Below are 229620 nucleotides of genomic sequence, written 5' to 3' on the forward strand. Positions count from 1 at the left end.
CATACGCTGCCGACAAATTACTTACCGTTGTAGATTTCCCAATGCCGCCCTTTCCATATATCGCAATTTTCTTCATGAACGCTACGCTCCTTTTTCTCTCTTTAATGTGTTTGAAGTTAAAAAATACGTCTGACAGATTTTTTTATGTGTCACGGGGTCACGAGAGATGTAGGCCTCGATGTCGTATACCGAATTTAAAACCGCTGGCGTCATGACCTCATCAGGCGTTCCTGCGGCAATGAGCGCGCCACTGCGCATGGCCACCATGTGGTGTGAAAACCGCGCCGCCAAGTTCAGATCGTGCAGCACCATGACAATTGTCGTGCCGTGGTCGCGATTGAGTTGTTCCAAGAGCAACAGCACCTCCAACTGGTACGCCATATCGAGGTACGTCGTCGGTTCGTCGAGTAAAATGACACCGGTTTGCTGCGCCAGCGCCATGGCGATCCACACGCGTTGTCTTTGACCCCCTGAGAGCTCGTCAACCGGCTGTTCTCTCAGGGCATAGAGACCCGTGGCTTCAAGAGCCCAGTGTACCACCTCGTAATCCGCCTCTGTCAACCGTTTAAAGCCTTTGTTATGAGGAAAACGCCCGTAGGCCACAAGTTCTTCCACAAGTAACCCCTCAGGCGCCAAAGGCGTCTGAGGCAAAATGGCCATGGCTTTTGCCAGCTCTGTCGTCGGCGTTTTGTGAATGTCGCGCCCTTCCAGCAACACCTGCCCGCAGGTCGGCGTCAAAATTCGCCCCACCGTTTTAAGCAAAGTCGATTTGCCGCAGCCGTTTGGTCCGATAATCGACGTAATCTTTCCCTTTTCAAGGGTTAAGTCCAGCGCATCTATAACCACATGATTGTGATAACCCACTTGTACCTTTTGAATTTGAATGGCATTCATACACGCACCTCTCTATGCTTTCTTCTGTTGTCGACGGGACTGAGAGACCATAAGGTATAGAAAATACGGCGCACCGATAATCGATACCACAATCCCCGTCGGCAGTTCCGCCGGCTGTATAAGTGTTCTACCAATCGTATCTGCTGTAAGCACCAAGAGGCCTCCGGTCAACGCGCACGCCGGTATCAACCACGTGTGCCGTGAGCCGACGAGACGTCTGGTCAGATGTGGGGCAATCAAACCGACAAAACTGATGCTGCCACTCATAGCCACCGATGACGATGCCAGTGCAATCGCCGCAAACAGCAGCTGTCTTTTCGTTTTTTCCACCGGCACACCAATCCCCTTCGCCAAGTGATCTCCCAGCACCATGGCGTCTAAAAACTTCGCCTTGTAGAAGACGTAGCCGCTTAAAATCACAATCCAAGGCAACAGGGCCACCACGAGTTGCCAGTTGGAACGCCAAATGCTACCCGCTTGCCAGAGAGCCAGAAACTCGTGCTGGCTCTCATCTAACTTTACGACAATAACGGTCATGAGCGCGTTAATGCCCGCTTGAATCGCAATGCCGTTGAGGATGAGGCGCATGGGGTTCATCCCATACTTTTTGTCTTTAGACAGCTTGTAAATCAAGACGCCTACGCCGGCGGCGCCGATAAACGACAAAATGGGTAGCGACATAATGGACGCGAAGCCCATGGTGCCTCCCAGTAAAACAAACAGCACCACCACGAGGCCGGCACCTGCGTTAACCCCTATTAAGCCGGGATCTGCAAGCGGGTTCTTCACCAGCCCCTGTAATACGAGACCTGAGAGGGAAAAGCCGATACCGACCAAAACAGCCATTACCAGACGCGGTAATCTAAATGAAAAGACAATCAAATTGTTTTCCGCACTGCCCCTGCCTAAAAAGACGTCGATGATTGCCGACATCGGTATTGGCGCATAACCGGCGTTAATACTCAGGAGTACGACAACCACAAGCGCCAATACCAGCAGTGACAGAATTGTACTATTTCGTCGTATAATTTTAGGGTTCATAAGGCACCTCTTTTCCGTCGTGCAAGATAGAGAAACACCGGTGCCCCAATTAGGGAAAGTATAGCCCCTACAGGCAGTTCCGAAGGCGGGTTAATGGTTTTGGCGCCAATGTCGCCGACCACCAGTAAAACAGCACCGGCTACCGCACTGCTAGGGATAATCCACCTGTAGTTGGGACCGACCACCAATCGACAAAAATGCGGGACAATCATTCCGACAAAAGCAATCATCCCGGCCATGGCCACCGATGTTCCCGCCAAAAGAACCACAATAAAAATACCTACCGCTTTAACTCGACCGAGTTTGACGCCGAGGCCCAACGCCACTTCGTCTCCCATGCTCACCATTGTAATCTGTCTGGAAAGCGCCATACCAACTGCGAGCGCTGCCAAAATAAGCGGTGCCGAAATCATGACTTTTCCCCAGTTCGCACCGCTGATGCTCCCCATCGTCCAAAAAGTGATGTTTTGTGAAACGCCCTTTGTGAGCGCAATCCCTTGACTCATAGCTGTGAGTAGGGCGCTGACACAAGCGCCTGATAAAACCAGTTTAATTTGTCGCGCGCCGCCCTTTACAGAACTGCTGATGCCGAAGACTATGGCGGCACCAGCACCGGCGCCTAAAAATGTCATCGCCACTACCGCACTGTAGGAAAGGTCTTTAAAAAAGCCAAACGCCAAGGCCAAGGCAAAGCTCGCACCGGCGCTCAGCCCTAAAAGTCCCGAATCCGCCAGTGGATTTCTCGTAATGCCCTGCATAATCGCGCCTGACACCGCCAGTGCCGCACCGACCAATGCCCCTATAATCGCTCTGGGAACGCGCATCTTCACCACGAGCAGATGCTTGCTGTCGGCGGCATCAAACTTAAAAAAAGCGTCTTTTATCGTATCGTACGGAATGGTGGCTGCACCAGTCATCACCGATACAACCATCGCGCCTATTAAAATCACAAAACCGGCAAAACAAAATGCCAATGCGCGCCGAGCTCGAAAGTTTCTATGTTGCTCCACAACTGTGTGTCCCCTTTCATAAGAAGGGCAGATACCCAAACGCTAGCGTTTTGAATACCTGCCTATTTATACGTACCTTACTGATTCAACTTGTCGATAATGAAATCAATGGTGTAAACTGTCGATAGCGGACTCGGTGAGTGACCGGGGCCATCTATTTTGTACACACGTCCGTTTTTAACGGCCTTAAGCGACTGCCACACCGGGTTATCCGATACTTCTTCATAGATTTTTTCATCACCTGGGAACACGTTTACAAACAAGTAATCGGGGTTCATCTCAACTAAGGCTTCCATAGACAGGCTGTCATACTTGTTTTCTGCTGCAAAGCCTTCCGGCATGTTCACGCCTAGTCCGGTTTCTTTGTCGTAGACATCCCCCCTATAAGCGTAGACAAACTTATCGACACCCATCATAGACATTAAGAGTACGGTTTCCTCATCGTGGGATTGGCGCAACGCGTCACGTGCTTCTTCGAGTTTTTTGTCGACTTCTGCTATGGCCGCTTCCGCACGGTCCTCTCTATTGAGCAGCTTGCCCACCTCTCTCAAACTCAAGCGCCAGTCCATTTTCGTCGCCGTGCTAAACACCGCTACGTCGGATAACTTTTCAAAATTATCGATATCGATGTTTTCAGGATCCCAAACTTGATGCATAATCAAATCTGGCTTTAGACCGGCCAACTTCTCTAAGTTCACCTCTTGGTTGCCAATATCTTCAATCCCTTCGAGCGCCATTCCCTGAAGCGGCGGCCAAGTCTCGATGTAGTGCGTCGCGTTAGATGCGGCTATCGGTTTAACATCGAGCATCAGCAACGCTTCCCAAAGGGGAAAATACGTCACGGCGATTCTCTCAGGGGCTTTTTCAAACGTCAGTGTTCGCTCGGCTGCATCTTGATAAGTGTAACTCGCCGCCTCCGTCTGCGGCGCTTTTTCCTCTTGTACCGACGCCGTTTCTTCCACGGGCTTTGGCGTCTCAGCTTTCTGACACCCCATTATCGATGCAAAAGAAAAAACACCTATCATCAGTGTGACTAAAATGCGTTTCATGATGTCCTCCTAATTATTTGATAACAACTCTCAATTAACGGACTCATTATAGCATAGCTGATTCAGGTGCTAAATGGCTTTTTTTATAAACCGTATGGACTTTTTTCAACTTGTTGCCTGTACACACTCGGCGCCGCACCGGTTTCCTTTTTGAAAATACGGCTAAAATACAACGGATCGTCATACCCTATTTTAAGTGCAATATCGTGGATAGACAGACTGGTTTTGAGCAACAGCTCCTTTGCGTGGTGGATTTTCATTTGCGTTATATACCGCTTCGGCCGCATACCGATGCTCTTGGTAAAAGCGTGACTGAACTTATGGGGTTCCAAATCCACGACCTCAGCGAGTTCCGTAATGGACAGGTCTTTGTCAAAATGCTCGCTGATGTAGTCGACGACAAAATCTATTTTTTCTCGATCTGTGGCAAAGCAATTTTCAAAACCGTGCTGAAACAAGCTTTCAAACAGCTTCCATAAAAGCGTTTTGTTTTTAAGCTGACTGAGCAAATCTGAACGCTTTTGGTGGCGAATCATCTGATTGCACAGCTTCAGCAAATCGGCGCGCTCCACGTCGCCAATGGTCAACGTAAAATGCTTCTTATCGACCAACAACTCTTTTTTAGTCGCGTGAACCGCCCTGTAATGGATGAGCAAATACTCCCACGCGTCGTCGCCGATAACGTATTTGTTCAGGGGCAAGCCACCGCCTGAGAACAACACCACCCCCGGCTCGAGGCGATAGCTTTCCGATTCTATTTCGTAGCGCGCCCTACCGCTAAGCGGTACAATGATGCCGTTGACATTTTCCGAGGTCTTTGTGGACCTGACATACGCGCCGGGGGTCACACGCAGTCGAAAAATGCCATCCAACTGCACATCAGAATGGTAAAATTGACGCATCAAATTGTTTTTACATACTTTCATAACTGTCCTTTCTAATGACCTTACCAGTGTTTATTATACCAAGGCTTTTCTAAAAATAAAACAGCACCGAGAGCAAAATTCTCCCGGTGCAAAGTTTTAGTTGTCGAGTAAACCGTACTTGGTTTTAACGCGATTCAGCTTTTCCAGCAGGGGGTTCGTCAAAATCAATAAAAATAAGAAGGTCGCTGAAGCATGGACCAAATCAAAAAACAACGCCGAAACATAAGACGCCAAAATCGCTTCAACAGTCACTTTTTTCGTAAACATCGAGACAGAGCCAATGTTAATAATGCCGCCGTATACAAAAAGGGTCGTCAAGAATCCAAACACAGCCAATCTCAGTGGTTTTATCGCTGTTTTTCGTCGGTAATAAAACCGGCCAGCCAAAAGACCTATCAGCCCCATACAGAACATTTGCCAGGGGGTCCAAGGTCCCTGACCAAAGAAGAAATTGGAGACGAATGCCGAAAGGGCCCCCACGAGAAAACCGCTTTCAGAGCCAAAAGCCACGCCGCTGATAATGACTATGGCCAAAATCGGCTTAAACTGCGGCAACATGTAAAAGGCTATGCGCCCTGCAACCCCCAGTGCCGCCAACACAGCAATAACGACAACTTCTCTCACTGTTGGCGCACGTCTTTCAAATGAAGCAGCGAAGTAAGCCAATGACAACAACACCATCACCATGCTCACAAAGTAGTATTTTCGATCTTGTAGAACAACAATTCCATACGCCATAACACTGAGCAATGCCACTAAAAATATAAAAGGTTTAATAGTTCGCTTTAGCAATAGCCACCGCCTCCTCTACTGTGAGAATCTCTTTTGATACACTTTCCAAAAGTCGATTGGTCACTGTGGTGTAAAAGTAATTGTTTTTAAAAAATTGGCGCGTCGGTTGCTCAGTTACCAGTTCCCCGTTAAATAAAAGGGCACATCGGTCTGTATACCGTGCACAAAACTCCACATCGTGCGAAACCATGAGTATCGTCAGGCCAGCTTCCCTCAATGACAGGAGTCGCTCACCTAATTCGCGTTTGTACGCTTCGTCGAGCCCCTTGGTGGGTTCATCGAGCAACAGGAGCTTGGGCTTTGTAAGCAGAACTTTTCCAAGTGCCAATCGCTGTGCTTCCCCACCACTTAAATCAAAAGGATGCGCTGACAAAAGCGTTTTCAAATGCATTTGTCCAACAATGGCTTCCACTTCAGATTGCTCTGTCCCCATGGCCTCTAACTCTTCGCGGACTGTTTTTTTAGTGAAGAGTGCTGTGGGATCTTGTGGCAAGGCTACAACGCCCCCACTTACGCTCTTATCAAACTTTAATCGACCGCGCGTCGGCTTATAAATACCGCTAATCACTTTTAAGAGCGTCGATTTTCCCGCACCGTTCGTCCCCAATATTGCGTTGAAAGCCCCCTCGCAGAGTGACATCGACAAGTGTGATAAGACACAAGTTGCCTCTTTATCATATTGGTAATAGACCTCTTTCAATGTCAATATCTGATTTTGGGCTATAGGGACGTCTTCCGGCAAAGCAGTATCCGTGGTAAACTGTACTGTATTTAGAAGGCGTTTGCCTTCTTTTACTGTTACCGGTTGCTGTGCATGACTGATTTCGTTGAAGAAGCGCATTGGAGAAGTCAGCGCCAAACGCATCACATGACGCATGCCATAAAGTTGCTTTCCCACCGAGGCAACGGTGTCGTCAGCTATGATACGCCCGCTCTCCATAACCACCATGCGGTCTGCTAGTGGCAACACTTCTTCCAGACGGTGTTCACTCATGACGATACTGACGCCAAGTTCTTGATTGATGCGCTTGAGCATGCTTAAAAACTCTTTTGCCGCTATTGGGTCTAGCTGCGAAAGTGGTTCGTCTAACACCAATATTTTAGGTGACAGGGTCATCACCCCCGCCAGATTCAACAACTGCTTTTGTCCACCTGACAAGGTGTGAACCGATTTGTAAAACCACTGTGTGATTCCAAAGAAGCTCGCCATTTCCGCAACACGTAACCGTATGGTATCGCTGGGATACCCCAAACACTCCATCGCAAACGCCATCTCGTGCCACACCTTGTCCGTGACAATCTGGTTATCCGGCCGCTGTGACACATAGCCAATGGCTTCCACAAGCTTTCTTTCATCCGACTTCTCTATTAGACAGCCATCAAAAAACACCTGCCCACTCCGCTTGCCATGAGGGGTTAATGCCGGCTTAAGATGTCTTAGAAGAGTCGTTTTACCACAGCCACTTTGACCACACAGCACCACCCACTCGCCGACCTCTACTGTGAGGTTCACATCGTTAAGAGCAGGAGAAAGGGCTTCCGGATAGGAAAAAGTTGTATTTTCTATTTTAATGATTTCCATTTTAACTCCTCTAATACAATCATAATTGGCGGACAAAAGGCCACCATTGCGTAAAATAGGGTACAGATGTAAAGGACACCTGACCCTTCTAGCGACTCGACAACCGGAAAGTAGTAGTAGACGAGATCACCTGTGTATACACCTGTAATAAGCGATACAATGCCCGCAGACAAAAGCACCAGTAAAAGCGTGTCTCTGCGGCTCCAATAGTAAATAGAAAAGGCCGTGCGATTGCCTATACCATAGCCTCGAGCTTTCATACTGTCTGCTGTTTCTATCTGCTGTTCAAATGCCCAAGACACCATTGTCGACAGAATACTCATAGCACTTTTAAGGCGTTTCATCAATGGCTCCTGCGCAACATCGTGCCCAATTCCTTTTTGTGCCAGTCGAACTTCTTCAAACTTCTGTGTGTACATCGGAACAAAACGTAGTGCCATGGTTAGTACCAGCGACAATGCCGGTACTGTGTTTCCAAAAATGTAAACAAACTTGTCTGATGTCATTACTACGTGATAACAACTGAACCATGTGATTACACTAAACAACATCACCGCAGATGAAACCCCATAGAGTATGCTCTCGAGTGTTAATGGGTTCCCATCGCGTAAATACGTGAGTATCGTTGCGCCCTCATGGTTAAAAAGTGGGTTGCCTACGACAATGAGTACCGCCATAGGCAACAGATACAAGAGTGAAAACTTGACCTGCTTCCCCCCCTTCAAGGCAAAAGCATAAAAACACGCCGCCAGAAGGTTGATGGCCTGAAACACGGGGTGCTTAAGTACCATACTGGCACCGATAACTGCTATAAAGAAAAGCAAAGTTACATAAGGGTGACTTTTAGAAAAAACATCATTTTTCATTTACTTCCCCCATCCGGAAGCACCAAGGTCCCGACCGAGATCACAAGTATACACCCATTCAACGACATCGCCCTCTTTTAGTTGGTATCGACTGGCACCATAATTGGGAAACCAATCGTTAACTTTGTACATCCAACCACTCAACTCTCCACAATCGAACTCATACAGATTGTTAATACCTTCAATATAGTTGCTGTTGTACATCGGCGTCATTACAAACTCCATATGAATCTTTGCGCCCTTCATTTCGCGGTGCAAAACGTCAAAGACGCTTTCACCTTCATAGAAAGCAACTTGCTTTTCGGGAAAAATCACCCCGTCTTCAGGCACCAATTCCAACTTGTTTGGTTCTAAGAGGTCTAAATTGTCCAAAATGGTCTTACAACTAACCGACAGCGTAATATATCCCTCTGTGGAAGTGTCGATTTCAGTATCTTGCCACTCTACAGGTTGAGGTTTGCCTTCAGGTATGGGGTCAGTTAGATATTCGTCTTTTTCTTCAGTAGATGTCGGAGGCGCCACAGATTCTTCAGCTGATTCTTCAGCTGGTGGTGTTTCCGGCTCGGATTCAGGTATCTCTGCTGCATCGACTTCTTCCTGTTTAACCTCTTCAGGAGTAGTCCCGGCGTTCTGATCGGGTTCGTCATGCTCATCAGATTGAGGCGGAACCGCCTTAAGCGGCGTCTCCTCCTCAGGTACTTCTCGTATTTGAGAGGTGCTTTCTTCTTCAGCTACCCTCTCAGGGGGTTTTTCTGTTTCTTGTGGTTTCTCCGATAGAGTGATTTCGGACGAAGAGACGCTCGGAAGCGGCTCAATAGACGTAGTGGGCTTTAAAGGGCCTGTCATAAAATAGGACATGGCCAAAACCGCTATAATTAAAACACCGTATATAATCTTTTTTTTCATGACTCTCCAACTATTTCATTGTACGCATATGGTATAAGGCCGGCTGTTTGTTGTAATAACGTTGGTACGCTGCCAATGCATACAGTGCCTGCTCTGTAGCCATTTGGTCTGTGTCTCCTGTTTTTACATGCTTGAACCCGCCGTTTTTCGTCTGAAATGTCAACAACGCCGCTACAGGTGAATTGCCATTTTTAACAAAGCGTTCATCTGTTAAAGCATCGATATCAAGTGTTGACAACGCGACAATTACTTGTGAAATACTCTCACTGCTCGCCTGCGTGTCCCAGTTTGATGAAAACGAACCGTCTGGATTTTGTTCACTTTCTAAAAATTTTAGAGCGCGTTCAATCGCCGCTTTTACTTTCGGTTGATCTTTATAAGCGGCCAATGAAGTCAACGCCATTGCAGTAATATCAACATCTGAAGGGGCTTCTGATGTCAAAGAAAAACCGCCACCTGCTATTTCCCTCTCTAGAATGTAGTCAACATACATTTGTCGCGTTGCCACCACAGGAACATCTGCCTCTTGGGGCAGCACATATTCTCGAGCATCTAAAGCGATAAGCGCCCATATGGGGCCATTTAGCCCCTGCTTAACAGCGGTATTGAAATCAGACAAAGGCGCCACTAAATTATACCCTTCAAAATTGCTACCATCGATATCAAGGGACGCAAGCGCTAGCAGCACACGATCGTATTCCGTGTACTTAATACGGTGCAATTGTCCATTTTTTTCATCGAGTGTTTTTTTCAGTGCCTCTAAGTACGCTGACTTAAAAGCCTGAGGTGTCCGGTACCCCGAACGCTGAAGACCGATAACCGCCCACTCGCCTCCGACGCTAGAAACGATTGGCGAAGTTACGCTATTGCCCACGTATTGAGCTGCTGCAGCTACGGCTTCAGCAACTGGTGTAGCTTTCGTTTCCAACTGTTTCTTAGGCAAATCTAGGCATCTCGACAGGACGACAAACGCCATTTCTCTTGTAGAAACGTCTTTCGGCTCAAAAGCCTCGCCATTGCCCTTTAAGACATCGTTTGCGGCCAGCGTGTATACACCTTCTCGAGCCCATGCCGCAATTTGAGCGTCATCTGCAAAAGTCGATGTCTTTTTCTCGTCTAAAGCCATTACACGATAGAGCATTGTAGCCATTTCTTGACGGCTGATTACCCGATTAGGATAAAAACGATTGCCTGTACCTTGAGAAATCCCATACGCACGAGCTGTGTTTATCACATCGTAGTACCAAGCCGTCGACAAGACATCATCGTAATGCGCATACGCGTCGTCAACAGAAGGTAGCGCCAGCATAGCGACTAAAAGTTTGGTGAACTCGGCTCTTGTAATCTCACGCTTAGGGTACAAGTAACCGTCACTCCCTTTAATCAAGCCCTTGTCAAAGACAGCTTCAACCCCCTCTATTGCCCACTTCGATAGCCTATCTACGTCTTTAAAAGCATTTTTAAGCCCTTTGGGAATTTGTTCTGTTTCGAGTACCTCTGTTTTGTTGGTGGTATTTTCAGGTTGACTCTGGGGTTTTTCTTCATCTGTTTCCCATTGACTTAAATCAACGCCTAAATCAGCCCCTAAATTTGTCGTATAACGCCATTCAATCTTGTCTCCATTGGAGACCGTGTAGAGACTACAACCGTAATTAGGGTAACTACCGTTGACGTTATACATCCATCCGCTTCCCGAACCGTGGTCAAACTCACCGTCACCGTCGATCATCTCTACGTAGACACTGTTGTATTTAGGGGTAAATGTGTGCGCGTAAGAAATGCCTTTTTCATCTAAGGCTTTTTTAAGGACATCCCATACCGTGTCACCTGAGTTTGCCGTTCGTGTTTCTGAGGCGACGACATACCCTTTCCCAATGGTTAGCTTATCAATTGACAAAGTGACTTGAACAGTATCTTGCACCGGTGGCTTCGTATCGCCACCAGAGGCGTCTTTAGGTTGATAAGTGACAAAATCTGTGAAGTGTTTAGTCTTAACGATTAAATCATTTCCCGAGCGATAGGCGTAAACATCGTGTTCTTGTCCGGCATCTTTAGGCACTTTAGTCGTCGTAGCGCCCTCAACCCATAGGACTTCTTTTGCCCCTTCACCTTTAAAGACAAGTGTAACGTGGCGATCAAAATCGGTTCTAACCACACTGCCTAAGCGAATGGCTTTGCTAAAGGTTACGCCCAAGGCATCCGCTTGATTTTGAAGGGATGGTTCTGCAACAGAAAGGGGGTCCATCAAAGCGATTCTAGACGTATTTCCTGTGATTACGGTTCCCTTTGGAACATCTAGTTCGTATGCGTCTCGTCGACAAATGAAGCGCGGCATGTCCTCTTTAAGTTGCGAGAGATCCGCGGACATAGAAACCGTTTGGGCGTTGTTTAATGTCACTTCGACGCGTTGCTTGCGCGCAGTATGGCTTTTAATAGGCAAGACACTGTCAACTTTCGGTGTCACATTCAGCGCAATGGCATCTGCGCGCTCGCTTTCAAAAGTGTCGGGATTTAGAACGACTGTTGTTTCTCCTGTCTCTAAAAGAGCTCTTTCGCTAAATCCTTCACCGCTGACGACGACATCTAACGCCCCTATATTTTGAGGCAATTGCGTTCTGAAGACATGAGTACTTCCAGTGGCTTTTTGGGCATCGACAAAATACCTTCTGCCGTCTTTTTCGACGACGACATTCACTGTTTCCCCTTCAGTCAAGTTGTCTATACTGATTTGTGCCTCGGTTGTAACCGCATCGTAGTGCACGGAAACAGCTGCAAAATTGGGCACTACAGTTAAGGCGATGATTAACAGCCATACCCATAACGATTTTTTCATAGTTTAACCTCCAGTGGCGTCGTTTTAACGGCAGTTGATCCGATGACAAAACGCCTTAGTGTATAGTAGAAAAGCAGTAAAAACCGCAACAGATTTAAGCTTTTACGGCTAACAGCTGCAGCGGTCTTTCTAGTGTTGTCATCGCTTATTTGCCTTTAGGAGCGACTGACATCCCAGCTTACTTAATTGTTAGAAATGTCCAATTGAATTCATTTTGTTTCTGCACCTTCCGGTACTTCCAGTGTTTCCGGCGCTTCTGGTACTTCTGGTGCTTCTAGCGCTTCCTGTGTTTCCGGTGTTTCTAAAACGTTGGATTCGAGATCGACTTTTTCTTCGGCAACTGTCGGTTGAGCGTCCACAACCAATTGAATTGACGGCATCACAGAAAATTTATCTCTCAACACATCTGCGTTTAAGTTCGGTTCTCCAGGACCAGACATATCGCGCTCAGTACCTAGTGGAGAGCCCCACCATTCGCAATCAATATGTCCCTCTGCTAAAGTATATGTTTTAGATTCAGGTAAAGTCACTCGAATGGCGTTGTGCTCTGCCAACTCATACTGAACATTGTCGTAAGAGATCAACTCTCCCAAGTCGGGATTTGTATAGCGCACCGTTGTGCCATATGTCGATCCCCACTGACCGTTTGGCGCATACCAAGTCGGGTTGTATATCGTAGCGAGTTTATAAACCGGCATCGTTATACCTTTAAAGGCAATATGTGCCGTATCCCCCGCACGTAGCGGTTGCCCCGGAGAGGTTTCATTCTCCACTGCCACCTCTATTTTTCTGGCATCAAGCACATAATAGAGCACTTGTGAAGCTGTTCGAATCCCTACAATATTGCTTCTGTTTTCAAGCTGTACAGTAACTTGTGAGCCGTTTGTCGGCTGGGTCTGTCCGTTTACAGTCACTTCAAATGGTGCGTCTGAAGTGACTGTAAATGTATAAGGCGTCGTCTCCCCTTGACTAAAGTAAACCGTGTCGTAGCTACGTAATGCAATATCCGTTGATAGGGCTAAAGGTGCGTCTGGCGTCTCTTGAACGTCTACCACAAAATACGATTTGTTAACAGGAGAGCAGGCGCCGTACATTTTCCCATTTGCTTCTACTGCGTCATAAGAAACTTCTACCACACTGGTACCTGTTTTGACAGCAGTTACTGTCATTTGAGACGCCGTTGTCTCTTCAAGCGAAACACTGTCCCCACTGACCAACCTATAGCGATAAGGAGGATGAGTGATGCTGTTGCTTATTGGCCCATCAATAATCTCAGGAACCCTTCTGCTCACCAGCTGATAGGTCTCCCCTACACCTAAAATTTGAAAGTTGGTGTTCAACCATAAATCGTTTTGAAAGTCGTCTGGAACAACTGCCGGCGTCGGCACATAAGGGGTTTTTACAACCAAAGCCTCTTGAGCCGCTAAAATGGTCGCTATAGCGTCGCTTAGCTCCAAACCTTTGACATCGTCGATTTCTTTTCCCTGATACGCTGGATTGGCTACGAGAACTTCAGCGCTTTGAATTGCCTGTGCCAATCGACTATAAGATTCCGGCGTATAATCACTTGCGAGATAATCCGTTTTGGCAATGCTGACATAACGGGTTACTACATCCGCTAGTGACAACGTGCTGTCGTTGTACTCCTGTACATAGACAAAGGTAATGGCATCCCCCTGTTTAACCGGTACTTTCGATACCCCTACATTTGGGAATTCGCCGTTGACATGGAACATCCAACCACTCCCAGAACCGTGGTCAAATTCATCGTCGCCGTCAATAGATTGAATGTACACGCTGTCATAGGTACCATAGTACATGTGCTCAAATGGGATATTGCGCGCAGTCAATTCTCTTTCGAACACATCCCAAACGGTATCCCCTTCATTAAATCCAATTGAAACTCTAGAAAGTGTGTCACCTTTACCGATAATCCGCTTTTCTATGGCGAGCGTCGCCTCTAACTGCGTTTCCTGAATACTGCTCTCCACATCCCTCATGTCATAAAGGGCAAGCGCACCTTTTGCATAGCGCTCGTAGGCCACCAGTGCGTATAGCCCTTGGTCGGTTGCCATTGCATTGGGACCCGATTCCGATTTAGCGTGTTTAAAACCGCCGCCGTCTACATAATAGCTGAGAAGTGCTGTTACAGGTGTGCCTTTCTGCTCTACAAAGCGCTCATCTGTGTGCGCATCTATGCCAAGCGCTGACAAAGCGACAACAACCTGTCCTATACTTTCACTTGAATCGCCATAGCTCGACTGAAAGGACCCATCGTCATTTTGCATTTGAGACAAAACATCGAGTGCATTTTCAATAGCGAGGGCCACGGACGGCTGATCCCGATACGGTGCAAGAGACTGTAAAGCCATCGCAGTTATATCGACGTCTAAGCCAAAGGCTTTCGACAATGCAAAGCCCCCACCATCACACTGATAGTCAGCAAGCAACTTGTCGATTATCCACTGTCTTGTCGCCGTAGCACCTTGTGGTTCTGCTGTCCCTTTAGCGTCGAGTGCCAGTAGTGCAAAAATCAGTTCATTAGCGCCCTGTCGTGCGCCGAGTTCTCCACTTGGCTTAATGTTAGGGAAATTGGCCCCTTTGTTCCAAATGTAATCGTATAAATCTACACCGCCGACATTGGAAGGTTCTTTGCCAATAGCAGCCAGTGCCAGAGCAATGCGTTCGACTTCTGTGACTTTATCGCTAAAGCGTCGCTTCTCCTTTTGACTTTCTTGAGCGACATGGGCGACTACGCGTTCGTAGTAATCGTCGTAGTAGCTCGCAGGAACGTCAATGCCGCCACGTGCTAGCGAAAATACCGACCACTCGCCACCTATACTGCCTATTGTTGGAGCGTCGTTCTGCGCATACACATACGCTCCTGTTTCGCGAATCGCTTTGGTTACTTCAGTTAGAATCGGAGCTGTTTTTTTGACGACTTCAACGATACAAGTGGCTGTTTTGCCACCGTCTGGTGTCCGTACTTCCACTGTTGCAGAACCTTCTGCCAGTGCAGTCAGTACACCATCGTTTACTTTGACGACAGTAGGATCACTGGATTTCCAGATAAGCGGATCCCCTTGTCTACTTTCGGGCTTTACGACAACTTGGAGCACTTGTTCCGCCCCCACGGAAAGGTGTAAATCTCCGCTTGCGAAAGTAAGGGACTCCACGGGTTCTTTATTGCCCTTAACCGTTAATAGGTTGCTTAACGTCTTCGGTGCAACTAAAGTATCCCATACAAAAGTCTTTGCGTAAAATAGACCTTCTGTAGGCATTTGAAGCAAACTGCCATAGTGCTGTTTTGCACCGGGCTGCATCTGCATTTTAACGTAGTTGTACGTCAATAGACGGTCTGTCCCAGACTCGTACACCCCCGTTACAAAATACCCTTCTAAAGCCGTTTCCGAGGTGTTCTCGGCGACAAAGTTCAATTCAGCATCTTTGGCATTTTCAAAATTCTCAGCCGACTCGACTGATAAGACGATTTCTGCCGCAAGAGCTACTTGTGAGGCTGTCGTCACCATAAATACGGCCAACAGCAGCGCCAACATTCTACGTTTCATAATACCCCTCCCATAATTGTATTTGCTACAGAACATCATGTGTTTTCTGCATATAAAAAAACCCGCGCACGGCGGGTTTAAACATCAAAAAAATATGACATTTGCCTCTAAGCCCCCGTAGAGTTACTGCAACATGCGTTCTAGGCAGGTCTTCTGACTCAAGCGTCGCCTTTCACACCGCCTTCCCGCCTTACGGCAGTGGCAAATGATGTGAAATCAGCTCATACAGCGGCGGGACCGTGCAGGATTCTCACCTGCTTCCCTATTATCCGTTTTCACGGCACCTTGAACGTTCCTATTAAATTCATCATCAGTTTATCTCAACCAATATTACTTGTCAACTACATCCAGTTGAAATAAAACTTTTATCCTACAATTATTTTAAGTGCGTATCATCAATACTGCTGTGTCATTAGAAGAACCGCTTATCGCACAAAGTGCGTGTACACTTTCTCTACTTGTTCAGGTGCCCCTGAGGCGGTTGCCATCGTCTTTAGCAAATAAGCCATATTGCGGCCCAATGTCTGCATAATCTGTTGCCCTTCTTTATCTTGAATGGCGTCTCCTGGTGCTGTCCCATGTACGACATTCCAGTAGTTGCCACTGGGCATCATCATCTCTGCATAATTGATGTAGTGATTTAATTGTTCAAACGTCGGAATGCCACCGGAGCGCCGAACAGCGACCACTGACGCACCGACTTTATGCCTGAGCATCGCGTTGCCCGCCACGTAAAAAGCGCGATCTAAAAAGCACTTCATGGTTCCTGCGACACCTGCGTAATAAGTCGGCGAGCCCAGCAGTATACCGTCTGCTGCCTTCATTTTTTGAATCCAATCGTTTACCGGGTCATCGTCGATAACACATTTCTCATTTTTATTGCGCTTACAGGCGCCGCAGGCGAGACACCCTCTTATTTTTTGATTCCCCACTTGTACAATTTCGACGTCTACACCCGTGTTTTCGAGTTCAGTTGCCACCCATTCTAGGGCTTGTTGTGTGTTGCCGCCTTTTCTGGGACTTCCATTAAATGCAATGACTTTCATACATCCTCCTATTTGTAAGAATTGCGGTAAACACGCGTAGCGTCGTAACGATTTTGAGCCGTTCTCGATTCATCCGGTTCACCCACAGCTACAATTGACAGGGGGACAATGTGTTTCGGTAACTGAAGCAGCGCACTCAATTTTTCGACGCGCTCTTCATTTGGATAGGTGCCAATCCACACGGCGCCAAGACCTTCGTCCTCAGCTGCGAGTAAAATGTTCTCCGTTGCAGCGGAACAGTCTTGTACCCAAAATCCCTTTGCCTTTTCTTTTGACGTGTCGCCGCACACCACAATAGCATAACTGGCCGTATTCAGCATCTGTGCATAGGGGTTAAATGCCGCAATAGCCGAAAGCACCTCTCTGTCGTCGATTACGACAAATACCCAAGGCTGTTGATTCGCCGCAGATGGTGCCTGCATGGCCGCCTTGAGCAAGTACTCAATTTGAGCTTCTGACAGTTTGGATTCCTTGTACTTTCTAATACTCTTTCTCGTAAAAATAGCGTTCATATAAGCCTCCTTAACTCTTGATATGTTTGCCTATTCATGCTATTATTTTAACGAAACAGTTTGATATTAACAAGTATGCACTATTAAGTGCTATAGTATCTAAAAAGATACTATTAGAAAGGAGAAGCCCTTGGATAATCCCTGTGCAAAACTTCAGGTCAATGGCAAACAGTACAGCTGCACATTTGAAATCACTATGGCCTTAATCGGCGGCAAATGGAAGCCCCTCATCATTTGGCATCTCGGCACAAAAGGGGTGAAGCGATTCAGCGAACTCAGACGCCTTATGCCACATATCACCCCTAAGATGCTCACCCAACAACTTCGCGAGCTCGAATCGGACAACCTCGTCTTGCGCACAGTGTACCCACAAGTCCCCCCTAAAGTAGAATACAGCCTCACAGAGCTTGGCGAAACCCTAATGCCCGTCCTATCGATGATGTGCCAGTGGGGAGAAGGGTACTACAACGCCTACTGCAAAGAGCCACTGCCAGACGCACTATAGCACTTTAAAACGCCAACCGTTCCTTTAGAACCGCTACACATTCCGCCGCTGTTATTACCGTCGCTTCGCCACGCACTCGATCCAGCCATTCGATACCGCCTGCGTCGAGCGCCTTTCGGCTGACAATTAGACGATGCGGCGCACCGAACAAATCGGCTTCTGAAAACATAACGCCTGCACGGATGGCCCTGTCGTCGTAAAGGACTTCTATCCCCTGCGATAATAGGGCCTCATAGAGTGTTTCCCCCGCCTCTTTTACAGCGGTATCCGAGCAATTAAGCACGCAGATTTCCACTGCCCAAGGCGCGACGGCAGCCGGCCAAACGACGCCCCTGTCGTCGGCACAGATTTCTGCAATTGACGCCACCAATCGCCCCATACCGATGCCGTAACACGCCATTAGCGGGTGCTTCACATCACCACCGTCGCTATAAGTCATTCCCATAGCTTTGGTGTAACGGTCTCCAAGCTGAAAAATATTGCCCACTTCGATACCCCTTTTAAAAACGAGGGCGCCGTTGCCACAAGCTTTACAAGTCGTCCAGTCTTCACCTTCTGCGTTCCACAAGTGACCGCAAGCCGTGCACTGCACCAGCTTATCTTCGCCTATCGGCGTCACCAACATGAGTTCGTGCGACACATCGCCACCCATTATGCCGGACTCAGCGGTTACCACTTCTACGTCTTTAAGGCCCACCGTTTTGAAAAATCTCAAATACGCGTCGAGCACCTTTGCGTAAAACGCCTCCAAATCCTTTTGCGTCTTGTGAAACGAGTACGCGTCTTTCATTTTAAATTCTCGCGTCCGAATAAGCCCTGCTCTCGGTCTTTCCTCATCCCTAAACTTGGTTTGAATTTGATAAACCATAAAGGCGGTGTCCAGTGGCCAGTGACGCACCAAGTCGACGACGGCCTCTTCATGAGTCATGGCGAGGAGAACCGCACTACCGTTTCGATCTTCCGTTTTTAAAAGTTCCTCTCCGACGCTGTCCCATCGGCCGGACGCACGCCAAAGTTCTGCAGGCAGTACCACTGGCAAAGACACTTCAAGCCCGCCAAGTACATTCATCTCCTCTCTTATCAACTGCTCAATTTTCTGTGTTATCCGCGTCATCAACAGGGTACTCGAATAAATACCACTCCCCACTCTATGGATGTAACCGCCTCTTACGAGTACGGCGTGGCCTTGGCTCTTGCAATCACTCGACACCTCTTTGTAACGCTTCCCCACTAACTGTGTAACTTTCATAAATCGAACTCCTTTCGTGTGATCCGGTTCGACATGCCTCTTGAGGCACCGTTCTCCTCTGACGGCTTCTCGCGTTGAATAGTCGCGAGAACCCTTTTGGAGGAGAACTTGTCTCATAAAAAACGCCCTAAATCGATGTGTTATCGATTTAGGGCGAATGTCTCCGCGGTACCACCTAAATTCAGACGTTTGTCTGCGCTCTTTCAATACGAAACTGTTGTTTGATATCTAGTCTCTATAACGGGAGACCTCCGGTTGCGCTTTCGGCAACAGCTCAAAGAGAGGTTCACGCTTATCTGCCAAAAGGTTTTCACCAACCACCTTCTCTCTACATGGCTTCATCGCGCTACTGGTTCTTATCTCAGCTTTTTATTTGTGTTATTCTAGCACACGAACTGAAACAATGCAAGCCTTATTTCTACTTAAGTTCCCAAACTATGATTCACATGTGATAATGTCTTAAGTAATCAAACGTGATTTTGTCCCAAAAGATATAATGCTATAATAATACCTCAATGAATGAAAGCATCGAGGTAAATTAAATGACAAAGGTAGAATTACGTATGAATGAAAATCTAAAATATGAAATCATTAAAAAGCTCGTCGATACGAATGGCAATAAAAAAACAGCTTCACTTAAGCTAGGCTGTAGTATTAGAACGGTTAATCGATTAATCCAGGGCTATCGGTCAGAAGGGAAAGACTTCTTTGTCCATGGAAACCGTGGAAAGAAACCCGTTCACGCCCTGTCTAGCGAAACTAAAACGTTGATTTTAGGACTTTACAGGACCAAGTATCCCGATGCGAATTTCGCTCATTTTACTGAAATCCTAGCAGAGCAAGAACACCTTTTTCTTTCTCCAACTACTGTAAAAAATATCCTTATGGAACAAGATGTTTTATCTCCCAAGGCTCACAGGTCAACAAAGAGAGCCCTTCGTAAAAAATTAGAAGCCCAAAAGAAAAAGGCTACTTCTAAAAGGGACATGGCGATTATTCAGCACAAGATCGTTGAACTCGATGAAAGCCACCCTAGAAGACCTAGATCCGCCTACTTTGGAGAAATGCTTCAGATGGACGCTTCGGTTCACATCTGGTTTGGTGGCGTCAAAACCCACTTACACGCTGCTATAGACGATGCCACAGGGCGAATCGTGGGGGCTTACTTCGACCACCAAGAAACACTTAAAGGCTATTACAATGTCTTTCATCAAATTTTAACAACCTATGGTATCCCACACATGTTTTACACAGACAGAAGGACTGTTTTTGAATACAAACAAAAAAAGGCCCCTTCACTTGAAAAGGATACCTTCACTCAGTTTTCTTACGCTTGCCATCAACTAGGGGTAGATATAAAAGTAACAAGCGTTCCACAGGCCAAAGGACGCGTAGAACGCTTATTCCAAACACTACAATCACGACTGCCGATCGACTTAAGAAACGCAGGCGTATCAAGCGTAGAGCATGCCAACGAATTTCTGAACTCCTACATAAAGAAATTCAATGACAAGTTTGCTCTGCCTTTTGATAATAACAAATCTGTGTTTGAAACGCAACCGTCTGATGAAAAAATCAATCTAACGCTTGCGGTAATTGCTGAGCGCAAAATTGATACAGGCCATTGCATTAAATTTGAAAATCAATATTTTAAACTCATGGACGACAGAGGCCTCCCTATTTATTACCACAAAGGCACTCCGGCTGTCATTATTAAGGCTTTTAACGGCTGTTTGATGGCCTCTGTAAACGAGAACGTTTATGAACTCGAACTTATCCCTTCTCATCTAAGGAAATCTAAGAACTTTGATTTTCAGGACGAGTTCGAGGCTCTGCCTAAAAAACGCAATATCCCTTCTATGATACATCCATGGCGGAAGAGCGCCATCAAGAAATTTATCAAAACACACTATGCTCAACACAATTATACTTTTGAGGACATCATTAACACTCAAGAAAACTTTTTCTCCGCTAATTAACAAAGCACCAGCTTTTTACTGGTGCTCATGTTTCATTTATTTTGGGACATTTTCAAAAGTGATTGACAGCCTTATTTCTACTTAAGTTCCCAAACCGTCTATTAAAGCTTCTATGACTGACACCACAACCGAATCGAGTGGCTTATCGCCGCTGTAACGTTCGATTTCCGTCATACAGGCCGTGATAACATAGGCGCCCACCTCCGGCGCAATACTTGTCTTCACCCCACCCTTCAGTTGATAGTGTTTAATAACCTCTTCCAACAATCTGTGGCTCTTTGGTATTTCTATTGACAAAATTTCATTTTTCAAAGGCTGCGGGCATTCGTTCATAAATTTTTTGTGCAATGCTACATTTTCCATGTCAAAAAGTATCCCCGCATTCACTGCTTCAATGAGTATTTCCTTAAAAGATTTCTCAGCAGTTTTTTTAAATACTTCTGACAAGCAGGCACTTTTCGCCTCATTTATTTCATGAAACAAATACTTGTACAAATCGTCTTTGTGCTCAAAGTATTGATAAAAACTACCTTTAGGAATGTCTGCGGCTTCCACGATTGCGTCTATAGTTACTTTTTTATAAGGGGTATTAGAAAAAACGGCTAAGGCCGCATCTATAATGCGCTTGCGTTTTTCTTCAGGTAAATTAAAAAAAGTTCTCTTAGGCATAGATCCTCCTCGTATTACATTTAAACGTCTAGAGCTTCCAGGGTGACTTGTAGTCACTTTAAGGCCTTATTCATCAATTGTCAAGTATAAATAATGATTGACAAGTCAAAACATCAGTTGTAATATATAGGTGAGTATAATTTTAAGGTAGACCTTAACTTATTTTTAAAGGAGTTTCTATGAATAGAGCAGAAGAAGACTATATCAAAGCGATCTACGAGCTAAGCGAACGCATTTCCCCCAATCCTTATGTAACGAATTCGGAACTGTGTCAGTGGCTAAGGCATAGTGCACAAACAGTTAATGAGATGGTTAAAAAGCTTGAAAAGGCACAGTACATCACCTACAAGCGCTATAAAGGGTCTCAACTTACCGAACACGGACTGCTCTCAGCCATTAAGCTCATTCGAAGACACCGACTTTGGGAGTTGTTCCTCGTTGATAAGCTCGATTTTGAGTGGCAACATGTCCACGAAGAAGCCGAACAGTTAGAACATGTAACGTCGGAAATGCTTGAAAAAAAACTCTATCTATTTCTTGGCAATCCTCGGTTTTGTCCCCATGGCAACCCAATCCCAGACTTAAGTGGGCATATCGCCAGTCGCGATTTACAGCCGCTCCAAGTTGCTCCGATAGGAAAAGTCTGTATGGTTGCAAGTGTTGAGGACGATCCAGAGCTACTGGTTTATTTAAATCAACTGAACATTTCCCTTCAATCGACACTCACAGTGACACAATTCGATCCCTATGGGGAAATCGTTCATCTAGAAACTGAAACCGGCTGTATGCCCATCAGTTTTAAAATCGCAGAAAAAATTTACGTAAAGATTATTGAGGAGGTATAATATGAAACGCATTTTACTCGCATTAACTCTTGTCGCTGTACTCGCTATTACAGGATGTACCCAAACACAACCGGAGACCACTGCATCTGGACTAACCGTTGTCGCAACCACCACCATGCTCGCCGATCTCTCTAGAGTCATCGGTGGAGAGCACATCACCGTTGAAGCGCTTATGGGCCCGGGCATTGACCCACACCTCTACAATGCCAGTGCGGGAGACGTAGACAAAATGACCAACGCCGATATGGTCGTCTACAACGGCTTACATCTTGAAGGTAAGATGGGCGAAATATTTGAAAACTTAAAAGGCGGCGAAAAAATTGTCGTTGAAATAGCAGATGGACTCTCATCTACCACTCTTGTGGCAGACACCGCAACAGGTGCACACGATCCACACATCTGGTTTGACGTTATGCTCTGGAAAGAAGCCAGTGCGAACTTACTCTCTGGCTTGATTGAGCTAGACCCTGAAAACGAAAGCACCTATCGCGCCAATTACGACGCGTATGCAAAGGAGCTGGACGCATTAGACGCATATGTAAGAGAACGCATTGAGTCGTTAGAGCCAACAGCTCGCGTTCTAGTAACTGCTCACGATGCTTTTGCCTACTTTGGTGCCGCTTACGACTTTGAAGTGGTGGGGCTACAAGGCATCTCCACTGAGTCTGAAGCCGGCACGGCCGACGTGTCAGCACTTGCCGATTTCATCGTAAAACGACAAATAAAAGCAGTGTTTGTAGAATCGAGTGTCCCTAAAAAGAATATCGAGGCGCTCCAAGAAGCGGTTCAGGCAAAAGGGTTTGACGTGGAAATAGGCGGCGAACTCTATTCGGATTCCCTTGGAACAAAAGGGACCGATGCCGAAACTTACATCGGAACAGTCCGCGCAAACGTCGATACTATTGTCGGCGCTTTAGAGTAAGGAGGTCGCAATGCAATCTAACCCTATTATTACAGTAGAAGATATGACCGTCGCTTACAACGAAAAACCCGTTTTATGGGATATAGACTTGCAAATCCCAAGAGGCGTTCTTATGGCCATTGTCGGCCCCAACGGCGCTGGCAAATCCACTTTAATTAAAGCGATGCTCAGCCTTATAAAACCCGTTACAGGAAAAGTGCTCTTTAATGGCGCTACTTACGATACGCAAAGACGTTTCATCGGCTATGTCCCTCAACGCGGCAGCGTCGACTGGGACTTCCCAACCACAGTACAAGACGTAGTGCTCATGGGGCGTTACGGCCATGTCGGCTGGTTTAAACGCCCTAAGAAGCAAGACAAGCATATTGCTTTTGAAGCATTAAAAAAAGTCGGTATGAACGATTACGCAAACAGACAAATCAGTCAACTTAGTGGCGGTCAGCAACAACGTGTCTTTCTGGCGCGCGCATTGGTTCAAGAAGCAGACATCTACTTTATGGATGAGCCATTCCAAGGTGTCGATGCAAAGACAGAACGCGCCGTCATTGAGATTCTCAAAGAACTGCGTCGACAAGGCAAAACAGTTATCGTCGTTCATCACGATTTGCAAACTGTACCGGAATACTTCGACTGGGTGACCTTGCTCAACACCCAAATGGTCGCCAGTGGTCCCGTTTCTGATGTTTTTACAGAGGAAAACTTGAGGAAAACGTACCGTAGTACCGGACAAGTCCTCAAAAGTTAGGGGGGGAAAATTTATGACATCTTTAGAATTTTTCTTATCAGATTACACGTTGCGGCTCGTGGCATTAGGCTCTGCACTACTAGGGATTATTAGCGGAGTGGTCGGTAGTTTCGCCGTCTTAAATCGAAAAGGGCTTATCGGCGATGCGGTATCACATGCGGCTTTGCCGGGAATAGCCATTATGTTTGTTATTCTCCAAAACAAGAACACTGAGCTGTTCTTGCTAGGAGCCTTGATTGCCGGGCTCTTGGCTACCGGTTTAATCACTTTAGTCACTCGGCATACACGCATCAAAAATGATGGCGCCATGGCTTTGGTCCTTTCCACTTTCTTTGGCTTCGGATTGGTCTTGATGACCTATATTCAGAAAATCCCAAACGCCAATCAAGCAGGCATTGACAAGTTTATCTTCGGACAAGCCTCTACGCTTTTAAAGCGAGACGTCTACAGTGTCTCCATTATCGGTATGCTTTTATTAGCGCTTGTCGTTCTCTTTTGGAAAGAACTAAAACTGGTGACATTTGACAGCGCTTTTGCGGACAGCTTGGGCTTTTCAGCGACTAAGCTCAATCGGCTGATGTCCTGTATGATCGTCGTTTCAATTATTATAGGCCTTCAAACTGTCGGGGTCATTTTAATGAGCGCCATGCTCGTCGCTCCCGGCGTTGCCGCACGTCAATGGACCAACAGCCTCTCTAAAATGGTGGCCCTCGCCGGTGCTTTCGGTGCATTCAGTGGCGTTTTAGGTACCTTGATTAGCTCCTCTATGCGTAAGATGCCTACGGGCCCGGCCATTGTCGTCATTATAAGCCTTATCGTTCTTATAAGCATCTGTTTTGCCCCTGAGCGCGGTTTAATCTGGCGTTACCGACAACAGAGAAACCGCTACAAAAGCATAACATCGGATCAATTGCTGTTTAGCTTATACCGTTTGTCTCAAAATCACGGGGAAGAGAATAGAAGCCACAACCTGTTGGCAATCAATCCTTCCTGTGCCAACGACAAAAGGCTTCAACGCGAAATAGAGCAACTCCTCGACAGAAGCGATTGTGTAGAACGAGATTATTTTAACCAGTGGATGCTCACTGAAAAAGGGCTTGCGTATGTTAAAACTCATCCCCTGAGAAAGGAGGCGCTGCTATGAGTGCGCAAATGGAAATTCAGTTAATTGCCGTCGTCGTAGCGGTGGCTTGTAGCTTACCCGGCGTTTTTCTCGTCCTCAGAAAAATGGCTATGATGACAGACGCCATCACACATACCATCTTACTGGGAATTGTCGCCGCTTTCTTTGTCGTTCACGACTTGAACTCGCCGCTACTTATTATCGGAGCAGCAGCCGTCGGTTTACTCACTGTGTACTTAGTGGAGCTGATTACGGCAACACGTCTCGTATCTGAAGACGCAGCCATTGGCATCGTCTTCCCACTCCTCTTCAGCATCGCCATTATTTGGATCAGCCGTTACGCCGGTAAAGTCCATATTGACACCGACGCCGTTTTGCTTGGCGAACTGGCTTTTGCACCTTTTAACCGCCTTGTTATAGGCGGTGTGGACCTCGGCCCCAAAGCGTTGTATACAATGGGGACCGTTCTCGTTCTCAACGTCGTCATGATTGTTTTGCTGTTTAAAGAACTTAAAATAAGTATTTTTGATGCTGGACTCGCTTCTGTACTGGGCTTCTCACCGGTTCTGATTCAGTATTTACTAATGACCAGTGTGTCCGTCACAACTGTTGCAGCTTTTGAAGCTGTCGGTTCAATCTTGGTAATCGCATTTATGGTAGGCCCACCTATTACCGCCTACCTCCTTACAGACCATCTTAAACGGCTGCTTTGTTTCAGCGCCGCCATTGGCACCTTCAACGCACTCGTTGGCTATCGATTTGCCTACGCATTCGATGTGTCCATCGCCGGGAGCATGGCCACTGTAACGGGACTGACTTTCTTGTTGGCTTTTATCGCAGCACCGAAACGCGGAATGATCACTGTACTTAGACGCCGAAGTGTTCAAAGGCGGGAATTTGCACAAAAAGCCATCGTCTTTCACATGCACCGACACACCGATACCGCCGAAGCACGTGAAGAAAATGGCGTGAAGTCGCTGCACTTACATGTGAACTACTCAAGGGAACGCCTTGAAAAAACCATGAGACAGCTCATTCGCGAAGAAAAAGTCGTCGTGCTCGACGGAATTTACCACTTGACAGAAAAAGGACGACACTTTGCACTGGAAAGCTACGACGCTATTCTCGGGACGGTCTAAAATCAACAAAGCCTTGTAAAGCACTTCGTGCATGCTATTGCTCTGATAAAAATCGAGCTCTAAAGGCTAACAAGGCGTATCTAGCGGATTTTATTATATTTACTTTTACAACAGTTTGTGCTAGTATATCAGCGGGACATCCCTTAATTTCATAGGAAACCACAGGTTTCCAATGGTCAATTGGTTTCTTCTTAGAAATAAGAGGAATTAAAAGGAACTCGAGTGAGAACCTCGGACGGTCAGGCCACTGTATTTGGAGAGTGCACTTCATTTAGCCACTGAACAAAGTGTTTGGGAAGGCGAAGTCTTCACGTTAGCATCCATAAGTCAGGATATTGCCAATTGATTGACACCACCCCCTTCCAGTGAAAGGAACGTGTTCATCGTACGATATTTATTATGGATTTACTCCGTGAAATCAAAGAGACTTTATTGTACCAAACCGGCTTTTCAAGCCGGTTTTTTGTATGTTTAGGCCTTGAAATAAACACCGCGTCCCCCCCTGGAAACAAATATATCATAAGGAGAAGAACATGAAACAACGTAAAGTACTTTCACTAATTCTTGCAGTCGCACTCGTTCTTACCGGTTTTCCACTGGTGCCAAACTTTGCGTCAAACACCAGCCAAGGCGAAGCTCTAAGCAAGCTGGTGACTCGGTACGAATCTTTTGATGGCAGCTACAATGCAACCTACGACTACCTCGAGGCAATGGGACTGAAAAACGCCGGTGTAGATGTGACCACCATACGCCGGGCGCTCACCGTATACGGGGGCCTCAGTTCCCTTTCTAACGGTGCGCGCAATGTAATGGCACTAATTGCGGCCGGCGAAAATCCTGCTGATTACAACGGAAATAATTACGTCCAAATGGTATTAGACGAATGGCCCTCTGAAGAAGACCCCAAAGATTTGGCCCTGGGGATTATCGCACTTGAGATGGCAGAGGCATCGTACGATAAAACCGCTTACGCCAAACATCTTATCGCCACCGGAAAAGAAGACTACAGCGGTGAGTTCGCCTTTGGACACACGTCGTCGTATTGGGACGATTGGGATCAAGAGATGGTTGAAGACTACACGCCGAGTGCCGACTACACCGCCCTCGCTGCACTTGCTCTCGCCTCTCATCGACAAGTTGAAGGCGCTGAAGACACCATTCAAAAAGCGCTTGTCTATTTAGAAAAGCGCATTGAAGACAACGGCTCAATCGAGGGGGACTTAAGTGCTACTGTCTACGCGTTCCAAGCCCTTAAGAAGCTTGGAATCGCCCCTTCAAGCTGGGTCTCAAGCGCCGGCAACACCCTTGAAAATGGAATCATGGCCTGTTACATTGAAAGTGACGGGAGATTTACCAACAGTCCAGGGGGGAGCTATGCAAGTAAACTTGCCGATGGCATCGGTTTAGTCGCTCTAACAGAGCTCATTAACGGAAACAGCGTCTACGATATACGTTATACCCCTATGACTCCACCGACATCTGTCCGTTCATCGCTTGATACTTTAACAGAACTCACTGTGGGAGAATCATTGAACTTTACTGCTTTCGCCTATGACGCAAGCGACAGACCACTGGACGACGTGGTGTTAATCACTTCTGACACCCCTGAAGTGGTCACCGTAGAAAATCAGACCCTCACCGCTCAGCGCGTCGGTACTGCGAACATTATCTTTGGTGTTGAAGGCGCCCCTTCAATAACAGCGCAGTACAGCGTGTCAGTTGTCGCCGGCGAAGGTCTTACGCCAGCACTAAAAACAACATTGCAACAGGAAATTGACTTTTTAAAAGCCAAATACGCCGTCTACAACAACTACGAGTTTTTATCTGCCCCCGCAGCAACTGTATCGGGGATGGACGGCAATCATATCGCTGACAACTTGATGTCTTATTCGAGGGTCAACAACTTAGCGCTGCTGACGAAAACGCTGATTGCTCAACTAGGTTCTTCTTCTGCACCAGTGCTGACAACCGATGAAGGACAAGTTGAAAATTTATTGGAAACACTTCGAGCCGCACAAGTCCAAAACGGTGCTTACAAAGGGCAATTTGCCCTCAGTCCTATGGACTTAAATGATGCTGAGTACCAGGCTTGGGCGATTATTGCCCTCTATATGTCCGGCGCGCCTTATGACAGTACATCAGCAGTTGAAGCACTCGTAACGCTTCTCGATGGCGCGTACAAGTCTTCTGTGGGTTATAAAGCCATACAAACAGAAGGCATTTGCCTCGTGGCGCTAGGACTTTATAGAGATCAAGTGGGCGCTGCCGCTACCAAAGCCGACGCCCTAATCCAATGGCTTCAAAGTCAACAAAACGTCGACGGCGGCTTCGACCTAGACGGCGGTTATTTTTCTAATAGTCCCATGGCTACTGCAAGTGTTGTCCAAGGACTTGTCGCCAATGGCATTAACCCGGCCTACCACCCCAACTGGACTCGAAACGGCAATACGCCACTGAATTCACTGTTAAAGTGTAAATACATTTCCCCTGATCCCAAACTACAAGGGTACGCTAAGAGTGAAGAAAAAATCGGTGCTGACTACAAAGCGACTTACCACGCCTTTGCGGCGTTAACCGATATGGTCGACGATCGTTCGATGTTTGTGCAGTTGCGCCAATCGCCAACAGTTGAAACACCGGGGGTGGCCACACGAATGCTCGTAACCGGCGGTTACACAACAGAAGTCACTGTAGGGAGCATTCAACCATTTCAACCTGTTGCCTTTGACGCACAAGGGCTGTTGACAACGGCTTCTCCGGAAGTTCACGTGACAACGCCTGAAATTTTGTCGTTCTCAAATGGTGAACTTACAGCACTAAAAGCCGGTACAGGAGAAGTTACACTAACCTTGGGTGCACGCACTCAAACTATTGTGTTCGATGTTCAAACGTCGGATACGACAAAACCGGAAGAACCGGATCCGACGCTTGAAGACTTAACGCACCCATTAATCGTCCAAGTAGAAGGCAATAATGAGACACTTTATAACCAAGTCCTCTCTTACACGTATACGATGGCCTCTACCCCTTACGAGGTGTTAAAAGAAGCCGTTGGCGAGGATAACATCACTTACAACGGCAGTGGCGCCGCGCTATTTGTCACTGGTATTTTAGGAGAACTACAAGGTGATAATGACGGTTGGAGCTATAGCGTCCGACGTTTAGATGGGTCATACGACTCGCCGATGATAGGGATTAACGCGCTTAAAACACTGCGAACAGATGAAAATACGCCCCTCTACGACGCCATCGTGTTTTACAAATCACACTATGAAAAAGTGGACGGCGAGTGGCTCATGCACACTAAAGTGCCTACGATTCAGACGGAAGTTAATGGTTTAACTGCAACCTTTACAGTTCTAGACAGCCGAAGTCAGTCTCCCCTACAGAACGTGGAAGTCAAAACAGGGCATACGGTACTTGCCACAACAGACAAAGACGGTAAAGCTACAGTAACCCTCCCTACGCTTGGAGAACACACCCTTAGCTTTTCTAGGTACGAAGACGGTTACGCCACACTCTTAAAAACATTTAAAAAAATAACACTAGCTAACGCGCAAGACAATTGGATACTCCAAATGAGCCCTTTGCCACAAACATTGCGCGTGGGCGAAGGCCACGTGGCTTCAGCTACCGCTTCGAAGGCTTCTGGCGCCTATACCCCCACTCCAGTAGTGACATGGCGTTCAAGCAACCCCGCCGTTGCATCTGTAGATGCCCAGGGGCAAATTCTCGGGCTGAGCGCAGGGACGTGCGACATAGAAGTCGCTTTAGTAGATGCGCCTGAAATAAAGACCACACGTGTCATAACCGTCACAGCAAAGAACAGCACCACAGCCTCCGAAGCCCTAGAGCAGTTAAAAACAACCGTTCTCTCATATGACAATTGGCAGCACGACCTCACTCTTTTTCACCGTATGTTGCAAGGGGCCACTGGCGCGTCCACAGCAGCTTCTAAAATTCGTGTGAACGAGACACCAGCAAATCCGACAGATTTTGCTTCCAATATCATTACTTTAGTCGCAGCGGGACAAGATCCATCTGCCCACAACGGACGAAACTTTATTGCCGAACTGGCCAAATGTCAGCAACCTAGCGGTGCTTTTACAGGGGGCGCAACAACTGAAAATCAAACCATTTGGTCGATAATCGCTCTAGATATGGCCGGTGCTACCTACGATAAAAAAGCTGCACTCGACTATTTAAAAGGACAGCAACAAGACACTGGCGCTATCGGCTACGGTATTGACGACACAGGCATGTACCTTGTCGCATTAGGTGATGATAAAACTAGACAACACGAGCGCGATAAGGCCCTTAACTACCTCGTGAGCGCGCAAGCGGACTCGGGAGCAATTGGAAACCCCTACAGTACCGCATTTGCTCTGCATGGCCTCGTTTATCAAAAGAGCCATGTCGATACGATAGTTATTGAAAAAGCTATGGCCTCACTATTGACGGTTTTTGAAGGCGACCGTTTTAAAGTCGTATCAGAGTACGGCACAGATACAAACCTCATCACAAAACAAGCGTCTCTGGCACTTGCCGAAGGGTATTTGATGCAATCGGCTTTTCAACCGTACGCAAAAATTAACGCGCAGCGCGTTCATGTAGCTAAAACGCGCTATGTCATCGATGTCGGTGAGCAGATTAACTTAAATGCAACCATCGTCAACCCTGACGGTACGCCTACAGCGCTAGAACCAGTTGTCCAAAGCCTCACGCCAAGTATTGTGGGTGTCGCCTCAAACATGGTTTTAAAAGGCAATGCAACAGGATCGGGACGCGTTAAAGTGGTGCATCCGATGCAGCCTGATATCTATACCGAAGTGCATATTACTGTTAAATCTGTGGACACGACGCCGCCAGTGGCACAACATCTCGCATCTATTGGCGTTGACGGACCAAACGGCCCACTTTTATCTCAGTATACTGCCGAGTTTACAGAGGGTGAAAACGTTATGTCCTACACCGAGCGCATCCTTAGAGCCCAAGGACTCGAAGTGATATTAAACGCCAATCGAGATTACATTGTCGGAATTGGTGGTATTGAAGCCTTTGACTATGGACAAAACAGCGGTTGGAAGTACTACATCGACGGCAAAGCGCCTAATGTGGGGGCCGGTCAAGTTCATTTGACAGAAGGCATGCGCATCGAGTGGCGTTACACACGTGACTATACAACCGATAGCGATGAAATTACCACTTCGAATCAAAGACAAAATCGCGTTTTCACAGAGATTTACAAGCTGGTACACAGTTCAGACAACTCTTTAGTCGAAAAATTCATCGGCGTTCGAGAACACTTGAACAAAATCGCAACAGCTGCTGATGAAATAGCTGTAGAACAACAGCTGCTCACTCTGGGGAATAAGGCGACAACTGCAGAACAAAAATCAGCTTACAAGAAAACAATGGCTCAATTTTACACAGACGCTATCGCGCGACAAAATAGCCTCGAACTCAATGGGAGCAATGCGCTACCCGTACAGTTAAGCAACCGCATTTCGCGTCTAACTGCCATTAAAAAACAATTGACAACTTTAGAACTGCCAGTGCCTGGCACCTTGTCGACACTGAAGGTTTTAAGCCTTGACGAAAAGCCTGTTGCGCTTACAGCTCAAACACTTGAAGCGTTTGACCGGTCTGAAATTGATGATCTCGTCGTTGAGACACCGGCAGGCGCTATTCGGTTCAATCAAAGACGACACTTGAATCACCCCCTAGCCGTCCGTATTAACGCGGTCCAATCAGATGCGTTTGATATTGATCTAAGAGATGCTGATTTTAAAGAAAAACGACAATTCGTAGACACACCGCTAAAAGTCACTCTAAAGTTGACAACACCTACTTCTGCTACACCAAATAGATGCCTCTTATTAGTGGATGGCGATAAAGAAAAGCAAATTGGCGGTATCTACGACAGCCGCACGAACAGTATCACTTTTGAAATTAACGAAGGCGGCCGATACAAAGTGGCGCTCTCCGATACTGCTTTTAGTGATGCAAACCTTTTCCCGTGGGCTAAGGCAAGTATTGACAGCCTTGGTTTCAAAGGGCTGGCACTGGGCAATGACAACCGCTACATGCCGGAGAAAACAATATCCGGTGCTGAATTTTTAACGTTGACGTTGAGAACACTGTCAATTGAAACACGCTCTAATGTCGACGGCCATTGGTTTGATAGTGCAGTGAAATCAGGTAAAAAACATCAATTGATTGACGATAGCTTTGAACCGGAAGCGTCTATTACACGAGAAGAAGCGGCAACTCTATTGATAAAAGCGCTTGCAAGCCGCGACTTTTCAGTCGATGTTAAACGCGCTTCTGCACTTGACCACCTACGCGCAATAGGACTTGTAAAAGGTGATGGCAATGGACAACTGCTTTCTGACGTCACACTAAATCGCGCCATGACCGCCGTCCTCATTGATCGGCTGTACACCTATATTATAAACCACTGATAAGCTGTGACACCGTTTTCTAACAAAGATATTTTCTAGCATGCCATGACCTCATGGCTCATAAAAGACCTGCTCTATTTACGAGCAGGTCTTTTTGTGTAATCGAAAAACATTGACCGTTCGGTCGGTTTGTATTATAATGCAATTGAGGTGATTGCTATGAATGAAGACAAACGCATGGTCAAAGGGGCGTCGACGCGGACGAAAATCCTCGATGCCACTCTGGATATTATTGCAAAAGAAGGTTTAAATGCTTTAAGTGCCAAAAAAATTGCCGACGCCGCCGGCATTAGTAAAAGTACCGTGTTTCACCACTTTGAAAAGGTGGAAGACATTACGCTGTCGCTGTTTCAAACACTGTGCGACAACCTGTGTGCCCCGCTTATGCGCATACAGGCCCCATCTTTAGAAGCCTATTTAACCGCAGTTGGAGAAGCGACCTTCTATCAAAGTGAAGCCGCGAGAAAAGCCTATGCGACATTTATGGCCTTTTACAACGCTTCAATGGTGAACCCCCTCTATGGCGACAAGATACAAGTGTCCCTTAACACGTGCGCACAGCTGTTTAAAGATCGCCTGATGGTTTACACGCCATTGGACGACGCACGCGCAGAGGAACTCTCTGAACTCTTGGTGCTCGCTTTAGACGGTCTTGGGATGCACTACGTTATGCGCGGTGACGACGCGCACTTTATGGCCTTGTGGAAGGCACAAATTCAATTGGTGTTAAACACTGTAGAGGAGGTTCGAAGATGACGTGGTCCATTATCTATTTCAGCGGTACCGGCAATACCCAGTGGGTTGCCGAATGCCTTCAAGAGGCACTGGCCAACCGCGGTGAACAAGTGATGCTGAACAGTATCGAAGCACTGCCAGAAGCAGCGCTAAACGCCGACCACCTGCTGCTGGGGTACCCTATCTACGGCTCAAAAGCACCCCGGATTATGGAGGCGTTTCTCCACAATCTCCCTCCGGCACAGAGTGGACAAAAGGTCAGTGTGTTCACCACAGTGGCCTATGCATCAGGTGACGGCCCTGTTTTCTACAAAACACACCTAGAGAACAAAGGTTATACTTTTGTCTACAGCGACGAGTTCAAGCTCTCCAACAACTTTTATATACCGGAGTTTCCAAGAGTTTTCCCCGTAGGTGACGCCGATAAGATAAAACACCGCAACACCAAGGCTAAAAAGCGGTCAGAATCATTTGTAGAAGCTTTAATCGCCAGTAAAAAGCGACTTAAAGGCAACCACTTAGTGGGAAGAACCTTCGGCAACACGCAGCGAAGACATATAGACACCTATATCGAAAAACTCGGCAACACGCTTTACGCTGACAGCGACAGGTGCACAGCCTGCGGTCTCTGCGTCAAACTCTGCCCGGCAGATAACATCGCTCTGAAAGACAACTACATTCACTTTGGCAGCCAGTGCATGGCGTGTATGCGATGCTACCATTTTTGCCCCACTGAAGCCGTCAACATCACTACCGCCAGCCTAGACGCAAAAAAATACCCGAGGTTCAAGGGCGCCACCCCCGAAACCCTCGGACAATTGATTCAAATCAGACGCCACTGCGGCGATTCCGACGCTTCTGAAACGCCATAAGCGCTTTTTTATAGGCGTCTACACGCCTTATAGACAACAGGACGACGGGAATCGTCACGAGGACAATAAGGGCCCCGATGCCGTAAAACACGGGGCTCTTTAACGTGCTCATCCCCGTCGTTAAACAGTTGGCCAAAGTGTAAACACTTAAAACCACCGCATAAGTGCACGCTATTTTTGAGCTGGGTCGCATGTCGTACCTGACCCAAACCACCATGTGGAGAAAAAAAGTGATATGCCCCAAAACCAGCGCCAAAACGATACCGTCTATATAATTGTACCACCTGTGGTTGACGCCCATCCAAGCCCCCACCGATTCGATGAGCAGACCGAGTCCCAAAGCTACTGCAACGGTTTCCAAATAATATTTTTTCATAAGTTCACCTCATCCCCAAGAACGCCTTAAACGTCGCCACGTAATTCTTCGACACCTCAACTTCTGCTTTCGACTGTGAAAAACGGAGCAGCAGGCGCCTGTTAAACCACGGAATAATTTGCACGACGGCGTCGATATTGACGATGTAAAATCGACTCACTCTGATAAACCGGTCACTGGGCAGTTGCGCCTCCAGCTGGTACAACTTTTCTTTCAGCAAGTGGACGCCTGTGTCTGTATGACAGTACGTATTCTGTTCTCTAACTTCAATAAACAGAATGTGCTCCACCCGTATAACGTGGTAGAGGTCGTCCTCCACGCCGAACAACGTCGATTGAACCGATGCCGTATGCGTACTGAGCACCAATGCCGCCGCGGCGTCTATGGTCTTTTCTGTAAAGACGATATAAGGCGGTCTCGCACCACTCATCTCCTCTTCCACTAAGTAGAGCTCCGGAGCGTCGTCAAAGACGACCCCCAGTGCTTCAAAACGTTCTCTAAACAACTTCTCATCGCTTTTGCGACAAATCAACCCCAGTTTCATATGCGCCTCGCTTTTTGCTTTTCTTAACCCATACGATGATTATAACGGCTCCGACTAAATTGAGCAAACCCAAATACGGCGCAATGGTCGGATAAATCGTCTTGACCCCTTGAACGGGAACCTCACCCACCATTGTCCACACCTTGTTGTCATAATGGTTCATTTCCACATACGCCCGTCCAGTGTAATCGGATATCATAGAGAGCCCATTGACGGCTTGTGTCATGACATTCGCGCCGTTTTCAATCCCTCTAAATTGGCCGACAACCGTGTGGTAACGCGCAATTTCATACCAGTCCGCCGATGGAATAAACAACAGATCCGTACCTGCGAGACCGATTTGTGTCATGGTCAATGGAAAATCTTTGTCCCAGCAAATGACTCCTGCCATTTTGCCGTAATCGGTGTCCACCGTCTCTAAAAGGCCATCGCCTTTAACGGAGCCTTCAAACAAGTTGCCACCATACTTAAAATGCTCTGTCAAAACAGTCCCCTCTGCATCGATAATGTACAGCACATTTTGATTGACTTCGTCAAACACATAGGGCACTGTGACGATCATGGCTTCGTATTTCGCCGCCAACTCCGAAAATCTCTCGAGATAAGCGGCTTTGTCTGCCACCGCAATCATAGCCGATGCCTCAGAATGCGAGACAATCTTAGCGCCGTCTTGTAAAAGGGCTTCTGTCGCCTCGTACAAGTCCTCCACAACGCGATCCGAAGCCGCCTTAAACTCAGAACGCTCAGTGGACTGTAGGGACAACACCGTTTCACCTTCTCGGTCGAGAACGTGTACCCCTGCTGCCGGAACAGTTTCAGGATTTGCGCTGTAGTAGCGTATACCGCCTGCTGTCATCGCCACTAGGGTCACGATGCCAAAAGCAATTAGTGGTCTATTGGAAACCGCTTTACCGTGAACCAGTCGCCACGCAATGACACTACCTATCCACGTAACTGCAAAAGTTAAACCGATGGCACCGATGACAGCAGCCCATTGGGCAACAGGCGCCAAACTGATTTGTGAATACCCCAGTAGTCCAAAGGTCCCACTGGGATTAAACTGCATGTTGAGTTGATCCAACAATGTGTAGAACAGGGGAAGGACCAAAGTCGCTGCAAACCCCTTTGTTTTATTAAAAGCCCATTTTTGAAGTATAAACGGCAGTGCGTAGTGCGCACCTGCCAGCGCCGGCATCCACTTTAGAAAAACGACGGGCGTCTCCGGTACGACCCCTGAAAATGCCAATTGATTGCCGATCCCTAGCCCTAGTGCCAGCCACAGCAGGCTCTTTTTATAAGACCAGTCCTTTGTCGCCCAGATGAGCAACGGTACAAATGCCCACGCTGCCACACCATAAAGAAATTTGCCATTACTCAGTATAAACGCTGCAATCCCCAATAAAAAGGCCCCTGTTGTTCGCCATTGTTTCATCTCAATTCCTCCTTCATTTGATGCCTCTATTCTACAGGCGCATTACCCATAAAAGAGCAATTTTAAGCTGAATAGGACGAAGAAAGCGGTAAAAGGGACATTTTTTTAACTTAAAATTCAAAAAAAGGTTGACAATTTATAGCAGATGTCGGATAATGAATTTTAATATTTCTTAACATTTGATAATAGGGAGGTATACAATGAAAAAGCTTGTACAGAAGTGGCGCAGCATCAGTTTGGTTCTGCGAATTATCATCGGCATGGCCATTGGTATTCTATTGGCGCTTTTAATTCCGGATGTGGCAAAGCCCATCTCCATTTTAGGTGTGCTCTTTGTCGGCGCCTTAAAGGCCATTGCACCGATTTTGGTCTTCTTCCTCGTGTTGTCGGCCATCGCACAACACAAGAGTGGGCACAAGAGCAATATGAAGGCCATTATCGGGCTCTATCTGCTCGGTACATTTTTAGCCAGTGTCGCAGCGGTTGTCGTCAGCTTCGCCTTTCCGGTGACGTTGACACTTGTCGCCGAGGCAACAGACATCGCGCCGCCGCAAGGGGTGGTCGAGGTCCTAAAGACCTTGCTTATGAAACTCGTCGACAACCCGATTAACGCGCTGTACAGCAGCAACTACATCGGTATTTTAATGTGGGCCTCCCTTATGGGTATCGCTATGCGAAAAAGCGCCGAAAGTACAAAGACACTTTTTCAGAATGTCGCCGACGCTTTGGCACTTATCGTCGTCTGGGTTATCAACCTCGCACCATTTGGCATTATGGGCTTGGTATTCGATGCCATTACAACAAACGGCCTAGAAACATTGCTCAGTTATGGACATCTCATTGCCGTTCTCGTGGGGACGATGTTCTTTGTCGCCCTCGTTATGAATCCAATTATCGTGTTTATCAAAATCAGAAGAAACCCGTATCCGCTCGTTTTTAAATGTCTAAAAGACAGCGGCATCACAGCATTCTTTACAAGAAGCTCTGCTGCGAACATTCCCGTTAATATGGAAGTATGCCGTGAGTTGAAACTCGATCCCGATACCTATTCCGTTTCGATTCCCCTTGGCGCCACCATCAACATGGCCGGTGCCGCAATTACCATTTCCGTCTTGACTCTGGCCGCGGCCAACACCCTTGGCGTGGAAGTCGACCTCGCCACAGCCTTGTTGCTCAGTGTCCTTTCAGCAGTGAGTGCATGTGGTGCCTCAGGTGTTGCAGGGGGCTCTCTGCTACTGATACCACTTTCGTGTAGCCTCTTTGGCATCCCCAACGACATCGCTATGCAAGTTGTCGGCGTCGGCTTTATCGTCAGCGTTATTCAGGACTCTTGCGAAACCGCGCTCAACTCTTCTACGGACCTCCTCTTTACCGCCGCCGCAGAATTTGGCGAATGGCGCAAAGAGGGCAAACCCATCGTCTTTCACAGCAAGATGGATGTTTAAACGCCATCACATCTCTCTTCTATACTTGAGCGCTTATCTTCGGATAGGCGCTTTTTTCTATTGAGTCTTAGGATTCAACGCCTATTTCTACAAAAATCAAAAAAAAGAAAAGTGCGGACGTTCTGGCGTCACGCACTTTTTTAAGAAAAAGAGTTCCGGGCGTTTGAGATAGCTTACGCCTAACGATTGAGTCATAAACATAGTGAAAAGCCACTTCACTATTGCATCGAGGGGGTATTCATGAGTCATTTCGTTTAAGAAGGTTTAGCACCCGGAATCTTTGACTTAACACAATTAAGTTTGCCGTTTTTCGGCGGTGTTACCCTTGGTACTCAATACGGTTCTTGCCTTTCGTTTTTGCCAGATAGAGCCGTTTGTCCGCAATTTTAATCGCTTCATCCACCGACTCCGTACCGACGATACAGGCGCCGCCGCTTACAGTGATGCGAAGGTCTTTTACATCGAACTCAATGGCCTGAACCCCTGAAAGTATCTTCTCGCCAATCGTCACGACAGCGGTTTCTCTACACTCGGGGAAAATCAGTAAAAACTCTTCGCCACCATAACGCGCCACTGTATCTGATGCGCGTACCATTTGGCTCAGCGCATGTGCCACATCCTTGAGAACCAAATCGCCCATAGTATGTCCAAATCGATCGTTAATTGACTTAAAATCGTCAATATCAATAAGCATGATCATCAGTTTTTTCTTGTACCGTTTGGCCCGCGCCATTTCCGTTTTAAGCTGTCTAATGACATAGCGGCGGTTATAGAGCCCAGTGAGCACATCTGTCAGCGCCATTCTTTTCAACGCTTCATTTTTCTGCGCCAATGTGCGCACAGTTTCCAGATACCGCATCTGAACCCTGAGCCTTGCAATAAACAAATTGGCATCAAAAGGTTTCATAATATAGTCGTCGGCACCAGTGAGTAAAATAGTCGACATCGTTTTGTAATTGCTGACAGTCGACATGATGACCACAACCGACTCTGGCGATTTTTGCTTGATTTTAAACAGCAGGGCCTCACCTGAGACACCAGGTAAAATCAAGTCGATAATGTATATGTCGTATTTGATCTTGGCGTCGATTAACTGCTCGGGACGACTGTAGTAATCCACATCGGTTATCTGAGCCAGAGTAAAAATTCTGTTGATAAGTGAAAGGGTCAGTTCACTGTCGTCTAGGACGGCAATTTTAAACGGCATCACATCGTTCTTCATTTCATTGAACATCTTAAAGTACGTCTTCATCAGTTTGTCATCTATGCAGCCTTTTACAAGGTAGTCCACCACGCCCAGATTGTAAATGCGCTCCCTCAGTTCTAATGAATCTGCCGACGTGAGAATGAGCACCGGTATGTTGCTGTAAACCGAACGATTGAGTTTCTTGATAAAAATTTCACCGTTAAAAGCCTCCAACTCTATTGCTGTAACAATCATGTCTACCGACGTTTTTTCAAGCAGTGAAAAGGCCTTCACTATAGAGTTGGCACCAGTGTATTTGTTGCCTGAGGATTCCACAATGCCCTTGAGCCACGTCTGTACGAGTTTAGAAGTTTCTAAATGTAAAATCGTTAACATTAAAACGCCCCCTAATTACAGTCTCGTTCTAAGCGCCATATCTGGCATCGTGAAAATACCACTGTTCCTAGTGTATGACTTGCTGCTCTTATAGCTGGATTTCGCGCGATACATCTCAGCGTCGGCTCTCTTAATCATCGTTTCTCGATTGCTATCGGCATCAAAATAACTGGAAATACCGAAACTTAAAGACAGACTCAACCCGCCTAAATCGGTCTCGAGACTAAGTGCTGTTTCCAATATATTTAGAAAGATGTCTTTAGTCACCACTTCATTTGGAAATAAAATGATGAACTCATCTCCCCCTATTCGATAAATGTTGTCGTTTGGCGTCATCGCCCGTTTGAGAAACTGTGCCACTTGCGCCAGTACTTTGTCCCCAATCATATGACCGTATTGGTCATTAATCAGCTTAAAGTCGTTTAAATCTATAAAGACAATGGAAAAATCTCTATCGCTAAACCTCGAGTGATGAATCGTTTCATCGAGATCTTTGTAAAAGGCGCGAATGTTCTTTATTTTTGTTAAAGCATCTCGGTACATATTGTATTGCACGCGCCCAACCACCCTTCTATACCCCTTTACTTGGGACAGCACCGTTAAAAGCAGAGCGTGGTAAAACAAAATCATCAGCATTAAGCTGTAGTAGCTGACATTGGGTCTAATGGTATCCCTTACAAAGTAATCTATTAGCAACAAGACGTCTCCCAAACAAAAAAGGAGAATCAAGTGGCGGCTCTTTAACTTTTGTGACAATATGATGATATTGAGCACCATGGTCGCTAGATAGAAAGCGACAACCCCTTGGTTGCGAAAACTGAGAACACTCCAAAGGATACTAAAAACTGCAAAATTGTACCCGACGAGAATCGCAATTCTCTTTTCTGTAGCACCGTGCCGCAATAGGGTATTTAAGTAAGCAAAGTAAAAAAAGAGGTTCAATAATTGGTAGAATGCCACTCGGTAATTTTTTAAATAGAACAACATATAAATCAGTGTAAATAAAGAAGCCACAATGCTGGCACATAAAAATGCCATCATCGCCATCATTTCGATATAATATCCCTCGTCTTTTTTCAAAGGTTTTTTAATCGCTTCGTGAATTCTCGAAAACATATGCATCTCCTTTGCCGCCTGTGTTATTGTGACTTAATTTCAAGTGGTATTTATATGCACACATGTTCTCAACACCTCTTTTCATTTATTTTACAACGACCAATATACATGTATTAATAATGATACCATACCACCGTTGACAATGGTTTCATTTGGTGCGAACGTTACTCGAAATGACGTAGACGACTTTCAATTAGAAGTAAGTTTGCTAATCGCAGTAGATTGCTTACTTTTTAACAACGCCTCAAGCAGCTAAAGACGGCATACGCCATGCTTCCACCCTCAGGTCTATCTTTGAAAACGCGCACTGGCTTCTTGCCCAAAAAACCTGTCTAAGGCTTCTTTGATATGAGGTTTGAATTTGCGTCCAACGGCGAGCGCTTCACCATTGGACAACACGACGGTACCAGAGGTAATCTTGATAATTTTGGATAAATTGACCAATGTCGATCGATGACAACGGACGAACCCAGCATCGGCCAACTCGTCCGCAACCTTTTCTAACGTATGATAAAACGTAAAGACGTGCCCGTCGTCGGTCTTTACAGAAACGCGGCGTTTGTACACCTCAAAATATAAAATCTTCTGAATTTCAATCACGCGCGTCTCTTCCCCCATTTTTGCTATAAACATCCGATTTTTCCTATGTTCAATGGTTCTAAAGGTGCGATCGAGCACTTCAAAGAGCTTGTCCTCATACAATTTCTCTTTGAGAATATAGTGTGTGGGAAACACATCAAGCGCATCGAAAACATACGCCTTGGTATACGACACAAAGATAATGTTCATCATCGGGTTGACACGCTTTATCATTTTGGCGATGTCAATACCTGTCGTACTTGAAAATACGACATCGAGTAATACGATGTCGTATGTTGCCCACTGGCTCTCACAATTAAACAGCATCCTCTCTGGATCCTGATATTTTAAAATTTCTACCTGTAACTTCGCCTGAATCGCGTAAGCTGCGACTTTGTCGTATAAAAACTGTAAATCGTACGGATTGTCATCGCATATAAGTATTTTGTACATATACCTCTCTCATTGTTCTTTAGTTTGACCGCTGCCCAGAGTACTTGGCAATTTTAACTGTAAACACATGGGTGTCTTGATTCGCATCGACATTAAGTGTCGCACCGTATTTTTCTACCAAATGCGTTACAATTTTAAGGCCCTGTCCATGCCACAGCGGATTTTTCTTCGTCGTAACAAACCAATTGTCCCCGCTGAAGCCGCTGCCACTATAGGCATTTTCTATGGTGTAGATCAACCAGTTCTCCTTGTACTGAGTTTCTACACGAATATAACGCCGGCTTTCGTCATGAACTTTTAAGTTGGCTTCAATGGCATTTTGTAGCAAGTTGTTGGCAATACGAATCAAGTCGAACTCCGATACCGTCAGACGTTTGTCAAAGTAGACTTGTGCTTCAAAGTCGATGCCGTGCGCCGCGCACACTTCTTGCGCGTGATGGCAAATCGAATCTAAGATAACATTGTTGGAGTAAAACTCTGTCGGACTTGAAATATTGCTAATTTCACCTAGAAACTCTTCGATTAACGGTTTGTTCTCTTCAATACTCCGCGCATTGAGCAAATGCCCCAACACGCTTTTGAGTTTCTCGTAGTCGTGATTGAACTTTTTTAATGTGTCGACTTCTGTTCTTAAAGAATCGTAGTACTTTTTTTGTTTGATAATTTGGCTTTTAAGCAACGTGTTGTACTGCTCGTTTTCTTTTTGAAGCGCAGCGTACACCGCGTATTGAAAAAAGATGCGCAACGCCACAAAATTGGTAAAGCTGAGCCCCAAGAGCAAGAGCATTCTGACCACATAGTGCGAGGGGTCGACCATGAGTGACTGCATTACCACCATAATGCCAATGACGAGCACTTGCATCACCATGACTTGAAAGACAAATGTCTTCCCAAAGGTCAAATTCATCCCCTTTAAAGGTAAAAATATATACCGCTGAACTGCAAAAAAGATAAAATAAATCATCTCCTTGGCAATGACAATAACCAGTGGATACAGAAAGGGGTTCACCTTCAAAAGTTCTATACTCTGATTAAATAACAGAGCGCCAAGTGTCAAAAACACCGATTGAAGGGTATAGATGTAAAAAACCACTATTGCTCCTGTAAACAGCGCCTGCAAGGGGCTCACTTTTAAAAAAGTAAAAACCACAACTGTCGTGACCACCACTTGAAGCAACAAGAAGAAAAAATCGCTCGGTCTGACCATCCAATCGTAAAAGCCCACTGAAAACGTCAGCACGGCAAGTAGCGCAGCACCAACAGCACTCGAGTATCTCAACTTGAAGAAGATACTGAGCGCATCTAATACGATTTTGTGATAGAGAAAGCTAAATAAGAGACACAATATAATAAAAAAAGGAATTGACACGTGAACACTCCTGAAACATCCAATAGTTTGTGAACATTTTATACAAAATAAATACAAAATAGTGACGCTATGTAATGAATAGCATTTTTAAAGTCCCAGACGACACTTTTGGCAAAAATGTATATCGTAAAGTTTTAACAAGCTTCAAAAGTGGTATAATGATAACATATATAAAACAATCAAATATAAAGAGTTCATATAATTTTGTACTCATTATATAATAAATACGATACAAAAATCATCTTTTTTGGGGTATACGGCGAAATTTTGGGAGGCTACTATGATTAAAGTTGCAATTTGCGATGACGAAAAAAACATGCTGGCGTTTTTTGAGAAATTGTTCCAGTCTATTTCAATAACGCACGACTTGGCGCTGGATATCGACCTGTACACATCGGGCGCATCGTTGTTAAAGACTTATCAAACAAAACCCTCTCCTTACCACCTCGTTTTAATAGACGTCTGTCTTGAAAAGGAAAGCGGTATCTGCATCGCCAACGCCATTCGAAAATACGACGATGCTGTCGATATTGTTTTCGCCTCAAATTCCAGCGCTTTTGTGTTCGACGCCTTTGAATCCCACCCGCTTTACTACATACGCAAGCTCGAAGACAGTCGTGAGCGCATGCGCTCTATTTTGGAAAAGGCCGTTCTCAAGCGACTGCAAAACAAAAAAGCCTATTTGAGCTACGAAGTAGGCTTTACCACCTATGCCATTGATTTATCCACCATCCAGCACATCGAAGTCAAGAACCGTACGATTTACGTCTTTGACGACAAGAACAAAGAAATTGCACATTTCAACTCGAAACTGAGTGCCATCGAAGCTCAGTTGGAAAATCAAAATTTCATACGAATTCACCGCTCCTACATCGTCAATCTCGAGTACGCCATCTTTATGAAGTCCGATGGCTTCAGCCTTAAATCTGGACTCTTTATTCCCATTGGGCGCAAATACAAGCCCTATGTTAAAGATGCTTTTTTCAATTTTCTTTCAGACCACGCCTTATAGAAGAAGCTATCGGCACATTCGTCTTTTTTGTTAACATAGCACAGGCTACCGAATTGTTTCGGTAGCCCTTTTTTTAACAGCAAGCGTTGAGCCCAAAGACTTAGTAGGCGATTTGATTCTCTAAACCTGAATTATTCATGACGGTTCACGAAACACTCCCCAAAACCGCATAGTTACTGTGTTTTAGACTACTTTTGCTTTTCACTTATCAAGTGAAACCTAAATAAATAGAAGAAGAGCTCCAACTTTGTTAAAATGAAGTTACCACACTCACAAACTAACAAAGGAGAAACTCTTCATGTCTAGTGTAAGTTCACTTCAGCTCGAAAGCAATAGTAAAATCAAAATAAATTTCAATGGAGGCGATTTATCCTCCGATTCGGGGCTGCTTCTCATAAAAGAATTCGCCCATAAGTTTGGCTTCAATAAACACATCAGCCAGTTTGTAACGGACAAAAATGATAGCTTCCGTAAACACAAAGACCATCAAAATCTATCCCAGCTAATTTATCAAATCCTTGCTGGATACTTTAATGACAATGATGCAGACGAACTGACCAATGAACCTGTCTTTAAAAGTATTCTGGGTAAACAGGCTCTTGCCTCACAACCCACACTGTCGAGGTTCTGGAACCGTATGGATGGAGATACAGTCAAACAGTTTGAAGATATCATCCGTCATATGAGATCATCGGCCTACAGGACTAAAATGCCAGAACAAGTTCTGCTTGATCTTGATTCAACCCTACTTAACACGTACGGCAAGCAGGAAGGCGAAGGCTTTAATTACCACTATCAAGCTCATGGATATCACCCCTTACTCTGCTATGACGGACTCACTGGAGATCTTCTCAAAGCAGAGCTTCGAGATGGTACCGCCTATAGTTCTACAGGCGTCTGCGAATTCATGCAACCTTTATTAGATGAATACTTTACGAAGTACCCTGATGTCCATCTGTTCCTCCGTGGAGACAGTGGTTTTGCAACACCAGACTTGTACAAACAGTGTGAAAGCAATGGTGTATCCTATGCCATACGTTTGAAAGCAAACAAAATACTGTATGCTCACGCAAAACATTTGGATGATGAAATAACCGAAGCTACAAAGGATAACATGATTGATTATGTGGTCCGTTATGATGAGTTCTTGTACCAAGCCGGTAAATGGGACTATCCTAGACGGGTTATCGTCAAGGTCGAGAAACCGTACAATCAGCTAACCAATCAGTATGCCTTTATTGTGACCAACATGGATCTCAGTCCTGAAGAACTAATTAAGTTCTATCGACATCGAGGCACCATGGAAAACTTCATCAAAGAAGGTAAAAGTGGCTTCAACTTTGCATCAACGCCAAGTAAGGACAAAGTCGTTAATGCGAATCATCTACTGCTCCATGTCCTAGCATACAACCTATTTAATTACTTTAAACGATTGGTATTACCTAAAAGCATGAAGAAAATGTTGATAGATACCATTCGATTGAAGCTGCTCAAAATCGCATCAAAGGTTGTTAAAGCAGCAAGATATATTCATTTCAAACTGTGTAGCAGTTGTCCATACAAGAATGAGTTCTATGAAATTCTTGAGAACATCCGTCGACTTCCACAGTTGGAATAAACGTAACTGATGAACTTTGAAATCTGAAAATCGAGAAAAGTATTGTCCACAGGATAAGTCTGCCCATTTTTAGGTGATAAACAGGAAGACGTCTTCTATGATAAGCATTATGAAGCGCAAAAACTTAAATCCGCTCGATTTTTGGTGATATCATGGGTTCATGAATAATTCAGGCTAAAGGCATATCAACTGTTTTTATCATCGTAAAATCTGCGCCCTGCAGCTTCCTTTGTCTCAGTGGCTGTGTGATTAGCCGATACACAGCTTTCTCACTCTATTGCCCGCCTTAACTTCTTCCGGAAATCTCATAGACTTCCACCTGACCGCTCAAAGGACTTTCTTTAAGTTTGGCAAATGCTGCTTCTTGATCCTGCGCTCTGATAATCATATAACCACTGACGCCATGTGATGCCGCTTCACCGGTCAGTGCGCACCCAGACTGCAACGGGGCACCACTGTCTACAATTGAAGCTTCATGCGCCTTAAACCAAGTCATCCACGCTTCCATGTCGCCTTTCTCAGAAGCTTCATCAGAGGAACACATAAAATTTAAAACCAAGTATTGCTTCATTACTACCTCCTTAAAAAAACACAAAATCGCCTAATATATTATACGTCATATTGTATAAATAACCATAAACAACGCGTAGAAAACAGCTTTTCTGATGTAAACAGCAAAAAAGTCTACCCTTGGGGTAGACTTATAAACAGTTTATACGAGTTTTCTATTACCTATCTTTGTGCTTCAAACTGACGGAGCAGCTTCACAAAGAGTTCTGGAATTTTGGCCAAGTTTTCAGGCGATTCCACAAACGAAATACGGAATTGAGTGCTCCCAGGGTTCACATCGCCTTTTGCAATGTCGTAGAAGCCTTTCATCGGCGCTACGAGCAATGTGGTCTCCACGCCGTCAATTGTGACAGCGCCTTCTCCGGCACAATAGAGCACGAACTCAATTGCATCAAATCCCGGCTTCACGACATTTCTAACATCGACTACTGTGTAAATCGATGCGTCTGGACTAGACACAATGAGCCCCGGTTCCAACGCCTTTAAGCCGTTGTACACTTTTAAAATATGCTCTCTGTAATAAGTCTTAAGCCCTTTACACCAATCGGCGATTTGCTCTTTGGATTCATGCGCCAATCCGCCAAAAATGTACTGTCCAATGACATTGGCACAGAGGTTCGCAGTGTACTCTGCTACTGAACGGTTGTGAAACTCCGGATTGTCAGTAATCACAGCACCGATTCTAAGACCACAGGCGTTCCATACTTTTGAAGCGGTCTCGACGCTGATTCTTCTACCTTCTATGCCCGGTACAACAGCATCTGTCAGTCCCCAGATACTCACGAGTTTCTGTGAATCGTCGTAGTAGAGTTCACGGTAAGCTTCATCGCTCACCATCCACATATTGTATTTAACACACAACTCTGCGAGCTTTGCAAGCGTTTCGTAATCGTATAGTTGGCCTGTCGGGTTGTCGTAAGGAATAACGAGCAACGCTCCCGGCTTATGTGTCTTAATCGTCTCTTCAATTTTATCGAATTCAGGAAGATTAAATTTACCGTCTTCTTCTAGGTGTCGCTTAACGGTAATGGTTTTGCGTCCGAGTCTCTCGGCAAACGAAATGTAGTTGGTGTACGCCGGATCGATCATCATAAGCGGTCTTTCATCTGTTCCCGCAGGCCCGCATAAACCGATTAAGAGCAACTCCATACCCGCTGAACCACCATCAGTAATTTGAACGTTGAGGTTCTCAGTGTCAAAGCCTTCACAAGCTAAGATGTTTTTAAATGCATCTTGACATTCCTTTGTCCCCGCCGTTGTTGAATAGCGTACGACGCCGTTTGCAAACGGACTCTCAGGTGCACCGAGTTCAAACATTCTTTTTTGCATAGCCGGATTTGTCGGCAAGGATACGTTCCCAATCCCGACATTGATAACCGCTTCCGGTTTCACTTTGCGCTCTTCATACTTCATTTGAGCCAGTCTGACATCTGATGGCTTTCTCGATTCAAAGTGGGCAGAGAGAATTGGTTTACTCATAATTAATCTCCTTTTTTGTTGTATTAGGAACCCCCTATACGCAATAGTTATTTCCTTAGAAATTCAAGTACACTGTCTTTGTGTTCACAACGTACTCGGCGTTCCTCTACCATTGTACCATTACCTTGAATCGACTTCACGCTTTTTATTTTGAAATGTTTTAAATAATCTTAATCTTCTTGGTAAAATGTGCTGTGACATGTAACACGCCCAGATTGCATCAACGGGGTCCCCATAGCGTAAACACTATCAATCGACAGGTCTTTTGGCGCAATCAGTAGACAATCGGCATCCCCACCAACCCTCAACCGCCCCTTTTGAGACAACTTGAGCACTTTTGCAGGGGTAGACGTCACCGGTAAAAGCGCCGTGTCAATAGAAAAGCCATGTGTCACCACCAGCGCTTTAAAAGCCGCGTACAACGTCGATACTTTACCGATTCCAAGACCCAAAAAAGCCCCTTCTGTCGAAAACTTAGGCAGCGACCCCTGTCCGTCTGATGAAAACGTCATCTGCCCATAGGGAACACCACTGGCCACAGCCCGCGCATACGCTTGGTGAGCAGAGAGCTCTCCAGATAAAGCCGCCGTTGTAAAGTCGATATAGCCGCCGTCTTTCGCATAATCCAGCGCCTCATTATAGAGCACTTCACTTCTATTGGTATGCGTCGGTAAGAGTTGGGTTATCGGTACATCAGATGCCGCAAGGGCCTCTACAATTGGCCGAAACCCAGCTTTGCCGTCGCCGAGATGAATGTTGACGATACCGGATTTCCCCGAAAGCATGCCGCCGACGCGCGCATCGGTGAGCACTTTGACAACCGCTTCACCAGATGGTGCAGAGCCCCTGTGGTCCGATAACGCAATTTCGCCGACGCCAATAACCGGTTCGATCATCAACAGGTCCTTTTGTACGTCCCCTGTAACAGTTACCGGCGGTACCCGATAAGAGCCTGTATACACATAGGCGCTTACACCCTCTTCCCTGAGCCCATAAGCTTTAGCCACAAGGGCCGACAACCGTCGGGTGACGCCATCTGTTCCGAGACAGCCGACAACCGTCGTCACCCCAGCTTCTATTAAATCTTCAAGTACGAGCTCCGGCGTCCGCGTCTTGTAACCGCCCTCCCCGCCACCGCCGAGAAGGTGCACATGGTTGTCGATAAAGCCCGGAACCATTAAAAGACCGCCTGCTTCTACCGTTGTAACAGGCATTCCCTCAACCGCTATCTCCTCTTCAATTGCGGCAATGCGCCGATCTGCAATAAGCACATCCTTTACACCAAGGGGTTCAGGCGCATAGACCGTAGCACCTTTAATAAGTTTTAACATAACGCTTTCCTTTTCTTCATAGATAAGTAGAAGAGACAACTCCCCATGGCAAACAACCCGCCACCTAATATTTTAATGAGGCGTTCATTGCCAGATGACAAGTACAAGGTCGTTGGCTTATCGGCACCGCCGATACTATCGGCGCCGTCTGTTCGGCGGTAAGCAAAATGCGTTCCCAGCGCCAACAGTCGACCATAAAAGAACAAAAAAGCACCTAAAAAAGTTATCATAACCGTACAAAATACTTTCAACTTTTGCATAACACACCTCCTATAGTGCTATTGTACCACAGAAGTGCGAATTGTTTGACAGGCGTCTTGCCTACGGGACAGGACACTACTCTTCTGTCTTAGGCTGAACATACACTTGGTCGTAGATATTTCCCGTGATGTCGATGTCTTCAATACGCGCTTCTTTCTTTACGGCGCCCTTTTCTGCATACACCACAGCGTAATACGGCGCTCCCGCTCGCCTGTCTTCCCAACTCACCGTATGGTCTGCCAGCGGAAGAATATACGTCGCTTTGTAACGCCCTTCGCCCTCGTGTGTCATCTCAAGCGGGAAGTCCACGCGATACCCCACCATCTCCTCATACGCATACCGCTGGCCCTGAGGGTTTATATAGTGCATGGCCTCCAGCGGAGACGACAGCCGAAGCGTCACTCGATCCGGATTCCCGATGACCTCAGCTGTAAACACCACCTTCTCAAGACTTAAAAATCGATGCGGTTCCACGCTCATCTGCTTGCCGAACATATCCTTTTGACCGCGCCAGTGGTTCCAGTAACCGCTGACGTCAAACGATGTGATTTTCAGTTGTTCGACCCGCTCGTACACCACGTCCTGCGCCGTCTTACCACTTGGCGTCTCCGTTGTAAACACATAGGTATAAAGATCCGCCGGCATCGACGGCGTCGGCGTCACTTCTACACGCCAGACCTGATCACCTGACGGTAGAACGCTTTCCAGCGTCATCGGATAACGACGCTCGTAAGGTGTCCCCTTAAAGCATACCACCGATGTTGCACTGGAATACTTTCCGGTACGCGCCTTTAGTACCCCCGGATCGCCTGTGGTCAATACGGGAACCGTCCCTTCCACGAACACCGGCGTGTTCACTGTAAACGGCAAAATGACAGTCTCTGAGACATACGGTGCCGCTTTGGACTTTGCCGTTACCTTAACGCTGTAGGGACCGTCTGGAAGGACTGGCGACAAGTGTTCTTCAAAAGGTACCCAGTTGTATTTATCGCCTCTTATGTTATATTTTGTCATGTCATTGTCTAAAAATAACGCCATGTCACGCACCTTCTCATTTCGGCTGTTCATCAGTGTCAACGACACCTGATGGCCTCTATGATAACGCGTTACCATGTCATATACGGTGACGGCCTCACTTGCCGGTACACCGCTGAGTGGAAAATCACTTCTGAGTTTTGCCCACAACCGCATCGGCGGTTCGTTCTGAAGTGTAAAGGTCATACGGGCTTCGTCCGACCACACCCCTTCAATGTCTTTGACAATATAGATGACTTCGTAACTGCCTGCGGCGAGTTCATCCGGAATCGAGTAAACCCACTGGTTGTCGCCATCAGTCTTTCTGTAGCGAATGCGGCGGTCTCTAATCCCTTTCTGTGCGTCGCTGTGTTCATGATCTCGGTCATAAGATAAATCAACCCACGTGGTTTTGTAATGTTGTTTTGTAGAATCGTAAACCCAGTCCAGTTCAAACTTGGCAATAGGTTTGCGGTGCACGTAAATGAACATCTTTTCGAGGTTTGAATCCTCCGTATACTCTGGCTGTTCTTCAGGTGTATCTTTTATCTGACGCATGACGGTGTATTTGCCCGTCTTGCTAAAGGACTTTTTAACGGCGTCTGTAAAAGGCGCTGTTTCTGCATCTTTGCCGGTCCCCGGCTCTTGCCCCATTGGGTTATCGTAATACTCCGCCTCGTGCACGTATTTAAAGCCGTAGACGTCTATGGGGTCTTTCTCGTCGTCAAAGTCTGTGTGCATCAGTTTAAAGGGTTCGCCGACGAGCAGCAGCTGTGCGTTTAAAAAGGCATTTTCTTCTGCAATAATATCGGTGATTTCGCCGAGGATTTCGTCTACCGGCTTCGACCCGTCTACAAAGTATTTGTGCCCAGGGTATGCAGCCTTCAGCGTAGGTTTTCCCACGAGGATGACTTTACTCTTCCCTCTGGCCATAACGGTGTCGATGTCCGCGCGGTTATTGAGTTTATCGTCTGCAAAATAAACGAGGTATTTGTCAGAGTCCATTCTAAACTTTCCGGCATACGCTTGTTTGACGTATTTGTAAAGCGTACCCTTGTAGGTGCCGGTATAGTGGTAATCCGTAACTATAACATCGTAAGGCCGAGTATCTGTCCATGTTTTCGTTACTGTACCTGAATAATCAGCTGTTCGCCACCATCTAAAGCCTCCACTCCCTTCGATTATCTCGGAGTCGTAGTTGTAATATGTTTGAGTGAGTGTACCAACATAACCTCCAGAATTGTAACTTATAGAACTCGGTAACCCATTTGGGTCACTCTCCCCCCAAAAGCAGAATCCGTCTTCACTTCTTGTGGTGGTTTCCACCTTAGAATGTGAATCTGTATAGGATTCATATCTTGTTTCCGTTCTTTTTACCTCATTCATTACTTGATTCACCCGAGGTATCACTCCTGAGTACCCCTCAACAGTGAACTCACTTTCCAGTGGGGTTTGTTGATTGACCTTCGTAATTTCTTTCTCGACGTACTTTTCATAGACATAAGTGTGTAAGTCCCAGTGATACACATTGGCGTGCAGCCCTGTTTGTCTAAAAGTGTTCATCCAGTCCACGCGCTTTTCTACAAGCGAATCGTTAAGTTTTCTTTTAATTGATTCGTCAGTAAGCACTGTAACATCCACTTTTGGGAACTCTATTTCAATATCCGTATAAAGCCGCGTCATCGGCGCAAGGTTGGCCACGTAAAACGGCCTTTCTACAGTTGCCGTGCGTTTGTCCTCTTCTGTGATAAATTGTTCAAGTGTCGGCTGGCCAAAGGCTTCTTCCACATAAAAGACAATCTTGTAAGCGCCGAGTTTTGGCGGTACATAACTTTTGTAGTCCTCATAGTTGCCTTCTTCCACAAGCTTTTCAGGAATGCCGTCATCATCTTCATCAATGTAGATTTTATAGGTGTTTACAGATAAAATGTCTTCATCGAGGCTAGCCGGTTCGTAAATGAACTCAAGAGCCTCATTTCTCGGCAACGTCCAGTTCCAGATATTCGCTACAATATCCGGCGTAATATCGGCAATCACGTAGCGATGGTACTCGGCTTCATCCTCGTGATAATCCGCAGGAATGTCGCTACGCTGGATGAGATCGGGCCGAACGTTCATTTTAACTTTCAACTTCGACGCTATCTCTGCCGGCTCTTTCACGATGAACGTCTGAAGCTTGTCAGTTTTAGCTGCGAATTTAATCGCGCTGTTATCGCCACTTACATTAACCGTGTCAAAATACACCGTATCGACACTGGCACGGTCTAACACATACTGCGGATGAAGCTCTGAAGACGCTTCTTTAAACTTGATGGTTCTATTTTCTTTAAAGGTGCCATCGGTTTTGACAAAGGTATGTGGCTTAGTGCTGTATACATGAATATAGCTGTAATGGTCAACTACAATTTCCAAAACGTCCTCATACTTAGCGATGTATTTGAGAAAATTGCATAATTTATAACCGTTGATTTAACAAGTTTTTAAAGAAACAAAAAGGAAACTTCACCCCAAACGTCGAATTATATAAGTGGCAGCAAACACAATCCAAACGAAGGAGGAAGTTTCCACTTATGTATATTCGACAAACATGTCTATTTTCCTTTGAAGAAATTATGAACTTTCAGCAAGAAACGAAATTGGAATTAATTCTTGCTCAGATCAACATCTCACCTTTGGTTGCGGCATTATCTAAACAGAGTCATTTGAGAGGTCCAAAAGGTTACAGAGTCGCACCGATGATTTACGCATTAATTGCTAAGCAAATTCTGAGAATTTCGACCACCAGCGAGTTGGTGAGACAGTTGAAAGAGAACCCAGTGTTACGTTATAACTGTGGTTTTGAGGTGTTATCCAAAGTACCATCAGAAGCCACTTTCAGCAGATTCGCAGATAAGCTGTCAGAATCAGATGCGTTGCTGAAACTATTCGGTGATTTAGTTGTTCATGCTAAAGAATTAGGAATTGTTGATGGTAGTCATATTTCAATAGACTCTACTAAGGTAGATGCTTTCGAAGCCTCAAAACCAAAGAAAGATATTGTAGATGACGGCACCAACCCAAACTGGGGAATGAAGCGCGATACTCACGGTAATAACATTCGTTGGTTTGGATGGAAACTTCATATCCTGAGCGATTCATACAGTGAATTACCACTTTCAGTTATGGTAACACCAGCGAATGTTCATGATGGAACAATTGCAGTTCCACTGATTGAAGAGTTTCTAAAGCAGTATAGAGATCTGTTTAGACCATTGTTCTATGCGATGGACTCTGGATATGATTATAATTCTGTCTATGATGCAGTAATAAATCACTTTGAAGCTACTCCAATCATAGCCTACAACCCAAGAGGCAGTCACGCCGCCCCAGAAGGGTTAGATGATGAGTTTCATCCAGTCTGTTCTGGTGGTTACAAACTCGTTTATTGGGGGATTGACGGCGATTACATGAAATTTAGATGTCCACAAGTACTGGGGAAATGTAACTGTCCACATGGGAGTGCATGGTGTTCATCAAGCAATTATGGTTATACGCTCAAGATAAATCGTAAAGAAAATCCAAGACAAATCGGATATCCGTTAAGATCATCTGATCAATGGAAGACTCTATACAACAAGCGAACTTCTGTTGAACGTTGCAACGGTCGACTAAAGACGATTTTAAATTTGAATTCAATCCGGTCTAAAGGTATCAAGAAAGCAACTGTTCATGCGTTGTTAAATTGCATTGCGTTGGTTGCAGGAACCATCGCTTCAAAAGTTAAAGTAAACAGAAATGAGGAACTCTTAGTAGCATAATGAACAACAAAAGATTGAAATTTGAAAGCATGGCAGGGGCTGTTACTTAGGATTAAGCCTTTTTCTCAAATTATCGAGTTAATTATGCAAGAGTCTCATTTAACTAGGTAATCATAAATTATGTCTCTCCCTTCAAGAGGAAAGAGGTAGTTGCCTGACAAAAAAATTTCAGCTTCTACATCTGAAAGCTTTTCTCCTCTGAGATAGACTTCTCTTGTAAAACCATCGTGAAGCACCGTATTGTCTGTAATACCAAAACGCTCTGTATCGAGCATTTCTTTTGGCGCTGATATATCGAGTAAGAGTGGATCTTTTATATCTGGCGGAACTGGCTGATTTAGCAAAGTTTCTTCTTTCGGTTCCATTGGCGCCACAACATTGGCATCTGTACTCACCGGCACGCGCTTCTTAACACCGTTGTGGTACTCAATTTCCACAATACCATTAAAAACGGGGTTGAGTTTGCGGTTTTCTTCAGTGATGTATTCGCTGTAATCATCATACGTCATGACGACTTCAAATACGGTACTGCCCATGTTGATTGCTGGCTCTACCCCCTCTTTTTTTAAGGTCTTCCCTGTTATCGTATCTTTCAGTTCAAAATTCCATTGCTTAATATCTTCGCGGTTGTAGTAAACGCCCCTGAGCACGTCGTCTGAAAACTCGGCGCCTTTTTTGTTATCCCACAGATGCTCGTCGTTGAGAACACCTGAGAGCTTAACATCAAATGTCATGTTGGCTTTTTTCGCCATTTCCGATTCGGTGATAACATCGTCACCTTGTACCACCTTTATAAAACCTTTGTGGGGGATATAACTTTTGTTTTTTACTTTTTCAAGGCTGAAGACTTGGTACCAAAGTCCGGTATTTTGTCCGGTTCTAATCTCAGGATACGGGTCGTGGAACATAAGCGCTTCACCTGTTCTGTAAGTTGTTGGCCGCGTCTGCACATGTGCGTAGTTGTAAGGCGACTTATCGCTGTTTGTCCCTCTTTTAATTTCAAACGGCAGCGTGTCGTTAATCCATTGGCGGGTAAATTTGATTTGACTATCATAAGTTTTATCTCCAATCCCCAGCTCTTCAGTCGCCGCTTCATTGTAATCACTTGCTTCTGCAATCCGTTTTACGCCTTTCAATTTTTCACTGTAGTAATAGTGATAGACACTATCTTTATCCCAAACGCGGTAAATCCAGTGCTTTTGTTCAGGCCGCGTTCCCGAATCGGCATCTAGCCTAAAATTGCGGTTGGCATACCGGTTGCCCTGGGCGTCGTACCCGTGGTAGCGGTATTCACCGGTACTGTTTTCATAGTAGCCCTTCTTCATATCCTCACCGAGACGCGTTTCGCCATCGGCACCAAAGATAATACTGCCCGGCTTAAACTCGTTGTCAGCCACGTCTTTATAATCGCCATACACCGTGACACCGAGGTCGTCAAAGAGTTCCTTGTTAAAGAAAAAGCCATCTTTGTTCACATAAGGCAGCTCCAACGGAATGCCTTTTTTCTTCTTATAGTCAAACCACGACACATCGTAGTAAGGGTCTGTTTTAAAATAATCACCGCTGTTGTCGTACTTGTCTGGGTTTGGGTTGCCATAGGCAAACGCCGGCACCGACGGCAAGGTACCTAGAACCATTACAAGAGCAAGTGCAGCTGCTAGAATTCTTTTCATGTGTATTGCCTCCAATAATGTTTAAAATCGTTTAAGAGAAACTGTCAAGTCAATACTTCCCGACGTAATCCCCATGTCAAAGTATCTACCGTTGATGACTTCTCCTACGCTTGTGTTTTTTCCTTTATGCGACATGGCATCGAGGTACTTTGAAAAAGCGTAGTCGGACCGGTCTTCAAACCAGTAATCAAAAAGCGCTTTCACTTGTTCGCCATAGGTATCCATAAAAAACGCCTCGTAATCTTTGTAGCCCGCCATATGCTCGCTGCGTTTCCAGAGCATCAAATTGTAAGGTTTGTACTTGCTTTCGAGATTTTCAGTATAAGCGCGAAGATCAAAGTCTCTACGCTCTGCGTAAAGAAAAGAACGATCAAGTGCCGAGTAGGATGGATTCTCGTACATATCATCATGATATGCTTTTGATTTAAATGCTACAGAACCAACTCCCGAAACCTCTCCGTTATTACCCCCAAAGCTTAAATAGCCTTTTTCTTTTAGAGATACATTCTGAAGGACATTTCCGAACTCCACAAACTCGTTCAATGGTTCTCCCTTGTAAAGTGGCGCATAAAACGTCCGTCTTCCAGTAAGCTTACGTGTGTAAGTATCAGAAATTTCTAAATTAGGATCGAGAACCAAGTTTCCTTCCAGGTCATACGTTTGCAAATAACGCACTTCCATCGACTGCACCGCCCTATTCTCATACGGCTTTCTCATAGCATCGTCCATCAGCCTAGAGATAATGGCTGCGGCTTCTGCACGTGTGGCACTGGACTTCGGCAAAAACTTGCCACCGGTTCCCGTGGTGATGCCAATGCGATAGCCGGCAAGGACTTCGTCGCTGTACGCCGCATCGATTTTATCAAAGTCCTTCACATCGTTTTCAACGTACACATCGAGGTAGTCCGACGGCAGCTCCTCTTCGAGGCCCACCGCTCTAACGCCAATGGCAATCATCGCCTCACGTGTAATCGGTTTGGTGTAGTCGGTAAATTCTCTAGTACCAATGAGGTTCAGTTCTTTGGCTTTTTCGATGTACGCTTTAGACCAGCCGCCATCGGTGTTGAGTTCATAGCCTTCAGACCTAAGCGTCATAACGATAAACTCGTCGATGCGCGTGAGATTCTTCGGCTTAAAGCTGCCGTCGTCATAACCTTTGATAATGCCCTTTTCTGTCAGCGCCATGACGTTGGCATATGCCCAGTGGTCATTGGGTAAGTCGCTGTACCCCTGTGCCTCCCCGGCGGCAATTCCCGCTCCTATATGTAACACCATCACTGCCCCTAAAATCCATCCTTTTAATTTCCCCTTCATAAGTTAGTGCTCCTTTTATCAGTATTTCTTTCTATTATACATATTATTCCATATCTTTACAAGTGCATTCTTCTATAATTTTCCACGAACAATAGGCGCCCCTTCTCAGCTCATACTAAGCGTCGACGCAACTCATTTCGTCCTCGGCGGCCTATAGCGCTTCTGTACCCAACCGCCTCTTCTAATTTTTCAAATAAAAAAGAACCCTTCTCTATTGAAGAAAGGCCCTCTGCGTGCTTACTTATAGAGTGAAACCATTCATTTTAAGTGTCTTGCGAATGGTTTCTTTAATTTCACTTGGTGAAGCATCTTTTGTTATGTAGTTTGTCGCGCCAAGTGATAAACTCTTGTCTACCATTTTCATTGTATTGAGCGTCGATATCATAATAATTATCAATTCAGGAGACGCATCTAATATATCTTCTATTAAATCTGTCCCGAGGCGCCCAGGCATATTGATGTCGAGCAACAACAGTTCCCCCTCTAGAAAGCGCCCCGCTTGAAGTTCTTCTAAGAATCGATCGCCTCTGGGAAAATCTGCAATAACTTCAAAGCCAAGGTCTTTGCACACGTCTGTCAGAAACTTTCTAAAAAAATCGCTGTCGTCAATAATAATGGTTTTAATGCCAGCCATACTGCCCTCCTAATAATTTTTATTTTTGCCCTTTAAACGGTTTTTAGAGACTGGGAACTCCCCTTGAAACAAAATACCAATCCGAACTAAAAATGCACCAAGTAGAATATAACCGATGAGGGATTGAATCATCATGACCACATGTCCCCAAACCGTTTGATGAGAAGCCGCTATATCCCCAAAACCAACACTGGTCATAACCACTACTGCAAAGTACAATGCGCGAATAAACCCGAAAAATGTGAATTGGTGCTCTATTAAAACAGCGTCGTTGGTAAGAGTGGGAACTAAAGTGTACAGGACGGCGAAGGCAACTGTCACGAGGCTGAATATGCCAATCAGACGAATGGTTGAGGAACCGTAATCGGTAATCCACCAAAAGGTTTTGACAATAAAGTGGATAAATGCTCTAAACCACTTGTTGGCTCTACAGCGCAACAGTTCAAAGAAACGTCCCCCTTCTTTGGGAATTGGACACTGTTTTTTATCTCTGTACCAATTGTGCCACCAAATGCGGCGAATATTACACTGAAAACTCGACAACAGGGCCGGTTCTATTCGCGCACCGGAAAGCCCCACGCCTGTGAAATCAGTTAGTTCATCGTAGTAACAGTCCCATATAATGGTGTCGCCACTGACGATGGCGGCCTCAAAACGCGCCCCGTTGAGCTCGCAGTTTGTTATTTCACACCCCGATAAGTCGGCGTAGTTAAAAGTGCTCTCTATTAAAGAGGTCGTATTAAAAGACGTTTTAATAAATTTACCGTAATCGCATTTGCAGTTTTCTAGATCGACTTGATGAATGCGCGCCTGTGTCCAGTCGACGTACCTAAAATCTGAACTCATGGCTTTTGCCATGGAAAAGTTAGCGTCCACCATTGAAGCGGAAACTAAGCTACACTCTTCGAAATACGTTGCGAAGCCGCCAATACTCATTAGGTTTGCCTTGTCAAAAGCACACAGTTTAAAGGTGCTTTCTCCAAAGTTTGCGGAGGTGAAGTCAATGTTCTTCAAATTGAAATGACTCAACTCGTAGCCGACCAGTTCGAGATTTGAAAAGTCAATAGTGAGTTTCCTATTCTTTCGTCGAAACTGATTCCAAGCTGTCGCATCATTTTCTTTGACGCAAGTGATAAAAAATTCCCGAAGCTCAGCATTATTCATGTGTCCCCTCCTCGCCACTTATGCATTAGCTAATACATTTTTTACCCAATAAAACGGCATTCACACATTAAAAGTTATAATTTCATGTGTTTTAGGGTATATAGGGAATAGATAGTTCCCCAATGAAAGGAAGGTGTTTCCAATGACTAAAGACGTTTATACAAATGGGCAAAAGGCCTACGAACTCGTCGACGACGAATTGATTTACTACTTTAAAAACGGTGGTATAAAGGCGCGAGGTCCGTATGCCGACGAATGCATGCAAGGCGAATGGCATTTTTACAAAGAGGCCGGTCACCTCTGGCAAGTTGGTCATTTTAAGGACGATGTGAAACACGGCAGATGGATTCGCTATGATGCAAATGGTATGGTCACTTATGACAAAACTTTTACAGAGGGGAAAATTTCCTCTTAAATGATGAAAATGCTTTATTTCTCCAACGGAATACGCTATAATAAATCAATCTATTTCGTGTACCTAAAGGAGAAACTATGCGTGAACGACTCACACTTTTAAGAGAAAAGCGCGTCCTCATCTGGACAATTCTAACGCTTTCCCTTCCCGCCATTATAGAAATGGCACTCAACACATTGCTCGGCGTCGCGGACACGGTTATGTTGGGAAAACTGATCAACGCCTCGGCGATTGCTTCAGTAGGGTTTTCAAATCAAATTATGTACTTACTGATCTTTACTTTTTCTGCATTTAACACCGGTGCGGTGGCAATGATTTCACGTGCCTACGGCGAAAAAAACTTTCAAAAAGTACAACACATTGCAGAACAGAACGTCGTTCTCAACGCTATTGTCGGTATAACGATTCTTGTGTTATCCGCTGTTTTTAGACATGAGATTTTCAGAATATACGACATTGAGCCTCATATTTTTGACGATGCGGTTACGTATTTTACTGTTATTCTCATCGGCTTCATCCCCATGTTTCTGTCATTCTCTTTCGCCGCTATTTTGAGGGGCTCTGGTGACACGAAAACGCCTATGAAAGTGACGGGCTTTGTCAACATACTGAACATCATCGGCAACTACGTTCTCATTACAGGCTTTGGCCCGTTTCCGGAGATGGGCATCGCAGGCGCCGCGCTGTCGACCTCTTTGTCCAGAATTATCGCTGTGTGCATTTACGTCTACCACCTCTACTACAAGAATATCCAATTTCGATTGAGGGTAAGGGTGTTTTTTGACTCTAAAGTCCTCAAACCACTTTTTAGAATCAGTCTTCCAGGTGGATTGGAACAGGCGCTTATGCAACTGTCGTTTGTTATTACTGGGATTTTTATTGCGCGATTGGCCACTGACGACGAAGCGCTTTTCAGGATTCTGATTCAAATCGAGTCGCTGTCTTTTATGCCGGCGGTGGGCATCTCTATTGCCACGGCTACTTTGGTCGGTAAGTCACTTGGTGAAAAAGACGTGCCGCGCGCGTCTGAAATCGGGTACACGGCCTCTGGCATCGGTGTTATGTGGGGGCTTTGTATGGCCGTTCTGTTCGTCGCTATTCCCAAAACCTTAATCAGTTTCTTTGTGGACGAGGCACGTATCATCGCCTTGGGCGCACCAGTTATGCTCTTTTTGGCCTTGAACCAACCGGGACTGAACTTTATGATTGTCATGAGCGGTGCTTTAAGAGGCGCCGGCGATACGACGACGGTTATGCTCCTTACGATTGTGCGGCTTTGGATTCTGTTTGTGCCGTTCTCCTATTTGTTTATTTTGACATTTGGCTACGGCGTCTCCGGCCTTTGGATAGCGGAGATATTCTCTATATTGGTGTTTTCAAGCGTCCTGTTTTTGAGGTTTAAAAGTAAAAAATGGTCTCAAATACAAGTGGATTAGCTTGGTGAAGCGTGTCTGTCGACACGCTTTTTGTTTTTTTAAAAAAAGGGGGACGGTTCTTTCGTGCCGGAATCCACTATATTTTACCATATCTTGTTGACTAATCTCGCTCTCACTTGCTGTAAATGCGACCTTCCACACCTGATTCTCCACTCGGAAACATTTCTTCGCTGTACAGGGATCTATTTTGTGACGGATGCAACTCAATGTATCTGTAGACAAAGAGAATGCTGTGTTTTCAACGGGTTATCGCCCTTTTCACACCTATGTGGACACAAAAGAACCGTCCCCTCAAGTCGCGAGACGGCAAAATCCCTCATCATGAAACAGCAAGGAGGTGGTCTTACCCCTTGCAACAGCAGGGCTTTCTTTTACATGCAATTTGAAGCACAGCTTCAATAACTGCACAATCGCTACAAATGTAATTTAAGGGACGGTTCGACATTCTAAAATCAGAAAACAAGCTGTTCCAACATGTACACGACATTATCGGCCATCTAACGACACAAAAGAACCGTCCCTTAAAGACGGCTTGTGCTCTGGCGAACAACGAGTGTCGGCGCCACTTTCTTATTGAAGTAATCGGCGTTCTTCTTGGGTACAATCTCTTCTATCAGCGTCTTTGTCGCATCGACACCAATCTCGTAAATCGGTTGATGGACAGTCGTCAACGGTACATCTAGCAAATCCGAGAAGAAGATGTCATCGTAACCCACTAGTGCGTAGTCTGACGGTATGGCATAGCCCTTGGCTTTCAGAGCGTGGTACACCCCATAAGCAGACAAATCGTTAAAGGCAAAAATTGCGGTACACATCGTCTTGAGCAGCTGCTCAACAGCCGCTTTCCCACCTGCTAGCGTGTAATGCCCCTCGACCACCAACGTTTCGTCGTAAGGTACGCCGTATGCCGCCAGCGCCTTTTTGTAGCCAGCTAAGCGCAGATTGGAATCGTCGAGATGCTTCGGTCCGGTAACACAGGCAATTGCCCTGTGGCCCAAATCGAGCAAATGCGCCGTGGCCAAATAGCCACCGCTTTCGTGATCTGTGGAAATGTAGTGACAGCAGCCCTCTTCAAAGATTCGGTCGACCATAATGTAAGGCATCTTCACGCGACGCAACTTTTCCATGCTCTCCAGCGTTTTTTCGCGGTTGCTGTCCACGGACATGGCGTACAAAATGCCGTCGACCCCCTTGTCGGCCAACATCTGAATATAGGCGAGATCGCGTTCGTGGCTGTCGCTGGTATTACATAAAATCAACGTCCAGCCATTTCGACGACATTCGTCTTCGACCCCCTTGGCGAGGTTGGCAAAAAACACATTGCGTACATCAGAAATAATTAACCCCAATGTTTTTGTCTGTTTTTTAACGAGCCCCACAGCTACTTGATTGGGGGTGTACGCCAGTTCCTCCGCAGCTTGAAAAATCAACTTTTTTGTTTTATCCGGTATCTTATCGCCTTTTCCGTTTAGCACAAGTGAAATGGTTGTCGTCGACAACCCCGTAAACTCGGCGATGTCTTTTATAGTCGTTCGCATCGTTGTCCTCACCTTCTGTATACGTCTATTTTATCGTATAATTTAACTTTCTAAAAGACCGATGTACCGTCGAGGAGGAAGAAAAAACGGTACATCGGTCTTATCAAATAGCCAGTTATAGCCTCACTCAAAGTCACGGTAAAGCATTTTATAGTAAGCCACAGCCGCGTCATAGGCGGCTAAACTCAAGCATTCATCGGGTTGATGGGCCTTATCAGGTGCCCCCGGCCCCAGCAGCACCACGGGAAGGTGAGGCAGTTGTTTGGCCAAAACCGAAGCGTCTGTAAAATAGCGTACGCCAATTTGTTTAGACGGCATCTTCAACAAGTGAAAAAGATGCGGTGCTTCACTTTGTGCATCAATGGGGCGTCTGTGGTTTAAAACATCGTAAGTTTTAACTTCCGGTGCATCGAGCGCACCAAATAGTCGCTTGTCGCTCACTGCGGGCACATAGCGGATGTCGAGCAACATCTCACAGGTGTCTGGGACCATGTTGTGCGCCGTACCGCCGTGTATGGACGCTAGATTGACGGTGGTTTCTCCCAAGAGCGGATGGGCAGCACCGGCAAGTGCCATTTGAATCGATCCGTAGAGTCGGAATGCCTTAACCACGGCGTTTTCGCCCTTGTCGGGATAAGCGCCGTGTGCCGTTCGGCCTTCGACGACGATTTTCACCCACAGACAGCCCTTTTGAGCGGTGCCCAGCACGTTGCCCGTGGGCTCCCCCACAAAGGCAAATGTGAGCCGCTGAGCAAACTGTGTCTTGAGAAACGCCTCTGCACCGGCACCGCCTTTTTCTTCATCGCAGGTGGCGAGGAAGACGATGTCGGTCTTCGGCCGCCGCCCCTCGCTGTATTGTCCGCACAGTGCATCGACCATGGCGGCGAGACCGCCTTTCATATCGCTGGCGCCCCTTGCGTAAACGACGCCCGCGCTCTCATGGGGCACATCCGGTGGCGTGGACCATTTTTCGAGATCGCCAAACGGCACTGTGTCCAAATGGCCGTTCCAGAGCACACACCGCGTTCGATCATCACCTTTGATATGGGCGATGACATTGTAGCGGTCCTCTGATACATGTTGCAAGTAGGTCGGCATTCCCGCCGAGGTCAGATGCTCAAATACGCACAAGGCTATGGCGCGCTCGCCGGGCGTACCGTTGACAGAAGGCTGACTGAGCAGCTTTTTCAAAATCTCCGTCACGACGCGGTTACCCAGTCTATGAGGTTGTGCCAAATGGTCGGATACGCCGACCAGTTCACGAACTCAGGCGGCGCCCAGTGCGGTGCACAATCCGATGTGAACACAGCACTTCTGCCCTTGCCGTAAGTTCCCAGTGCCACCAACGGGTCTTCTCCCACCGCAACGAGGAGCTCGCCTTCAGGCTTGAGGACGGTTTTGTTGTAGCCGAGCAAATGCGGCCAAACTTCCGGAAGGCCTTTGAGGGCTTCATGGGTGGCGCAAACTTTTGGAACGATGCCCTCACAGTGTTCTGCGCGATCGTCAGTTGCTAGGATTTGCACCGGCAGCACCTCTTGTACGGCGGTATCCTGCCATTTGCCCTTTGCGTCTACACCTGAAAACGTCAGGTAACCGCCTACCATAATCAGTGCGCCACCGCCGAGGACATAGTCTCGAATCACGTCGCAGCGATTGGGTCTGACTTCGCTCTTGGTAAAAGTGGCAAACGGCAACAGAAGGGTGTTGGCGCCGATGTCCGATAAAATAACGCAGTCGTACGCGTTGAGCGCTTCCACTGAGTAGGGAAAAGCCTCCATTGCTTCGTGGTTGGGCATAAATGTCACTTCGTGCCCCGCCGATATCAGCGCTTCTTTCAGCCACTTCTCGCCGGTTTCATAACTCGATGTGTAAAAACTGTCAAAGCCTTTGACATGTGTGGTGTAACTCATCCACGACTCCCCTGCTAAAAGTATCTTCTTTCCCATTTCAATCTCCTTTATCTCTATCAAAATCCAGTATCAAAGCTGCATAAACCAAAATACTTTCCAAATACGCCTCAATTTCAATGTATTCGTCGATGGCGTGGCATTGTTCCAGTCGCCCAGGGCCAAACTGTACTGTCGGGCAATCGGCGATGTTGCGCCACAGTCTGGCGTCGCATCCGGCAGGTGAACCGGCTACGACGACTTCTCTGTCAAGCGCCGATTGATAAGCCGCTTTAAAGGCGGAGACAACCGTTGACGCCTCGGGCATTTCAAAGGCGCCTCCCGCCTGATAAACCTCTACTGTCGGCGGATGCGCTACCAGCCAGTCGTCCTCGGCCTTCAACGCTTCTGTCACCGCTTCGACGACGCTTTCGTAACACATTTGTCCCGGCACATAGTGCACGCAGACTTCAAACGTACAGGTCGGTGCCACTGTCGACGCCGCCGTGCCGCCTTCGATGGTGCCCACATTGAGACTCGGTGCCGGCAAAAGGGGATGATTATAGGCGTTGCGCCAGCTTTCATCTAGTGCCATCAGCCTCTCTATAAGCAACAGCGATTTTTCTATGGCACTGACGCCGAGCCATTTGGCACCGGAGTGGTTGGCTCTGCCTTTGACGCCTATCCGGAAGAAAACGAATCCCATATGCGCCAAAATCAATTGATCGTCTGTCGGTTCGCAAACGACGACGCCGTCTGCACGCTGTCCGCGCATAACGGCCTGCAATGAGCCGTTGCCACCGCCTTCTTCATCCACCACTGCAGTAAACGCCACATTTACCGGCAGTTCGTAGCCACAGGAGTGAATCAGCTCGACCGCCATAATGGCCGCCATTAGCCCCCCTTTCATATCGCAGGCACCCAAACCGTAGAGTTTGCCTTCCAATACTGTGGGGACGTGTGGCGGCGTGCGCCAAAGCGATGTGTCGCCCGGCGGCATAGTGTCCACATGACCGTTAAACATCAGTGTTTTGTCGCCTCTGCCCGAAAATCGGGCGTACAGGTTGTAGCGGTTGCCGTAGACATGCCCCAAATTCCCCTCTCGGTGTTGGCACACGGCCTTTTCGATGACGGCTTCTTCCATGGCATCGCGTTCCACGCTTGCCGCTCCCATGGTTTTAAACAGTCTTTCGAGGTATTCTTGCCCCGACGCTTCTCTGCCGCCTTCGACGCCGTGGCCGATAACTTGTGTATCGCAGGCCACAAACCCCTTTAAGGCGTCCAAATAGGCGTCTCGCTCTTCTGCAAGTTTTGCACGTAAACGACTAATCATAGTGCCGTATCCCCTCTTCTATGATGTCCCAAAACCGCGCCACATCCACTTCCGTGGCCACTTGGGCATTGGGGACTTCGCTTGAGAGACCGAAATAATCGCAATTGGTTCTGCCGTAACTCTCTCCCGCGCTGTTGTCAATTGTAGTCACCATGGCCTGAAGGGTGACCACAGACGGGTCGATTAAATAACACACGGTAAGCGGGTCGTGGAGCGGTCCGCCTTCCCAGTGGAACACTTCTTTTTGCGTCTTGTTGAAAAAAGTCATTAAATCGCCAAATAAGCGTGACGCCACGTTGTCAACAGCTGACATTCGGTCGATAACCGACGGGTAACACAAGACTTTTCGCGTCACGTCCAGTCCCATCATCACCACGGGACGCCCACAAGTAAACACCACTTGCGCCGCTTCTGCATCGGCTAAGATGTTAAACTCTGCCGCAGGGGTGACGTTGCCCAGTCCCATGCTGCCGCCCATGAGCACAATTTTCTCAATCTTTTTCACAATGCGCGGCTCGAGGCGGATGGCCATGGCGATGTTCGTCAGCGGCCCAGTGGGCACAAGGGTAATCGGTTCATTGGATGCGAGCAAGGTTTCTATGAGGTACTGCACCGCATGCGTTTGTTCACAGGAGCGCTCTAATGCCGCAAACACCGGGCCGTCTAGCCCCGTCACCCCGTGGATGTCGTCGGCGATAACCTGTTTTTTTCGCACCATGGGCTGCTCGGAACCGGCGTATACCGGAACGTCCAGACCGAGGTGCTGACACACTTTCAAAGCGTTAGCCGTCGTCTTTTCAAGGGTTTGATTGCCCGCTACCACGGTGATGCCGAGCAATTCTATTTTAGGATGTTTCCCAGCGAGCATAATGGCGATGGCGTCGTCATGCCCCGGGTCGCAGTCGAGAATAATCTTTGTTTTCATATTAGCCCTCCACAGTTTTTACCGCTGTTAAAGCGCTTTTCTTCTTGCGCTCTGCGGCTTTTTTCGTCGCCATAGACACTGCCAATACGGCGACAGTGACCACATATGGCATCAACAACACAAATTGTGACGGCACGCCGTAGGCTTGTAAACGCGCGCCCATTGAGTCCGCCACGCCGAAGACGAGGCAACCGATGGCAGTGAGCACGGGGTGTGCTCCGCCGAAAAACATAGCTGCGACGCCCATAAAGCCCCTGCCGTTGGTCATGTTCTCAGTGAACATTTTGCTGTACCCTAGAGACAAATGCGCCCCTGCGAGACCGCCGATGAGTCCGGAGATGACCAGTGCCTGATACTGCATGGTTTGAACCGGAATCCCTGCGGTTTGCGCCGCCAGCGGAAATTTGCCCACTGCTCTGAGGCGCAGACCCCAGACGGTTTTAAAGAGAACAAAGGTCAGGCCGATGACGAGGACAATGGCAAACCACTCGGTTACCGTCCAGTTGTTGAACAGCGTATTCAACACCTCGTTGTTGTCAAAAGCCGCAATATGCACCCTGGGGATGCCGACGATTTTAGGGTCTGTAAACGAGCCTGTTTTACCGAGAACGCTGTTGAGCATGTACTTGGTAAAGGCCAGTGCAAACATGTTGATACCTATGCCGATGGCGGTGATTTCCGCCCCGTATTTCAAATGGCCCACCGCTATGATCGACGCCATGAGAACGCCGGCAAGCATGGCCACGAGGACGCCGAGCAGCCAACTGCCTGTGAGGTAACTGACGGCAACCGCTGTAAAGGCGCCCATGAGCATGATGCCCTCTGTTCCGATATTCAGGATGTTCGCCTGCTGTGTCACCGACGCGCATAGCGAAGCGTAGATTATCGGCGTCGCCGACCGGAATGCCGCGTAGATGAGCGATAAATTGATAATTTTATCAAATGACATTATCGACCCTCCTTTTTCTTGACAAATTGAAAGAGCATGTCCATCGCCGCAATGATAATAAAGACGGCGGTTATGGTGTCGACAATGGATTTTGGAACGCCTGTGGACTGTTGAAGCCCCAAGGCCCCCGATTTTAAAATACTCAGGAAGAACGCCATAAACGGCGTCAAGTAGATGTTGTTTTTAACAATCAACGAAGCGAGCATCCCGTTGAAGCCGAGATTGGCCGCAAAGTTGTTGAGGAAGTAGCCGTGAACGCCTAGAATTTCTATACATCCGGCGATACCCCCGAGCACGCCGCTGAACATCATGGTTTTGACGAAGGTTCGCTTGGCATCAATCCCCGCGTAATCGGCGTGTTTGGCGTTGAGCCCGGCTGTTCTGAGCTTGTAGCCGAAAGTCGTCCGGCGCATCATCCAAATGACAATCACTGTAACGGCGATGGCGATTAGCAGGCCGGTGTTGGCGCTGCTCGGCTTCATAAACTGAAACAGCTTAACGGCATCTGCCACAGGTTCCGATTGCGCATTGGCAACACCGGCACTCATTGGCCCGCTGACCAGATAAGAGGTCATGTAGAAGGCCACGTAGTTGAGTAAAATGGTTGAACACACTTCGTTGACACCGTAATACGCTTTAAGCGATCCCGGTATTGCCGCCCAAAGTGCGGCGACGACCATTGCCCCCAGAAAACACGCTATAATGTGCAGAGGCATCGGCAAAAACGTCCAGTGGATGCCGATGTAAGCGGCGACGATACCGCCGAGAAAGACTTCACCCTCGACGCCGACGTTAAACGCGCCCCCTTTTGCTCCCACGGCAAATGCCATAGAGGTGAGCAACAATGGCGTAAAGGTCGCCAATGTCTTGCCAAAGTTCAGTTTGCCTACAAAGGCGCCGCGCAACAACGCCGCGTAGGCTTCTAAAGGATTTTCGCCAATCATGAGTATAAAGATGGCGCCAATCCCAAGAGATAATGCGATAATCAGTATAAAGCGCAGTAGCCCGCTCTTAAGAGTCTTCATGGTTTGCCTCCCGCTCACTTTGCCCCATCATGAGAAGGCCCAGTTTTTCATCTGTTGCTTCTGACGCCTTCATTACCCCCGTTATACGCCCTTCATAGAGGACGATAATACGGTCGGAAAGCGACAGTATTTCTTCAAGATCTGCTGAAACGAGCAGGACGCCGCGGCCTTCTGCTTTGACTTTCTCCAGTATTGCCCGTATCGATTCTATGGCGCCGATGTCCACGCCTCGGGTCGGTTGAGATGCCACGAGCAGGCGCGACGGTTGAGACACTTCGCGCGCCACGACGATTTTCTGTGCATTCCCTCCGGAGAGCGCCGAAGCCGGTAGGGTCATTTGCGGCGGCCGAATATCAAACTGTTCAATAAGTGTTTGGGCATAGTCCGCCACTGCCGCTGTATTTATTAAGGTATGTTTTGAAAAAGGCGCCTCCTCAATTTGTGTCGCAACGAGGTTTTCGCTTATGGTCAGTGCGCGGTTAAGCCCTCGTGTATTTCGATCCTCCGGTATGTGGGCGATGCCCTTTTCCCGTATGGTCTTCACCGACAAGTTCTCTACGGCCTCCCCGTCGAGGTACACATGCCCCTTTTCGACTTTTCGAAGACCGGTGATGGCTTCAATCAGTTCACTCTGACCGTTGCCGTCAATTCCGGCGACGCCGAGGATTTCGCCGGCGCGCACCTCGAAGTCAATGCCTCTTATTTTGGAAATTTCTTTTTCGCCGGACGTCCAGAGGTCGTCCACTTTTAGAACGACGTCGCCGATAGCACTTTCCGATTTGTTGATGTTCAGAAACACCTCTCGACCAATCATCATTTGAGCGAGCTTTGCCGGACTCGTCTCCGTTTTCTCCACAGTGCCCTCATATCGACCTTGTCGCATGACACTGATTCTATCTGAAATGGTCATGACCTCATCGAGTTTGTGTGAAATAAACACGACGGACTTGCCATCCGCTTTCAATTTTGTCAGGATTTCAAACAACCCCCGCGTCTCTTGGGGCGTCAACACCGCTGTAGGTTCATCGAGGATGATGATTTCCGCCCCTCTAGAAAGACATTTGATAATCTCTACGCGCTGTGCTTCACCGACGGATATCTGATGAATGCGCTTATCTAACTGTATGTCCAGTCCATAGAGGTCGATGTAGTTTTGTACGGCCTTTCGCCCTTTTGCAAAGTCGATAGCCAGTCCTTTTCTCGGTTCAAAGCCCAACAAAATATTTTCTAAAACGGTGAGTTCGTCGACGAGCATAAACTCCTGATGCACCATGCCGATACCCAAGCCAATGGCTTTTTTAGGCGTCATTTCTCGAATGGTTTCACCATTTACAACCAGTGTCCCCGCATCAAAGAGGTACAGGCCATAGAGCAATTTCATCATAGTCGATTTCCCCGCGCCGTTTTCGCCGATCAACGCGTGAATCTCACCTTTTTTCACTTGGATTTGCCCGGATTTTACTGCTTGGACGTCCCCAAATCGCTTCTGAATGTCTTGCATTTCTACGACAATCTTTTGCACGTTTTACCTCCGAGTCTCTCGCAACCGTTTGTCTCGATTGCCTTGTTGTCTAATAAAGAGGCGGGGGTAGGCCCGCCTCTCTATTAACCTATTCCCTTACTGGTTCGGTCCAAAACCGTCGTAGTTCTCCACGACGATTTCGCCGCTGACAATTTTGGCTTTTAACGCTTCAATTTCATTCAAGATATCTTCTGGGAAGTCGTCTCCAAGATGCTCTTTTATGACGCTCATATCCGTCAAACTGACGCCGTTGTCTTCAAGTGTGAGGTATTGCTTGCTCCCACCTTCAAAAGTGCCTTCTACAACGGATTTAATTAAAATATAACAAGCGGTGTCCACGCGTTTGAGCATGGAGGTCAACACGGCACCCGGCTGATCGGCATCTTGATTGAGGTCGACGCCGATGGCGTATTTACCCGCTTCTGCAGCCGCTTCGAGAATGCCGGTTCCGGTTCCCGACGCGACGTTCATCACCACGTCTGCGCCCTGCTGGTATTGTGCCAGTGTGAGTTCTTTGCCTTTGAGCGGATCGTTCCACGTACCAGCAAATGATTGAAGGACGGTGATTTCAGGATCGATGTACTTCGCCCCTTGCTCGTACCCGATGTAAAAGTCGTGGAGCACTGGGATGTCCATGCCGCCGACCCAACCGATAATGTTGTCGTCGTTAATGCCTTCAATATTCGATTTCTTTGTAAACAACGCCGCAGCTGCTCCCGCCAAGAACGAGCCTTGGTTTTGTGCAAAACTGACTGAAACGATGTTGTCGCCTTCAACAGTGGTATCGATGACGGCAAATTTTGTTTCAGGGTAGTTTGCACAGTGTTCCTTCATGTACTCTTCAAAGTTCGATGAGGAACAAATAATGAGGTCGTAGCCTTCTTCCGCCACTGCTAGAAAGTTCGCTTCCCATTCAGCGGCTTCTGTTCCCTCAAGTGTTTTCAACTCGATATCGAACTCATCTTTTGCTTTAAGTGCCCCTTCGTAACAAGAGTCGTTGTAAGATTTGTCCCCTAAATTGCCCGAAAAGACGATGGCCACTCTCGTTTTATCGCTTTCTTTTTCGGCACTTTCCCCGCAGGCCGTCAAACCGACAACCAATACTAAAATCAACAACAAACTCAATACGCGCTTTTTCATACGCCCACTCCTCTCCCTTTTTTTATTTTGGTAAAACGTTTTTCCTAATGTTTAAAAAAATATAGATTTACACATTGAAAGAAGTTGGAAAAACGTTTTACCAAATGCGTAAAAAAAATCTAGTAATAAATATTACTATATGTTAATCATACCGAAAATTCGAACATTCGTCAACAGGTTTTTGTGAGGGGACGGTTCTTTTGTGCCACTGCCTAATGACAGCCCGCCTATATCAAGCGTTACCGTTCTACAACGGACGCCGGTTTCCCACTGAATAGCCCATCAAAAAAGCCCGCATATACCGGCTGTCTGCTTAACACATAAACGACCGAAGGCGGGCTTTCTCAAAGCGTCGGCTTTTTCTAAATTGTAAATTTTTAGTGGATTCTGGCACAAAAGAACCGTCCCCTTTAAAACAAGGTCAATTGATGCACCTGCTCCTTCTCTTCAAATGTATGGAGGTAGTCGAACACCGGCTGCGACCCGTAGAGCATGTCGTGACGGGTACAGGTTTCTCGGACGAGCGCATCGAGTTGCCTAGCGTTGGGACTCGTACAGACGTAACTGCGGCCAAATGCGCGCTCATACTGCGCTTTCAGTCCGGGAAAATGCCGATCCAGCTGCTTGTAGAAAAATTCTCGATTGCCCTCGCGCAAAGTGACCCCTGCGCCAAAGTACAAAATGCCATGTACGCCGGCGGTCACACAGAGGTCCAAAATACCCTTTACATTCTCCACCGTGTCATTGATGTACGGCAAAATCGGCGACAACCACACCACTGTGGGCACGCCCGCCTCTTTAAGCCGCATGAGCGCTTCAAACCGCTCTGCAGTGGTGGACACATGGGGCTCGAGTTTTCGGCATAGCGCCTCGTCGTAAGTCGTCAAGGTCATCTCCACGACACACTTCGTCTTTTCATGAATAGCGACGAGTAAATCGAGGTCGCGCAGCACCATGGCAGATTTCGTCTGAACACAGATGCCGAAGCCCTCTTTGAGTACGGCCTCAAGACAGCGCCGCATGTAGCCGAGCTCTGCTTCAATGGGCATATAGGGATCGCTCATCGCCCCTGTGCTGATCATGCCCTTCTTTCGCTTGCGTCTAAGTTGCTCCGCCAACATTTCCGGTGCATCTGTCTTGACCTCAATGTCCTCGAAAGCGTGCTGCATGTTGTAGCACGCACTGCGGCTGTCGCAGTAAATACATCCATGGGTACACCCTCTGTAGAGGTTCATATTGTTTTTGGCCGATAAAATCGACTTATAGGCTTTGTAATGCATTAGACCTCCTCGGGCAAATCGTAAAAGACGCAATTTCTACCGCTTTCCTTCGCCTGATAAAGGGCTACATCGGCGCGCTTTACCCCCGCTTCTAAAGTACACGGGCTGCTAAAAGACGCCGCACCGATACTGACAGTAGCCTCAATGGCGCCGCCAGTCACTGTAGGCACTTTAAACGGCTCACTACTAACCGCTTCTAAAAGCGCTTTGGCAATTACCCGCACCTCCGAAGGCGATGCCGTGTTTAAAAAGACGATAAACTCTTCGCCGCCGTAGCGCCCGATTTCGCCAAAGTCCGCCAAAACAGTTGACCAACGCTGACACATCTCAATGAGAATCGTATCCCCTACATCGTGGCCATAAGTGTCGTTGACGGTCTTAAAATAGTCGATGTCGAGCATTAGCAGAGCGAGACTCCCCGATTCTTTAAGCTGCACAGCCGCCAGCTCCATAAAGTATTTTCGATTGTGAAGGCCAGTAAGCGCATCGGTTCGAGCGGTTTTAATCATTTTTTCAAGAAGGTGAATATTGCCGATGTTAATGGCGAGTTGGTTGGCGTAGTCCAACGCCACTTCCTCAATCTCCCGTTTAAACTGGATTAAGTGATGGGCGGTTAAAACAATCGCCCCTACTGAGCGGTTGTAGAGCATTAACGGCACGACCACCACCGTCGTCACTTCCTTTTCAAGCTTTAGAAAGTGAAACTCTCCGGCATCCATAAATGCCACTTTGTTCCTCACCAAGTAGGTCTTGAACACATCGTACTGTGCCGGCTCAAAGAAAAGCGTCTTGTTCTGCTCATCGGGATAGTAAACCCGCGCCTCTGTCTGTCCCTCTGGGTCGAGCAACAGCACAAAACCGCCGTCGCATCCCGTCATGCTCTGATACGTTTTGATTAAAGGCGCCACTGTACGCGTCAGCTCTCTCGTACTGTTAATGGTCTTGTTGATATCGTGTAAATCTTTGAGCAACAGACTCTTTTCATCCGCCAGCCCCCGGTCGTACTCTGTTTGTTTAATACGCGTAACCAAAGCAAGGGAAAAGAACACCACGAGCCCAATGGAACCGATTTTAGGTGCAGCCATTGTAAACACGTTGTACGGTATAACCCCGACGCCGGCAAGCAACGTCAGCACATTGCCGATAAGCAACATTTGAAGGGCCGAGATGTACACGAGATCCGCCGCTTCCCTCAGCCCCCTTGTGAGAATTCCCGCGCCAATGTAGACAATAACCAGTACCGTTGCCCCCATGGCCAAGTACAAGGCCCATGCAATCGGCGCCGTAAACACGGTGATACAACCGACGGCAACTGTGGCAACTATAAGACCATAGAGACCTTTCAGCCATTTTTTCATCGTGTTCAGCTGTAAAAAATGACTTGTGAAAACGGTCAGGGTCAGCGCCGAGGTCAATATAAAGAACGGGTTGGCGCGCATATCCCAAATCGGTGCACTTGGCCAAAAAAACACAAATGCGATGCCATCCCAAACCGCGAGCAACAGGGTGTAGCAAACGACAAAAAGAACGTAGTACACATACGTCCGATCTTTGAGTGCAAAGCCTATGGTCAAATTGTACAGCATCATAATCAGCATGACGCCGTAAAAAATGCCGTGCATAAGGTTGAGTTCAATGAGGTAGTCGGCAAAGTGTTTTACTTGCCATAGGACAACTGGGAACTGTAGATAGGTGTCTGTTTGCACTTTAAAATAAAGTGTCGACGCATGCGCCTGAGCTTTTAAGGGATAGATGAAGTTCGGGTGGTTCAGCAGACTAAATGCCCTACCGAAGGCCCGCCCGCGCGTCTCTATTTGCGTCGGTGTCCCGTTGGCATTCACATGGTACAACGTCACCTCTGCCAACTGGGGTTTTCTCACTTCCAAGATTTCATCGCCGTTTATGTGGTCAAACTCGATTTTTACCCAATACGTCGCAGACGCCAAACGCCCCACGTACTCTGAGTCATAAAAGGGAACAAATGCCTCGTCTTCTTTGGCTACGACATCTGCAAGGGTGAGCCGTGCGTCCACTTCGTCTAAAATTTTAACCCTGTCGAGGTCAAAAGTGTAGCCGCTGTCGGCTGCCTTCACGACGGGAAAAATCGGGAGACTCCCTAAAAAAATAGAAAGGCTCCACAAAACCACCGTAACGACAATCAATATATTTTTCTTACTCACAACTTCTCCTCATCCATAAATCGAGCTCTAGCGCATCAAGTCGATAACGATTTCATCAGACAGGGTGCAACCGGTTAGCGCCAATCGGCCATCAGTGGAAAAGTCTTTGGGCATATAGCCGTTTATGGGCTTGTTGCCCTTTAGTAGCCCCAACTTTTCATAGGTATAAGCGACGAGACCACTGCATGTGATATCGATCATCTTTGTCGGTATATGGAAGAACCGACCGAGAACAACTTCCCAAATCATGCGATTTTGGTCGGGATTAGGCAAGCCGTGCAACTCTGTTAAAATCGCCTTCATCGTCTCGACACTATCGGGCCCGAGGATGGTAGATAGCCGCCTTACAGCGTAAACCGGCGGTTCGTAAGGCACCACATCCTGTCCATATGTCTTCAATCGCTCATACAAGTCCACTATTTTAGGGCCCGTAATGTGGTCATGGTGCATCTTATCTTCTAAATTGACAAGGGCTGTTGCCTCGTACAATAACGGTTCGTCACAGCCTTCGAGCCGCATGACGAGTCCGCAGTGCGACCACATGGAGTTTTCAAGCTTTTCGACGATTTTACTGGTGTGGTAGCGCCCGCTGAACAAAACCACATCACCTGTTTTTAATGTATCTTTTAGTTCGGAATATGCTGTTGTCATATTAATTTATCTCCTCAATGCATTTTATACATTATAACATTTTATTAACTTTTAAAATACTTATATTATCTGAACAATCTGTGTCCGCCGCAGTTGCATCAAAGGTGTTTTTCGCTGACAGTTTTCGGTTCAAACCTTGTTGTTTAACACAAAAAAGCCGACTGCCATCGACTTATTTTAAACCGTATTTTCTAAGGGTTAATCGTCCAGTGACACCGGTGACGACGAGAACGCCGACAAAAAAGAGCGCCTGTACCATCAGGACGCGCCCAGTGTAATAGACGTCGTAAAACTGATACCCGTATTTGGCCACTGCACTTTTGTGAATACCAAAAAACACCCAGTAATTCATCAGGACGAGCCCCAGAAAAATCAAAGGACTCAGTAAGAAAAATTTTTTTAACAACTTGCGGGCCTCATCCGTGTTCTTCTGCAGAGCAAGTTGCCTGGAAAACGTAAATGTTATCCAAAACGCGACAGCACAAATCGGCACCAGCCAAATCAACCAAAAAGCCATGCGCCGTTGGACGACGACCTTCTTTGATTTGTACGTCATATTCACGTGAATGCCACTGTACGCACTTACGCGCTCTAATATCTTGGCTTCCAGCTGCGCGTAATCCGCCTCTTCCGACATAAAGAGCAACAAGCCCCCGGGCTTTTCTATTGAAGGCACTACACTTAAAACACTTAAGTTGTGCTCGGCGTGTCGAATCACCCCGACAATGCGTTTGCTCTCAAAAGCACTGTCGATATCGAGCACCTCGCGGTAGTGGCCGGGCATGAGAACGTCTTCAATCACCTCGCCCACTTTCAGCTCAAAGTAGTCTTTGAACGCTTCGCCGATAATCACTTCTGTTTCGTCAACAGGCATTCGCCCTTCCAATAGATGCTGCTTTAAAAAGACCTCGTAGTACGGTCGGGAGTATGTAGCATAAGTGATTTCGACGCGGCTCTCAGGCGTTAAACAAATGCGCCCTAGCGCCGTGTACACCACTTTATAAATCGTTGTAGAGGGCAAGTCCTGCAACGCGCCTTCCACGTCATTCAACACAGACGTGGATTGCCCTCTATTGAGAAAAATTGACACATCCGGTATTTCTTCTATAGGCATATAGGTTTCGTAATGCGCCGTCACAATGGAAGCCATTATAAAGAGCATAATCATCAGTACCGCCCATCTGCCGCCTTTATTGATGTACATTTCCGTTCTCCATTCCGTTGTCTTGATCGCGTCACTCTTAATAGCGGCGCCCCTGCCTCCTAAAGAGTGGGACACCTAGGACAACGCTCCAGTTGTCATAAAAAACATTTCGCACAGGGGCCGATATTTCGGGCCAAACGCAAACGAGACACGACACGCGTTATTTTTTTAGTACCACTTCCAAGTGGCGATTGTAAAAATCCGGTTTTTCCATATTTAAAATATGTCCGCCGGCAGAAACTGTTTGCATCGTCAGCATCGGCGCCTCCAAATCCTTCAAACAGCTATCCAAAGCTTTTTCAATACCGGTATCTCCCGGTGCACGAATAATGGTAACCGGCACCACTGTCGTCGTGAGCACGCCTGTGTAGTCGTAGGCGCCGAGAAGCTGATGCGACGCCACCACCGCTTCCGGTGCCGTCATCACCATCATATCGTAGAGCTGCGCTCTAAAGGCTTTGTCCTTAGTCGTTCCCGCCGCCGCTAACTTTATGTACGCTTTAAATCCAAAGACTTTGATGATGGCTCTGTCCGCCCATTTGACAAATTTGAGCGTCATCTTCGACATTTTCAGCGCCGGCGTGGTACCGTTTGTCACCAAGTGAACCACGTCTACAACGCCTCTTTTGAGCACTTCATAGCCGATAACACCGCCCATGGAATTGCCCACCCACACGACGCGCGTAACGCCAAGTGCCTCTAAAAGCGCCGTAGCTGTATCGGCATACGCTTCAATCCGATACGCCTCTGGTGCTTCGCCGCGACTCGCCTCCCCATGCCCTTGAAGCGAGAAGGCCACGACGCGATAGTCTTGCTTAAAATGCGCCACTTGTGCTGTCCACTGACGCACATTGCCCCCTAGACCATGTGCAAATACCAGCGTCGGACGATTATCGCTGCCGATGCCTTCGTCGACGTATTCAATTGAGTAACCGTTTACAGTACACTTTAAAAGGGTCATAGCCGCCTCCTCACTTATACAATCCGCTCGAATGACCATGTGGTCACTGAGGTAATTATACCATAGGTGGCCTCACTTTTAAATGGCTTTTACTCACTTTTAACGGAACCGAAGCTATAGGTACTCAAATCCACCTTGCCACAAATGACGACAACGCCTTCGCTTTCAAGCCGCGCCACCTGCTCTTCAGCACCATAACCGCCTAGGGCAATGCGCCCCTGTTTGTTAATGACGCGGTGCCAAGGCAGCGCTTCTTTTTGAGAAAGACTCGACAAAATGCGGGAAACCTGCCGAGCACCACGGGGGTACCCGGCTCTCAGCGCCACATTGCCGTAGGTGTCTACACGACCTTTTGGGATTTCTCTAATAGCGGCTATAATGCGCTGCGTCTGTTCTGTATACATCGTCTTTCCTTTCACAAACTGTATTGTTTTAATTTTACATGAAAACCCACGCCGTCTGCAACATTTTTTACAGAAAGGGCGCCTCCGTGCTTTTCCACGATGTCTTTGGCGATGGCGAGGCCGAGACCGGTGCCCGTCATTTTGCCGGCGCCCTTGTAGAAGCTGTCGAAAAGATTGGGCAAATCCGAAGCTGGAACAGGTGCGCCATCGTTATAAACGCTGAACTGCACCCATTCGCCAGCTGCCCTTACCGAAACGACGATTCGGCTAACGGCAAACTCCAAGGCGTTGTTGAGCAGATTCTTGAGCACTTGCGCCATTCGAAAGCCGTCCACGTCGCAAAACAGTTCTGCCTCAGAAGTCTCGAACTCGAAGCTCACGCCTTTCTGAGCACACAGCCGTTCATAGGGTTTGGCGTTATCGCGCACCAGTGCCACCAAGTCGAGGCGCTCAAGGGACAGCTCCCCTTGCGTCTCTTCAAAACGGGCGTAGTCTAGCAGCTCTTGAAGCAACACGGTGGTCTGCTGAGTCTCCTCGTAAAGTTTGGCCACATAACTTTCGCGCTCTGCCTCGTCGCGGTACATGCCGTCGTAAATCAACTCCGTGTACCCTTTGATAATTGCCATCGGCGTTTTCAGCTCGTGCGTCGCCTGTGCGAGAAAGCGCTTTTTCCGGCTTTCAAGTGCCTTGGTGCGTTCAAGCTCGCGCTCTAGCATGACGATGTTGTCGAGCAACTCCGTGTACAGAACGTTAAGCGACGCGTTGAGCTCGCCGAGTTCGTCACGATGCGGCGTCACCCGCGCGGGTTGTGCCGTCTTCTTTTGCATGTCTTTTGCCAGAGTGTTCAACGCCTTAATCGGTGACGTCAGCCGTCGAGACAGCACTGTCGCCATAAAGAGTCCCACCAAAAGGCTCGCTGCCAGCGGCACCCACATAAACCGAGACATGACCCCGGCGGCGTCTTTAAGCGATTGAATGCTCACTTCGTACACCAACGTCTCATCCCCCAGCCGCATGCCGAAAGTGTACACTTCAATGCCCAGCTTGTTGACATAGCGGTAGTGCGTATAGTTGCCGTCGAGCTCAAAAGAACTGTTCCGTTGCATCCGCCCCATGCCGTTCCCGTGCATCGATCCCTGCTCCGTGACCCAGTACACATCGCCACCCATTTGACTTTGAAGCGCGTACACCGCCTGCGCCAGTTCTTCTTCTGAAGCCCTGTCGTACTCTGCCGTAATCGCGTCGGTATAGCCGATGATTTTGTCCAGCTGGTAGTCGGTATAGTAAGCCGGCAGCACAAAGCGTATCCCCAGTGCAACAATCCCGTTGACCAATAAAATTAATAAGCTGACGAATAGGAGAATTCTATTGCCGATTGATTGACGCATTCGCGTTCACCTCCCACTTGTAGCCATAGCCCCTAACTGTGACAATGCAGGCGCCGCAGCCTTCGAGCTTTTGTCTCAACCGCTTCACATGGGTGTCCACCGTACGGCTGTCGCCATCGTAATCAAAGCCCCACACTTCGTCCAAAAGCTGTTGTCTCGACAAGGCAATGTGGACATTGTCCACAAAATAAAGCAGTAAATCGTATTCCAGTCCCGTCAAAGTAAGTGTCTTCCCACCAACAGCTACACTTCTCAACGTGGGATCTATTGTCAAAAGGCCACTGGTCACCATTGGGCGTTGGGAGGGCATGTGATGCCTCAACTGAATCTTAACCCGCGCAATAAGCTCTTTGGCGCTGAACGGTTTGGTCACGTAGTCGTCTGCACCGAGGTCGAAGCCGTGGAGTTTCTCGCCCTCTTCTCCGAGGGCCGTCAACATAATAGCCGGTGTTTCCGTTTCCGATTTTAGGGCCTTGAGAACCGACCAGCCTTCGCCGTCGGGCAGCATAATGTCCAAAATGGCCACGTGGTAAGTTTGATACGCTAAAAAATCCAGCCCTTCTTCCACAGTGCCCGCCACATCGACTTCATACCCTTCACGCTGTAAGTACCGAAGGACGATGTCCTGAAGTTTTAAATCATCTTCTACAAACAACACTTTAATCGCATACATCTCACACCTCACCTCGTCACTGCAAAAAGAGATGCTGAGCATCTCTTTAAATCTTCTGTGTCTATTATAGTATATCCCCTAATCTTCGTCCATTAAGCAACCGCCGAATCCGCTGTACGAACGGTCGTTTCTCATGTGACCATAGCCGTCGTCAGCGCGGTTGCCTCTGCCTCGTCCTCTTCCCATGCCCATGCCCATGATACCGGTTGAAAGATTACCATTTTGAGCATTATTAAAAGCGTTTAAGTGGTGTTCAGAAGCGTTGGTCAAGGCTTTGAAAATGCGCTCCACATCGTCGTCCAAATCGCTGCTTAAGAATGTTTTGTACATCTCGATATTGTCGATTTCAGCTTGTACACCAATGGCATACGCCTCTTCAAGTGTCTCCGGCAAAACGACTTCTGCGGAAGCATCAAACGTCGGAACCTCTAAACCGTACGCATCGTAAAGCCATGTTACCGCTTCAAGGTGTCTCGCCTCCGCTCTGATAATCTGTGTAAACGGTCTGACCTCGCCAAACTTTTCAATTAAAGCGTCGTACTCTGCCAGTGCTTTGGCTTCGTCTTCATAAGCGTACTGCAACATTTCCTCCAATGTATAGACACCGCCGTCATCGACATTTTCTGCACCTGTGTCTGCAAAGACAAACGATGCACTTGCAATTAGTCCCAGTGATAACACCATTGATAATAATTTTTTCATTTTTCTTTCCTCCTCATCTTTTTTTATAGTCTCATTATGCACCCCCTTTGTGACAGCTTTGTGACAAAAAACGCCTTTATTCAATTTTTTTAAGTGCACTTATTTCTGCCCCTCTAATTTACCTTCATCGTACGAAAAAGCAGACCCCTTGGAAGCTATTTTAGGCTTGGTTTTCATGCATTTTGGCGCGCTGTTCAACATCGACAGCCTCATTACAAGATACGAAGACTACTATATAAAAAAAATAGATTTCAGTGAGTAGCTCTTTCAAAGAGTCTGCACACTGAAATCTAATCACATCTTTACGCCCTCTATAAGGACACAAACCGATGGGGTCTCGCACTAATAAGCTTCAATGGAAGTAATGAGGTTCGCGCCACAGCCACAACCACCGGTGCTGCTACAACCGCAACTGCCCCCTGCCGCAGGGCCGTCAGTTACAATAGCGGAATCGTCGAAACCGACACTTTTTAAATACTGAATCGTATCGCCGACAAACGCATCGCTTCCAACCACATATATATAAGGTGTTACTTCATTGGCTGTCAGCAACTGCTGAACTTCGTAATCGAGGCGACCGTAAAATTGCGAGCGATTTTCCGTATAGTGCGATGCGAAGGTCTCCATCCCTTCGGCGATATCGCAAAACTCCTCGCCGTAGATGGCGCCGGTTCTGTCCACGTTGATTTGCATCAAGCTCGGAATCCCCGTCTGATCCGCCTCAAAACGCTTGACCAAAGCGCGTACTGCTGCAATGCCCACACCGTTGGACAGCAAAACAATTGGGCGGTCTTCGCGAATTAATCTAAAGTGACCGGAAGGCGGCGTCACTTCTAGGCAATCACCTATGCCAAGCCGTCTCAACGACTCCTTGTACGCACTGCGTTCCGATTTAATACGTGTCGTAAACCGAATAATCGATTCTTCAGGCAATGTGGCGTAAGAAAATTTCTTTCCGACTTCACGTGCCCCAATTTTGACAAAGACTTTTGAACTGTCGCCCTCAAACCACTTGAGCGGCGTGTCGCTGACGAAGTCAAAGCTGACCGTTTCCGGATTGTGGCGTTCAATGGCCGAAAGTTTTAAGAGGTGTCGCGTTTCTGAATTACATGCACAACTCATGGTGTTCTCCTTCTATATAAATGATATTAATTCTCATTTAAGAAGTATACCACGCGCCTTCCGTCGCGTCAACCGATTCTCTCATAACCGCTTGTACTTTTGGCAACAGATGCGGTTGAATTTCAGGGTACGTCCATTGATTGGGCAATGTTTTGGTCATTACCACCGATTCGATTTCCATTGGCGGGAGCTCACCGAAGGTCTCGATCTCCGCGTAGTAGAGCATGCCGAAACTGGGCTCACTGCCATCGCCTTGACTTACCGAATAAGCGCAGATGGCGGTTAACCGATACGTCAAAGCACCGGTCTCCTCCCACAGCTCGCGACGCGCCGTTTCCTCAATGCACTCGCCGGGCTCTCTCCTGCCGCCCGGCCACTCGTAAGTCGTCCGCGCCTTGTGCTTGCAAAAGACCCACGCGCCCCTATGTCTGGCGACAATAACGGCAAACTTCAGACGGGCATCGTCAAATGTGTCGTGAAATGCCACTGTTAACATACATCCCCTCCAATCTCTTTAAGTACCATCGTGCAAAATCTCTTTAAAAGCGCTGTATCCACCTGCATCTCCCCCCTGTTTTCATAGGCGTCTAAAGCGGCTTGTACCACAGGGCTGTCCATCTGTTCAAGCACCCATAACGCGCCTTCTGATTTCGACAGTACCGCCTCTATCGCTTTGTAAGCCCACAAACGGCATAGGTTCAAGACAGTGTATACAGGTGTCTTCTGAACGCTTTCAAGGGCGTCTGCACTGTCCGCCATTAAACTGTCCCAAAAAGCCTCTCTGGGCACCGGACCAAAAACCGCTTCAATCGGCGCCCCATAGAGGACGATACCACGGTGTCGAATCACTGTAAAATGCGCCGCCAAATCTCTGTCTGTGCCATGCATCTCCTCGCAAAATTCCTCGAGGTCTTCTCGACAGCGTTCCAAATGCAGCTGCGAAAAATGCAGTTCAAAAGGCGTCGGGTACAAAAATCTCTGACAAGCCGCCAGTTGTACGACACTCATTTCAAACCCCTTTGCCGGCGAGTCGGGCACTTCCAACAAGATGCGTATCATCGCCTTCTTTTCTCTGAGTGAAAGCCCCCCGCGCACCACCACTACAAAGTCGACATCACTTACACGGGGGTTAAAACAGCCAAAAGCCAAAGAACCGTGTACATAAATGCCCACCAACTGCGTACCCAAAAGCCTCCAATATGCGCTTTTAATTCTCTCTAAAGCGCGCACGACTAAGCCCTCTGCTCAAATAAGCACCAACGTACGCCAAAGCGATCGATTAACGCCGCCATACAGTCGCTGTAGAAGGTCGGACCAAGGGGATGCTCAAGTGTCGCCCCCTCTTTCAGCACATCGTACGCACGCTCAATTTTCGCTCTGTCACCCGTTTTAAAATGGAGACAGAACTGCATGGTATTGCCCGAGACGGCATTGGGCGCCGCTTGTTCAGAAAGGGCGAGAATCTGCCCGTACACATCTAGTTCGGCGTGCAGGTAACCCCCGTCGTCGTGTAAATGGGCGTTTTTCACCTGTGTATCAAACGCCTTTTCGTAATAGGCGACAGCCGCCGCACTGTCTTTTACATAAACTTGCATCATTGATCTCAACATTGTCTTCTCCTTTATAGGGGGGCATTGCCCCGATGCCCTAGCAGTCATCGACCTTACAACGCTTCATAATGCGCATTTACCGCCCTAGACGCCGCGACAATTAAATCCTTGAGCGCCTCGGGGTATACAGCGCGCACAGAAGTGCCGTACGCCAAAAAGTATGCGGCTATAAAACCGCTTTCCTCTAAGTTGTAATAACCGGTGATTCGATACCGACACGCGTGGCGATTAATCGCCATCGAAGGGTAGTGTTCCCTATAGAAACGATCCGCGCCCTTCTCGTCGACTTCGACACAAAACGCAACAGCCTCCGGCGAACGATGCGGCGTGTCCGCTGCTTCCGGGGCTATTGCCTTAAATTGGGCTGTCGACTCGACAGAAAGCACCTTATCGCACCGGTAGGTCTTTTTCTTTTCCGCCACAAAATCATAGGCTTCCGTATACCACTGCCCATGCGCCGCTTTTATCTTCAGAAACTGTACACTGTAATGCTTGACAGAGGCGCCCTTTTGGTACGCAATGTCGCAAGGCGTCGCCGTTAATGCATACTCTAAAATGGCTTTCAAATGCGTACTGGAACTGGCGTGTACAGGGGCATTCATGGCCACAACCGCTTCCAAAGTTCTCAACTTCTGAACCGTCGGTCCCAACAGGCAATCTTCAAACTTTTCTTTAAGTTGCGCCAGTTCAAAATCAAATGGCGTCGACTGATAGGCGGTCAGAGACTGCATAGCAAAGTACAGCGCATACACTTCCTCAGTGTGAAACACAATGGGCGACAGCAATCTGTTCGGCAATATCCCGTAATAGCCGTTGCGTCCCACTTGCGAATAAATCGGCATGCCGATGGCTTCAAGCGATTGGATATCTCTAAGCGCCGTGCTCCTAGAAATCTCGTATTTGCTCATAAGGTCCTTCAAACCGAATCGACTTTTGTCACTTAAATAGCGCATCATATCGTTAAGGCGTTCTGTTTTTTTCATAAGTTCTCCCTTTATCACTTTAAAGGTATCATATTTTGATACCTTTTTCCAGTATACTGATGGTACACCTATGAAGAGAGGAGTTTTAAAATGAAACTTTTTTTAAGCGCTTATTTTGCCGAAGTGGCCTCGCTACTACCAAAGTTCACCCCCTGTAGAGGGCTCTCCGTGGCCTTTATTCCCAATGCCTGCGATATGGAAAGCATCACCTTCTACAAAGATGCCGATATAAAGGCACTGGAGGCTCTCGGCATGTCCGTAACACAACTCGATATTTCAAAGACGCCCTATTCAGTTGTCAAAACTGCCCTCGAGGCACACGACGTCGTCTTTGTAGAAGGTGGCAACACCTTTTATTTGTTACAAGTCCTTAGACACAGCGGCGTCGATCAGTTGCTTGTCGACCACATCCGAAAAGGGAAACTCTACATCGGCAGTTCAGCAGGTTCAATGATTCTTTCGCCAACCGTTGCCTACGCCGTTCCCATGGACGACCCCTCTTTCGGATCGGCGCTCAACGGCGATTTCACCGCACTTGACATCGTGCCGTTCAGCATCGTCCCCCATTTCGGCAACCCGCCATTTGTCGAATCCACACAAAAAATTTTAGACCTCTACAGCCGTCAATACGACTTGCGCCCACTTGGCAACCACCAAGCTGTAGTCGTCGACGAAGAAGGTGAACGCTTGATGGTCGATGAAAAGCCCCATAAATAACGCACAAACGCCATGCAAAAGGCCATCGATTGGCGCTTTGCACGGCGTTTGCCTTAAGTATCATCGGTGTAAAATAAGTTGTTGAAACGCATAAGACTCACTGCCTTTAGCGCCAACCGTACTTAATAACGAAGTAAATCACATACAGCCAGCTGAAGATACCGTGTAAAATAGCCCATCCAATGGACTGCCACGTCACGTAGCTGATAACGATTGCCAGTGCACTACCGAAACTAACCCCCGATTTCACCGTCTTTTTAATGACCGATACATTTCTTCTTTCGTAATCCATCATCTGTGCTCCTTTGTTTTAATAAAATAGTGATTCTTATACAGCTTATACCCCAAAAAAGCGCTTACAAAAACGTACAGATATAAATTCTACCGATTTAAAGGTCAAAATGTACTTGTATTTGACGTGCAACCTCTTGTGGCGTCAATACTGAGTTGTCAATTCTCAAATAGTTTTCAAACTCGATTTCGCCCTCGTAACTTTCACATCGATAGGTTCTGTCATCATTGAGCAGTCGTTCAGTAGAAGCTGTAAGGTCCCTCTTCGACGCTTTGTTTTTCAATCGGTTCTCTGTTGCATTTCGCTCGAGACGCACTGCTTTTGAAGCCACAAGTTCTACATAATAAAACGTCGTCTCAGGGGTTTTTTCTCTAAAAATCGACTTGACCCGTTCCACATACGCCCAGTCAGACGGTTCGTCAAACGCCCACATATACGTAAAAATCATCCCTTTGTTTTGTGAGGCAGCAAACGCTTCAAAAATAACTTCCCGCAATCGTGCAATTGTCTGCCCCTCAAAACGACCGAAGATTTCGATTACCGGTTCAATGGTCATGTGGTTATGAAACAACCTCAAATCAGTGATTTTCATCAGTTCTTGCCCCACCGTCATTTTACCCACAGCGGCGTTGCCTATCAGAAATACAAATTTCACCCCTACCTCCTTACACCTTGCGTCCCACTGTCAACCGTTCATACAACTTGAACCCGTATAAGCCGTATGCTTCCAAACCGAGAGAAACAGTGTCTATGTACTGAAAACCACATCTTTCATAAAGCCGAATGGCAGGCGTATTGTGCTCTTAAACGTCTAAACGCATAGAGTACCAATAACGAGCGCCTCTCCGCGCATCACCACATATAGGTATCCTTCCGCCACGCCTACCACTGCTTCTTGTCGCGTTGAGTATACCCCTTTTTTCCACCCGGGATAATTAACCGTCGCCTCCTCCCTGTGCGTCTCCCCCTTGCACTTCTTTATTGTACCATTCTAGTAAACGTAAAACTATAACAAGATTCCAGTTGTGCCACTCACCGTCTTTTAAAAAAGGGCCCTTGTCTTTGAACTTTTGAGAAAGCTCCCTCGTCTTACTAGTATACTGCATCACTTGCATTGAACTAAAAAATTACTCTTAAAGCAAGCGAAACAGGACACTCGTGTATAAGCATGCATGCTAAGAAACTATTGAAAGACGCAACGATTGGAGGCATAATGATTGGACAACTGTAAAAACCATAAGTTAAAACTTTTAGAAACCCATATAATTGAAGAAAAAGAAAATCACTACCGATTTATTTACGGCTATGTTAGAAACCCCGACGATGCTTTGGATGTACTCCAAGACAGCATTGTCAAAGCAATTCAAAAAGTACAGCTCCTCAAAGATGAAAATGCTATCAAATCATGGTTTTATCAAATTATGTCGCGTACAGCACTGGATTTCATTAAAAAGAAAAAGTGCATGCCTTCAGAACCCTCAATCATTGAAGAAAATTTGTCTGCCCACGAAGACCAATACGAAGATTTTGACTTGCAAAAAGCGCTGGCCAACCTACCGTACGAATACCGCGTTATCGTCCATTTGAGATTCTTTGAAATGTTTAAGCTCGACGAAATCGCAAGCATTCTAAATCTCAACGTCAACACCGTAAAAAGCAGACTGTACGCCGCGTTAAGGAAACTGAAAGTTGAACTGGACCTAGAGGAAGGATGGTTATTATGAATACTGTAAACAATCTGAAGGAAGAAATGATGAAAGTGACAATTCCCCAAAACTTAGATGCCTCTGTCAACGATGCGTTGTCTAAAGGCAAGCGCCTCTTACTTTTCAAAAAATTAAAGAGAAGCTGCGTCAGCGTTGCGGCCTCATTGGCCTTATTGTTCGGTCTTACTAACGTGACCCCGGTAATCAGCAACGCTACCGGCGAACTTCCGTTAGTCGGGCAGTTTATCAAAGTCATCACCATTAAAAACTGGTACGCCCAAGAAGAAAATGCCACAATCAGCCTAAACGTACCCCAGTTAAAAGGCATTGGCAACGACACACTGGAAGCCGAGCTCAACGCCAAGTATTCAAAAGAATACGAAACCCTCTTCAACGACTTCTCCAAAGAGCTGCCAGAACTAAAACTCGCCGATGCGCACAAGAGCATCGACGCCCGCTTTTCCGTCGTCACCGATACAGAACGCGTCTTTTCTCTAGCGCGCTCAATGACGACAGTTCAGGCATCCGGCTCCTCCACAGTCACTTACGATACAGTCGATCCAAAGCTTGGCAAGTTGATTCAGTTAGAAGATTTGTTTACCGATGACAGCTATCTAGAAGTCATAAGCGACAACATCAAAAAACAGATGCAAGCACACATGCGCGATGATGCTTCAAAAGTGTATTTTGTAGACGACTTTAAGGGCATCACCAAAGACCAATCTTTCTATATTACCAAAGACGGCCAACTCAAAATATCGTTCGACGAGTACACCGTTGCTCCAGGTTATATGGGCATTGTCGAATTTGAAATCCCTTACGAAACTCTAAAAGATTCCCTCGTCAATCAAACGTACATTCACGATTAACAAGTGCACCTCACTGTAAAAACAGCCTGTTGCAACGAGATTCAAGTTGCAACAGGCTGTTTTTGCAGTACTGAAAGGCCCCCTTCTTACTATTTTTTATCAAGTCGCTCAAACTTGGTATGACAACAAGAACCCCCTTCTGCCATATTGCACTTCCTGCTGAAAGCAGCCCCTATTGTCGGACATATCTTCGGAAATAAGACCTCATCACCATAACAATTTGATATACAGGCTTCCTTGGGTCCAATTTGCTTCATGTATTCGTATATCGCACAATAGGTAATGTCAAATTCTAGGCAGTTATCGGTATTTTCAAGTATGACGTAATCGTGAACACCCGCTTTTTTACCTATTCGAAACATTTCAAGAATATACGCTTTAAAGGCTATAAACGCGTCACCACAGGCATAAAAATCCTCAGCATTCGGCAGTTCTGTCATAGCAGATAGATACGCAGTTGCATCGGTTATTTCCTTCATGATTTCCATAGCTTTCTCCTTGTCTGTCACCTTAGCTAAAGCACAGAACATTGCTATTTTTCGAGAAAAAGACTTCTGCAGCATTTCGATGGTTTCATTTTTTATGGGTCCCTTTACCGGAAACGGTATGCGACTGATGCGCTTTTGCTCTTTTCGCAAATTCACAAACAAGGTGAGCATCTTAGGCACGCCAATTCGCTTACGTATAATCGAGAGCGCCGTTCGTTTTGCCTCTTTTGTAACTTTAGGGTGGTTTTTCGATATCTTTTGGAACATGACATTCATTTCACCCCCATAGTTCTTCAAGTCTCTGATCTCCATTACAACCTATTCTCCTTTCTCAATTATTTAGTTAGTTGCCGCCTTATTGCTTTTTCGCTTAATCACAATAAAAAAGCCTGCAATCAGCTTTAACTAACTACAGACTTATTCTACGCTTCAATTATTTTTGCCGCTACTCCGTTTCTACAAATAAAACTCCAAAACTGCCGTATCCCAAACTTAATCTACTTTATTTAATTTACGATAAGTCAAAGGAGCGATTTTATATCTCGATTTAAAAGCGCTTGAAAACTTGCTCGGATTTTCCCAGCCCACTTCACCGGCTATTTCCGTTACGGTCCTATCGGTTTGTAACAACAGTTGCCGTCCTCTCAAAAGCCTCAATTCTTTCAAGTAAGAAAAAGCTGTCTGACCGGCGTACGCCATAAAGCACTGATTCAACTGACGCACTGTTAGCCCCATCTCTTCGGCCAATGCCTGTATGGTAATGGCCGAAGACATATGATACTCCATATACGTTATTGCTCTCTCGAAACACTGATAATCCGTTGAATGCACCCGTCTATCCGCCCTCGAGCACTTTAAACTGTTATTGCCGATAAGCACCAACTCCATCGCTTTTACCAATAGATACTCTTTGTCGTACCCATATGGATTTTCTGCAATACTCAAAAATACAGACCTGAGATGATGATCACCAAAAGCTAGAAACAGCTTCTCTTGCTTTTCTAAATTCTCTCGAAATTGGTGTACTGTAATAAGCTTGCGGCTCAGAAATTTACCAATTCCCCTATCTGCCAAATCAACATCCATCATTAAGCTAATCCCTTTGAGATGCCCTTTTTTCGCGATTACTTTTTCCGGACAGGTGTTAAAATCATAAATTCCAATCATATTCTCCTTTAAACACACAACCCCTGAGCCGTACGTCATCTCAACATGGCCACTTAAACAGTAAAAAATTTCTATTAAACGACTCTTCTCAAAACCACTAATGCTCTGATCTTCTTTTACATAATAATCGTAGAACAGCATCTCGAGTCCCAGCTCTAGCTCGCATCTTATAATCGTACCGCTCATATGCGTCTGTTCCAAAAAATACGCCGTTACCCCATTGTCTGATTTTATCTGCTGGGTGTGCTGATTCAAAAATCTTTGATGTACATTCATGATTGCCTCTCGTTCACTTGTTTGTCTGCCGTCCTAAACCCTTCTCGATTGATTGCATGTATTTGCGCTAGTCGTTTAACACGTCCCCGAGCACATCCACATACTTGATAACCGGTTTTGAAGGTGCTTCAAAAACAAACTTGACAATCCATGGACACAGACCTTTGATTTTCACAAAGTCTTCGTAGCCATAAGCGTTATTAAAATAATGAATCACTGTACTCAAGGCCGTGCCATGGCTTCCGATGACGATGTTCTTCCCCCTGTGTCGTTCGAGCACTTCAAATAGCGCTTCTACATTTCTTTTTTGAACGTCACACAGCGCTTCTCCCTCCGGTCGCTTGTAAGTAAAATCCACCCACTACCTTTTGGAAAAGCCGTCAAAATCCTCAATCTACACCTCACCTATTTTTCGCTCTCTAAATGCCTCCACCGTTTCAATTTCAAGATGAAATTGATCGGCAAAATCTTTTACCGTGTCGACCGCTCTTTTGTAAGGACTGGAAAGCACGACATCGATGCTTTTATCTGATAAATACTGAGTGACCAGCGCACAGTCCGCCAGACCTTTTGCCGTCAACTCCCTTTCGCGATCGTTGTGATTCAAGTAATTCGGTTGTGCATGTCTTACAAAATAAACAGTTGTCATCACTTAATCTCTTCTATCAATTTGATGTTGTTTCTAATAGGATACCATATCAATGTTAAAGAAAGTGCATTCACAAGCAAAACTCGATAAAATGTTAGTTGACCAGAAAAGCAAAGAAAGGCGTTTAATTATAAGTACATACTCATTCTATCAGTAAATTACTAAATTGGACAACTCCATCCTCATCGGTAGGTGCAACGCATAGAACATGAAAAAAATAGACCTTACTGTTGAAGATATTCAAGCCCCGCCTAGGGCTTTTATCGATAGGGTACGTTTTCCTAATGTCTTCGAGCCATGTCTGTCGTCAAGTTCTATTTTCTTTTCATTTTTATTGTCTCCTTCTCTTCAATGTAGATTTCCTTTCAAATTAAATATTAATTTTTATTAACAAACGTAAGATATGCCCCCTTTCGTTCGTTCTATATGTAGAGGTGGTACGGATAAATTTCAGCAACATAAAATATTTTTTGTAAATTTTTTGTGAACTGTGTCCCTTTTTAGGCTTCTGGCGACATGTTATTAGTGAGAGGGTTTTCAAATCATTTCGCAAATTTTTGATTGTTTTTACTCGATTTATTTCTCGTCGGTCTGCAAAAAATCGACTGGTGAACGATAAGAGGGAGGGATGCCTATTATTGCTTAAAATAGCTCAATGCACTGCCATCTTCAAAAAATATTTTTATGTCGTTTAGGCCGTAATAACTGTGCATATTTTTAGTTTTTACAACAGCTTAGAGTCCTATCCTTTTAGTCGTGATCGATATTGTAAATTTTGAAAGATGGTGTAAGATATTTTGTGTAAAGTGAAAAATCAGTTATAATTCACTTAGACAAAATGGAGGTCCGAAATGGCAAAAAGAAATCCAGCCCCCAAAGAATTAATGGAATATTTGTTTCAGAACTATGAACTAAAGAACGCATTGGATGTTCAAGAAGCACTAAAAGATATGTTCTCTGAAACGCTTGAAACAATGCTAAATGCAGAACTTGACGAACACCTAGGCTACTCAAAAAGTGAAAATAATATAGAGCATACATCAAATAGGCGTAATGGAAAAAGTGCTAAAACGGTAAAAAGCCAATTAGGACAATTTGATCTAAATATCCCAAGAGATTGTGAAGCTTCTTTTGAGCCCCAGGTGGTTCAAAAACATCAAAAGGATATTTCAGGGATAGAAGAGAAAATCCTTTCAATGTATGCAAAAGGCCAATCACAGCGTGATATTTCAGCAACGATTGAGGATATCTATGGCTTTGAAGTCAGCCATGAAACAGTTTCAAAGGTGACCGATAAAATCGTTCCATTAGTACAAGAGTTTAGAAATAGGCCTTTAAAGAAATTCTACCCTTTTGTATTCGTAGACGCTATGTATACGCCGGTTAAAACAGCCTCCGGTACAGGGCAAAAGGCGCTGTACAACATCATTGGCATTGACATAGATGGCAAGAAAGACGTACTTGGGTTTTGGCTTTCAGAAGAAGAAAGCAGCCGCCATTGGCTTCAAATCCTTGAGGAAATAAAACAACGTGGCGTTGAAGATATCTTGTTTATCTCTCTAGATGGTCTAACAGGGCTTGAAAAGGCTATCAAAGGCGTTTTCCCCAATACCATAACACAAAGATGCATTGTTCATCTTATGCGCAATTCTACACGTTATATCGCACGAAAAAAATGGTCTGAATTCGCTAAAGATATAAAGGCCGTTTATAAAGCAGTGAGCTTAGATGAAGCAATAATGCTGTTTGAAGCATTTGAGGTAAAATGGTCAGAATCCGTAGCAGCAGTGGCTGTTTGGCGTAACAATTGGGACGCTGTAAAGCGCTTATTTGAGTACCCTAGTGAGATAAGAAAAATTATATACACCACCAATACGATTGAAAGTTATCATAATCAGCTTAGAAAAGTTACAGATCGCAAAGGTGCTTTTCCTAATGAAATCGCTCTATACAAGTTGGTTTACTTAAGAACCATGGATATAAAGCAATCGTGGACTCGTCCTGTCCAAAATTGGGGTCAAGTCATGAATCAATTAGAGATTCTTTTTTCTGACAGAATCGCTGCTCACTTAAAATTTTAAATCAAACTTTACACAAAATTCTTGACAGGTTCGTGCAATAGTCTATAATTATTATATACATATTTAGGAAGGAAACCATTTATGGCAGAATATAAATTTCAACACTATGTTCCGAGAACTTATCTTGAAGCATGGGAGAATGATAGACAAAAAGTACATGTGTTCATGAAAGACCCAAATAGAGATTTTTATAAGTCAACTGATGAAGTGCTAGGTCAAAACGATTTTTATACATTGACACCAAGTAACATTCTAATTTTAACAGATGATGATAGACAAGAAATTTTTGGTGACTTGCGGAATTATAATATATCGGTAGAAGATAAGAAACTTGATAATCTTTTTGATGTTTCAATGAATTACTATAGATTTGATGAATGGGATATTGAATCCAAAGATGGTTCTGAGTTTTCAAAAAAGGATATTAAAGCAGAAATTGAGAGAAAAAGAATTCTTGATATTGAAAAAGGTTGGCATGATATTGAAGGTGAATGGAATCGCCTTCGTGATGAAGTAATTGAAACAATGAATAATAAGTCACATAATTTATCTTTGGATGATAAGTGCAAACTGGTGACTTTTATAACTACTCAGAAATCAAGAAATGTTAACAAAAAAAATGAAATAAGAGAAGATATTGATTCGAATTTTGGATTTCTTAAAGAAAATATGACAGATGAAGAGTATGAAGAAATCTTTGGTGAACAAGCTTCAGCTTATTTCTTGAAGTTGATTAGAACTTATCAAAAGGGTGATGAGGAGTCTTTAGTTCTTAAAGAAGAAGAACAGATGAGAAATCTACATATGGTTTTCTATAGAACTATTGGAAATAAAAAATTCCTAACTTCTGATAATCCAGCGTTTGTAATAATCGATAAGACATTTTATAAAGGTAGATATGATGGTCTGTATTTTCCTATTACGCCTAATTTACTTCTTGCACTACACAGGGGAGAAACTCTTAGTTACACCAGAAGAGATATGCCTGAAAATATGATAAGGCGTGTAAACAAACGAATAAAAGAAAATGCAACAAGGTTTTATATAAAGCATGATGTATAGTTTAAAAGCTATGCATCTTTTTTTATTTAATAAATGGAGTCCGAATCAAAAGCATCTATTATGTGATGAAAGGACTCCATACTGACTGATGAAAAATCTATAGGATAATAAAATGTTGTCTTAAAGCATGAAAACTTACACCATAAATGATGCAATAAATATGTCGTTAGTGTATAATGATGTTAATTTGATAATTTCTTGTTAAAGGGGGCGTGATTATTGAGTTTAGAATACTTCGTAAATGACCGATACTCTATATTGAGTATCTTAAAAGAGAATCAAGTTAAGATTAAAAATGAGGAGTATGTTCCTCTTAGTCAACAGGGAAATTATAGTCCCTGAACAAAATTTGATTAAACCAATTAGTATCATGATGTTCAACAACATGTAGATTAAATGTTCTCTCTCCATTTATCAACTTTGTATAAAAGTATCTTTTACTCTTTCCTAAACTTCCTTTAAATATTTATCCATAATCTATCAATATGTCAATATACTTTTCACCTGTACTAAACGTCTCTAATCCAATCACAATATCTATTATTGGTTTAGCATCAACACTTCTAATTGATGTACTTCCGACGTGTTGAATGTCAATTAAATCCATCTTAAATATACTCCTTAATGCTAAAGCTTCATCTTCATACATTTTTCTCCAATTAGGATTATGCTTCTTTAATTTAACTTTCATATTATAATTGATCATAACTTCACCTACTTTTTATCAATACACATTATCAGATATCACCTAACGTGTGCGAAATTCCGTCGTTGGTAAGGTATGCAGCTTGCTGATGGTTTTACCAATGATGGAAACTTGATGATAGGTGATGTGACAAGCCTCTAATACCCATAGGTAAGCTCCTTCCAATATGCACCCAATTAAGCATGTCACATAGCGGTCTTCGGTTTACGACGCAAGGAGCTTACAAGGTCTGCTCATGGTTGTGAGGCTTTAGCCGAACACCTAATACAGGCCTGACTCGGTTAGCGATCGCAGTGTTGGAAATCGTATGTTATGTGACGTTAATATCGTTAACTCACCAATCCACTTAACCTTAGCAAAGATGCTTATTTCTATATCTTCATTCTAAACTAATGATTGAATTACAGCATAAATCTCATTATAATTTTATCCTTACTTCTACCCACCTCAATGAAACCCGCTTTCTCATATAATCTTCTTGGACCTGTGAAATCAAATATTGAATCATCTCGTACTGTGACATAACCTTCTACTGCATCATAGCCATTATCTTTAGCATCAGTACATATTCGTTCAATAAACGATAATGCTATACCTTTACTTCTATATTCAGGTGCAACTTCAAAGCAAACTATTGAAATCGTCTTACCACATGAAATCTCTCTGGCATACTCTGGTACAAATGATTCATACGAATCCATATCTGCTACGTTACACCACGCAATGGATAGTGAGTCGTCAAACGCTAGATATCCACTTATCTTCTCATCATTCAACATATCGACTGCATATCGTCGTATAGTACCTTTTATGTCATCACCAAACTCACTAACCATTTTCTTTTCGACATCTTTGGTCATATTTGGGGAAGTACAGTAACATGGACCATTTGGATTGTTGTCAGAAAAGGCTCTATTATCAAAAAAGTCTAGATATTCTTGATTCAATTCTCTACTTAGCGGTTTAATCTCGTACTTTATCATGTCTCCTCCATATAATCTATCAGCTTTATTAGTATCTCTGAAACAGTTCTATACACTAGATATTAATGTCACATAACTACATAACTACAGCAATGCGCAAATGCAACACACAGTGGCTGTAGCTACGCATTGTGTCCATTCCTCCATTAGCAATCTTGGTTACCTAGTAAAACATATCATAATCTCTATAAAAGTATTGTAACATATGTAGCTCGATTTCATACAACATCAGGTCAATGAAATTGAGTCAGAAATTGATGAGTTACTTAATTTAATCAACTCACCTATAACAACTATTCCTGGTGTTGGAAATGTAACAGCAGCTGTAATTCTTGGCGAGTTGGGTGATGTGTCTAGGTTCACTTCTCCTTCAAAGTTGGTGGCTTACGCCGGATAGATGCAACTATATCACAATCTGGTGACTTTCAAAGTACAAATAACAGAATGTCCAAGAGAGGATTACCATACCTTCGTAGGGCAATTTTCACATCAGCACAAATTGCTGCATTCAATGACCTAGTATTCTCAGCGTATTACCAAAAGAAACGTTCTGAAGGTAAACATCATCTTGTTGCAGTTGGTGCACTAGCTCGTAAAATGTGTAACGTTATCCATTATATTTTGAAGAATAATGCACCCTATAAAGTTATGGAAAATAACAATCAATAACCCTTCTTTCATCTATAAGAGGTCTTTTTGTTGTGCATTTTTATCCATCAGTAATTTACAGATAAATGATGAGTTTATACTTGACTTTTAATAGTTAGTCTTTCTCAATTATTTAGTTAGTTGCCGCCTTATTGCTTTTTCGCTTGATCACAATAAAAAAGCCTGCAATCAGCTTTAACTAACTACAGACTTATTCTACGCTTCAATTATTTTTGCCGCTACTCCGTTTCTACAAAAAAACTCCAAAACTGCCGTATCCCAAGCTTAATCTACTTTATTTAACTTACGATAAGTCAAAGGAGAGATTTTATATCTCGATTTAAAAGCGCTTGAAAACTTGCTCGGATTTTCCCAGCCCACTTCACCGGCTATTTCCGTTACGGTCCTATCAGTTTGTAACAACAGTTGCCATCCTCTCAAAAGCCTCAATTCTTTCAAGTAAGAAAAAGCTGTCTGACCGGCGTACGCCATAAAGCACTATTGCCTCTCGTTCACTTGTTTGTCTGCCGCCCTTAACCCCTTCTCGATTGATTGCATGTATTTGCGCTAGTCGTTTAACACGTCCCCGAGCACATCCACATACTCGATAACCGGTTTTGAAGGTGCTTCAAAAACAAACTTGACAATCCACGGACACAGACCTTTGATTTTCACAAAGTCTTCGTAGCCATAAGCGTTATTAAAATAATGAATCACTGTACTCAAGGCCGTACCATGGCTTCCGATGACGATGTTCTTCCCCCTGTGTCGTTCGAGCACTTCAAATAGCGCTTCTACATTTCTTTTTTGAACGTCACACAGCGCTTCTCCCTCCGGTCGCTTGTAAGTAAAATCCACCCACTGCCTTTTGGAAAAGCCGTCAAAATCCTCAATCCACACCTCACCTATTTTTCGCTCTCTAAAAGCCTCCACCGTTTCAATTTCAAGATGAAATTGATCGGCAAAATCTTTTACCGTGTCGACAGCTCTTTTGTAAGGACTGGAAAGCACGACATCGATGCTTTTATCTGATAAATACTGAGTGACCAGCGCACAGTCCGCCAGACCTTTTGCCGTCAACTCCCTTTCGCGATCGTTGTGATTCAAGTAATTCGGTTGTGCATGTCTTACAAAATAAACAGTTGTCATCACTTAATCCCTTCTATCAATTTGATGTTGTTTCTAATAGGATACCATGGAAAATACAAAAAAGTCATGCACAAGTTTTCTCCTTGTACATGACTTCGTAAATGGTGCAGGTAACAGGACTTGAACCTGCACGAGGTCGCCCTCACTAGAACCTGAATCTAGCGCGTCTGCCTATTCCGCCATACCTGCATTACTATTCTATTATAATTCTTTTTAAAAAAAATGCAAGCCCCATTTTTTCAACAGCATTACAAGATTAGAGGGACAGACTGCGTCCTTCAAGCCGTTGTCCCCTCTCATCTACACCGCACTTGGCGGTCTATTCAAAATAGTCGTCTAGAAACGACGCTTTCTCGCCGTCTTTCGTCCACCCCACGACACAGTTCATCTGAACATTGTGTGCCGACTGCAAAATGCACTTGTCCACATCGGGATGCGTCTCCTTCATCTTGGCAATCAGTTCTTTCATTTCTCTGCGTTTGCTCGACGTCTTCTTCGCCGCCACCACACAACCGCAATTCATCGGTGAAAGTCCCGTACTTTGTATAAAGCGCTTGATGCCCTCTTCTCTCACATAATACAGCGGTCTAATAAGTTCGAGCCCTTCATAATTGTCCGAACGCAATCTCGGCATCATCGTCTTGGTCATCCCCGCGTAAAAAATGTTCATCAGCTGCGTTTCGATGACATCGTCAAAGTGATGCCCAAGCGCCAGTTTATTGCAACCGAGCTCCTGAGCTTTGGCGTAAAGGGTACCGCGACGCATTTTGGCACACAGATAGCATGGGTAGTCGTTTGAAATTTTGTCCACCACTTTGAAAATTTCCGATTCAAAATAGGTGACGGGAATCTCAAGATGTTTGCAATTGGACAGTAAGAGGGTTTTGTTGCTCTCGTGATACCCCGGATCCATGGCAATGTATTCGATGTCAAACTTTACTTTGCCGTGGCGCTGCAGTTCTTGCATCATTTTACAAAGCAATAGGCTGTCTTTGCCACCGGATACGCCAATAGCTATCTTATCGCCTTCCTCAACCAGTCTAAACTCTTTAACCGCTTTGATAAATTTTGACCACAAGTCTTTTCTATACGTTTTAATAATGCTCCGCTCTATCTCTTTGACGGGTTTTAAGGGCTCAGTGGGAAAAATTATCTCACAACCGCTACCTGCAATGGATTGTATCATCTCAAACTCCTCATCTCATAATTTTTCAGTCGTTTGTGATTATACACCATCACAGGCCAACTGTAAACCCACCAAAGGGGACGGTTCTTTTGTGCACCTACGCTGTATGCCATTGAGCGACAAGCGCTGCAATACTTTAGGTTGAAGCGATTGGGTCTGTCACCTCGCTCCTACAATAATCGCCATACGGCAATCGTGAACTTTCACAGTTGTCGCAGTAGACAAACTTTCGCGAGAAGTGCTGGAGACAAGTCGTATCAATAAGACCAACACCCTCCACCTGTAAAATACTAGGCGATTCCGGCACAAAAGAACCGTCCCTTCGTGATGGCGACTCACGTTATAAAACCCCCTCATGCCCATCTGGGGCTTGAGGGGGGTGACGACCTTTGTTGTGCAAAGCGACAAAAGGGGACGGTTCTTTTGTGCACCTACGCTGTATGCCATTGAGCGACAAGCGCTGCAATACTTTAGGTTGAAGCGATTGGGTCTGTCACCTCGCTCCTACAATAATCGCCATACGGCAATCGTGAACTTTCACAGTTGTCGCAGTGGACAAACTTTCGCGAGAAGTGCTGGAGACAAGTCGTATCAATAAGACCAACACCCTCCACCTGTAAAATACTAGGCGATTCCGGCACAAAAGAACCGTCCCCTTTAGCACAGTGCCGACAACAGCGCTTTCTCAGGCGACGCCACCGCTGTGGCACAAAGAATCTCTCCAGTACCGTTATAAGCGCTTTCACCTGCGGCAATAGCCGCTTTAACAGACGCGAGTTCTCCGGTAAACACCAAGAACCCCTTGCCGCCCAGTCCTCTGGCAATACGCACTTCCAGCAGCGAGACTGCCGCCGCTTTACACGCTGTGTCCGCTACTTCAATGGCGCCCAGAGCAGACATGGTCTCCACAACGCCTATCGCTCCATTCAATGCCACGCCGGTACTTCCCGAAAGCGCCGGTATCACATCTCGGTGAAGATTCGACAAGGCGATGGCTTCCACCAAGAAGATCCCACCTAGGCGTTCGCCGACTTTTACGGCATTTTGAACTGCGGCAATTTCGCCGGTAATCAGGCCGATGTACTTGCCGGGGCAGATAGGCGTCGCCGTCACCAATGTCACATGTGACGATTTGAGGACTTCGTCCATAACGGCGATGCCTTTGGCAATGCTTTTAAACTCCAATAATCCAATGGCTGTCTTCATATAACCGCTCCTAAAAAATCAAGAGGATAGCACAGGCGCAGATAGAAATCGTAAACGCCGGTGGATCCACATGGGTGTCGCACTGAAAGTTAAACGTCCTACCGATGGCCTCGCCGAGGATTGCAGCGACAACTCCAAAGACCATCCCCATCCAGAGGTTGCCCGATGCGCTGGCAGCAAGTGCCGACACGAGGGCGATGTGATGTGTTGCCGGAACGGGAAATCCCATTTGCGTAAAAATCAAACTCGCGGCACTGATGCAAAAACCAAGCGTCACAATGCCCGTTTCAAGGGTGTAATAAGAAACCAGAAGCCCCACTGCGGCACCGGTTAAGAGCCAAAACACGAGCGGTTTTCCCGTGGGAAAATACGCACAGTTTTTTTCACTTCTGTCGCCCAGTAACCCACTCTTCCCAAAGAGGCATCGGACAATAAGGCCCACCGTAATCACCGACAGAGCAATGGTATCCGTCGGCAAATTGATAAATCGTCCGTACAGTGCGTTAAACAGATACCCCAGTACGCCAAAAGCCCCGCCGGCCAGTAACAATAGAGGGTCGTTGTATTTGGCGAGCGGCATCAAGATATTGGCACCGCTATCCAGTTGTTTCCGTTTATAGGCCAGTGCCGCAGCGGCAACACCTCCTGTAAACGCAATATGCGGTCCGAAAAATGCACCAAACGCCATGGTGCCCACGAGATCCACCGTACCACCGGCCGCGGTAATAGCTATTCCCGTCAAACCGATTAGACCAGTGAACACAAAGGCCGGCAGAGCCCCCACCAATGCCCCGAATACACCGCCGCAAAACGCCAACAAAATCATCAACACCTCGTTCATGTTAGGCCTCCTCCACTATTTTTTCGACGACGACTCTGTCGTCTGATACCGCTTTCACAACGCCGGCTATGCTGCTGTGAATATTGGCCGATACGCCCTTTGCCGCAGCAAAGACGAGATCGCCTGTTGCAATTGGTGCACCTTTCTGAACAACTGGGTGTCCCGGCGCCCCAATGTGTTGCGACGCCATCAGCGTAACTTCAGACACCTCCAAACGCGACCTCTCAAGAGGCGCATCGCCACTGTACTCAAAAAGTCCCAAACGGTACAAAAGCCGCTTAGCGTCATAACCGCGCAAAGTTCGAAAGGGGTGTGGCGTGGGCGCCGGTTCGCGCAACGTCGGCTTTACGCCCTCTTTCCGCAAGCTTTCTTTTAAAAACCGATTCAGTTTCCAAGGTTGTAGGTTCATTACGCACGCCTGTTCACACAGACCGCATTCACAACACAGATATGCCTCTTCGAGGGTCGTGTGCCGATCACCGGTACTCTGATAGCTGGCGATGCGCATCAGTCTAGACGGATGCAGTCTGTGTCCCTCGAGATAGCGCGGGCATAAATCGGTACACAGGTCACAATGACAACAAGCCACTTTGGCGTCCTTGATTATCTGAGAAACCGCCTTTTCTTTTGAAACCACCAGTGGGTGCGTTTTGGGCAAGGCGATGAACCCTTTAGACGTCTTCTCCACCACCGCATCGCTAATCGCTACCACGCCACCCATCATCGGTCCGCCGTCTATAAGCACACAATCCGGTGCCGTTAAGCCTCCGGCCTTTTCAATAAGCGTCTCCAGAGAAGTGCCTACGGGAACGCAAAATGTCGACGGTGAGCGCACCGCACCGGCAATCGTAACGTATTTTTCCGTTACCGGCTGTCCTTCCAGCGCCTTTGCCACATTGACCAACGTCTCGACATTGGCCACGACAGCGCCGACATCCAGTGGGATACCCCCTTCGGGGACGACTTTGCCTGTCACCTCCAGCACAATATGGTGTTCATCGCCCGCCGGATAGACGTTGTCGAGAAAGTGCAATGAAAAATGCGGGTACGCCGGCAAAAAGTGTTCCAACGCTTCTACAGCAGCTGTGTACTTGCGCTTTAAGGCAATGACGCCACAGCGACTCTCCGTTATGGCCACAACGGCTTCAAGTCCCTTTAAAAAGCGCTCGGTTTCGTAGACCATCAGCTGCTGATCCACTTGTAAAAGGGGTTCGCATTCAGCGGCGTTCACCAACACCCACTCCGCCTTCGCACCAAACTTTATATGCGACGGAAACCCCGCGCCGCCGGCACCGACCACACCGGCTGCTTCGATTTTTTGTAGCCTTTCATCTCTCATAACCACCGCCTCACTTGATGTTGAAGCCGCCGACGAGCACACAGCGTCTGCGCCTTGTAAATGCCTTTGCCGACGTCAAGCCCTCACCAGTGGGCCCGGCGATGGTAAAGGTGGTAAACCCTTCGCCACCGACGCCGATACCCGCGTACGACGGCCCATTCTTAACAAAGATGGTCGTCTGTATCCGATGCGCCATTTCCGTTAAAACATCGATGTTTTTAGAGTGACAAACGGCAGTATGCCTGAGGCCGTGCTCGAGTTTACAGGCGAGGTCGATGCCTTCAGCGGCATCGCGCACTCTCACAATAGGGAGAATCGGCATCATTAATTCCTCCACCGCAAAGGGGTGGTCGGCAGCTGTTTCTGCGATAATCAAGCGGATATCGGCACCGGCGTCAATGCCGATGGCCTTTAAGATGACTGAGGCATCTTTGCCGACATAGGCGCGGTTGAGATGCCCCGCGTCGTCAAACACCAATGCTTCAAGCTTTTGAAGCGTCGCCGCGTCTTTGATTTCAAACGCCCCGTGCTTTTTCATGTTGAAAATAAGATAGTCGCACACATCGTCCACCACCAGCGCTTCTTTTTCGGCGATACACGGCAAATTGTTGTCAAAAGTACAGCCGTTGACTATAGCCAAAGCCGCATTTTCAATATCCGCCGTCTCGTCGACGAGCACCGGTGGGTTGCCCGCACCGGCGCCAATGGCTTTTTTCCCCGAACTGAGCACCGCTTTCACAACACCGGGGCCTCCGGTAGCGCAGAGCATTTGCACCTTGTCGTGGTGCATCAATGCGTCGACAGCTGCCATATTCGGTTGGTCTACGCTGTTTACAAGCCCCTCAGGACCGCCGACAGACTGTATGGCCACATTGAGGTAGTGCACCGCCAAGTTCGATGTCTTCTTGGCGTTGGGATGCGGACAGAACACCACCGCATTTCCTGCGGCAATCATACCGATGGCGTTGCAGATAACCGTCTCAGACGGATTGGTAGACGGTGCGATGGCACCGATGACGCCAAAAGGTGCGTATTCTAAAAGCGTCAACCCGTCGTCGCCTGTAAAGACGCCCGACATGAGATCCTCGACGCCGGGTGTCTTTTCAATAACCGCCCGGTGTTTAAGCACCTTGTCCGCCATGCGCCCCATCCCAGTCTCTTCAACGCCGAGCGCCGCCAGTTCTTCCACATGGGACACAAGTCCTGCGCGCATCGCTTCAATGAGTTTTTTTCTAAAAGCCAAGGGCCTGTTTAAAAACACTTTTTGCGCTTTGTACGCCGCCTCTACAGCCTCTTGTATTGAGGGATAAACGCCTTTTAACGGCACCTTTACCGACTCTTCTGTCTCAAGTCTTTCTCTCACCTGTTGCGCAATCCATTGAATTTGTTCATTTGTAACTGTCATGTTAGCCCCCTTGTAACTTTTCTAAACCCTCTCTTGCAACGGCCTCATCTTGTTCAACTGAACCGCCGCTGACGCCGATACCGCCGATGAGCACATCACCGCGCATCGCCGGGAATCCGCCGCCAAAAATGACGGCATCACAGTTTTCAATACCGTAAAGCGGTTGCCCCGGTAGCGCCTGCTCACCTAGTGCCCGAGTGGTGCACCTAAATTTAACCGCGGTCTTCGCCTTGGCGCAGGCGATGTCAATACTGCCGATAAGCGCCTCCGGCATCCGTTTAAAGGCGACGAGATGTCCGGCGGCGTCGACGATTGCGACGCACACGGCGATGTCCAGTGCCGCGGCCTGCGCCATGCAGGCGTCTATTGCCGCATCTGCACAGCTGAAAGCCGTGGCGCCGAGGCGTTTGACTACCGCTGTCTTAACAGTCGACAGCACTGCCTGAAACGCCAGTCGTCTCGCCAAGACAAAGAGAAAGTCCGACAGCCTATTGACGTACATGAGAACGCCTTCGTACCGCTTTGGCGTCGTCTTACTCAGCGCACTGATAGACCGCTCCGCCGTTCGGACGGCAGTGCGCGCCACATGGGCATGTGCCGAGACGACTTCGTCGCCTGCCAGTACCCACGCCTCCAGTGTGGGCAACTGCTGTTGCCACAAGTCGATATGTTCTTCCAACAGCGCCACCTCGCAGCTTTCTACATCAGGTGGTGCCGTACTGCCGTCAGATGCCAATAAAGTGGCGGCGACAATAAGTGTTTCTTGTATATGGGTCAACAACGCCACCACCGGCGGGTCGTCGACAACGCTTTTAAGTAGTCCGATCTGGGCACTGGCGGCGTCCAACTGACCATAGGCCATCACTTTTGGACTCGACTTCGGCACGCGCATGCCGCCGAAAAGGCCGGTTGTCCCCGTATCACCTGTTTTTGTATAAAGTTGCATCCTCGCCTCCTACTGCACTTCTACTGTGTCGATAATGGCGACGATGGTGGCATCCACCGGACCGCTGAGCACTGTTTTGGAAACACTGCCCGTCACGTAGAGCACCCGATCGCCATTGCCTGCGCCGACACTATCCACGGCGACAACTGCATGGCCCACCGCGTTGAAGTTTTCGTCCGTCGGTTGCACAATCAACAGCTTAGTGCCTACGAGGTGGGCATTTTTCGTCGTTGCCACAACCGTCCCTTTTACGCGTCCAAATTTCATAACCCCTCCGGTCTCCGTATTATTTGTATGTCGAGGGCATCGATTTGCTCTTGTGCCAGTGGCGTCAGTCGCGCAGACGCCGCAAGTACCACCGTCTGCCCGGCATACCCTTTAAGTGTCTTGAGGTCGCACACGCCGGCAATTACCGGCGGCAGCGGTGTCAAGGGCGAGATGCCCATCGCCTCGAGCGCCGTCATCTGTGCGTACAACTTCGCGTAAAACGCCGGCGCCTGTTCAGCGCGTAAACGCAAATCGCTCGACGCGTAGTAAATCGACTTGCCCGCTTTGAGAAATTCAAAGGCGAGGCGCCCCTTCTCCGCTCCAAAGCTGAAGCGCAAAAGCGCCTGTGCCTCACCGATATACAGCTCTGAAAGCGCTAAAAAAAGGTATGGCGATCCAGAAACGTCACTTTTAGGCGCCGATACCGCGCCGACGGCGACACCGGCCGCCTCAAATTGCTCTCGAACCACCTGCGGCGGCGCCTCAGTCACAATGTCCACCAAAAGCCACGGTACGGCGAGGCGTTGCGCCATCGTTTCTGCGTCTTTTAGATTCTCCAGCACACAGAGTGCTCTGACGCCAAATCGTCTATAGAGTGTCTCGACAACTGCCGCCACCGCTTTTTCAGTTGACCACATAGGCGCCTCCTCACGTCACCACTTTCATCAAATCGCCATTGGAAAGGCCGGCGGCATTGGCCTCTTCCACGTCTACATGCGCCTCTAGAACATACCGTGTCGAAACTCTGATAGTGACCGCTTCAAAAATCGTCGGGCGAACCCCTTCCGATTTTAAAGACACTGTATCGCCGTCTTTCACGCCGAACACTTCGGCACAAGCCTCTGACATGTGAATGTGTCTATGGGCGGCGATAACCCCTGACGACAGTGTCACCTGCCCTTTAGGCCCGACAAGTGTCACACCGTCAGTGCCCTCGAGATTGCCAGATGCCCGCACCGGTGCGCAAATGCCGAGTTTGTACCCGTCAGCTGTGGCAATTTCCACCTGTGTCGTCTTCCTAAAGGGGCCCAGCACCCGAACGCTTTCTATGGCCCCCTTGGGGCCTCGAAGGGTTACCGTTTCCTTAGCTGCGAACTGACCGGGCTGCTTCAGCGCCTTATAAGGGGTCAGCGCCGTCGAGCCGAACAGCTTTTCAAAATCCGTCTGCGACAGATGCACATGCCGATTGGAGACCCCTACGGGCACATAGCCCAGCACCGCTAAAACCCGTTCAGTTACCTCATCGCATTTCATAAGCGCCACCTATTTTGACGGCAACAGTTTTTCAGTGTCCGCATGTGGTCTCGGTATGACGTGCGTCGACACCACTTGCCCAACGGCATTGGCCGCTGCCGTTCCCGCGTCTACTGCCGCTTTAACGGCGCCGACATCGCCTCTGACCATTACAGAAACCAGTCCAGAACCGATTTTTTCATAACCGACAAGAACGACATTGGCCGCCTTTGTCATTGCGTCAGCAGCCTCTATTGCCCCGACGAGCCCCTTCGTTTCAATCATGCCTAATGCGTTTCCCATGTCTTTCGCTCCTTTTCTTCTCAAAATAGTGTAGACAGCGCCACTTTGGTTCGCCCTTCCGGCGTGCACACGCCGGATCGCCACAGAGATTGCAGACGGTTTCTTCCACAGGCTCTGCCACCTCGACGTCTACGGCTTCGACAACCTCTTCTGAGGGAACGTCGTATCCGCGCGTATCGCCGTTGTATACCATAGCGTCAATGGCGTCGCTCGGGCGCGGTATCACCTTGACGCTATAGAGTTTCGATTTTAAATCCGGTGCGGCACCGATGGCGTCCACTGCTGCTTTAACAGCGCCGACGTCACCAGTCACTTTAACCACCACCATACCGTCGCCCTTGGTGAGTTCATAGCCCACCAGTTCAACATAAGCCGCCTTGACGGCGATGTCCGCCGCCCTCACACCTGCGACGAGGCCTACGGTTTCAATGATGCCCAGTGCTCGATTCACGGTATCACCTCGCTTTCTCAACAGATTTTAGCGGCACCCGCTTAATGAGGCGCGCCGCGTTGGCGCCATAAGCCCTGAGGTCTACCTCTGAAAAGACGGCGCTAAACAGCGAGAGATTCGGTCCACGATGTACCAATAGGTGTCCCGAAGCACAGAGGCCGATGCCGAGATCAAGCCCTGAAGTCGACGACGCCTTCTCGGCGCACACCCCTGCATTCGGTTCTCTACAGGGCACGAGGAGACTCGGAAGGCCCTCTTCCTCTATGCCCAGTGCCAAAAGCTCTGCTACCGCCTTACACGTCGGTGTCTCCTCATACTGAATGACAATTGCTGTCGGTTGCATCCTCTCCTCCTGACATCATAACCAATCCCGTCGCCACGGCATTTCTCGGGCCTTCACAGCCCCTGATGTTGCCACTGCCTGCGACGATGCCATATGTCGACAAGGCCTGCGTCACCATTTGCGGCACCTCGAAATCCAGTGCAGAGCCACCAACCAGTACGACGTTGCCGATATCTCTGATATGGCCGGTTGGACTCACGGCCTTTAGCGCGCGCATAGCGTTGGTGACAAAGACCTTTTCTTTTGCTCGACGCCTCACCGCCACGATTTCCGTCAGCGACGCCGACGTGTATAGCGGGATGAGTTCGCCGTCTTTAACCACCACCGTCCGGGCAAAGAGTGTCCCGTCCAGCGGCGTCTCGTAAAATTCGACGCCACCGCTTTCGTGACGAATGTGAAACAGACTCTCTACCTTTGCCAGCGGATACTTCTTAAGAGTTTCCGCCAGTTCCAACGTCTCAAGTCCCAGTTCTGTTTGAATCAGCAAGGTCACCATGTCGCCTGCCCCTGCAAGGTGGACGGCAGTAAGTCGCTCTTTGGCACTGAGCAGACACGCGTCAGTGGAACCGGCACCCATGTCTAGAATCGCCACGGGCTTCTGTGTCCCCGGCGTCGTCAACGCGCCTCGAACGGCCATTTCTGCTTCGACGCCGCCCACACTTACACCGACGCCCAACTTGTCGGTCAGGTGCTCGGCGACGCGCGCCATTTGAAGGCGGTCGGCTTTGACCATTGCCGCGACACCGACGGCATTTTCCATCGACAATTCTCCTGCGACGCCACCGGTGACACGTTGAGGGCAGAGGGTATCCACAGCGAGGAGGTCTTTTATCTGAACCTCTCGATGCGGCTGTCCCGTCAGTGTCGCCATGACGTGGCGCACCCGTTCGATCATGGCGCCGGCGTTGGTGCCGGCTTCACCATAAACATCTGATAGCGGCGCACACGATTCCAGCGCCGTCATCACTCTCTCGGCGCCGTATTCGACATCCACCGTTTTCGACGTCTTTTCGCCGACAAAAGTCAATTGTCCTGCGGGAATATGCTTGGCTTTGACGTCGCCTTTAGGCGTTTTAATGACCACTGCCGAACGGTTGCCGATAAGAGCCCGCGCCACTGGGACGACGCGCCGGGTTTCCTCGGCGTCGAGGTCGAAGCGCGTGGCGATGCCATAGGGGTTCGATAGAATTCGAATGACCCCGCCTACCGGTGCCACTTCCACCGTCGTCGGCATGTGGCGAGGGATTCTGTCAAAATGCCGTACTTCATCTACAAGGGGCATGTGCCACTCGATGCGGTTGGCAATGAGCACGCCGTCGTCGTTTTGAACCACGGCGCCTTGAATGTCACAACCGTTTTGGTAGGCCGCATTGAGCGCTTCTGCTGCCCCTTTAAAATCGTAACTTGCGGGAATGAGTGCAATTACAGGGCCTTTCGACGCAGCTGCAGTGCCCCAACGCACGATTTCATCCAGCGTATAGGCGACGCCTGTGCCGATGCCGGCGCCCCCCGGCGTCTCGGGATTGTGACCGATCATCGTCGATTCGGTAATCACCGTTTCCGTAATGGTTTCCATAGCCACGTCTCCAATGACGGGCGCTGCTTCGTTGATGCGAATTTCACTCAGCGCTTCAAGGGGGAGCGTCGCTGTTTCAAGGGCGGCTTTAAGCGCCCTGTAAACGCCTTTAATATTCTCAGAAGTCCCCTTGATGCCGGTGGTTTTCGCAATACCGCTGGACAAAAACGTCACGTTGCCGCCTACATCCCACTTGCCAATCGCCGCTTCAGTGGTGGCATTGCCGATGTCGATGCCGGCGACGTATTTCATTTCAGTCTGCCTCGGCGCTCGTACACCTCTGCCGCTTCGCGCACGAGGTTCGAGTTGATGACGCAACCGTAATCGTGCTCCAATTCATCGGCAATAGCGAGCAGTTCGGCTTTAGTCGAACGGTAAGGGCGCATGGCGTTGTAGATTTCTAGAATCCGCGCGTCGGGAACGGCGATGAGTTCCGCCGCGCGCTTTAAATTGGCGGCAAAAGCAGATCGGTTGACCGATTCCGCTACGTCGGCTTGAAGGGCCAGTGTCTCCGGTGCGATTTTAACATCGTCTGCCGTAACCGCTCCGTTCATAATATTTTCAAGTGTGATGTCCGAAAGGGCTTTACCCGTCGGCGTCTTTAGGCTGTCAGCCCTGGTTTCGCTGAGCGGGTAATCCCCCTGTGACGCTTTGTTACCTGTTAAATGACTGATACAGCGCGTCAACGCCGCCTCTGTCGGCGCTTCGTCTCTTTGAGACATCGAGGCCATCACTTCCTGTATGATTTTCTCTATGAGCTTGTTGTCGACCATCTTTTCCTCCTCGCTAACAGAATTCAATTTGCAGGGCCTGAGGCGCCGCACCTTGTCTGACGTGTTCCGTCTCTTTGATGTGCAGCAGTGCCGCAATCGCCTGATACTTCGGACGCGCCATTTGATCGTTCATCGTCGGCACGGGATTTGGCGACTCGCACTTGGCGTATTTTGCCGCATTCTTACCGATGGCGCGGTAGACGCTCAAATCGATAAGTGGCGCTTGAGGAAAGAGCTCCACATTGCTCAGTGGCACGAGATCCTTTTGGTGAATCACCGTCGTCCCCTTGGACTGAATGCCGATACCGATGCCGGAACCACTGAGCGTCGCCGCCTGATGCGCGATAAACGATACGTCGGAAGTTTTGAGGATTCTCACCACACGCGGCGTCAAGCCCTCTTCTTCTATGCCCGCCATCAGCTCTTTTAGAACATCGGCGTGGGACAGTTTACAGATGGTCTGTGACTGGTACACGCCAAATGCCGGCGCGAGGCCGATGACCACCTCGTCTTTCCGTCGACCGACTTCAGCGGCACCCGTCGGCGTGAGCTTTAACGCCTTCACCTCGGCGACTTCTTGTTTCTGAGGTGCCGCCATCTCGCGGATCACCTCTTCTACGATGCTTCGAATGGTGCTTTCATTTAATGCCATTGGTACGCCTCCTTACTCAAAATCCGACGCGTCGAGTGCGTTTGGAATCGCCTGTACTTCGGCCCATCTGGCGTCGGACATCTGATAGCCGCTGCCCGGCCCTCTGTAGTCGTTGGCGTCATTGACGGCGCTCACCACGTGGAAGTTTTCATCTACAATCGCCGAGGTGTGCAAGTGGTCGCCGGAAACGCGCAGACGCATCATACCGAGCAGATGCTCCGCCACGTCACGATGCCCCGATTCATAGGCGGCCTTGATGACATCGACACCTGTGATGCCCCGATTCATCATCTCTTCTGCCGCTTTTAAATCCGCTACCACGTCGCGCGGCGGCATGTCCTTCGACCCGTGGGCATATGTCGCCGCCTCCACTTCCTCATCGGAGATTTCAGGCAGTTCGAGTTCTTTGAAAACCCCCTGCAACACCAGCGCCGCTCGTCGCCTCACTGCGACCACCGCTTCTTCTTCAACCGGTTTGAGCCCGCCATCGACTTTGAGGTCGCGCTGAAGGATGTTGTAATCGTCGAAATCATCGGCGTCAAAATTGGACCCCGCAAACATATTGTCGTAATTTGGCGTGGCGCTGTACCCCGAGAAGATAAAGTCCGTCCCCGGGATCATTTGCATCAATGTGCGCGCCGTGCGCCTAATGTCTGAATGTGAAAACGTCTGATCGTTGCCCGACGCCACTTCGAGGTCGAGCATAGTGGTGATGACATTTTCGGCGAGAACCGCGCGTATCCCCGACGGTACTGCACCGGGCACGCCGATACAGGAAATCGAGCCATTCTGAAGGCCCTGTACACCGGCGCCTTTGGTAATAAAAATACACCGCGCTTCTAAGTAGAGCATAGAGCGCTTTTCGGCATTGCCCATGAGCACTTCGGAACCTGTGCCCGATGTATAGCGCATTTTAAGGCCCCTTGAAGCGTAGGCAGAAGCCAAAAACGCCTTGGACCACGGCGTGTCGTCGCCGTCGATAAACACTTGCTCAGTGCCGTAAACGGAAACAGTTTCTGCGTACGCGGTGAGTCCACGCATCCCCAACATGAGTTCCGTAGCTTCTTCAACAGCGCATTGCGTCAAAATTCCCGGTCGCCCCACTTGACCACCGACGAGGAGCGCAAGGGCGTTAAACGGCGCATAGCGGGCGATGCCCACAGTGGTCTCCTGCTCATCGAACCCTCTAAGTGCCGCTTCGGCGGCGTCTGCAGCTATCTGAACCGGATTGTCCTTTAAATTGGTAACGTGGCACTGATTGGACGGCGTCTTGCGCGCGCGCATTTTAGCCAGCGTCATCATCAGTTCAAGGACGTTCATCTGTCCGACAATCTCCACTATTTTTGCCGGTGTCATAGCGGTGGTCAGCGCCACGAGCGTCTCTCTCGGCACATTGATGTCCACCAGCATTTTTGCCACTTGCCCACTGTCCATGGCCATGGCTTCTTCAGCTTTAGTCAGGTCGATGGCGTAGTCGGCAATAAACTGGTCGAGCATGTCGAAATCGTCTCTCACCTTGCCGTCGAGTTCCACCACGACCCCCGACTCAATGCGTATGCTCGGCTTCGGATCATACGGCGAGTTCATGGCAATCAGCCCCACTTCAGGCCACTCTTTCACAAAGCCGTCTTGATTGACCGGTCTCTTAGACAACACTTCAAATCGTTTGGATTTCATACTATGCCTCCTTTATATCGACGGCTGTGTAGACGACGGCGCCGGTTCGCCGCCAAGTGTCTCGAGCAATGAGACCCCCACGGTTTTTGCCGCCAGTACAGATTGACGCACAGCGCCTGAATCACCGCTGACGAGCAAAATAACTTCATTGGAGTACGACGTCGTACTCGGCGAGGAATAGCCAATAATGTCCACATTTGCCGCCTTAACAGCCGCATCGGCACAGATGACCCCAATGGCCGCAGGGGCGCCGACGATAATCCCAAAGGCCTTCCCAACTGGGGCGCCAAAGGCTTTTTCGCAGGCGTAAGAAGCTCTTGCGGTATACTGGAGCTCAATGTGTCCGGCACCGTTGGCGTACACATCTCCAAATGTGCGATCCAGTTCCTTCAAACAGACTTCCACCGCTCTTCTGGCGTCGGAGACGTCTTCGGCACCGAATAAAATCAAAGAGCCGTGTCCCGCGCCGCCTTTGGTATCGCGTGGCAACTCAATGGAAATGATTTCTGTGTTGGTGGCCTTCACCGCTTCGTCTGCCGCCATAATATGCGGCCCCGCACCGGTTCTACCGCCGACGATACCGATGGACCGGTATTTTTCATCGAGTTTCATATAGCGGTGCAGGTCTCTGTCCACATTGGCAATGACGAGGCCGATGGTGTCACCAATGGCAGTGCCTACAAATTCCGTCATGGCGTTGCCCACGGGCATCGATTGCTTTCCAGCCGGTTTTTCAGGACTTATTTTTTTCATCACTTCCGATAAAACTTTTTCAACCATTTGTTCTTGCATCACTTTCCCTCCATCCTTTAAGCTTCCGTCTCACCCAGCGTCTGCGGCAATATTTTTTCAATGTCCGCATGCGGTCTCGGAATGACGTGAGATGAAACGACTTCTCCCACTCGATTTGCAGCGGCAACCCCCGCATCGACAGCGGCCTTCACCGCGCCGACATCGCCTCTTACCATGACGGTGACGAGACCCGAGCCAATCTTTTCGTACTGTACCAGTTCCACATTGGCTGATTTCACCATGGCGTCGGCGGCTTCGACGGCACCGACGAGCCCTTTGGTTTCAATCATTCCTAAAGCTTCTTTCGACATACTCCATGCCTCCTTTCGTTTGTTCTCTTTTATCATAAAAAAAAGAGCCCGAAAGGCTCTAACAGTTCTATTTTCAATTTGAGGACTTTTTTGCAGTACCGCTTAATCGCAACGGTATTTTTTTGCCGTCTTATGGTGTTTTTCAGATGAGCCAGCGGGTGTTGGACAGCTCGTGATAGCGGCTGAGAAGCGATTTGTTCGCCTTTTTACCCGACTGTACGGTCTGGCGATAGTCGTTTGGCGTCTGCCCGATAATCTTCTTAAACACCTTGCTGAAATAGTTGGCTTCGTTAAAACCAAAGTCGAAGGCGATGGTGTTGATTTGGTCGTCGGTCTGCGCCAAGCGCAGACAGGCCAACGCTATTTTACGGGCGGCGACATAGTGGACAAAGGTGTCCCCCACTTCGCTTTTAAAGCGCTTGCTGAAATAAAAGGCGCTGATGTTCATGTACGCTGCAACTTCTTCAAGTGTGATGTTTTGATGGATATGGTACTCGATGTAATTGACAGCGTAGTCCATTTCATTTGGATAGCGCACCAGTTTTTGCTCGATAATGGCGCTGAACACAGCACTTAAAACGGTGTCGATAAACGCGAGGTGTTCTGTCGGCCGCATCTGTTCGTCAGCAAGCGTTTTCAGCGCCTTCATCTGCGGTGCCTCTAAATCGATTCGGTAGTATTGAACCGCTTCCAGCAGGCGTTTTACCACGGCTTCCACGGCGAACGCCTCCGGCGTTATCAACTGATTCAACAACGCGCGGGTTTTTCGAACATCGCCTTTTAAAAGCGCCCGCTGAAACGCCGCCAGCGGGTCTTCACGCTTCTCTGAAAGGGCCTCTGCGGCGTTTTCAAGCGCCCGTCTGATTTTTTCGGGGCGCGACGGCTTTAGAAGGTAGTCGTCAGCATGGATGCGCACTGCGCGCTGTGCGAGCTCAAAGTCGTTGTAAGCCGTTAAAATAATGACGACAGTGCCGGGCTTATCAGCTTTGATGCACCGACTGGCTTCGAGGCCGTCGAGCCTGGGCATTTTGATGTCCATAAAGACCACGTCGATAGCGTGTGACCGAACCATTTCAGAGGCCTCAATACCGTCGGTGGCCTCATAGACGACCCCTACTGTCTCAATTTCGGATAGTGTAATTTTTAAAGCTTCCCGTTCCAGTCGCTCGTCGTCGACAATCAATACCTTGTACATGGTCTCAGTCCTTTGGAATTTTAACCGTCACCCGCGTCCCGCGGTTGAGAGGGCTTTCGATTTTGAGGTGATAGGCGTCGCCGAATCGATGGACAAAACGCCGGTCTACAGTGGTTAGCCCCGTACCCGCCGAACCGGTTTTAGACGGTTTGTACGTGCCCGCCATAATTTGATTGATAACGGCTTTCGGAATGCCTTTGCCGTTGTCCTCCACAATAATGTAGGCGTTGTCCACATCGCTTTTGGAACTGACTTTCAGGGCGGCACCCTGTGTCATTTCAAAGAGCCCGTGTTCAATGGCATTGGAAACAATGGGCTGAATAAACATAAACGGCACCCTGAGGTGTTTCAGATTCGGGTCGATGTCAATGGTAATATCGATTCGGTCGCCCAGTCGCGTCTTCTGTATTTGCAGGTACTTGTTGTTGTAGTCCAGTTCTTCTTCCAACGTGACCATATAGTGCATTTTGTTTTGAATGGTGTAACGCAACATGTCCGACAAAGCGTAGATCATCTTTGAAGTCTCACCGGCCTCTTCAATGACGGCGAGGCTGTTGATGGTGTTGAGGACGTTAAAGAGGAAGTGGGGGTTCACCTGGGACTGTAAGAGCTTCAGTTCGGATTCTTTAAGATTTTTTTCCAGAGACATGCGGCGCTCCATTTCGGCGAGGAGCTGGCTGTTCTTATCGACGAGCACCTCCTGTATCCTGCGGTTAAACGCCTGCTCCACAATGTGATTGGCGACGACGTACATCAGTTTAGCGGCGCTCTCCACCTCCTGCGCGGTCATCACTTCAATAGCGTCGTAATGCCGTTTCAGTTCGGGGTCAGCGGCTAACTGCGCTTCAATAAAACCGTCGTCTACAGAGACGATTGGCCGGTACCGATTGTCGTGGACTTTTACCTGTCCCGCTAGAATTGACCCGAGGTATTGGCCCTCGAACAGAATGGGGACTGCGAAGTCGACGAGTCCCGTATGGCAACGATAAATATGCGGCTTTTGCGTCCGCGCCGCCTCGACACCGCCGTGTGCATCCGACTTAAAGCACATCCTGCGACAGCGACCGTCTTCTCTGAACTTGCTGCAAAATTTAGTGAAGTTGCTGTACGCGGTAATGGGATCGCCTTTGTAGTCCACAGCGACGACGGCGAGCCGCGTGACTTCTGCAAAATTGTCCTGAAGCTCTTGAAGCTGTTCTATGTCGACAATATCTCGAATGCCGATATTTTCCATGCGCCCCTCCTTTGTATTTTCTGAATCTTATGTTAATTGTATCATTAATTGTACATTGGACACTAATTTTTCTACGAATTCCGTATAAAAATTTCTCTTTTTCGCAAAAATCTACTCTTAGAGCCCGTAAAAAAAGAGCCTCAATGGCTCTTTCCTCAAAACCGTTTGTGCAGCAAAAGAGCGCCGTACGGCGCTCTTAACTTTTATGCGAACAAACAGCCGAGGCCATCTGCGGTTACTATCGCGGCGTAGACATCGTCCGCCGTCACTTTAAACGGCATGTTGTGAATGGTTTCACCCGGCACTGTTGCAGCTTCTGCAACGCGTCTCAACGCCGCTTCAGAAGCGCCTTCGGCCCCCATGTCTTTTAGGGTTGTCGGCAAGCCCATTGTTCGGCAGAACTTCACGATTTTTTGAATTTCCTCCAGTGGTGCGTTTTCGAGGACGAGTTGTACCAAGGTGCCAAACGCCACTTTCTCCCCGTGGTACAAGTGGTGACACGCTTCAAGCGTCGTCAACCCGTTGTGAATCGCATGAGCCGCTGCCAGTCCGCCACTTTCAAAACCGATGCCGCTCAAATAGGTGTTCGCCTCGACGATTTTTTCAAGCGCCTTGTTGGACAGCTTGTTTTCAACGGCAATTTTCGCTTTTAGTCCCTCGGACAACAAGAGATTGTAACAAAGTTCCGCCAGTGCAAATGCCCCCTCTGTAGGCAACCCGCCTGACATCGTCGTCGATTGGGAACGCATGGTGGCACGGGCTTCAAAATACGTGGCCAGCGCATCGCCAATCCCCGCCACCAACAGGCGAACCGGCGCCTTGGCAACGATGTCGGTGTCCATGAGCACAACAGTCGGATTGGTTGGCAATATCAAGTATTCGTCGAAGACGCCGTCTTCTGTATAGAGTACGGAAAGTGCGCTACACGGCGCATCTGTGGAAGCAATCGTGGGAACGACCACCACCTGAACACCCATGTAATAGGCCAGCGCTTTGGCCGCATCCAGCGTCTTACCGCCGCCGATGCCCACGATGACGGTACAGCCCGCGTCAGTGGCAATCCCCTTCAGTCGCTCAATTTCAACCTTCGAGCACTCGCCTTTAAATGTCGCAGCAACATGTGCTGTACCGTGCTTTTCAAACGAAGCCTTTACTGCCGACTGCGTCATTTGCATTACGAAATCATCTGCTACAATCAATGCTTTGTCACCATAGGCGCCTGCATAGCGACCGAGAACTTCGAGAGCCCCTGCGCCTTGAATGTACTTGCCCGGTGATGCAATCATTTTTAATGCCATAGTTGTCACACCCTTTCAAATTTTAGTTGTGAAAAGTATAACATCCAAACGGCATTTTGCCGTATACTTATTTGTTCAGATAGGGGACATCTATGTGCACGCCGCATCTCTACAGCTTTTCAGCAAGTTTTACACCGTATGCTCTACAAGCGGCGCGCGCCGCCTCATCCGGTTGCCATAAAATGCCGAGCCCCTCTTCAAGAACTTCAAAGCCACAGCTCCGCAATTGTTCGGTCATTATTTTAGGGGACTCACCGCTCCAACCATAGGAACCGAACCCCGCTGCTTTCTTGCCTTTAAATCTAAGCCCCTTAATCATCTCAAGCATTGACGCCATCCCCGATAAGATGCCCTTGTTAATGGTGGACGACCCCGCCACAATGAGTTTGGACTTAAAGAGCTCGGCTATAACGTCGTTTTTATCGGCCTTGCCCACATTAAAGAGTTTGATGTTCAGCGTCGGGTCGACAGATTGAATCCCAGCGGCAATCGCTTCTGCCATTTCCTTGGTGGCATCCCACATGGTATCGTAAATCAACGTTACTTGATGGGTGCTGTAAGCCTTGGCCCATTCGAGGTACTGTTCGACGATTTGCACCGGGTTGTCCCGCCAAATCACGCCGTGAGACGGACAAATCATCTCTACCGGTAGATTGAACCCCAGCACTTCTTCAATTTTCTTAGTCACCAGCGGACTAAATGGCGTCAAAATATTGGCGTAATACTTGAGCGCTTCTTGGAAGAGCTCCGCCTGGTCGACGCAATCGTTGTACATGTATTCGGAAGCGTAGTGCTGACCGAAGGCATCGTTGCTAAAGAGGACTGCGTCTTTGGTGTAGTACTCGAACATGCTGTCCGGCCAGTGGAGCATCGGCGCTTCTATAAAGATCAGTTTGCCCGCCCCGAGGTCCAGTGTGTCGCCGGTCTTGACGGTGACGAAATTCCAATCTTGATGGTAATGCCCTTTTAGGGATTTTACGCCATTTGCCGTACAATAGATCGGCGTGTCGGGAATTGCCTTCATTAGCTCGGGCAAACCGCCGCTGTGGTCAATTTCCGCATGGTTGGCGACAATGTAGTCGATTTTGCTCAAATCCACGGTCTTTTTAAGTTCCCTGACAAACGCTTTGTCAAAGGGTTGCCACACGGTGTCAATTAGCGCTGTCTTTTCGTCTTCAATGAGGTAGGCGTTGTAGGACGATCCCCTGTGCGTAGAATACTCCTCGCCGTGGAACTTCCTCAACTCCCAGTCGATTTTACCCACCCATTTGATGCGCTCGTTAATTTGAAACATAAACGGTCTCCTTTCTACTCAAATCGCTTAAAAAGTATGTTGTTTTCCGTATGCACATGCACATACATATCCGCCACAAAGGCTTTGAGTTCTCCATACACGTGTCTATAGGTGTTGCACCCGTCGCCAGGTACTGTAAAGTGGTCTGTCAGCGTCGTAATGTCCGCCAGTGCGTCGCCAGCTTGGCTGTGCTCTGCCTCGAGTTCTGCAATCAGTTCTGCACTTGCCGGGTCACCGGCTTCCAATCTCGGAAACAGCTTAATCTCCTCTTTTGCCAAATGGGCTTCTAAGTCGAGTTTCAGCATGCCGAACACTTGGTGCAACTGATAGAGTTCCGGATGGTTTTCGCCGTGCACCCGAAGCAGTTTGAGAAGTTGAGCGGCCAATGGGTCCATTGCCGACTTGAGATAGGCGTGATGCGTGGTGCGTATCTGTTCTATTAGCGCCGGTGTCGAGAGGTCGACGCGCTTCACAGCATCGGCCTTCTGAGCCTCTGGCGGCCTCTTTTCATAGGTGGCTACTGCTTCAAGTGCCGCTTCATCCTCTGAAATGGCACGGTCTCCACCACAGCAAAAATCCACGCCATACGTCATATAAACCCCTGCCAACTCCGGAAATCGGTTGACGCTTTCACCTATTGTCATCGTGCGGTCTATCATAATTGTCCTCCTTCAAATATGTTCTGTTCACAACTCTAGCTTAGCACGAACAACCGTTTAAAAATGTGATTTGCCTCACACCTCTGTGATATAATGCTTTTATGAGGAGGTTTTTTATGAAAAATACAGTTTACAACGGGTGCATGACTTGCGGTCACGAACTCTGCGCCAAAAAAGTTTCTCTTTTTTCAAAACTCGACCCCGACCAGCTTCAGGCGGTCATCGCTTTGATTGAGCGCAAACGGTACAAAAAAGGGGCAACGATCCTGCGCCTCGGCGATGCCTTCGACAGGCTCTTCATCGTCAACCACGGCAGCCTCAAAGCCTGCACTTACGGTGAAGACGGCAAGGAACATATCCTCTATATCCTAGGCGACGGCGACAGCCTCGGCGAACTCTCTCTTCTAAAACTCGAAGCGGCCCCTTACGATTTAATTGCCCTCAAGGAATCCTACTTGTGCACCATCCCGAAGTCGAGCTTCGACGCCTTTGTCAAAGCAAACCCGGAGATCACTCTGGCCATTTTGGAATCCGCGCACGAACGCATCCGTTCCCTCGAAAAGCTCGTCGGTGCCATCGCCAGCAACGACGCCGACACCCGTCTCAAATTTCTCATCCAAAACCTCATGACGCGATCCGGCACCCCTGTGGAAGGCGGTATTTTGATAACAGAACATTTGACGCGCGAGGACATGGCCAATTTCGTCGGTGTGACCCGAGAGACGATTAGCCGCAAACTGTCGCAATTAACAGCTGAGGGCGCTTTAAAGCTGGTGGACGGCAAGAAGCTCATGGTTCTCAACCCAGAACGCTTCACCACTGTTTAAAAGGGGACGGTTCTTTTGTGCACCTACTCGATGTCCCGTTATGCGACAAGTGTTGCAATCTGAGGATGTAGCGCGGACTGATGTAGCGCGCTGCTTTTATCATAACCAACGGATGCCCCTGGTGGTTTTTTGCTGTGAACCCGTTTGAATTTTTGCTGTACGAATGGCCACATGCAAGTGCTGTGAACGTGTAACTGATTTGTGCTATGTAAAATACTAGGCGATTCCGGCACAAAAGAACCGTCCCTTTGTGATAACGACACGCTCTATGAAAAACCCCCAAGCCGACGTGAGGCTTGGGGGTTTTGATGGTCTTTGTTGCGCAAAGCGACCAAGGGGGACGGTTCTTTTGTGCACCTGCTCGATGTCCCGTTATGCGAAAAGTGTTGCAATATGCGGATGTAGCGCGAACTGATGTAGCGCGCTGTTTTTATCATAACCGCTGGATGCCCCCGGTGTTTTTTTGCTGTGGACCCGTTTGAATTTTTGCTGTACGAATGGCCACATGCAAGTGCTGTGAACGTGTAACCGATTTCCGCGATGTAATATATTAGGCGATTCCGGCACAAAAGAACCGTCCCTTTTAAAGATACAGCATGCGTTTGGTCATACCACCGTCGACAACCAAATTGGCGCCGTTAATAAAATCGTTTTCAGGTGCACTAAAAAATAAACAGGCATTGACAATATCCCTCGGCTTACCTACGCGACCGGACGGATGCTGAGCGTGATCCTCAGGAGAAAGCGCCTCGTAATGTTGCGTCTCAATCCACCCAGGACTAATCGTATTTACCGTGATTGGCGTTTCTCTCAATGACACACACAGCGAATGCGTCATTGAGACCAGCCCACCTTTGCTAATGCCGTAAAGATCCCACCCCGCCTCATTTTGATGAAAGCGCGTAGAGGCAATATTGATAATTCGACCATACGTTTCGCCTTTATTGGCCGTGACAAAGTGCTGCGACAAGAGGTACGCCGCTCTTAAATTCACCGATATAACCGTTTCCCAGTCTTCCAAGGTCGTCTCCACCAGTGGTTTAACAAAACTGGATACCGCTGCGTTGTTTACCAGAACATGAAGCGGACCGTCAATGAGCTTAATCACTCTTTCAATCTCCAATGGGTCACTGAGGTCCGCAGGGTGAAATTCGACTGCTTCCGGCAATTGCCTATGGCGCTTAGCATCGACTGCGATAACGCGATAGCCTGCTTCTAAATAGCCCATTGTCAAATGGTAGCCAATGCCGCCAGTGGCACCTGTAATTAATGCCGTCTTCTTATGCATAACCATGCCTCGCTTTCTTTTTTACATATTTGGTAAAATATATAGGATTTCGGCACAAAAGAACCGTCCCTAAAAGTCGATGCCCTCTCTCGACAAAACCCCTTTCTCATAATAGTGCTTTTGCTCTTTCATCTCCGTTACGAGATCGGCATAAGCCGTCAATGCCTCTGGCGCATAGCGCCCCGTAGTAACCACTTCGACAAAAGGGGCTCTGTTTTCAATGGACTCTATAAGCGCTTTGACGTCAATGAGTTTAAAATAGAGCGCAATGTGCACCTCGTCTAGAATCACCACATCGTAAGTACCGGCGTGCATATGTGCCGCACAGCGATTCAGCGCCTCGGAGGCTTCGCGACAGTCCTCCGCATTTGGCGAGCGGTCGATAAAACAACCGACGCCCAACTGCTCGATATGGATGTTGGGCATTACCTCTGCGATTTTTGTTTCACTATACGCCATATCCTTCACAAACTGACCGATATACACCTTTTTACCTGCACATGCCGCACGTACAGCGAGACCAAAAGCCGCTGTTGACTTGCCTTTCCCATTGCCCGTATAAACTTGTACATACCCTTTTTCCATAACCGTTCCTCCAATTTAAAAGCGATGACCGTTGTCAACTCAGCAAATTAGCGCCTCTACACGCGCTAATTCAATTTTTACATATATGGTAAAATATATAGGATTCTAGCACAAAAGAACCGTCCCTAAAATCTGCCTTGCTTGTACTCAAGGGGCGCAACGCCCATTTTCTTTTTAAACACCCGACTGAAGTAATGCTGACTGGTGTAACCTACAGCCGCTGCAATTTCATACAGCTTGACTTCTGTAGCCTCTCCCGTCATCAACTCAATGGCGCGGTTAAGACGCACTTCCGTCAGATAATCCACAAACGACATATCCAGCTCTTGTCGCATCAAGCGCGTCAAATACGACGGACTCATCTGAAAAACATCCGCAACGCCTTGAAGCGTAAGCTCGGGATCGTCGTAATAGCTCTCAATGTGACGCATCAGCCGAGCCACAATTGCGGAAACCGTCGCCGGCGCCTCTGGCGAATGTACTTTGTGCAACTTTCTAACAGACGTCAGCACCGCCTCCATCTTCTGTTTAGTCACTGGCTTTAGCAAGTAATCGTGTACATGCAGTTTAACAGCTCTCTGTGCGTATTCAAAGAGGTCGTAGCCCGTGACAATCACCACAATCACATCGGGTAAAAAAACTTTAACCTGTTCAATAAAATCCAGCCCATTGAGAAACGGCATGTTGAGATCCGCAAAGATAACGTCGGGTTTCTTCTCACGCGCCAACGTTAAAGCCGTCTCCCCATCAGGTGCTTCAGCCACAACTTGAACCCCCATGTTCAACCCCGTAATCATCTTTGACATCCCCGTTCGAATGCGCTTTTCATCATCGGCGATTAAAATTTTCATAAGCAGCCCCCTCCTCTAAGATGGGATGACACAACGTGACGCGCGTACCGACTTGCGGCGTACTCTCTACCGATACCCCATATTCTTTGCCAAACGCCAATTGCAAGCGCTTGTGAACATTAAAAAGGCCATAGCCGTCATAAGTAGCCTGCTGGTAGGTTTCATCAAGCATCCGGCGAACCGTTTCTAAGCGCTTAGGCGACATGCCCACACCGTCATCAGTCACTGTCATAACGAGGTGTTCATCGGAAACAGTCACCTCGATGGCAATATGTCCCTTAGCGCGTTTGGTTTTGATACCGTGGTAAATGGCATTCTCCACAATCGGTTGAAGGAGAAGTTTCATTACGGGAAGTGATTCGAGGGCGCTGTCACAAATGATGGCGTAAGTTATCTGATCATCGTATCGAACTTTCTGAATAAACAGGTAGTGCTGTATATGAGCGATTTCACCTTTCAAATCGATTATTTCCCGCCCGCGGTTGATGGACAGTCGCAGGAGTTCAGAAAGCGACGTAATCATATCGGCCACATCTTCAGCGTCGTAATCCAGCGCCATCCAGTGGATAGTATCCAACGTGTTGTAAAGAAAATGCGGGTTGATTTGCGACTGGAGCGCCATGAGTTCTGCCAGGCGCTTCCCCTGCTCTTCACGATACACCTTTTGCATCAGCGACTCAATTTGAACAATCATTTCATTGAAGCTCTCACCGAGGCGCCCGATTTCATCACCGCTGGGATTTTCACAGCGCACCGTGAGATCGCCCCCTTCTGCAATGGCCATTAACCCCTGCATCGCCTTCACAGGCCGTACAATGGAACGCGCGATGACAATGGCGACGCCCAAGGCACAAGCACCCATAAGCCCCCCTAGAATCGCAATGCTTATCACCAGTTGATGGGTTGGGGCATCTATGGCTTTTTCCTCTATAATAATCCCGACTGACCAACCGTCAGCGCTGGGAATTGGCGCATAAAACACGCGACTGCTCACGCCGTCGGGCATGGTAATCGGTGTCATGCCCGAGCCGCCATTCAGCATTTCCGCCGACACGCGCTCAAATCCTACATACCCGTAACTCGCCGCTTTGTGAATATTAAACGGCGTGTTCTGTGCGTCAAAACGCTGAGTCAAAATATCGCCGTTTGCATCGCATATCCAGCCCGTGCTGTCGTAAAGTGCAATTTCAGAAGCCACATCTGAAAGGCGCGACAAACGGATGGCCCCATTGACGAACCCTACCTGATTACCCGCGGCATCTCGGATGGCGTGAATAATCACCACGATGGGCTCGTTGTTAGACTTGGATATAATCGGTTCGCTGACGACATAGTCGAGATTTTCTGATGTGATGCGCTTAAAATAATCGCGGTCGCGAATATCGATGTAGATGTCGTCACTCGTCCAAGCGTCTCCGTCTAAAGTGGCAATGGCAAACGATTCAAACTCTTCTCGATGATTTGCCCCCAGCGCGCGTAAGTATTGGCGCGTTCTGGCTATATTCATAGCGACGAGCGGGGTGTTCTCAGTGATGACTTTGAGCTCTCCTGTACGCTGCTGAAGCCATCCGTCAATTTGAGCCACCTTGGCTTCCACCAGCTTTTCCGTTAGCGTCTCCGTCAACACCGCGTTGGTCTTCTTTACTTGTCCGTTGATGAGCAGTAACAGACCTACGACAGTTGCAACAATCAACAGCGCAAAACTGCCTGCGATTTTTAGCCATAGCGATTTCATATTCTCCCTCTTTCGAAACGGCGAAAAGGCCGCCTCCATTTCGAGACAGCCTATAAGTCTTTTCTTTATTTTACTACATTTTCGCCGGCAATTCTACCAAATACCGCAAGGTCTGTAATCGCATTGCCGCCGAGACGGTTTTTGCCGTGAATACCACCGGTGACTTCACCTGCTGCAAAGAGGCCTTCAATAATTGCGCCGTCAGCAGTGAGCACGTGTGCATCGGTATCGATGACAATACCACCCATTGTATGGTGCACAGATGGCGCCACTTTTTGGATGTGGAACGGTGCCTGTGTCAATGCAATGAGGTCGCCTCTTCTATTGAAGTCTTCATCTTTGCCATTTTCCGCATACGCGTTGTATGTTTCTACAGTGGTTTTTAGCTGCTCAGCTGGGATATCGAAATAAGCAGCGAGTTCTTCTAAAGTATCGGCTTTATAGAGTTCACCATTTGCCATCAACTCTTCGTACTCTTTCATATAGTTTTCCATATGGCTCTTTTCTGTAATCGTCTGATCCCAGATTAGGTAACCGTACGCGTCGCTCTGCGCTAAAATCGCTTTGGAAATAACATCTCTTCTATCGAGCTCCTCTACAAAACGCTTGCCTTCTTTGTTGATGAGAACAGCACCGTCAAAACGCGTGTCTGCCACATAGGACAAGATACCAGTACGCGGGCTGCACGTCGGATACGTCTGGATATAAGACATGTGCATGGTGTCGGCGCCAATGGCCTCAGCCATGACGATACCGTCACCTGTTGTGCCCTCTTGATCTGTCGACATATAGCGTTCATCGTATTCTGCGTTGTGTGTTTTGCGCATTTCGATATTGGAACCGAAACCGCCTGTTGCCAAAATGACGCCTTTGTCCGCAAAATACACCATCGGCTGTTTGCCTTTTTGCATAGCTTCTACGCCCACAACGCGGTTGTTTTCATCTGTGAGCAGTGTTTCTGCTTTTGTCTGTGTTATAATTTCGATGCCCAGTGCTTCTGCTTTGGCTTTTAACTTGCTGATAAGTTCATAGCCTGAACCACCTTTTGGGAAAATAGCACGTGGAACAGAGTGTCCCCCGAACTGCATCAAATAGTCCGGCTGGTACTCTACTTGAACGTCGTCTTTAAGCCATGTCGCTGCGCTTAAAGCGTTTTGAGCCATTGTTGCCACCAACTCAGGCGTCCCTTCGTTGTCGCCGCCTTTCAGCGTATCTTCAGTGTAAAGTTCGATGCTGTCTTCAACAGCTTCATGCTCTTGCACCCAGCTGTTCGGCACGTTCATCTCGCCACCTGAAAGCAAAGTGTTGCCGCCGACAAAGCCCATTTTTTCAATAACGACCACACTTGCGCCAGCTTCTTTTGCCGTTATAGCGGAAGTTAAACCCGCGCCACCTGCGCCAATAACGACGACGTCGAACGTCTCTTCAATTGGCGCCAGTGTTTCACTCTCTCCATCTGATTTGGCATTGAGTTGTGCTTCTGTTGCACCGGCCTTAATCATTGCATCGGTTATAGCCGCAATAAGGCCTTCACTGGTATACGTTGCGCCGCTTACAGCATCAACGGCTGCACTGTTGTTGGCCACAACTTCGTCGATAATCTCTGTGATGGCCGCATCGCTAATACCTTTTGTGTCTTCATTTTCAATGAGCTCAATTGATTTAACAGCGCCGTTTTCGACGGTGAGATTGACTTTGATGTCACTGTCTTTACCGGCACCGATACCTTCATAAACGCCGTCTTTCATACCCTCAGCTGTTTCGTTGTCTGTTGCTTGTGTTTCATCAACTGCCGGTTGGTCGGCTTCTGCTGTTTTGCCACAGCCGACAGCCGTAAACACAAGTGCGCACACTAAAAAAAGTGCAAAAAACTTTTTCATGGTGATTACCCCTCTCCTAATTGATCTTTCAAATGATTGTTTTGTTTTTAACAATCTAACATTTCTTATTATAGAGGTTTTAAACATAAAAGTATTTACACTTTCTTGTTTCTTTTTGCACTTTTATGAACTGGTGCCTATCCATTTGCGGATTAACGTCGCGTCCAACTGCATGGGCATGCTCTCCATGATGCCGTCGTGATAAACCGTTATGACATCCCCTACTTTGAGCTCTGATAAGTTAACCTCCAGCACAGCACTTTTCGTTCTACAGATATAGGGCTGGTTATCTGCATCTCGTAACTGAAGAACCATCTCCCCGTCATCCGCTCTTTCTATGGCGTCGACAGCCAGCACAAGTTTTGTGGACTCGTTGTATAGCGTCATCAAAACCGGTGAAGTTCCTACGAGCGCATAATCGACCGATACTTCAGTCCCCACTTCCAAATCGATGTCCGTCGGCGTGGCAAGTGTCAGTTGTTCTTGCGGTGTCATCATCACAATCCTCTCAGAAGCGACTTCCGTCAGCTTACCTGTGGCCTTAAACAACAAATCGCCCTCAGAAGTATGGGTATTTTCAAAAGACTCTCGGATATAAGGTTTTAATACCTGCTTGTCCGCGTCCACGGCAAGTTGAACATTTTGGCCGAGGTAAAATGTCTCTGACGTATTGTCGTAGTCGTATACGCCAACAGTATCCCCAGTGAGCAAGTGAACATTCCCCTCTCCAAAAGCCCGTATAGTTCCGATGACAACCTGCTCCCCCACATCTTCTCGCCTTACGACCTGTGACGCTTCTACTGGGGTATTGTCTGCAACAATTGACTGTTGGTCTTTAGGGGCCCTTGAGCATCCCGCAACCGTCAGCAATAGCGCCGCCAAGTAAGCAGCAGTTGTTTTTTTCATGGATAATCCTCCTCTTAAATGTGTACATATGGTCTATGTATTCAGCAACTGCGTATTAGACGCCACAGTCGGTCAAAAAGTTCCACGTCCACTATTTTGGATAAGCTTATACGAATTAACAATTAATTCACAAAAAAATAGGAACTCTTTCAGCCCCAATACGTCCTAAGGGCATACTAGTTTCGGAGAAGCCACCGATATCGAACATTTTAATCCTCCCGGTTTGAAATGCGTCTGTCTAATCCCCCCTGATTTCGGATGTTAAGGTGGCTTTTTCGAATGTCCGAAACCATCTCCCCTAAGTCACTTGTTTACAAATTTGGAAAGAGGCGCTCGTTATGAAGAAAAAAACACTCGACATCGACGTTTATGAGGCTTTTCAAGAGAGAATGAACTTCCTCTTTGAATCGTTTGACAACATTTACATTGCATTCAGCGGCGGCAAGGACAGCGGCTTACTGCTTCAAATGGTATTGGACTATAAAAAGCGCCATCACATCACTCAGCCCGTCGGCGTATTTCACCAAGACTTTGAAGCGCAGTACAAAGTCACCACACAGTACATTGAGAAGATGTTCGAAGACCATATGCACGAGATAGATCCCTACTGGGTTTGCCTACCCATGGCAACCCGAACAGCTTTGAGCAATTACCAAATCTATTGGTACCCTTGGGACGACGAAAAACAAGCACTTTGGGTCAGGCCGATGCCGGACAACCCCTATGTCATCCATATGAAAAACAACCCACTGTCCTTTTATCGGTATAAAATGCTTCAAGAAGATTTGTCCAAACAATTCGGCAGATGGTACAAGAAAACGCACGGCAATAGGAAAACCATCTGCCTTTTGGGAATGCGAGCGGATGAATCGTTAAACCGCTACAGTGGGTTCCTAAATAAAAAACACGCCTACGAGCAATGCTGTTGGATTTCAAATCAATTTAAAAACGTTTGGACGGCCTCGCCACTTTACGACTGGACTGTATCGGATGTATGGACAGCGTACAGCCGATTTGGCTACGCATACAACCCACTTTATGACCTGTACCACAAGGCGGGTCTCAAGCCGCGTCAGATGCGAGTAGCATCGCCATTTAACGATTATGCAAAAGAAGCGCTGAACTTGTACAGAGTCTTGGAACCCGAGACCTGGAGCAAACTCGTAGGGCGCGTCCACGGTGCGAATTTCACCGCTCTATACGGCAAGTCTAAAGCTCTAGGCGCTCGAGACATCGTATTGCCAGAAGGCCATACTTGGAAATCCTATACGCATTTTTTATTGGACACATTGCCGGCGCCTCTTAAAGAGGCGTATGTGAAAAAGTTTAAAACCTCTATAGACTTTTGGCACAGAACAGGTGGCGGTCTGTCGGAGACCATTATTTTAGAGCTCATTGAAAACGGCTATAAAATCAGACGAAACGGCGTTTCAAATTACACACTGGATAAAAGTCCAGAGTCGTCTTTCTTCAACCCATACCGGACAACACCGATGATATCAAAAGTACAAAAGACGTCCCTTCTTGGAAGCGGATGTGCCTGTGCATATTAAAGAACGACCACCTTTGTCGTTCTATGGGGTTTGGACTGAAACGCCACGAACAGATGACAATCAATTGCATTAGAAAGAAATACAAAATCTTGGAGGATTGGATATGAAGTTTACAAGTCCGGTTTACAAAGTCGTCCCCGTGCCACTGGAAAAAATCGTGGCCAATACTTACAACCCGAATGCAGTTGCACCTCCGGAGATGGCATTGCTTTACGACAGCATTAAAGAAGATGGCTTTACGCAGCCCATCGTCTGTTATTATTCAGAAGCGCACGACACTTACACCATTATCGACGGCTTTCATCGCTACCGGATTATGAAAGAACACGAAGACATCTACAGACGCGAGAAGGGCGTCCTCCCCGTCGTGATTATCGACAAGCCTTTTGACGAGCGCATGGCCAGCACCATTCGGCACAATCGGGCGCGGGGGTCACATGATGTCGATTTAATGAGCACAATTGTCAAAGAGCTTCACGCAATAGGAAGAAGTGATGCCTGGCTTGCAAAACACCTTGGAATGGACGCCGATGAAATCCTCAGGTTAAAGCAAATCACGGGATTAACGGCTTTGTTTCGCGACACGGAGTTCGGCAAGGCGTGGGTACCTGTAAGCGACGAGGACGACGGGGCCGAGAAGTAAGCCTTCCGTTTTAAAAAGGCGTAAGGGGTTTATGTACCGGGCAAACCGACAACAGGCCTGCATATGGCGCTATTAAACAGTTTGCCTTGTAGAGCATGGCACCTCATACGAGTTTCGCGCCAATGGCCTTATACGCCATTGTCCTTATTTTATTCAGTTTTTTAAAGTTCTCTTCAAAAGAAATAGAATCGGCTTGCTCAAGACCTTTTGAAAAATCAATTGCATAGTGACTTATAGCTTCCGGATACAGTCCAATAACATGTACCTGATTCCAAGTTGGGTATTTCGAGTTGTGATAGAACACAGAAATTGTAACACCATGCTGCATGTTACACGACATAAAACGGCTTTTTGTCTCTGTTTTGCGCCTTTTCTCCCGGAATCAGACACGATCCCCCCCTTTTACTAAAGGCGCCTGTTTGAAGTTGTCGGCACCCCAAGCAGCTAATTTGCCGTTTTCATTTACCGCTACTAGCGTCGCGGATGTTCCCGAGACTTTACCCACTTCTGGAATTTGTCAAAATATCCCATCTGTTTTAAACCCTAAAAACACGACTTCTCGGTCGTAAGTGAGACCGATAAAACTCTCACCGGACATGGCGACTTTGTCGATTTGACCTTAGTATTGGTGAAATTCATAGTAATCGTTTGTTCTGGAGTTACCGAAGAAGAATGTTTTACCACCTTCTGTTATTAAAGACTAACTTTGGCAACCTGTACAAACCTCTTTGATGTTGCCGAGCTGTGCAACCTCAGGTGGGATGCCCGATTATTTTTGTCTGTCATTTCCCCAAGAAAAGAGTTTGCCTTCCGCATTCACAGCGAGCACGTGGTCGTTACCAACGGCAAACTGAAAACGTCGGGCCTATGTCAATTTGCTTGATGTTGCCGTCGATCTCTTTTGGCACTTTCATCATATCAAATCCCGGCGGTACATTGACTTGGCTCGATTCTGAATACGAGAGGTCGACCGGTCGCAACTTCGGTCCGATAACCACCGTTAAAAACACCAGTAAAAAGATACCGAGCGCCGTCATGCCAACACGATTATCTGAAAAAGTTTTAAGTACGGTGGCAAAAGGGCTCTGTATGACCTCTTCTTCATATATGGACAACGCTTTTTTAGTTGTAATAAACCGAAAGCGTCTTGGTTCTTTAGAACAATTTCTTTTTGATTTGTTACGCATGCATACTCTCCCCCCTACTTATTGACGCGCACTCTAGGGTCTACAAGCCCATAGCTCAAGTCGATAATCAAGTTGGTCAACAAGGCGATGATAACGTAGAACGGTTGAAGTGCAATGGTGACGTTGTAACCTTGGTTAACCAACGATTCGTACAGGAACTTGCCTTTAGAATACGCGTCGGGACCGACGAGCCTGTATGCCGCGGTGTTGTCCCCACCTAAGTCTGCAACAAACTTGCTGTTCCACAGTAAAAGATTTGCAACATAGTGTTCCGCTTTAATTTCTTTGCCGTTGCTGAACTTAAGCCCTGGCTTAATGTTCCACGTGTAGGTTTTTATTGTAATCTTCTACGACGGTATACTCGCCTTCAAAAGTCAAAGCCACATCCTAAACCATTGGCGGATAATTTCTTCCCTTCTATCTTTCATCCCCATTGACTCCTTTAGTTTGATTTATGTATAGAGATAGCGCCTTATAAAGTCTGTCAAACAGAGTAAGAGACGCTATTTACAGGTGACCACTGGCATCTTCACTATGGCGTCAATAGTTGAAGCAAATCGCCGGGCGTTTCTAAAGTACAAGTGACTTTTTTAAACGCATGCCTGTTTTTTGCGCCCCATTTAACAAGAGCAAACGTCACGCAACTCGCTTCAGCGCATTCTAAATCATAGACGGCGTCGCCGATGTATACGACTCAATCAAGCGTGGTGCCCATCTGTCTCATAGCCTCTAATAAATGCGTTAAGCCAAAGGGCATCGACAACAACTTTTAGTTGCTGTGTCGATGCCCTTTAACCTCTTATCTAACAATCACAGGACTGCTGCACCGAGCATCTGCTGACTGAGACGTTCAACAACTACTTTACGCCTGCTTTGACATCGATGTAAGAGGTCGAAGTCAGGAACAAATTGTTTTTAACATCTCTTAAACCTTCACCAATAATGAGTTTTTGATTTTGTGTCACATTGTTTAGAGGTTTGCCTGCGCCGTCTTTTTGCTCAACAAGCTTCAAACGAATGGTCGCATCGTTGTTGTCTGTTACGACTTCTTTGATGGTGAAACCATCTACAGTGAACTTGTCAAGGCTGATATATTGCTTGGCCATCGGCTCGGTAAATTGAATATCCAACGTATCCAGCGATCCATTTGAATCGTCATCGTAAACTTTAACCGCTTTGACTTGGTTGCTGTCTTCTACAATTTCAGGAGCGATTTTATCTTCAATACCCGCTGTGATAACAACTTTTGAAGGGTCTGCCGTATTTGGCTTCATTTCCTTCGGAATATCCATTTCTTTTACAGCACTTCCGTAAGAATCTTTAAAACCGTTGTAATTAATGACGAGTTTTGCTTTTTCCGCTTTGGTGTTGTAGAAGTCCGCTTTATTGTTCTCAAGCGTTACAACGGTTTTGCTGCCTTCGTATTCTTGTGTCAAAGTAAACTCACTGCTGTCGCTGCCGTTGTTCATTAAGAATGAACCTTCCGACAAATCGACGAGCTTGTCATTAAACGTAATCACCAACTTGTTTTTAGCAGTGGCTTTTACAGATTCCAACTGCACTTTAAACGAAGCAACGTCTCCTTCCACCTTCTGCTGAATTGGCTTAATCACATTGCCAGCCAAATCCTTGACATTGATGACTTGAAGTTTAACCGGCGCTGTTTTTTGAGCCGGACTTTCGATGTACGCTTTAAGCTCTTTTGCTTGTGCGTCAGTCAATTGAACTTTAACTTTTTCATTGTCGTTGTCAAAGTCGACACTTTCTGTCAGAACGACGAGATTTGTGCCATAGACCAAAGAGTAATTTGATGCCACAAGAGCGGTTTGACCGTCAACACCTTCAGAGAACTGAACAATCAGCTCCTTCGTCGAGAATTCATCGTTTTTACCCGATACAGGTTTCAAGTTGTGGTAAGCTCTTGACACTGAAGGTGATGTTTTGTCTGTGATTTCAACCATAACGGTTTCGCTTTCAATCTTAGTGCCCGCTATGCCCAGTTCTCGTATATTTTTGACGTTGAGAGTTACTGTTTTACCTGCTAATTTTTGATTCAACGTCAGCTCGATGTTTTTATTGTCTTTCGGATTAACCGTCACGATGAGACCTGAAATGGTCTTACCATCTTGATCGAGTACTTCAAAATTCTTGCTGGAGATTTCTGTTGTCTGAATCGCTTTGTTAAACTTGACAAGAATCTTGTTTTCTTCTCTAACTTCAGTTTCAAACGCCAGCTGTGTTGTATCCGACTTAATCGTTACCGGAAGTGTAATGTCACCGAGCTTGTTGCCCCAGTTGTCTTTAATTTCCGCACCGGATATACCGACGTTGACAGTGCCCTCAGGCAGAGGTCTGTTCTTATCTTGGTTTTTCTCGTTGGCATCGTAGAACTTAATATATACTCTGTTGACAGAATCTGAGGTCTTAATCTCTTTGCTCATTTCCATGTCGCTGTAGATGCCAAGGGATTGCCATGCGTTAAATGTGTGGTAGAAATACTCTTTCTTGAGACCGTTTACTGGCTTGTCAAAGTCGATAACCACGTAATCTTGCTCTGCTTTCACAATAGAAGCCACTGGTGGTGTTTCATCTTTTGCGTAAGTGAATTCCAAAGTCGCCGCAACATTGGCGTAATCGGCATAATCTTTGAAGCCCGTTACTTTAACAGCGTAATTCTTGCCTTCTATAAAGTTGCTATACGCTTTTACAGAAACTGTTTTGCCACTAACTGTTGTGCTATTGCCTACAATGGTGTTTTCTTGCTTAATTTCAATAGTGCCGGCTGTCTTAATCGGTTCATTGAACGTGATTTTCAAGTCCCTAGGTCCCGTTACCTTAACTTCTTTTGCCTCAGGTAAATCCCGGTCAAAAGCTGTGAAATCTTTAGTTGTCTTAGCGATTTCAGTGCCGTTGACAGGTTTTACTTTTTCTACACTTAGCGTGTAGGCACCTTGGTTGGAAAGGCCGTCACCATCGACGGTCAGAACAGCTGTATTGCTTTCTAAAAGAGCCGCTTTTGCTTTAATGGTAGATGTGCCTTTTTTAATAACAAAGTTGGCATCTTTTACGGTTTCACGATCGACCTCTTGATTAAATTCCACTTTTACTTCTTTTAAGTTTGATGCCGTCGGTGTGAAATCCAACTCAGTAGGAACAGGTTTTTCAGGTTCCAATTTACCGAGTTCAACGCCAAGTGGAACATCTGATCCCTTCGATGGTACTTCGCTTACAACTGTCCAAATAGTTTCAAAAGCACGCCCTCTTGTGAGATCGCCCTCAGGCGCTGTGAAGCCCACTTCAGCGGCGTCTTCTACAACAGTTTCCCATTTGGTTTCATATTTGAGTACTCTTAGCATTGCTGTTAATAACGCTTTGCCGGTTACAGCTTCTTTAGGCATAAACTCATTCTTTTCATTACCTTTTAGCCAACCTTGTTCAGCGGCGTACGCCACATATGGCAACGCCCATTTCCCGATGTCTTTGGCATCTTTAAACGTAACATTGCCTTTAAAAGCAACTGCTTCATCGGCTTTTCCACTGAGCTCGGCAAGTATTTTTGCCAGTTGCTCTCTTGAAAATTCGGAATCCTCCATAAGGTCACCGCCGGTGCCTCCAGAGATGAACCCGTAGTGCTTGAGCTTTTCACCTGCGGTTCCAGCTGGCACATTGCCTACTTCCAGTTGATCGCTTGTTTCACTTTCCGGCAACTGCGGGTCTTTTTCATTAGATTGATCGCCAACGGCAAATGCCGGAATCATCCCAAGTAACAGAACGAGCGATAGTACGATTGACATTACTTTCTTCATGTGCGAATCCTCCTTTAATCAGTAGATAATCCGTTTTCAAACAAGTAAAGCCTTTCTATTGCTTAGCGAATTAAAGTAGCATTAATCTCTTTGGGGTTCTCAGAAGTGCCGTTATGGTAAATTGTCAACACGTCACCTTTTTCAATTTCAGAAATGTTGCGTTCGATATTAGCGTCTTTTGTGTAACAGGTATAACTCTTCTCACCTGCTTTAACAGTCAAAATCAGTTCGCCTTCTTCAGAACGATCAATTTTCTCTACAGAAGCTTCCAGCTTATTGGCTTCGTCATACAACTCGATTAATTGTGCTGTTTCGCCAAAGTTTGCGTACCAACCGGATACCTCTGAACCGACTTTTATTTTAAGTTCCGGCGATGTACTGATTTCAACTATTTCGTCACCGCTGTTTACGACAAAGCTCTCAGCTTTGACTTCTTTCACAACACCTTTAAATGGCAACATCTTATCGCCCATAGATGTGAACTTAACACTGAAATCATTCTCTAAATAAGGTACGACCACTGCTTTTTCTCCGTTGAGCTCAACACTGACCCACTGGCCTAAATAGAGCGCTTTGTCTGTATTTTCAACGGTATAGCGTTCGACGATATCGCCTGACACGACATCCACTTGATCGCCCTCAATTTGAACAATTTCACCAATAACAGCAGACGCTGCTTGTTCGCCGTCTACTTCTTTGTTTTCCTCAGATACGTTGATAGCGGTGTTGTCACCGGCGCCGTTAGTGCTAGCGCCTTCTGAACCTTCTGTTTCAGTACCGGCCGGATTTTCTACCGATGGCGTTTCTTCTGTCGGCGTCGACGAACAGCCGACCACCACCCACAACATCATTGTGGCTATTAAAACTGCTAGTGCTTTTTTCATGAAATACCTCCTTTAAAATACATGACTTGTATTACGACTATGTGATTAAGACGAAAGATGCAAGAAAAAGTTCCTTATTTTGAATGTTTTTTATGTTCAAACTCTCTTTTTCAAGTCTTTTGACACAATAGTTGTAAACAGTTAAAAGCGCCGCCATTCGGCGACGCTTTTATTTTATCTTAACTATGATTATAAGACGCCTTTTTAGAGTCTAATTAATTTAGAGTTTCCTACACTTCGTTAATCAGTTCTTGTAATTGTCCATACGCTTTTCATTCTAATCTAAATAAATGGCTTCTCTATTCGCCACCTTTTGCCGGCGCGTCACTTCCAGGGGTACTTTCAGAGTCATCTCCCGGAGGGGTTTCACTGCCAGTTTTTTTTCAGAGTCGTCTCCTGGAGGGGTTTCGCTGCCAGGGGTGCTTTCTGAGCCATCTCCCGGAGGGATTTCTCCGCCTGGGATACTTTCTGAGCCACCTCCCGGATGGGTTTCTCCACCAGGCATGCTACCTCCCGGTTCAATCTCTGATCCGCTGTCCGGTGGCGTAGAGATGTCAGGTGGTGGGGTTTCTTCAGTTTGGGTCGAACACCCGACGACAAACCACAACATCATCAGAGAAATTAATACTGTCACTATTTTCTTCATGCTCTTACCTCCTATTCGATGCTTATACTTGTAACTGACTACTGCCTTAAGACGGAGGCCTCTTTGAGAAAGTTCCAGTATTTTTTGTATATTCATTTTAAGTTAACAATTCGTTCATTTAACGACAAAAAGGGACGGTTCTTTTGTGCCATTTACAGCGTATAGACGTCCTTAGCAATTGAAAATACTTAGTTTCAACCAATACCTATACCGATTCGTGCCCGTCGCTGGGAAACTGTTATCGTATCGATGTGCTGCAAATACTACAAAACCAGCAGATTGTCAAAATGCTCTTACAGACTGGCTTAACAGCAATCGGACGTCTATAAAATTGTAAAATACTAGTGGATTTCGGCACAAAAGAACCGTCCCTAATGGAGTTCTCTATACATCGTTGGGGCAATCCCAAACGTCTTTTTAAAGACCTTGCTGAAATAATTGGACTCCGCATAACCGAGCTCATAGGCGATGGTTACAACAGAATCTTCTGTCTGCGTCAAACGGCTACAGGCGATTTCCATTTTTCGCTGAGTAACGTAATTTACAAAATTGCAGCCTGTTTTGCGCTTAAAAAACTTACTGAAATAGTACACGCTGATGTTCATATAACTTGCAACCGCCTCCAACGTCAGCCTTTCGCAAACGCGGTGCTCAATGTAGTTCAATGCGTAGTCGATTTCCCGATTGTATGTTGCCAGCTTATTGTCGACGATCGCTTTAACTAATCTCTCAAAGGTATCCTTCAGAATGAACGTGTTTGTATCCATCACCTTGACATGTGGTAGCAACACCGGTAAGGATACTTCGGCACCGTAATACTCGATGCCCTCTTTGAGAACACCACGCAGTTTGCGGCACTTGGCATACCCTGTAGGACAGCTGTTGACAAGCCCTTCAAACGCTTCTTTAGCCCCGCGAATATCGCCTGCTTTCAACGCTTTTCGCAAATCGTTAAACAGACTTTCACACAGGCGTTTTTCTTTCGTAGCTACGCCGCATAGGACATTTGTAAACTTACTTCGGTCGAAGGGCTGATGAAGGTAATCGTGACACTTCAGTTTGAGTGCACAACGTGCACACTCGAAATCCGGTGTGGCCGAGAGCACCACCATGGGAATTTCTTCTTCAAAGGCACGCACCTGCCTGCAAGCGTCTACCCCCTCGTCTCTAGCGTGTTCCAAAACGGCAAAAACCATGTCCACAGACGCCTTCTTGAGACATTCAATGGCCTGAGCGCCGCTGGAAGCAGCCACTACACGGCTGACGCTTTCTACCGTTTTAAGGGTGGCGGCGTATTCTGAATACCGCGCTCTAGGCTCTATTAATAAAACAGTGTACATGGGTGTCACCTGTCTGTATTAGCGTCACCATCGTCTTCTTCGGCACCGCTTTCTTCTATATACTTTGGTAAAAAGAGCGGCTCTCCCATTAGAATGAGCCAGCAGTTTATTTCTTCCACAGAGCGCATCAATGGGTCTTCCATGCTGTATTGTCTGACCATCGTCAACTCCCTTCTGAATTAATTGATATTGAATTTCACTGTCTTTGACAGTATACTATGAGAGTGGATCTCTTGTCTGTCTAAATTTATACAACCGCTCATTTTGAAGGAGGCATCTGTGTACAATCCAGAGTTGACCGATCTTATCTCTATGAACACCGTATTTTCAAAACACCTTAAAGAAACAACTGCTTATCCGGCTCATATAAAGTTACCGGTTGCTCTCACTGAAGATCACCCCATTTTTTACCTCGCTTCGGGAAGTGTAACGATTTCTGTTACAATGCCCAACGGCAAATGGATTCCTTTACAGTTTGTAGAACCCAACGCATTTTTCGGTTTGTGCCAAGGGCAAATTATCGGAGAGTTTATTTCTTACGAAACCGCAGCACCCTCTAAAATCGCCGTGATGGAAGAACCCGCATTTACAGAACTCCTGTGCCAAGACGCCCATTTGTTTCACGCCTTTTGGCGCTTTTTAAAAGCCCAGCATCAGTTCCTCACAGAAAAAGTTATTCTCTTTAGCATACAGAACAACAGACAGCGCATGGCGTATTTCTTTTTACAAGAAATCTACAGACAAAGGTGCAATCCCATTTGGGTCACCATGTCGAAAACGTGTACACTAGCGTCTCTCGGCATGTCCAGAGGGTCTTTTTACAGGGAGTTTAACGCCCTCATAAAAGAAGGTTACATTTGTCCTGTAGGTGCTCACAGATACAAATGCAACCCCAAACTGCTTTTCGATATTCTCTCAACTTAAGGCCTACGAGGCGGTTGTCCCATTCCACCGCCTCGCATGCCGCCGGCGCCGTAGAGTGTGTCGGTCAGAGTGAACGTCTGTGTTTCTCCGCCCGCCTCTATTGTATACGTCTCACCCACTGCCAGTTCAGGTGCACTCACCACCACTGAACGGTAGGCCTTGTTCGGAGAAAACGCCGTAATGACAGTGCCCGAATCGTCCAATAGGCGAATTGTACCCGTTTGTGAGCCGCTTAGAATCACTAGTGCCGACCCCTGAGTGGCACTGCTGAAATTTTGTGCCATACCACTGGCACCTGCTGCAATCACTACGCCTCCGCTTATATTGGCATTGCCGTTGTAATCCAGTGCCCCATCGCGATCGCTTATCGGTCCTGCTACTAAAATCGTACCGCCGGAAATGCTGAGATCGCCGTTGCTGTCTATGCCATCTCCTTCAGCATCTACCGCTATTGTGCCGCCGGAAATAAGGACCGCACTGCCGTCGGAGGTTTCAAAGCCACCTTTGAGCTGACTCTGACTCGCGCCGGTAACCGCCGTTTCGACGCCGTTTACAGAATTGATCCCGTCGTCAGAAGCTGTGATATCGATGACCCCGCCGAGAATTGAAACCGTCTTGCCTTCAAGTCCCTCCACACTTTGATTAACAACCACTTCACCGTCGTAAATCGTCAATGAGCCACCGGCGTGCATGCCGTCTGATCCCGATGAAATCGTCAACGAACCTGCTTCTATTACGATATTGCCCAAATCTTGATCCGTCTCATTTTCACTGTGAAACCCATCTTTTCCCGCCGTTACATCAAAGGTACCTCCTTGTACACTTATAGCGTCATTAGCTTCAAAGCCGTGTCCGGCTGCATCGACGGTATATGAGCCGCTTTCGATGGCAAGGGTGTCCTTGCTGACGACGCCGTGTCCTTCTGCCGACTCAATATAGAGGGTACCTTCACCAGTGAGAACCAAATCGTCTCTTGAAAAAACGACACCGTCGATAGTAATCTCATCTGAGTTAACAAAAGCACCGGTAGTTTTCAATATATTTTCAGTACCCGATGCCAAGACGATGGTCACTTTCTCAGCTTGTGCTACGTAGATGGCGGCACTTTCCGAATGCTCTATGGTCACCTGATCCAGAACCAGCGACACTTCTGAGTCGCTGTCGGCATCGACGACAATTTGGCCATCGGTCCACGCCCCTGTGAGCCTGTAACTGCCCGATTCCGTAATCGTTGCAGTCCCTGTACCCACTGTGACGCCTTTTGGTGTCCCCTCGATTCCATTGCCACTGAGCTGAAGTGTTACAGCATCAACCGTTGTCTCTTCCGCTGTGTTCGCCTCGATTTGTTCCGATTCTAGGGGCATATCCACTTGAATCTCTTCAACGACAACACCCTCGGTCGTCGTACACCCTGCCAGTATCAGTAGTACCGATACAATTAGCCCAAGCCATTTCTTCATACTGGAACCTCCTTACAGTTCACCACTTGCATTGGTATCATGTGTCATGTAAATTTCTAAATTTCCGTTGCGACATCTCATAGCGTCGATCAGCGCCTTTTCTCGATCTTCCGTTTTCAAAGTGAGATGGTAAGTCAATTTAAACAAACTCCCTAAGTGAGTGGTTTTAACGCCTACGAGATGCCACCGACAAGTGTACGTTTCAAACAAATCGTCAAAGGCACCGGTGTAATCGAGGTCCTCCGGTACTGTTATACGGAGTACGCGATCGCCCACCTTCTTTTCTCCGAGACCACTGTGTGTCAACACGCCGTTGAAAATGCCTAACACCAGTGTGAACACACCTGCGTGCACCCAGTACCCCATCCCCACAGCCAGCCCCGCCGCCATGGCCAAAAAGATGGCGCCGATTTCCTTGGCACTTCCGGGAACCGAACGAAATCTCACGAGGCTGAAGGCCCCGGCCACAGCCACCCCTGCACCGATGTTGCCGTTGACCATCATAATAATGACGCTGACTACAGCTGGGAGAGACGCCAACGTTACGACGAAACTCTTCGTATATCGAGTTCTATAAGTATAACTAACCGCTAAAAACAGACCGATGCCCAATGCCACCCCGATACTCAATAGAAAATCGGCTAAAGTCGTCACAGTAAAATTAAGCGACATACCCATGCCCTCCTTTCATAGACGTTTTCTGATAAGCGCGACCGTATTTCGAAAATGATATCTTGTAGAGCCCTTCCGATGTTAGGAACTGTGTCAACCATATGGGGAGCCCGCTAACTGTCTTGACTTCCATCAGAACTTGCTCTTTCGAAAGCACCTGTTCTCCATAGGCCCCAACTTCCAATGTCAACTGTTCAGTTCTATAGACGATGTCCGTGTCAAACGTTACGCGAAAGGAACTGTCAAATCGATCAAAATACGCTTCTCTATAATAATAGATGGCCATTACCGGCACCAAGTGTCCGTAATAACGCCTGAAATAGTCGATTTCGTCGACAATTTGTCCCGCGCCTGCTACAGATACCGCACCACCGAAAAAGGCGGGAACATCTTTATTTCGCAGGGAGAGACGCCGTTTGTAGACGATGCCGTCGTACTTCTTTTTAAGTTCCACATAGACTTGGGCATTTTCTTTGGCAAGTCCATAGCTCCGAACGCGCAGCTTCTCTTTGTAAATCGGCTTTTCCAGAGAACGTCGAATCAACCTATAATCTGCCGTATCGTAATAAAGATTGCCAATGGTTGTTGCGCCGTAAGTGTCCGGCACCATGTACTCTGCCATCAATTGTTTTAACATGCGCATCTGAAGCTTCGTCATTAAATACTTTTGTTCACTGCGTTCAAATTTCGATTGTACATTCATAAGTGCCACTCCTTCCTTTTGATTACTGTCAGTATACGCAACCAAACTAAAGTGAACTTAAAGTTCAAATTAAATCGAACCTAAACTTTCGAAAAAGTCTTTCTCAGTATCTGCGCTGTCGTAAAAATGGCATTTAATGCGCTTTTAGTGCATCAAACAGGTGATTGTCTGCCCCGAGTATCCAGAGGAAAACCTTCGGCTCAACAAAAAAGCCTCAACCGGCGTCGATACAATTGACCCGTTGAGGCTTTACTTTAAATAAACGCGCTTACAATACCGCTTCTACTACGAGACTTTTACCATCTGGACTCAGTGCCTTTATCTGTCCTCTATGTCTTATTACCACAGCTTTTGCAATCGACAAACCGATGCCGTATCCGCCTTTTTGGCTGTTTCTCGAAGTATCCACACGGTAAAAGCGTTCAAAAAGGACGTCGTGGCGTCCGCTATCAAAGGCATCAGTAGCATTTTCGACTCGAATCGCCACCTTTTTTGACCGTCTCTTTATTGAAAACTCGATTGTACTGCCTTCTAACGCATACTTGACGGCGTTGTCCAAGAGGAGCGTCATCAACTGTTCGAGAGCTTCAGGCTCGCCAGTGTAGGTCACGCCTTCTTCAACAGCTGCTTTCAAAGTTTTTCCACTGTTTTCCGCCATCAGCTTAAAGCTGTCTGCCACTGTGTGCGCGGCTTCTGTTAAAGAAAACGTCTCTACGGCAACCTGCGTTTTTGCTTCGTCCATACGCGTCAGTGCAACAAGACTCTCCACCAACTTAGACATACGTGCCGTCTGATTGCGGATGCTGTTCGACCAAGTGCTTTCCCCGTAGGTCATTTCCAAAACCTCTGTGTTGGTATTGATAATCGTAAGGGGCGTTTTGAGTTCGTGTCCCGCATCGGTTATAAAACGCTTCTGTTTTTCATAACTTTCCACAACGGGTTTTACCGCTTGTTTTGAAAACACGACCACCAGCACAAAAACACCTAACAACGCCGCTGAGGCAATCCCCAGTGTATTGACTAAAAAAGAACGCATCATCTCCAGTTCCCGACTGTAGTCGATGAAAATCACCAGTGTTTCACCCGCCCCCTCGACCAAGCGGTACTTGTACGCGTCCAGCCGACCGGAGGGTTTTCCTTCAGCCATAGCCTGCTGTGCAAACCCAACCGCTTCGGATTCAGTTACTGACGAAATCCGCTCGACATCGACGCGTGTCACCATCTCAGAACCGGAGAATCGCACGGTAAAATACCGCGTTGAAAAAGGCGTCTCTCTAGAAAAATCCCTCGGCACATTTGTCGGCCTATCGGGCTTTGGAAAAGTACCGTCATTGTCGGCCAAAACTGATAAAACCTCACTTGGCAAACGGTCGATATGCCGATAGTTTAAGAAGTTGGTCGCCACAGAAACCACCAAGAGTACCGTAAAAACCGCCGAAACCGAAATGCCTATAAACTGTCGTCTCAATTGACTAATCATCTTTTGCCTCCAAAGTGTACCCGAGGTGCCGCGTGGCTTTAATCTGCACATTGGCTTTGAGAGATGCGAGTTTCTTTCTCAAATTCGACAAATTGACCCAGACGACGTTGATTTCCGCCTCACTTTCATAGCCCCAAACCTTCTCCATAAAGCGCTCTGTGGCTATCAGTTGCTTCGGATTGAGCATCATCAACTCGAGCATTTGAAACTCTTTTCCGGACAAGCGTTGACGGCCAGCAGTTGTCTCTATTTCAAAAGTCGTGCGATGGAGCTTGATATTACCGAAAGACAACACGTTGTCGGCCACGTCCCCCTGACGCCGCGTCACCGCTCGAAGGCGCGCCAGAAGCTCCTTTGACGCAAAGGGCTTCGTCAAATAATCGTCTGCCCCGCAATCGAGCCCCAATACTTTGTCGTCGATTTCCGATTTTGCTGTCAACAGCAGTATTGGCACCGCATTACCGGCGGAACGTACACTTTTCAACACCTCAATGCCGTCGACTTTCGGAAGCATCACGTCTAAAATCACACCATCGTACCCTTCGACCTCCAGATAGGCCAGCGCCTCTTCGCCATCGTACACAGCGTCCACTTGGTAGTGATGATGCTTTAGTATGGCCACTAGTGCGTCAGCGAGTTCGCGTTCGTCTTCTACCAACAGTATCTTCATAAAAACCCCCTCCTTCTCTATAAGTATAGGTGCCGAACCTAAAGGGAACTTAAATACAGAGGTGCCCACACACAAAAAAAGCCGAACAACAGTCGGCTTTGCAAGTCACTTAATCATCATCTTTTGTCTGTTAAGGTACCCTTTCATATGCGGGCGCATCTCGCCGCCGAGCTTTTTAGCCACAGACGCCGTCCAACTGTCTGTAATCTTACCCTTTGTCCGCCGCGTGTAGTAGGCGGTAATTCGGTCGTCATAGGCCTCTAACAACGCTTGATCTACATCGTGATACACGTCTTCGTGTACGAGCATTTCAATCGGCATGCGCGCCTTAATTTCCGGTAATTTTTCAGGGTAGCCGAGGCAAAGACCGACGACTGGATACACCTCTTCCGGCAACTTGAGCAGTTTCGACACCTCGTCGGGACAGTTCCGTATCCCCCCGATGTAAACGCCACCGAGGCCGAGGGATTCCGCCGCCACTAAAGCGTTCTGAGCCGCTATAGCCGCGTCGACGGTACCGATGAGCGTCTGCTCCGTCCAGCCGCCGTCGTAAGGCTTTTCAGCCATGTCACAAAGTCTGTGGAGCCGATTAAAATCCGCCAGAAAAACCAAAAAAACAGGGGCGCTTGCCACCCACGGCTGATCGCCGCAATACCCTGCCAGTGCTTCTCTCGCAGGGCCTTTCGATATGTTGACAATGCTGTATGCCTGTAAAAAACTAGAGGTCGACGCCGCCTGAGCACTTTTAAGCACCGCCTCGAGCACTTCTGTGTCTATTGTCTGTTCTGTGAACTTTCTCACAGATCTGTGGTTGAGCAATTGGTTTATTGTTGCGTTCATAGTTACTCTCCTTTACTGTAAAACTTGATGTTTTACAGGTAGATACCCTGAGAGCATCGCCGCCAATCACGTCGACGACGAGATTTTATCCGATTTAAGAACAATCTTACTGGCGTTGCTGCGCGCCGGCCGGACTTTTCCCTTTTCTTTTTTGGAGTGGTACATTCGCTGGTCTGCGAGATGTGTCAAACTTCGCACTTCACCATCTATTTCACTTCTGGAAGCAACGCCGTAACTGATGACAATATCGAATTCAAAGTGGTTGACGGTGTTCTTATCGGAAAAAATCGAACGCATAATATACATGGCTTCCTCATAGTTGGTTTCGTCCAATATAATAATAAACTCGTCTCCCCCCATTCGGTACACTTCATCGGATTTACGCACGGACCCCTTTATGGTGTTGGCGATGTATTTCAGCACTTGGTCACCGACAGTGTGCCCGTAACCGTCGTTGACGTCTTTAAAATCGTCGACGTCTAAAAACACCATGGCGTAAGCGTACGCGTAACGGGCAAACTTCTCTTCTATGCGAATGAGATCGTCGTCAAATGATCGCTTGTTTTTAATGCCCGTCAAAGGGTCGATGTACGAGTACATTTTGATAATTCCCTTGTACTCCTTGACAATTACCGCATAAGTGTACATGGTAAAAAAGAGGAGAAACTGCATTATCGTTATACTAAAACTCAAATGCATGTCCAGTTCAATCGGTGGGAACGTCGCCGCACGATACGAATAGTCCACTGCAAAAAGACCGACAATTAAGAGAAACTTCGTTGCAAAAACCAGCACCTGCGTGCGATTGCTAAAAACTAGAACGTCGACAATAAGCAACACCGTTGAGTACAAAATAACCATTGGGTGCTTAAACGACACTGAAGCCCACATCCCTAAAAACGGTACAATGGAGTACGCACTGGCAAACAGCAACATGCGCTTCGTCGTCGCCTTCTTGGCAAAAGCATTCAAAATCAACAAGCTAAACACAGCGTGCAATGTCTGGGAAACGATGACAATATCGATTGATCCCGCGTAATGAAACACCATTGTCAGCAGTGAAATGACAATGTTCCCCGCGTAGAAAGTCATCAATAAAATCTTTTCAATTAAGTAGTCTTGATAAATGTTTTTCGTGATGTAAGTCCTCACACCATTGTGAAAAAAATTCATAAAACGCCCCTTTATATCAATTGACAATACATTTATATAAATTATATTTACTGTATTGTTTTTACTTTTGTATCTATTTATATTATATCCTTTTTTGACATTTTCACGCCTTTTTTTCACATGTCATCATAAATTAATCCAATAATCATCACTTTATAAAAGAAAGTAAAAAAACAGCGTCGCTATTAAGTTACGCTGTTTAAAAACACTAAGATGTAGTTAAGCCTTCGTTAAGAATCTCTCTCAACCGCTTGTCCTTATCGGTGATGATGTTGTCCACCCCAAAATCGATCAGTTTTTCCATAAGGGCTTCGTCGTTTACCGTCCACACATGGACTTCTCGCCCGATGCGATGGGCATTTTCCACAAAGGCTTCAGTAACGTTGATGGCCTCGACACTATAAAAATCCACTTCTAACGCATCGAGTTTGCCAAATGCCAAAAACATGATGTAACCGGTCTTCAACTTGGGTTCAAGCGCCTCCAATTGACGAATGTCCTCAAGACTCTGCGTGGTGATGACACAAGAAGATACAAAGTCCTCTTCCCTCAACAATTCCACGAGAATTGAATACATCTGAGGGCTGTAACCCGTCCCCTTGAGTTCGATATTCAATCCGATTTTGTCCTTAGCGAAGTCGATGACCTCTTTTAATGTCGCCACTTTTTCTCCGGCAAAGGCCTCAGAGAACCAACTTCCGGCATCCAACTCTCGCACTTCAGCAAGTGTCAATTGATCCGGTCTGGCGTCCCGCCCTGTCGTCCTCTTGAAACTCGAGTCGTGCAACAAAATGATGTGCCCATCCTTAGTAAGCTGTACATCTACCTCAGCAAAATCAGCACCGTTTTCATAGGCTTGCTTAACAGCGGCAAGCGTGTTTTCAGGAGCCTCATAAGAACTGCCACGGTGCGCCGTAACAGCCACATCGTACTTAATCGAAGCAAAAGCCACATCAAAAACATACACATAAGCCGACACCCCGACGACGAGCAGCACCGCACTGACGCCGATAACCGCTTTGTTGGACAGCCATCTGTTGAGCCGCGTCTGCCGGCCGACCACCTTGATTTCGAGGGGATCGACATTGCCCGACAACTGATGGTACAAAAGCGTCAGCTGAATCAGAGAAGCTGGAATCGAAATCAGTCCCCAGAGATAGAGGAGGATGATGCCGAGGGCAAACACCACGAGGGTGTTAATGGCCTCACCGAAAGGAAACAGCGCTATAATCGCGGCACTGCCCAAAACCATCAGCAGAGCTCCAGCAACGGCAAACACAACGGCAAAGGCAAATGAAACCAACGTGTATTTAACGATGTATTTCAAATTGTGTTTGAGCAACTTGGCGCTTTCTCTCAGAAAGTGCTTTTTTTGCTCCCTGTTCAGCAACAGCGCATGTAACGCAAACATCCAACGCACCGTTAAGGCAACGACGACGCCAATGGCAAGTATTGCCAAGGCATACTGGAAGGTGTTCGATTCTATTTTTTCCACGAGAAACACCGGAATGGTCAACGAGTCGAACAACCCTATTCGTATTTCACTCTCGAGAAGCGGTGCCAGCAAGATAAAATACACCGCGATAATAATGCCGTCAAAGCCGAGCATGTATTTCAACCGCTTCATGACGTACAAGACGATGTCGATAAACCGGCTCTCCCTACTTTCCACCAAAATTTGATGGACTATGACCGTTATGCCCCCAAGTTGCAACATAACGATGATAAAGCCAAAAATCAGCATGGTGAGAACCAGCAAGATGCCCTGCGGAGAAATCAACAACTTTTGAAGCAAACCGTTGGCGACATAAGTCATACCACGGGATTTCATCAGCAAGTTGAGAATCATGTGGAACAACGGCAAAATGAAAATGGTGAGGAGCAAACTGACAATTAACTGATAGCCGATAATGCGGTTGATATTTTTGATGAAGAGTTTGTACCCTCTTACATGCAGTTGCCATATAGCTTTCATGTTCACCTCATTTCATGTACCGGTTTGTAACGGTCTTTATACAATTGTCTCGCCAGCGCTGTAACCTCAGTGACAAAGGCCGTCTTCGCCTCTGTATACCCGTCCCTGTTGTGTCGATAGCCCTCTGCTAAAATTTCCTTCAAACGCCCATAGGCATCGGCCACCGCCGGATGATCCTTTAAGTAATCCCTAAAATAGAGTTCGTTCCAATCGCCACAAGGTCTTACGTGGAGATGGAAGACGCGCTCCGCATAGCCCGCCGGTGTATAGCCTTTGTTGAGGACGCTGTCCACATGCGGCGTCGTTTGCTGAGACATAAGCACCCACCCCTCTGAGACCAGCTGCGCTACGACATCGGCATTTTCAATGCCCGGCGCCAGTTCTAGCAATATATCCACAGTGGGTTTCGCTACCAGTCCTTTCACAGCGGTGCTGCCTATATGATGATATCTATAAATTCTCGAAGGCGACAACAACGCCGAAAGCTGTTCTTTTTCAGCTTCATACCACTTAAAGTACGCCGGATTATGCGGCTTGAGAACAATCGGAAAAAGCGCCCACAATTCTTCTAGCGTCATATCGGATAAATTTTTTGCCATTTGAGCCCCCTTTTTTCTTTATAGTTTACCAAAAAAGACAGGGCCTGCCTACTCTAAAAATGCTTGTATCAATCGCCTTTCCGCGCTATCCTAATTGTAGAGTATCGTTTTAAAGGAGGTCCCTATGTCGTACAGGTTAAAAGAAAGCCCGTTGTTCGGCGTTCTTACAGAAGACACTCGAAGAGCGTTAATCGATTCGAAATGCAGAACTTTTGGTAAAAATGAAATGGTACATTTAGAAGGCGACACCTGTACCCATATAGAAATCGTTCTCAGCGGCGCCCTCGCCGTGGAGCGCATCACATTAGAAGGCAATCTGCTCGCCGTCGCCGATTTTAAAGTCGGCGATACCCTCGGCGCAAACCTGATTTTTTCAAGCCAGCCTTACTTTCCCATGACGGTCGTCGCCAAAAAAAAGACAGAGGTCCTCCTCGTCGACAAGGAGACCCTCCACAAACTTTGTCGCACATCAGATGCCTTTATGCGCGCCTTTATAACCACAATTTCAGATCACACCGTTTTTATCGGCACCAAAATCAAGCACCATGTCAGCCGACGTATTCGAGACGGCATCTGTAACTACTTACGAACACAGGTCCAACTTCAAAAGACCACCGACATCCGCTTGACGTTGACAAAAAAAGCTCTTGCCGAACAAATGGGCGTCAGCAGAACGTCCCTTTCAAGAGCGCTGCAAAAGATGAAACAAGATGGTCTCATCGACTACGACGTCCACCACGTGTACATTCTAGACGCCGATGCCGTACTCAATGTGTAGGTGCCGGCGCCTTTATCACAATGAGTTCAACTGCCTGTTCTGAAGTGTTGTGTACGTGCATGACGGTCTTCTCCGAAATCTCAATGAGCGTTCCCGCATCGTACTGTCGCTCGTCGCCATCTAAGCTCAACGTCAAAGTCCCCTTTACAACGGTCATGTACACGTCAGCATTGGCTTCATGCACCGGCAGACCTTCACCTTTTGGGAAAATCATATGGATGTAATGCAACGCGTCGTTGAGAACAAGTTTCTCTACGACTTTTTCTTTGCCCGTCTGAAAACGGTGGTTTTTTTTATTCATCTCTCTGCTCCTTTTCACTCTTTAAAATGGACGACCGTTCAATGTTTCGATTCATTACAATGCCTATGACCGCAATTGCCACCACTGTCAATCCCCAGCGCGCCCACATGTAAGATGCACCTAAAAATTTGGCCTCATTGGCCAGCATAGGCACTTTAATAACCGCCCAAGCACACAATATTATCGCTACGTTGCCGACGGTGGCCCCTTTTTTCAACAAAGCCGTTCCAATGGGAAACGCCGCGTAAATCGGTCCTGCCGAGATGCTCCCCAGCAAAAAAGCAAATACCGTGCCCTTTATGCCCGACGCCTCTCCCAGTTGCGCCACAATAAAAGCCTTTGGAATAAGCACTTCTATGGCGACAATCATCATAAACACCACCGGCATAATCCAAGCCATTTCTTTTAGGTAGTAAACCGTGTGTGCAAGTGCCTCCACTGCAAGCGCCCTATAGAATATGGTAAGTCCGACGTAAATTAGGCCAATTGCCGTCGTCATGCGATGACGCCTGACAAAGTTTTTCATACGACACCTCCCATCGCCCACGCAATACCAAGAGCCGCTAAAAAGCTGAGGCCGTTGCGCATCACTGTAAACTTCATGCCATAGCTTTTCTTCTCAACTGGAAACGTCACGATCCCCACCATCGTCAATGTCGTCAAAAAAGCTGTTAGCGGCACCACTGCTGCGCCGGCGTCTCTCAGCGAACCGATGAGCGGAAACGCCACAAAAGCCGGAATCAGTGTTATACTCCCGATTACAGAAGCTGCCACTGTCGCCGCCCAGCCGCCATTTTCCCCGAGTACCCGTTGTATGGTCTCCGGTGACAAAAACGTCACTATCAAGCCGATTAAAAACACTATCCCGACGATGTCCACAAGCATGTGCTTCAACATGCCCTTGGCTTTAACAGCGGCTTTCCGCGTCGCTCTTTTGTCTTTGTAAGCAGCCGCCGCCATACCGACAATTCCAATCCCCCAAAACGCATTAGTCAATCCATCCATTTGACAACCTCCTCTCCACGCTTACAAAGAGTATAAGGCTTTTGACGTGTAAAAAGTGTTCCACATGTCACACTTTGCAAAAAAGGGGGACGGTTCTTTTGTGCCGGATTCAACTATAATTTTCCATATAATCCAAAACCACGGCGCCTCTAAGCGCTGGTACAGCGGGATTTTAGAAAATCGGCGTCACTGTCGACGCCGATATAACTTACCGTAGGCCACTTCGGTTAGGCCGCTGTGTATACGCGCCGACGTAAACGTCAAAAAACCTCGCTATTCCTTCGAATAGCGAGGTTTTAAATGGTAAATATTAGTGTTTTTCGGCACAAAAGAACCGTCCCTTTAAAACCGCAACGCCTTGTCAAGTGCTTTAAAGATCACACCGAGCGCGTGAGCGCCTGCATCTGGATAGCCAAGGCTTCTATCGCCCACAGTTCCAGCACGCCCCATACGGGCAGTGATGTTTTCTGTCGCTTTTGCACCAGCTTCAGCGGCAGCCGCACCTTTAGCAAATGCACGCTGGAGAACGCCACCTTCCTCTGCGACTTTCCGCCACGCGTCAACACATGGCAAAAGTGCGTCCATTAACGTTTTGTCACCAATGCCTGCACCGCGTCCGAAAGCTCGTTCACCTGTCAGTCGAATGCCCTCAGCAGCAGCTTCAAGTAAACCGTACATTCCCTGGACATCCAAATGCTCTTTGCCCCTTGCCGAACGGCCTGCTGATCGAAACGCCGCCCCCCATATCGGGCCGGACGCGCCGCCGCAATGGGCCATAATTACCAGCGCACAGGCTTCCAAGAAAGCACCGATGTCACCGCTGCCCTCGCTTAAAACCGCGCCCCATTCTTTTTTCAGGCGCTTAAAGCCTTTGGCCACACTCATGCCGAAATCGCCGTCTCCGGCATGGGCGTCGAGCTCACAAAAAGCCACTTCGTTCTCAATAACAACCGCGCCCATTTCAGACACGAGAAAAAGCATGTTTTCATAGGTTACCACCTCTCCTTCGACAACAGGTGTTCCCCGTGACAATTCGACCGCTGCTTCCGTTACAACCGCCTCTTTACACTTGTTGAGGCGCTCAGGGGTAATCGGCTTCGACGCCGCCGTCTGTACAAATGCCGGCGTCTCACATGGGGCACCGAGCAACGCTTCGAGTTCGTCGTCGAGCGCCATAAGCGATAGAGAGGCCCCTGCCATGTCGATGCTGGTCATATAGTTGCCAACGCGCACAAATGCGAGGGTATGCCCTTTTTCGAGAAGCCGCTTGGAGACCGCTGCATTGAGCACATAGAGCTCCTGAAGCGGCGTGCCGCCAAAGCCGTTGACGAGTAACGCCAAACGCGCAGGCCGGTCGCTTTCAATTGGCAAAGCGTCCAAAAGAGCCTCTACCATGCGCTCCGCCAATTCATCAGCCGTTTGAACCGCTTCTCTTTGAATCCCCGGCTCACCGTGGATGCCGACACCGTACTCCATCTCCCCAGATTCAATTTGAAAAGTCGGCGTTCCCTTTGCTGGCACTGTGCACGACGTCAGTGCAAAGCCAATGCTCTTAACCGCATCAGCGGCCTTCTGCCCAATGCGTTGAACCGATTCAAGCGGCAAGCCCTTCTCAGCGGCGGCACCTACAACTTTATGGACCAGTACCGTTCCCGCGACACCGCGCTTGCCCACTGTGTAAAGGCTATCGTCCACCGCAATATCGTCGGCCACCTTAACATGCGCCACCTCAATACCGTCTTCACTCGCCATAAACGCCGCGTTTTGAAAGTTCATCACATCGCCACTGTAATTTTTAATGATTAACAGAACACCTTTTGAACCGGCGACCTCTTTTATCGCCTTGTACACCTGTACTTGAGACGGCGAAGCAAAAACGTCGCCGCAAACGGCGGCGTCCAGCATACCAGTGCCGACAAACCCTGCATGTGCAGGTTCGTGGCCGCTGCCGCCGCCACTGATTAGCGCCACTTTTTCCGAGTCGAGTGCCGCGCGCTTAACAATACCGTACCGATTGTCGTAGTCGAGTTCTGGATGGGCGAGCAACAGCCCCTTGCCCATATCGTTAACCAAAGTATCCGGTGTATTGATTATTTTCTTCATACAAATCGTCCCTTCTTTTCTCTTCCCAGTGCATCGGCGACGCGAATGGCCGCCGCCACTTGTTCCGGCGTTACCTGAAACGGCATGGCGTGAACCGACTCTTCGGGAATACACGCTTTCTCAGCAACTGCTGCCAACGCTTCATCGGACAGTTGTTCGACGCCAATATCGGCGAGACATACCGGCAACCCTATTGACAGGCAAAAATCCAGTACGTCGTCAATAGTCGACATCGGTGCATTTTCGAGAACCAAATGCGCCAATGTACCAAAGGCCACTTTTTCTCCATGGTAATACGCGTGGGTTCCCTCGAGGAGCGTCAAGCCATCGTGAATGGCGTGAGCAGCTGCGAGACCACCGCTTTCAAACCCCAATCCCGACAACAGACAATTGGCCTCGACGATGTTTTCAAGTGCCTGTGTAACGACATTGGCGTCACAAGCCGCTTTGGCTTTTACACCATCTCTTAACAGCGTTTCATAACAGAGCGTCGCCAGTGCCATCGCCGTCATCGTTCCCTTGGCGCCCCCTCCACACGGTAACCCCGCGTTGACATCGGCATTTGAACGCTGGGTGGCACGCGCTTCAAAATACGTCGACAGCGCATCGCCCATGCCCGATACCAAAAATCGCGTCGGCGCTTTAGCAATGACAGCGGTATCGACCAATACCACTTGAGGGCTCTGTTTGAAATACGCATACGATTCAAAGGCGCCCTCTGCTGTGTATACCACTGCCGAGTGGCTGGTGGGTGCATCTGTTGCGGCAATCGTCGGCACGATAACAAGCGCCTCACCCTCGGCAACACATTTCGCCGTATCAATCGCCTTGCCTCCGCCGAGACCGACGGTACAAGCGCATTTGTGCTCAGCTGCCAGCGCCTTTAACCGCTCGATTTCACTGCGACAGCACTCCCCTTTGAAACCGCTCTCCACAAATGTCACACTGTAATCCTCTGCGCTTTTATCCAGCTGAGCTTTTACGCGTGCCACGTCGTCTGAATGGGCAATTAATAGTGCGTTCTTGCCAAACCCCTTTACAAAATACCCCAGTTCATTAAGTACCCCTTCTCCTTGCATGTAGCGACTTGGACTGATAAATGCTTTTTTCATATTCATAGACCTCCTCATGTGTTTCTAAACAGTTTACAGAAAATTTCGTCATCTGTCACGAGGGTTTATTGTCCTCTATAGGCAATTTTTAATGGTAATATATTGTCATTTTGATGATTTTAATGGTATAATTTCGATGACCATAAAGGAGGTTTACTATGTTGAAGGATGTCATCGACATCGAAAAGTGGCAAGCACTACAAGACGCCGTTGCCGAAGTCACACAGTTTGCTATAATCACTGTGGACTACAAAGGCAATCCGGTTACGACACACAGCCGTTGCTCTGAGGTTTGCCGAAAAGCACGGGAAAATCCGGAACTCTTAGCCAGATGTCTCACCTGTGATGCCAGAGGCGGCCTTGAAGCGGTACGCACAAACGCGCCTTACATTTACCACTGTCACATGGGCATTGTGGACATCGCTATTCCCATAGTCGTCGAAGACCAATACCTCGGCGCCATTATGGCCGGCCAAGTGCGACTCGTTCCCGAAGAAGCACATCGCATTGAAGTGCTCTACACACCACAGCATTTAGCGGCGCCGGAGGCTTATGAGGCACTGCCCGAGTTCACTCTGGAAAGCATCTCAAGTGTCACCGAGATGCTGCGTCAGCTCTCGCATTTTATCGTCAGCGAAGCCGTAGAAAAGCACAGCCGACAAGACGCCTTTGTCGCTCTTTTCAAAGATCGCATGACCTCTCTTTCCGGCGACTTTCTCGATTTGCTTTTGGCCCCACCGGCACTGACCGATTCTGTGGAAAAACACAAAGTTTTAAAACCGGCTTTCGACTACATAGCTGCACATAAAGACCGCATGGTAACACTTGATGAAGTGGCTGCGGTCTGCTATATCAGTCCGGGGTACTTCAGTCGGCTTTTCAAAAAAGAGACCGGCGTCAATTTCAGTACCTTTCTCAATCAAATGAAGCTCAGCTGGGCAGAAGAACTTTTGCTGACGACGCAAATGACAGTGGCGCAAATTAGTGACGCATTGGGTTACAGCGATGTCGGTTACTTTATTAAAAAGTTTAAAGCCCACCGTGGCACCACGCCAAAACGCTTTCGAACTTAAAGGGACGGTTCTTTTGTGCCGGATATCACTATATTTTACCATTCAAGAGTACTGCCGCGCGCTAAAACTCTAGATTCTTCAGTATCGGCGCAAGTCCCTGCGCCGGTACAACTCGTCTTCACCAATCCCCTGAAAGTATGGTGAAGGCGCGCTGATGTGCGCTCAAAAAACCTCGCTATTTAAAGAGATAGCGAGGTTTTTTATGGAATATATTAGGGTTTTTCGGCACAAAAGAACCGTCCCTCTTTAAACAGTGAGATGATTGAGCGGTGCCCAGCCCAACTGATCCGGCGTCTGTTCGAGATACCCGAACACCCAGCCGTTGAGGGTACTTTCGCCGATGACCACATCGCCTTTGTGCACAGTCAACTCTGTGGCGTCGTAGGCTTTCGACACAGTGCCCTCATCGCCACATCTGTCGATAATTTGAGCGGGTACCCATCCCTCGGCGTGCTCAGCTACACAGTACACCCAGTTCGGCCAATCGCCGTTTGGATCCGACATTTCTTTACAGACGACGCGTTCACCTGCTTTGAGTTTAATAAAAGTCTCTGTTTCCGGCACCCAGTCCTTTGTCACATGATAGCGCATAGTGCCCTCACTTTCTCTCATTTTTTCTGCCAGTAATCAAATAGTACCCCAGCAACACCGCTGCTGCAATCATAAGTGGCGCCGCTAAGCCATCGGGTACAGGCGTTATAAAGCGATTGGTTAACATGACGCCAGAGGTCAGCGCCAAAGCCAATAAAACCGCCCAACTATTTCGTTTTTTCATATGCGTCTCCAATCTGATAATAAGTAAGCAGTTGCGCCGCAACTTCCAACCACGCTTTGTGCTCGGGATTGAGACAGGCGCTCTCGACACACCAGCAGAGTGCCATCGCCGTCTCTACATAAAGACTGAGGGCAACGGTTTCAACAGGTATCGACACTTTCGACGCCAAAGTCTCGACGACATAAAGGGTTGATTCTAAAGAGGTTGTTCCGTCCCCATAAAAGCATTCGTTTAAAATAAACCGAGGCAAATCGAATAAGGGCGGTCCGACGACGCCTTTGGGGTCTATTATACCGTAATCACCGTTTGATTTCAGCAATAGGTTGTCGTGATGCAAATCGCCATGTAACAGTGTTCGCTCGCCATATGCACTAAAAAGGGACGTACACAGACGTTCTGCTCTAAACATCTGTTCAGTCAAGAGGGGATCGTCACTGTTTTCAGCCATGTAGGCGGCAATGCGCTTTACCCACTGCAGGTACGTCGGAAAGGCGCTCTCTTCAACTGAAACAGGCGTTGCGTGTAGCTTGCTGTATACCGTTACAAATGCTTCAATGCGCCTATCTAGCGCGGCCTCTTCTCGAAGAGGCGTGCCGGGTACAAAGGCCTCTAGGAGCATGAGGCCTTCTTCAGGCATCATGGCGTAGCACTTGCAAAATGAATCGCTTCCGTAAGCGACGTTGTAATCAAACAGCCCCTCATTTGAAGCTTTTAAAACAACGGGACCATAAGTGGACGAATGGCATCTCAGTACTGTGTTGGTGGGATAAGATTGGAGCTCGTGTATGTCGGTCAGTTGCCAAACGGATTTTGCCCACTGGAACCACTGGGTACTTTCATAGTTTTCAGGTTTCACGCCTTCACTTCCCCCTCTCCTGTTACCCCACTTATACTGCGCCTGAGTTAAGAGCGTAGACGACTGCCAATACGAGCACGATTGCCGCAAATACCAGCAATGCGATTTTGACAGGGCTCTTTGGGTAGTCGCCGACGGTTTCGCCGGTTTGTCCGTTGACCATAAAGTGGTAGACTTTTGACTGGTAGGTGAAGTTCGACAGCCATATGGGCAATAGGATGTGTTTAAAGGTTACGTCGTTGTACGCGGTTTTGACTTCCAGGAAGCGCACTCTGTCGCCGCCGATTTTTCTGTGGATATCCGATTCAATGGCGTTGTCGATGGCCCATTTGCCGCTTTCCCAGCCTCGCTCCAATGAAACGCTGTACCGCTCGGCGAAGAAGCCGGACAAGTACTCGGGTTTATAAGGTGCCAATGCCTCAAGGTGAAAGGGTTTGACTTTTTCGAGCATGGTGCCGTCGACTTTGTCCGATGCGGTTGTAAGCACGTCGTCGAAGAACCGGCTGTGGTCGCCGCGCACATGACGCCATCTGATGCGACGCTCTTGGTACGTTTCCTGTTTGCCGTTGACGGTACGCGTTCGCGTGACATAGTAGTAGTCGCCCCGCTGTGCGGTATAATAGGAATACGTGTTGGCATCGTAGGTCCAGTGCGGCACATAGGTGCCCATCAAGCGGTTTTGTTTGTACGCCTTTTTGAGATCGTTCGGCGCGAGCCAACGCTTGGCAATCCATTGATGGAACGATTGTCCAGCCCCTTTTTCTGTTACGGAAAACGGTACGAGGTAATGTGGAGGGATGGTGTTTTCCGCCTTCTTTTGCGTAATGTGCGACGACCCGCAGTAGTTGCACGATTGCGCTTGGGTATGGGGATCGAATATCATTTCCGCGCCGCAGGTGGTGCAGGAAAAACTGGTGATGTCGTCTTCTTCCCAGCCTCTGACACCGGCGCGAAGGGCGGTCTTAAAACACTGTTCGACGATGTCGCCCTTCTCCACTTCTATGGCCTGCTCCGAACCACAGTAGTTGCATTTGAGTTGACTGGATTCGGGGTCGAATGCCATGGGGCCCCCACAAGATGCACAGGGAAAGCTGGCGCTCCCCTCAAAATGCGACTCCACGGTTTCTTCAACTTCACCTTCTACAACGTCTTCTTCCAATTCTTCTATAGCGTTTTGATCTTTTGATTTCATAATGGGCCCCTACAGTTTGCCGCCGCAATGCGGACAGAATTTGCCGCCGAGCTCTACGGCTTCTCCACAGCTCGGACAAGTCGATGCGACGTTTTGACTGGCACCACATTCTCTACAAAATTTTGCGTCTGAAGCAATGGCGTGTCCACAGGCAACACATGTTTTTGAAAAACTGCCGCCGCACTCTCTACAGAACTTAGCACCTGCCGCGTTCACGGTGCCGCAACTCGGACACTTCTCGCCGGCTGCCGTTTGCGTTGCCGGTTGTGACGGCGACTCAGACTGTGACGGTTGCGACATGGCGTCCTTCATCATCTGCCCGATGCCCATGCCCGCTCCGAGTCCTGCACCCATACCTGCCATACCGCCGCCGGTATTTTGCGCCGCATCTCGAATGGCCTCGGCGCTTTGGAACTTCATGTATTGGTTGAGATCGCCAAGTGCGCCCATTTGCGTCCGCTTGTCAATGGCTTCTTCTACGGATTGAGGCAACGATAAGTTTTCAACTGCAAAGTCCGAAATGGTCAAGCCAAAGACCGAGAAGCGTTCATTGATACGTCCCATGGCCATTTGGCCGATTTCGTCGTACTGTGTCGATAAATCCATCGCCGGAATTTTAGCTTCAGCTATGACGTCGGAGGCACTGGAGACAATGAGGCTCTTGAGGTGCTCATTGATGTTGTCCACGGTGTAGAATTTGTTGGAGCCAAACACTTCTTTGAGGAAAACCACCGGATCGTCCACTCTAAACGAGTAGATGCCGTAACCCCTTAAGCGCAACATGCCAAAATCGGCGTCTCGCATCATAATCGGATTGGTCGTCCCCCAACGCTGATTGGTAAACTGTTTGGTGTTGACGAAATAGACATCCGTTTTAAAATGGTTTTCAAAGCGCGTCTTCCAGTTGGAAAGCGATGTTAAAATCGGCGTCGTCTCGGTGTTCAGTGTGTACTTTCCGGGCTGATAGACATCTGCCACTTGACCTTCGTACACGAAGATCGCCACTTGTGAAGGGCGAACAATCAACTGCGCCCCGTCTTTTATCTGTTGCTTGTCCACCATGGGAAATTTGTAAACCATGGTATCTTGTGAAGCGTCCTCCCAATGGACGACTTCTATAAACTCACCTTTTAAAAAATTAAATAAACCCATTTTCGACTCCTTTTGTTACTGTATATTGTACCTACACTTTGGGTAGGCGTTCGACCAGTTGTCCGACGGTCTTCCAGTTTCGAACCGTGTGAATTCCATCAATTTTGTTTAACTTTGTTGCCAACTTGGCATTCCGAATGCTGTCTGAAAACAGCAAGTACACCGTATCGCCTGCGATGACAAATCGTTCCGAGTCACTTTCATAAGGCGCCAAAAGCGCCGCGTCTTCAGATGTCAGTATACGGTTGAAAAAAGCCACATAAAGACTTTCTTTTCCCGAGGCATCCGCCGCTTTCACCGACGCCTCTGTAAAGGGGCAAGTTGCCGCCACGGCTTTGAAAGCTTCTCCCGTTCTCAATACCACCGGCACATCGAAGCCATAAGCTTCGCGTATGGCGGTCTCTATAACGTCTGCCGACACATCTTGCCCTTGAAAAACGACGTTGCCGCTTTGTATCACGGTCTGTACATCGCAATACCCCAAGCGCTCGAAAAGCGTTTTCAAATCCGCCATCTTGATTTTGTGTTTGCCACCGACATTGATGCCTCGCAGCAAGGCAATACAAGCTGTCATAGGGCCTCCTTTCCAATTAATTGCGCACAATTGTTTAGCACGCAATCATTTTGATAATTGTGCTGTATTGATGTTTTCTAGGCGTTTAAACCGAATTTGGTCTGAGGCGTCTGCCACGCGTTCTGCAACGCCATCTGCTATGAGAATGGGCCCCACATAAGAGGCAATAGCCGTTTTGGTGACCTGCGCTATCAACCATTCGCCGACGCTACCTTGAGGTGGCGTCGTTCGCGATGTGCCAATGCGCACCGTCTGACCTTGAAAATGTGCCATCAACTTGCGGTAATCTGCCTTGGTAACAATGGTCTTCTGACGGTGGTTCTTACCATAGAAAAGCGTTGTTCCTTCATGTACATTACCGATATAAGTAAATGTACTTCTTCCACCCCAAGTCTTCATTTTAATACCGAACACAGCTTCCTCCTTTATTTTAACATAGATTGTCTTCTAGCATCCCATATTTATACATTTTTTATGGTTTAATAATGTTTCGGTAAGACCTTTGCAACGCAAGTTTTCAGAACTTTTGTTCTATTATACCTTATTTCCATTGGAACATAAAGTGTTGTGCCGTTCAATGGGGACGGTTCTTTTGTGCCGGTGAAACTGGGTAAAGCCCGTAGAGCTCGTCTATCAGCGATGTGCATGTTGTCCACCGCGTTCACCTACGCCGGTATGCAGCGGTTTGACACCGGTCATTTTACAGCATGCGTCTGTCCCTCTCCATTTTAAAGTTACAAGCACCATTCAGCTGCTTTCAACAGTTGAGGCAAATTTGGCAACTCCTTTTATGGTAATTTATAGTGTTTTCTGGCACAAAAGAACCGTCCCCAAAAGACAAAAAACAAAACCGTTCCCCTTGTATCCATAAATACAAGGGGAACGGTCATTACCAACTTACTTAATTTCTATATTGCCATAAGGATTCAAAGTCGTGCCGCTTACAGTGACGTTAATCTCAGCGCCCATAGGCACATGGTGCTCGTCCAGTACCGTACGCCACCATTCCCAGGCCAATCCGGTACACTCTCTCGCAAAAATACGAATGTTTCGCGTGTTGGGCTCCAATGGAATGACCGTTGAAAACGGTGCGGTTCTATCGGACCAGTTCCCCGACCACGCTCGCGGCGTCACCACCTCATTGCCGTTTTCGTCGTAATCGAACTCGTCCCAAGTAATCGCGAACTGTGCCACATAACCACCACTGTGATTCAAATTGATGCGGCCTTTTTTATAAGATGTAGCCGTCGTTTCAACATACTCCGTTCTGTTTTGGACAGCGGCAACAGAATTGTCTTTTAAGAACACACTGGTATAAGAAATCGGATAAGCCGGATTTTTAAGACTGAAAGTCGCGTTTTCCTTAAGTACTTCTTTAATCTCATCAAAATCCTTCGTAATCACTTTATTGTGTGCCGCTGCATCGCCCCCTAACACCACCGCCGTGAAGGAACTGTTTTCAATAATTTCCTTATATGCGGCGTTGGCATCGACATTGCCATTTTTGAGCAATGCTTTAAAAGCCGATTGTACCTCTTTGTTCTTTGAAGTCGTTTCGAGCTTAACATATACGGTTCGGCCATAGGCCACATTTGAAACCATTAGTGGCGGCGCTTGTGCGCTAACGCCTTTTTGTTTCAGTTCTTCAAACGATACCGAATCGGCAAACAACTCAGAAGGACGCGGTGGCATTTCCGAACTTACCGTATAAAAAATTTGTTTGTAGGCGGCGACCATCACGTTCTTCTCGCCACTGGAGACTGCGTTAAAATCAATCCCCAACGACGTGTTCAGGACTTTGGCGTTGACATTGAGTGCCGCTTCAATCTGTGATTTGCTGTAAACCATCGATTCCGAGTACTGAGTCCGGGCCGGCAATGTGTGTGTATCCGAGTTTTCAGCGCTCCATTTGTTAATCAAAGTGTCCACCGCACCGGATACCCCTGCATAAGTTGGGTTTTCAACAGTGACCGCATTGTCATACCCCATCCCGGGTAAATCGATGCTGATGTTGAGCGGTTTCCGTTCTGCCACCAGCAGATCCGGTCTGTTTTCGACAAACGCCTGATTGGCTAATTGAATGGCCCCCGGGTACGTCCGATCGGTAACAGAGTCGACGATAGAAATGTCCACAGGAGATGTGGAAAGCGATTTCTTTTCCCGTTCAATAACGATAAATTCGCCGTTCTCAGAGGTGCTCTCCCTCGGTACAAAACTCTCGATAGAATCGCCTTTTTGTGCCAAGACTTCATAGCGGTTGTAATCCAAACCGTAGATCCCGGCATCGATGTCGTTACCGCTTTCAGTGGCGGCATAGGCAACCGCAGGTTGTGCCCCTAGGCAAATACACGTCAGCGCCAATACCGAAAGGCGCTTTTTTAGACTTCGCTTCATTTGAGTCATACGCTTACCTCCTTAAAAATGTTGTGTTACCCACTGTTGTTTTGTCGATAAATAAACGCTCCGATGTGCATTGCCCCATGTATGTGTACATAGTATACATAATGGATGAATCTGTCAATGCATTTGTTTCTTTTTTGTTAAATATCTACAACAATTTTTAAGGTTTATTTAAGCGTGTAACAACAAAAAACTTTTCTGCAGCAGTCGAGCCGAAGTACCGTCCCTTTAGCCAGTAACATTAAATGACCACGGGGTCGAAATCAAAGGGCAACACCTCACAGGCCTGCGATACAAAATCTACTCTATAACCGGTGCCATCTGCGTAGAAAAAACCTTTGGTTAACTCGATTTTCAAGTAACACATCCGCGCATCGCTTTCGTCATTGTGCTCAAAATACCAAGTCTCAAACGCTTTGACTAGCTTTTCGCGTATAGCGCCATTCTCAGGCGCCAAAGGGTGTCCAATGTTGTAAGCGCGGCCACCAAAACTGTAGAGCTTGCTGCACAACGCCACCTCGGGATTGGCTTCAATCTCCCGCACCTTCCTCGAGCCCGCATACGTCACCACATAAAAACACGACGCATCGTAAAACGTATCCACGACACGCACCGAAGGCATCTGCCCACACACCGTCGCCAACGCAAACTGACAATCCTTCGCAAACAGCTGCGCCAACACCTCCAACCCCTTCTCATATGTACACATCTCAACACCTTCCTTATAATCCAATGCCTCAACTCAAGCCTATGGGCAACCGACCCCTCAATGGCCGCAGAGGACCAGCCCCACACACGCCACCCATATATGGTAAATATTATAGGATTCCGGCACAAAAGAACCGTCCCCTAAAGTTTGCGAGCAATAATCAAACCGTGCTCACTTGCACCGAGAACCGTTCGGTCTTCACAAGAACTGTAGTGAAACTCTAGCCATTTCTCAAAAGCCTCTTCCGATAAGTTGTTCACCGTATCGGCAACGGCAAACTTCATACCATCTGTAGCCACGTGATGCAAGAGCTGAACAGAATGTAGCGCCATTTCCGCTTCAACCCCTTCCGGCGTCGCCGCATAAAAAACAGTGTTCTTGTCATGCCAACCAGTTGTCCTATAAGCTTCCAGCAGCGCCGGCGAGTTGGCAAACATCTCGCTGTACTTAATGATATTGGCGTAGCGATTCACATACGATAAAGCGTAAATCCCCCCTTTTTTCAAAACTCTTAAACTTTCTTCTATGGCGCGATACCGCACTTTTTCCTCTTTCAAATGGTAATAAGAGCCGAGATTTAAAACGGCGTCAAAAGTTTCGTCTTCGTATACAGACAAATCGAGAATGTTCCCGACAAAAATCTTTTCAATTGACCCATCGCCTCTATTAATTTTTTCAACATTTTTGGCCACCAAATCACAAGCGTGAACGCCATGACCACGCGCTGCCAAATAATGCGCGTATATGCCTCCACCAGCACATGCATCGAGAATTTTAGACGATTCCATCAACGCCGCGTTCAAATACCGCACCGTCGTCAAAAACTCTATTCGATTGACCTTTTTCCGCTTTAAGCGCTCCGACTCTTCAATGTCGTTGTAAAACGCCTCAACCGTAGAACTCAAAATTTCCATAGACAGCCTCCTCATACTAAAAATATACACAAAATCTGGCCAACCGACCCCTCAATGGCCGCAGAGGACCAGCCCCACACACGCCACCCATATATGGTAAATATTATAGGATTCCGGCACAAAAGAACCGTCCCTCAAACAAACATTTTTCCCTTTCCCCCAATACTCGCATAGGATTGTCCAGCGGCAACGCCACCACCCCTTTGTACAAAAGTCCCAACTTTTCACAGGTTCGCTTAGAGGCTAAATTGTCCGGGTTGCACGTAATATAAAGGTGTGTCATCCCATGTGCCCGGGCAATTATAAACAGCAGGCGACAGGCTTTTTCCGCATAGGCGTGTCCCCTATGTGCAGCATCGATGCCATAGCCGATATGCCCTCCGTAGTACGTATTTTCACAGTGCCCTAGTCGCAGATCGCAGTGTCCAACCGTCTCGCCGGTTTTTGCAAGCACCACGCTGTACTTAAGAGCGGGAACGTACCCTTTCTCAACGTCACCAGGGGTCTTCTCATCCAAGTGCAGCTCAATCATGCCGTCGGTTATCTTAGTCGCATTTTGAAAACGGGAGACAAAATTTGCCTGTAGCAGCGCCTCAGCTTCACGTGCACCGAACCACCCTTCCCCTGCGCCAACCTGCGGGTAGAGCCGCTTGAGTTCCTCGTTGGGATACACCGGCGCCACCTCTCCTATAGGAACCCCCACAAACTTGTGGTCGCCGTCAGCGCGTTTAAAGACGCCAATGATTTCTACAGCGACGCGCGCGCCAAGCGGGTAGTGGCTTGCCGTCATCAAGAGCACGTCCATGTGCGCTTCAGGAGGCGTGCCGGTCTCAGCCAACCACCCGTAAGCGTAAGGGCATCCTCTCTCATAGAGCAAGCTCTTGTGTTCAGTCTTTTCAAACGATCCATCTACAGCGTTGTAACGCATACGTTGCGGCTCACCGGCCAGTTGCTCGACAATCATGTGGTACATGCCAACCTCCCCTAGTACATCATCCATTATTGGTAAATTTTATAGGATTCCGGCACAAAAGAACCGTCCCCAAAAGTCATCTTAACTGTCAAAATCCTTCGAACAGAAGCCTCTATGCGCGTTTCATCCACTGTGCCACTTGCCACAGCATTTAAAATACCATTGTAAGCCGCTTCAAAATCCGCCGGCATCAAGAGCACATCTGCCCCTGCCTTCAAGGCCATAACAGCGGCCTCATCTGACTCATAAGCATTGACAATCGCCCCCATATTCAACGCATCTGTGACAATAAGCCCGCCATACCCCATATCTTCCCTCAAAATGTCTGTCATCACACGACTTGAGAGAGACGCCGGCGTTTCGTCACCGGTTACCGCAGGCACTGCAATGTGCGCCACCATAACAAATGGCACGTCCGCCTTTACCGCCGCCTCAAACGGCTTGAGTTCAGCAGCCTTTAACTGTTCAAGCGTCTTTTCAGTGTAGGCGAACCCCTCGTGCGTGTCACCCACCGTGGCACCGTGACCCGGGAAATGTTTAAAACAGGACAACACGCCGCGAGATTGAAGCCCTTTGGACACCGCTAGTGCCATCTCGGAGACCATCTCTGGAGATGTTCCAAATGCCCGCGTCCCAATAACGCGGTTTCGCGATTCCGTCAACACATCAGCCACCGGCGCAAAATCTAGATTAAAGCCGTAGTAACTCAAATACGTGCCAACCGCCTCGCCCACGGCGAAAGCCGCTTTGACATCGCCGGTTGCCCCAATCGACGCCATGTTTTCAAAGACGGACACGTCAAAGGCTTCGTGATTGCCAATTCGAGCGACCACCCCACCTTCCTCATCCACCGACTGAAAAAACGGCACGCAGTCGTGCGCATCCGCGTAGGTTCGAACAGCACCAGTCATCGCTTGAATCTGCTCCGGCGACTCAATATTCCCTGAAAAATAAATGAGGCCACCGACAGGGTACGTTCCCAGTCCCGACGACAGCGCCTCATCAAAAGCCGTCTTCGATGTATTGCCCCCCAACGCTTCCGGTGTCACAATAAAGAGCTGAGCCACTTTCTCAGCGAGCGTCATCGCCTCTAAGCGCGCCTCGACCCGCTGTTCAATAGTGGGTTCGGGAGGCGGCGACACATCCACCGACGCCTCGTGGACATCGACAACACGTTCCAGCGGTACTTTCACATCTGCCGATTGACAACCGCTAAGTATCAGCAGTAAAACTGCCCAAAGCAGTCCTATACCTCCTATTTTCATCGTCCTTCTCCTTTACCTAAAGCCGGGGGGAACACTGCTGCCGGAAAGTGCCCACAAGCCCACCGTCAACACAGTCATACAGAGAAACGCCACAAAATAGTGCAGGCGATACGCACTTTTCAGCTCGAAATACTGAAAGGCCCTACGTCCAAACAGATAGCTGATAAAAAAAGTCGCCAGCGCAACTCGAAAGCTGTATCTGAAAACAGGCGCTGTATCCGGTGCCAGCCACCAGGCGCTACCAACCTTAAGCAGTCGTGACAAAATCGCAAAGCTCGCCAATCCCCACCCCCATTTTTTTCGAAGTAGAAGCCCTGCGCCAATCATCGTATTCAAAACAATCGCACTGCCAATAGGTACCGCATAGAGCTCAATCTGTCGCCTATCGACCCCCAAGCCAAAAGAAAAGTCCACATCGATGTCGAGCAGCATCTTGGCCAAGAAGAAAACAGAAATCAAGTGAATCACCGCTATAACCACAATCGGTATTGGCCTTCTTATCATCGTTCCCCCCTAATAGCTACAACGTGTTGAACATATCATAATTGGGAATCGGCAAGGCCTGTATATCTCCCAGTATAACTTTCATTTAAACACGCCTTAAATATTTGTAATACCATCTTAACACAGATAGGTCCCCTATGGCACATCAAATTCGCGTTCATACCTTTCATAAATCAACGCTTTTATTTAAACTTGACTTTAACTTTATTAAAGGTTAAGCTAAATATAATTAAAGTTAAAATAAAGAGGTGTATTATGACAACCCTGCCCCCTTGGCTCGAATCGCTAGAAAATGAAGAGCTGGCTTTTATCAAAACCTTTGTGCTATGCTCCGGCTCATTAAAAGAGACAGCCCATCATTACGATGTAACCTATCCCACAGTTCGACTTCGCCTCGACCGACTGATTGAAAAAATAAAGCTCACCGATCGCGTAAACGACGATTCCTATATTGTGCTCATCAAAAAATTGGCGCTAGAAGACAAACTGGATTTTAACACGGCAAAACTGCTTATTGAAACTTACAAGACCCAAAAGGAGGTGTAGCAATGATGACCATAACCTTAGGCACCCTTTCAGTGGATATAACGTTTTTCTTCCAACTCTTAAACACTTTACTCCTCATTGGCTTCTTCGTCCTGATCGGCGCTGTTATCCGTCGCGTATTTTTCAAGAAAAAGCGCCCGCCAATGGACGAAAGCGACAAAATGAAAATTAAAGACCTTTAGCAGCTCACAGGGTGCAGCTATTGGGGACGGTTCTTTTGTGCCAGATTTAACTAATTTTTTCCATTTCCAAACGTATTACATTGTGTGTAAGCGCTGAAAACAATCGGTTTAATCAAATGCCCCCTAAGCGGCTACTGCTACGGGCCCTTCACTTTCAAAAAAGGCGCCACACACCGATGCCGTAGGATACAAACCGCCTATCAGCGCTTGTGACAGCACCGGATGGCACAAAAGAACCGTCCCTAAATGAATGCCGAGGTGTACTTTGCCGCTGCCTTTGTTAAAATAGACGCCGGACGAGCGTATAGCCCCGCACTGTCCTGAACTGTAAATTCTACGGTCTTCATTGTATAACCCCTTTTTCTAAAAACGCGCTGACAAGCGCTTTCACAGCACCGTTTGTCCCACATGCAAGCGCCGTCTCAACAAGCGATGCGCTATGGCCGGCGCCTCTTCGTTACAGACGATCTGACATTTAAATTAAATCTCAACGCTACGGGACACTAGTCTGTAGTATTAGAACGGTTAATCAATTAATACAGGGCTATCGGTCAGATCAGATGGGAAAACCTTCTTTATACGTCTTATCTGTGATATAATAGTCGTTTATAACGTCTATCAAAGAAAAGAGTAAACATGAAAAATACAAAATTTGAGACATTGGGTTTAGAAAAAAGTCTCTTGAAATCATTAAAGTTATTGGGTTATCATCACCCCACTGAAGTACAAGTTACGGTTATTCCAAAACTTTTGGCAAATCAAGACCTCATGATTAAGTCTCAAACAGGCAGTGGTAAAATGGCTGCTTTTGGTATTCCTATTTTAAACCAAGTCCATTGGGACGACCATGACGCACAAGTGCTGGTTTTAACACCGACTAGGGAACTGGCAGAACAGGTAAAGGAAGAACTTTTTAACATTGGTCGATTTAAACGGATGAAAGTGGTCGCTGTCTATGGGAAAACGCCCATCCGCCCTCAAATAAATGCTTTAAAAGAGAAAGTTCACGCCGTAGTAGGGACGCCGGGTCGCGTTTTGGATCATTTAGGTCGAGGCACTTTGGATTTGTCCAATATTCGATATTTTGTACTGGATGAAGCCGACGAGATGCTCAATATGGGCTTTGTAGAGCAGATTGAAGCCATTATCGAGCTTTTACCTCAAAATGTGGTGACGACACTTCTGTCTGCAACGATGCCAGAGAGCATTAGGGGGATTTGTGAACGCGTGATGAAAAATCCTGTACTGATAGAAATGGCGCATGAAGTGGTTAAACCCAAGATTACGCAATGGCAATATGAGGTTCATAAAAATGAAAAATTAAAGCGTCTCGTGGATTTAACCACTGTCCAAAATCCTGACAGCTGTATGATTTTCTGCAACACGAGAAATGAAGTAGATACCGTCTGCAACGTGCTTTATGAGAAAGGCTACCCTGTGAATAAGTTGCATGGTGGTATGAAGCAAGATACTCGAACCAAAGTCATGCAGCGGTTTAGAAAAGGAAAGTTTAGATACCTTGTGGCAACAGACGTGGCGGCAAGGGGCATTGATATAGAAGACATTTCTCTAGTGGTCAACTACGAACTGCCTGAAGAGCCTGAAGTCTATGTACACAGAATTGGAAGAACGGGCCGAAACGGTGGTAAAGGCGTGGCGATATCATTGGTTTCACCAAATGAGGCGCAATATTTAAACGCCATTGAAACGTTAATGGCAGAAAACATACCGGTGAAAGTCGCACCAACACTCAGTGACGTGTCAAACGGTCAAGTGGCTTTTAATGAAAAACTCGCCACCAAACAGGCAGAAAAAATTGACAAATCGGCGGCGCTTGACGAGGAGATTTTAAAGCTTCATATCAATGCGGGCAAGAAAACGAAAATGCGTGCAGGCGATGTGGTCGGTGCAATATGTGGCATTGAAGGCGTTTGTGCAGACGATATTGGCATTATTAACATCGTCGACGTTTCTACTTTTATCGAAATATTGAATCACAAGGGTGAAAAAGTTTACAAGGCATTGCAAACTAAGGCCATCAAAGGTCGTATAAGAAAAGTAAGTCGTGCGAACGCATAAAAGAAGATTAGGGGACAACAAATGAGTCGTGGTAAAAACCGAAGTGATATTAAACCTGGATTAAAAGTTAAAATCGTTTTAAAGAAAGATCAGCGGTCAGGTGTTTTAACGGAAGGGGTTGTGAAAGACCTTTTGACCAATGCGCCGACACATCCTCATGGGATTAAAGTGAGACTTATGGACGGTCAAGTGGGCAGGGTGAAAGAGATTCTATAGTAGGTTAAAAAGTGCGTTTTGCACTATCAGCATTAAGTTTTAAAAGCCCACTCTATAAGTATAGAATGGGCTTTTTCATAGCGATTATATTGTGATTACAGAGTCGATGATATCATCAAATTGATCGTTATGGGTAATCAGTAGAATGATTTTATTGGACTTAAGTTGCTTGAGTTTTGCCTTTAAAAGTAAGGTGCTCTCTTTATCTAATGCGGAGTTGGGTTCATCTAAAATCAGCAAATCTGAATCTTTAAGACAAGCTCGAATGATAGAAATCTTTTGTTTTTCACCGCCAGACACTTTAGTGTCTGATTCACGTGAAAAAATGTCTTTCATACCAAAATAATGCATGTCATTTTCAAGTGCTTCAGTGGAATAATGACATAACCCAAACTGCACGTTTTCTTTTAAAGTGATGTCTAGAAGCATCATTTCTTGTTCAACAAAAGCAATGTGTTTTTCTCTTAGAGCACTTGTATCAATGTCGCGTAAATCCACTTGATTGATGGCAATACGCCCCGTATATTCATTTCTTAGTCCGATTAAAATATCTAAGAAAGTTGATTTACCTGAGCCATTATCTCCAGATAAAGCATATATCGATCCTTTTTTTAAAGTACAAGTGAGTCCATTATAAAAATTTTTGTCGTTTTCAAATGCATAGTTTAAGTTTTCAATTTCAATATTATCGATGGCGTTTAAAGACTGATGGCCAACGGTTTCCTTAGGCATTGATAAGAGTTCTTGCAATCTCACATAGCTCACATTTGCATGTTGGAAGTTTTGACTTAGGGACAAAAAAAATGTTAGTTGTTGTATGCACAGATTGGTATAAGTGGATAGCAAAACAAGTTCACCAATGGACATTTCCCCAGTGACCACCAACTGTCCGCCAACAGCTACTACTAAGATTAAACCTATATATTTTGAAGAAGCCCCACTTACCTTTATTGCGGATGAAATACGAGTGTAACTTAGGCATGCTTTATAAAGTGATTCAAATGCATTTTCTACTCTCTTAATCATACCCGCCTGCCAACCCTGTCTTTTGGTTTGTTTAATAAAGGAGAGTCGTTCATTGTTGGTGGCATAAAAAATGGTATTGGCTTCTCTGTAGGTATACCCTTTTTTAAAGAGCATTTTATGATAGTACAATCCAGCTAATGTATTTGTAAGACAAACCGTGATTACGGCTACGAGTGCATGAGGGTGTATTCTAAAAATAAGATAAAAAAGGACAATCAGTGTAGTTCCTTTTAGAAGCGCTTCAATAAAATGTGTAAACATAAACATAAGAATGGATATAACATCACTGTTTAGACGTTCGTTTAAATAAGCAGGGGTATATGTCTCCACTTTACATAAGGGGATTTTTTCTATATGACATTCTATTTCATTAAGAGTGTCATAACGCATTTTTTGCATCGCTTTCGTATAATACATTTCTTTCCCATAGGTACATATCAAAAAGATGACTGCTAGTGGCGCAATCATGTAGATCGTCTGTTTAATTAACGCGGAATTAGGTTCTAAAATAAAGGCATCTAAAAAATTCGAGAAAACCATTGGAAATAAAATTTCAAGCGCATAAAGCAGTATACTTGTTGTAAGAAAAATAGCAATCATGCCTTTACAATTGTTGCACTTCTTTAGAATATAACGAATCATATTCACCTCTTTTAAATTGATCGTTCAATTTCTTCGTGTGTTATCTTTAGTATTTTTTTGAATGTTCCTTTTCTATTCATACACAGACTGGGTTCATTGGTTTCAAATCTTTTATATATACAACCAGAATGACACAAAGGCAACACTTCGCAATTTGAACAATTACTGTCATAAGAAGAATCAAGCCATTTTTGGTGAACACTATTTTCTATAGACATCTTATCATTTAGATAATCTTTTACCGTTCCAATGATTTCTTTTTCCTCGCCAATTGATTTATAGATATTTTCACTGCTGTCTGTATACAACCACACATAGAAACGCATTTCTTTTTTTGCTTAATTCTCATAAGTTACCCCTATATAATTTGTTTTAATACATATATTATTCTAAACTATATATTTTTCTTGTCAAATGAAAAGACATTTTTTAAAGATATGGTGTGATTCACATGTGATAATGTCTTAAGTAAGCAAACGACCAAGGTAAACACAATAAAAAAAGCGACGGGTTCATGAACGAAAAACAAAATTGCGAAGCCGTAAAAAAATCAGAAAAAAATACCGGTATCTCCCCGGTATCCTTTAAAGTTCAAGACAGCTTATTCTCTTTTCAGAGCGATTATCGTATATATGTACAACCGTTTCTACTGAGAGGGACCGTACCATTTCGTCTAATAGGCGCATAGCGGCCTGAAGACGGCTGCGTCCTTGCCCAGCTTAACCGCATCTTCATGCCCCTTTATCAATTGTATCACGCCTTTTAAAACAATTCGTCCAATAAAATATAGTAGGCGATTTTTTCATCGTCTCGCTCAATGCCCAAATGCTCAAACAAGCGCGTGCTCAGTCTATCGTCTCCGAAATTGTGCCGCATCGAGCGCACACACAGTGCGATGTCCTGCCATTTGTCGGCTATTCCCGCGCGCCCCCAGTCGATAACCCCTGTACAGGCCTCACCTTTAACAAACACATTGGGAAGACAGAAATCGCCATGGGTGAACACCGGCATTTCTTCCGGCCGATTCTCAAAGAGGTACTCAAATAACGCTTCCGGCGTATCAAATGGCGTCTCAGGCTCCCAGTCTTCGACATCCACAAGCCCTTGTGCCACGCGAATACGTGCCCATTCCAGCTTATCGGCTAAGCGGTGCTCAAACGGGCAAGCTTCCACCGGCACCTGCCACAATTGCTTTAAACTGTTTGACAGCGCCAAAACCATCGCCTCTTCGTCTTGAACCTCGTGTGCCATGACGCCGTCCACAGCAGTCATCAGCAAGTAGTCGCTACCATTTTCACTGCTTTGTGCAACAATTTTAGGGACGGGAAGTTGTCCGTCGAGCCACTGGATAATCGCTTGCTCTCGGGTAAACTCCAGATGGGTTTTTTGTATTTTTAAGTAGAGTGTTTTCTGCGCATCGTGGTACTGAACGACTGTCGCTTCTGAACGGCCAATGGCTTCCTCTGTAGCGGTCATTCCCTGTACGCACTGCGCAATGTTCTCCGGTAACTGCATAACGCTCCTCCTCTGTTTACTAAATACATACTAGCGCCTAAACTGCGCGTCAATTCGATCCCTGTCGTAAGCCAGCAACCACCGGCTGTATTGATGGTATAGTGGCCTAAGGGCTTCCGGGGTATTCGCCACCACATCCATCCCCCGATCGTCGTACAGATGCAGAGTGGTGCTCAAGTCGCTTTTAACAAGGTACACTTCGGCATCAATGCCACAGGCCTCCCCCAAATCCACTGAGCAAATCCCTTCAAAGAGCGCCTTGGCATCCAAGTGCCTTTTGTCCAGTTCGTAAATGAGTCGCCACATGGCGCCTGCTGTTTCACTGCTGTCGTAAAGGTGCTCAAACAACTCCGTTCCCAAGGGGACACATGTTTTTTTAAAACAGGCTTCTACGGCGTCCGGCGTCGTGTTCGCCGGCATCTGCGTTATCAAATAAAGGCTGTCGTCGTCGCCGAACAGGGTTTCGTACAACGTCAGCGAACGATTGACGGCGTCTTTCAAATACTTTGGGTTTTCTATGGCCTGATCCGGGTTTCCGATTTCAAATCGAAGACCGTTGGGGGCGTTGTAAAAAAGCGGTTTTTTTATAATCAACCACTCTAGGGCTGTTTTTATCGTTTCAAATGTCATCACTTAATGTCTCCCTTCTTGCAGACTATTTTACCATAGGCCGTTACAGGCATCTACAAGATAATGTAACGATTTGATGACCAATGTTTTATATTTTATCAAACTGTGGTACACTGTCATATCTGAGAAACTCGACAAGTTGATTGAAGCGGTGAAGGCTTCTAACCTTTTTTGCAGTTACATCCTCTCTCCATGAATCTTTGTCGTTTTACATATTTATGGATTGGCATTTATAAAACCGATGTGTATTCGCCCCCTACCTATCACCTTACATACCATTTGGCTTGTGATTGAAATAACTCATAGTATTTTCCTTTTTCCTCAATTAACGCACGATGACGCCCTTGTTCAACAATTTCTCCAGAATCCATTACAATAATCCTATCTGCCATCTTAACAGAACCCAATCTATGCGTCACTAGAATACTGGTCTTATCCTTAGAAACTTCATCAAACATGGTGAAGATATGCTCTTCCTCAATTGGATCAATTGCAGAAGTGGGTTCATCAAGCGCTATCAACTCATGGGGTCTAAAGATACCTCTTGCAATCGCTAGCCTCTGCCACTGTCCACCTGATAATTCTTGACCGCCAAACTCTTTTGCCAGAATTGTCTTCTCACCGGCCTTAAGTTTTTCCGTTGGCAAATTGACTTTAGACATTACTTGGTCAAGGGGCATGTTGGATGGGAGATTACTAATCGTCACATTGTCTTTAACATCTAATTTATACTTAATGAAGTTTTGGAAAACAGAGCTGACATTATGGAACCTGCTGGATGTTGCATAATCAGAGGTGTTTTTATCTCCAACTGCAATACAACCTTTTGTCGGCGTATACAAACCTAAAATAAGTTTTGTTAATGTTGTCTTCCCAGATCCGTTCTCACCAACTATCGCTAACGATGTGCCCTTCTTTATTTCTAAATTTATGTTTGATACCGCGTTCTTGTTGCTGTTAGGATACCTAAAAGATACGTTCTTTAATTTGATATCGTTGTTTTTACTGAGTTCAGAAACATCCAACACTTTTTCATCCTCATCGAGGAAATCTATTAGAAATGTCGTCGATGAAATATTAACCAGTGCCACCCCGATATCACTTATAAGTCGATTAAGCATGTTCACAATCCTATCTATCGAATAGTAGATTGCTGCAAACTCACCAACTGAAACGATGCCGTCAATAAGGTATTTCACCAACAATGCGATGACACCTATATACCCCGCGATGTTCAAAATGCTTAATAGCAACTCCACTTTATATACTTTGAGTTTGCTCACTTTGAACGCTCGACTGAAAGTTTTTAACGCGTCAATCATGAGATTATTGAAAAAAGGATACGATTTATTCTGCAAAGTTTCTTTAAACATTTCTTTTGAAGTAATACATTTCTCATAATACTCAATTTTTCTTTTGATATTTGCACTATTGTCCTCGAAATCATAGTGCCTGTTCATCCTGACCCATTCAGTAACAACTAACGGAATAGAAATAGAAAACAGCAAGGCGACTAATAGCGGTTTGATTGTAAATAGGTAAACGACAACTACTAAGAAAAAAGGGATGTATAAGAACATCACTTGTACCAAAATCCTAATACCGTCAGGGGCTTCCACATTTCCGATATTGGCCTTCTCGAGTTGATCAAATCTCCCGTTATCCTCAAACTCAACCAAATCCATTTTAGATACTTTCTTATGGAAAAGTGACTTTAAGTGGCCACTTCCCCTTCTCCAAAAATAACCTTGAGCAAGGAACTCCAGTAATTCAACTACAGGGTTTAAAACCAACAGAACCGCCAGAGCAATCATCGGTGTATACAACACGCTTATTGGCTGTCCGTCAAAAATGTTAACGACTCTTGATATGAGTAGCTCCATTATCTTTATATCGAAGTACTTTAACAAACTGAACACCAGCGATATGGCAATCAATGCTAAGAAAGTTTTGGGACTGGCATCCCAGCTGTGTTTAAGAATCTTTGATAGGTATTTTCTCTTGAATTTATTTTTCATCATACAACCTACTTTGCTTATTGAACAATTCTGAGTACAGCGTCTTATCTTTCATCAAATTTTCGTGAGTATCACATTCTATAACAACACCCTCATTAAGAACAATAATTTCATCAGCGATTTTTGTCGACCCCAATCTATGACTAATCATTAACATAGTCTTATCCTTAGCAATGTCTATGAAATTGGCGTATATTTTACTTTCCGCACTGGGGCTTAAACTCGACGTCGGTTCATCCATAATGATAAAAGGATTGCCCTTCATCACAGCACGAGCGATGGCAACTTTTTGCCATTGTCCACCTGAAAGATCTACACCTGATTTATCGAGCTTACCCAATACCGTATTTTCCTTTTCCTCAAGATGGTCCACAAAAGAACTCATTTCAAGTTCATTCAATATTTTAGTAATGTCTTTATTCTCATCTCCTAATAAAATGTTGTCCTTAACAGATATAAAATATTTTGCATAATCTTGCGATACTATGGAAAACATATTTCTCAGTTGATTAAATGAATACGTTCTGATGTCTTTATTATTAATGAGGATTTGTCCCTCAAACGTCCTATACAGCCCCGTTAAAATCTTAATTAGGGTTGTTTTCCCTGCACCATTCACCCCCACCATAGAATATGATTTTCCACTTTCGATTGCTAGATTTACCCCTTTTAAGACATAGTCAGAAGACCCCTGATATCTAAACCACAGATCTTTTATGACCAGACTATTAAACTCAATACATTCATCATCATGATTTCCAACTTCACTGTTCTCATCCAAAATCATAAATGCCTTGAAGTCCTTTGCATACTCTGAGTGTGAAGCAAGTTGGAGAAATAAATCTGATAACTGACTAGAAATAATCTTAGATAAACTTATAGAACTGCCTAATATAGAAGTAAACAAGCCCACACTTAAACGATTGTTTTGAACCTCTCTCGCCAGAACCAGTATCAATGGTATCAACATCAAATTGATAACAACATTAATTAACTTGCTCCTAGATACCTCTCTTGCTAAGGCAATCGTATTATGATTTGATCTATACAGATGGGCTTCTTCGAAGCGTTTGTTTATAGTATTTGAGAAGCCAAACAGTTTCCGCTCTGCACTTGACGCCCTGTCCGTCAGAATCTCAGATAAATAGTTCATCTTCCGAGTGATTAAATTGATTTTCTTTTCCTCAGAGTATACGTTCACGCCACCTCTAAAAGAAATATACAACAACGGCATAAACACCAAAAGAAAGAAGAGCAGCTTCCACTTAAGAAAAAATGCTAGAATATACAAAGTACTTATCACTTGAATGCCAATACGAATAAAAGAGAATACGGTTTGAATCACAGCCACTAATTTTGATTCAATATTCGTGGTCGCTCTATAAATAAGATTTTGAGTTGTAGCATCCTCAAATAGCGAATAATCAATGGCGTATTGCTTCCTAATGACTTCTGGTTTGAGTTTATATCTGAATCGCTCTTCAAGCATGCTAAAAAATAGGGTCTTTGTATGCTTACTGAACTGTATATAGACATAACTAAGCACGATGACAACTGAACTCAAAAGTAGCCTAAACGTCTCTTGGTGTTCACTGGTCATGGTCAAAGCTGCATTAATGAACTTTGCCACATAAACAATCATGAGTGGAACGATTAATCCATCTAAGAAGGTCAATAATAGACTTAATCCAAACAACATCGGTGCTGTTTTAACGATGAGTGCCATGACACTCAATAAGGGTATTTTCGTTTGCCTTATGTACTCTTGCTTTATCACAGATTGTATCTCCTTTAATTAGTGTCTATCTGGTTCGTTAACTCGTGCAATCGAGCTCTTTTTAAAATGGTTTAACAAGTACTAGAAATCAAATCGTAAATATTTTATATTTTATCAAACTGTGGTACACTGTCAGCAACTGGTATTTTTTTATAGAAAGGACTGTGTATGAAAGCAATTTTTCAAATTCTCGGCTTTGTCTGTTTGGCGCTGGCGACCAGTGTGTTCTTCACTTTTGCTTGGTCGTTTGGAGGTGCTCCCCTTTGCTTCGGGATTTTCACAGCGATTCTCATCACCCTGTACACCGGCGTATCTGAGAAACTCGACAAGTTGATTGAAGCAGTAAAGGCTTCTAATCAATAGCTCGACTAGAAGCCTCCCTCTTACAACCCTTCAAAGGCGTTCCTCAACTGCTGCTGTCTCGCTCAACCCACGCCATTTGATGGACAACTGTCGGATGCCCCCAGCGCTTGGAGATAACCGCGTACGATGAACAGATCCCTTCTTCAATACCGTACATCGCTTGTGCTCGGCGTGCATCTGTGCACTGTACATCGACATGAAATAAGATCACCTCGGCGCCACGAGGCATTTCTCCGGCACAATAGTCGACCAGTTCAACAGGTGCTGTTCGGCCGTCGCCAGCCAGCGCCTCTAAATCAGAATACCGCTTAAAATCGACCAACGTCAAGGTCTGGACAAGAGCCTTCTCATCCTGTTTTTGGGTTTCATCGAGTAGTGAAATCAGCGCGTTTTCCACGTCTGCATCGCTTAATACGACACCCTCGTTGCGCTGAATAAACAAAATAGAAAGTAGTAGGGCAAGTGCCAATCCAAGACCGATTTTAAAGTAATGTTTCATGCTCAGCCTCCTCTTATTCAGTTTTAAGAACATATGATGCGCTTGACGCGTATCAAAACGCCCACTAAGTTTTTGGGCTCAATGCTTGGAAAGATGATTTCACAAGCGCGTCTTTAAAGTGCTCTCGTCTCATTGGAGCGTCAGAAAATATGTAATTACCGGATGCCTTTACCTTTTAAATGTACCATACGCCACACGGCAATTCAACGCTTTTCGTCTATTTAACGCCCTGTGTACTGCCCCTGTTTGAGTGCTGTTAAAGGTGTCGTATAATGGCGTGAGGCGTTCGGCACCCTTAACTGGGCAGAAGAATTTTGCTATTGAAGTCAGAAGTCAATAGCGTTTTGTTTATAAAGAGGGCTTTCTCTGTCCTCAGGTAAAATCACCGATTCCACAACCTTTTCTTCAAAATTCAAACGGACAAGTTCTGAATCTGAATCGATCCAACTGAAGTACAGGTGGTCGCCACCGACGTACATAGGCCACGCCTGAGAGACGACTTTGACAATCGTTTGAACCCGTCCGTTTAACGGGACAACTTTTACATAAAAGGCATCGTTTTTCTCATCCGGTGTCACATAAAAGAGGGCGTCTTCGTGAAACGTAAAGCCGTAGACGACGTCTTCAACCACTTTTCTGCGCTCACCACTGTCTAAATTGAGTTCATACAAATGTTCTGCCACGTAATACAGTCGGTTCCCCAGTACCCCATAGGCGGCGTACTTGTCCATGCCCTCAGAGGTCAACTGTGTCACGACCCCCGTTTTTAAGTTCATACGGTAAATACGGCGGTCTTCGCCGTGGATGAAATACAAAAACCCGTCTTCGATTTGAAAGTTAACGGCGTACGCATCGTACAGCTGCACCGTCTGACCATTTGACTTCAAACATCTGATAAAGCTTCTGTCTTTAAAAGATGAGTAGTAAAGATTGCCACCTTTATCAATGGCATAGTGGGTTCCAACCACAACGACCTCAGGTTCTCCGCCGATATCGGTCACTTTACAAATCGTGCTGTTCTCAACATCTGTAAAATACAAGGTGCCTTTGTGATGACTTAAATGACGGGCATTTATGTCATACAGTTTCTTAATGCCTGTGCCGTCTCGATTCATTTGGTAGAACCCATTTCGGTAAATGCTTTTATTGTAATCGACAACCAGCTTCATTGAGAAGTAAACGCGGTCGCCCATATTTAAAAAGCGTCCGCCGTAAGCATGGTTCATAAGATTGCTCGCTTCACTTGGCACAGTGAAGTCGATGGCGCTCCTATCGCTTTTTAGAAACATGCCTATAACAAGAAACACCACTGCAAGACCGACAACGATTAAACGCTTTTTCATCATTAAAGAACCTCCTAACCTATGGCATCGAAAGCGCTCCAAGACACAATTCACTGCGCCTTCATACGTTTGATGAGATCTACCGCTATAAAATAGCCCCCCAATTACGGCTTTGCGCCTCAATCCAAAAGAGCCCTCACCTCCGAAATGCCCTCTTCCAGAATGGGCAATTTACGCTCGTCTAGTTTCACCTGATAAATTTTCGATTTGGCGTCGTACCCGACGACTTTTGCCGTTAACCCATTTAAAATTTTTTTATTAGAAGCAACAAACGCTTCGAAGGCCGCCTCGTCGGCATCGGGATAGTCTTCGAGCACTTTCCAAGCGTCATAGTAGACCGACTCAAAGTAAACTAAGTTCTCCCCCATAAAGAAGTCTGCTTTTTCCACACTTTCGTTGATATAGGTGTTTCTGAACTGAATTTGATTGGCAAGTTTAAACAAAGTGATGTTGTCGCGGATTTGTTCAAGTTTAAGTTTCGCCTCTTTGAGATAAACCGCTTCTTTTGTCGCGTTGTACGATTCAAGCCTATCGACATACGCTTTAATACTGCTGTACATTTGCTTATAACTCTGGTAGTAGAGCGTTGCCGCATTGGACTCAACAGTGTTGTACGGTCGCGTTACAAAAGCGGCCACAGCAATCGCCACAATAAGAATTAATGCAAGCCACGGTTTCTTTTTCATTGATTTCACCTTTCCTTTACTTTATAAACGAACAGCCCCTCTAAAATCTTACACTTTTTTAAAGTTTTTCTCGAAACGCACAAGATTTTTTTCACATGGCCCCATTGCAGACTCAAAAAAGACGCGGTTGACACCACGCCTTCTTCTTTCACCTTATAAATAAAGATAACTTTCAAACCATCCGCCACCGACTCTTTGAGACTCTCTCCCCCTAAAGCGCATCTTTAACAAATGCCTGAATATGGGCGACCAACGCCGCATCTATAGCCAGTGTCGGCATCCCTGACGCGCGGTAATACGCCAGCGATTTTTGAACGACATTTGCCTCGGGGGTATCGCCGTCATCCGATACTGAAGACAGATGAAAAGTGCTCTCCATAGCCACTGGTAAGTCCTTTGAAATCTCTTCCATATACATAAACCACGTCTTGTTCTGTGTGACAAACACCAACTTGGGCCTCCTTTTTCAAACCCGATTCTCCTGTGTAACAGAGGCGTTTTAGCGGCCTCGTATCGCTTCTGTTGACCAACAGATTTTAACCTTTTTTTGCCCTACTTAAAAAACGCATTGCTGTCAATCACCTGTTTCCAAAGACACCCAAATATCTCAATGCGTCAATTTTGTCGCATTTTCTCTCGCAATAAAGTTACTTTTGAGAAAAGTTTTTCAATTGAACCACTTGACAACTGGTGGCGACGCTGTTAAGATTGTCTACAATCACAAAATCGAATATCCAATCAGTGCATTACTGAGGCTGCAAGGATCAAGAGTAGGCGTAAAGCCGAAAGGGTGACTTGCCGAAAGAAGGGACGACCTTCTTGGGGCTATATTGAATAAATATAGAACTGTCTGAACACGATGGCCCAATTGTGTTCGGGAGTGCGATAATGCGCGGGGCGAAAGGGAACGTTTTGTTTGTGTACCGTTGTGGTGCGGCTCTTGTCACACCCTAAAACAAACTGCGTACAGCTATGACCTTTTGCTCATAGCTGTATTTTTTTATACCTAAAAACACAGATGAGGTGACCATATGAAAACATTTGGAACGATGGCCGTCGACGCGGCACACCATTTAACCATAGGCGGCATAGACGTAACGACGCTGGCAAATCAGTACGGCACGCCGCTTTACATCATGGATAGACAACTGATAGAAACGCAGATGCAAGCGGTAAAATCGGCATTTGTCTCGCCGGCCTTCGACACCGACGTCCTCTACGCTTCAAAGGCCTTTTTAACCCGCGCCATGTGTCAGCTCGTGGCAAAATACGGTCTATCACTAGATGTGGTCTCCGGCGGCGAACTCTACACGGCGGTCAGTGCAGGCTTTCCCATGTCACAGGTCTATTTTCACGGCAACTTTAAAACCGATGCCGAACTGACGCTGGCGCTGACGCACGACGTAGGCACCATTGTCCTCGACAGCGCCGACGAATACCGCAGACTATCGGCTCTACTGGCGCCGACAGACCGCGTTCAAAGCGTCCTGCTCCGCGTCAATCCCGGTATTGAAGCTCATACCCACGCGTACATTCGAACGGCCAAGCATTCGTCTAAATTCGGCGAAAGCCTCTACGCACCGGAGACACTCGATTTAATCGAGACCCTACACCGCGACCCACACATCGCGTTTAAGGGTCTACACTGCCACATCGGTTCCCAAATTTTCGATATTGACAGCTACTTAAAAGCCGTCGACGTCATGCTAGACTACCTAGCCACAGTGACGACGCGGATCGACCAGACGCCGGAAGTGCTGAACATCGGCGGCGGTTTCGGCGTCTTTTACAGCGACGGCGACGATGCCCTCGACCTCGAAACAGCGGCAGCAGCCCTCCTCTCTGCTGTAGAAAAAGGGTGTGCCGCCAGAAAACTTTCTTTGAAAAAACTGCTGATAGAGCCCGGTAGAAGCCTTGTGGCAAATGCCGGTGTAACACTTTATACCGCCAGTGCCGTGAAGACCACTTACAGCGGCAAGCGCTATGTATTTGTCGACGGCGGTATGACCGACAACCTGCGTCCGGCGCTTTACGGCGCTGTATACGAAGCGGCGTTGGCAAATGCCTTTGATGCTGTTGCCACTGAAAATGTCACTTTGGCGGGCAGTTGCTGTGAATCCGGCGACGTCCTCATTAAAGAGACGCTACTACCGCCGGTTAAAGCGGGCGACCTCGTGGTGGTCGGAAGCACCGGCGCCTACACCTACAGCATGGCCAGCCACTACAACAAGCGCCCTAAACCCGCCGTGGTTATGGTGAAAGACGGCCGGCACCAATGCATTGCAAAACGCGAAACTTACGACGACCTATTGCGCGGCGACTGCCTATTAAGCGACATCGACTAAAGGAGGCACCTATGGGCATTGTACAAAAATACGGCGGCACCTCCGTCGGCACCACACTGAAAATTAAAGACATCGCCAAACGCATCGTCGATAGAAAAGCAGAAGGCGAAGACCTCGTCGTCGTGGTTTCCGCCATGGGCAAGACCACAGACCATTTGATACACCTCGCACGGGACATCGTCAGCGACCCCGGTGGCCGAGAGCTGGACGTGCTCATGTCCACCGGCGAACAGCAGACCATCGCCTTGCTCTCCATGGCGCTGGAGGCTTTGGGACAACCGTCGATTTCACTAACTGGGGCACAGGCGGGCATTCAAACCCTCGGGCCGCACAACAAAAACAAAATCCACAGCATCGAATCAACTGGCATCAAGCGCCATCTGTCAGAAGGTACCGTAGTGGTGGTTGCCGGCTTTCAAGGGATCAACTCAAACGGCGACATCACGACTCTCGGTCGCGGCGGCTCCGACACCACGGCGGTGGCACTGGCTGCGGCACTGGGCTTTACCTGTGAAATCTACACCGATGTCGACGGTATTTACAGTGTCGACCCACGGGCTTACCCAAAAGCGCGTAAACTCGATTACCTCTCTTACGAAGAAATGTTGGAAATGGCCAGCCTCGGCGCCGGGGTACTCGACCCCAGAGCCGTTGAGCTCGGCAAGAAATACAGTGTCCCCCTGTATGTGGCAAAAGCTCACGGCACAGAAGTGGGCACACTGATTACGGAGGCAACTGAAATGGAAGAAAAATGGATTACAGGACTCTCCATTGGCGACGGCATTTTAATGATTGCCATACGGAATGTTCCTTACACGGCGCGTCATATCGCCAATATTTTTACCACCCTCGCAGACCAAAACGTCAACGTGGACATGATCAGCCAGACGGCGCCTTCACAAGGTACCGTAGACGTCAGCTTCACTTGTCCCGCCGACGACAAACGCTTCGTCAAAGAGGCGCTAGACACCATTGCACAAAAAATTGAGGGCGTCTCTTGCGTCATCGACGACGGACAGGTCAAACTTTCTGTAGTGGGCATCGGCATGATGAACCACTCCGGTGTCGCCGCCAGCATCTTTGAACTCTTTGCCGAAAACGACATCGCCTTTAAGCAAGTAACCACCTCGGAGATCAGCATCTCCTACACCATCGACGCAGCGGACAGACAGCGCGCCGTCATGTTAATCGCCCAGCGGTTCAATTTGTAGAGGAGGTCTTATGCGCCCTATTCCCTTTGAAAAATACCAAGGCCTCGGCAACGACTTCGTCGTCTTCAAATGGGCCGATGTGCAGAAGCTGGATTTAAGCGCACTGGCGCGCACCGTCTGTCACAGGAAACGCGGCGTCGGCGCCGACGGTATGATGGTGCTCAAGTGCGCCCCCGTGACCATGCTGTTTTACAACGCCGACGGCTCCAGAGCGCCTATGTGCGGCAACGGCATCCGCTGTCTGGCACAGTTTGCGAAACAGAGCGGCTGCGTCTCTACCGACACCTTTACCATTGAGACGGACAGCGGTAGCCGTCGCGTCGAACTGCTTTCAGAGGACACGGTGTCAGTGGACATGGGCACGCCTATTTGGACGCCTTCAGCCATTCCCTCGACACATTCGGCGCAGACGTTTATCGACTGCCCCCTCTCTGTGGCAGGTGAAACCATTCGTCTGACAGCACTCTTTATGGGCACCGCTCACAGCGTCGTCTTCGTCGACGCCCACGATACCGATTACATTAAAACCGTCGGTGCCGCCGTCGAACACCACCTGCTCTTTCCCGAGCGCATCAATGTCAATTTTGTCAAAGTCGTCGACGCGCACACACTGGACGTCGTCACTTACGAACGCGGCGTCGGTATCACCGACGCCTGTGGAACAGGCGCTTGTGCCAGTGCCGTCGTCGCCCATAAACTAGGCTATTCATCAGACGCAGTGACGGTGACCATGCCCGGCGGTGCCCTCGACATACAGCTAGCGCCTACCGGCGTCACCATGGCGGGCACCGCACACCGAGTCTTTGACGGCTATTACAGTTATTAACTAGGAGGTTCCTATGCATCATATCGCCATCGTCGGCGCTACCGGAATGGTGGGCCGCACCTTTTTAAAAGTTTTAGACGAGCGCCGCTTTCCCATAGGCAAGCTCTCGCTCTTCGCCTCAGAAAAATCGGCGGGAGAAACAATCTGTTTTCGCGGTGAGCCCCTTTTGGTGGAAGCTCTGACCCTCGAAGTCTTCAATCGAGACATCGACATCGCCCTCTTTTCCGCAGGCGGCACTGTAAGCGAGGTCTTTGCCCCTATTGCACGAGCAAAAGGCATCGTTGTTGTGGACAACAGCAGTGCATGGCGCATGCACCCCGACGTGCCCCTCGTCGTTCCTGAAGTCAACGGAGACGCGCTCAATACACACAGCGGCCTCATCGCCAACCCGAACTGCTCCACTATACAGTGCATGGCGCCTCTCAAAGCGCTAAACGATGCCTTCGGTCTAACCCGAGTGGTCTACAACACTTATCAGTCGGTATCGGGCTCCGGTGTCGCCGGTCTAAAGGCCCTTGAATCCGACGGTGCTTCTCCCTATGCGCATCCCATCGCCTATAACATCTTGCCGCACATCGATGTTTTCCTGCCAAACGGCTATACAAAGGAAGAAATGAAGATGATTGAAGAAACGCGCAAGATCCTAGGCACCCCCGAACTGAAAGTCACCGCCACGACAGTACGCGTCCCGGTGCGCTATGGACACTGCGTTTCAGTAAATGTCGAACTGGAGGCGCCCTTTGACCTCGAAGCGGTGCGAGACGTATTTAAACGCACAGAAGGTGTCGTCCTCATGGACGATCCCGAAAACGATCTTTACCCGACACCCCTCGCAATCGAAGGGAAAGACGCCGTATTCGTCGGTCGCCTCAGACGCGACGAAAGCGTCGAAAACGGCCTCAATCTATGGATTGTCGCAGACAATATTCGCAAAGGTGCCGCCACCAACGCGGTGCAAATTGCCGAACAACTGATTCGATAAAGGAGGCCTTTATGTCTATCTTTACAGGTTCTGCCACAGCTATCATCACACCGTTTGCAAACGATGGCATCGACTTTGAAACCCTCGGCAGGCAAATTGAATTCCAGATTCAAAACGGCACCGACGCCCTCGTGGTCGCCGGCACCACTGGTGAAGCCGCCACACTGTCTGAAACAGAGTACCGCGCGCTGATTGCATTTGCAGTGGAGACCGTTGCAGGCCGCTGCCCTGTTATCGCCGGTTCTGGGAGCAACAGCACCGCCAAGGCCATTGCCATGAGCCGTTTTGCTCAAAGTGCAGGCGTCGACGCGCTCCTGGTGGTCACCCCCTATTACAACAAGGGGACGCAGGCCGGCATCTACGCCCACTACGCGGCTATAGCCGAGGCAGTCAACTGTCCGATTATCGCGTACAACGTCCCCAGTCGAACGGGGCTGAACATGTTGCCGGAAACGGTAGCTGCCTTGGCGGCGCTTCCCACAGTGGTCGGCGTTAAAGAAGCCAGTGGCGATATCGCACAGGTGGCGGAAATTCTTCGCCGCTGTCCCGATGGGTTTGCCGTCTACTCCGGCAACGACGACAGCATCGTTCCCGTACTCTCCCTCGGTGGAAAAGGCGTCATCTCCGTAGTGGCTAACCTATTGCCACGGGAAACACACGATCTCGTGTCGGCGTATCTCTCAGGAGAAGTAGCGCGTGCCAGATACCTGCAACTCCGACTCAACGGCGTCGTCAACGCGCTCTTTGTGGAAACCAACCCCATCCCCGTGAAGTTTGCCATGAAACACCTCGGCATGGATTCTGGTGTGCTAAGACTGCCACTGACACCGCTATCGGCGGCACATGAACCCACCGTTGTAAAGGCGCTGACAGCGTTTGGTCTGCTCAAGGAGGCACAGATATGAAAAAGACAGTCATCTTATACGGGTACAACGGCGTTATGGGGCAACTGATTGCAAAAGAACTGTTGAACTCGGAGGAATGGGAACTCCTTTACGGCGTTTCGCCGCTTACAACAGCTGAGTCCGCCCCTTGCCCTTTGGTTACATCGCTCATTGGCCTCCAAACGCGCGCCGACCTGCTCATCGACTTTTCACATCCTGAAAACCTCGACGACATTCTCGCCTACGCCACTGCGCACCGAGTACCGACGCTCATCGCCACCACCGGCCATACGCCGGCACAACGCGAAAAAATGAACGCCGCCGCTAAAAACTTTCCACTGCTTTTATCGAGCAACACCTCTATCGGCGTCCACTTGTTAAATAAACTTCTCGCCGTCGCCGCTGCGGAACTGGGCGATACCTTTGACATCGAAGTCATTGAAAAACACCATAACCGCAAGGTCGACGCGCCTAGCGGCACTGCTGAAACCCTTGTAAAGACCATTGAAGCGGCTTTGCCCAACGCGATACAGCGCCAATATGGCAGAACGCCTGAAAGCGGTAAGCGCCAACCGGATTCTATCGGCATTCACAGCGTTCGAGGCGGCACCATCTCCGGCGAACACACGGTGCTCTTTGCCGGAGAAGACGAAGTTATCGAGCTGAAGCACACAGCACTTTCTCGCCGACTCTTCGCCGTTGGCGCACTGAGCGCCGGTTCAAAACTCCAGACAAAAGCGCCTGGTTTTTACACCATGCAAACCCTCTAACCTATAGATACGACGAAAGGATAGCCCTATGCAAAACACCCCTTTAACCGATGCCTACGCCATCGCAAAATTTATAAAAGATGCCGAAAAATCTACCCCTGTAAAAGCCTATGTCAACGGCACGCTCTCGGAGCCCTTTCCCACTGATGTGAAAGTCTTCGGCGGCAGTGGCTCCTACGTGCTCATCGGCGAGCACGATGCCGTCGAATCGCTTATAAAAGCAAACGCCGGTACAGTAAACGATGTGCACCGCGAATACGACCGACGCAACAGCGCCATCCCACTGCTCGATACCCGTGCCGTTCAAGCGCGCATTGAGCCCGGCGCCATTATCCGCGACCGCGTGCGCATCGATAAAAACGCTGTCATTATGATGGGCGCCGTCGTCAATATCGGCGCTGTCATCGGGGAAAACACCATGGTCGATATGAATGCCGTCGTCGGCGCCAGAGGCACTCTGGGGAAAAATGTCCACCTCGGCGCCTGTGCCGTTATCGCCGGTGTTCTCGAACCACCGAGCAAGACACCGGTTATTATCGAAGACGGCGTCCTCATTGGCGCCGGCGCTGTGGTACTCGAAGGCGTACGCGTCGGAGAGGGCGCTGTGGTTGCCGCCGGTGCCGTGGTCACTGAAGATGTGCCGCCTGGCGTAGTCGTCGCCGGTAGTCCCGCGCGTATCGTCAAGAACAAAGACGAGAAAACAGCAGAAAAAACGCAGCTTTTAGACGATTTGAGAGGTTAGGAGGCCCCCATGCACGCATTACTGAATCGAGACCAATCGTATGTTCTCGGCACCTATCGGCGCTTGCCGCTAGAAGTATCGAGAGCAGCGGGGTGCTACGTGTACGACGCAGCGGACACCCCCTACCTCGACTTTTTCTCCGGTATTGCCGTCACCGCTTTCGGCCATTGCGACCCGGAGATTAACGCAGCAATTACCGCTCAGCTAAATTGTTTCACACATCTTTCAAACTACTTTGCTACGCCAGCGGTAACTGCTCTCGCTGAAAAGCTCGTGGACAACAGCTTTGCTTCAAAAGTCTTTTTCACCAACTCCGGTACAGAAGCCGTTGAAGCCGCTATTAAACTGGCAAAAAAGCGCGGTCATCCCCTTGGAAAGTCGGTCTTGCTCTCTGCGGAAGGGGCTTTTCACGGCAGGAGTACCGGCGGCGTCGCCCTCACCGGTCAAGACAAGTACAAATCGGCATTTCAGCCGTTGATGCCGGGCATCGCCCACTTTGCCTACGACGACTGCACCAGCCTTACCGAATGCGTCAGCGAGGATACTGCTGCTGTCTTTATCGAGATGATTCAAGGAGAAGGCGGGGTACGGTCGCTCTCTAAGGCCTTTGTGTCCAAGCTCGTAGAACTCAGACGGCAATACGGTTTCCTCATCGTCGTCGACGAAATACAAACGGGCCTCGGTCGCACCGGCGATTTGTTCGCCTATGAGGCCTACAGCTTCGTTCCCGACCTCGTCTGTGTGGCCAAGGCACTCGGCGGCGGCCTCCCCCTTGGGGCATTGCTCGTAGGACCGGACTTGGAAAACGTTTTGGGCCCCGGCGACCACGGCTCCACATTCGGTGGCAACCCCGTTGCCGCCAGTGCGGGAAACGCCACACTGGAAAAACTTCTCGCACCGGGCTTTCTAGAAGACCTTAAGGTACGCAGCGCACAGCTTGACAACCACCTCACATCCCTAAAGACCCGATTTCCAAAGGTGGTTAAAGCCCTCCGCGGCAAAGGCTTTATCAGAGGCATAGACGTCGGCACTTACGCAGATGCCATCCAGCGCGCCGCCTTTGAACGCCGTCTGCTGATTAACGTGACAAGCGGAACGGTTATACGATTGTTACCGGCGCTCAACATGACTGCAGAAACCATCGACTGTGCCATGCATCAACTGGCTGCAGTTATCGAAACTTTGGATGATGAATAGGCCCATTATGCTGTTCTTGACGGGTGCCTTTTCCTTTTGCTATACTGCTAAAGAGTCTATATTACTATAGAGAGGAAGATGCCCATGACGTGTGAACGTTGTCAAAGTACCATCAGCACTGCTCACTGTCCCTATTGCGGTGGCACTGTAAAAGTAAAAACATTAAAGCAACATCCTAAAAGCGCTCGTTTCTGGTACGTGGCGGCTATTGGACTCATTGTTTTATCTCTGTGGACCAATACGTCAGCTGCTGAGAAATTTGCTGAAAAGCACGGTGCTTCTCCCAATCATCACACCCGCCGCAAGTAAACGGGGCATTTAATAAGTGCAACATACAAGCGACATCATCTTTTAGAAAGGACTTAATGTCATGTTGATTTTTAAAGGGCGGGGGTATTGGGTGCCTATAATCGCCGCCATAGCTATGCTCTTTTCAAGCCAAATTGCAGATTATGCTTTTGCCCTTCTCGGTCTTCCCCGCGATGGCCTTTGGTATATTATCGCATTACTTATCTACACCGGTGTCTTTACAAGGGCTTGGTTTTTATTGTTGCCACCTGAAAAAATTCGGCATCTCTATGTCAAACGCACTGATGAGTTAATTGTCGTCGGGGAAAGAGACACGTTCTTCTTTGTCCCCGTTACCTATTGTGCCTACGGCTTTATCGCCATTGGCGTGCTCTTAATGGGGGTGGCAATCGTTCGAGACGTTGTACTTTAATGTAATAAACGCCACTGTCTTTCAACGAAGCGAAAGATTGGTGGCGTTTTGGGTTGTGATACTCTATTTGTGGTGTTGAGCTGTGTAAAAAGTGTCGGACTAAAGGGTCACTTTAGTTTCTTAAGTTCTGGGACATATGTCCCCTTTCGGTTTTTTACACCTTAATGATCCCCCTAAACGCTGACCTTAACCTTGCTTAAAAAATAAAAGCTTCCGAGGCTCAAACAAACAAGCAGTACACTTAATCCCCCTGTATGGGAAATGGCCACTTTTTCAATAAAAGTTCCTCTAAATTTAAATAAGGCGAACATGAGTACAAGAAGGATATACGAGGTATATTGGGTTTTCGAATAATCGAACTTGTAGTTTAGCCAAATATAAAGCGCATTGTATGTTATGAGCACAATAGAAAATAGCATAATGGCGTTTAGGCTAAAAAAAACCACTTCTCGACGCAACAAGATGTTTATGATATAAAATACGACGTTAACAATCAGCATCCCAACGACAATACAGAGATGCGACATGATATTTTTTTCTAAAACCAAGGTTTTCGGCGGAACTGGCAGTGAGAGCAAAAAATGTCGCGTCGATTTTGAATCTTCCTCATAACACATTTTTCCGACGGCAAAAGTAAATAAAAGAGATGGCGCCATGAGCAATGCTACCGGGTAGTAAGTGACCCCGTCAAATGCAATGGTACCAAACCCTACTGCTAACAAAAGTCCGTAGATTAAATTTCTTCGGTTTAAAATAACGTATTTTTTTAAGAGTCTTCTCATTTTTTATCTTCCTCTTCTATCATATTTTTCAAATAGTTATCAATCGAATCGTTGTTCTCTACAAAAGTCTGAGTATCTGCTTTCTTAACCAACTTTCCCTTGTAAATAAAGAGCAATCTATCGGCAATTTTAGACATATCCTCTGTGATGTGCGATGAAAAGAGAATCGACGCTTTCTCATCGTTCGCATAAGCGCGCAACACATCTAGTATCTTGCTCCTCACAATGGGATCGAGACCGGATGTCGGCTCATCCATTAACAACAACTTCGGTTTATGTGACAACGCCAAAGCCAGTGAAAACTTCACCCGCATCCCTTTTGAAAGTTCTTTCATTCGGTAATCGTCGCTCAAATCAAAACTGTCCATAAAATGGTTATAGACACACTCATCCCAGTTTTCATAAAACAACTTGTAATAATTTTTAATATGAACACACTTTTGATTTAAGAAAAAATCCGTGTCTTCTCCAACATACCCGACTTCAGATTTATAGGCCATCTTATTAACTTCTGTAATAGTTTCGTCTAAAAACAACATGTCCCCAGAAGTTTTCTCTATTGCGGACAACAACAATTTCATCGTGGTACTTTTCCCCGAACCGTTAGGCCCAATAAGACCTGTTATTTCGCCTTCACGCAAACTAAAGCTCACTTCATCGAGTTTAAATTTTTTGTAGTGTTTCGATAGATTTTTCACTTCCAGAACAGAACGGCTCAAAACATCAACTCCTTTTTTTGTTTTTTATTTCACTTCTAATAGCTATTGCAATTGATGCGACTAGAGTAAACAACCCCTGCAACAAAATGTCACCGCTGTTCTCCCTGCCCATAATAATGGGAAGAAACTGAGTGATAGCAAACAAGAACACAAAGTATTTAATTGAAGCTAAAATTATTTTATTCATAATGATAACTCCTATAGGTATAAGGATTGATAGGGAAAAAGTTTGAATTAGCTTACCGTTTTCGTTAAATAATGATAACATTTTAGAAATATTTTGTAAATTGTTTTGTGAATTTGATTGCATATTTATAGAGCTTTAGGTGCTTTCTACAGAATTCAGCGCCGTTATAGGCGCTCTCATTTAACTGTTCTATTTTACGACCTCATCTCCCCCAAAATACCGAAAATACAGCCTTTCAACAGCCGACTCCAGTGTGGTTTTCAAACTTTCCGGCGCCACCACCTCCACCTGTCCGCCAAAAGACAGCAAATACCCGCAAAGCCAATCATCCTCAGGCATATACGTCCTTACCTGCAACCGCCCATCGGCAGCGCGTACAATCGTTGAAGCGTCGAAGTCATCCATAACTCGGTACGCCACTGACGGCTCAAAAATCAGCTCGATTTCCGGGTACACCGGCTTTTCTTTAACAGCCGCCGACTGCGCCTGTGGCAGCAACGCCGCATTAAAATGCTCAGAAGTCACCTTGAGATTAAAAAGTCTGCTTAGGCGATAGAGTCGTTTGGCGCACTTCGCCATGCAAAAGCCCTCGACGTACCAAGCTTTCGACTTGTATTTTAGTTGTATGGGTTTTACCCGCTTGTGCGATACCTCGGCATAACTGCTGTAATACTCAAAGTTTATGACGCGCTTTTCCAGTATTGCCCGCTTCAACAACTCAAACGTTTCCTCGTCGCCACGCGCACTGCCCCATCTAGAAAAATCAATAGAAAGCCAGCTGTCAGACGCCTCTCCAAATAGAGCTTTTAACTTGAGCAGCAGAGCATCGCCCTCAGCGCCCATCACTTGATGCAGACTTTCAAACACTTCTAGCAGCGCCTGTTGTTCCGACCGCACAAGCATCGATCGGTTCACCACATACCCTTCCATCAAGTGAATACCGCCCTCTTTGCCTCGCGTGCAGTACACGGGAACACCGGCGAGTGTGAGCGCGTCAATATCTCTATGAATCGTGCGCACAGATACTTCGCACAGCTCTGCCAACGCTTTTGCAGTTGTCTTCTCGTGAACGAGCAAATAGTGTACAATTTTAAACAGTCGACTGTTTGACATAACATCCCTCCTTAAAACGACTACGAGGTTTCTTTATGTATATAGTGTAGCAAAGTTTGCTCAAAGAGACTACCAAGCAGTGGGATTCTCAAACAAAATTCGCCGTCAATGCACGTGTTCATGCGCCACCATCTTTTCATTGCCCATGGAAAAGACGCTTCTGTCAACCAGAAACGTCTTTTCGAGGAAGGGGTAAAACTATGGTCTTTCTATCAACAAAGAAGTGCCCATGCCACCGCCGATACACAGGGTGGCAAGGCCTTTTTTAGCGTTTTGTTTCTCCATTTCGTAGAGCAGTGTCACGAGAATGCGCGCACCGCTGGCACCCACCGGATGACCGAGGGCAATGGCGCCTCCATTGACATTGACTTTGGACGGATCGAGTTTTAAGTCCCGTACCACGGCCAGCGACTGTGCGGCAAAAGCTTCGTTGGCTTCAATAAGTTCGAGGTCTTCCACAGTCCACCCCGCCTCTTCCAGCGCTTTTAAAGTCGCCGGTACTGGACCGTATCCCATAATCGAGGGATCGACGCCCTTAGTCCCATAGCCTTTGATAACGGCGAGGGGCGAGAGGCCAAGGGCCTCTGCACGCACCTTGCTCATAACGACGAGCATCGCCGCCCCGTCGTTGATGCCCGACGCGTTCCCCGCCGTGACAGTGCCTTCTTTTTTAAACGCCGGCCTCAGCTTGCCAAGTGCTTCAGCAGTAGCGCCGTAGCGAATGTACTCGTCGTCTTCGACCACCACCGGCGCACCGCGGCGCTGAGGAATGGTCACTGGGACAATTTCCGCTTTAAATCGACCGGATTTTTGAGCGGCTTCGGCACGGTTTTGACTGGTTGCGGCAAAGGCGTCCTGCGCTTCTCGGCCAATCCCCCACTGTTCGGCAATATTTTCAGCGGTCACCCCCATGTGGTAGTGGTGAAACGCATCCGTGAGCGCATCTTGAATCATATGGTCCACCATTTCATAATGCCCCATCTTCTGCCCCCACCGGTTGGACGGCGACAGATAAGGCGTGTTGGACATGCTCTCCGTCCCACCGCAAAGAATGGTTTCCGCTCCACCAGAAGCGATAATCTGAGCCGCTAAACTCACGCTTCTCAAGCCGGAGCCACAGAGAATGTTCAGCGCCATCGCGGGTACTTCTACAGGAATCCCCGCGTGAACGGCAATTTGACGCGCCACATTTTGACCACATCCGGCACTTAAGATATTGCCGATGATGACTTCATCCACCATCTGCGGCTCTATGCCTGCCCGCTCCAGTGCAGCTTTTGCCGCTGTCGTACCGAGGTCGACGGCACTTACAGCTTTCAGTGCGCCGCCAAAAGCGCCGATAGGCGTTCGGGCAGCTGCCACTATAACGACCTCTCTCATAAAAAACCTCCTTACAGTCTCAAACCGCCGTTTACCGACAGTGTGTGTCCCGTGACAAAAGACGATTCGTCGCTGGCGAGGAACAGACACGCATTTGCAATTTCTTCCGGTTCTCCTAAACGTCCCAGCATGGTCTTTTGGCGAATGGGGTCGAGCACTTTATCCGGCACAGTCTTCATCATTTCCGTGTTGATGTACCCCGGTGCAACGGCATTGACCCGCACTGCCGCGCCCTTTCTGGAAAACTCTTTCGCCCACGTTTTCGCCATGCCGATAACGCCCGCTTTGGTCGCCGCGTAATTCGTCTGTCCCACGTTGCCGTACTCGCCGACAACAGAGGCGATGTTGATGATGCTGCCGATGCCATTTGCCATCATATGTGGCCCGATAACCTGTGCCATATTGAAGACGCCTTTTAAGTTGACATCGATAACGAGGTCCCACATATCCTCGGTCATTTTGTGAATCAGGGCATCCCGCGTAATACCGGCGTTGTTGACGAGGATATCGACTTTACCGTAGGTGTCCACAGCCCATGTCATAAACACCTCGATGGCCGGCCTATCGGTAACGTTTAGCGCATAGCCGCAGATGCCGGCTTCTTCAAATGTCGCCGCCTGCATATCTACGGCAATCACCTGAGCACCTTCTCTTTCAAATCTTTGGCAAATCGCCTTGCCAATGCCCTGTGCGCCGCCGGTTACTACGGCGACTTTGCCTTTTAATCTCATTTGTACCTCCCTCTATTTTCACACCACAAGGTGCATCAATCCCTCATTGAAAATACGACTGTCCATCGTCCTTAGTGATTCAGAAACCGCTGGTTTAAACGCCATTTGATCATAAATGTCTCTCTCTATATCGATTCCCGGGGCAATTTCGGTTAAAGTCAGCCCCTTTTCAGTCAGTTCAAACACGGCGCGCTCGGTGACATAGACCACCGGCTGCCGGGTTTCGTAAGCGTATGTCCCTGAAAAAGTCACTTGTTCAACTGCTTCGATAAACTTCTGTGCGCGGCCTTCTTTGACGACGGTCAGCGTGCCGTCAGACACGGCGATTTCCAGACCGCCCGCTGTAAAAGTACCACAGTACACCACTTTTTTCGCGTTTTGCGAAATGTTAATAAAGCCGCCGCAGCCCGCTACTTTCGGACCGAACTTTGAAACATTGACATTGCCCGCGGCGTCGCACTGAGCCAGACCCAAAAACGTCACGTCGAGACCGCCGCCGTCGTAAAAGTCAAACTGGTACGGCTGGTCGATAATGACATCGGGGTTGGTGGCGGCGCCGAAGCTGAGCCCGCCTGCCGGGATGCCGCCGATGGTGCCCGCCTCAGTGGTGAGCATCAAGCCGTCGATGCCCTCTTCGTTGGCCACCATGGAAACCCCTTCCGGCATGCCGATGCCGAGGTTCATAATGGCGTTGGGCTTCAGCTCCATCGCCGCGCGTCGTGCAATGATTTTTCGAGCGTTGAGCGGCATGGGCGGTATGCTGGCCACCGGCACTTTAATGTCCTGACTGTACGACGGATTGTACTGTTCTGCAAAGGTCTGCATGTGCTCAGACGGCGCCGCTTCAACAATGGCGTCCACGTAAATCCCGGGGATCTTTATCAGCTTTGGGTTGAGCGTTCCCGCCTGTACGACTTTTTCAACCTGCAAAATCACTTTGCCCCCTGAATTTTTAACCGCCTGCGCCATGGAGAGCATTTCGAGGCTCAGACATTCCTTCTCAAATGTACAGTTGCCGTTTTCGTCGGCGTAAGTGCCTCGAATAAAGGCCACATCAATGGGAAAAGCTTTGTAAAAGAGCCATTCTTCACCGTCGACGGTCATCAACTCCACCAGCGGTGTCTGAGTGCGCGCGTTGATTCTGCCACCATCGAGCCTCGGATCGACAAAAGTTTTGAGGCCGACCTTGGTAAGAATGCCGGGTTTTCCCCCTGCAATCGCCCGGAAGAGATGTGAAATCGCCCCTTGCGGAAAGTTATAGGCGTCGATGTGCTCATCCAGTGCCAGCTTGCCGAGTTTCGGCGCCAGTCCCCAGTGACCGCCTATTACTTTTTCTACGAGGCCTACGTGGCCGAAATGATTTAAGCCGCGGTCTTTACCGTCGCCTTGTCCGGCTGCGTACACGAGGGTCAATCCCTTGGGATGCCCCTCTTTTAAAAAAGCCTCTTCAACCCCTCTGCTCAGCGCTTCCGGGTGCATGTTCCCAACAAAGCCGCCGGTGACGACGGTGTCGCCGTCTCGAATCAGCCCAATGGCCGATTCGAGCGTCATAAGTTTGTTCATAGATGCCTCCTTAAACGATTCCTGTGACCAAGTAGAACAGCGACGCGACGAGTACCGCAATAATTGGCGTTACAATGGTCATAGCTGCAATATCAAAATAGCTCTGTTTGTGGTCGAGCTTACAAACTGAAAGCAAGGTAATCACGGCGCCGCAATGCGGCAAACTGTCGAGACCACCCGCGGCCATAAGCATAATGCGGTGCAACGCCTGCGGGTCGATGCCCATGCCTAAAAATTCTTCCGAGAGCACTTCCAGTGCAATGGCTGTACCCCCTGAGGAAGACCCGACGATACCGGCGAGCAAGGTCGTCGAAATCACCACTTTGAATATCGATGGAATCGCCAGCGCAACGATGCCGAGCTTAACAGTGGTAAATGCAGACAATGACTTGATAACACCGCCGTAACCGACTTCCGAACCCGTGTTAAAAATCGGCAGCAAAGAGCCCACAGCACCGTCGAACACCACTTTATTCGTATTGAAGAGGTACTTGCGCATAGCGATTAAAATAAACACAATTGAAATGGAGAGTCCTAGGACCACCGGCCAAGTGCCGTTAATCGCCGAGCCAACTTCTTCATAGGAAGCGATGACCGAAGGTCTCGTAAAGTAAACTTTTGTAAAGAAAAAGTTCAACACAAAGACCATGACTATTGGCGATGCAGAGAGCCAGAAGTTCGGTCGCTCGCCACCGGCCTCTTGAAGACCTTCATTTTCATGATCGCCATACCCCTCTCCAGAGGCCGCTGCTTTGGCTGCCCTTTTATTGAGGAACCACGTCCCGCCGAAAAACATCACGGCTCCGCCGATTAAACCGAGAATCGGACCGGCGTAAATGTCCGTGCCAAAGTACACTGTCGGCATCGTATTGAGATACTGTGGTGACCCCGGAAGTGCTGTCATCGTAAAGGTAAAAGCCCCCAGTGCAATCGCTGCCGGCAAGAGGCGTTTCGGAATGTTTGCCTCTCTCAAGAGCATTGCCCCAATGGGATACATGGCAAAAACTACGACAAACAGCGACACGCCGCCGTAAGTCAACAGTGACGTCGCCACCACCACAGCGGTTATGGCGTGTTTCTTACCGAACTTGTCTGAAATAAAGTGTGCAATCGCTGTGGCCGCACCGGTGACGCCCATTAATTTACCGAAGATGGCGCCAGCTAGGAACACCGGAAAATAGGCTTTGATATACCCGGCTGCGGCGGGCATGAAAATATTTGACAGTGCGTGAAGTGCCGGTATTTCTCCTGACATCAGTGCGGCGAGCATCGCCAGCACCGGTGCCAGTACCAAAACAGTAACCCCGCGGTACGCGAAGTACATCAGTGCAAACAGCGTTAAAATAATCGCGAATACCCCTAACATCTTAGCCCCCTATTTTTTTTAAATCTCCGAAACCCAAAGTGTAAAAGCGTAGACCAGTGCCAATGCGGATACGGCGTAAAGACCGTAGAGAATTGCAACGACAAAGCCTCTGCGCTTTTCTGTCACCTCGACGTGTTTCGGATGCATTTTGGTTTTTAAATGCGCTTTAGTATCTTTTAGCGCCGCTGCAACGATTCCCATAAGAGCCGCTGTGGCGCCCATCAAAGCGACGAGATAAAAACCGCCCAAATGTATCTGCCAAGTGTGTTCAATGATGGACAATATTGCACATAAGAAAACCAGTGGTATAAAATACCGGTCCCATTTACCTGCGCGATAATCGTTTTGATACATTTCTGATACGAGCATCCGAACTGCCAATACCGCTAAATGCATGTATTGATAAGATTGCGGAAAATAAATTTGTTGGACAATTGTAAAAATCAACAGTCCTTGGTAAACCCAGTTAAAATAACGCGGTTTTCTCAATATGCGCATCATATGCTTCACCTCCGCTTTACTCTATTGCAAGTCACATGCCAACTTTTTGGACACTTACCGCCGTCTTTATGGCGCTTTTTCTGCTTTTCCGTACAGTGTCCGTACATTCGGACACACAGAAAAAAGCGGCAATAGTAAACTTTAGTTTACAGTTGCCGCAAATTTAATAGAAAAGTGTCAATAAAAGATTACGATTTTTTATTACTTTTTAAAACTGTAAACTTTTATTGACACTTTATCCGCTATAGATTGTACTTTTCTAATTTTTTGTGTAGGGCCATCCGAGAAATGCCCAAATCTTTTGCCGTTTTGGTCTTGTTGCCGTTAAAATAGATCAGTCGCTCCAAAAGCATTTTTTTCTCGTAGGTCTCCATCATCATTTTCAGTGGGTCACCGGTGTAATCGGGATCCGCCGCTTTCAGAAACGCCGGCAAATGATATGGTTGAATCTCTTGATCCGCCTCCATGATGTGGTACGCGCGCTCGATGATGTTGCGCAGTTCCCTAATGTTGCCCGGCCAGTGGTACTGCCGCATCAACAGCTGGGTCTTCTCCGCTATTCCCCACACCTTCCCGTGGTTTTGCGCGTTGAGTCGGTCGATGAAGTGGCTACTGAGCAAAATCACATCGTCCCGTCGCTCTTTCAGAGGGGGGATATGCAGGTTCATAACGTTGAGACGGTAGTACAAATCGGCTCTAAAGAGCTTCTCCGCCACCATTTCCTTTAAGTTTTTATTGGTGGCGGCGATAATACGAACATCCACCTGTTTGGGTCTGTTGGAACCCACCCGCTCCACTTCTCCATCTTGGAGTACCCTGAGGATCTTCGCCTGCATCTGCAGGGGCATGTCACCGATTTCGTCGAGAAAAAGCGTCCCTTCATCGGCCAGTTCAAATTTTCCGATGCGTCCGTTTTTATCCGCCCCTGTAAACGCCCCCTTCTCGTAACCGAAGAGTTCAGATTCTAAAAGTGCCTCTGGGATGGCGGCGCAGTTGACAGAGACAAATGGCCTGTCACTGCGTCTGCTGGCTTTGTGTATGGCGTGGGCAAACAGCTCTTTTCCCGTTCCGCTTTCGCCTTGTATGAGGATGTTGGAACGCGACGGCGCGATTTTCTCCGCTTGTTTTTTAAGCGTATCCATTTGAGCATTGGCGGTAATGATTTGATCAAAGCTGTATTTGGCGTAGTGAATGCTGCTGATTTCAGAACGGAGATTGCGCAGTTCTTGTTCGATTTTGGTGTATTTTTTATTGATGCTGTGCAGTTCAGAGATGTTTCTAAAGATGACTTTGCCAATAGCTCCGGCGAGTTTGCCGTCGACATAATACGGTATTCGCGTCGCGAGCATGTAGTCGCCTCGAATTTCTTGAAAGTCGTTGATTTCGGGGACACCGGTCTGGGCGACGATATGCATCCGCGTGTTTTCAATGACTTCAGTGACGTGTTTTCCAATAAGCGCGTCGCCTTCAACACCTAGAAACCGCTTATAGGCGTCGGAAATCATCGTAATGCGCCCTTCTGTATCGACGACGAGAATCCCGTCATAAGCCAGTTCCAGCACGGATTTCAAAATCGACATCTCGCCGCGCTCAGCCTCTAGGCGCTGACTCAGCGTTTCGTACTTGGTGACGTCGTCGAAGATGGCCGCTGCGCCGACGACAGTTCCCCCGCTGTACAGCGGTACCCTCGACGTCAGACAATGCCGCCCGCCCAGGGTGATGTTGGCGTCGTACACGCCGGTGCCCGTTTCAACCACTTCCGGGAGTTTCGACGCTTCGTAAATCGATACAATTGGCTCTCCAACGGCCGTACGTTCCAATGCCCCTAGCAGTTCCCTAGCGCGCCGGTTGATGCACCGAATGGTGGCATCGGCATCGACAATGACAATGCCGTCTTTTACCGCCTCAAAGAGCGCGACATTTTCTTCTAAACTCGTAAACTGTATTTGCGAGGTCATACCCTGTCCTTTCTCACTTTCTCAATAATCGACACCACTTTATCTTGCAAAATTGATACCACTCTCACTGTCTCTATTATAAATCAAAATAGTCTTCATGTGCTAATGCAAATCAAAATATAATTGACCGTTCGGTCGGTTTGTATTATAATCGTTCTATGAAGGAGGTTATATGTCCAAAAAAATAAAAATCCCAAAGGCCCTACACGAGCTCTTTGGGAAGGAACAAACCCTATTGGATTTAGCAGCTGTTATTCTCTTTACAGCGATAGCAACTGTAGGTATTAGCCAACTGGAAAGCGCTTATCTCAGTACGCTTACCGGTTTTCAAAAATCTGTCGCCCTTCTGTTACTCGTCGACATTGCCGGCGGCGTCATCGCCAACCTCTCAAAGGGAACGGATGCGTATTATGGCGAAAGCGCCTTTAGGCGTCAGGTGTTTATTGCCATTCACATCCAACCGCTCGTTGTCGCCTTTGCGCTTGACACCTCTTGGTTGCTCGCTATCGGCGTCTGGGCGACGGCGATTACAGGGGCTTGCATTTTGATCCGCGCCTCTGAGGCCAAAGCGTTAGCCGGCGTTTTCACAGGCCTCTCGCTTCTGGGGCTCTTCTACTTTGGAACCGGTGATCCTGAGTTTGTACGCCTCTTATACGGGCTCTACCTCTTTAAAGTGCTGTTCAGTTTTTCAGTCCGCCACCATGTGTAGCGTTTTTTTCTTCTGCCGAGACACCAAGAGAATCCAACGCTGCTTTGAAAATTCTAGGATCGGATTTTGAATAACCTACTAAGTCACTACAAATGTATGAGTCTATGTACTTCCAAACCATTGGTCTGCGATTGTATCCCACCTTTTTTGTTTTGCTGTAATATTTCATTGCCTTTCATTATTTTCCCCCATTGAGTTTGATTTTGTCTTGATACTTCACATAACGTTCTTGCAGTCCTCGCAACCTTAGTCGCGAGGACTGGGTGCTAGATGAAGTATTTGAATCATATTTCCGAAACTAGCATCTCCAATTCATCCTTGTATGGAAGTACTAATGTATACAATTGTGTGTATGCTCGACCAATAGCGCCATGAAAAAGAATCATTTCAGGTCGATTTTTTCCACAATTAAGAATATGATCCTGTGATATCCCTGGATATGGATCAACATAATATATCTTTCGTATGCCGATTTGATAAGCTTTTTTTGAACATAATTCACACGGACTAGCCGTTGTGAATAAAAATCCATTCTTAAGAGGCATTCCACCATTCTTTGAAATCTGCAAAAATGCATTCTCCTCAGCGTGAAGCGCTCTTGTATGAACTTGATTTTCTTTATCTTTGAATTCGTTATACATATCTTTGAAGCAATACGGATAAAGCCTACCATTCAAATCATCAGTATGTGTTTTTTTCTCATTTAATACCCCTTCAACAAATTCTGAATAATCCGAATCGTTAATCTCATATTCACTAAAAGCTTCACTATCATCTTTTGTTTCTGTGCTAAATAGATTCCTCAAGTTGCATGGAACTTGTCCCTCAGGCGAGGAATTCCATCCGATTGATTTAACTGAATAGTTATCATCTGTAACTATGGCTCCGACTTGGCGCGAAAGACAACCAGCATTGACTTTTGCATTAAAAGCAATTTGCATGCACCTTTCTTCTGCTGTAGGTGTGATTAATCCTGGGTGCATAATCAGAGTAACGTATCTTATCAACTGCTTTTTTACTTTTATATAATTTTTTGTTCCAATTGACGGATTATATATATAAATATCCGACAACTCTATGCATTTCTGAATGTTTTGAGATGAAAATTGTTTTGTCCCAGTTAGTCTTTTGGGATACTCTTTTTCATCAAGATTTCTAATCTGATGAATGTTAAAACCAAGATTAATCAATCTATCAACTCTATTTTTCGGGTCTGTATTCACAGACATTAAGTAAAATGCAGAATATCTGTCTTTGAAAAAACTAATTTCAAATGGGTTTCTAAGTGCATCAATTACAACGAGAACTCTTTCCTTTTCAACCAGATTTCTCCGTCGGAGGATTTTTATCATTAAATTTGTACGTTGAGGTAATTTAAATATACTAGCAGAATCAAATTTATCGATGAAAGCAAATCCAGATGATCTTACATTGTTCGCAATAAGTTGATAGTAGTAAGTATATAAATTTGCATCTGGATGATTCTCGATTGTTACTTTGTAGGACTTAAGAACGCCTTGTATTATATCAGACAATTCACTCATTTGATAAAAGTAGTAATCATAGATTATGTCATTTGCAAGTGCATCATCGCCTTCGCTATCAAATATTGGTTTTAAGTCTCTCCTTATATCGCATACTTCTTCGTACTTTTCTTTAATTTTGCTTTCAACTTCCTTCAATAAGCCTTGCATGTTTATTATTTTAGTTCCGTCCACTTCAATATTATTAAAAAAACTGACGAACTCGTCGTACTCGTTTCTAACAATGAATGAGGTGATTATGCTCTTCATTTTAATGACAGTAAATTCACTCCAATGCGATTTGGCATATTCATATACTATTTTGTACTTTCGCTCTTCATTATTTTCAAATTGGGCTTCTTTGGGTTTTGGAGATGATAGCTCTGCAAATGAATTGCCCAACAAACTTGCAACAGTCGAACAACCTGAACCAGTTCTTCCAGTAAGTCCAATTATGATAAAATTCTCTCTCTCATCAAACAGCATCTTAGTTGCCTTTTGAATGTCTTTGCTCATTTGCGCCTCCGATTAATTTAATTATTTTAGGGACTTCAGCTAACGTTTCCGCTATTGCCGTAGTCACTCTCATTTTGTACCATAGCAGAAAAAAAGTGTCACAAGTCTTGCTTCGCAAGGGCTGTGACATAAGAGTGATTTAGGTAATAGTCGTGTTAGAAGATGTATTAAATTTTGTCTTTTTTTATATAGTCGAAAAAGTCTTTATATTCTTTATGTTCAGGCGAATCTAAAATATCGAGTTCATTATGAGTCAAAATTCTAATTTCATTTCTAACTTTTCTAAGCCTTTCAAGCATCGGTCCAATATTAGCAATAGTATGATTGGTATAAGAATATAATTCCTTGACTGAAATAGGAATTTTATAACCATGACTACTAGTTGAAATTATTACTCCATTATCTCTTATTTTTGATATCAAGTTTGTTTGAAATTGCCTAAACGAGTATTTTCTTCTGTTAATCCTAAATATATGATCCCTTATTTCTTTGGATGTATAGTACTTTTCAGAACTATCATAGCGTAGCTTGAACATTAAAAATTGTACAATCAATATTCTATCTTTTTGTAATTCGTCATTATAATGTTCTTTACCTACAAAATTACTTGCTAATCTTAAACAGTGATTGGCAATAGATTTGTCAAATCTATTTATATCCATATAATTTATATCTTTAAAATAGTCTTTATAATCAATTGGCCATACTTCGTACTTCAGAATTTTTCTATCTAGGAAGTTGAGAAACACTCTATACTTATCTTTATGTGGTCTATCTTCGTATTTATAAGCAATTGTCCCACTTATAAAATCAGCTAATTGAACAAATATACATTCTTTACTATCTACAAATTGAAAGTCATACTTACTTAGAAGGTATAATTCTTGTCTATTAAAGTATTCAATGAAACCTGACATAAATTCCTCAGTTCCATGTTTATCTGAAAAAACATTTAGAGAATCAAACATACCTGTTAACTCTTTATGAAAATATTTATGCGTAACTTTAATAAATGAAGATTTAAAACCAAGTCCAGGATTCCTATTCAAGTCAATTTTTTCTTTGTCGACTATATAAGCAATCACATTGAAGTCTAACACAGAAATATCTTTAAGAATTTTTATTCTTTTAACATAATCATTGCTAATAGAGCTTGATTTGATTTCTTCACCACCAAAGTATTCACTCTGAACAAGACGAAGTTTTTTTTCAATTTTAGGCAAATTTTCTGGAGAGATAATCACAGCTGTTAATATAAAATACTGTGAATTTCCTACGGATTTAAAATCATATCCAAAATTTCCGGTTTCATCAATATAAGCATTTTTATATATTTTGCTAATCATTAGATCCCTCCAAACTTAATATTTCTTCTAACGGTTTTGCAGTCCTCGCAGCCTTAGTCGCGAGGACTGTGTGTTAGATAAAGTTATTTTTTTTTTATATATATCACTTGAGTATCGTCATGAGGAACTCGGAACTCAATTTTCGCAATATCTTTAAGATTTCCTATAACCAAAGGATTATTATAAAGATAGCTTGTAACTTCATCGTCATCTGTATTAATAACAACGCGTAACTCATTCTGGTACTCAAGAGAGTTATCTTTAAAAAAAAGCTCTGTTGGAGGTTGTTTCGTATTAAAAAATGTACTATTTCTTATTTTAGATTCATAATGCAACTTAGAAAACATTATTTCACTCTCTTTTACACCAATATCGGTTAAAGCCTTAGTTAGCCTAGACTTAAAATCATCAATATTCCTAATTATTACTGTACTCATCCACTTTTTATCAACTAAATTAATTTTATCGGTGTTATTTCCAAAATCTCTATAATACTCACTACTTATTTTATGCTCTACTTGATCACTTGCGTCCTCATCAATATCAATTAGATAAAAACACGTGGCAGGTAAATCTAGCGATCTCTTAACTCTGAAATTTATGTAATTATCATCTATACTTGCTTCTATATCTTCATATAGTTTTTCAATTATATTCATAGTTATTTTAAACCTTGATGGAATTCGAGCAAAAATCGCTTCGAACTGATCGCCCTTTCCATGCCCATATTTATTTTCGTCTTCAATCCATTTCCTTGCATTAGAGAATTTCAATTCACCTTTTCCAAATAGCGAGTTGGCATATTCTGCTTCCAAAACCTTTAATAACAGTATACCTGTTTTCTTTTCTCTCATTATGTTTTCCTTCTTTAAATAATTTTACTTAACGTCCCACGGTTCGGGACGTTCCTTCCATTTAACGCCGAGCAGAAAATATGTCGCAGTCCTTGCCTCACAAGGCTGTGGCATCGGAAGGGATGTCAGTGAACCGTCGTGTTAAGCGAAGTAATTAATTTACCATAGAATTTGACTATTCATCGATTATATCTAAGAAATTCAGTTGCTTACATCCTCTTTTTACTCCCTTAATAGAATTCATATCCCTAAGAGATATTGTTGCATCATCACGAACTTCTCCAACAAGTAAAGGATTTGAGTCACCATGTTGTAGAAAGTTTGCATTTACCATATTTTTACTATAATTCGCATAGCAATAAACACAATTGTGCATGCAAGAATTATATTGTCCAACGTCAACACTTTTTACACATCCACATATATCTCGTTGTGTATCATCCTTCTTTACCGCAACCTCGTAACCGATTAGTTCTGAGATTAACGCATCGTCAATACACTTACCATGAGAAATTCCAAATTCACTTAAATCATACACTTCAGAACAAGTTTCAATTTTAAGATTATATTTATTTGCAATTTCTGCGAACTTTTTAGAAATTGTCTTAATATCATTTGTATCAAGTTCTTTAATATTCAAGTTTTTAATATTTTTCTTAATCTTAGCATATATATCTATAAAACTTATGACACAGCGTTCAGTATATCCAGATAACTCATCACATAATCTTTCAAAAGCTTTGCAATGATATTCTATAGTATACTCATTATTAATAAATATTGGATCATATCTTAAAATAACTCTCTTCTTTCCGATTTTTTTAGATAAGTCTTTAAATGCGGTTATTACTTTTCGTTTATCCTTTATTCCTAACTCAATATTATTTTTGTAACCAGTTATAGTGTATTGAAAGTAGTAATTGTAATGCTTTATTTCATCTAGCCTATTTAACATTTGAGATACATCTTTTGTCCAGAATACAAAACAATCCACTGTTTCAGGTGATAGAATTACTTTACTAACTTGCTTTGGATTCATGGGATTAGTTACATATAAATAGCCTTCTTGTATTCTATTAAAAAACCAATCAGAATAAAAAGCAGGAATATCAGTTCTACGACTTACGCTTAAAATCATCTACTCTTCCTTCCTTACAATCAATTGAGCACTACTACAAAATTGCCATGGATGATATTTATTAACAATATCTTCATCTATATCAAACACCAATGAATTATTAGCATATTTTTCGCCATAACGATAATGTTTTTTAATATTATGAGAAAAATGCAGTCTTCTACTCGAATACTCAATTCCAAGTTTATTAATATTATTTAAAAGATACCAAAAACAATCTCTAGGTTCCCTATAATTGATATCATTGATTATAATAATTGAATTTTTTGGCATTTTAAAAATAATATTGCGAACAAGAGCTTGAAAAAAACAATTTATTTCGTCCACGGTTTTGTATTTAATTAAGTCAGAGAGCATATATTGTAAACTCAAAATATGAAACTCAATATTTGATAAATCACTATTTATTATATCAAATATATCTCTATAGGTGTACTCAACAGTTGATCTACTATTTTTTTTTATGTAATCATGAATATGTTTCCACTCTTCATTTAAGTCTATTCCATAATAATTAGTTCTTACACTTTCTAATGCCGATGATATCCCAAAAAAGTCACTACAAGATCCACAACCTATTGATAAAACGTTAATTTCTTTATTCAATTTATATAATTTATTAAAATTAGCAAAAATATGATATATTTCTGATGAATACTTATGAATATATTTACATACGTAGTAATTTGTCATATTTTCACAATTATATCGTCGTTCACTTCCATAGTGTATATTTTCAAGACATTTTTCACAATGCGGAATATCGCAAATTGATTTTGAATTTAGATATTGATTATCACAATATTTTACTAACTGATTTAATTCCATATACACTTCCTTTCTAAGTCCTATATTAATTATGTTGATTAACTCCCCAACCCCACCAAAAGTCATTAAAAGCACAAAATACAAACTGGAATTTCAAGGATAAGAGCACTCTAACATATCCAGTGGATTCCTAATCCCCACTATCGACTTATTCGGCACAGGCGTGTAAATCTCAGTCGTCTTCAAATGGGCGTGACCAAGCAAGTCCTGAATATACCTAAGCTCCACCCCCAGCTCAAGCAAATACGTCACAAAAGAATGCCGCAAACTATGAAAAGTCACAGCCTTCTTAATCCCAGCTTGCTTAACAAACACATTAAAAACCTTCTAAAGCGTGCAATCCACTATAGATCTCGTGTTCTCCTGATTATTAAACAAATAATCATAAGGTTGATAACGGCTCATACAAACCTTAAGCTGCTTTGAAAGCGTCTCCGAAAGCGCCACTATGCGGTCTTTTCTGCCCTTCCCCTGACACACAGTAACCACGACGCGCTCAAACCAATGTCTTGAATACACAAATTAGCCACTTCGCTCACGCGCATATCACAACTATAAGCCACCATTAGCTCTGTTCTGTGCTTCACATTTTCAGTGGCACTAAAAAGCCTCTTAATTTCACTCTTCGCAAGCATCTATTGCAGTTTTTCCTCAAGCTTCGGACGCTGAATCTTAATCAGCTCAGACGCACCCTCACAGCCCATCATTTGCCTATGATGCTTAATAGTGTTCGACTGATTCACATATACATGGCTACACCCCTTATCTTCCAAAAGAAAGAACAAGTAGCCATTGATATCAGCCACCGCCCCTTACCTACAGCCTCAAACTGTGCCACCACGTCATGGCTATAAAATACATTCACACGAAGTTCATCGTTTATATGTATAATTTCCACACACTAAATCACAAAGACTAAAAACCATTTTTTGCAATCTTGATTTCTGTGAATAAAATATCAGACTCTTTTTTATTTTAGCATTTATCGCTAAATATTAGAAGTCAAAATGGCATAATAATTATCCTGAATTATTCACCATAGCCTTGCATTCATTGGGTAGCATATAAAAAATAGAAAGAGCCTCTATATTGCATTAAAGTTTAAGTACCCTCACCAAAACAAACACAAAATGAAAATCTTTCTATATCTAGTTTACAGCACGATGTACTAAACTTCAACAACAGCTGTTCATATAATTTTAAGGATGGCAACCTTTCTTCTGATGCCGATTTAATCATGGTGCGTTCATACACTGAAAGATGTGTATTATGGCGAAAGCGCCTCCGGGCGACGGCGATTACAAGGGCTTGCATTTTGGAGCCACGCCTCTGAGGCCAAAGCGTTAGCCGGCGTTTTCACCGGCCTCTCGCTTCTGGGGCTCTTTTACTTTGGAACAGGCGATCCTGAGTTTGTACGCCTCTTATACGGGCTCTACCTCTTTAAAGTGCTGTTCAGCTTTTCCGTCCGCCACCATGTGTAGCGTTTTTTCAACCAACAGATGCCCGTCTAAATCGTAGGCGGCAAAGTGATAGCGCCCCGGCAAACATTCAGCTTCCGACTCAAAACACCACCCCATAAATATGGGACTGCTGCTGTACCCGTCCTGTTGCCACTGGCTCGTCTCACACTGTCCCGATGGCGACGGGTGTGTGACGACCACATTGTGAACACAGACTTTAGGCGCTTGACTCAATACCTTAGCGGTGAAGCGCAGGCCGATATAGAGGCCGACTTCCAAACTCAGAACATCGGTCTGTGCGTGACAAATCGCTGCAGCGGCTATCTTTCGGCCACTGGAATCGGTTTGAGGTGCAGGGACCGTATACCCGCCGTAGTCGACGATCTCATATGCCGACGCAATGGTGGCTTCTATACTGTGCTGCGCCATTAAATCCGCCACGCAACTTCTTAGTTTCAGCGATGAATGGTTGCGGTAGTCGAGCACCATCGGGTGGTACTGCGGGTATTTGGCAAGGCGCTTTAAAACAATCGCCTGAGCATCGATTTTCAGCGCTTTTACATAGTTCGTACAGTTGACAGTAAGGCAAAGGGGCTCCAAAGCGCGAAAAGCCTTTTTGTAGAGCAAGTACTCAAAGACAAGCTGCCGGTTTATGCGGCTGTCGATTAACCAGTCATCGGCGCTGTCGTCTAAAATACTGGTGAGTTTCGATACGTCGACGCCACCAATCAGCGTTACAAGTGCGCGCTTTAGCCCCTCGTCCAAACGCTTGAAATAGACCTCCAGTTCAAAGTCGTAAACGCTCCCCCACGCTAAGAAATCGCCGTCGTTTACACCGTGATGTAGGATGTCTTCTACAGCATCATAAGGCACTTTTCCCGCTATAAAAGCGTCCACCTGTTCAAGCCACAACATTCTGTAGTCGACTTTATCCAACGTCTGAATAACCTTTTGAAACGACTCCGGACACTGGTTGATGGTGGCAATCTCTATATGTGGCGGCAATGTCTCTGAAGACCTCGGCACACTGAGCGGCCGAGGCTGTCCATCGACGAGGTTCACAAAAAAAGCGCTGTTTTCAACCTGTGCACTCTTGAGATCGAAGCCCAAAGCGCGAAGCGCGTTTACAGCTTCCTCTCCCCCATCGTGTTCTGTAAACACCACGCGCCGCGATACGGTGATACCGGCGGCCTTCAGCACGTTTTCCACATAGGCGCCAAGGGGCAGAAAGCTGCTGTATAAGGTGCGCTTAATGTAGTCAATCGCCATGTCATCCAAGATTTTATGTCGGCTGAGGGCCGTGCCAAAAACCTCGTCCGCTTCACGCACCAATCTGGCGCGAATACGGCGCGGTACGAGAAGCCCCCCTGCCCAAATGGCTTCTCTGGCGCGGCGATAGGCCGGTTGCATCAACAGCGGCACCGCCTCGCGCGGCTCGGACGCGCTGTACATTTCAAGGAGTTGGACATAAGTTTGAATCCTCTGCGGTTCGAGGTCCAATGCGTAGATGGCAATTCTTTTTTTATGCACCCCGCTGCCCAAGACTGTCAGTGGGTAAATCCAGTACGCCGGCTCAGGCAGTCCCAGTGTTTTTAACCCGTCGAGCGCCGCCCATAGGGCAGACGGGTCATCAAGTGCCTCCAAATCCGGCTCGACGTCGGTCAAAGCCTTGATAACGCGCAGCGGCGCCAACTGTATGAGCAGCTCTAATACTCTGAGCAGTACAGGGCGCAAAGCGAGGTCTTCTCGTGTCCGTCCCCAGTAACACATGTGACAAAGGCGGTCGGCCCGCCCCTCTAAGGTGTCCAAGAGGACATACGCCGGCTGTTTATCGGCAATGCCCGCCGCTTCTGTTTCCAAATGCGCTTTTAAATAGGCCAGTGCCAGTTGTGGGCTCTCAATGGGATCTCGCCCCTTAAAACTGCCGGTCTCAAGATAGGTTCGCATGGGCTGCCACAGTGCGTACTGAGCCGAGACGAGCTGTAGATGAGCTTTGTGATAAGCGCTAATATCGGCGGTTTGTTCAGCTGCACGCACACTGCTTTCGGGCTCCCAATCGCCGTCAGAGGTGAGCACCACCTCAATTTCCGTCCATAAATGTGCGTCGATGTAATCGGCGGCGTAAGTGGTGAGCTCATCGCTGCGTTCACAGCGGCTGTCTTCTTGCAGTGTGTAAAACAACAAATAGCTTTTAACTTCGTCTGCATCAGATACAGATTGGAATTTTTTCAGGAGCAGTGGCCGGCTGTGTGTCAACGCATAGGTGTATGCTTCTAAGAGAAATGCCGGCATGCGGTCGTATCGGAACGTGCTGGCGGCTTCTTTGAACAACGCGTCCACAGTGGCCGCCGCATCGGCCGGACAGCGCTTATAGAGCGCCTCTAAAGTCAGTCCCTCGTTTCGGCTTAAAAGCCATTCTGCCGATTGCAAGGACACCGGCGGGCAACCTGTCAATCGGTGCAAAACGTCATGCAGACGCAAAGGCATACGCAATGAGACGCCACCGGTTCTCCCAAAGTCGCGAAGGGCTTCGTAAACGCCTTCAGTCACGTCGTCGACGTGTTCAAAGGCCTCTTGAATCGACGGCTCCAATTGATAGGCCAGTGACATCAAATCCAGTTCCGGCAAAGCATCCAAAGCCAAAGGTGTCCCCCAGGTCACATAGCGCCACACCGCCTCTCCATTTTCCAAGTGGTTTTCAAAGAACGTCTCCCACGAGTGCGCTTCGGTTCGCCTGCGGGCTATTTTGCCACATAGCGCCTCTTCAGAGACTATGGGAACAGGTGCCACAATAGCGTGACCGAGGTGCGCCATCACCTGTTCGGTTAATTGTGCCGCAGCTATATCTGCGGGTGTGTCCACAAAGCGCTGCGTCATGTACGCGTCGCTGTCAAAGGCATCGTCCCATACATCGCAGGGGTGGTGTACATAAAGCATCTCCATGAGCATCTCTTGTATAGGCGATTCGTCCGGCGCACTACTGGCGCGCTTATACGGCATGTCGGCATAGCGGTCGGCCAACACCTTCGGGAACTTGACGTACAGCTTTGAATCCGTCCTAAAAGCCGTCAGAATGTCAAAAGTGCTTTCAAAAGAGCCGCTGTCTTCACAATAGCCGTTCCAAGTATCGTATCCCAAGGCAATCTCTCTGGCGCGCTTGTTATCGCAGTAGCAAAAAGCTTTGAGCGTCTCTTCTGTCACCCCTTGTGTCGCCACCCATTTGCCGAGGGTGTACAACGGTTCAGGCATGTGTTCGTCGTCCCAATTGGGCACGAGGATCGCTGCGAGTAAATAGCCGTATTGCGGGTAAACGGCAGCCAAGGCATAGAGGGGTTCACAGGCAATAGGCCATTCGTCAGTGAGCCAAAACGCACTCGAGTCGTCGACTTCTCTGACATGTCTGACGATGGCTGTCAATGCCGTTTCCAGCGCTGCTCTCATCTCGGGCATTGCCGCGGCGGCATAGGCAAAAAACAAGGCTTCACCGGTCATAGATGCTTCCAGGGGTTCCGTGTGCGGTTCTATATAATCTGCGAGTACCGAATGCGCTTTAAAAATACTTTTAGGAATAGGGGCGCCGACGTTGACAAAGTGGGCTGTACACTGTCCGTATTCAAAGGCTTCACCTGAACACACGGCAACTGTATAAGCTTCAAGTGCCGACGTCATACTGTCGGTATCACCGGGAATGTAACTAAGTTCAATCTTCGTTTCTGCTGTTTCCAGTTTCATAAATGACCTCCGGTCTCTATTATACACGGCACAACAGGGCAAAATCTTTAAGATATCGTTAAAACGCCCTGTGACAGCGAAGTCACAGAGCGTCTAAATCGAGGGTAATTTCTCACCCGTTGAAACGGAATACCACAGCCTATTCGAAAAAGCTAAGCGGTTGTCCCCTAGCCGGCCAGTCGCTTAATATGTGCCCTGAGTTTCTTCATCGCCCAGTCGTAATGACTTGCCGTCGCAGAAACACAATAGCTCCCCAGAGTCGTCGTTCCCGTCCAAGCTAAAGCGCCCTTTGTAAAAAGCGTCTCGTCGTCAAACCCTTCAATCAGAGCCACCACCTCATCATGGCTTGCCTTTAGCAACTTCTTGGCGTCGTCGAGAGACGTCCCCTGATGCTTTTCCCAAAAAGCGACATTCATGTCACCATACGTTTTCCAATTGTATGGCGCAGGTAAAAACGGCTGAGATTTTCCCGACACATTGGCATGCACCCAATTTAAAAGCAACTGATGCCACTCGTACAAATGAATGAGGACATCCCTTAAATTCTTATCCCGCCGCCAATGGGCTTCCTTCTTTTTCACATCACCTGAAAAGTCAAATGCCATCTCCAGTTGACGCGGCGTCATCCCGTCAATCAATCGCCACAGCTTTTCAAACCGCATCTGTGCGCTTTCCAGCAACTCTTTTTTCGATTGTGCTCTGCCCATAACAGCCTCCTATCTCCTTAATAAGACCACGCGTCGTCCACACCTTAAGGCACTTAAACGCTCTACATAGACAGTATAACAGACATAACATGTCACCTATTGTCATATATAAAAATCTTTAAGCATTACCGGCTTTCCACATAGCGCTTAAAATTGTCTAGAATCGCCTCCCACCCCGCTTGCTGTAGGGCTTCCGGCATCTCCGAATCGGGCTCAAAAAACTGTTCGACAACGACGCCCTCTGTTGTGGGTCTGAAAACCGTGGAGACCTTTCTCCCGTCGTCAAGGCAATAGATGATTTGGCTCATTGGCTTGACATAGGTGTAAACCCCTGAAAAATCAAAGGCATTTTTGCCGTTTCTCTCCGCCATTCTCGTTAAAAACCGTCCCCCTACCGACAAGTCGTTTTCAGCCTGTGGCGCATGCCAGTCTTCAGTGGCAAAGGCCCAGTGGACAATGTGCTCAGGGGCAGTCCAATAAGTCCATACCTCATCTATAGGCGCCTCAATTTCTGTTTGGATGCCAAGTCTCGGACAGGCACTTTCAGTGTACACCTGTTGCAGCGGTGCAATATCAAATTTTTTCATTTTCAAAAAAGCGGTTGTCAGTTCGGATTTTTGACGTGTGCACCCCTCGTACATCATAGCGTCGAAGCAATTCGGCACAATTTGCCAAGGCAAACCAAAGCGGTCTTGTAGCCACCCGCACTGCTCGGCTTCAGGCACAGCAGAAAGTTGTGACCACAGGGCGTCCATTTGCGCCTGCGTCTCGCATTTCACCATAAAAGAGACTGCTTGGTGGAAGGTGTAGGGATGCGGCCCGGCGCTGTCGGTAAACGCCATCCAGAGGTTGTGCAACCTGAGATCGGCGTACATGACCGCCTCTTGCTCAGGGGTTTTAAACAACGTACCGAGCTGTGTGTCTTCAAAAACAGTTGCGTAGTATTGACGTGCGGCTTCAGCCTGTCCGTACCGCGCATCTGAAAACATCAAACTCGGCGTAATCAGCGGTCTGTCGTCACCTTCCGGATCCGTTAGCATCAACTGCCAATTGACGCCAAAGCGATCCGCTACCCACCCGAACCGTTTGGCAAACGGATAGGTATCGAGGGGCATGCGCACTGTACCGCCATCAGAAAGCGCCTGCCACAAGGCTTCCAGCGCACTCGATGCATCCGGCATCATCGACGGGTCGAAGTTGACAATAAAAGAAACTGCCGGGTTGAACTCAAAATAAGGTCCGGCGCTAATGGCCTCAAACGGCATGCCCCCCAGTTCAAAAGACACCACGTCGCAGTCACCTGAAGGTGTCCCCTTGACGACATCTCTGCCGATAATACGGCTGTTTGGAAACTGCTCAACATAAAATTCAGCGGCTTCAACCGCCTCGCAGTTAAACCATAAGTACGGTACAATGATGGGTTTTTTCATGAAAATGCTCCTTTCTGGCGACCTGTCTCGCAGCAACCTTTTTAATTGTGAAACATACAGGACAAGAGTCTACAGGTTACTGTTACCCCATTTTCAGGACATCTCATCAGTAGAACTTCTTTTTTCTGCTGAACCTCTAGGTGTCAAAAAACCCCCATCGACCATCGGTCAATAGGGGCTCGTACAATCACGCTGCGGTCAATGCCGTACACGAGTGCTACAGCGTTTCCAAATACTCTTCCAAACACATCTTGCCTTCGTAGATGACACGCGCCGCTTCTTTTCCCACATACCGGTAGTGCCAAGGTTCATAAGAAATCCCCGTAACGGCCACCTTGTCTTTAGGGTATCGGAGCACAAAGCCGTAACGGTGTGCATTGGCCATCAACCACTGCTGCTCTGCCGTCTTCTCTTGGGCTTCATTGAGCACTTGATAACTCGTGGCCACAATGTCCACGGCGAGACCGGTTTGGTGCTCACTCGTCCCCGGAACTGCCACCCACTTAGCCGCTTCTTCATAGGCTGCCGCTTTAGAATACCCTCGGCTGACGTACTTCGCAATTTGGTTTTCAAAAAGTCTCGTCTGCGAATCATAGGATCTGTAGGCCGAGCATACAAGGGGCGACAAGCCCGCTGCTTTAGCGTCTGCAAGCATGTCATTCACCGCTTCATAAATTCTGGCGTCGACAGCGTACCCACTCGATAACTTTTTGAGCTCCGGCTTGTACCCCTCGGTGAGCGGGTTTTGGCGATTCGCCAATACAAGCGACCACACGGCGGCTTTCGCCTTTAACTTTTCGACGATGTCACCATAGGCGGCACTGGCCATATTAACCGTCTGAGAGGCGCCGTCCCAGGTCACGTCGGCACCCAAGTGTTCGGCGACAAACCTCAACGGCACCATGGTCTGAGCGGTATTTTGACGCTCGGAAAACACCAGCCTTGCCGGCACCTCCAACTCAACGGGGACACCTTTTACATACGCAAGCGCGCTGTCGATTTCCAGCTGAATCGTGGTCGAATCTCCTTTAATTTCAATCCTTTGAGTGGCACTGTCCCAATGGACTTCAGCACCGATAACCTCAAAAACCGTTCTCAATGGAATCAATAAACGCGCCTCGTCCACGGCCACTTCTGCGCGCTTGTACACGTAGTCGTTTAAGGCCAATTGAACCTCTTTCATCTCTGTGGTCGATGCGGAAAAGCCCGCGGTTTGAGTCGCTATTACAGCGCCTAAAACCATTGCTGCTACTCGTTTTTTTATCATTATTTTCATCTCCTCTATACGCGATTTCACCTTTTAAGGCGCCCTTAAACAACAGAATTGTTTTTAGCCCATTTATGGTAATTTCAAGCGTTTTTTGTCTCAAAAGAACCGTCCCCCAAAGTCGCAATGCGTTCATTGACAGCATGTACCGTCTCTTCAATGAGCTGGCGTTTTTGCGCCCAGAGGTCGAACGAGAGGTTCACAAAGTATTTGTCCGGACTTTGCAGTCTGAGCAAACCGTCCCACAACGTTTTGATTTCAGCGGCGCAGTAGTCTCGAATCGCCTCTATAGAAGGCCTCTCGTAAATGCAAACGCCGTTTTCCACCACCTGAACTTGCAACTTCTTAGCTGTAAAGTCGGTAAATGTCTTGTTCTTCCACGGCATAAACTCGTCAAACAGCTTGTAAGGCGGCGCCACAGTCTCCCCCTTTAACGTCAACAAATCTGCAAAGGCTTTGCCCGTCTTGTTGTCGTAGAGGCGCCAAACCTCTTTCAAACCGGGATTGGTCACCTTGACATCGTCCTCAGAAATCTTGATGCGCGGCGAGAGTACGCCGTTCGTCTCGACGGCGACGAGCTTGTAGACACCGCCAAAGACCGACTCAGAACGTGCCGTAATCATGCGTTCGCCCACTCCGTAACTGTCAATAGGCGCCCCGAGGAGCTCCAGTTCTCTGATTTTATACTCGTCCAGCGCATTGGACACCGTTATCTGAACCGATGAATGACCGGCGGCGTCCAGCATTCGACGCGCTTCTTTTGACAAGTAGTTGAGATCGCCACTGTCAATGCGTATGCCCTTGGCCGCCGTTTCCGACATGGTGTCGAAGACGCGAATGGCAGAAGGCACACCGGACTTCAATGTATTGAACGTGTCCACGAGGAACACGGCTTTTTCAGGGTATGCGTTTTTGTACTTTTCAAACGCCAACTCGTCGGTACCGTAGAACTGTACCCAGCTGTGCGCCATGGTGCCCAGCACCGGAATGCCGAAGCGCACATGTGCCAGGTAGTTTGAGGTGCCCAAGCAGCCGGCGATGTACGCCGCTCTGGCCCCATACACCGAAGCATCTGCCCCGTGGGCGCGTCTCGCACCGAAATCCACTACCGGCTTCCCGTTGGCAGCGCGCACAATCCGGCTCGCCTTAGTGGCAATGAGACTTTGATGGTTGAGCGACACTTCTAAAAACGTTTCAATCATCTGTGCCTCCAGTATCGACGCGCCTATGGTGACAATCGGCGTGTTTGGAAAGACCGGTGTTCCCTCGGGAACTGCCCAAACATCACCTGTAAACTTAAAGTTTCTCAAGAAGTCGATAAACGCGTCGCAAAAAAGGCCCTTTGTCTTAAACGTTTCGAGATCGCTCTCAGAGAAGTGCATGTTCAGCAGGTAATCGAGAAATTGCTCCAATCCAGCTGTAATGGCAAAACCGCCCTTGTCCGGTACCTTTCTGAAAAAGTAGTCAAAATACACTTTGGCATCGCCGTCGCCGTTGTACAAGTAGCCGTTGGTCATGGTGGCTTCATAAAAATCGAAGAGCAGTGCGAGGTTTTGATCCGATGTCCAATCGAGATGTGTCATAGTGGCCTCCTAAAATTATTATCTGTATAGGGCTATGCCGTTCATTTGCATGTTGTAAAGTGCGAACAGCTGCATCAATTCTGCGTAGTGGTGAGTGGCTTCAAGGTGAAAGGTTTCGACGGCCTGTACGGGCACGGCGATTTCAGCGCCTACATTCTGCTGGTTAAAATACGCTTTTAGCGTCAATGCAAACTGCATAACGCAGATGTCTGTCACGAGTCCGGCGACCACAAAACGCGTCACTTCAGGATGGGCTTTGAGCCATTTTTGAAAAGCCGGTGCGAAAAAGCCGTTGACAGAGTTCTTTTCAACGACGGTGACCTCTGATCGCGAGAGGTCAAAAGGCAGAGCAAACGCCGTTTCCTCTGTTCCGCTGACACAATGCAGCGGGTACGCGCCGAACTCCTCCGCATCGCTTGGGTGCGCGTCGACAAAATAGAGCTTCTTATACCCCAGTGTTATCTCGTCCAGTGATTTTACAGCGGGAAGCATCTTCTGTGCCCGCTCCGACTGTAAGGCACCGCAATCGACAAAGCCGCGCACCACGTCGACGAAAACCACTGCGGTATCCGCCTTTGAGAACGCCTGCCAGTCTAGTTCGGGCAGCGCCTTGAGCCCTTCTCCAAAAGCTTCAAAAGCGGTTGCTTGTTCACGAATCGTCCTCATAGCCCCTCCTTTACTCCCACGAATCCCAGTTGAGTTTCTGCCTGTACAATTTGGCGGGGCGCATCTGCTTGCCCGCCTCAAAGGCGCCGGTTTCTTCGACAAAGCCCTGCATTTTCCGCCTAAAGTTCGACGCGATTAGCGGCGTGTCCAAAATGGCCTCATAAGCTGCTTGCAGGTAAGACCACGTAAACACCTCGGGGACGAGGTTAAATGCAATCGGTGTGTAGAGAATTTTATTTCTCAGGCGCTCAATGGCGTAATCGATGATTTTACCGTGGTCAAAGCCAATTGGCGTGTCGTTTCCATTGCACTGACTCGCCGTCTTTGTCTGAGTGGCTTTGTGTCGCGTTATGCGCTTGTAGACGTCAAAGGTCACCGTATCGACGCCGTCTTCAGAGGTGAGACAATAACGCGTCGTCACCGTTCTTCTACCGGCACTTTGTTCGGCTTCTGTCGCCGCTTTAACTGTAAACCACTTGACGTCTTGTGCGTCGTCACTGGCTAAGATGTTTTGCGCCCGCTTGTCGATGAGCGCCAAATACGACACGCTGATAACGCGCATACGCGGATCCCTTCTGGTGTCGTCACCCCAAGTATAGAGCTGCTCGATGTAAATATCCTGAACATTGGTCTCTTCTCTCAGCTCTCTTTTGGCAGATACCTCGAGCCCCTCACCAATGGGAACAAAGCCGCCGGGCAGTGCCCAATAATCTTTGTAAGGGTGGTTGCGCCTTTTGACCAACAACACCTGTAGATGGACAATGGCATTTTTGCGCTTGTTTCGAACCGCTTCGTCGTCTATGGCAAAGATGACGACATCGGTGGTTACAGACGGCTTTTCATATTTGTCGGGATCGTAATTTTTAAGAAACGTTTTCAGTTCTTGGTCAGTCTTTCCCGTTTTCATTAAGTTGCCTCCGTTTTTGATATTATCCATTTGATAATATCAGTTTAACCCTTTCTTTTACTTCTGTCAACACATAAAGTGTGTCGCTGTCACAAAGGGACGGTTCTTTTGTGCCATCCCAAGTGACTCGTACAGTTAAAAGGACTGCTACAGGCCGTTTCAGCCGCACATGGGCACTGTATGTTTGACGGCTACAGTGCGTCGAGCCACAGGTCGTGGCGGCGACTAGTGCTTGTTATGGGCCCCGGTGAAGAAACGCCATTTTGCAAAGGTTGCACCTAGCGAGCTGTTGGGTAAAATGGTAAATACAAGGCGATTCCGGCACAAAAGAACCGTCCCCTTTTGTCGCTTTGCTCGACAAAGTGAAACAAACCCCCAGGCGCATTGGAGCGCTTGGGGGTTCGATAAAGTGTGTCGCCGTCACAGAGGGACGGTTCTTTTGTGCCATCCCACGTGATTCATACAGTTAAAAGGACTGCTACAGGCTGTTTCAGCCGCACGGGGCACTGTATGTTTGATGGCTACAGTGCGTCGAGCCACAGGTCGTGGCGGCGATAAGTGCTTGTTAAGGGCCTCGGTGAAGAAACGCCATTTTGCAAAGGTTGCGCCTAGCGAGCCGTTGGGTAAAATGGTAAATACAAGGCGATTCCGGCACAAAAGAACCGTCCCTAAAAGCGCGCTTTAAAGGCATCGTACTGCGCCTTGTCAATCACCATCATTTCTAAAACAGTTTCAGATGACTTTTTCAGTTTGTCTTTTGAATTGAGATAGTATTCCAGCTTACTCAACGTCAATCGACCAACTTCTTTGCACTCAGCGCATAGCCCAAATGTAAACTCAAGATAGTACCCTTCCTCTTCCGGCTTAACGACTTCAAGATCGTCGAGACATGACATGTCGCCTGATGACAACACTCTTTTAAAAGCGTCAAACTCCTCCGGCATTCGGCAAAACCCTTTAGTTTCTTCCTTCACCCAACGCTTACAGCGTTCACAGTACACCTCCTTAAGTGTCGCCGTAGAAAGGCAAAAAACTACAATAGCTATTGCTTCAACCAGCCACACAAGCGCCAAGAAAATCCCTCTTACTGGTATCGACCCGCGAGTGCCTAGCCCCCAAGTGCCTGTAGGCAAAATGGCCTTGATGGCCTTCAAAACATCGAGTGGATTCAAAATCCAGACGTCGTTTGAAAGCAACTTAAGCCAAAACACCCACTGAGCATACACAGCAAATAAACTCACAACCGTACCTACTAGTTTCATAACCTTATGGTTTCTAATATGCGCACTTTTACCGACACTTAGAACGATAAAGCCGACAATAACCCCATAAATCGCAGTCACAATACCGTTAAAGTACACAAACGGTATATAGGTAATGACACAACTGTATATCCCGGCAAATGGTAATGTCAGTGCACTAGAGAGCAACAGCATCCAAAACACTCTAGCCACATTAAACTTTCCGGATTCCTTGTAAGATGTCATACGTTCACCTGCTTTCAATAAAAAATCCCTTTTCAGGGATAGGTGTTAGGCTGCTTTTTGTCTTTCCCAAGCTTCGTATTGACTAAACAGCGCAAGCGCCTTTTGGGTCACTTTGTCTTCAGCTTTATCGGGATTCTTTAACAGCGTATTCATTTGTTTAAGTTGAATTTCGAGATATTTAGGATTTTGAAACTTGGCGCCGACCGCTGAAGCGTGTTTCTTCTTTGCCGCGTTTTCCATCGACTCCTTAAACATCAACAGAACGATACCTCTGCGTTTTGCCTTTGGCACCATTTGAATGTCTCTGTAAATTTGGCCGAAGACTTTTTCTTGGGCGCGTTTTCTAAAAAACGTAAACGCCACAAAACCAACGACACCGACGACAAGTAAAATACCTACTATCCATAGTACTTTGTCCATATATGCTCTCCTTGTTAGAATATCTATCATTTTACCACAGTCTGTCAAAAGCGAAAAGTGTTTCTTTGCATCGCTTGATTTCACAGCGGCTTTCATATAAAATAAAAGCACTATCGTATAATTGTGGCAATAGGGGCCACAGGTTTCTACCGAGCTGCCGTAAACGGCTCGACTACGGTACGAACGCGTCTTTTCAAGCGCCGTTTTACCGCAGTCGAACCTCACTATAGACCAAGGAGAAAATATGGAACTGCTAAAAAAACGCATATTAGAAGAAGGCCGCGTTGTCGACGACCGCATTTTAAAAGTCGACAGCTTTTTAAACCATCAGCTGGATATTCCTCTGTTAAACGCCATTGGAAAGGCTTTCAAAGAACACTTTAAAGACTGTGAAGTGACCAAAATACTCACGGCAGAGGTATCGGGGATTGCTATTGCCGCGATTGCCGCACAATATTTCAATGTACCCGTCGTGTTCGCAAAAAAAACCGAATCCTTAAATCTTGACAAAGACACATACGAGGGCTCTGTTTACTCGTATACGAAAGAAAAAACTTACAAAATCCGCGTTTCTAAAAACTACCTGTCGCAGTCGGATAAAGTCTTAATCCTCGACGACTTTCTCGCCAACGGCGAGGCAATGAAAGGCCTTTGCGAAATCGTGAAAATATCCGGTGCGACGCTGACCGGTGCCGGTGTGGTCATTGAAAAAGCCAATCAACGTGGTGGAGACGCCATGCGAGAACTCGGACTCGATGTGAAAGCGCTCGTACGCATTGCCGACATGACTGGTGGCAACATTACCTTTGTATAATTTTAAAGACTGTTTCAAAACATTGCTGCGCGTTTTGAAACAGTCTTTTTTTAGGAGTAAAAATTTACAATATTTATTTAAGAAAAATGTCCCTTTTTTTATAGCTGGTTACATTACATTAGTGAAGGCTTAATAGAGAGGCTTTTGGCACCAAGTCATCTTATCGTCAACTTGTCTATTGAAGAAAGGAGTACGTGTAATGAAAAAACGCTTTGCAATGGGGCTCGTGTTATGTCTGCTATTGACATCACTGGCGTTTGGGGTCTCTCCCCAACCACCTGAGAACAACAATGACACTGTAAGCAACGAACTAATTGTATCAGTAAAATTTTCGGAGCAAAGAACTTTGAGAACTATGGGCGATATGGAAGGGTTCTCGGTGAAAGACGCCTTTTGGGACGACTTTATGCCGATAAACCAGTAAAATTGTTTGAACCCCTCCCACAAGTCCAAAGGGAAGTTCCCGACAAACAAAATGGCATTATGAAATGATTAAAGTACCGCAGACTTGGAAAACCACCACCGGCTCTAAAGACGTTAAAATTGCAGTTGTAGACTCGGGGATCGACGCCAGACACAAAGACTTGAAAAAAATGTCGACACGAGTTAAGGTGAAAATTTCACCTCTGACGACGCAACCGACACGATGGACGGCTTGGGACACGGCACCCACGTAGCAGGCACCATTGCCGCAAACGGCAACCTTACAGGTATTATGCACAAAGCAACAGTCTTCCCGGTAAGAGTGTTTGATGACTACGGGAGCTCTACTGCCTATTGGATTATTAAGGGCATTGTGCTTGCCGCTGACCAAGGTGCGGATGTCATCAACATGTCTTTTCGAACACTACCTTCTAAAGGGGTAGAAGACGCTTGTAACTACGCTGTTAGCAAAGGCGCTATCCCCGTAGCCGTGTCCGGTAACGACAATTGGAACGAAATACGTTCCCCCACGCGCTACGATTCTGTTATTGCAGTGGGATCCGTCGATTCTAAAAAGTCTAGATCGTACTTTTCAAATTATGGCGACGGCATCAGTACCACTCCAGGTAATGGTGAAGACAAATACAGCGGTACCTCAACGGCTACGCCACACGTGACAGGCGTCGTCGGTTTGATGCTTTCTGTCAAACCCGATGCCTCTCTAAAAGAAATTCGAGAAGCATTGACCAGCACCGCTGAAAAGATTGACGATGCCAAAGGGTACGGTCATGGGCTCGTCAACAGCGAGGCCGCAATGAACGCTTTGGTTACCTCTTAAATGAACGGCGCAACAAACCTTTGCGCCATGCATTCCTCTCTTTAAGCTGTCAATCATCTCCATCAAAAAGGGCCGCTTCAAGCGGCCCTTCCAGTTGTGTCTATTCTTTTTGATTGCTTATACGATTGGCTTTGCAACAGTCGACACCGCCGTCTCCATAAGTCTTTTTATTTTGCGTTGCGAGGCGCTTTAAAAAAGCCGCCCACCGCTCTTTTACGCTTCTCATTACCTGTTGTTCCAATCGTCATGACACCGGCCCCAACCGCCATCGCGGTCTGGGAAATCGCGGCTGTAGCCGCTATCGCGCATCGGTACATACCGTCTGTTTGAGACGTTGCTAAAGCCCATGCCAATGGTGCCTACAACGACGAGCAGCACACCCGCTATCAATCCAATCATGTATTTTTTCTTCATTTCTCTGCCTCATTTCTCTCAAGTACGCCCTTTCGACTCAAGTACGTTTCTTCTGTAATCTCGCCCTTTGCATAGAGCATTTTAAGTGTTTCCAGTGCTTCGCCCTCGCTACGTGTAGTCTTATTTTTAAAGAGCATTACAAGCGATACCACGACGACCACCAAACCGATGAGTACGAGAATGTGCCACAATCCGAAGTACCCAAACCCGCTGAAAAACGGACATCCGCCGCCTATCCAGTTACCATGCATTGACTTTCACCTCCCAATTATTTCAACACTGCTTTCATTTTTAAGTAAGTTTCTTCGTCGATTTCACCTCTGACAAACCGCGCTTTTAGCAGTTCTTCCGGGGACTCTAATGCCTCTCGCCTCTGCCTTGGTTGCCCATTGTTATAGAAATAATAAACAATACCGACGATTAATAATGGCCACAACAGCATCATCTCTACACCTCCTATTTTCTATTTGTCTTTAGTATAGCCCTACAATGTGATTAGAATATGATTGTTTACAACATATCAAACTGTGATATACTAAATAGCGTCTTTAGGAGTGTTTACTTGGTACCCACTATAAAAAACAAGGAGTTGATTGTTATGAAACGATACAGTGTTATCGAACAAAAGAACCCGCGGGAGATTGTTCTCCTCAAGTCTACCCCCTGTGCATGGGGAAATTGCACCTTTTGCGATTATATCGACGACAACGAAACCGATGTCGACGCTATTGTCGCCTTTAACAGAACCCTTCTTCACGCTGTTGAGGGGCGCTACAAGAAACTGGAAATCATCAATTCAGGCAGTTGTTTCGAATTGCCGGCCGAAACGCTTAAAGACATTCAGAACGTTGCAGATGCCAAGGAGATCGACGTTCTGTATTTTGAGAGTCACTACAGATACCGTCATCGGCTGGACGCATTTCGGAACTTTTTTAATGCCAAAATCGTGTTCAAGTGTGGTGTCGAAACCTTTGACTCGGACTTCAGAACCCGTGTGCTGAACAAGGGCATGCCCGCTCATGACCCCGCTCAAATTGCACAGTTCTTTTCGTCAGTTTGCCTAATGGTCGGCATCAAAGGTCAGACGAAAGCTATGATTGCTCGGGATATGGAGCTGCTGCAAACCCATTTTGATCACGGTTGCGTCAATGTCTACACGAACAATCGCACAGACATCAAGGCCGATCCAGAACTGATCCAATGGTTCTCCGAACACTTCGCACATCTCGAAACCAGCCCCAAAATTGAAATTTTGTGGCACAATACTGATTTTGGTGTAGGAGGGGCAGATGTCTAACGAACTGTTATGGGTGGTATTTATTTTAATGCAATTTGGCATGCTGGTCGGCGTCTACAAACTGTTCGGTCTCACCGGCTTATATGTATGGATTGGCTTTGCCATTGTAGCGGCCAACATTCAGGTGGTCAAAATGGTGGATTTATTCGGTATCAATGCCACTTTGGGCAATGTGATGTACGGCAGTATTTTTCTAGCTACAGACCTAATCAATGAAAAATACGGACGTCAAAAAGCCCAAACAGCGGTGTATATCGGTTTTGTCATGATGGTGGCGTTTACATTTATTACGCAGACGGCACTGCTTTTTACCCCCAATGCCCACGATTTTTCACAAGGGGCTTTGGAGACGCTTTTTTCACTCTTACCGCGTATTACACTGGGCTCTCTCGTGGCCTACCTCGTCAGCCAAACGCTCGACGTGTACCTGTTTGATCGAATCAAATCCAAGTTTAAGCCCCTTTGGGTGCGCAACAACGGCAGCACACTCATCAGTCAAGCGGTGGACACTGCGCTCTTTACCCTTATCGCCTTTGTCGGCGTCGTCCCCGCGTCCGTTGTGCTCGAAATCTTTTGGTTTTCTTATATCATCAAGATTATGACAAGCATCATCGACACACCGTTTGTCTACTGGATGTGTCGCATTAAAGGGGGACGGTTCTTTTGTGCCGAAACCGACTAATTTTTTACAATTGCTAGACACCTCTACCGCTCTAACCACTTGCAAACAGCGCCTTTCTCAAAAGGGGCTGTCCACAGGCACTTGCCGTCACTACCATAGGGCACATCGCTCACAGCGTCTAAAGCGTATAATGTCCCGTACGCCTCGAACCCGCCTGTTCCGGCACTTCTAACGCTATGGGATACAGCAAATGGCACAAAAGAACCGTCCCCACCAAAACAACAGCGCCTGCCGGCGCTGTTGTTTTGGTTAAATCAATTCAAAGAGTTGCGATTGCGTGAGTGCTTCTACCAAGCTTGAAGACGCTTCGATTTCATCTGAACCCGAAATGCTGATTTCAACAGTCTCTCCGTGGCCAATTCCCAAACTGAGAACCTGCATAATTGATTTCAAGTTCGCCTGTTTGTCGCCAAGTTTCAAAAGCATCTCCGAATCAAAAGGCATGGCCTTTGCGACAATTGTACTGGCAGGTCGTGCGTGTATGCCCATTTCATCGACAACTTTTAAGTGATGTTTAATCATAAAACCTCCCGAACTATTTTTGATAATGGATAACCGATTGGTACTTTTCGAAAATCTTCTCATTGTGCGCCATTCCGCCGTCGATGTTGGCGCTGTGGAAAATCGGTGGGACAATACCACTGGCTGCAAGGGTTGCGGCAACTTCCGAGACAATGGTGTTGACAATTGCCGCACCGATAACCGTCGATGTGGGCGCCACTTTTTGCGCCATGCCCTCAATGGCTATGCAGGCGTCGCCAATATCGCCGTGATTGTCGAGCACAATATCCGCGAGTTCGTAGAGTTTCTTGCCGCAAGTGTGTCTCGACGACACGCTCTTCGAATAAGCCAGGTTGGTTAAAGCGATAACGCAGCCACCGGCTTCCTTTGCTTTGTACGCCATTTCAATGGCCACGGGATTGCGACCTGAAACTGAATGAATGAGGATGAGATCGCCTTTTCTAAACGGCAAATTGTCGAAAATAATTTCGCCGTAGCCTTCGAGTTTTTCCATTTGTGACGTCTTGGTCACCGGTTTTGTATCCAGCATTATGGCCGGTTCAAGTACCGGGTTGAAAAGCGCCAATCCGCCGGCTCTATAAAAGAGTTCTTCGGTGATAATGCCGGCGTGTGAGGCACCGAAAACAAACAGCTGACGCCCTAACAAAATCTTGCCGACAATGGCGTCCACCGCACTTTCAATTGCGCCCGCTTCGCAGGTTTCTACTAGGTCGAGGCGCTTTCTAATTTCGTCAAAATACTTGAAATGCATTGTGTCACCTTTCCTTTACCTTAGAGAACAGTACCGATGAGTTTGCCGACGAGTTCGGCCAATGAACCGAAAAACGACAACCCGTTGCCGCCGAAAATAAGAATCCAGTCTTGAATCGTCGTCGAATACACCACAGCTGAAAGACCTACGAACACCACCATAAACACTGCGGCCACAGAGGTTCCTATTACCGCCCCCCTTAGACCGCCTTGGCCTTCGCCGATAACAGCCGCAGTTCCACATTCAAAGAAGCTGGTAATTACCAGAGGAATCAAAATGACTCCAAACAGCCCGGTGATGTTGGCGATAATGATAAGGACGGTGGAAATTGCCATGGCGACGACAAAACCGATAATTGCCGCATTGGGCTTGTAATTGAATAAAATCGGACAGTCCAACGCCGGAATGGCATTGGGAACGAGCTTTTCAGAAATCCCCTGGAACGCTGGAATAATCTGATTGACCAACATGCGAACCCCTTGAAGCATAATGATTAGGCCTGCACCAAACATCAGCGCTTGATCAAAAGCGTAGAAGAACAGTGGTTTGCCGCTGTCGGCAAAGGCATCCGGTACGACGAGTCCGAGGACGATGAACATGATGAGGATGACGGTGCCGCCCATAATGGACACTTCTTTAAAGAACGACAACCCCTTTGGTAGATTTAAAGACTCTGTCGATTTTTCTTTGTTGCCTACCCATTTGGCTACTGTCCCTGAAATCAACGACAAGATACCAGAAGGGTGACCTAATGTAAACGAATCGTCTTCGGTTACGGCAAAGACGTATTTTCTTAGTATCCAAGGCATAATCGACCAATAAAGTGCCGAGAATACCGCACCGAACACCACGAGTACAACGCCGTTTAGACCGGCTTCAACCCCTGCTGCTACAAAGATGAACGGGAACCACCACAAAAAGTGTCCGGTTAAAAAGATGACTTTGATTTTCGTGAATCTAGCGATGAGCAAGTGGATGACAAAGCCCAGCACCATGGCGGTACCCACTGCACCGCCGTACTCGGCGATGTACGTGTCCGTCAGCGCCTGTGTTGCGCCGGCTTCGCTGAAATTTTGAAATAAGATGTTAATCGGCAGGATGGCGTTGACCAGTAGCCCCGTCCCCTGTTGCAAGATGTACATGCCAAATGCCGCAAGCATGGACCCCTTGATGACATTCCCGAAATCCTTTTTCTGAAGCACTAACCCCAGTGCCGCAATAAGTCCTAACAATATCGGCGGATTTCTAAAGATGTTGTCAATGATAAATTGAATCACTGTTTGCCCCATAATACCCTCCTATAAAAGCTTCTCCAACTGACTTTTGACTTCTTTGATATCCATGTACTTCATTACCGGTAATACCGGTACTTTCACTTCGTCTTTCAACGTCACAGCGAGTTCTGCCGATGTGAAAATGGCGTCACAAGGTATGCCCCTTGCCGACGTAATGTCTGCGTTTTCAACGTCTACTTCCACCCCCAGCTGTCGTGCCGCCTTCTCAAGTGTCATTTTAAGCACCATTGAAGATCCGACGCCGAAACCGCATACTGCCAACAGTTTCATAGTATCCCCCCTTTCTTAAGAATAGTGTTCAATTAATGTCAACAGTTCTTCCACTGAATGCGCCGCGGCGAGTTGCTCCACATTGGATGCCTCCATAAAGAGTTCTGTCAGCGACGCCAATGCCTTCAAATGTTTAGAGTTATCTGTTGCCGCCAAGACGACGATGATTTTTACCGGCTTGCCCAACATATCAAAGGCGTTATCGACTTTTAAAAGTGACATCGACACCTCATTGACACCGTCCTCAGGGCGTGCATGTGCAAAGGCAAAATAATCGGTGAGAACGATGTATGGGCCGAACTTCTCAACACCTTCAATCATGGCTTCGACATACCTCGGTTCAATTGCGCCTTTTTCGAGGAGCGGTACTGCCGCCATGCGAATCCCTTCCCGCCAATTGCTAACTGAATCGGTCAGTTGGAGATGCTCTCGAACCAACAAGTCTTTTAACATAATATAACCCCTCTTTTCTATAGTCGTCTTATACAAATGTTTGTAAAGCGCTTGTGTCAACCCTTCTAAATCGTCGACAGTTCCATAGCGCTGAAACGTTTCAATCAGTTCGCCTACATCAGCGCTTCCTCTTTTAAACGGCGCTTTGAAAATCGATTGACTGATGCGCGACAAATCGCTGTTTCTAAGAATCGGATTGACGTGAATCATGCGCTTTCGCCCTTCAATGTCCATTGTAGAAATCACCCAGTCGGCATCTTCCGGCGGGCGTTTCTTAAACTCTGAATACGACATGACCCCTACGATTTCCATCTGTGGGAAATGGTTTTCAATTTGATACTGCAGTGTCCGCGTCACGGTGATGCCATTGGGACACACGATGACGACACGCTTTTTCTCAAACACCTCTAACGCATCGCGTTCGATGTAGGCACCGATGTAAGAGACGATAAATGCGATTTCATCTTCCTCAATCCCCTTGAGTTCACTGAGCTTCACACTCGTCTGAAAGATATTGGCGATTAACTTGAACAGCAGCTCGTAGCGCAGCTTAATTTCTTCCACCAGCGGATTGGTTACCGGAAAATGAAACTTAATGCGATAGAAAGACGCCCTGAGGTGCCGCGCCAAGCTCTCTAGACATTCGCGCTTGTTGTTAAAGGCGATGAGGACCCGTTGCTCCACTTCCAGCAGTAGCGTTTCCGCAAGCGCCACACTTTTTTGATTGGGAACGGTGGCTTTAAGGCTAGGAAGCGTGCTGATGTATGCTGTTAAGTAGCAGTGTTCGCAGTGCCCAGCACCAGTGGGTAACAAAGTCGCCACTAAAGGGTGGTACGGCAACGCCGTTGCGCTTTCATACAACTGGCACTTCGTTAGGCAACAGCCTTCTGAGAGCCTCCTGATGAGGAAATCGAGAAAACGACGGAGAACGACCTTCGCAAAGTCCGTTAACTGCAAATCCCCAGCCCGGTTAAACTGTTCAACGGTTTCGCTCGCTTCCATCCCCTCGATTTTAGGGACGATCCGCTTTAAAAAGTAAGCGCGTATTGCCACTTCGTCGCCCTTGAGCTTGTAGCCGTTATCGTAATACAAAGAGACCCCTTCTTCGCTGAGTTCGCCCTTGAGTTTCTTTATGGTTTGAACAACTGTGGACTCGCTAATCAGCATCTCCCGCGCCAGCTCTGCTCGATCTACCATTTGGCTCGTCAACAGCGCTGTGAGCACTTTCTCCCGACGGGCTTCATACTCTAAGTACCGCTGAAAATCATCACCGGCGTCTTTTAAAAAAAGCGCTTCTATAGGGCGAACATCTCCAATAAGCTTGTAGTGGGCATCGACTTTAATGATTTCTCCATAGGGTTCAATGCGTTTGTTGATTTTGGATAAATCGTAATACAGCGTTCTTCTCGAAACGCCAAAATGCTTTAACAAAGTTTCAAACGAAACAGATTCGTGGTTGAGGAAATAAAGGATAATTGCACGTTCTCTATTTTGCATGTCCCCTCCTTCACTTTAATTATCGCGCTTAAAAGCGTTTACAGCAATGTGGTGTCGTTGCACAGTACCAGTTAACTTTGCACAACTTTCTAATTTTTCTAACAATAAAGGTGTGTCAATCGTATCAAGACATCCTTTCGCCTCAGTGTTGTTATTAACTAAAAAAAAGCGCGCCACATACTCTTTGCGGCGCGCTCTACTGCATTACAATTTAAATGTATTGACGATGTCGTTTAGACCTTTTGCAAGTTCTGTTAGGTTTTCAGTGGCTCGGTTGAGCTCGTGAATAGCTGCTGTCTGTTCTTCCACCGTAGCGGAAATCTCCTCAGAACCTGCCGCATTTTCTTCTGACGTCGACGATAGGGTTTCCATGACGCCGATGAGCTGATTCTTTTTCTCTTCCATTTCATAACCGCTCTCTTGCAACGTGTGCATAACGGCTTTCATTGATTCCATGGCATCGGCGATGCCCGTCAATTTGTCATTGGTTTTTCCGACGCTCTTGGCTTGTGTTTCTATAATGCCCTTGGCATCATCCATGGTGATCACCGCTTCTTCCGCCTTGCGCATAAGCTCGCCAATAGTCGCCGAAATGTCTTCTGTAAAATCTGTCGATTGCTCGGCCAACTTGCGAATTTCTTCAGCGACGACAGCAAAGCCTCTACCGGCTTCGCCGGCGCGTGCCGCCTCAATCGCCGCGTTCAGTGCGAGCAAGTTGGTCTGGTCCGCAATGCTCTTAATCATAGCGCTCGCCTCGGCAATTTTAGCGGCGCTCGTATTGGTTTCTTTAACAATTTGCTGAACGGAGCCCGTTGCACGGTTGCTCTTTTCTGTCTCGACGACGAGGTCCTCCACAATTTGCGTGCTCTCTTCTTTCAACACCATGACTTGGTCAACAGCCCCTATGAGATCACCTACTTGCTTGCGCTCGTTGACGATCAGTTTATCCAGTTCGGAAACATTCCAAACGCCGTCTTCTGTTTGCTTCGCCTGATCGCTGGCACCCATGGCGATTTCCTCGACGGTTTTGGCGACCTCCATAGCACTGTTAGAAGTTACATTGCTCGTCTGCGCCAGATTGACCGATGCCGATTCAAGTGTGGTGGCGTTATCGGATATTCGCACCAAAATAGCGCGCATGTTTTCCAGAATCTTTTCCACCGCTTGAGCCAACTGTCCCATTTCATCCCGCTGTGCCACCAAATTTGGATCGGGATTTCTACTCAAATCATAGTCCGATACAGAGCCCATAATCGATACAATTTCACTCAGTGGTTTGGTAATGCTCCGCGTCACAATATAGGCGACGAGGACGCTAATGATCAGAGCAATGATTACCAGTTGAATATTGCGTGTGTTAGCGGCCATTTGCACGCTCGTTAGATAGTCATTGACGCCATCATTGATGACTTCAGCAATCTCGGCAACGACTTGAGCGCTCTCGTACATGTCACGTCGAATATCGTCTTGAGCCCTCACCACGTCGTTATAAGCATCAAACTGCATCTTGTATAACAACACCGCTTCCAGCGCACCCTCTGTCTCCTGACGCACCGTATCCGATTGAATCACCTTCAGCACCTCGTTAAACTTATCCTCTGACTTTCCAACCAACTGACCGAGCTCGGCAGCTAGGGCTTCTGTCTCATCTTTTGCGTAGCGATTGGCCACAATACGCGCTTCCATAAAATACTCTGTCGCCTCTTGCAACATTAAGTATTTGGCGTAACTCTCCTTCACCGCCGCGGGGTCTTCTAACCCACGAATGTATGCCGCTTCTTCGCTCATGGTGCTGTGTATGTGTTCCATAGCATCTTTTGCTGCCTCTGAACGGACTTTTC

Annotated in this window: 226 protein-coding genes, 1 tRNA gene, 3 pseudogenes, 4 riboswitches and 1 other annotated feature (2 of these 235 running past the window's edge); of the genes and pseudogenes, 51 read left to right on the plus strand and 179 right to left on the minus strand. The window is 47.0% G+C overall.

The window, feature by feature from the left end; translation table 11 throughout:
* The 14 genes from ACR6HW_RS03050 to ACR6HW_RS03115 all read right to left on the minus strand — a co-directional run.
* Window positions 1-76, minus strand: the start of a protein-coding gene (locus ACR6HW_RS03050) for a nucleotide-binding protein (RefSeq protein ID WP_455729702.1). 677 nt of this gene lie to the left of the window's left edge; the window shows 76 of its 753 coding nt (coding positions 1-76); its start codon is at window positions 74-76; its stop codon lies beyond the left edge, outside the window.
* Window positions 77-81: 5 nt separating this feature from the next.
* Window positions 82-894 carry an ABC transporter ATP-binding protein gene (locus ACR6HW_RS03055; protein ID WP_455729703.1) on the minus strand — a complete coding sequence of 271 codons (813 nt, stop codon included), beginning with the start codon at window positions 892-894 and terminating at the stop codon, window positions 82-84.
* A 12-nt stretch (window positions 895-906) separates the two neighbouring features.
* Window positions 907-1935: a FecCD family ABC transporter permease gene (locus ACR6HW_RS03060; RefSeq protein ID WP_455729704.1), complete on the minus strand. Its 1029-nt coding sequence runs from the start codon at window positions 1933-1935 to the stop codon at window positions 907-909.
* Window positions 1932-2945, minus strand: a complete 1014-nt coding sequence (locus ACR6HW_RS03065; RefSeq protein ID WP_455729705.1) for a FecCD family ABC transporter permease — start codon at window positions 2943-2945, stop codon at window positions 1932-1934. The genes ACR6HW_RS03060 and ACR6HW_RS03065 overlap by 4 nt, the downstream gene beginning before the upstream one ends.
* 77 nt (window positions 2946-3022) lie before the next feature.
* The gene (locus tag ACR6HW_RS03070; RefSeq protein ID WP_455729706.1) at window positions 3023-3994 is read right to left on the minus strand and encodes an iron-siderophore ABC transporter substrate-binding protein; all 972 of its coding nucleotides are present in this window, start codon (window positions 3992-3994) and stop codon (window positions 3023-3025) included.
* 83 nt (window positions 3995-4077) lie between these two features.
* The gene (locus ACR6HW_RS03075) at window positions 4078-4920 is read right to left on the minus strand and encodes a helix-turn-helix domain-containing protein (protein ID WP_455729707.1); all 843 of its coding nucleotides are present in this window, start codon (window positions 4918-4920) and stop codon (window positions 4078-4080) included.
* Window positions 4921-5016: 96 nt separating this feature from the next.
* The gene (locus ACR6HW_RS03080; protein WP_455729708.1) at window positions 5017-5712 is read right to left on the minus strand and encodes an ECF transporter S component; all 696 of its coding nucleotides are present in this window, start codon (window positions 5710-5712) and stop codon (window positions 5017-5019) included.
* On the minus strand, window positions 5693-7294 hold the full coding sequence (locus tag ACR6HW_RS03085; RefSeq protein ID WP_455729709.1) for an ABC transporter ATP-binding protein: 1602 nt from the start codon (window positions 7292-7294) through the stop codon (window positions 5693-5695). The genes ACR6HW_RS03080 and ACR6HW_RS03085 overlap by 20 nt, the downstream gene beginning before the upstream one ends.
* The gene (locus ACR6HW_RS03090) at window positions 7276-8160 is read right to left on the minus strand and encodes an energy-coupling factor transporter transmembrane component T (protein ID WP_455729710.1); all 885 of its coding nucleotides are present in this window, start codon (window positions 8158-8160) and stop codon (window positions 7276-7278) included. Before ACR6HW_RS03090 ends, ACR6HW_RS03085 begins: the two co-directional genes overlap by 19 nt.
* Window positions 8161-9066: a DUF4430 domain-containing protein gene (locus ACR6HW_RS03095; protein ID WP_455729711.1), complete on the minus strand. Its 906-nt coding sequence runs from the start codon at window positions 9064-9066 to the stop codon at window positions 8161-8163.
* Between the two features lie 10 nt (window positions 9067-9076).
* Window positions 9077-11899: an S-layer homology domain-containing protein gene (locus ACR6HW_RS03100; RefSeq protein WP_455729712.1), complete on the minus strand. Its 2823-nt coding sequence runs from the start codon at window positions 11897-11899 to the stop codon at window positions 9077-9079.
* A 209-nt stretch (window positions 11900-12108) separates the two neighbouring features.
* Entirely contained in the window at window positions 12109-15468 is a 3360-nt protein-coding gene (locus tag ACR6HW_RS03105) for a DUF4430 domain-containing protein (RefSeq protein WP_455729713.1), read from the minus strand.
* Between the two features lie 126 nt (window positions 15469-15594).
* A riboswitch (cobalamin riboswitch) is annotated at window positions 15595-15771 on the minus strand.
* Between the two features lie 122 nt (window positions 15772-15893).
* Window positions 15894-16514 (minus strand): flavodoxin family protein, encoded by a 621-nt coding sequence (locus ACR6HW_RS03110; protein WP_455729714.1) that lies wholly within the window; start codon window positions 16512-16514, stop codon window positions 15894-15896.
* 8 nt (window positions 16515-16522) lie between these two features.
* Entirely contained in the window at window positions 16523-17026 is a 504-nt protein-coding gene (locus ACR6HW_RS03115; RefSeq protein WP_455729715.1) for a nitroreductase family protein, read from the minus strand.
* 196 nt (window positions 17027-17222) lie between these two features.
* Here ACR6HW_RS03115 and ACR6HW_RS03120 point away from each other — a divergent pair, with 196 nt between their 5' ends.
* Window positions 17223-17531: a winged helix-turn-helix transcriptional regulator gene (locus tag ACR6HW_RS03120; protein WP_455730853.1), complete on the plus strand. Its 309-nt coding sequence runs from the start codon at window positions 17223-17225 to the stop codon at window positions 17529-17531.
* A gap of 4 nt (window positions 17532-17535) precedes the next feature.
* On the opposite strand, the gene ACR6HW_RS03125 is transcribed toward ACR6HW_RS03120, so the two are convergent.
* Window positions 17536-18780 (minus strand): aminoacyl--tRNA ligase-related protein, encoded by a 1245-nt coding sequence (locus ACR6HW_RS03125; protein ID WP_455729716.1) that lies wholly within the window; start codon window positions 18778-18780, stop codon window positions 17536-17538.
* A gap of 146 nt (window positions 18781-18926) precedes the next feature.
* Window positions 18927-19152 (minus strand) — a binding site (T-box leader).
* 191 nt (window positions 19153-19343) lie between these two features.
* On the opposite strand from ACR6HW_RS03125, the gene ACR6HW_RS03130 reads away from it, so the two are divergent.
* Window positions 19344-20759 (plus strand): ISNCY family transposase, encoded by a 1416-nt coding sequence (locus tag ACR6HW_RS03130; RefSeq protein ID WP_455730852.1) that lies wholly within the window; start codon window positions 19344-19346, stop codon window positions 20757-20759.
* Window positions 20760-20840: 81 nt separating this feature from the next.
* Here the strand turns inward: ACR6HW_RS03130 and ACR6HW_RS03135 are convergent, their stop codons facing one another.
* Complete coding sequence (locus ACR6HW_RS03135; RefSeq protein WP_455729717.1) at window positions 20841-21428, minus strand: TetR/AcrR family transcriptional regulator; 588 nt, start codon at window positions 21426-21428, stop codon at window positions 20841-20843.
* 179 nt (window positions 21429-21607) lie between these two features.
* Between ACR6HW_RS03135 and ACR6HW_RS03140 the strand changes: the two genes are divergently transcribed.
* The 8 genes and pseudogenes from ACR6HW_RS03140 (at window position 21608) to ACR6HW_RS03175 (ending at window position 34273) form a co-directional block, all read left to right on the plus strand.
* Window positions 21608-22273, plus strand: a complete 666-nt coding sequence (locus ACR6HW_RS03140; RefSeq protein ID WP_455729718.1) for a metal-dependent transcriptional regulator — start codon at window positions 21608-21610, stop codon at window positions 22271-22273.
* A 1-nt stretch (window position 22274) separates the two neighbouring features.
* Window positions 22275-23195, plus strand: a complete 921-nt coding sequence (locus ACR6HW_RS03145; protein ID WP_455729719.1) for a metal ABC transporter solute-binding protein, Zn/Mn family — start codon at window positions 22275-22277, stop codon at window positions 23193-23195.
* A gap of 10 nt (window positions 23196-23205) precedes the next feature.
* Complete coding sequence (locus ACR6HW_RS03150; RefSeq protein WP_455729720.1) at window positions 23206-23940, plus strand: metal ABC transporter ATP-binding protein; 735 nt, start codon at window positions 23206-23208, stop codon at window positions 23938-23940.
* Window positions 23941-23953: 13 nt separating this feature from the next.
* A pseudogene (locus ACR6HW_RS03155) lies at window positions 23954-24826 on the plus strand (metal ABC transporter permease); the annotation flags it as partial.
* A 254-nt stretch (window positions 24827-25080) separates the two neighbouring features.
* Window positions 25081-26202: a metal ABC transporter permease gene (locus tag ACR6HW_RS03160; protein WP_455729721.1), complete on the plus strand. Its 1122-nt coding sequence runs from the start codon at window positions 25081-25083 to the stop codon at window positions 26200-26202.
* A 164-nt stretch (window positions 26203-26366) separates the two neighbouring features.
* Window positions 26367-26559, plus strand: a riboswitch (cobalamin riboswitch).
* A gap of 176 nt (window positions 26560-26735) precedes the next feature.
* A complete protein-coding gene (locus ACR6HW_RS03165; RefSeq protein ID WP_455729722.1) occupies window positions 26736-32666 on the plus strand; it encodes a DUF4430 domain-containing protein in 5931 nt (1976 codons plus the stop codon).
* Window positions 32667-32825: 159 nt separating this feature from the next.
* Complete coding sequence (locus ACR6HW_RS03170) at window positions 32826-33422, plus strand: TetR/AcrR family transcriptional regulator (protein ID WP_455729723.1); 597 nt, start codon at window positions 32826-32828, stop codon at window positions 33420-33422.
* Window positions 33419-34273 (plus strand): EFR1 family ferrodoxin, encoded by an 855-nt coding sequence (locus ACR6HW_RS03175; RefSeq protein WP_455729724.1) that lies wholly within the window; start codon window positions 33419-33421, stop codon window positions 34271-34273. Before ACR6HW_RS03170 ends, ACR6HW_RS03175 begins: the two co-directional genes overlap by 4 nt.
* Here ACR6HW_RS03175 and ACR6HW_RS03180 read toward each other — a convergent pair.
* The 3 genes from ACR6HW_RS03180 to ACR6HW_RS03190 are packed head-to-tail and all read right to left on the minus strand — an operon-like array spanning window position 34230 to window position 36625.
* Complete coding sequence (locus ACR6HW_RS03180; protein ID WP_455729725.1) at window positions 34230-34649, minus strand: hypothetical protein; 420 nt, start codon at window positions 34647-34649, stop codon at window positions 34230-34232. The genes ACR6HW_RS03175 and ACR6HW_RS03180 overlap by 44 nt on opposite strands.
* A gap of 4 nt (window positions 34650-34653) precedes the next feature.
* A complete protein-coding gene (locus tag ACR6HW_RS03185) occupies window positions 34654-35193 on the minus strand; it encodes a LytTR family DNA-binding domain-containing protein (RefSeq protein ID WP_455729726.1) in 540 nt (179 codons plus the stop codon).
* Complete coding sequence (locus ACR6HW_RS03190; protein ID WP_455729727.1) at window positions 35159-36625, minus strand: nitrilase-related carbon-nitrogen hydrolase; 1467 nt, start codon at window positions 36623-36625, stop codon at window positions 35159-35161. The genes ACR6HW_RS03185 and ACR6HW_RS03190 overlap by 35 nt, the downstream gene beginning before the upstream one ends.
* Window positions 36626-36825: 200 nt before the next feature.
* On the opposite strand from ACR6HW_RS03190, the gene sstT reads away from it, so the two are divergent.
* Window positions 36826-38070, plus strand: a complete 1245-nt coding sequence (gene sstT, locus ACR6HW_RS03195; RefSeq protein ID WP_455729728.1) for a serine/threonine transporter SstT — start codon at window positions 36826-36828, stop codon at window positions 38068-38070.
* A 319-nt stretch (window positions 38071-38389) separates the two neighbouring features.
* Here sstT and ACR6HW_RS03200 read toward each other — a convergent pair whose 3' ends face one another.
* From ACR6HW_RS03200 to ACR6HW_RS03215, 4 genes are all read right to left on the minus strand, one after another.
* The gene (locus ACR6HW_RS03200) at window positions 38390-39652 is read right to left on the minus strand and encodes a GGDEF domain-containing response regulator (protein ID WP_455729729.1); all 1263 of its coding nucleotides are present in this window, start codon (window positions 39650-39652) and stop codon (window positions 38390-38392) included.
* A 15-nt stretch (window positions 39653-39667) separates the two neighbouring features.
* The gene (locus tag ACR6HW_RS03205; RefSeq protein ID WP_455729730.1) at window positions 39668-40768 is read right to left on the minus strand and encodes a GGDEF domain-containing protein; all 1101 of its coding nucleotides are present in this window, start codon (window positions 40766-40768) and stop codon (window positions 39668-39670) included.
* Window positions 40769-41056: 288 nt separating this feature from the next.
* Window positions 41057-41800, minus strand: coding sequence for a LytR/AlgR family response regulator transcription factor (locus ACR6HW_RS03210; RefSeq protein ID WP_455729731.1), 744 nt, complete (start codon window positions 41798-41800; stop codon window positions 41057-41059).
* Window positions 41801-41819: 19 nt separating this feature from the next.
* Window positions 41820-43169 (minus strand): ATP-binding protein, encoded by a 1350-nt coding sequence (locus ACR6HW_RS03215; RefSeq protein ID WP_455729732.1) that lies wholly within the window; start codon window positions 43167-43169, stop codon window positions 41820-41822.
* Window positions 43170-43449: 280 nt separating this feature from the next.
* On the opposite strand from ACR6HW_RS03215, the gene ACR6HW_RS03220 reads away from it, so the two are divergent.
* Window positions 43450-44181: a LytR/AlgR family response regulator transcription factor gene (locus tag ACR6HW_RS03220; protein WP_455729733.1), complete on the plus strand. Its 732-nt coding sequence runs from the start codon at window positions 43450-43452 to the stop codon at window positions 44179-44181.
* A 298-nt stretch (window positions 44182-44479) separates the two neighbouring features.
* A complete protein-coding gene (locus ACR6HW_RS03225) occupies window positions 44480-45799 on the plus strand; it encodes an IS1380 family transposase (RefSeq protein WP_455727928.1) in 1320 nt (439 codons plus the stop codon).
* A gap of 286 nt (window positions 45800-46085) precedes the next feature.
* Here the strand turns inward: ACR6HW_RS03225 and ACR6HW_RS03230 are convergent, their stop codons facing one another.
* The 5 genes from ACR6HW_RS03230 to ACR6HW_RS03250 form a co-directional block, all read right to left on the minus strand.
* Entirely contained in the window at window positions 46086-46370 is a 285-nt protein-coding gene (locus tag ACR6HW_RS03230; protein WP_455729734.1) for a hypothetical protein, read from the minus strand.
* A 161-nt stretch (window positions 46371-46531) separates the two neighbouring features.
* Complete coding sequence (locus ACR6HW_RS03235; RefSeq protein WP_455729735.1) at window positions 46532-47848, minus strand: pyridoxal phosphate-dependent aminotransferase; 1317 nt, start codon at window positions 47846-47848, stop codon at window positions 46532-46534.
* A 170-nt stretch (window positions 47849-48018) separates the two neighbouring features.
* Complete coding sequence (gene iadA / locus ACR6HW_RS03240) at window positions 48019-49179, minus strand: beta-aspartyl-peptidase (RefSeq protein ID WP_455729736.1); 1161 nt, start codon at window positions 49177-49179, stop codon at window positions 48019-48021.
* On the minus strand, window positions 49173-49439 hold the full coding sequence (locus ACR6HW_RS03245) for a hypothetical protein (protein ID WP_455729737.1): 267 nt from the start codon (window positions 49437-49439) through the stop codon (window positions 49173-49175). The genes iadA and ACR6HW_RS03245 overlap by 7 nt, the downstream gene beginning before the upstream one ends.
* A gap of 76 nt (window positions 49440-49515) precedes the next feature.
* On the minus strand, window positions 49516-52866 hold the full coding sequence (locus tag ACR6HW_RS03250; RefSeq protein ID WP_455729738.1) for a hypothetical protein: 3351 nt from the start codon (window positions 52864-52866) through the stop codon (window positions 49516-49518).
* 158 nt (window positions 52867-53024) lie between these two features.
* On the opposite strand from ACR6HW_RS03250, the gene ACR6HW_RS03255 reads away from it, so the two are divergent.
* Complete coding sequence (locus tag ACR6HW_RS03255; RefSeq protein ID WP_455727774.1) at window positions 53025-54251, plus strand: transposase; 1227 nt, start codon at window positions 53025-53027, stop codon at window positions 54249-54251.
* A 95-nt stretch (window positions 54252-54346) separates the two neighbouring features.
* On the opposite strand, the gene ACR6HW_RS03260 is transcribed toward ACR6HW_RS03255, so the two are convergent.
* The 4 genes from ACR6HW_RS03260 to ACR6HW_RS03275 all read right to left on the minus strand — a co-directional run bounded on the left by ACR6HW_RS03260 (window position 54347) and on the right by ACR6HW_RS03275 (window position 59036).
* Window positions 54347-55924 (minus strand): Athe_2463 domain-containing protein, encoded by a 1578-nt coding sequence (locus ACR6HW_RS03260; protein ID WP_455729739.1) that lies wholly within the window; start codon window positions 55922-55924, stop codon window positions 54347-54349.
* A gap of 21 nt (window positions 55925-55945) precedes the next feature.
* The gene (locus ACR6HW_RS03265) at window positions 55946-57238 is read right to left on the minus strand and encodes an S-layer homology domain-containing protein (protein WP_455729740.1); all 1293 of its coding nucleotides are present in this window, start codon (window positions 57236-57238) and stop codon (window positions 55946-55948) included.
* A gap of 241 nt (window positions 57239-57479) precedes the next feature.
* Window positions 57480-57872: a response regulator gene (locus tag ACR6HW_RS03270; protein WP_455729741.1), complete on the minus strand. Its 393-nt coding sequence runs from the start codon at window positions 57870-57872 to the stop codon at window positions 57480-57482.
* A gap of 9 nt (window positions 57873-57881) precedes the next feature.
* Window positions 57882-59036 carry a pentapeptide repeat-containing protein gene (locus ACR6HW_RS03275; protein WP_455729742.1) on the minus strand — a complete coding sequence of 385 codons (1155 nt, stop codon included), beginning with the start codon at window positions 59034-59036 and terminating at the stop codon, window positions 57882-57884.
* Between the two features lie 142 nt (window positions 59037-59178).
* On the opposite strand from ACR6HW_RS03275, the gene ACR6HW_RS03280 reads away from it, so the two are divergent.
* A complete protein-coding gene (locus tag ACR6HW_RS03280; protein WP_455729743.1) occupies window positions 59179-59451 on the plus strand; it encodes a toxin-antitoxin system YwqK family antitoxin in 273 nt (90 codons plus the stop codon).
* 77 nt (window positions 59452-59528) lie between these two features.
* A complete protein-coding gene (locus tag ACR6HW_RS03285; RefSeq protein WP_455729744.1) occupies window positions 59529-60887 on the plus strand; it encodes an MATE family efflux transporter in 1359 nt (452 codons plus the stop codon).
* Between the two features lie 521 nt (window positions 60888-61408).
* Here ACR6HW_RS03285 and ACR6HW_RS03290 read toward each other — a convergent pair.
* The 23 genes from ACR6HW_RS03290 to ACR6HW_RS03400 form a co-directional block, all read right to left on the minus strand.
* Complete coding sequence (locus ACR6HW_RS03290; RefSeq protein ID WP_455729745.1) at window positions 61409-62425, minus strand: LacI family DNA-binding transcriptional regulator; 1017 nt, start codon at window positions 62423-62425, stop codon at window positions 61409-61411.
* A gap of 123 nt (window positions 62426-62548) precedes the next feature.
* Entirely contained in the window at window positions 62549-63628 is a 1080-nt protein-coding gene (locus ACR6HW_RS03295) for a M20 family metallopeptidase (RefSeq protein ID WP_455729746.1), read from the minus strand.
* Window positions 63625-64371, minus strand: a complete 747-nt coding sequence (locus ACR6HW_RS03300) for a glutamine amidotransferase (RefSeq protein ID WP_455729747.1) — start codon at window positions 64369-64371, stop codon at window positions 63625-63627. The genes ACR6HW_RS03295 and ACR6HW_RS03300 overlap by 4 nt, the downstream gene beginning before the upstream one ends.
* Before the next feature lies 1 nt (window position 64372).
* Complete coding sequence (locus ACR6HW_RS03305) at window positions 64373-65644, minus strand: M20 family metallopeptidase (protein WP_455729748.1); 1272 nt, start codon at window positions 65642-65644, stop codon at window positions 64373-64375.
* Window positions 65637-66569 carry a nucleoside hydrolase gene (locus ACR6HW_RS03310; protein ID WP_455729749.1) on the minus strand — a complete coding sequence of 311 codons (933 nt, stop codon included), beginning with the start codon at window positions 66567-66569 and terminating at the stop codon, window positions 65637-65639. The genes ACR6HW_RS03305 and ACR6HW_RS03310 overlap by 8 nt, the downstream gene beginning before the upstream one ends.
* Window position 66570: 1 nt before the next feature.
* Window positions 66571-67518, minus strand: coding sequence for an ABC transporter permease (locus ACR6HW_RS03315; protein WP_455729750.1), 948 nt, complete (start codon window positions 67516-67518; stop codon window positions 66571-66573).
* Entirely contained in the window at window positions 67518-68543 is a 1026-nt protein-coding gene (locus tag ACR6HW_RS03320; RefSeq protein WP_455729751.1) for an ABC transporter permease, read from the minus strand. The genes ACR6HW_RS03315 and ACR6HW_RS03320 overlap by 1 nt, the downstream gene beginning before the upstream one ends.
* Window positions 68530-70065, minus strand: a complete 1536-nt coding sequence (locus tag ACR6HW_RS03325) for an ABC transporter ATP-binding protein (RefSeq protein WP_455729752.1) — start codon at window positions 70063-70065, stop codon at window positions 68530-68532. Before ACR6HW_RS03325 ends, ACR6HW_RS03320 begins: the two co-directional genes overlap by 14 nt.
* A 96-nt stretch (window positions 70066-70161) precedes the next feature.
* Complete coding sequence (locus ACR6HW_RS03330) at window positions 70162-71205, minus strand: BMP family lipoprotein (RefSeq protein WP_455729753.1); 1044 nt, start codon at window positions 71203-71205, stop codon at window positions 70162-70164.
* 410 nt (window positions 71206-71615) lie between these two features.
* Window positions 71616-72485 carry an SPL family radical SAM protein gene (locus tag ACR6HW_RS03335; RefSeq protein WP_455729754.1) on the minus strand — a complete coding sequence of 290 codons (870 nt, stop codon included), beginning with the start codon at window positions 72483-72485 and terminating at the stop codon, window positions 71616-71618.
* A complete protein-coding gene (locus ACR6HW_RS03340; protein WP_455729755.1) occupies window positions 72485-74665 on the minus strand; it encodes a diguanylate cyclase in 2181 nt (726 codons plus the stop codon). Before ACR6HW_RS03340 ends, ACR6HW_RS03335 begins: the two co-directional genes overlap by 1 nt.
* Before the next feature lie 27 nt (window positions 74666-74692).
* On the minus strand, window positions 74693-75316 hold the full coding sequence (locus tag ACR6HW_RS03345; protein WP_455729756.1) for a C40 family peptidase: 624 nt from the start codon (window positions 75314-75316) through the stop codon (window positions 74693-74695).
* A 172-nt stretch (window positions 75317-75488) separates the two neighbouring features.
* Window positions 75489-76520 carry a hypothetical protein gene (locus tag ACR6HW_RS03350; protein ID WP_455729757.1) on the minus strand — a complete coding sequence of 344 codons (1032 nt, stop codon included), beginning with the start codon at window positions 76518-76520 and terminating at the stop codon, window positions 75489-75491.
* Window positions 76521-76680: 160 nt separating this feature from the next.
* Window positions 76681-77481: an alpha/beta fold hydrolase gene (locus tag ACR6HW_RS03355; protein ID WP_455729758.1), complete on the minus strand. Its 801-nt coding sequence runs from the start codon at window positions 77479-77481 to the stop codon at window positions 76681-76683.
* Window positions 77482-77570: 89 nt separating this feature from the next.
* Window positions 77571-77900, minus strand: coding sequence for an MGMT family protein (locus ACR6HW_RS03360; protein WP_455729759.1), 330 nt, complete (start codon window positions 77898-77900; stop codon window positions 77571-77573).
* The gene (locus ACR6HW_RS03365; protein ID WP_455729760.1) at window positions 77897-79273 is read right to left on the minus strand and encodes a sensor histidine kinase; all 1377 of its coding nucleotides are present in this window, start codon (window positions 79271-79273) and stop codon (window positions 77897-77899) included. The genes ACR6HW_RS03360 and ACR6HW_RS03365 overlap by 4 nt, the downstream gene beginning before the upstream one ends.
* Window positions 79251-79946 (minus strand): response regulator transcription factor, encoded by a 696-nt coding sequence (locus ACR6HW_RS03370; RefSeq protein WP_455729761.1) that lies wholly within the window; start codon window positions 79944-79946, stop codon window positions 79251-79253. The genes ACR6HW_RS03365 and ACR6HW_RS03370 overlap by 23 nt, the downstream gene beginning before the upstream one ends.
* A 78-nt stretch (window positions 79947-80024) precedes the next feature.
* The gene (locus tag ACR6HW_RS03375) at window positions 80025-80648 is read right to left on the minus strand and encodes a ferritin-like domain-containing protein (RefSeq protein WP_455729762.1); all 624 of its coding nucleotides are present in this window, start codon (window positions 80646-80648) and stop codon (window positions 80025-80027) included.
* A 342-nt stretch (window positions 80649-80990) separates the two neighbouring features.
* The gene (locus tag ACR6HW_RS03380; protein WP_455729763.1) at window positions 80991-81770 is read right to left on the minus strand and encodes a ferredoxin--NADP reductase; all 780 of its coding nucleotides are present in this window, start codon (window positions 81768-81770) and stop codon (window positions 80991-80993) included.
* A gap of 37 nt (window positions 81771-81807) precedes the next feature.
* A complete protein-coding gene (locus ACR6HW_RS03385) occupies window positions 81808-82266 on the minus strand; it encodes an NUDIX hydrolase (RefSeq protein WP_455729764.1) in 459 nt (152 codons plus the stop codon).
* Window positions 82260-82958 (minus strand): DUF4111 domain-containing protein, encoded by a 699-nt coding sequence (locus tag ACR6HW_RS03390; RefSeq protein ID WP_455729765.1) that lies wholly within the window; start codon window positions 82956-82958, stop codon window positions 82260-82262. The genes ACR6HW_RS03385 and ACR6HW_RS03390 overlap by 7 nt, the downstream gene beginning before the upstream one ends.
* Window positions 82959-83002: 44 nt before the next feature.
* Entirely contained in the window at window positions 83003-83380 is a 378-nt protein-coding gene (locus tag ACR6HW_RS03395; RefSeq protein ID WP_455729766.1) for a VOC family protein, read from the minus strand.
* A 53-nt stretch (window positions 83381-83433) separates the two neighbouring features.
* Window positions 83434-84363, minus strand: coding sequence for a helix-turn-helix transcriptional regulator (locus ACR6HW_RS03400; RefSeq protein WP_455729767.1), 930 nt, complete (start codon window positions 84361-84363; stop codon window positions 83434-83436).
* A 90-nt stretch (window positions 84364-84453) separates the two neighbouring features.
* Here ACR6HW_RS03400 and ACR6HW_RS03405 point away from each other — a divergent pair, with 90 nt between their 5' ends.
* A complete protein-coding gene (locus ACR6HW_RS03405; RefSeq protein ID WP_455729768.1) occupies window positions 84454-85080 on the plus strand; it encodes a Type 1 glutamine amidotransferase-like domain-containing protein in 627 nt (208 codons plus the stop codon).
* Window positions 85081-85186: 106 nt separating this feature from the next.
* Here the strand turns inward: ACR6HW_RS03405 and ACR6HW_RS03410 are convergent, their stop codons facing one another.
* Both ACR6HW_RS03410 and ACR6HW_RS03415 read right to left on the minus strand, forming a co-directional pair.
* Window positions 85187-85375 (minus strand): hypothetical protein, encoded by a 189-nt coding sequence (locus ACR6HW_RS03410; protein ID WP_455729769.1) that lies wholly within the window; start codon window positions 85373-85375, stop codon window positions 85187-85189.
* 94 nt (window positions 85376-85469) lie between these two features.
* Window positions 85470-86027, minus strand: a complete 558-nt coding sequence (locus tag ACR6HW_RS03415) for a shikimate kinase (protein ID WP_455729770.1) — start codon at window positions 86025-86027, stop codon at window positions 85470-85472.
* A 562-nt stretch (window positions 86028-86589) separates the two neighbouring features.
* Between ACR6HW_RS03415 and ACR6HW_RS03420 the strand changes: the two genes are divergently transcribed.
* Window positions 86590-87096, plus strand: a complete 507-nt coding sequence (locus ACR6HW_RS03420) for an RNA polymerase sigma factor (protein WP_455729771.1) — start codon at window positions 86590-86592, stop codon at window positions 87094-87096.
* Window positions 87093-87947 (plus strand): RsiV family protein, encoded by an 855-nt coding sequence (locus tag ACR6HW_RS03425; RefSeq protein WP_455729772.1) that lies wholly within the window; start codon window positions 87093-87095, stop codon window positions 87945-87947. The genes ACR6HW_RS03420 and ACR6HW_RS03425 overlap by 4 nt, the downstream gene beginning before the upstream one ends.
* Window positions 87948-88036: 89 nt before the next feature.
* Here the strand turns inward: ACR6HW_RS03425 and ACR6HW_RS03430 are convergent, their stop codons facing one another.
* From ACR6HW_RS03430 to ACR6HW_RS03440, 3 genes and pseudogenes are all read right to left on the minus strand, one after another.
* On the minus strand, window positions 88037-88747 hold the full coding sequence (locus ACR6HW_RS03430) for an L-2-amino-thiazoline-4-carboxylic acid hydrolase (protein WP_455729773.1): 711 nt from the start codon (window positions 88745-88747) through the stop codon (window positions 88037-88039).
* A 180-nt stretch (window positions 88748-88927) separates the two neighbouring features.
* Entirely contained in the window at window positions 88928-89878 is a 951-nt protein-coding gene (locus ACR6HW_RS03435) for a helix-turn-helix domain-containing protein (RefSeq protein ID WP_455729774.1), read from the minus strand.
* A gap of 67 nt (window positions 89879-89945) precedes the next feature.
* Window positions 89946-90527: pseudogene (locus ACR6HW_RS03440) on the minus strand (histidine phosphatase family protein).
* Between the two features lie 851 nt (window positions 90528-91378).
* On the opposite strand from ACR6HW_RS03440, the gene ACR6HW_RS03445 reads away from it, so the two are divergent.
* Window positions 91379-92608: an IS256 family transposase gene (locus ACR6HW_RS03445; protein ID WP_455729775.1), complete on the plus strand. Its 1230-nt coding sequence runs from the start codon at window positions 91379-91381 to the stop codon at window positions 92606-92608.
* 81 nt (window positions 92609-92689) lie between these two features.
* The gene (locus tag ACR6HW_RS03450) at window positions 92690-93670 is read left to right on the plus strand and encodes a DUF4238 domain-containing protein (RefSeq protein WP_455729776.1); all 981 of its coding nucleotides are present in this window, start codon (window positions 92690-92692) and stop codon (window positions 93668-93670) included.
* Window positions 93671-94136: 466 nt separating this feature from the next.
* On the opposite strand, the gene ACR6HW_RS03455 is transcribed toward ACR6HW_RS03450, so the two are convergent.
* Together ACR6HW_RS03455 and ACR6HW_RS03460 are read right to left on the minus strand one after the other, a co-directional pair.
* A complete protein-coding gene (locus ACR6HW_RS03455; protein WP_455729777.1) occupies window positions 94137-94361 on the minus strand; it encodes a GrpB family protein in 225 nt (74 codons plus the stop codon).
* A 416-nt stretch (window positions 94362-94777) separates the two neighbouring features.
* Window positions 94778-95359 (minus strand): GNAT family N-acetyltransferase, encoded by a 582-nt coding sequence (locus tag ACR6HW_RS03460; protein WP_455729778.1) that lies wholly within the window; start codon window positions 95357-95359, stop codon window positions 94778-94780.
* A 295-nt stretch (window positions 95360-95654) separates the two neighbouring features.
* On the opposite strand from ACR6HW_RS03460, the gene ACR6HW_RS03465 reads away from it, so the two are divergent.
* Together ACR6HW_RS03465 and ACR6HW_RS03470 are read left to right on the plus strand one after the other, a co-directional pair.
* Window positions 95655-95756 (plus strand): transposase, encoded by a 102-nt coding sequence (locus tag ACR6HW_RS03465; RefSeq protein ID WP_455730854.1) that lies wholly within the window; start codon window positions 95655-95657, stop codon window positions 95754-95756.
* Window positions 95757-95764: 8 nt separating this feature from the next.
* Entirely contained in the window at window positions 95765-96028 is a 264-nt protein-coding gene (locus tag ACR6HW_RS03470; RefSeq protein ID WP_455730855.1) for a transposase, read from the plus strand.
* Between the two features lie 264 nt (window positions 96029-96292).
* Here ACR6HW_RS03470 and ACR6HW_RS03475 read toward each other — a convergent pair whose 3' ends face one another.
* The 26 genes from ACR6HW_RS03475 to ACR6HW_RS03600 form a co-directional block, all read right to left on the minus strand.
* On the minus strand, window positions 96293-96499 hold the full coding sequence (locus ACR6HW_RS03475; protein ID WP_455729779.1) for a helix-turn-helix domain-containing protein: 207 nt from the start codon (window positions 96497-96499) through the stop codon (window positions 96293-96295).
* Window positions 96500-96574: 75 nt separating this feature from the next.
* Entirely contained in the window at window positions 96575-97156 is a 582-nt protein-coding gene (locus ACR6HW_RS03480) for a histidine phosphatase family protein (protein ID WP_455730856.1), read from the minus strand.
* A gap of 102 nt (window positions 97157-97258) precedes the next feature.
* A tRNA-Leu gene (locus ACR6HW_RS03485) sits at window positions 97259-97345 on the minus strand.
* 130 nt (window positions 97346-97475) lie between these two features.
* Window positions 97476-98339 (minus strand): tRNA 2-thiocytidine biosynthesis TtcA family protein, encoded by an 864-nt coding sequence (locus ACR6HW_RS03490; RefSeq protein ID WP_455730857.1) that lies wholly within the window; start codon window positions 98337-98339, stop codon window positions 97476-97478.
* A 660-nt stretch (window positions 98340-98999) separates the two neighbouring features.
* Window positions 99000-99548: a BMC domain-containing protein gene (locus tag ACR6HW_RS03495; RefSeq protein ID WP_455729780.1), complete on the minus strand. Its 549-nt coding sequence runs from the start codon at window positions 99546-99548 to the stop codon at window positions 99000-99002.
* A 10-nt stretch (window positions 99549-99558) separates the two neighbouring features.
* Window positions 99559-100389, minus strand: coding sequence for a hypothetical protein (locus ACR6HW_RS03500; protein WP_455729781.1), 831 nt, complete (start codon window positions 100387-100389; stop codon window positions 99559-99561).
* 1 nt (window position 100390) lies between these two features.
* Window positions 100391-101728: a 4Fe-4S dicluster domain-containing protein gene (locus ACR6HW_RS03505; protein WP_455729782.1), complete on the minus strand. Its 1338-nt coding sequence runs from the start codon at window positions 101726-101728 to the stop codon at window positions 100391-100393.
* Between the two features lie 10 nt (window positions 101729-101738).
* Window positions 101739-103133 carry an aldehyde dehydrogenase family protein gene (locus tag ACR6HW_RS03510; RefSeq protein WP_455729783.1) on the minus strand — a complete coding sequence of 465 codons (1395 nt, stop codon included), beginning with the start codon at window positions 103131-103133 and terminating at the stop codon, window positions 101739-101741.
* A 1-nt stretch (window position 103134) separates the two neighbouring features.
* A complete protein-coding gene (locus tag ACR6HW_RS03515) occupies window positions 103135-104079 on the minus strand; it encodes a cob(I)yrinic acid a,c-diamide adenosyltransferase (RefSeq protein WP_455729784.1) in 945 nt (314 codons plus the stop codon).
* A gap of 9 nt (window positions 104080-104088) precedes the next feature.
* A complete protein-coding gene (locus tag ACR6HW_RS03520) occupies window positions 104089-104346 on the minus strand; it encodes a EutN/CcmL family microcompartment protein (RefSeq protein WP_455729785.1) in 258 nt (85 codons plus the stop codon).
* Window positions 104343-104984, minus strand: a complete 642-nt coding sequence (locus ACR6HW_RS03525; protein ID WP_455729786.1) for a hypothetical protein — start codon at window positions 104982-104984, stop codon at window positions 104343-104345. The genes ACR6HW_RS03520 and ACR6HW_RS03525 overlap by 4 nt, the downstream gene beginning before the upstream one ends.
* 10 nt (window positions 104985-104994) lie before the next feature.
* On the minus strand, window positions 104995-105600 hold the full coding sequence (locus tag ACR6HW_RS03530) for a phosphate propanoyltransferase (RefSeq protein WP_455729787.1): 606 nt from the start codon (window positions 105598-105600) through the stop codon (window positions 104995-104997).
* A 9-nt stretch (window positions 105601-105609) separates the two neighbouring features.
* The gene (locus tag ACR6HW_RS03535; protein WP_455729788.1) at window positions 105610-105882 is read right to left on the minus strand and encodes a BMC domain-containing protein; all 273 of its coding nucleotides are present in this window, start codon (window positions 105880-105882) and stop codon (window positions 105610-105612) included.
* A complete protein-coding gene (locus ACR6HW_RS03540; protein WP_455729789.1) occupies window positions 105857-106333 on the minus strand; it encodes a BMC domain-containing protein in 477 nt (158 codons plus the stop codon). The genes ACR6HW_RS03535 and ACR6HW_RS03540 overlap by 26 nt, the downstream gene beginning before the upstream one ends.
* A 4-nt stretch (window positions 106334-106337) precedes the next feature.
* Entirely contained in the window at window positions 106338-106676 is a 339-nt protein-coding gene (locus ACR6HW_RS03545) for a glycerol dehydratase reactivase beta/small subunit family protein (protein ID WP_455729790.1), read from the minus strand.
* Complete coding sequence (locus ACR6HW_RS03550) at window positions 106645-108504, minus strand: diol dehydratase reactivase subunit alpha (protein WP_455729791.1); 1860 nt, start codon at window positions 108502-108504, stop codon at window positions 106645-106647. The genes ACR6HW_RS03545 and ACR6HW_RS03550 overlap by 32 nt, the downstream gene beginning before the upstream one ends.
* Window positions 108501-108974, minus strand: coding sequence for a diol dehydratase small subunit (locus ACR6HW_RS03555; protein ID WP_455730858.1), 474 nt, complete (start codon window positions 108972-108974; stop codon window positions 108501-108503). Before ACR6HW_RS03555 ends, ACR6HW_RS03550 begins: the two co-directional genes overlap by 4 nt.
* 64 nt (window positions 108975-109038) lie before the next feature.
* Window positions 109039-109677, minus strand: a complete 639-nt coding sequence (locus ACR6HW_RS03560) for a propanediol/glycerol family dehydratase medium subunit (protein ID WP_455729792.1) — start codon at window positions 109675-109677, stop codon at window positions 109039-109041.
* Window positions 109678-109689: 12 nt separating this feature from the next.
* Complete coding sequence (locus ACR6HW_RS03565) at window positions 109690-111354, minus strand: propanediol/glycerol family dehydratase large subunit (protein ID WP_455729793.1); 1665 nt, start codon at window positions 111352-111354, stop codon at window positions 109690-109692.
* Window positions 111355-111366: 12 nt separating this feature from the next.
* Complete coding sequence (pduB, locus tag ACR6HW_RS03570; RefSeq protein WP_455729794.1) at window positions 111367-112146, minus strand: propanediol utilization microcompartment protein PduB; 780 nt, start codon at window positions 112144-112146, stop codon at window positions 111367-111369.
* Between the two features lie 17 nt (window positions 112147-112163).
* On the minus strand, window positions 112164-112457 hold the full coding sequence (locus tag ACR6HW_RS03575; RefSeq protein ID WP_455729795.1) for a BMC domain-containing protein: 294 nt from the start codon (window positions 112455-112457) through the stop codon (window positions 112164-112166).
* 142 nt (window positions 112458-112599) lie between these two features.
* Window positions 112600-113652, minus strand: a complete 1053-nt coding sequence (locus tag ACR6HW_RS03580) for a response regulator transcription factor (RefSeq protein WP_455729796.1) — start codon at window positions 113650-113652, stop codon at window positions 112600-112602.
* Window positions 113653-113656: 4 nt separating this feature from the next.
* Window positions 113657-114886: a sensor histidine kinase gene (locus ACR6HW_RS03585; protein ID WP_455729797.1), complete on the minus strand. Its 1230-nt coding sequence runs from the start codon at window positions 114884-114886 to the stop codon at window positions 113657-113659.
* A gap of 203 nt (window positions 114887-115089) precedes the next feature.
* Window positions 115090-116184: a glycerol dehydrogenase gene (locus ACR6HW_RS03590; RefSeq protein WP_455729798.1), complete on the minus strand. Its 1095-nt coding sequence runs from the start codon at window positions 116182-116184 to the stop codon at window positions 115090-115092.
* Between the two features lie 109 nt (window positions 116185-116293).
* Window positions 116294-117478 carry an anaerobic nitric oxide reductase flavorubredoxin gene (locus ACR6HW_RS03595; RefSeq protein WP_455729799.1) on the minus strand — a complete coding sequence of 395 codons (1185 nt, stop codon included), beginning with the start codon at window positions 117476-117478 and terminating at the stop codon, window positions 116294-116296.
* Between the two features lie 14 nt (window positions 117479-117492).
* Window positions 117493-118137 carry a DUF542 domain-containing protein gene (locus tag ACR6HW_RS03600; protein ID WP_455729800.1) on the minus strand — a complete coding sequence of 215 codons (645 nt, stop codon included), beginning with the start codon at window positions 118135-118137 and terminating at the stop codon, window positions 117493-117495.
* Between the two features lie 116 nt (window positions 118138-118253).
* Between ACR6HW_RS03600 and ACR6HW_RS03605 the strand changes: the two genes are divergently transcribed.
* Window positions 118254-118964 (plus strand): Crp/Fnr family transcriptional regulator, encoded by a 711-nt coding sequence (locus ACR6HW_RS03605; RefSeq protein ID WP_455729801.1) that lies wholly within the window; start codon window positions 118254-118256, stop codon window positions 118962-118964.
* Window positions 118965-119547: 583 nt separating this feature from the next.
* On the opposite strand, the gene ACR6HW_RS03610 is transcribed toward ACR6HW_RS03605, so the two are convergent.
* The 6 genes from ACR6HW_RS03610 to ACR6HW_RS03635 all read right to left on the minus strand — a co-directional run bounded on the left by ACR6HW_RS03610 (window position 119548) and on the right by ACR6HW_RS03635 (window position 126209).
* Window positions 119548-120252 (minus strand): SDR family NAD(P)-dependent oxidoreductase, encoded by a 705-nt coding sequence (locus tag ACR6HW_RS03610; protein ID WP_455729802.1) that lies wholly within the window; start codon window positions 120250-120252, stop codon window positions 119548-119550.
* Window positions 120253-120321: 69 nt separating this feature from the next.
* Window positions 120322-120837, minus strand: a complete 516-nt coding sequence (locus ACR6HW_RS03615) for a cob(I)yrinic acid a,c-diamide adenosyltransferase (protein WP_455729803.1) — start codon at window positions 120835-120837, stop codon at window positions 120322-120324.
* A 125-nt stretch (window positions 120838-120962) separates the two neighbouring features.
* Entirely contained in the window at window positions 120963-121688 is a 726-nt protein-coding gene (locus ACR6HW_RS03620; RefSeq protein ID WP_455729804.1) for a response regulator transcription factor, read from the minus strand.
* Complete coding sequence (locus ACR6HW_RS03625; protein WP_455729805.1) at window positions 121666-123423, minus strand: cache domain-containing sensor histidine kinase; 1758 nt, start codon at window positions 123421-123423, stop codon at window positions 121666-121668. Before ACR6HW_RS03625 ends, ACR6HW_RS03620 begins: the two co-directional genes overlap by 23 nt.
* Window positions 123424-123488: 65 nt before the next feature.
* Complete coding sequence (locus ACR6HW_RS03630) at window positions 123489-125303, minus strand: flavocytochrome c (RefSeq protein WP_455729806.1); 1815 nt, start codon at window positions 125301-125303, stop codon at window positions 123489-123491.
* Window positions 125304-125426: 123 nt separating this feature from the next.
* Window positions 125427-126209 carry a hypothetical protein gene (locus ACR6HW_RS03635; protein ID WP_455729807.1) on the minus strand — a complete coding sequence of 261 codons (783 nt, stop codon included), beginning with the start codon at window positions 126207-126209 and terminating at the stop codon, window positions 125427-125429.
* Window positions 126210-126547: 338 nt separating this feature from the next.
* Here ACR6HW_RS03635 and ACR6HW_RS03640 point away from each other — a divergent pair.
* Both ACR6HW_RS03640 and ACR6HW_RS03645 read left to right on the plus strand, forming a co-directional pair.
* Window positions 126548-127869: pseudogene (locus ACR6HW_RS03640) on the plus strand (phosphoadenosine phosphosulfate reductase).
* Complete coding sequence (locus ACR6HW_RS03645) at window positions 127866-128405, plus strand: IbrB-like domain-containing protein (RefSeq protein WP_455729808.1); 540 nt, start codon at window positions 127866-127868, stop codon at window positions 128403-128405. Before ACR6HW_RS03640 ends, ACR6HW_RS03645 begins: the two are co-directional and overlap by 4 nt.
* Window positions 128406-128508: 103 nt before the next feature.
* Here the strand turns inward: ACR6HW_RS03645 and ACR6HW_RS03650 are convergent, their stop codons facing one another.
* The 9 genes from ACR6HW_RS03650 to ACR6HW_RS03690 form a co-directional block, all read right to left on the minus strand.
* Window positions 128509-128745 carry a hypothetical protein gene (locus ACR6HW_RS03650; RefSeq protein ID WP_455729809.1) on the minus strand — a complete coding sequence of 79 codons (237 nt, stop codon included), beginning with the start codon at window positions 128743-128745 and terminating at the stop codon, window positions 128509-128511.
* 429 nt (window positions 128746-129174) lie between these two features.
* The gene (locus ACR6HW_RS03655) at window positions 129175-129234 is read right to left on the minus strand and encodes a hypothetical protein (protein ID WP_455730859.1); all 60 of its coding nucleotides are present in this window, start codon (window positions 129232-129234) and stop codon (window positions 129175-129177) included.
* 7 nt (window positions 129235-129241) lie between these two features.
* Window positions 129242-129592, minus strand: a complete 351-nt coding sequence (locus tag ACR6HW_RS03660) for a hypothetical protein (protein WP_455729810.1) — start codon at window positions 129590-129592, stop codon at window positions 129242-129244.
* 14 nt (window positions 129593-129606) lie between these two features.
* On the minus strand, window positions 129607-129735 hold the full coding sequence (locus tag ACR6HW_RS03665) for a hypothetical protein (RefSeq protein WP_455729811.1): 129 nt from the start codon (window positions 129733-129735) through the stop codon (window positions 129607-129609).
* A 714-nt stretch (window positions 129736-130449) separates the two neighbouring features.
* A complete protein-coding gene (locus ACR6HW_RS03670) occupies window positions 130450-133398 on the minus strand; it encodes an Ig-like domain-containing protein (protein WP_455729812.1) in 2949 nt (982 codons plus the stop codon).
* 62 nt (window positions 133399-133460) lie between these two features.
* Window positions 133461-134282 carry a hypothetical protein gene (locus ACR6HW_RS03675; protein WP_455729813.1) on the minus strand — a complete coding sequence of 274 codons (822 nt, stop codon included), beginning with the start codon at window positions 134280-134282 and terminating at the stop codon, window positions 133461-133463.
* A gap of 277 nt (window positions 134283-134559) precedes the next feature.
* Window positions 134560-134928 carry a hypothetical protein gene (locus ACR6HW_RS03680; RefSeq protein ID WP_455729814.1) on the minus strand — a complete coding sequence of 123 codons (369 nt, stop codon included), beginning with the start codon at window positions 134926-134928 and terminating at the stop codon, window positions 134560-134562.
* 371 nt (window positions 134929-135299) lie between these two features.
* Entirely contained in the window at window positions 135300-136268 is a 969-nt protein-coding gene (locus tag ACR6HW_RS03685; RefSeq protein ID WP_455729815.1) for a helix-turn-helix domain-containing protein, read from the minus strand.
* Between the two features lie 5 nt (window positions 136269-136273).
* Complete coding sequence (locus tag ACR6HW_RS03690; protein ID WP_455729816.1) at window positions 136274-136429, minus strand: hypothetical protein; 156 nt, start codon at window positions 136427-136429, stop codon at window positions 136274-136276.
* Window positions 136430-136547: 118 nt separating this feature from the next.
* Between ACR6HW_RS03690 and ACR6HW_RS03695 the strand changes: the two genes are divergently transcribed.
* Window positions 136548-137192 (plus strand): Crp/Fnr family transcriptional regulator, encoded by a 645-nt coding sequence (locus tag ACR6HW_RS03695; protein WP_455729817.1) that lies wholly within the window; start codon window positions 136548-136550, stop codon window positions 137190-137192.
* Here the strand turns inward: ACR6HW_RS03695 and ACR6HW_RS03700 are convergent.
* From ACR6HW_RS03700 to ACR6HW_RS03740, 9 genes are all read right to left on the minus strand, one after another.
* Window positions 137189-138652 carry a carbohydrate-binding domain-containing protein gene (locus ACR6HW_RS03700; protein ID WP_455729818.1) on the minus strand — a complete coding sequence of 488 codons (1464 nt, stop codon included), beginning with the start codon at window positions 138650-138652 and terminating at the stop codon, window positions 137189-137191. The two genes, ACR6HW_RS03695 and ACR6HW_RS03700, sit on opposite strands and share 4 nt — an antisense overlap.
* A gap of 12 nt (window positions 138653-138664) precedes the next feature.
* Complete coding sequence (locus ACR6HW_RS03705; protein WP_455729819.1) at window positions 138665-139324, minus strand: DUF4956 domain-containing protein; 660 nt, start codon at window positions 139322-139324, stop codon at window positions 138665-138667.
* Window positions 139314-140027, minus strand: a complete 714-nt coding sequence (locus ACR6HW_RS03710) for a polyphosphate polymerase domain-containing protein (protein WP_455729820.1) — start codon at window positions 140025-140027, stop codon at window positions 139314-139316. The genes ACR6HW_RS03705 and ACR6HW_RS03710 overlap by 11 nt, the downstream gene beginning before the upstream one ends.
* 268 nt (window positions 140028-140295) lie before the next feature.
* On the minus strand, window positions 140296-141507 hold the full coding sequence (locus tag ACR6HW_RS03715; RefSeq protein WP_455729821.1) for a sensor histidine kinase: 1212 nt from the start codon (window positions 141505-141507) through the stop codon (window positions 140296-140298).
* Complete coding sequence (locus ACR6HW_RS03720) at window positions 141500-142177, minus strand: response regulator transcription factor (protein ID WP_455729822.1); 678 nt, start codon at window positions 142175-142177, stop codon at window positions 141500-141502. The genes ACR6HW_RS03715 and ACR6HW_RS03720 overlap by 8 nt, the downstream gene beginning before the upstream one ends.
* A gap of 105 nt (window positions 142178-142282) precedes the next feature.
* A complete protein-coding gene (gene nfsA, locus ACR6HW_RS03725) occupies window positions 142283-143017 on the minus strand; it encodes an oxygen-insensitive NADPH nitroreductase (protein WP_455729823.1) in 735 nt (244 codons plus the stop codon).
* Between the two features lie 66 nt (window positions 143018-143083).
* Entirely contained in the window at window positions 143084-144190 is a 1107-nt protein-coding gene (locus tag ACR6HW_RS03730) for a GGDEF domain-containing protein (RefSeq protein WP_455729824.1), read from the minus strand.
* A 208-nt stretch (window positions 144191-144398) separates the two neighbouring features.
* A complete protein-coding gene (locus tag ACR6HW_RS03735) occupies window positions 144399-146165 on the minus strand; it encodes a glycerophosphodiester phosphodiesterase family protein (protein WP_455729825.1) in 1767 nt (588 codons plus the stop codon).
* A 2-nt stretch (window positions 146166-146167) separates the two neighbouring features.
* Window positions 146168-146764: a GrpB family protein gene (locus ACR6HW_RS03740; protein ID WP_455729826.1), complete on the minus strand. Its 597-nt coding sequence runs from the start codon at window positions 146762-146764 to the stop codon at window positions 146168-146170.
* A 124-nt stretch (window positions 146765-146888) separates the two neighbouring features.
* Here ACR6HW_RS03740 and ACR6HW_RS03745 point away from each other — a divergent pair, with 124 nt between their 5' ends.
* Complete coding sequence (locus ACR6HW_RS03745) at window positions 146889-147542, plus strand: Crp/Fnr family transcriptional regulator (RefSeq protein ID WP_455729827.1); 654 nt, start codon at window positions 146889-146891, stop codon at window positions 147540-147542.
* Here the strand turns inward: ACR6HW_RS03745 and ACR6HW_RS03750 are convergent.
* From ACR6HW_RS03750 to ACR6HW_RS03770, 5 genes are all read right to left on the minus strand, one after another.
* The gene (locus tag ACR6HW_RS03750; protein WP_455729828.1) at window positions 147532-147843 is read right to left on the minus strand and encodes a cupin domain-containing protein; all 312 of its coding nucleotides are present in this window, start codon (window positions 147841-147843) and stop codon (window positions 147532-147534) included. The genes ACR6HW_RS03745 and ACR6HW_RS03750 overlap by 11 nt on opposite strands.
* The gene (locus ACR6HW_RS03755) at window positions 147836-148369 is read right to left on the minus strand and encodes a permease (protein ID WP_455729829.1); all 534 of its coding nucleotides are present in this window, start codon (window positions 148367-148369) and stop codon (window positions 147836-147838) included. Before ACR6HW_RS03755 ends, ACR6HW_RS03750 begins: the two co-directional genes overlap by 8 nt.
* Window positions 148366-148848 (minus strand): permease, encoded by a 483-nt coding sequence (locus ACR6HW_RS03760; protein ID WP_455729830.1) that lies wholly within the window; start codon window positions 148846-148848, stop codon window positions 148366-148368. Before ACR6HW_RS03760 ends, ACR6HW_RS03755 begins: the two co-directional genes overlap by 4 nt.
* 342 nt (window positions 148849-149190) lie before the next feature.
* Complete coding sequence (gene dhaK, locus ACR6HW_RS03765) at window positions 149191-150951, minus strand: dihydroxyacetone kinase subunit DhaK (protein ID WP_455729831.1); 1761 nt, start codon at window positions 150949-150951, stop codon at window positions 149191-149193.
* Window positions 150948-152063, minus strand: coding sequence for a glycerol dehydrogenase (locus ACR6HW_RS03770; protein ID WP_455729832.1), 1116 nt, complete (start codon window positions 152061-152063; stop codon window positions 150948-150950). Before ACR6HW_RS03770 ends, dhaK begins: the two co-directional genes overlap by 4 nt.
* Before the next feature lie 158 nt (window positions 152064-152221).
* Here ACR6HW_RS03770 and ACR6HW_RS03775 point away from each other — a divergent pair, with 158 nt between their 5' ends.
* The gene (locus tag ACR6HW_RS03775) at window positions 152222-153136 is read left to right on the plus strand and encodes a PocR ligand-binding domain-containing protein (protein ID WP_455729833.1); all 915 of its coding nucleotides are present in this window, start codon (window positions 152222-152224) and stop codon (window positions 153134-153136) included.
* 246 nt (window positions 153137-153382) lie between these two features.
* Here ACR6HW_RS03775 and ACR6HW_RS03780 read toward each other — a convergent pair whose 3' ends face one another.
* The 13 genes from ACR6HW_RS03780 to ACR6HW_RS03840 all read right to left on the minus strand — a co-directional run bounded on the left by ACR6HW_RS03780 (window position 153383) and on the right by ACR6HW_RS03840 (window position 164450).
* Window positions 153383-153727 carry an SH3 domain-containing protein gene (locus ACR6HW_RS03780; RefSeq protein ID WP_455729834.1) on the minus strand — a complete coding sequence of 115 codons (345 nt, stop codon included), beginning with the start codon at window positions 153725-153727 and terminating at the stop codon, window positions 153383-153385.
* Between the two features lie 7 nt (window positions 153728-153734).
* Window positions 153735-153911 carry a hypothetical protein gene (locus tag ACR6HW_RS03785; RefSeq protein WP_455729835.1) on the minus strand — a complete coding sequence of 59 codons (177 nt, stop codon included), beginning with the start codon at window positions 153909-153911 and terminating at the stop codon, window positions 153735-153737.
* Window positions 153895-154767 (minus strand): phosphotransferase, encoded by an 873-nt coding sequence (locus tag ACR6HW_RS03790; RefSeq protein ID WP_455729836.1) that lies wholly within the window; start codon window positions 154765-154767, stop codon window positions 153895-153897. The genes ACR6HW_RS03785 and ACR6HW_RS03790 overlap by 17 nt, the downstream gene beginning before the upstream one ends.
* 31 nt (window positions 154768-154798) lie before the next feature.
* Window positions 154799-155959 carry a TFIIB-type zinc ribbon-containing protein gene (locus ACR6HW_RS03795; protein ID WP_455729837.1) on the minus strand — a complete coding sequence of 387 codons (1161 nt, stop codon included), beginning with the start codon at window positions 155957-155959 and terminating at the stop codon, window positions 154799-154801.
* Window positions 155960-155968: 9 nt separating this feature from the next.
* Window positions 155969-157111, minus strand: a complete 1143-nt coding sequence (locus ACR6HW_RS03800; RefSeq protein WP_455729838.1) for an SPFH domain-containing protein — start codon at window positions 157109-157111, stop codon at window positions 155969-155971.
* A 31-nt stretch (window positions 157112-157142) separates the two neighbouring features.
* Window positions 157143-157685, minus strand: coding sequence for a DUF1697 domain-containing protein (locus ACR6HW_RS03805; RefSeq protein WP_455729839.1), 543 nt, complete (start codon window positions 157683-157685; stop codon window positions 157143-157145).
* A 45-nt stretch (window positions 157686-157730) separates the two neighbouring features.
* Window positions 157731-158099, minus strand: a complete 369-nt coding sequence (locus ACR6HW_RS03810) for a hypothetical protein (RefSeq protein ID WP_455729840.1) — start codon at window positions 158097-158099, stop codon at window positions 157731-157733.
* A gap of 483 nt (window positions 158100-158582) precedes the next feature.
* Window positions 158583-160079 (minus strand): thiol-activated cytolysin family protein, encoded by a 1497-nt coding sequence (locus ACR6HW_RS03815; protein ID WP_455730860.1) that lies wholly within the window; start codon window positions 160077-160079, stop codon window positions 158583-158585.
* A gap of 247 nt (window positions 160080-160326) precedes the next feature.
* Entirely contained in the window at window positions 160327-160794 is a 468-nt protein-coding gene (locus ACR6HW_RS03820; protein WP_455729841.1) for a pyridoxamine 5'-phosphate oxidase family protein, read from the minus strand.
* 140 nt (window positions 160795-160934) lie between these two features.
* Window positions 160935-161708, minus strand: a complete 774-nt coding sequence (locus tag ACR6HW_RS03825) for a class I SAM-dependent methyltransferase (protein ID WP_455729842.1) — start codon at window positions 161706-161708, stop codon at window positions 160935-160937.
* Window positions 161709-161811: 103 nt separating this feature from the next.
* Complete coding sequence (locus tag ACR6HW_RS03830) at window positions 161812-162681, minus strand: GNAT family N-acetyltransferase (RefSeq protein ID WP_455729843.1); 870 nt, start codon at window positions 162679-162681, stop codon at window positions 161812-161814.
* Window positions 162682-162707: 26 nt separating this feature from the next.
* The gene (locus ACR6HW_RS03835; RefSeq protein WP_455729844.1) at window positions 162708-163946 is read right to left on the minus strand and encodes a glycoside hydrolase family 3 protein; all 1239 of its coding nucleotides are present in this window, start codon (window positions 163944-163946) and stop codon (window positions 162708-162710) included.
* A 12-nt stretch (window positions 163947-163958) separates the two neighbouring features.
* Entirely contained in the window at window positions 163959-164450 is a 492-nt protein-coding gene (locus tag ACR6HW_RS03840; protein WP_455729845.1) for a hypothetical protein, read from the minus strand.
* A 255-nt stretch (window positions 164451-164705) separates the two neighbouring features.
* Between ACR6HW_RS03840 and ACR6HW_RS03845 the strand changes: the two genes are divergently transcribed.
* Entirely contained in the window at window positions 164706-164996 is a 291-nt protein-coding gene (locus tag ACR6HW_RS03845) for a DUF2089 family protein (RefSeq protein WP_455729846.1), read from the plus strand.
* A 2-nt stretch (window positions 164997-164998) separates the two neighbouring features.
* Window positions 164999-165178, plus strand: coding sequence for a hypothetical protein (locus ACR6HW_RS03850; RefSeq protein WP_455729847.1), 180 nt, complete (start codon window positions 164999-165001; stop codon window positions 165176-165178).
* A gap of 242 nt (window positions 165179-165420) precedes the next feature.
* Here the strand turns inward: ACR6HW_RS03850 and ACR6HW_RS03855 are convergent, their stop codons facing one another.
* A complete protein-coding gene (locus ACR6HW_RS03855; RefSeq protein WP_455729848.1) occupies window positions 165421-165525 on the minus strand; it encodes an HPr family phosphocarrier protein in 105 nt (34 codons plus the stop codon).
* Window positions 165526-165814: 289 nt separating this feature from the next.
* On the opposite strand from ACR6HW_RS03855, the gene ACR6HW_RS03860 reads away from it, so the two are divergent.
* Window positions 165815-167257, plus strand: a complete 1443-nt coding sequence (locus ACR6HW_RS03860) for a DEAD/DEAH box helicase (RefSeq protein ID WP_455729849.1) — start codon at window positions 165815-165817, stop codon at window positions 167255-167257.
* Between the two features lie 21 nt (window positions 167258-167278).
* On the plus strand, window positions 167279-167473 hold the full coding sequence (locus tag ACR6HW_RS03865; protein ID WP_455729850.1) for a YwbE family protein: 195 nt from the start codon (window positions 167279-167281) through the stop codon (window positions 167471-167473).
* A gap of 84 nt (window positions 167474-167557) precedes the next feature.
* Here ACR6HW_RS03865 and ACR6HW_RS03870 read toward each other — a convergent pair whose 3' ends face one another.
* The 6 genes from ACR6HW_RS03870 to ACR6HW_RS03895 form a co-directional block, all read right to left on the minus strand.
* Window positions 167558-169141 (minus strand): ATP-binding cassette domain-containing protein, encoded by a 1584-nt coding sequence (locus ACR6HW_RS03870; protein ID WP_455729851.1) that lies wholly within the window; start codon window positions 169139-169141, stop codon window positions 167558-167560.
* A gap of 11 nt (window positions 169142-169152) precedes the next feature.
* The gene (locus tag ACR6HW_RS03875; protein WP_455729852.1) at window positions 169153-169449 is read right to left on the minus strand and encodes an SPASM domain-containing protein; all 297 of its coding nucleotides are present in this window, start codon (window positions 169447-169449) and stop codon (window positions 169153-169155) included.
* A gap of 454 nt (window positions 169450-169903) precedes the next feature.
* Entirely contained in the window at window positions 169904-170656 is a 753-nt protein-coding gene (locus ACR6HW_RS03880) for an APH(3') family aminoglycoside O-phosphotransferase (protein ID WP_455729853.1), read from the minus strand.
* A gap of 30 nt (window positions 170657-170686) precedes the next feature.
* The gene (locus ACR6HW_RS03885) at window positions 170687-171286 is read right to left on the minus strand and encodes a DUF3885 domain-containing protein (protein ID WP_455730861.1); all 600 of its coding nucleotides are present in this window, start codon (window positions 171284-171286) and stop codon (window positions 170687-170689) included.
* A gap of 263 nt (window positions 171287-171549) precedes the next feature.
* Entirely contained in the window at window positions 171550-173307 is a 1758-nt protein-coding gene (locus ACR6HW_RS03890) for an ABC transporter ATP-binding protein (RefSeq protein ID WP_455729854.1), read from the minus strand.
* Complete coding sequence (locus tag ACR6HW_RS03895; protein WP_455729855.1) at window positions 173294-175081, minus strand: ATP-binding cassette domain-containing protein; 1788 nt, start codon at window positions 175079-175081, stop codon at window positions 173294-173296. Before ACR6HW_RS03895 ends, ACR6HW_RS03890 begins: the two co-directional genes overlap by 14 nt.
* Window positions 175082-175249: 168 nt before the next feature.
* On the opposite strand from ACR6HW_RS03895, the gene ACR6HW_RS03900 reads away from it, so the two are divergent.
* Window positions 175250-175444: a hypothetical protein gene (locus ACR6HW_RS03900; protein WP_455729856.1), complete on the plus strand. Its 195-nt coding sequence runs from the start codon at window positions 175250-175252 to the stop codon at window positions 175442-175444.
* 43 nt (window positions 175445-175487) lie between these two features.
* On the opposite strand, the gene ACR6HW_RS03905 is transcribed toward ACR6HW_RS03900, so the two are convergent.
* From ACR6HW_RS03905 to ACR6HW_RS03920, 4 genes are all read right to left on the minus strand, one after another.
* Window positions 175488-175943 carry a hypothetical protein gene (locus tag ACR6HW_RS03905; RefSeq protein WP_455729857.1) on the minus strand — a complete coding sequence of 152 codons (456 nt, stop codon included), beginning with the start codon at window positions 175941-175943 and terminating at the stop codon, window positions 175488-175490.
* Window positions 175944-176269: 326 nt separating this feature from the next.
* A complete protein-coding gene (locus ACR6HW_RS03910; RefSeq protein WP_455729858.1) occupies window positions 176270-177289 on the minus strand; it encodes a DUF5050 domain-containing protein in 1020 nt (339 codons plus the stop codon).
* Window positions 177290-177405: 116 nt separating this feature from the next.
* Window positions 177406-177972 (minus strand): hypothetical protein, encoded by a 567-nt coding sequence (locus ACR6HW_RS03915; RefSeq protein WP_455729859.1) that lies wholly within the window; start codon window positions 177970-177972, stop codon window positions 177406-177408.
* Window positions 177973-178183: 211 nt separating this feature from the next.
* Window positions 178184-178423 carry a Maf family protein gene (locus ACR6HW_RS03920; protein WP_455729860.1) on the minus strand — a complete coding sequence of 80 codons (240 nt, stop codon included), beginning with the start codon at window positions 178421-178423 and terminating at the stop codon, window positions 178184-178186.
* Between the two features lie 290 nt (window positions 178424-178713).
* A riboswitch (Lysine riboswitch) is annotated at window positions 178714-178866 on the plus strand.
* A 137-nt stretch (window positions 178867-179003) separates the two neighbouring features.
* On the opposite strand from ACR6HW_RS03920, the gene lysA reads away from it, so the two are divergent.
* The 10 genes from lysA (at window position 179004) to ACR6HW_RS03970 (ending at window position 187650) form a co-directional block, all read left to right on the plus strand.
* Window positions 179004-180317, plus strand: a complete 1314-nt coding sequence (lysA, locus tag ACR6HW_RS03925) for a diaminopimelate decarboxylase (protein WP_455729861.1) — start codon at window positions 179004-179006, stop codon at window positions 180315-180317.
* Window positions 180318-180328: 11 nt separating this feature from the next.
* Window positions 180329-181528, plus strand: coding sequence for an aspartate kinase (locus ACR6HW_RS03930; RefSeq protein WP_455729862.1), 1200 nt, complete (start codon window positions 180329-180331; stop codon window positions 181526-181528).
* 10 nt (window positions 181529-181538) lie between these two features.
* The gene (gene dapF, locus ACR6HW_RS03935) at window positions 181539-182354 is read left to right on the plus strand and encodes a diaminopimelate epimerase (RefSeq protein ID WP_455729863.1); all 816 of its coding nucleotides are present in this window, start codon (window positions 181539-181541) and stop codon (window positions 182352-182354) included.
* A gap of 13 nt (window positions 182355-182367) precedes the next feature.
* Window positions 182368-183336 carry an aspartate-semialdehyde dehydrogenase gene (locus tag ACR6HW_RS03940; protein ID WP_455729864.1) on the plus strand — a complete coding sequence of 323 codons (969 nt, stop codon included), beginning with the start codon at window positions 182368-182370 and terminating at the stop codon, window positions 183334-183336.
* A gap of 11 nt (window positions 183337-183347) precedes the next feature.
* Window positions 183348-184241, plus strand: coding sequence for a 4-hydroxy-tetrahydrodipicolinate synthase (dapA, locus tag ACR6HW_RS03945; protein WP_455729865.1), 894 nt, complete (start codon window positions 183348-183350; stop codon window positions 184239-184241).
* The gene (gene dapB / locus ACR6HW_RS03950; protein WP_455729866.1) at window positions 184238-184990 is read left to right on the plus strand and encodes a 4-hydroxy-tetrahydrodipicolinate reductase; all 753 of its coding nucleotides are present in this window, start codon (window positions 184238-184240) and stop codon (window positions 184988-184990) included. The genes dapA and dapB overlap by 4 nt, the downstream gene beginning before the upstream one ends.
* Window positions 184991-185018: 28 nt before the next feature.
* Window positions 185019-185732 (plus strand): 2,3,4,5-tetrahydropyridine-2,6-dicarboxylate N-acetyltransferase, encoded by a 714-nt coding sequence (dapD, locus tag ACR6HW_RS03955; RefSeq protein WP_455729867.1) that lies wholly within the window; start codon window positions 185019-185021, stop codon window positions 185730-185732.
* A 9-nt stretch (window positions 185733-185741) separates the two neighbouring features.
* Window positions 185742-186929 (plus strand): aspartate aminotransferase family protein, encoded by a 1188-nt coding sequence (locus tag ACR6HW_RS03960; protein ID WP_455729868.1) that lies wholly within the window; start codon window positions 185742-185744, stop codon window positions 186927-186929.
* 84 nt (window positions 186930-187013) lie between these two features.
* The gene (locus tag ACR6HW_RS03965; protein WP_455729869.1) at window positions 187014-187238 is read left to right on the plus strand and encodes a hypothetical protein; all 225 of its coding nucleotides are present in this window, start codon (window positions 187014-187016) and stop codon (window positions 187236-187238) included.
* Between the two features lie 61 nt (window positions 187239-187299).
* The gene (locus tag ACR6HW_RS03970) at window positions 187300-187650 is read left to right on the plus strand and encodes a hypothetical protein (RefSeq protein WP_455729870.1); all 351 of its coding nucleotides are present in this window, start codon (window positions 187300-187302) and stop codon (window positions 187648-187650) included.
* A 173-nt stretch (window positions 187651-187823) separates the two neighbouring features.
* On the opposite strand, the gene ACR6HW_RS03975 is transcribed toward ACR6HW_RS03970, so the two are convergent.
* The 10 genes from ACR6HW_RS03975 to ACR6HW_RS04020 form a co-directional block, all read right to left on the minus strand.
* Window positions 187824-188432, minus strand: coding sequence for an ABC-2 transporter permease (locus tag ACR6HW_RS03975; protein ID WP_455729871.1), 609 nt, complete (start codon window positions 188430-188432; stop codon window positions 187824-187826).
* The gene (locus ACR6HW_RS03980; RefSeq protein ID WP_455729872.1) at window positions 188429-189151 is read right to left on the minus strand and encodes an ABC transporter ATP-binding protein; all 723 of its coding nucleotides are present in this window, start codon (window positions 189149-189151) and stop codon (window positions 188429-188431) included. Before ACR6HW_RS03980 ends, ACR6HW_RS03975 begins: the two co-directional genes overlap by 4 nt.
* Before the next feature lie 4 nt (window positions 189152-189155).
* A complete protein-coding gene (locus ACR6HW_RS03985; RefSeq protein ID WP_455729873.1) occupies window positions 189156-189338 on the minus strand; it encodes a hypothetical protein in 183 nt (60 codons plus the stop codon).
* Window positions 189339-189527: 189 nt separating this feature from the next.
* On the minus strand, window positions 189528-190451 hold the full coding sequence (locus ACR6HW_RS03990) for a helix-turn-helix transcriptional regulator (protein WP_455729874.1): 924 nt from the start codon (window positions 190449-190451) through the stop codon (window positions 189528-189530).
* 198 nt (window positions 190452-190649) lie between these two features.
* Entirely contained in the window at window positions 190650-191831 is a 1182-nt protein-coding gene (locus ACR6HW_RS03995) for an acetyl-CoA C-acetyltransferase (protein WP_455729875.1), read from the minus strand.
* An 11-nt stretch (window positions 191832-191842) separates the two neighbouring features.
* Window positions 191843-192562 (minus strand): beta-ketoacyl-ACP reductase, encoded by a 720-nt coding sequence (locus ACR6HW_RS04000; RefSeq protein WP_455729876.1) that lies wholly within the window; start codon window positions 192560-192562, stop codon window positions 191843-191845.
* Window positions 192563-192580: 18 nt separating this feature from the next.
* A complete protein-coding gene (locus tag ACR6HW_RS04005) occupies window positions 192581-194125 on the minus strand; it encodes an acyl CoA:acetate/3-ketoacid CoA transferase (RefSeq protein ID WP_455729877.1) in 1545 nt (514 codons plus the stop codon).
* A gap of 10 nt (window positions 194126-194135) precedes the next feature.
* Entirely contained in the window at window positions 194136-195491 is a 1356-nt protein-coding gene (locus ACR6HW_RS04010; protein ID WP_455729878.1) for a GntP family permease, read from the minus strand.
* A gap of 18 nt (window positions 195492-195509) precedes the next feature.
* Window positions 195510-195992 carry a hypothetical protein gene (locus ACR6HW_RS04015; RefSeq protein WP_455729879.1) on the minus strand — a complete coding sequence of 161 codons (483 nt, stop codon included), beginning with the start codon at window positions 195990-195992 and terminating at the stop codon, window positions 195510-195512.
* A 242-nt stretch (window positions 195993-196234) separates the two neighbouring features.
* Window positions 196235-197950, minus strand: coding sequence for a sigma-54 interaction domain-containing protein (locus tag ACR6HW_RS04020; protein WP_455729880.1), 1716 nt, complete (start codon window positions 197948-197950; stop codon window positions 196235-196237).
* A 172-nt stretch (window positions 197951-198122) separates the two neighbouring features.
* Between ACR6HW_RS04020 and ACR6HW_RS04025 the strand changes: the two genes are divergently transcribed.
* On the plus strand, window positions 198123-198659 hold the full coding sequence (locus ACR6HW_RS04025) for a hypothetical protein (protein ID WP_455729881.1): 537 nt from the start codon (window positions 198123-198125) through the stop codon (window positions 198657-198659).
* Between the two features lie 284 nt (window positions 198660-198943).
* On the opposite strand, the gene ACR6HW_RS04030 is transcribed toward ACR6HW_RS04025, so the two are convergent.
* The 17 genes from ACR6HW_RS04030 to ACR6HW_RS04110 all read right to left on the minus strand — a co-directional run bounded on the left by ACR6HW_RS04030 (window position 198944) and on the right by ACR6HW_RS04110 (window position 218523).
* Complete coding sequence (locus ACR6HW_RS04030; RefSeq protein ID WP_455729882.1) at window positions 198944-200698, minus strand: hypothetical protein; 1755 nt, start codon at window positions 200696-200698, stop codon at window positions 198944-198946.
* Window positions 200699-200865: 167 nt separating this feature from the next.
* Window positions 200866-202044 carry a DUF3800 domain-containing protein gene (locus ACR6HW_RS04035; RefSeq protein ID WP_455729883.1) on the minus strand — a complete coding sequence of 393 codons (1179 nt, stop codon included), beginning with the start codon at window positions 202042-202044 and terminating at the stop codon, window positions 200866-200868.
* Between the two features lie 83 nt (window positions 202045-202127).
* Complete coding sequence (locus ACR6HW_RS04040; protein WP_455729884.1) at window positions 202128-202898, minus strand: hypothetical protein; 771 nt, start codon at window positions 202896-202898, stop codon at window positions 202128-202130.
* 175 nt (window positions 202899-203073) lie between these two features.
* Window positions 203074-204036, minus strand: coding sequence for a DUF1848 domain-containing protein (locus tag ACR6HW_RS04045; RefSeq protein WP_455729885.1), 963 nt, complete (start codon window positions 204034-204036; stop codon window positions 203074-203076).
* Complete coding sequence (locus ACR6HW_RS04050; protein ID WP_455729886.1) at window positions 204037-204864, minus strand: hypothetical protein; 828 nt, start codon at window positions 204862-204864, stop codon at window positions 204037-204039. It lies immediately after the preceding gene.
* Window positions 204865-204957: 93 nt separating this feature from the next.
* Window positions 204958-205179 carry a tyrosine-type recombinase/integrase gene (locus tag ACR6HW_RS04055; protein ID WP_455729887.1) on the minus strand — a complete coding sequence of 74 codons (222 nt, stop codon included), beginning with the start codon at window positions 205177-205179 and terminating at the stop codon, window positions 204958-204960.
* Window positions 205180-205191: 12 nt separating this feature from the next.
* Window positions 205192-205383: a site-specific integrase gene (locus tag ACR6HW_RS04060; RefSeq protein ID WP_455730921.1), complete on the minus strand. Its 192-nt coding sequence runs from the start codon at window positions 205381-205383 to the stop codon at window positions 205192-205194.
* Window positions 205311-205499, minus strand: coding sequence for a tyrosine-type recombinase/integrase (locus ACR6HW_RS04065; protein WP_455729888.1), 189 nt, complete (start codon window positions 205497-205499; stop codon window positions 205311-205313). Before ACR6HW_RS04065 ends, ACR6HW_RS04060 begins: the two co-directional genes overlap by 73 nt.
* A gap of 786 nt (window positions 205500-206285) precedes the next feature.
* Window positions 206286-210056, minus strand: coding sequence for a hypothetical protein (locus ACR6HW_RS04070; RefSeq protein ID WP_455729889.1), 3771 nt, complete (start codon window positions 210054-210056; stop codon window positions 206286-206288).
* A 167-nt stretch (window positions 210057-210223) separates the two neighbouring features.
* A complete protein-coding gene (locus ACR6HW_RS04075; RefSeq protein WP_455729890.1) occupies window positions 210224-210763 on the minus strand; it encodes a ClbS/DfsB family four-helix bundle protein in 540 nt (179 codons plus the stop codon).
* Between the two features lie 125 nt (window positions 210764-210888).
* On the minus strand, window positions 210889-212193 hold the full coding sequence (locus tag ACR6HW_RS04080; RefSeq protein ID WP_455729891.1) for a VOC family protein: 1305 nt from the start codon (window positions 212191-212193) through the stop codon (window positions 210889-210891).
* Window positions 212194-212410: 217 nt separating this feature from the next.
* Window positions 212411-213460 carry a D-alanyl-D-alanine carboxypeptidase family protein gene (locus tag ACR6HW_RS04085; protein WP_455729892.1) on the minus strand — a complete coding sequence of 350 codons (1050 nt, stop codon included), beginning with the start codon at window positions 213458-213460 and terminating at the stop codon, window positions 212411-212413.
* An 83-nt stretch (window positions 213461-213543) separates the two neighbouring features.
* Window positions 213544-215043, minus strand: a complete 1500-nt coding sequence (locus tag ACR6HW_RS04090; RefSeq protein ID WP_455729893.1) for a nicotinate phosphoribosyltransferase — start codon at window positions 215041-215043, stop codon at window positions 213544-213546.
* An 18-nt stretch (window positions 215044-215061) separates the two neighbouring features.
* Entirely contained in the window at window positions 215062-215709 is a 648-nt protein-coding gene (locus ACR6HW_RS04095; protein ID WP_455729894.1) for a cysteine hydrolase family protein, read from the minus strand.
* A 10-nt stretch (window positions 215710-215719) separates the two neighbouring features.
* A complete protein-coding gene (locus tag ACR6HW_RS04100; RefSeq protein WP_455729895.1) occupies window positions 215720-216646 on the minus strand; it encodes an NUDIX hydrolase in 927 nt (308 codons plus the stop codon).
* Between the two features lie 638 nt (window positions 216647-217284).
* Window positions 217285-218103 (minus strand): hypothetical protein, encoded by an 819-nt coding sequence (locus ACR6HW_RS04105; RefSeq protein WP_455729896.1) that lies wholly within the window; start codon window positions 218101-218103, stop codon window positions 217285-217287.
* Window positions 218104-218148: 45 nt separating this feature from the next.
* On the minus strand, window positions 218149-218523 hold the full coding sequence (locus ACR6HW_RS04110; RefSeq protein WP_455729897.1) for a hypothetical protein: 375 nt from the start codon (window positions 218521-218523) through the stop codon (window positions 218149-218151).
* A 93-nt stretch (window positions 218524-218616) separates the two neighbouring features.
* A riboswitch (purine riboswitch) is annotated at window positions 218617-218718 on the plus strand.
* Between the two features lie 49 nt (window positions 218719-218767).
* Here ACR6HW_RS04110 and ACR6HW_RS04115 point away from each other — a divergent pair.
* The 4 genes from ACR6HW_RS04115 (at window position 218768) to ACR6HW_RS04130 (ending at window position 220598) form a co-directional block, all read left to right on the plus strand.
* Complete coding sequence (locus ACR6HW_RS04115) at window positions 218768-219337, plus strand: xanthine phosphoribosyltransferase (RefSeq protein WP_455729898.1); 570 nt, start codon at window positions 218768-218770, stop codon at window positions 219335-219337.
* 199 nt (window positions 219338-219536) lie between these two features.
* A complete protein-coding gene (locus tag ACR6HW_RS04120; RefSeq protein WP_455729899.1) occupies window positions 219537-219761 on the plus strand; it encodes a hypothetical protein in 225 nt (74 codons plus the stop codon).
* Between the two features lie 64 nt (window positions 219762-219825).
* Complete coding sequence (locus ACR6HW_RS04125; protein WP_455729900.1) at window positions 219826-220014, plus strand: hypothetical protein; 189 nt, start codon at window positions 219826-219828, stop codon at window positions 220012-220014.
* A complete protein-coding gene (locus ACR6HW_RS04130; RefSeq protein WP_455729901.1) occupies window positions 219984-220598 on the plus strand; it encodes a S8 family peptidase in 615 nt (204 codons plus the stop codon). The genes ACR6HW_RS04125 and ACR6HW_RS04130 overlap by 31 nt, the downstream gene beginning before the upstream one ends.
* Before the next feature lie 100 nt (window positions 220599-220698).
* Here the strand turns inward: ACR6HW_RS04130 and ACR6HW_RS04135 are convergent, their stop codons facing one another.
* From ACR6HW_RS04135 to ACR6HW_RS04150, 4 genes are read right to left on the minus strand one after another with little or no spacing between them, the layout of a single operon-like run.
* A complete protein-coding gene (locus ACR6HW_RS04135; RefSeq protein ID WP_455729902.1) occupies window positions 220699-220824 on the minus strand; it encodes an LDCC motif putative metal-binding protein in 126 nt (41 codons plus the stop codon).
* On the minus strand, window positions 220824-221012 hold the full coding sequence (locus ACR6HW_RS04140; RefSeq protein WP_455729903.1) for a hypothetical protein: 189 nt from the start codon (window positions 221010-221012) through the stop codon (window positions 220824-220826). Before ACR6HW_RS04140 ends, ACR6HW_RS04135 begins: the two co-directional genes overlap by 1 nt.
* Window positions 221009-221263 carry an SHOCT domain-containing protein gene (locus ACR6HW_RS04145; protein ID WP_455729904.1) on the minus strand — a complete coding sequence of 85 codons (255 nt, stop codon included), beginning with the start codon at window positions 221261-221263 and terminating at the stop codon, window positions 221009-221011. The genes ACR6HW_RS04140 and ACR6HW_RS04145 overlap by 4 nt, the downstream gene beginning before the upstream one ends.
* Before the next feature lie 17 nt (window positions 221264-221280).
* Window positions 221281-221457 (minus strand): SHOCT domain-containing protein, encoded by a 177-nt coding sequence (locus ACR6HW_RS04150; RefSeq protein ID WP_455729905.1) that lies wholly within the window; start codon window positions 221455-221457, stop codon window positions 221281-221283.
* Between the two features lie 153 nt (window positions 221458-221610).
* On the opposite strand from ACR6HW_RS04150, the gene ACR6HW_RS04155 reads away from it, so the two are divergent.
* Window positions 221611-222309 (plus strand): radical SAM protein, encoded by a 699-nt coding sequence (locus ACR6HW_RS04155; RefSeq protein WP_455729906.1) that lies wholly within the window; start codon window positions 221611-221613, stop codon window positions 222307-222309.
* A complete protein-coding gene (locus ACR6HW_RS04160; protein ID WP_455729907.1) occupies window positions 222302-222991 on the plus strand; it encodes a queuosine precursor transporter in 690 nt (229 codons plus the stop codon). Before ACR6HW_RS04155 ends, ACR6HW_RS04160 begins: the two co-directional genes overlap by 8 nt.
* A gap of 23 nt (window positions 222992-223014) precedes the next feature.
* On the opposite strand, the gene ACR6HW_RS04165 is transcribed toward ACR6HW_RS04160, so the two are convergent.
* From ACR6HW_RS04165 to ACR6HW_RS04195, 7 genes are all read right to left on the minus strand, one after another.
* Window positions 223015-223188: a hypothetical protein gene (locus ACR6HW_RS04165; protein ID WP_455729908.1), complete on the minus strand. Its 174-nt coding sequence runs from the start codon at window positions 223186-223188 to the stop codon at window positions 223015-223017.
* A gap of 52 nt (window positions 223189-223240) precedes the next feature.
* On the minus strand, window positions 223241-223513 hold the full coding sequence (locus ACR6HW_RS04170; protein WP_455729909.1) for an HPr family phosphocarrier protein: 273 nt from the start codon (window positions 223511-223513) through the stop codon (window positions 223241-223243).
* A 13-nt stretch (window positions 223514-223526) separates the two neighbouring features.
* Window positions 223527-224264, minus strand: a complete 738-nt coding sequence (locus tag ACR6HW_RS04175; RefSeq protein WP_455729910.1) for an SIS domain-containing protein — start codon at window positions 224262-224264, stop codon at window positions 223527-223529.
* 20 nt (window positions 224265-224284) lie between these two features.
* Entirely contained in the window at window positions 224285-225553 is a 1269-nt protein-coding gene (locus ACR6HW_RS04180; RefSeq protein ID WP_455729911.1) for a PTS ascorbate transporter subunit IIC, read from the minus strand.
* A gap of 9 nt (window positions 225554-225562) precedes the next feature.
* Window positions 225563-225829: a PTS sugar transporter subunit IIB gene (locus ACR6HW_RS04185; RefSeq protein WP_455729912.1), complete on the minus strand. Its 267-nt coding sequence runs from the start codon at window positions 225827-225829 to the stop codon at window positions 225563-225565.
* Window positions 225830-225844: 15 nt separating this feature from the next.
* Window positions 225845-227779, minus strand: a complete 1935-nt coding sequence (locus ACR6HW_RS04190) for a BglG family transcription antiterminator (protein ID WP_455729913.1) — start codon at window positions 227777-227779, stop codon at window positions 225845-225847.
* 204 nt (window positions 227780-227983) lie between these two features.
* Window positions 227984-229620, minus strand: partial view of a methyl-accepting chemotaxis protein gene (locus tag ACR6HW_RS04195; RefSeq protein ID WP_455729914.1) — the 3' portion only. Its footprint extends 376 nt past the window's final position; 1637 of the gene's 2013 nt are visible here — the last part of the coding sequence; its start codon lies off the right edge, out of view — the gene reads right to left on this strand; the stop codon is at window positions 227984-227986.

The organism is Fusibacter sp. JL298sf-3 (assembly GCF_053842995.1).

What these genes read in the sequence shown, in the direction of transcription:
- ACR6HW_RS03480 (WP_455730856.1), bottom strand. Translation starts at nt 97,156, where the DNA reads ATGACAACTGTTTATTTTGTAAGACATGCACAACCGAATTACTTGAAT.
- ACR6HW_RS03635 (WP_455729807.1), bottom strand. Translation starts at nt 126,209, where the DNA reads ATGAAAAAAACAACTGCTGCTTACTTGGCGGCGCTATTGCTGACGGTT.
- ACR6HW_RS04045 (WP_455729885.1), bottom strand. Translation starts at nt 204,036, where the DNA reads ATGATTTTAAGCGTAAGTCGTAGAACTGATATTCCTGCTTTTTATTCT.
- ACR6HW_RS03930 (WP_455729862.1), top strand. Translation starts at nt 180,329, where the DNA reads ATGGGCATTGTACAAAAATACGGCGGCACCTCCGTCGGCACCACACTG.
- ACR6HW_RS04120 (WP_455729899.1), top strand. Translation starts at nt 219,537, where the DNA reads ATGAAAAAACGCTTTGCAATGGGGCTCGTGTTATGTCTGCTATTGACA.
- dapD (WP_455729867.1), top strand. Translation starts at nt 185,019, where the DNA reads ATGCAAAACACCCCTTTAACCGATGCCTACGCCATCGCAAAATTTATA.
- ACR6HW_RS03670 (WP_455729812.1), bottom strand. Translation starts at nt 133,398, where the DNA reads ATGAAGAAAGTAATGTCAATCGTACTATCGCTCGTTCTGTTACTTGGG.
- ACR6HW_RS03305 (WP_455729748.1), bottom strand. Translation starts at nt 65,644, where the DNA reads ATGATTAGTCGTTTACGTGCAAAACTTGCAGAAGAGCGAGACGCCTAT.
- ACR6HW_RS03255 (WP_455727774.1), top strand. Translation starts at nt 53,025, where the DNA reads ATGTATATTCGACAAACATGTCTATTTTCCTTTGAAGAAATTATGAAC.
- ACR6HW_RS03055 (WP_455729703.1), bottom strand. Translation starts at nt 894, where the DNA reads ATGAATGCCATTCAAATTCAAAAGGTACAAGTGGGTTATCACAATCAT.
- ACR6HW_RS03185 (WP_455729726.1), bottom strand. Translation starts at nt 35,193, where the DNA reads ATGAAACTGGGGTTGATTTGTCGCAAAAGCGATGAGAAGTTGTTTAGA.
- ACR6HW_RS04155 (WP_455729906.1), top strand. Translation starts at nt 221,611, where the DNA reads ATGAAACGATACAGTGTTATCGAACAAAAGAACCCGCGGGAGATTGTT.
- ACR6HW_RS04040 (WP_455729884.1), bottom strand. Translation starts at nt 202,898, where the DNA reads ATGAGAGAAAAGAAAACAGGTATACTGTTATTAAAGGTTTTGGAAGCA.
- ACR6HW_RS03585 (WP_455729797.1), bottom strand. Translation starts at nt 114,886, where the DNA reads ATGGAAAATATCGGCATTCGAGATATTGTCGACATAGAACAGCTTCAA.
- ACR6HW_RS03430 (WP_455729773.1), bottom strand. Translation starts at nt 88,747, where the DNA reads ATGGAGATCAGAGACTTGAAGAACTATGGGGGTGAAATGAATGTCATG.
- ACR6HW_RS03345 (WP_455729756.1), bottom strand. Translation starts at nt 75,316, where the DNA reads ATGACAACAGCATATTCCGAACTAAAAGATACATTAAAAACAGGTGAT.
- ACR6HW_RS03745 (WP_455729827.1), top strand. Translation starts at nt 146,889, where the DNA reads ATGTCGTACAGGTTAAAAGAAAGCCCGTTGTTCGGCGTTCTTACAGAA.
- ACR6HW_RS03365 (WP_455729760.1), bottom strand. Translation starts at nt 79,273, where the DNA reads ATGCGTCAATCAATCGGCAATAGAATTCTCCTATTCGTCAGCTTATTA.
- ACR6HW_RS03600 (WP_455729800.1), bottom strand. Translation starts at nt 118,137, where the DNA reads ATGATAGACCGCACGATGACAATAGGTGAAAGCGTCAACCGATTTCCG.
- ACR6HW_RS04085 (WP_455729892.1), bottom strand. Translation starts at nt 213,460, where the DNA reads ATGATAAAAAAACGAGTAGCAGCAATGGTTTTAGGCGCTGTAATAGCG.
- ACR6HW_RS03315 (WP_455729750.1), bottom strand. Translation starts at nt 67,518, where the DNA reads ATGTCATTTGATAAAATTATCAATTTATCGCTCATCTACGCGGCATTC.
- ACR6HW_RS03225 (WP_455727928.1), top strand. Translation starts at nt 44,480, where the DNA reads ATGTCTAGTGTAAGTTCACTTCAGCTCGAAAGCAATAGTAAAATCAAA.
- ACR6HW_RS03910 (WP_455729858.1), bottom strand. Translation starts at nt 177,289, where the DNA reads ATGATGAAAAAGCGTTTAATCGTTGTCGGTCTTGCAGTGGTGTTTCTT.
- ACR6HW_RS03070 (WP_455729706.1), bottom strand. Translation starts at nt 3,994, where the DNA reads ATGAAACGCATTTTAGTCACACTGATGATAGGTGTTTTTTCTTTTGCA.
- ACR6HW_RS03175 (WP_455729724.1), top strand. Translation starts at nt 33,419, where the DNA reads ATGACGTGGTCCATTATCTATTTCAGCGGTACCGGCAATACCCAGTGG.
- ACR6HW_RS03645 (WP_455729808.1), top strand. Translation starts at nt 127,866, where the DNA reads ATGAAGTTTACAAGTCCGGTTTACAAAGTCGTCCCCGTGCCACTGGAA.
- ACR6HW_RS03610 (WP_455729802.1), bottom strand. Translation starts at nt 120,252, where the DNA reads ATGCATAAGAAGACGGCATTAATTACAGGTGCCACTGGCGGCATTGGC.
- ACR6HW_RS03230 (WP_455729734.1), bottom strand. Translation starts at nt 46,370, where the DNA reads ATGAAGCAATACTTGGTTTTAAATTTTATGTGTTCCTCTGATGAAGCT.
- ACR6HW_RS03890 (WP_455729854.1), bottom strand. Translation starts at nt 173,307, where the DNA reads ATGATGAAAAATAAATTCAAGAGAAAATACCTATCAAAGATTCTTAAA.
- ACR6HW_RS03280 (WP_455729743.1), top strand. Translation starts at nt 59,179, where the DNA reads ATGACTAAAGACGTTTATACAAATGGGCAAAAGGCCTACGAACTCGTC.
- ACR6HW_RS04180 (WP_455729911.1), bottom strand. Translation starts at nt 225,553, where the DNA reads ATGGGGCAAACAGTGATTCAATTTATCATTGACAACATCTTTAGAAAT.
- ACR6HW_RS03220 (WP_455729733.1), top strand. Translation starts at nt 43,450, where the DNA reads ATGATTAAAGTTGCAATTTGCGATGACGAAAAAAACATGCTGGCGTTT.
- ACR6HW_RS03775 (WP_455729833.1), top strand. Translation starts at nt 152,222, where the DNA reads ATGTTGAAGGATGTCATCGACATCGAAAAGTGGCAAGCACTACAAGAC.
- ACR6HW_RS03660 (WP_455729810.1), bottom strand. Translation starts at nt 129,592, where the DNA reads ATGCGTAACAAATCAAAAAGAAATTGTTCTAAAGAACCAAGACGCTTT.
- ACR6HW_RS03545 (WP_455729790.1), bottom strand. Translation starts at nt 106,676, where the DNA reads ATGCAACCGACAGCAATTGTCATTCAGTATGAGGAGACACCGACGTGT.
- ACR6HW_RS03880 (WP_455729853.1), bottom strand. Translation starts at nt 170,656, where the DNA reads ATGCAGTTACCGGAGAACATTGCGCAGTGCGTACAGGGAATGACCGCT.
- ACR6HW_RS04095 (WP_455729894.1), bottom strand. Translation starts at nt 215,709, where the DNA reads ATGAGGACGATTCGTGAACAAGCAACCGCTTTTGAAGCTTTTGGAGAA.
- ACR6HW_RS03595 (WP_455729799.1), bottom strand. Translation starts at nt 117,478, where the DNA reads ATGTTTCAAATTAACGAGCGCATCAAATGGGTGGGTAAAATCGACTGG.
- ACR6HW_RS03995 (WP_455729875.1), bottom strand. Translation starts at nt 191,831, where the DNA reads ATGAGAGAGGTCGTTATAGTGGCAGCTGCCCGAACGCCTATCGGCGCT.
- ACR6HW_RS03110 (WP_455729714.1), bottom strand. Translation starts at nt 16,514, where the DNA reads ATGAAAGTCATTGCATTTAATGGAAGTCCCAGAAAAGGCGGCAACACA.
- ACR6HW_RS03405 (WP_455729768.1), top strand. Translation starts at nt 84,454, where the DNA reads ATGAAACTTTTTTTAAGCGCTTATTTTGCCGAAGTGGCCTCGCTACTA.
- ACR6HW_RS04115 (WP_455729898.1), top strand. Translation starts at nt 218,768, where the DNA reads ATGGAACTGCTAAAAAAACGCATATTAGAAGAAGGCCGCGTTGTCGAC.
- ACR6HW_RS03850 (WP_455729847.1), top strand. Translation starts at nt 164,999, where the DNA reads ATGATGACCATAACCTTAGGCACCCTTTCAGTGGATATAACGTTTTTC.
- ACR6HW_RS04035 (WP_455729883.1), bottom strand. Translation starts at nt 202,044, where the DNA reads ATGATTAGCAAAATATATAAAAATGCTTATATTGATGAAACCGGAAAT.
- ACR6HW_RS03720 (WP_455729822.1), bottom strand. Translation starts at nt 142,177, where the DNA reads ATGAAGATACTGTTGGTAGAAGACGAACGCGAACTCGCTGACGCACTA.
- ACR6HW_RS04070 (WP_455729889.1), bottom strand. Translation starts at nt 210,056, where the DNA reads ATGAAACTGGAAACAGCAGAAACGAAGATTGAACTTAGTTACATTCCC.
- ACR6HW_RS03275 (WP_455729742.1), bottom strand. Translation starts at nt 59,036, where the DNA reads ATGAATAATGCTGAGCTTCGGGAATTTTTTATCACTTGCGTCAAAGAA.
- ACR6HW_RS03520 (WP_455729785.1), bottom strand. Translation starts at nt 104,346, where the DNA reads ATGAAATTTGGACGCGTAAAAGGGACGGTTGTGGCAACGACGAAAAAT.
- ACR6HW_RS03455 (WP_455729777.1), bottom strand. Translation starts at nt 94,361, where the DNA reads ATGAAAGTTAAATTAAAGAAGCATAATCCTAATTGGAGAAAAATGTAT.
- ACR6HW_RS04175 (WP_455729910.1), bottom strand. Translation starts at nt 224,264, where the DNA reads ATGCATTTCAAGTATTTTGACGAAATTAGAAAGCGCCTCGACCTAGTA.
- ACR6HW_RS03285 (WP_455729744.1), top strand. Translation starts at nt 59,529, where the DNA reads ATGCGTGAACGACTCACACTTTTAAGAGAAAAGCGCGTCCTCATCTGG.
- ACR6HW_RS03675 (WP_455729813.1), bottom strand. Translation starts at nt 134,282, where the DNA reads ATGAAAAAAGCACTAGCAGTTTTAATAGCCACAATGATGTTGTGGGTG.
- ACR6HW_RS03265 (WP_455729740.1), bottom strand. Translation starts at nt 57,238, where the DNA reads ATGAAGGGGAAATTAAAAGGATGGATTTTAGGGGCAGTGATGGTGTTA.
- pduB (WP_455729794.1), bottom strand. Translation starts at nt 112,146, where the DNA reads ATGCAAGAACAAATGGTTGAAAAAGTTTTATCGGAAGTGATGAAAAAA.
- ACR6HW_RS03260 (WP_455729739.1), bottom strand. Translation starts at nt 55,924, where the DNA reads ATGAAAAGAATTCTAGCAGCTGCACTTGCTCTTGTAATGGTTCTAGGT.
- ACR6HW_RS03630 (WP_455729806.1), bottom strand. Translation starts at nt 125,303, where the DNA reads ATGAAAAAGTTTTTTGCACTTTTTTTAGTGTGCGCACTTGTGTTTACG.
- ACR6HW_RS03095 (WP_455729711.1), bottom strand. Translation starts at nt 9,066, where the DNA reads ATGAAAAAAAAGATTATATACGGTGTTTTAATTATAGCGGTTTTGGCC.
- ACR6HW_RS03060 (WP_455729704.1), bottom strand. Translation starts at nt 1,935, where the DNA reads ATGAACCCTAAAATTATACGACGAAATAGTACAATTCTGTCACTGCTG.
- ACR6HW_RS03270 (WP_455729741.1), bottom strand. Translation starts at nt 57,872, where the DNA reads ATGGCTGGCATTAAAACCATTATTATTGACGACAGCGATTTTTTTAGA.
- lysA (WP_455729861.1), top strand. Translation starts at nt 179,004, where the DNA reads ATGAAAACATTTGGAACGATGGCCGTCGACGCGGCACACCATTTAACC.
- ACR6HW_RS03320 (WP_455729751.1), bottom strand. Translation starts at nt 68,543, where the DNA reads ATGAAGACTCTTAAGAGCGGGCTACTGCGCTTTATACTGATTATCGCA.
- ACR6HW_RS03780 (WP_455729834.1), bottom strand. Translation starts at nt 153,727, where the DNA reads ATGCGCTATCATGTGACAAAGGACTGGGTGCCGGAAACAGAGACTTTT.
- ACR6HW_RS04030 (WP_455729882.1), bottom strand. Translation starts at nt 200,698, where the DNA reads ATGAGCAAAGACATTCAAAAGGCAACTAAGATGCTGTTTGATGAGAGA.
- nfsA (WP_455729823.1), bottom strand. Translation starts at nt 143,017, where the DNA reads ATGAACGCAACAATAAACCAATTGCTCAACCACAGATCTGTGAGAAAG.
- ACR6HW_RS03075 (WP_455729707.1), bottom strand. Translation starts at nt 4,920, where the DNA reads ATGAAAGTATGTAAAAACAATTTGATGCGTCAATTTTACCATTCTGAT.
- ACR6HW_RS03380 (WP_455729763.1), bottom strand. Translation starts at nt 81,770, where the DNA reads ATGAGTTGTGCATGTAATTCAGAAACGCGACACCTCTTAAAACTTTCG.
- ACR6HW_RS03690 (WP_455729816.1), bottom strand. Translation starts at nt 136,429, where the DNA reads ATGGTCAGACAATACAGCATGGAAGACCCATTGATGCGCTCTGTGGAA.
- ACR6HW_RS03145 (WP_455729719.1), top strand. Translation starts at nt 22,275, where the DNA reads ATGAAACGCATTTTACTCGCATTAACTCTTGTCGCTGTACTCGCTATT.
- ACR6HW_RS03105 (WP_455729713.1), bottom strand. Translation starts at nt 15,468, where the DNA reads ATGAAACGTAGAATGTTGGCGCTGCTGTTGGCCGTATTTATGGTGACG.
- ACR6HW_RS04075 (WP_455729890.1), bottom strand. Translation starts at nt 210,763, where the DNA reads ATGGGCAGAGCACAATCGAAAAAAGAGTTGCTGGAAAGCGCACAGATG.
- ACR6HW_RS03335 (WP_455729754.1), bottom strand. Translation starts at nt 72,485, where the DNA reads ATGCATTACAAAGCCTATAAGTCGATTTTATCGGCCAAAAACAATATG.
- ACR6HW_RS03700 (WP_455729818.1), bottom strand. Translation starts at nt 138,652, where the DNA reads ATGAAGAAATGGCTTGGGCTAATTGTATCGGTACTACTGATACTGGCA.
- ACR6HW_RS04135 (WP_455729902.1), bottom strand. Translation starts at nt 220,824, where the DNA reads ATGAGAAGCGTAAAAGAGCGGTGGGCGGCTTTTTTAAAGCGCCTCGCA.
- ACR6HW_RS03115 (WP_455729715.1), bottom strand. Translation starts at nt 17,026, where the DNA reads ATGAACGCTATTTTTACGAGAAAGAGTATTAGAAAGTACAAGGAATCC.
- ACR6HW_RS03165 (WP_455729722.1), top strand. Translation starts at nt 26,736, where the DNA reads ATGAAACAACGTAAAGTACTTTCACTAATTCTTGCAGTCGCACTCGTT.
- ACR6HW_RS03400 (WP_455729767.1), bottom strand. Translation starts at nt 84,363, where the DNA reads ATGAAAAAAACAGAACGCCTTAACGATATGATGCGCTATTTAAGTGAC.
- ACR6HW_RS03650 (WP_455729809.1), bottom strand. Translation starts at nt 128,745, where the DNA reads ATGTCGTGTAACATGCAGCATGGTGTTACAATTTCTGTGTTCTATCAC.
- ACR6HW_RS03375 (WP_455729762.1), bottom strand. Translation starts at nt 80,648, where the DNA reads ATGAAAAAATTATTATCAATGGTGTTATCACTGGGACTAATTGCAAGT.
- ACR6HW_RS03190 (WP_455729727.1), bottom strand. Translation starts at nt 36,625, where the DNA reads ATGAAACAATGGCGAACAACAGGGGCCTTTTTATTGGGGATTGCAGCG.
- ACR6HW_RS03805 (WP_455729839.1), bottom strand. Translation starts at nt 157,685, where the DNA reads ATGACAGCTTGTATTGCCTTGCTGCGAGGCATCAATGTCGGTGGCAAA.
- ACR6HW_RS03500 (WP_455729781.1), bottom strand. Translation starts at nt 100,389, where the DNA reads ATGAACGAGGTGTTGATGATTTTGTTGGCGTTTTGCGGCGGTGTATTC.
- ACR6HW_RS03855 (WP_455729848.1), bottom strand. Translation starts at nt 165,525, where the DNA reads ATGAAGACCGTAGAATTTACAGTTCAGGACAGTGCGGGGCTATACGCT.
- ACR6HW_RS03705 (WP_455729819.1), bottom strand. Translation starts at nt 139,324, where the DNA reads ATGTCGCTTAATTTTACTGTGACGACTTTAGCCGATTTTCTATTGAGT.
- ACR6HW_RS03680 (WP_455729814.1), bottom strand. Translation starts at nt 134,928, where the DNA reads ATGAAGAAAATAGTGACAGTATTAATTTCTCTGATGATGTTGTGGTTT.
- dhaK (WP_455729831.1), bottom strand. Translation starts at nt 150,951, where the DNA reads ATGAAGAAAATAATCAATACACCGGATACTTTGGTTAACGATATGGGC.
- ACR6HW_RS03760 (WP_455729830.1), bottom strand. Translation starts at nt 148,848, where the DNA reads ATGGATGGATTGACTAATGCGTTTTGGGGGATTGGAATTGTCGGTATG.
- ACR6HW_RS03755 (WP_455729829.1), bottom strand. Translation starts at nt 148,369, where the DNA reads ATGAAAAACTTTGTCAGGCGTCATCGCATGACGACGGCAATTGGCCTA.
- ACR6HW_RS04190 (WP_455729913.1), bottom strand. Translation starts at nt 227,779, where the DNA reads ATGCAAAATAGAGAACGTGCAATTATCCTTTATTTCCTCAACCACGAA.
- ACR6HW_RS04015 (WP_455729879.1), bottom strand. Translation starts at nt 195,992, where the DNA reads ATGATGCGCATATTGAGAAAACCGCGTTATTTTAACTGGGTTTACCAA.
- ACR6HW_RS04130 (WP_455729901.1), top strand. Translation starts at nt 219,984, where the DNA reads ATGGACGGCTTGGGACACGGCACCCACGTAGCAGGCACCATTGCCGCA.
- ACR6HW_RS03685 (WP_455729815.1), bottom strand. Translation starts at nt 136,268, where the DNA reads ATGTACACTGTTTTATTAATAGAGCCTAGAGCGCGGTATTCAGAATAC.
- ACR6HW_RS03200 (WP_455729729.1), bottom strand. Translation starts at nt 39,652, where the DNA reads ATGTTAACGATTTTACATTTAGAAACTTCTAAACTCGTACAGACGTGG.
- ACR6HW_RS03235 (WP_455729735.1), bottom strand. Translation starts at nt 47,848, where the DNA reads ATGAGTAAACCAATTCTCTCTGCCCACTTTGAATCGAGAAAGCCATCA.
- ACR6HW_RS03205 (WP_455729730.1), bottom strand. Translation starts at nt 40,768, where the DNA reads ATGTTTTCGAGAATTCACGAAGCGATTAAAAAACCTTTGAAAAAAGAC.
- ACR6HW_RS04005 (WP_455729877.1), bottom strand. Translation starts at nt 194,125, where the DNA reads ATGAACAAACTTATGACGCTCGAATCGGCCATTGGGCTGATTCGAGAC.
- ACR6HW_RS04020 (WP_455729880.1), bottom strand. Translation starts at nt 197,950, where the DNA reads ATGACCTCGCAAATACAGTTTACGAGTTTAGAAGAAAATGTCGCGCTC.
- sstT (WP_455729728.1), top strand. Translation starts at nt 36,826, where the DNA reads ATGAAAAAGCTTGTACAGAAGTGGCGCAGCATCAGTTTGGTTCTGCGA.
- ACR6HW_RS03140 (WP_455729718.1), top strand. Translation starts at nt 21,608, where the DNA reads ATGAATAGAGCAGAAGAAGACTATATCAAAGCGATCTACGAGCTAAGC.
- ACR6HW_RS03090 (WP_455729710.1), bottom strand. Translation starts at nt 8,160, where the DNA reads ATGAAAAATGATGTTTTTTCTAAAAGTCACCCTTATGTAACTTTGCTT.
- ACR6HW_RS03590 (WP_455729798.1), bottom strand. Translation starts at nt 116,184, where the DNA reads ATGGCATTAAAAATGATTGCATCACCGGGCAAGTACATTCAAGGCGCA.
- ACR6HW_RS03795 (WP_455729837.1), bottom strand. Translation starts at nt 155,959, where the DNA reads ATGAAATCAAAAGATCAAAACGCTATAGAAGAATTGGAAGAAGACGTT.
- ACR6HW_RS03605 (WP_455729801.1), top strand. Translation starts at nt 118,254, where the DNA reads ATGAAAAATACAGTTTACAACGGGTGCATGACTTGCGGTCACGAACTC.
- ACR6HW_RS03350 (WP_455729757.1), bottom strand. Translation starts at nt 76,520, where the DNA reads ATGTACATCAATAAAGGCGGCAGATGGGCGGTACTGATGATTATGCTC.
- ACR6HW_RS03150 (WP_455729720.1), top strand. Translation starts at nt 23,206, where the DNA reads ATGCAATCTAACCCTATTATTACAGTAGAAGATATGACCGTCGCTTAC.
- ACR6HW_RS03560 (WP_455729792.1), bottom strand. Translation starts at nt 109,677, where the DNA reads ATGGCATTAAATGAAAGCACCATTCGAAGCATCGTAGAAGAGGTGATC.
- ACR6HW_RS03300 (WP_455729747.1), bottom strand. Translation starts at nt 64,371, where the DNA reads ATGGGAAAGAAGATACTTTTAGCAGGGGAGTCGTGGATGAGTTACACC.
- ACR6HW_RS03525 (WP_455729786.1), bottom strand. Translation starts at nt 104,984, where the DNA reads ATGTGGTCAACTGAAAAAGCGGTGGCGGCAGTTGTCGAGACACTCTAT.
- ACR6HW_RS03460 (WP_455729778.1), bottom strand. Translation starts at nt 95,359, where the DNA reads ATGATAAAGTACGAGATTAAACCGCTAAGTAGAGAATTGAATCAAGAA.
- ACR6HW_RS04110 (WP_455729897.1), bottom strand. Translation starts at nt 218,523, where the DNA reads ATGGACAAAGTACTATGGATAGTAGGTATTTTACTTGTCGTCGGTGTC.
- ACR6HW_RS03120 (WP_455730853.1), top strand. Translation starts at nt 17,223, where the DNA reads ATGGCCTTAATCGGCGGCAAATGGAAGCCCCTCATCATTTGGCATCTC.
- ACR6HW_RS03735 (WP_455729825.1), bottom strand. Translation starts at nt 146,165, where the DNA reads ATGAAAGCTATATGGCAACTGCATGTAAGAGGGTACAAACTCTTCATC.
- ACR6HW_RS03160 (WP_455729721.1), top strand. Translation starts at nt 25,081, where the DNA reads ATGAGTGCGCAAATGGAAATTCAGTTAATTGCCGTCGTCGTAGCGGTG.
- ACR6HW_RS03125 (WP_455729716.1), bottom strand. Translation starts at nt 18,780, where the DNA reads ATGAAAGTTACACAGTTAGTGGGGAAGCGTTACAAAGAGGTGTCGAGT.
- ACR6HW_RS03310 (WP_455729749.1), bottom strand. Translation starts at nt 66,569, where the DNA reads ATGAAAACAAAGATTATTCTCGACTGCGACCCGGGGCATGACGACGCC.
- ACR6HW_RS04065 (WP_455729888.1), bottom strand. Translation starts at nt 205,499, where the DNA reads ATGCTTGCGAAGAGTGAAATTAAGAGGCTTTTTAGTGCCACTGAAAAT.
- ACR6HW_RS03445 (WP_455729775.1), top strand. Translation starts at nt 91,379, where the DNA reads ATGGCAAAAAGAAATCCAGCCCCCAAAGAATTAATGGAATATTTGTTT.
- dapA (WP_455729865.1), top strand. Translation starts at nt 183,348, where the DNA reads ATGTCTATCTTTACAGGTTCTGCCACAGCTATCATCACACCGTTTGCA.
- ACR6HW_RS03985 (WP_455729873.1), bottom strand. Translation starts at nt 189,338, where the DNA reads ATGAATAAAATAATTTTAGCTTCAATTAAATACTTTGTGTTCTTGTTT.
- ACR6HW_RS03960 (WP_455729868.1), top strand. Translation starts at nt 185,742, where the DNA reads ATGCACGCATTACTGAATCGAGACCAATCGTATGTTCTCGGCACCTAT.
- ACR6HW_RS04140 (WP_455729903.1), bottom strand. Translation starts at nt 221,012, where the DNA reads ATGAAGAAAAAATACATGATTGGATTGATAGCGGGTGTGCTGCTCGTC.
- ACR6HW_RS03495 (WP_455729780.1), bottom strand. Translation starts at nt 99,548, where the DNA reads ATGAAGACAGCCATTGGATTATTGGAGTTTAAAAGCATTGCCAAAGGC.
- ACR6HW_RS03450 (WP_455729776.1), top strand. Translation starts at nt 92,690, where the DNA reads ATGGCAGAATATAAATTTCAACACTATGTTCCGAGAACTTATCTTGAA.
- ACR6HW_RS03395 (WP_455729766.1), bottom strand. Translation starts at nt 83,380, where the DNA reads ATGTTGAGATCAATGATGCAAGTTTATGTAAAAGACAGTGCGGCGGCT.
- ACR6HW_RS03840 (WP_455729845.1), bottom strand. Translation starts at nt 164,450, where the DNA reads ATGATAAGAAGGCCAATACCGATTGTGGTTATAGCGGTGATTCACTTG.
- ACR6HW_RS04150 (WP_455729905.1), bottom strand. Translation starts at nt 221,457, where the DNA reads ATGATGCTGTTGTGGCCATTATTAATCGTCGGTATTGTTTATTATTTC.
- ACR6HW_RS03245 (WP_455729737.1), bottom strand. Translation starts at nt 49,439, where the DNA reads ATGCAAAAGTTGAAAGTATTTTGTACGGTTATGATAACTTTTTTAGGT.
- ACR6HW_RS03330 (WP_455729753.1), bottom strand. Translation starts at nt 71,205, where the DNA reads ATGAAAAAGCGCGTATTGAGTTTGTTGTTGATTTTAGTATTGGTTGTC.
- ACR6HW_RS03370 (WP_455729761.1), bottom strand. Translation starts at nt 79,946, where the DNA reads ATGTATGCGATTAAAGTGTTGTTTGTAGAAGATGATTTAAAACTTCAG.
- ACR6HW_RS03990 (WP_455729874.1), bottom strand. Translation starts at nt 190,451, where the DNA reads ATGTCAAACAGTCGACTGTTTAAAATTGTACACTATTTGCTCGTTCAC.
- ACR6HW_RS03510 (WP_455729783.1), bottom strand. Translation starts at nt 103,133, where the DNA reads ATGACAGTTACAAATGAACAAATTCAATGGATTGCGCAACAGGTGAGA.
- ACR6HW_RS03820 (WP_455729841.1), bottom strand. Translation starts at nt 160,794, where the DNA reads ATGTGTACATATGAGAAGGGGTTGGAGGTGTTGGCGCAGCTGTTTGCG.
- ACR6HW_RS03535 (WP_455729788.1), bottom strand. Translation starts at nt 105,882, where the DNA reads ATGGGAAACGCATTAGGCATGATTGAAACGAAGGGGCTCGTCGGGGCA.
- ACR6HW_RS03885 (WP_455730861.1), bottom strand. Translation starts at nt 171,286, where the DNA reads ATGACATTTGAAACGATAAAAACAGCCCTAGAGTGGTTGATTATAAAA.
- ACR6HW_RS03505 (WP_455729782.1), bottom strand. Translation starts at nt 101,728, where the DNA reads ATGAGAGATGAAAGGCTACAAAAAATCGAAGCAGCCGGTGTGGTCGGT.
- ACR6HW_RS03385 (WP_455729764.1), bottom strand. Translation starts at nt 82,266, where the DNA reads ATGTTAACAGTGGCATTTCACGACACATTTGACGATGCCCGTCTGAAG.
- ACR6HW_RS03575 (WP_455729795.1), bottom strand. Translation starts at nt 112,457, where the DNA reads ATGTCGAAAGAAGCTTTAGGAATGATTGAAACCAAAGGGCTCGTCGGT.
- ACR6HW_RS03730 (WP_455729824.1), bottom strand. Translation starts at nt 144,190, where the DNA reads ATGAATTTTTTTCACAATGGTGTGAGGACTTACATCACGAAAAACATT.
- ACR6HW_RS03580 (WP_455729796.1), bottom strand. Translation starts at nt 113,652, where the DNA reads ATGTACAAGGTATTGATTGTCGACGACGAGCGACTGGAACGGGAAGCT.
- ACR6HW_RS03865 (WP_455729850.1), top strand. Translation starts at nt 167,279, where the DNA reads ATGAGTCGTGGTAAAAACCGAAGTGATATTAAACCTGGATTAAAAGTT.
- ACR6HW_RS03835 (WP_455729844.1), bottom strand. Translation starts at nt 163,946, where the DNA reads ATGAAAATAGGAGGTATAGGACTGCTTTGGGCAGTTTTACTGCTGATA.
- ACR6HW_RS04000 (WP_455729876.1), bottom strand. Translation starts at nt 192,562, where the DNA reads ATGAGATTAAAAGGCAAAGTCGCCGTAGTAACCGGCGGCGCACAGGGC.
- ACR6HW_RS03615 (WP_455729803.1), bottom strand. Translation starts at nt 120,837, where the DNA reads ATGGAAAAAGGGTATGTACAAGTTTATACGGGCAATGGGAAAGGCAAG.
- ACR6HW_RS04145 (WP_455729904.1), bottom strand. Translation starts at nt 221,263, where the DNA reads ATGCATGGTAACTGGATAGGCGGCGGATGTCCGTTTTTCAGCGGGTTT.
- ACR6HW_RS03970 (WP_455729870.1), top strand. Translation starts at nt 187,300, where the DNA reads ATGTTGATTTTTAAAGGGCGGGGGTATTGGGTGCCTATAATCGCCGCC.
- ACR6HW_RS03530 (WP_455729787.1), bottom strand. Translation starts at nt 105,600, where the DNA reads ATGAAATGCGATGAGGTAACTGAACGGGTTTTAGCGGTGCTGGGCTAT.
- ACR6HW_RS04170 (WP_455729909.1), bottom strand. Translation starts at nt 223,513, where the DNA reads ATGATTAAACATCACTTAAAAGTTGTCGATGAAATGGGCATACACGCA.
- ACR6HW_RS03625 (WP_455729805.1), bottom strand. Translation starts at nt 123,423, where the DNA reads ATGAAATCGCTATGGCTAAAAATCGCAGGCAGTTTTGCGCTGTTGATT.
- ACR6HW_RS03170 (WP_455729723.1), top strand. Translation starts at nt 32,826, where the DNA reads ATGAATGAAGACAAACGCATGGTCAAAGGGGCGTCGACGCGGACGAAA.
- ACR6HW_RS03135 (WP_455729717.1), bottom strand. Translation starts at nt 21,428, where the DNA reads ATGCCTAAGAGAACTTTTTTTAATTTACCTGAAGAAAAACGCAAGCGC.
- ACR6HW_RS03620 (WP_455729804.1), bottom strand. Translation starts at nt 121,688, where the DNA reads ATGAAAATTTTAATCGCCGATGATGAAAAGCGCATTCGAACGGGGATG.
- ACR6HW_RS03290 (WP_455729745.1), bottom strand. Translation starts at nt 62,425, where the DNA reads ATGCGAACGACTATAAAAGACATCGCCGAGTTTACGGGGTTGTCGACG.
- ACR6HW_RS04050 (WP_455729886.1), bottom strand. Translation starts at nt 204,864, where the DNA reads ATGGAATTAAATCAGTTAGTAAAATATTGTGATAATCAATATCTAAAT.
- ACR6HW_RS03940 (WP_455729864.1), top strand. Translation starts at nt 182,368, where the DNA reads ATGCATCATATCGCCATCGTCGGCGCTACCGGAATGGTGGGCCGCACC.
- ACR6HW_RS03770 (WP_455729832.1), bottom strand. Translation starts at nt 152,063, where the DNA reads ATGAAAAAAGCATTTATCAGTCCAAGTCGCTACATGCAAGGAGAAGGG.
- ACR6HW_RS04100 (WP_455729895.1), bottom strand. Translation starts at nt 216,646, where the DNA reads ATGGATAATATCAAAAACGGAGGCAACTTAATGAAAACGGGAAAGACT.
- dapB (WP_455729866.1), top strand. Translation starts at nt 184,238, where the DNA reads ATGAAAAAGACAGTCATCTTATACGGGTACAACGGCGTTATGGGGCAA.
- ACR6HW_RS03830 (WP_455729843.1), bottom strand. Translation starts at nt 162,681, where the DNA reads ATGTACCACATGATTGTCGAGCAACTGGCCGGTGAGCCGCAACGTATG.
- ACR6HW_RS03800 (WP_455729838.1), bottom strand. Translation starts at nt 157,111, where the DNA reads ATGGGTTTATTTAATTTTTTAAAAGGTGAGTTTATAGAAGTCGTCCAT.
- ACR6HW_RS03085 (WP_455729709.1), bottom strand. Translation starts at nt 7,294, where the DNA reads ATGGAAATCATTAAAATAGAAAATACAACTTTTTCCTATCCGGAAGCC.
- ACR6HW_RS03410 (WP_455729769.1), bottom strand. Translation starts at nt 85,375, where the DNA reads ATGATGGATTACGAAAGAAGAAATGTATCGGTCATTAAAAAGACGGTG.
- ACR6HW_RS04160 (WP_455729907.1), top strand. Translation starts at nt 222,302, where the DNA reads ATGTCTAACGAACTGTTATGGGTGGTATTTATTTTAATGCAATTTGGC.
- ACR6HW_RS03870 (WP_455729851.1), bottom strand. Translation starts at nt 169,141, where the DNA reads ATGATTCGTTATATTCTAAAGAAGTGCAACAATTGTAAAGGCATGATT.
- ACR6HW_RS03355 (WP_455729758.1), bottom strand. Translation starts at nt 77,481, where the DNA reads ATGACCCTTTTAAAGTGTACTGTAAACGGTTACTCAATTGAATACGTC.
- ACR6HW_RS04025 (WP_455729881.1), top strand. Translation starts at nt 198,123, where the DNA reads ATGTCCAAAAAAATAAAAATCCCAAAGGCCCTACACGAGCTCTTTGGG.
- iadA (WP_455729736.1), bottom strand. Translation starts at nt 49,179, where the DNA reads ATGTTAAAACTTATTAAAGGTGCTACGGTCTATGCGCCTGAACCCCTT.
- ACR6HW_RS03710 (WP_455729820.1), bottom strand. Translation starts at nt 140,027, where the DNA reads ATGAATGTACAATCGAAATTTGAACGCAGTGAACAAAAGTATTTAATG.
- ACR6HW_RS03425 (WP_455729772.1), top strand. Translation starts at nt 87,093, where the DNA reads ATGAATACTGTAAACAATCTGAAGGAAGAAATGATGAAAGTGACAATT.
- ACR6HW_RS03740 (WP_455729826.1), bottom strand. Translation starts at nt 146,764, where the DNA reads ATGGCAAAAAATTTATCCGATATGACGCTAGAAGAATTGTGGGCGCTT.
- ACR6HW_RS03965 (WP_455729869.1), top strand. Translation starts at nt 187,014, where the DNA reads ATGACGTGTGAACGTTGTCAAAGTACCATCAGCACTGCTCACTGTCCC.
- ACR6HW_RS03210 (WP_455729731.1), bottom strand. Translation starts at nt 41,800, where the DNA reads ATGTACAAAATACTTATATGCGATGACAATCCGTACGATTTACAGTTT.
- ACR6HW_RS03550 (WP_455729791.1), bottom strand. Translation starts at nt 108,504, where the DNA reads ATGAAATACGTCGCCGGCATCGACATCGGCAATGCCACCACTGAAGCG.
- ACR6HW_RS03905 (WP_455729857.1), bottom strand. Translation starts at nt 175,943, where the DNA reads ATGAAACATTACTTTAAAATCGGTCTTGGATTGGCACTTGCCCTACTA.
- ACR6HW_RS03750 (WP_455729828.1), bottom strand. Translation starts at nt 147,843, where the DNA reads ATGAATAAAAAAAACCACCGTTTTCAGACGGGCAAAGAAAAAGTCGTA.
- ACR6HW_RS03900 (WP_455729856.1), top strand. Translation starts at nt 175,250, where the DNA reads ATGAAAGCAATTTTTCAAATTCTCGGCTTTGTCTGTTTGGCGCTGGCG.
- ACR6HW_RS03555 (WP_455730858.1), bottom strand. Translation starts at nt 108,974, where the DNA reads ATGTCTCAAAGAGACGAAGCGCCGACAGAGGCGGCGTTGACGCGCTGT.
- ACR6HW_RS03845 (WP_455729846.1), top strand. Translation starts at nt 164,706, where the DNA reads ATGACAACCCTGCCCCCTTGGCTCGAATCGCTAGAAAATGAAGAGCTG.
- ACR6HW_RS03815 (WP_455730860.1), bottom strand. Translation starts at nt 160,079, where the DNA reads ATGAAGCGAAGTCTAAAAAAGCGCCTTTCGGTATTGGCGCTGACGTGT.
- ACR6HW_RS03975 (WP_455729871.1), bottom strand. Translation starts at nt 188,432, where the DNA reads ATGAGAAGACTCTTAAAAAAATACGTTATTTTAAACCGAAGAAATTTA.
- ACR6HW_RS03515 (WP_455729784.1), bottom strand. Translation starts at nt 104,079, where the DNA reads ATGCAACTTTATACAAAAACAGGTGATACGGGGACAACCGGCCTTTTC.
- ACR6HW_RS03785 (WP_455729835.1), bottom strand. Translation starts at nt 153,911, where the DNA reads ATGAAAAAACGAAATAGTTGGGCGGTTTTATTGGCTTTGGCGCTGACC.
- ACR6HW_RS04105 (WP_455729896.1), bottom strand. Translation starts at nt 218,103, where the DNA reads ATGACATCTTACAAGGAATCCGGAAAGTTTAATGTGGCTAGAGTGTTT.
- ACR6HW_RS03860 (WP_455729849.1), top strand. Translation starts at nt 165,815, where the DNA reads ATGAAAAATACAAAATTTGAGACATTGGGTTTAGAAAAAAGTCTCTTG.
- ACR6HW_RS03100 (WP_455729712.1), bottom strand. Translation starts at nt 11,899, where the DNA reads ATGAAAAAATCGTTATGGGTATGGCTGTTAATCATCGCCTTAACTGTA.
- ACR6HW_RS04125 (WP_455729900.1), top strand. Translation starts at nt 219,826, where the DNA reads ATGATTAAAGTACCGCAGACTTGGAAAACCACCACCGGCTCTAAAGAC.
- ACR6HW_RS03180 (WP_455729725.1), bottom strand. Translation starts at nt 34,649, where the DNA reads ATGAAAAAATATTATTTGGAAACCGTTGCAGTAGCTTTGGGACTCGGT.
- ACR6HW_RS03435 (WP_455729774.1), bottom strand. Translation starts at nt 89,878, where the DNA reads ATGAATGTACATCAAAGATTTTTGAATCAGCACACCCAGCAGATAAAA.
- dapF (WP_455729863.1), top strand. Translation starts at nt 181,539, where the DNA reads ATGCGCCCTATTCCCTTTGAAAAATACCAAGGCCTCGGCAACGACTTC.
- ACR6HW_RS03825 (WP_455729842.1), bottom strand. Translation starts at nt 161,708, where the DNA reads ATGGAAATTTTGAGTTCTACGGTTGAGGCGTTTTACAACGACATTGAA.
- ACR6HW_RS03475 (WP_455729779.1), bottom strand. Translation starts at nt 96,499, where the DNA reads ATGGCGTACGCCGGTCAGACAGCTTTTTCTTACTTGAAAGAATTGAGG.
- ACR6HW_RS04090 (WP_455729893.1), bottom strand. Translation starts at nt 215,043, where the DNA reads ATGACACATCTCGATTGGACATCGGATCAAAACCTCGCACTGCTCTTC.
- ACR6HW_RS03565 (WP_455729793.1), bottom strand. Translation starts at nt 111,354, where the DNA reads ATGAAATCCAAACGATTTGAAGTGTTGTCTAAGAGACCGGTCAATCAA.
- ACR6HW_RS04080 (WP_455729891.1), bottom strand. Translation starts at nt 212,193, where the DNA reads ATGAAAAAACCCATCATTGTACCGTACTTATGGTTTAACTGCGAGGCG.
- ACR6HW_RS03915 (WP_455729859.1), bottom strand. Translation starts at nt 177,972, where the DNA reads ATGAAAAAGAAACCGTGGCTTGCATTAATTCTTATTGTGGCGATTGCT.
- ACR6HW_RS04010 (WP_455729878.1), bottom strand. Translation starts at nt 195,491, where the DNA reads ATGTTAGGGGTATTCGCGATTATTTTAACGCTGTTTGCACTGATGTAC.
- ACR6HW_RS03130 (WP_455730852.1), top strand. Translation starts at nt 19,344, where the DNA reads ATGAATGAAAATCTAAAATATGAAATCATTAAAAAGCTCGTCGATACG.
- ACR6HW_RS03715 (WP_455729821.1), bottom strand. Translation starts at nt 141,507, where the DNA reads ATGATTAGTCAATTGAGACGACAGTTTATAGGCATTTCGGTTTCGGCG.
- ACR6HW_RS04185 (WP_455729912.1), bottom strand. Translation starts at nt 225,829, where the DNA reads ATGAAACTGTTGGCAGTATGCGGTTTCGGCGTCGGATCTTCAATGGTG.